Origin of the sequence: Streptomyces sp. P3, assembly GCF_003032475.1 — a bacterium.
Classification (GTDB): Bacteria; Actinomycetota; Actinomycetes; order Streptomycetales; family Streptomycetaceae; genus Streptomyces.
The window spans coordinates 748,423-976,243 of record NZ_CP028369.1 but is presented as its reverse complement, the minus strand read 5'-3'; the positions used below and the strand labels follow the sequence as shown (position 1 = coordinate 976,243).

Here is a 227,821-nt window from a genome sequence, read left to right as displayed (position 1 = left end):
CCCGGTCCGCGTGCTCGGCGGCGACGACCAGGGTCTGCCGATCGGTCAAATGAGCGTCGAACAAGAAGATTTGAGTCCATCCGCGGAACAACTTCCGTCAGCTGGGGGCAGGTCGCAAATCCCCCGCTGGACCGGGCGTCCCGACTGATACACCTTCCCTCCTCAGCGTTACGCGTCAGGCGTATGTGCGAGAGGTCGCAGGGGAGTGATGTCGGGCTGATGTCGGGATACGAGCTGCTGGCACGCGACCTCGCCGCGTGCGGCCGGGAGGGCTTCACCGGGGAACTGTGCGTGACCGGCTCGCCCGGCGGCGTCTTCCATCTGGACGGCGGCCTGGTCGTCGCCGTCGAGTCGCCGGGCGCGCCCGCCCCCGAGGCGCTGCTGCTGCGCTCCGGCCGGATCGGCGGCGAGGAGTGGACCGCGCTGGTGCGCGAGTCGGGCGGCGCGCGCTGGCCGGCCGCCGGCCTGATCGCCCACGGCTACTCGGGCGCCGCCCAACTGCGGGTGGTGTGCGCGATGGCCCTCCAGGACGCCGCGTTCGCGGTCGTCGCGGGCAGCGTCGACGACTGCGAACGCGGTCCGGCGACGGGCCCGTTACCGGCCTCGGTCGCCGTCGGCGAACCGCCCACCCGGCTGCTCCAGGTCGCCTCCCGCAAGCTGGCCGCGCTGCTGGCGATGCCGTGCCCCGTGCGCCCGGACCGGGAGCGTCCCGTGCCCGCGCCGCTCTCCCTGGCCGCCGCTCGCCTCGGCGCCCTGCAGCGAGAGCTGCTCGCCCACGCGGACGGCCGGCGCACCGCCCGCGACCTCGCCTTCCGCACCGGCCGCGGGGTGTACACCGTCACCGTCGAGGTGGCCCGGATGCTGGGCGAGGGGCTCTTGGAGTGCGTGGAGTCGCCCCACCCGATCCCCGTCCGGCTGCCGCCCGACGGACACGGGGTGCGCCCCCGCGAGCCGGCGCCGCCCCTGCCACAGCCGCCGCCGGCCCCGGAGGCGGCCGCCCTGCCCCGCCGCAGGCCCGGAGCGAGCGGCATCCACGAGGCCCTCACACCGGAACGGAACGGCCCCGGCTGGAAGGAGTTCTTCCGCCTGCGCAACCCGACGGCGAAATGACGACCCGCCAGAACCCCCACGGACACGCGGGAACCCACGGCACGCGGAAACCCCCCACAGAGAACAGACGGTCACATGCCATCAGAATCAGGGGAGTTGCACTCATGGACCACAAAGCCCTCGCGCGGGAGATGCGCGGCCTGCGCGAGCAGGTGACCGGGATCACCGACACGGCGGTGGCGGCGGCCGACGGACTGCTCATCGCCGCCGACACGGCCGACTCGATCGACCCCGAGGGTCTGGCAGCCCTCGCCGCGGCCGGCCTCGGCCTCGCCCGACGCACCGCCGAGGCGACCGCCCGTGGCGCCCTGCACCGCACGGTGGCCTACGGCAGCCACGGCTGCGCCGCGTTCTACGCGGTCGGCGACACCGCGCTGATGGTCGTCCTCGGCGACGAGGGCATGGACGTGGAGCGCCTGCACCGGGCGACCCAGCCGGCCCTGCGCCGGATCGACCTGATCCTCACCGACCGGACCACCGCGCTGACCGCGGCGGACGGGACGACCGTGAAGACCGCCGAAGGAGTCTGAAGGGATGGCGACGAAGCGTATGACCCCAGGTTTCTCCGACCAGGTGATGGGTCTGGTCAAGTCACTGCGTACGGATGCCCCCGACTGCGTCGCCTCCGGCGTCGTCGACATGTCCACCGGCATGCTGCTGTCCTACGAGACCGTCGACAACCACCCGCCCGAGGTCCTGGACCTGCTGGCGGGAGCGACGCTCGACCTGTTCCAGGGCCGCACGGTCGTGATGATCGAGGACGTCTTCAAGGAGCGTCGCGGGGCCCAGAGCGAGAACCACTTCTTCCAGGAGATCCTCGTCAACAGTGAGAACCTCACGCACCTGTTCGTCAGGATGACCGAGCAGCAGGACGTCGTCGCGGTGGTCGTCTGCCGTAAGTCCGTGAACGTCGGCATGCTGTTCGCGCAGGTGCGAAGGGTGGTGCGGGAGTACCAGCTGTGAACGCGGCGTACCCGCCGTGAACGCGGACGGTCCCTCCCCGGGCGGGGAGGGACCGTCCGCGTTCACGGGTCATACCGTGCGCGGGTGGCACGTCATTCCGTGCGCAGGCCGTCCGGCCGCATCAGCCGCAGCAGCGGCGGCAGGCTCAGCAGCGTCACCATCAGGACGATCGCCGCGCCGAAGCCGGCCATCGCCAGCACGCTGCTCCAGTCGACGCGGACCGTGGTGCCCGTCATCTTCAGCAGGATCGTGCCGAGCGTGAGACCCACGGTCAGGGCCAGCAGCAGTCCCAGCGCGATCGGGACGGCCGTCTGCCACAGCACCGACAGACTCAGCGTGCGCCGCCGGGTGCCGAAGGCGACCAGGGCCGACAGCAGCTTCTTGCGCTCGCGCAACTGCTCCAGCTGCGAGACCAGCAGACTCGCCCCGATCAGCAGCAGCACACACGCGGACCCGAGGGACAGGCCGGTGCGGATGGAGGAGAACTTCGTGTCCTGCCGGGTGGCCGACCAGTTCATCGGCTGGGACAGCGAGTCCAGCCGCGCCGCCGTGTTGCGTGCGTGGTCGTAGGCGTCCGGCACCGACTCGTCGAGCGACAGGTACAGCTGACCGCGGAGCACCGTCGCGGCCTCTTCGGGCACCGCGCCGGGCGTCATCAGGAAGCCGCCGCGCCGCTGACCGGTCATGTCCTTGATCGACTGCGCCTCCCGCACGCCCGCGGGCACCGTCCAGACGGTCTCCGTCGTCCTCCCGGGGAAGGAGCCGCCCGTCTCCATGTACAGCTTCTTGCCGGGCACGTTCAGCTTCGGTCCGTCGGTGGAGTAGTCGCTGCCGTTGAGGACGAACAGGTCGCCGTCCTTGCACGACGGCAGCTTCGCCACCTCGCGCAGGGCCGTGCAGTCGCCGACGGTCAGCTCGGTGGAGAGGTCCGGGCCGTCCTTCGACTGCCAGGACCTGTCGCCCAGGTACTCCTCCCCCAGGGCGATGACCTTGCGCACGCCCGTGGTGTCGGCGAACGCCTGCCTGCTCTTCGCCAGCGACGGCCCGCGCGGCACGGTCACCTGCATCTGGGCGAGATGCACGTCCTTGCCCGTGGACTCCGTGTAGTTGCTCTCGACCCCGGCGAACAGCATCTGCAGGGCGATGGCCCCGGCCACCGCCACCGCGATGCCGTTGACCATGCGGGCCGCCGTACCGCTGCTCAACTGCAGTCGCCTTACGGCCAGTTGCCAGGCGACACCGCCAGCGCCGAGCCGGGCGACGACCTTCTCGACGAGCCACGGCAGCAGGGCGGTGACCCCGATCAGGAGCAGCAGGACGCCGCCGGTGACCTGGTACTGGTTGAACTCGCCGTTGCCGCTGCCCTGCCCGATCATGGGGTAGAGCATCGCGAGGCCGGCCACCGGCAGCAGCAGCCGCCACCACAGCCGGCGCCGCGACGGCTTCGCCGACCGGACCACGCCTAGCGGTTCGATGACCACGCCGCGCAGCGCGAGCAGGGTGACCAGCACCGCGGCCGAGGGCACGGCCAGTGCCACCAGCGCGGCCAGCGCGGGGGAGGGATCGAGGTAGCTGGGCCACACGCTGACGTGCATCACCTCGACGGTGCCGGCCAGCTGGCGGCCGATCAGGAAGAAGACCGTGCCGAGGACCAGGCCGAGCAGCGAACCCGCCATGGCCTCGCCCGCCGCGATGCGCCGGGTCATCCCGCCGTCCGAGCCGATCAGCCTGAGCGCGGCGAGCCGGCGGTCGCGCCGCTCGCCGCCGAACCGCACGGCGGCGGCGATGAACACGGCGACGGGCATCAGCAGCACCACGATGACCACGAGGATCAGCAGGAGCAGCACCGGGTCGGTCTTCTCGCTGGTCGGCTGCGGGTTCCCGAACTTCTTCAGCCGGGTCGCCCCGTAGCCGTCGACGCGCGTGGCGAGTCCGGAGGCCCCCGAGTAGTAGGCGAGTTCCTGTGAACCGATCAGCCCGCTCTCGCCGATGGTCCCGACGACGCGGTACGGCAGCCGTTCCCGCAGCAGCGCCGAGCCGTCGGCGGCGAGCAGCTTCTTCAGGGCGGGCGAGACCACCATGTCGCCCTTGGCCGGGAACCGGCTCACGCCGGGAGGCAGCGGCGCGCGCGGCCCCTCCGGCTCCACCATCCGGCCGCGGACGTCCTTGTCGCGGAACGTCGTGTCGACCTGCGCGATGAGCAGGGTGTCGTCGGCCTTGGGCGGCGGCGGGTCGACGAACGACCAGTCCAGTCGGGCCTCTTCGCGGTCGTGCCGCACCGAGAGCACGTTCGGCACCGCCGTCGTCAGCAGCAGCACGGCGACGCCGAGTCCGACGCCCACGGCCGTCAGAACGGCCCGGATCCATCCCTCCCGTCCGCCCGAGAAGGCGAACCGGACCCCCAGGCCCAGATCCCTGGCCCACTGACGCAGACTCATACGACCCGCTCCATGTCCCGCGACCTACCGTCCCGGACGACGATCTCGCGGTCCGAGTAGGCTGCGACCCGGGCCTCGTGCGTGACCAGGACGACGGCCGCGTTGGCCGTCCGGGCGGCCTCGGTGAGCAGCTCCATCACGCGCTCGCCGTTGAGCGAGTCCAGCGCGCCGGTCGGCTCGTCGGCGAACACCATGCGGGGGCTGGTGACGAGCGAGCGCGCCACGGCGACCCGCTGCCCCTGTCCGCCGGAGACCTCCCCGGGCCGCTTCCTGCCGAGGTCGTCGACCTCCAGCCGTTCCATCCAGCTCAACGCGGTGCGCTCGGCCTGCTTGCGCGGGGTGCCGTTCAGCCGCAGCGGCAGCGCCACGTTCTCCACGCAGGTCAGCTCGGGCACGAGCTGGCCGAACTGGAACACGAACCCGAACTCCGAGCGCCGCAGCCGGCTGCGCTGCGCGTCGTTCATCGTGGCGAGGTCATGGCCGTCGTACATGATCGACCCGGAGTCGGGCGTCACGATGCCGGCGAGGCAGTGCAGCAGGGTCGACTTCCCGGAGCCGGACGGGCCCATCACCGCGACGACCTCGCCGGGGTGGATGGAGAACTCGGCGCCGTCCAGCGCCATCGTCGGGCCGTAGGCCTTGCGCAGGCTCTCGGCGACGAGCAGGGATCCCCCGGGGGCGTTCATGCGGTCACCGTGGCCTTCAGTCTGTCGAGGCGCGCGGCGGTCAGTTCCAGCCAGCGCAGATCGGCCTCGAGGTGGAACAGGGCGTGGTCGCAGATCAGCTGGTCGGCCAGATCGCCCCTGCGCTTGCGGTCGGTCAGGATGCGCATGCTGCGCAGGTGCTCCGCACGCTGCTCGTCGAGGATGTCGGCGGCGTCGCGGCCGGTGAGCAGCGCGAGGACGATCTTCGTGTAGAGCGTGGACTGCAGGTACGGTTCGGGCTTCTCGGGCGTGGCGAGCCACCGCTCGACGTCGGTGATCCCGGCGTCGGTGATCGCGTACCGCTTGCGCTCGGGGCCGCCGCCGGCCTCGATGCCGTCGACCTCGACCAGGCCGTTCTTCAGCAGCCGCGACATCGTCGAATAGACCTGGCCGTAGTGCAGCGGCCGGTCATGACCGAACTTCTCGTCGAAGGCCCGCTTCAGGTCGTAACCGTGGCGGGGGCCGGACTCCAGGAGTCCCAGAAGGGTGTGACCGATGGACATGCCAACGACTGTACATGCGGTGTATACCCGGCGTGTATACGCAGAGTGCGCAGGTGGCAGCGTGGGGTGGGGGTACGCAGGCGGGAGACGGTTGTCACCGTTCTGCAACAGCCGTACGGACTCTCGGGTGTCCGGGGCGATGGACTCAGGCCGTCGGCGGCCCGGGCGGGGCCCCGCCCGCCGGACCTCCTCCGGACGGGCTTCCTCCGGGTGGGCGTCCGCCGGGGGGCCGGCCGCGGCGGGGCATGGGGCCGGTGTCGCCGGGCAGGCGCCCCGCCTCCCGCAGCGCCCGCCGCAGCAGGAACTCGATCTGGGCGTTGGCGGACCGCAGGTCCTCCCCGGCCCACCGGGCCAGCGCCTCGTACACCGCGGGGTCCAGCCGCAGCAGCACCTGCTTGCGCTGCGGCCGGCCCTGAGGGGCAGGCCCCCCGGAGGGGGTGGTCACTGGTAGAGGGTTCCGGTGTTCAGCACCGGCTGGGGCGCGCGGTCCCCGCACAGCACCACCATCAGGTTGGACACCATCGCCGCCTTCCGCTCCTCGTCCAGTTCCACGATGCCCTGCTCGGCGATCCGGCCGAGCGCGGCCTCGACCATCCCCACCGCCCCGTCGACGATCTCCCGCCGGGCCGCGACCACCGCGCCCGCCTGCTGGCGCTGGAGCATGGCCGAGGCGATCTCGGGAGCGTAGGCGAGGTGGGTGAAGCGGGACTCTATGATCCGCACACCGGCCGCCTCCACGCGCGCGTGGAGCTCCACGGCCAGCTTCTCGGTGATCTCCTCGGCGTTGCCGCGCAGCGAGAGCCCGTCCTCGTCGTGCGAGTCGTAGGGGTACTCGATGGCGATGTGCCGCACGGCCGCCTCGGTCTGGGTGGAGACGAACTCCAGGAAGTCGTCCACCTCGAAGGAGGCCTGCGCGGTGTCCTTCACGTTCCACACCACGACCGCGGCGAGTTCGATCGGGTTGCCGTAGGCGTCGTTGACCTTGAGCACGGCCGTCTCGTGATTGCGGACCCGGGTGGAGATCTTCTCGCGCGAGGTGAACGGGTTCACCCAGCGCAGTCCGTCCTCGCGGATGGTGCCGCGGTAGCGGCCGAAGAGCTGCACCACGCGGGCCTCGCCCGGCGCCACCGTGTTCAGCCCGCACATGGCGAGGAACGCGGCCACCGCGACGATGATGCCGAGGGCGATCAGCGCGCCCTTGAGGGCGGCCGCGGTCGCCACGGCGCCCGCGGCGATCGTCCCGCCGCCGGCCAGCAGGCCGAGCAGGCCGAGCAGCAGCGCGGCCCCGCCGCCCACGCTGTGCGCGGGGAACTCGTGCACGCGCGGGGCGGGCATCTCGGGCGCGTCGGCGGTGTCGGCGGCGTGGGTGTGCTCGGCGGTGGCCGAAGGGTCGTGTGCGGACATGGTGGTCCCCCGTCTCTCGTCAGCAGCTGATTCAGTGATCGACTGTCTAGCTAAGTGATATCACTTTACCTCGGGATGGCAACCCTGAGCCCCTCTCGAACGTCGAATCGGTGGGGAGGCTCTACCGGTTCCGCCGTGCGGGGTGCGCATTCTCACGCCCTGCGAAGGTCGGATCGGGAGCGCGTCGTCATGGAGAGCGGTGTTAGCTTTCTGAGCTGACCTGGCCCTGCCCCGGGCACTGGTGTGACTGCCGAGTAGGAAGCGGAGCGAGCGGACTCATGGGACGAGCGGAAGAGAGACGAGCGCGACAGCGCGGTGGCCGCCGCGCGGCGCCCAGGAACCGCTCGACGGAGACGGAGTCGGTGGCGCCCCCCGCACCCGGGACCACCGGCGGGACCGGCGCCGCGACCGGCGGTCGCGCGGCCGCCCGCAGAGGCGCGAAGAAGAGCGCCAAGGGCGGCAGGGGGAAGGCGGGGAAGGCCGGCAAGAAGGACAAGAGCCTCATACGCCGGATCTTCACCTGGAAGAAGATACTGGGCACGTTCCTCGGCCTCGCCGTCGCCGTGATCGGCGCCTTCGTCTGGCTGTACATGAGCACGCCGATCCCCAAGGGCAATCCCGACGCCGACCTGCAGAGCAACGTCTACAAGTACGGCGGCGGCGCCATCCTCGCCCGCGACGGCACGGTCAACCGGGAGAACGTCGACCTCGCCTCGGTGCCCAAGGCCGTCCAGCACACCTTCGTCGCCGCCGAGAACAAGACCTTCTACACCGACGCCGGCGTCGACTTCAAGGGCACCACCCGAGGCATCCTCAACACCCTCATGGGCAAGGGCGCGCAGGGCGGTTCGACGATCACCCAGCAGTACGTCAAGAACTACTACCTGAGCCAGGAACAGACCGTCACGCGCAAGCTGAAGGAACTGGTCATCTCCCTCAAGCTGGACCGGGAGGAGTCCAAGGACTACATCCTGGCCGGCTACATCAACACCAGTTACTACGGCCGCGGCGCGTACGGCATCCAGGCCGCCGCCCAGGCCTACTACCGCGTCGACGCCGACAAGCTGTCCGTCGCGCAGGGCGCCTACCTCGCCGCGCTGCTGCAGGCGCCCAGCCAGTACGACTGGGCCGCCGCCTCCCCCACGGGCAAACGCCTGGTCACGGCCCGCTGGAACTACGTCCTGGACAACATGGTCGAGCAGGACTGGCTGAAGAAGTCGGAACGCGACGCCATGAAGTTCCCGGTCCCCCTGGACCCGAAGCCCGCCCCCGGCAAGGAGGGTCAGGTCGGCTACCTGGTCGACGCGGCCAACGCCGAACTGGCCCGCCAGCTCGTCGCCCAGGGCGCCGCCGACGATCTCGAGTCGGCCAACGCCCTGGTGCGCAAGGGCGGCTGGAACATCGAGCTGAACATCGACAAGGGCAAGCAGAAGAAGCTCGAAGAGACGGTCAAGGAACAGCTCACCAGCAAGCTCGACAAGAAGAAGCGCAAGGTCGACGGCAACGTCCAGGCCGGCGCGGTGTCCGTGAACCCGAAGACGGGCGCGGTCGAGGCGATGTACGGCGGCGTGGGCTACACCGACCACTTCGTCAACAACGCCACCCGCACCGACTACCAGCCCGCCTCCACCTTCAAGCCCGTGATCCTCGCCGCGGCCTTCGACGAGAACGCCAAGACCCAGAAGGGCGAGCAGATCACGGCCGACACCATCTACGACGGCACCAGCAAGCGCCCCGTCGTCGGCAGCGACATCGGCTTCGCGCCGGAGAACGAGGACGACCAGGACTACGGCGACGTCACCGTCCAGACGGCGCTGAACCAGTCGATCAACTCCGTCTTCGCGCAGATGGGCGTCGACGTCGGCATGCCCGAGGTGCTGAAGGTCGCCGGCAACCTCGGCATGGACACCAAGGGCCTGAAGGCCGTGCCGGCCCAGACCCTGGGCACCATGAGCGCGAGCCCCCTGCAGATGGCCGGCGTCTACGCCACCCTCGACAACCACGGCAAGAAGGTCACCCCGACGATCATCAAGTCGGCGCAGAACAGCGCCCACCCGTCGTTCAAGCTCGCCAAGGCCATCGGCGGCCAGGTGATCGACAGGGAGGCCGCCGACTCCGTCACCTCGGTCCTCACCGGCGTGGTCGACGACGGCACCGCCAGGAAGTCCGTGCGTGACAACCCGTTGCGCAAGGGCCAGAAGGTGGCCGGCAAGACGGGAACCTCCGACAACAACAAGTCCGCCTGGTTCACCGGCTACACCCCCGACCTGGTGACCTCCGTCGGCCTGTTCGGCGAGGATGCCAAGACCCACGCGCAGGTGCCGCTGACCGGTGCGACGACGGGCCTGACCGGCACCGCGGGCCGGATCAACGGCGGTACCTTCCCGGCGCAGATCTGGGCGACGTACACCTTCGGCGTCTCGACCGAGGTCAGCAAGTTCGACCTGGACACCGACCAGGGCGCGGCGGTCCGCACGGCGCCACCGTCGCCGTCCTCGTCGCCGAAGCCGAGTTCGTCGCCGTCCTCGTCGCCCAAGCCGTCCTCGTCGCCGTCCTCGTCGCCGAAGCCGAGCACGTCGCCGTCCTCGTCGCCGTCCTCGTCGCCGAAGCCGAGCACGTCGCCGACGGGCGGCAACTCCACGGAACCGAGCCCGGACCAACCGCCCACCGGACCGGGTGATCCCGCGAACCCGCTCGTGGGCCAGTAGCGCAGGCGCACGGGAACAGCGCGGAGGGGCGCCCGGAGATCTCCGGGCGCCCCTCTCTGCGTCACACTTCGGCGGACCTTCCGTGGGCGGGAGGCCCTGTGCCGCCTACCCCCGGTTCAGCTCGAACCAGACCACCTTGCCGGTGCTCAGCCGCGTCGCACCCCAGCGCCGGGCAAGCCGGTTGACCAGGTAGAGACCACGACCACCCTCGTCTGTCGCCCGGGCCTGCCGCAGCCTGGGCAACTGCGGCACGTCGTCCCCGACCTCGCAGCGCAGCACGTCGGTGCGCAGCAGCCGCAGCGTCACCGGCCGCGAGGCATACCGCACCGCATTGGTGACGACCTCGCTGACCAGCAGCTCCACCGAGTCGGACATGTCCTCCAGACCCCACCGGCACAGCGCCCGCCGGGCCAGCCGACGGGCCCGGCCCGGCGCCGCGTCCTCCGGTTCCAGCAGCCAGTACCCCACGTCGCTCGGCGCGATCCCGTCGAAGCGGGCGGCGAGCAGCGCGATGTCGTCGTCCCGGTCGCCCGGGCCGAGCATGTCGAGCACCTCGTCGCACAGCGCCTCCAGCGGCGGCGGATGGTCGGGGCCGGTGAGCTGCGCGGTGGCCGCGAGTTTCTCCCGCAGCTGCTCTATGCCCGTCGCCACGTCCCGCAGCCGGGACTCCACCAGGCCGTCGGTGTACAGCAGCAGCGTCGCCCCGGCCGGCGCGTCCAGCTCCACCGCCTCGAAGTCGACCCCGCCGACGCCGATCGGCGCGCCCGGCGGAACCCGCAGCACCTCCGCCCGGCCGCCCAGATGCAGCAGGATGGGCGGCGGATGGCCGGCGTTGGCGATGGTGATGCGGTGCGCGACCGGGTCGTAGACGGCGTACAGGCAGGTCGCCATACGGTCGGTGCCCAGCCGCTGGGCCTGCTCGTCGAGGTGGTGCAGAACCTCCTGCGGCGGCAGGTCGAGACCGGCGAGCGTCTGCGCCGTGGTGCGCAGCTGACCCATGATGGCCGCCGACGTCATGGAGTGCCCCATGACGTCGCCCACCACCAGCGCCACCCGGCTGCCGGGCAGCGGGATGGCGTCGTACCAGTCGCCGCCGACCCGCGCGGTCTCCGCCGCCGGAAGGTACCGGGAGGCCAGCCGCACGCCCGTGGGACGCGGCAGGGTCTCCGGCAGCATCGTGCGCTGCAGTTCGTCGGCGATGTACGCCTCACGGTCGTACAGCACCGCCTTGTCGATGCCCAGGGCGCTGTGGGTGGCGAGCTGGGCGGCCACCAGCAGGTCGTCGTTCTCGAACGGGATGCGCTCCGGACGGCGCAGGAACACCGCGGCGCCGATCACCCGGCGACGGCCCCGCAGCGGGGCCAGGATGGCCCGCTGACCGCCCGGCACCGCCAAGGTGCTGTCCGTGCCCAGGAGTTCGGGCAGCGCGGCGCGTGCGGCCGGATGGTCGGCGAACACCGGACGCACCCCGCGCAGCACCTCCGCGAGCGCCCCGCCGGGCCGCACCTCGCACATGTCGCCGACCGAGGCCGACAGCTCCGCGGTCAGCTCCGCCGGCTCCGGGAGCGGCAGGGCCAGCGCCGCGAAACCGGTCTCGGTGTCCCGCTCCTCCGGGATCCGGTCGGTGCGGCGCAGCCGCAGCATGATGCGGTCCGCCACGGGCCGCTCGTCGCCGACCGGCAGCGGATCGCGCAGATAGACGAGGATCGCGTCGGAGAAGGTCGGCACGGTGGCCCGGCACAGCCCCATCACGATCTCGTCCAGGTCCAGACCGCGGGCGATCCGCCGGGTGGCGGCGCCCACGAACCGCAGCCGGTCGCCCTCCCGCCGCATGGGCGTGGGCCGGCCGGGCGTCACCCCGACGCCGGCGCGCCGCTCCTGCCCGCCGGGACCGCGCTCCTGGTGCCCGTCACCGCCCGGCTGGGCCGGAATCGACTCGGGCGCCGGGCGCGGCCGGTGCGTGTCGGACTCCGCGGTCGCCGAGGGCTGGGAGTGCTCGGCGCCCGCACCCGCCTCCGCGTCGGCCGCGTCCTTACCCGTGGCTCCCTGGCCGCCCATGTCGCCCTTTCCGCCCTTGCCGCACGTCGTCGTACCCGAGGCGTCGGGCGGTAAGGCGGACGGGCCCGGCGCGGGGGCCGGAGTATGCAGGAGTGCCCCACGGGGGTCCGTGGGGTCGACGCCCTGGGGGCGTTCGTAGGAGGTGGGCTGCTCCGTCACGCGTGTCGAATCCGTCCGTCCGGGGCTGCGCGCCGCGCGCGCAGTTGGTCCCGCAGGAAACCCGATACCCGGAATACGTGCCCCCGGAACGGAATTCCCGCGTGGTCAGAGGTTGTTCCTGTGTCATCGGTGGACCGCTCGCGGCCCGGGTGGCCGACGCGGAGCGTGCGGCCGGTGTTGCCCTCGTACCCCTCGCTCACGTCCTGCCGCCCCTCGGTGACGTTCGGTCAGACCCGGCGACTGCTCCGGGAGTTACTGCCAGCGTGCCTTGCGGAGGACGATCCTACGTTTGTTGCCCGGGGGCGCATCAAGGGTCTCATGTGGACATGTGCGCGGGCGTACGGTCCCAGTCCTCCGGCAGCAACGGTACGGCCCAGGACGGATCCGGGCGCCAGTGCTGCCAGCCCTCGTCGAACGGCGGCCCCCAGGCGCGGATCGTTTCCAGCGCCCCGCGGCCCGCCAGCAGCACCTGTTCGGCGACCGTCCGGTCCATCAGTCCGTCCTGCTGGGCCTGCGCGAACTCGTCCTCGTCGCGCCAGCCCCAACTGTGATCGGGGTAGACGCAGATGTCCAGAAAGTGGTCCTCGGAGTCCACTCCGCCGTCCCAACGGACAAGCGGCTCCTCCAGGTTGACGTACCAGTTCTTGAACTGCCAGCCCGGCTCCCAGAAGAGCCACACCGACCAGGGCTCGCCCGGCCGGGCCAGCTTCAGCACACCGGTGCCGAACCAGCGGTCGCGCTGCACCGTGCGCGGTTTGGTGTAGCGGGTGCGCAGCGGCTCCCGGTGCGGCGGTGTGCCGTCCGCGAGCACCGGCTTGACGCACTCGGTGCCCGGCGCGAGCCAGACCGCCAGCACCTGCGCGTCGTCGCGCACCACGGTGACCGGGCGGGCGATGTGGAAGCCCGCGCCGCCGTTCTCCCGGTAGCGCCACAGGATCCGGTCCCCGGGCGCCCAGAAGGCCGTCGCATCGCCCGATCCCACGCGTCTCACCGCTTCACCTTCTGCCATGCAGAGATATTAGGTGCCATGGCCATATGACGCTGCGGCGCGTGACACGGTTCTCACGCCGGGGCGTGAAAGGTCACGGGCGCGTCATCCGCAGGACATCCAGGGCCTCGTCGAGCTGCTGGACCGTCAGGTCCCCGCGTTCCACGTATCCGCCCGCGAGGACCGTCTCGCGGATCGTCCTGCGCTCCGCGAGCGCCTTCTTGGCCACCTTCGCGGCCTCCTCGTACCCGATGTACTTGTTCAGCGGGGTGACGACGGAGGGCGAGGACTCGGCGTACTCGCGGGCGCGTTCGCGGTGGGCGACGATCCCGTCGACGGTGCGGTCGGCGAGCAGCCGCGACACGTTGGCGAGCAGCCGGACCGACTCCAGCACGTTCTTCGCGATCACCGGCAGCATGACGTTCAGCTCGAAGTTGCCCGCCGCGCCCGCCGTGGCCACCGTCGCGTCGTTGCCGACGACCTGCGCGGCGACCATCAGGACGGCCTCCGGGATCACCGGGTTGACCTTGCCGGGCATGATCGAGGATCCGGGCTGGAGGTCGGGGAGGCTGATCTCGGCCAGTCCGGTACGCGGCCCGGAGGCCATCCACCGCAGATCGTTGGCGATCTTCGTGAGGCCCACCGCGACGGTCCGCAGCTGCCCGCTGGTCTCGACGATCCCGTCCCGCGCGCCCTGGGCCTCGAAGTGGTCGCGCGCCTCGGTCAGCGGCAGCCCGGTGCTCCGGGCGACCTCCTCGATGACGGCGGCGGAGAAACCGGGCGGCGTGTTGATGCCGGTGCCGACGGCCGTGCCGCCCAGCGGGAGCTCGGCGAGCCGGGGCAGGGAGGCGGTGAGCCGCTCGACGCCGTATCGCACCTGGGCGGCGTAACCGCCGAACTCCTGGCCGAGGGTGACGGGCGTGGCGTCCATGAGGTGGGTCCGTCCCGACTTCACGACGTCGGCGAACTCCTCCGCCTTGCGGCCCAGGGCGTCGGCCAGGTGCTCCAGGGCGGGGATCAGATCACGTGTGACGGCGGCGGTGGCGGCGATGTGGATCGAGGACGGGAAGACGTCGTTGGAGGACTGCGAGGCATTGACGTGGTCGTTGGGGTGCACCTCGCGGCCCAGCCGTTCGCCGGCCAGGGTGGCGAGCACCTCGTTGGCGTTCATGTTGGACGATGTGCCGGACCCCGTCTGGAACACGTCCACGGGGAAGTGCTCGTCCCACTTCCCCTCGGCCACCTCGCGGGCCGCCTCCTGGATCGCCTCGGCGATTTCCCCGTCGAGCACCCCGAGCCCGGCGTTGACCTTCGCCGCCGCCCCCTTGATCCGGGCGAGCGCCTCGATGTGCGCCCGCTCGAGGCGCTGCCCGGAGACGGGGAAGTTCTCGACGGCACGCTGGGTCTGCGCCCGCCACTTGGCCTCGGCGGGCACCCGGACCTCGCCCATGGAGTCGTGCTCGATGCGGTAGTCGCTCATGACCCGTACAGCGTGCGGGGCGCCCCGCTTGTTCCTGGCGCGCGGCCGTTCGGGCCACCGCGCAGGGGGACGAGCGGGGGCGTACCGGTGCGCCCGTGCGCCGGTACGCCCGCGACGTCAGCCCAGCCCCGGCCCCCGGACCGGGATCGACGTGAACGTCGGCGCGGGGGCGGGGTTCTTGAAGAAGTCGTTGCCCTTGTCGTCGACGACGACGAACGCCGGGAAGTCCTCGACCTCGATCTTCCAGACGGCCTCCATGCCGAGCTCCTCGTACTCGACGACCTCGACCTTCTTGATGCAGTCCTGCGCGAGGCGCGCGGCCGGCCCGCCGATCGAGCCCAGGTAGAAGCCGCCGTGGCTGCCGCAGGCGTCGGTGACCTGCTGCGAGCGGTTGCCCTTGGCCAGCATCACCTTGGAGCCGCCCGCCGCCTGGAACTGCTCGACGTAGGAGTCCATGCGGCCCGCCGTGGTCGGGCCGAACGAGCCGGACGCGTACCCCTCGGGGGTCTTCGCGGGACCGGCGTAGTACACCGGGTGGTCCTTGAGGTACTGGGGCATCTCCTCGCCCGCGTCCAGCCGCTCCTTGATCTTGGCGTGCGCGATGTCGCGGGCCACCACCAGCGGACCGGACAGCGACAGGCGGGTCTTGACCGGATACTTCGTCAGCTCGGCCAGGATGGCGTCCATCGGCTGGTTCAGGTCGATCCGCACGACGTCACCGGACTCGTCCAGGTGCTCGTCCGTGGTGTCGGGCAGGAACCGCGCCGGGTCGGTCTCGAGCTGCTCGAGGAAGACACCCTCGGCGGTGATCTTCGCGACGGCCTGGCGGTCGGCCGAGCAGGACACGGCGATCGCGACCGGGCAGGAGGCGCCGTGCCGCGGCAGACGGACCACCCGCACGTCGTGGCAGAAGTACTTGCCGCCGAACTGCGCGCCGATGCCGATGCGCTGCGTCAGCTCGAAGACCTTCTCCTCCAGGTCCTTGTCCCGGAAGCCGTGGCCGAGCGGGGAGCCCTCGGCCGGGATCTCGTCCAGGTAGTGCGCGGAGGCGTACTTGGCGGTCTTCAGCGCGTACTCGGCGGAGGTGCCACCGACGACGATCGCCAGGTGGTACGGCGGGCAGGCGGCCGTGCCCAGTGAACGGATCTTCTCCTCCAGGAACTTCATCATGGAGGCCTCGTTCAGGACGGCCTTGGTCTCCTGGTAGAGGAAGCTCTTGTTGGCGGAGCCGCCGCCCTTGGCCATGAACAGGAACTTGTAGGCGCCGCCGTCGGTCGCGTACAGCTCGATCTGTGCCGGGAGGTTGGAGCCGGTGTTCTTCTCCTCCCACATCGTGAGCGGAGCCATCTGCGAGTAGCGCAGGTTGAGGTTCAGGTAGGCGTCGTAGATGCCGCGGCTCAGCGCAGCCTCGTCGCCGCCCTCGGTGAGGACGTTCTGCCCGCGCTTGCCCATGACGATCGCGGTGCCGGTGTCCTGGCACATCGGCAGCACGCCGGCGGCCGCGATGTTCGCGTTCTTCAGCAGGTCCAGCGCGACGAACTTGTCGTTGCCGGACGCCTCGGGGTCGTCGATGATCCGGCGCAGCTGCGCGAGGTGCGCGGGGCGCAGGTAGTGCTGGATGTCGTGGATCGCCTCGGCGGCGAGCTTGCGCAGCGCCTCCGGCTCCACCTTGAGGAACGTCCGCCCGTCGGCCTCGAAGGTGGAGACACCTTCGGAGGTCACCAGCCGGTACGGGGTGGTGTCCTCTCCCTGGGGGAGCAGATCGGTGTACGCGAACTCAGGCATCGGTGCCCATTCCTCACTCGACGGACGGCGCCCGCCTCCATCGGCGGGCGCCCACCAGCGTAGGACCTGCCCCCGGCGGCGAGCCTGTGAGGTAGGGCTCAGTGGTCGCCGCGGCCCGGCGGCGGCCGGGGCTATCGCGATCTATCGTGTGTCGGTACGCTGCTGTCGTGGACCTTCAGAAGCAGACCGCCGCACCCACGCCGGCCGCCGAGCTGCGCGCCTCGGACGCCGACCGGGACCGTATCGCCGACATGCTCCGCGAGGCCCTCGCGGAGGGCCGGCTGACCGCCGACGAGCACGCCGAACGGGTCGAGGGCGTGCTGGCCGCCAAGACGGTCGGCGAGCTGCAGGCGTTCGTCCGGGACCTGCCCGCGGCGCACGAGCGGCGCGCCGCACCCGCCTCCGTTCCCGGCCGGCCCGCGGCGGGCGCGATCCCCGCCGACCCCGACGACAACGTGGTCGCGGTCTTCAGCAGCGCCGTCCGCCGGGGCCGCTGGCGCGCCGGCCGCCGCATCCACGCGTACGCGGTCTTCGGCACCGTCGAGATCGACCTCACCGAGGCGCTCTTCGAGTACCAGCAGGTGGTGATCAAGGCGTTCTCGGTCTTCGGCAACGTGGAGGTCCGCGTCCCGGAGAACGTCTCGCTGCGCGGCACCGGCGGCGCGGTCCTCGGCAACTTCGAGGTGGACGCGCTCGACTCCCCGCAGTCCGACGCCCCGGTGGTGTACGTCGACGGTTGGGCGGTGCTGGGCAACATCGAGGGACGGCCGAAGCGGGGCAAGCTCGTGGCGGACATTCTCGATCGGGTCCAGGACAAGGTGGACCGGAGTCTGCGCAGGCATCTGGACCGGTGACGGTCGTCCGACGGCGCGCGTGTCCCCCGGCGGCGACGGTTGGGAACTCAGTGCATAGGCACGCGCACAGCGGGTAGGCCTGCTGCATCGTCTCTCGCTCGCGAAGCCGTCGTCAGGAGAAGACCCGTGCTGCAACCGCCGCATTCGCCCCTGCAGGTCGCCGCCGTCCCGGCCCGGCGGGTGCCAGGGCGCGACAGGGACCAGGACGACCCCTGGCACACCGACGCGGTGTGCCGGCGCGACGAGGCGGGTCTGTTCTTCGCCCCCTCCAAGGAGCCCACGGCCGCCCGGCTCTCCCGGGAGGAAGCGGCGAAGCGGGTGTGCGCACGCTGTCCCGTCATGGTCGAGTGCCGCGAGCACGCGCTGCTGCAGCCCGAGCCCTACGGTGTCTGGGGCGGTCTGACCGCCGCCGAGCGCCGGGTGGTCCTCGCCCGGCGGCGCCGCCGCGACGTGGAACTGCAGAAGACGGTGCGCGCCGCGGACCGCATAGCCCAGGCGGGATGAACGAAGGGCGCCCCCTCCGCACCGGGGGCGCCCTCCTCGGCTGCTTTCCGGCCCTGTCGGGCCGGCGGCCTACTTGGCCCGGTCGAAGTCGACCGCGCTGTAGGCCCGCAGCTTGCTCAGCCGGTGCTCGGAGTCGATCCGCCGGACCGTCCCGGACTTCGACCGCATCACGATCGAGTCGGTGGTCGCGGTCTCCGACCGGTACCGGACGCCCCGCAGCAGTTCACCGTCGGTGATGCCGGTGGCGACGAAGAACACGTTCTCGCCGGTCACCAGATCCTCGGTGGTCAGCACCCGGTCGAGGTCGTGCCCGGCGTCGATCGCCCGCTGCCGCTCCTCGTCGTCCTTGGGCCAGAGCTTGCCCTGGATGACGCCCCCCAGGCACTTCACGGCGCATGCCGAGATGATGCCCTCGGGGGTGCCGCCGATGCCGAGCAGCAGGTCGACGCCGGTGCCCTCGCGCAGCGCCAGGATCGAGCCGGCCACGTCGCCGTCGGAGATCAGCTTGATGCGCGCCCCGGTCGCCCGGATCTCCTCGATGATGCCCGCGTGCCGCGGCCGGTCCAGGATGACGACGGTGACGTCCTCCGGCGTGGCCCGCTTGGCCTTCGCCACCCGGCGGATGTTGACGTCGACGGGCGCGTTGATGTCGACGAACTCGGCGGCCTCGGGGCCGGTGACCAGCTTGTCCATGTAGAACACGGCGGACGGGTCGAACATCGCGCCGCGCTCGGTGGCCGCGAGGACGGCGATCGCGTTCGGCATCCCCTTCGCGGTCAGCGTGGTGCCGTCGATGGGGTCGACGGCGATGTCGACCTCGGGGCCGGTCTGGTCGCCGACGCGCTCGCCGTTGAAGAGCATCGGGGCTTCGTCCTTCTCGCCCTCGCCGATGACGACCACGCCGTTCATCGACACGGTGGAGACGAGGGTCCGCATCGCGCGTACCGCGGCGCCGTCGGCGCCGTTCTTGTCCCCGCGTCCCACCCAGCGGCCGGCGGCCATCGCGGCCGCTTCGGTCACCCGGACGAGCTCCAGGGCGAGGTTGCGGTCCGGGGCCTCGGAGGGGACATCGAGTTCGGACGGCAAGTGATGATGCTCGGTCATCGGAGCGCACCTTTCTGACTGATACGACGACGGCCGGATGAGGGTTCGATCTCCGACTCTATCGTCAGTCCGACAAAATGAGCAGGGGACCCCACGGATGAGCGCATCGGGCACCTGCGACGATAGGGGCGTGGCAGGTTCGAACGGCAGGCAGAAGACGGCCCGGGACATGATCCTCTCCCTGGGGCTCATCATGATCGCGGCGTGGGTGATCTATCTCTTCATCCCTCACGACGACCGCGCTCCCGACGTCAAGCGGGTCGACTACCGCGTCGAACTCCTCACGGCGCGCCGCGCGGCGTCGTACCCGGTGGCCGCGCCCGAGGGCCTGCCGAGCAGCTGGAAGGCCACCTCGGTGCGTTTCCGGGGCGACGAATTCGACGCGTGGCACCTCGGTTTCCACACCCCCGAGGGGGAGTACGTGACCATCGAGCAGTCCACCCAGCGGCGCTCGCAGTTCATCGAGGAAGCCAGCCAGGGGGCGACCGAGACCAAGGTCACCGAGCAGATCGGCGGGCGCACCTGGATCCGCTACACCGGTGGCCGCTACGACGCGCTCGTGCTGAAGGACGCCGGCGGCTCCACCACGGTGGTCGCGGGCACGGCCGGCTTCGGCCCGCTCTCGACGATGGCCGGCGCGCTGAAGCTGGCGTGAGCGCCCCGGACGTACGAGGAGGCCCCCGGCGCACTGCCGGGGGCCTCCTCGTGGGTCAGCGGTCTCAGACGGTGGTGACGACCTCGTCGTAGGCCAGGCGCGGAGAGCGCGGGTACCAGGCGCCCTCGCCCGGCTTGCCGATGTTGACGACCATCAGCGGGGTGTGGTCGTCGTCGAGGAACTCCTTGCGGACGCCCTCGAGGTCCACGCCGGTCATCGGGCCGGCGGCGAGGCCGGCGGCGCGGACGCCGATGATGAAGTACGCGGCCTGGAGGGCGGCGTTCAGGGCGGCGGCGCCCTCGCGGGCCGGGCGCTCGCTGAAGAAGAGCTCCTTGGCCTGCGGGAAGGCCGGGAACAGGGTGGGCAGCTCCTCGTGGAACTCGTTGTCCGCGGAGAGGATCGCGACCAGCGGGGCGGTGGAGGTCTTGGCCTGGTTGCCCTCGGCCATGTGCCGCACCAGGCGCTCGCGGGCCTCGGGGGAGCGGACCAGGGTGACGCGCAGCGGGGTCTGGTTGAACGCCGTCGGGCCGTACTTGACGAGGTCGTAGATCGCCTGGACCTGCTCGTCGGTCACCGGCTCGTCGGTGAAGGTGTTCGCGGTGCGAGCCTCGCGGAACAGCAGGTCCTGGGCGGCGGCGTCAAGAACGAGAGACATGCGGGGGCTTCCTTCTGATGGCGTCCTGATCCGGTACCGGACCGTGGTCCGGATCGGCTGACGGCACCGACAGTACGGGAGGTAAGTTCAACTTTCAACAAAGATGGGGGCGGGGTGATCCGCTTCACATCACCCGTACAGCCACCCCCGCGACCCGGGGGTCGCCCGCACCCTGGCGTGCGGCGGCCCGCACCTGGCGCCGGGGTCGCCCTCCCCTCCGTCGCAGGGGTCGCCGGCACCCCGTCCCAGGAGTCGGCCGTCCCCGGCCGGGACCGAGCTGCGGTCGGGACCGATCTGCGGCCGGTACCGGGCTGCGGCCCGGCTCACTGCTCCTCCGAGGTCCCCTCCTCCTCGGCGAGCGCCGCGTCCAGCCGCTCCCGGGCGCCTTCCAGCCAGCGCCGGCACACCTTGGCCAGCTCCTCCCCACGCTCCCAGAGGGCGAGGGACTCCTCCAGCGTCGTGCCCCCCGCCTCCAGACGCCGTACGACCTCGATCAGCTCGTCGCGGGCCTGCTCGTACCCGAGCGCCTCGTCCGTCGTGCTCTTCATGTCCCTGTGTTCCTACTCGTCGACTCGAACGGTGAACTCGCCCCCGGCCACCCTCGCGCGCAACGACTCGCCCGCCGCCGCCTCGCCCGGGGCCCGCACCACGTGCCCATCGGCCTTCTGCAGCACCGCGTACCCCCGCTTCAGCGTCGCGGCCGGCGAGAGAGCCACCACGCGTGCGTGCGTGTGACCCAACTCGGAGTCCGCGCGGTCGAGGAGGTGGCCGAGCGTGCGCCGGGCGCGGTCGGCGAGCGAGGCCACGAGATCGGCCCGCTCGTCGATCATCCGGTGCGGATCCTGTATCGCGGGCCGTGCCAGCGCGTGGGCCAGCCCGCGCTCCTCCCGCTCCAGATACGCCTGCGCGCAGCGCCGCGCCCGCCCGCGCAGCATCCGCACCCGCTCCAGCTCCTCGCCGACGTCCGGCACCACCTTCTTCGCGGCGTCGGTCGGCGTCGAGGCACGCAGGTCGGCCACATGGTCCAGCAGCGGGTTGTCCGGCTCGTGCCCGATCGCCGAGACGAGGGGCGTGCGGCAGGCGGCGACGGCCCGGACCAACTGCTCGTCGGAGAACGGCAGCAGGTCCTCGACGCTGCCGCCGCCCCGCGCGACGACGATCACGTCCACCTCATCCAGCGCGTCCAGCTCCTTCACGGCCTGGACGACCTGCGTCACCGCGTGCACGCCCTGGACGGCGACGTTGCGGACCTCGAAACGGACCGCGGGCCAGCGGTGCCGGGCGTTCTCCAGGACATCCCGCTCGGCGGCGGAGGCCCGGCCGCACACGAGGCCGACCAGCTGCGGCAGGAACGGCAGCGGTTTCTTCCGAGCCGGGTCGAACAGCCCCTCCGCCGCCAGGGACTTCTTCAACTGCTCCAGCCGCGCCAGCAGCTCCCCGACGCCGACCGGCTTGATCTCCACGGCCCGCAGCGACAGCTGCCCGCGCGGCGCGTACCACTCCGGCTTCGCGTGGACGACGACCCGCGCGCCCTCGCCCACGACGTCCGCGACCGCGTCGAAGACCTGGCGGTAGCAGGTCACGCCCACGGAGATGTCGTGCGAGGGGTCCCGCAGGGTGAGGAAGACGACCCCGGCGCCCGGACGCCGGGACAACTGGGTGATCTGCCCCTCGACCCACACCGCGCCGAGCCGGTCGATCCAGCCTCCGATGAGCCGCGACACCTGACCGACGGGCAGCGGGGCGTCCGCGGACGTGTTCACAGCCATGCCGACGACAGTATCGGCCGGCACCGACAACGCGGGAGCGGCCGATCGGCCCGGTCTCGGCTCCCCCTCCGGGGGAGCTCGCGGACGAGGGCCGTCCGGGACCGGACCGGGGGGTGCGGGGACGGCAGCCCCGCGTCGCCGACGGCCGCCGGACACGGCCTTACGATGGGACACATGACTGCTTCGCCTGGCCGCCGCCGTGTCCTGCTCGCCGCCCCCCGGGGCTACTGCGCGGGCGTCGACCGTGCCGTGATCGCCGTGGAGAAGGCCCTGGAGCAGTACGGGGCCCCGGTCTACGTCCGGCACGAGATCGTCCACAACAAGTACGTGGTGCAGACCCTGGAGAAGAAGGGCGCGATCTTCGTCGAGCGGACGGAGGAGGTGCCGCCGGGCAACATCGTCATGTTCTCCGCCCACGGTGTCGCCCCGGTCGTCCACGAGGAGGCCGCGCGCGGGCGCCTCGCCACCATCGACGCGACCTGCCCGCTGGTCACCAAGGTCCACAAGGAAGCGGTCCGCTTCGCCCAGGAGGACTACGACATCCTCCTGATCGGGCACGAGGGCCACGAGGAGGTCATCGGCACCTCCGGCGAGGCCCCGGACCACATCCAGCTGGTCGACGGCCCCGCGGACGTCGCCAAGGTCGAGGTCCGCGACCCGTCGAAGATCGTGTGGCTCTCCCAGACCACCCTCTCCGTCGACGAGACGATGGAGACGGTCGACGCTCTGAAGGAGAAGTTCCCGCAGCTCATCTCCCCGCCCAGCGACGACATCTGCTACGCCACGCAGAACCGTCAGCTCGCGGTGAAGCAGATGGGCGCGGAGGCGGAACTGGTCATCGTGGTCGGCTCCCGCAACTCCTCGAACTCCAAGCGCCTGGTCGAGGTCGCCAAGCTCGCCGGTTCCCGCGAGGCCTACCTGGTGGACTTCGCGAGCGAGATCGACGAGGCCTGGCTGGACGGCGTGACGACGGTGGGCGTCACCTCCGGCGCCTCCGTCCCCGAGGTCCTCGTCGAGGAGGTGCTGGCCTGGCTCACCGAGCGCGGCTACGGGGACGTCGAGCTCGTCAAGGCCGCGGAGGAGCACATCACCTTCTCGCTGCCCAAGGAGCTCCGTCGCGACCTGCGCGAGGAGGCGGCGGCGCTGGCCGCCGACCGCGGCGGGAGCGGCACGACGTCCGGCACGACCTCGGGTACGGCGTCCGGTGCGGCGGGTACCTCGACCGAATGACGGTCCGTCGGGCGTCGTAACGTGGAGCCATGCAGATCTTCGGCGTGGACATCGGCGGTTCCGGAATCAAGGGCGCCCCGGTGGACCTGGACAAGGGCGACCTGGCTCAGGAACGGCTCAAAGTGCTCACCCCGTACCCGGCGACGCCCGACGGCGTCGCCGACGGCGTGCAGCAGGTCGTGGAGCACTTCGGGTGGACGGGGCCCGTGGGGCTGACCTTCCCGGGCGTGGTCACCGGCGGCTCCACGATCCGCACCGCGGCCAACGTCGACAAGGGCTGGATCGACACCGACGCGCGTGCCTTGTTCAGTGAGCGGCTGGGCGGCCTGCCGGTCACCGTGGTCAACGACGCGGACGCGGCGGGCGTCGCCGAGATGTCCTTCGGCGCCGGGCGCGGCCGTGGCGGCACGGTGATTTTGCTGACGTTCGGCACGGGCATCGGCAGCGCCCTGTTCGTGGACGGCACGCTGGTCCCCAACACCGAGCTCGGCCATCTGGAGCTGCACGGCCACGACGCCGAGAAGCGTGCCAGCAGCAAGGCCAGGGAGGACCACGAGCTGACGTGGGAGCACTGGGCGCACCGCGTCCAGAAGTACCTCGCCCATGTCGAGATGCTCTTCTCGCCGGAGCTGTTCATCATCGGCGGCGGCGTCAGCCGCAAGGCCGACAAGTTCCTGCCGTTCATCGAAGGCGTCAAGGCGGAGATCGTCCCGGCCCAGCTGCAGAACAACGCGGGGATCGTGGGCGCGGCGATGCACGCGGCGAAGAGCGACTGAGCGGGGTCGCCGGGGCTGTCGGGGCCGTGGCGTCCACGACGGCGGTCATGGCCAGGAACCGCGACACGGCTACGACGGGTTCCGGCGGGCCGGTGGGCGGCGGACCTGGTTCCTGCGGCGGGCCACCGCCAGGCGCAGGCCGCGCGCCAGGACGGTCAGCGCCGCCAGCAGCGTCCCGCCGTACAGCCAGCCGACCTGGGTGGCCAGTGCCGTGGCCAGGCCCATCAGACGCGCCCCGATCCCGTTGCCGCCCACGGCCACGGGCAGCAGCCCGGCGGAGAAGGCGATCGGCGCGACCACCGGTGCGGACAGCAGCTCGGCGTCCCGCACCCAGAGCGCGGTCAGCAGGCACACCGGCAGGAACAGCACGCCGTACACCGTGAGCGAGGCCCCGAACAGCAGCTGGTCCAGCAAGCCGAGCACGCACATCAGTGCCGAGCCGAACAGCCCGGCGCCGAGACCGGTCAGCCGGGGGTTCGGCATTCTCCGCGGTGGCGGCGGCGCGGGCCCGCGTCCGGCCCGGGCGGGGCGGGGCTCGTGGCGGCTCCGCTCCGGGCCGGGCTGGGGCGGCAGGGGAGGGGTGTCCCGTCGGGCGCCCCGGTCCGGAGCCCGTGTCCTGTGTTGCTCCATCGGACCAACATAGGTCTGTTTATGTGCTGAATCGGGTGTCGGACACGCCGTACGGCGCAGCTTGGCCAAGCGTTCGACAGGCCAGCGGGGCGGAGTCGGGGCACGCCGTAAACTGGTGGACCGGTCAGCTCTCTGGCCCCTGGCCCTCTCACTCCGGGACTGGCCCCTTGGCCCTCTCACCACGGGAAGTCGCAACGTGTCGCTCACGATCGGAATCGTCGGTCTGCCGAATGTCGGCAAGTCGACCCTGTTCAACGCCCTGACCAAGAACGACGTGCTGGCGGCCAACTACCCGTTCGCCACGATCGAGCCCAACGTCGGCGTGGTCGGCGTCCCCGACGCCCGGCTCACGAAGCTGGCGGAGATCTTCTCCTCCCAGCGCCTCCTCCCGGCGACGGTCGACTTCGTCGACATCGCGGGCATCGTGCGCGGCGCGAGCGAAGGCGAGGGCCTCGGCAACAAGTTCCTCGCGAACATCCGCGAGTCCGACGCGATCTGCCAGGTCATCCGTGCCTTCAAGGACGAGAACGTGGTCCACGTCGACGGCAAGGTCTCGCCCAAGGACGACATCGAGACGATCAACACCGAGCTGATCCTCGCCGACCTGCAGACCATCGAGAAGGTCCTGCCGCGGCTGCAGAAGGAGTCGCGGATCAAGAAGGACGTCGCCGCGAAGGTGAAGGCCGTCGAGGAGGCGAAGGAGATCCTGGAGAAGGGCGACACCCTCTTCTCGCAGGGCGTCCTCCAGGGCAGCGAGCGGGCCGAGCTCCTGCACGACCTGCACCTGCTCACCACCAAGCCCTTCCTCTACGTCTTCAACGTCGACGAGGACGAGCTGACCGACGACGCCTTCAAGGACGAGCAGCGCGCCCTCGTGGCCCCCGCCGAGGCGATCTTCCTCAACGCCAAGCTGGAGCAGGACCTCGCCGAGCTGGACGAGGACGACGCGATGGAGCTCCTGGAGTCCGTCGGCGCGGAGGAGCCCGGCCTCGCCACCCTGGCCCGCGTCGGCTTCGACACCCTCGGCCTGCAGACGTACCTCACGGCAGGTCCCAAGGAGTCCCGCGCCTGGACCATCAAGAAGGGCGCCACCGCCCCCGAGGCGGCCGGCGTCATCCACACCGACTTCCAGAAGGGCTTCATCAAGGCGGAGGTCATCTCCTTCGCCGACCTGGTGGAGACCGGCTCGGTCGCCGAGGCCCGCGCGAAGGGCAAGGCCCGCATGGAGGGCAAGGAGTACGTGATGCAGGACGGCGACGTGGTGGAGTTCCGCTTCAACGTGTGACGGGTGACATAACGCCACGTCGCTGATCTGGCAAACATGCAGGTCAGATAGGGTCCGGCTCTTCGGAGTCGGGCCCTTGGTTTTTTCCCGTGCTGGGATGGTGCTGGGATGGGATGGGAGTGCCCGTGCTGGGATTCGGGTGCTGCGCCTGCCCGATGCTGGGAGCGGACGGGGAGAGGAGCCGTCCACACACCTTCTTCACGATTGGGACTCCGTGCAGATTCGGGCCGTGGCGCTCTTCATGCGGGCGTGGACGCGTTCGGCGACGGTGTCGCGGAACGCGGTGAGCCGGTCGACGGTGGGCAGGGCGCCGCGGAACTTCTCCGGGTTGGCCGAGTCCATGAGGCCGTCCAGCTCCGGGTCGGGGCTGGGTTCGGCGGCGGTGAGGTTGCGGACCATGAAGTGGGCGACGTGGGCCTGGTGTCCGAGGTGCCAGCCGATGGCGCTGGAGTTCTCGTGCGGGCGCCAGGTGATCTCGTCCGGGCTGAGGTCCTCCACAGTTCGTCGGTGTAGGCGCGGGCACGGTCGTACTCGCGCAGCAGGGCTGTCACCTCGTACATCAAGTCACCTCTGAGCTGCTGGAGGCCGTGGACAGAATGAGCTGGGCGCCGCCCATGGCGCGCAGCGCCTTGCCGGCGTCCTCGGCGGATCCGTCGAGGTAGTGGTGCGCGCCGAGGTCGAGCGCGGTCTGCCGCTTGTCCTCGCCGCGTCCGATGGCGACCGTCTCGAAGCCCATGGCCGCGGCGAACTGCAGCGCGAAGTGGCCCAGGCCGCCGATGCCGAGGACGGCGACCCGGTCGCCGGGCTCGGCCCCGCTGTGCCGCAGCGCGTTGAAGGTGGTCACGCCCGCGCAGCCGAGCGGCGCGGCCTCCTCGTACGAGAGCCCGTCGGGGATACGGATGAGCGCGTCAGCCGGGACGGTGATGGTGGTGGCCCAGCCGCCCGCATAGGACAGGCCGGGAATCCGCCGCTCGGCGCAGTGGACCAGGTCGCCCGAACGGCAGGCCGTGCAGTGTCCGCAGGAGCCGCCGAACCAGCCGACCCCGGCCCGCTGCCCGGCCTCCCAGCCCGCGACGCCCTCGCCGACCTCGGCGACGACTCCGGCGACCTCGTGGCCGGGGGTGATCGGGAAGCCATAGGCGGGCTTCGGGTTCGCGGCCATGCCGGCGTCGGCCGCGCAGATGCCGGACGCCTTCACATCCAGGCGCACCTCGCCCGGTCCCGGCTCGCGCGGCTGCACGACGGAGATACGGACCGGTCCGCCGGATTCGGTCACCTGGGCGGCCCGGTGTGCGGGGTTGTTGTTCTGGGACACGGTCATCACTCCTGACGGGAAATCCGGGGCGGGAAAGGTGGGTTAGGAAATCCGGGGCGGATTCTATTCAGGGAATTCCCCGGTACTGTGAAACGACCGGACGAGAAAAGAGACCGGATTTCCACCCCGCCTGCCCGGCGGAGCGTGCTCTGTCAACCGTAGGGCGTACACCCGGCATCCGGTAGACGACGATCATGAATGCGGCTATAGCCTGAGCTTGTAGCCGAGAGGGGTTCCCGATGAACATCGAAGGGCTGCGGTACGCGCAGGCCGTGTCCCGTACCAAGTCGTTCAGTGCCGCGGCACGCGACTACGGCGTCACCCAACCCGCGCTGTCGAACGGGGTGGCGCGCCTGGAGGAGGAGCTCGGCGTCAAGCTGTTCGACCGCTCACCGCGCGGCGTCAAGCCCACCGCGCACGGCGCCCGCATTCTGCCGATGATCGACCGGGCCCTGGACGCGCTGGACTCGGTCACGACCGAGGCGCGGCGGCTCACCAGTCCGGCCGAGGGTGCGATCCGTACGGGCGTCTCGCCGCTGATCGGCGCGGATCTGGTGGCCTGCGCCTTCAGCGCCGCCCGCACCCTGACCCACCCGCGTGACCTGGTGCTGCGCGAGGCCGACCTGGGCCTGCTGCGCACCGCCCTGAAGGACGGCCGTCTTGATGTGCTCCTGGTGCCCGAGGTGGAGGCGATGCCCGCCTACCGGCACCGCACCATCTTCACCGAGCCGGTCGTCGTGATCGACCCGGCCGTTGCCCCCGGCACCGAGGATCCGGTCGAGCTGAACGACGCCGCCGGCGCCGACTTCATCCTGGTTCCCGACACCTGTGGCCTGACCACCTTCACCACCCAGCTGTTCCGCGACAACGACCTGCCGCTGCGCACCTATCCCGGCGAGGCCGCCAGCTACCGGGTCCTGGACGAATGGGCCCGCCTCGGGGTCGGGGCCGCGCTGCTGCCGCAGTCCAAGGTGACGCCGGACCACGCCAGCTGCCGTCCGCTCGTGCGTGGGGGTGCTCCGGTGGAGATGTCCTACGAGGCGGTCTGGGACCGCGCCAATCCGCTCGGCGCCGACCTGGAGGAGTTCGTCGGCTTCCTCGCCGACTCCGCCGGATGCCGGCTGCCCGTCCCGCAGCAGGACAGCGAGGAGCCCGACGGCCAGGCCGCGGGCCCGTCGTCGGCCGTTGCTCCCCAGTAATGCGAGTTGGTTATATCCGCATCACAAAAGATCCTCTACCGGAGCTCTTCACTGCGACTTACCTTTATCTCGTTCGAATCGCCCGCGGAAATCCCCGCGAGTGCATTTCGACGGGAAAGGATGCGTCATGGCCCACCTGGAAATCACCCTGAAGGTGGCCGCGGAAAACCGCGTTGCCGCGGCCGGCGTGTACGAGAAGTACAAGCAGCCGTTCCTCGACACCATCCCGGGAGCCCGGTCCAAGGAACTCCTCGTACGCGACGAGGACGTGCAGGTGCTCCACGGCTTCACGAGCGTCGGCGAGGCCCGCGCCTATCTCGACACCGACCTGTTCCGGCAGGACGTCGTCGGCGGCCTGGCACCGCTGCTGGCCGCCGACCCCGAGGTCCGGATCTACGACACCGTCTGACGCCCCCGGGCGGGCCGCCGCACCCCCACGCGGCGGCCCCCGGCCCAGACCGTCACCTCTCTCCCTTCTCTCTGCCACACCGCTTTTCATCAGGAGTACGGCATGTCCCGCACCACCATCGACCTCACCGGCAAGAAGGCCGTCATCATCGGCGGCACCAGCGGCATGGGCCTGTCCATCGCCCGCCAGATCCTGGACGCCGACGGCAGCGTCGTCGTCACCGGCCGCTCCGACTCCAGCGCCGCGAAGGCCGTGGCCGAGCTGGCCAGCCCCCACGCGACCGGTCTCGCCGCCGACCTGAACGACCCCGCGGCCGTCGAGCGCCTGCGCGCCGAGCTCGCCCGTGACCACGCCGATGCCGGCCTGCTGGTCAACGCGGCCGGCGTGTTCGCTCCGAAGCCGTTCCTCGAGCACACGCCCGAGGACTACGACCGCTACCAGGCCATCAACCGCGCCTTCTTCCTCATCACCCAGACCGTCGCCGCAGGCATGGTCGAGCGCGGTACCAAGGGCTCCATCGTCAACGTCGGCTCCATGTGGGCCCACCAGGCCGTCGCCGCGACACTGTCCTCGGCCTACTCGATGGCCAAGGCCGGTCTGCACTCCCTCACTCAGCACCTGGCCATGGAACTGGCCCCGCACGGCATCCGCGCCAACGCCGTCGCCCCCGCGGTCGTACGCACCCCCATCTACGAGGAGTTCATCCCCAAGGCCGAGATGGACAGCGCGCTCGACGGCTTCAACGCCTTCCACCCCCTCGGCCGCACCGGCACCCCCGACGACATCGCCGCCACCGTGCTGTTCCTGCTCTCTGACCAGACGGACTGGGTCACCGGCGCCATCTGGGACGTCGACGGCGGCGTCATGGCCGGACGCAACTGACCACCCGCACGCGCCGTGCGAGTCCGGTCGCTGCAGTGTGGCCGGAGGGTGTCACCACGGCCCGCTCGGACCGGGCGGACCGACAGCGGAAAGGACCGTGTCGTGCGGCAGCTCATCGTCATCGGCTCCGGCCCCGCCGGATACACCGCGGCCCTCTACGCCGCGCGCGCAAACCTGCACCCGCTCCTGATCGCCTTGTTGACGGCCGCAGCTCCCGTACGAACCTGCCCGGCGTGTTCGCCGGCGACGTCATCGACCCCACCTACCGCCAGGCCGTCACGCCGCTGCCTCCGGCACGGTCGCCGCCCTCGACGCCGAGCAGCTGACCAACCTCCCCCGCGAGCTCCTGGAGCGCGCCACCGCGGACACGGCCGTCAGCCTCACCGCCGCCTGACCGCACCAGCAAAGAGCCGTAGCAAGAAAGGGACAGAACCATGTCCACAGCACGCACCGTCACCGACGCCTCCTTCGCCGATGATGTCCTCCTCAGCGACAAGCCCGTCCTGGTCGACTTCTGGGCGACCTGGTGCCCGCCCTGCCGCGCCGTCTCTCCGATCCTCGACAAGCTCGCGGCCGACCACGCGGACACCCTGAAGGTCGTCAAGCTCGACGTCGACCAGAACCCGGTCACCGCCCGCCAGTACGGGATCACCTCGATCCCCACGATGAAGGTCTTCCAGGGCGGCAAGCCCGTGAAGACCCTGGTCGGCGCCCTGCCCCAGCCCGCCCTGGAAGCCGAACTGGCGCCCTACCTGGGCTGACCCAAGCCCGGGACCGCCTGGTCCGGGACTGCCCCGGGCCAGACACCGATCCGAAGCATGGTCTATCGGTTCCTGGTCGCGCTGCGATCTGACCCTCGCCCAGCACACGGCGACGGTCGAACGCGCCCCGATCCACGAGGAGTCGCTCCTCGGCCAGACTCGGCCGGCAGCAACTGACACTGCCCGGCCCCCACAGCCGCTCCCGCACCCTGGTGCCTCCTCATGAGTCCGGAGGTCGCGCCGCCGGCCACACGTCCGCTGGGCGCATCGTCCCAGCGCACCGCTCCGCTCCTGCACCGGCGGAGACGGCGCCATCGGACCGGCCCCGACACCGCCGCCCTCCTGAGAGTCTCCACCAGGGTGCGGGAGCACCCGCCCGCCAGGGATCCGGCCGGACGCCAGCGGGTACCATCCCGCGGTGCCGGGCGGGGCCGCGCGCCCTGCCCGGTACCGCGAACTCAGACGTCCTTGATCTGTACGCGGTCGCCGCACAGCTTCGACCAGTCGTCGCGGTCCGAGGTCAGTACCAGGACGGGTGCCGGTGAGCGGAGCGCCATCGCGGCGACGAGAGCGTCGATGGCGTACTTGTGACCGTGCAAGCCGCCGGCGTCGCTCAGCAGCCGCACCGCGGTGAGGCTGTCCGCCTGGGTGACGTCCTGGACTTGGAGACGCGAGAGTACCCAGTGCAGCCGGGCGGAATCCGTCTTGCCGTAGACGGCCTCCACCACCGTCAGCGCCGACACGAGGACGGGCACACCCACGCGTCGGGATGCCTCGATCCGGGTGACCATCTGGCGGTCATTGCGCAGGAGCAGTGACAGCGCCTGGGAGTCCAGCACCAGAGACCGGGCTGCGGGTTCCTTCATGCGGCGCTGTCGCCGGACGCGTAGGGCGCCGGTGCGTCACCGAACAGTTCGCGCTGCGCGGCCTGGACCTCGGCCTCGCTCAGCGGTTCGTGCTCGGCTTCGTAGGCGGCGACGATCTCGGCGAGGCCGTCCATCGCCAGCTGGTGCCGGACCGCCGCCGTCACGTAGGCGGATACGCCGCGCTTGCCGGTGCGCGTGCGCAGAGCGCCGAGGAGTTCCGAGGGCATCGAGACGGAGATGTTCTCCGTGCCTCCGGGGCGGGGTGACTTCATGGGGGCCAGTCTAGTACAGGGACTATTACATCGGGTGGAGCGCTGCGCGGCTCGCATCCGGCGGCGTAGTCTCGGTGCCATTTGATCTTCTTGTGCTTTGTCGCGGCGCCCGTGCTGGGATGGTGCTGGGATGTGCCCGCATTTCTGCAGGTCAGAGCCTTGTCGTGGAATCCCGCTCAATGTGTGATCGGATAGTCGCTTTCCGTTAGGTGCTTCGTCGAGTGCCGAGGTGGCGAGGGTTGGCCCGCCGGGGGTCGGCCCTTGCTGTCTCGCGTGCTGGGGCGGTGCCGGGATCCGATCCTTCGCCAGGCGTCTGCTCTGCCCGTGAGCGGTGAAAGTGGTACGTTATTCCGTACCACCGTCGGAAAGGGGCAGGTCATGTCCATAACTGCGAGCGAAGCCCGCAAGGCTCTCTTTCCGCTGATCAAGAAGGTCAACGACAACCACGAGGCCATCGAGATCGTCTCCAAGCACGGAAATGCCGTGCTCGTCTCGGCCGAGGACTATGCAGCGCTGCGCGAAGGCTCGTACCTCCTGCGCTCTCCGGCGAACGCTCGCCGACTGCTCAAGGCGTACGAGAACGCCCTGGCCCACATCGACGTGTCCGAGCGAGAGCTGATCGACCCCGACTCGCCGGATGCGGCACGTGAGGGTGCTGCGTGAGGCTTGTCTTCGAGGACCAGGGCTGGGAGGACTACACGTCCTGGCTCAAGAACGACCGCAAGATGCTTGCTCGGATCAACAAGCTCATCGAGGACGTCAAGCGGGACCCCTTCACGGGGATCGGCAAGCCCGAGCCGCTGAAGTATCACTTGCCCGGGGCCTGGTCGCGGCGGACCGACGATGAGCACCGCCTCGTCTACCTGGTGACGGACAAGGAGATCGTCATCCTCGCGGCTCGTTACCACTACTGACAGTGAGGATGTGACTGGTGGTTCTGCTAATGAGCCTGACTCGCCTACTGACTGACGTCATCGACTGTCCTGTTTAGGGTTTGTCGGCTCGTCGGCAGGGCCGCGACGCACGCGGCCGGACGGGCGTCTGTGACCTTGTAGGAGCTTGGTCCACAAGCTCCGTCACCGTCTTGTCCACCCGCCCGACCGGCGCGTGCCGCCCTCGGAACGGACACGCCACAAGGACGGACATGCCCAGCATGACGCACGACGGCCCGCAGATCACCGGCGGTGTCGACACACACGGCCTGACCCATCACGCGGCCGTGATCGACACGGTCGGCCGGCACCTGGCCGACCGGGAGTTCCCCGCCACCGTCCGGGGTTACCGGGACCTGCTGGACTGGATGCGCTCACACGGCCGCCTCGTCGCGGCCGGGGTAGAGGGCACCGGCGCCTACGGCGCCGAACTCGCCCGGGTGCTGACCGCCGCCGGCGTCACAGTCATCGATGTCGACCGCCCCGACCGCAAGACGCGGCGGATGAAGGGCAAGTCCGACCCGATCGACGCCTACGCCGCTGCGACGGCCGTGCTGTCCGGACGCGCCACCGGCGTCCCCAAGAGCCGGGACGGCGTGGTCGAGGCGGTGCGGGTTCTACGGATCGCCCGCCGCAGCGCCGTCAAGGCCCGCACGCAGGCGATGAACCAGATCCGTGGCCTGCTGGTCTCTTTGTGGGATGCTGCCCTGCGATCAGAAGGGCAGTCTCGGGGCGGCGTTTCGGCCTCCGCGGCGGCTGCGATTCCGAGGCTGACGCGCGGAGGCTGTTCGACGCAGTCTGCCGAGTTCAGGATCCCGTTGGCCCGCGTCGGTTCGGCGGTCTCCTTCTTCAGAGTCTTGATCTGCTCGCAGACGGATCTGCACTGGGTCGGACTTTCCCGAGCGGTGCCTTTCGTCAGCGACACAGGTCGAGGGTGATCTCATTCCCCGTCGTCGACGGCTCAGCGCGCCTGGGATCCACGCACGTGATCTTCCAGCGCCCGCACCACCCGGGGGGCTGCTTTGCCGTCGCCGTACGGCATGCCGCGTGAGCTCTTGGGCGCAGCGCGCAGGACGGTGTCGGGCCATGCCGGGGAGCCCAGCTCACCAGGATCCGGCGCGAGTGTGTTCCAGCCGTCCCGGAGCGTTTCAGGCCATTCCGTCTCCGTACGGAGTGTCGTGCAGACGCGCTCCAGCAGGAACGCCTCTTTCTGGAGTCCTCCCGAGTCAGTGATCACGCCGCGCGAGCCGAGCACCGTGGGGATCAGCTCGGCATAGGGAAGGGGGCGGCTGATATGGAGGGAGCCCTGGTCGAGCTTGATGCCGAACTCCTCGGCACGTGCGAGCAGTCGGGGATGGGCGGCCAAGGCGACGGGAACCGGCAGACTGGCCAGGGCGTCCACGAGAGCGGCCAGGCGATCGGGACGATCCGTGTTCTCGGCCCGGTGCAATGTGGCGAAGAGGTAGGGCTCCCTGGCCTCGAGGAAGGCCGGAAGCGCGGCGGTGGCTTTGTCTCTCAGCACCTTGTCCCTGATGCGCAGGCAAACATCGACCATGACGTCCCCGGTCAGGACCGCACGGTCGGCCAGGCCCTCGGCCGTCAAGTGGTGCACCGCCTTCTCGGTGGGCGCGAGGAGCAGGTCGGCGGCGTGGTCGGTGAGGACGCGGTTGTGCTCCTCGGGCATCCGCCGGTTGAAAGAGCGCAGGCCCGCTTCCAGGTGGGCAACGGGGATGTGCTGTTTGGCCGCGGAAAGTGCGCCGGCAAGAGTCGAGTTGGTGTCTCCGTAAACCAGCACCCATTCGGGGTGTGCGGCGGCGATGACCGGATCGAGGGCCGCCAGGATGGCACCGGTCTGCACTCCGTGGGTGCCTGAGCCCACACCCAAGTGCACTTGGGGCTTCGGGATGGAGAGGCCGGTGAAGAAGACGTCGGAGAGATCGGCGTCGTAGTGCTGGCCGGTGTGGACGATCGTATGATCGTGCTCCGTGCTGCCGAACGCCGCGGCGACTGCGGCAAGTTTGACGAATTGGGGGCGCGCCCCCACTACGCTCATGACCTTCACGGGCTCGACTTTTCTCGGTATTGAGCTGAAAACTCCGTCAGGATGTCGTCTCTCTCTGCGCGGAGAATCCCGTTACGCGGGCGCTCCCAGAATCCGACCTGATCCGGCAGCGCGCCCGGACGCTCGCCGAGTGGCGCTCCCTTTGCGGCCCGGACGACGTCGGACAACTCGGTGGTACCAGGGCTCAGCACGGCCGACGCGTCGACCTTCGCATTGGGTGCGGTCCGCACCTGCGGAAACGCCACCTTCCCGCTTTGGTTCATGCGCTGAGCAACGAGCACGGACCGCTCCGGGCACGGCTGCCCGAGCAACAGAGGACCGTGCAACAGAGGCCCGAGTATCAAAGGCCCGAGCATCAAAGGCTTCGCGTGCGGGTCTTTGATGCTCCGGCGTCGACGTGGACGCCGCCTACCGCGTGTGGGCGGAGCACTCCGCAGCGAACGCCAGGGCTTGAAGGGGATGTCCGTCCCCCTGCCCTCATCACAGCTGCAATATTGGCTGCAATATTAGGCCGTTCGGACCGAGTTTCCCGCCACCTGGCGCGGTGAAGTTTGCAGCGCGTCTCAGTGGTGGTCATTACTGATCCAATCGAAATGCTTGGTTCCGGTGGACCCTTCGATTCATGGGTAGGCAATGAAGGCAGGGAAGGACCCGGCGCGCAGCCGGAACGCCGCTGTGGAGAGTGCGCGGGCATTCGCGGCTCTGATGTCACGGCGCCGCCATCGAGCCTTCCTCTGGGTCGTTGGAGCCGTCGGTCTGTTCTCCGCCGCGTCGGCCGGTTTCCTGGTGTGGGAGGTTCGAACGGTCCAGAGCAGTCTCGCGGCGGCTCAGGTGGCCACTGACCGACTGCAGGCGGAGATGGACCGTCATCGCCGGCCCTCAGCCGAGGAGCTGGACGACATCCGGAAGCACACGGCGGCCGCCCGGGTCGCGGCCGGCACGCCGGTGTGGAGCGTGGCCGAGCACCTCCCGCTGATGGGCCCACCGCTCCGTTCTGCCCGGGGGCTGAGTGTCGCCGCCGACGAGATGGCCACCGGGGTGCTGCCGGAGGCTGTGCGACTGCATCAGATGTTCGCGTCCGGCCAGATGGTGCACCATGGCCGTGTCGACCTCCGTCGGTTTGCGGCTGCCACGAACCTGCTGGGGAAGGTGCACCGTCAGCTGACCGGAATCGAGACGGGTTTGCACGGCCTGCCCGGCTCGACGGCGGTCGGTCGCCTCGACTTGGCACGGCAGCGGCTGTCCGGCCGAGTGGCGCGCCTTTCCGACTCGGTCTTGGAGGCGGAGGCGACGACGCGGCTGCTGATGCCTCTTCTGGGCGCCTCGGGGCCACGCCACTACTTTCTCGCCTTCCAGAACAACGCCGAGGCCCGAGGCACCGGTGGCCTCGTAGGCACTTTCGGTATCCTGACCGCCGACCGTGGTCGAATCACTTTGCACGACTTCGCGTCGGACGACATGCTGCCGCGCACCACCACCCCCGTGGCGAATTTCGGACCGACGTTCGACCGCCGGTACGGAGCTGCTGAGAGTGCTCAGGGGCTGGCCAATTCCAATCTGTCCGCTCATTTCCCCTATGCGGCGCAGATCTGGGTGGGTCTGTGGCAGCGGCATACGGGGCAACGTCTCGATGGAGCCATCGCGACCGATCCCGTGGGCCTCGCCCGTGTCCTCAAAGCCACGGGGCCGGTCCGACTTCCGGACGGAAAGCGCCTGACGGCGGAGAACACCGTAGAGCTCACCGAGAGTACCCTTTACGCGTCGTACAGCAACATCGAGCGAAAGCGTTTCCTGGTACAGGTCGCCCAGGCGGTCGCTACTGCCTTGCTGCACCGTCACCACGATTCGGTGGCCCTCCTCCACGCACTGCGGCAGAACGCCACCGACGGCCGACTGCGTGTGTGGAGCAGAGATGCCCCCACCGAGTCGGCACTCGAAGAAGCCGGACTGGCCGGCGACGTCCCCGAGAGAACAGGGCCGTTCGCCTATCTCGTGGTCAACAATTCCGCGGGCAACAAGATGGACTACCATCTGCGACGGTCGCTGACCTACGAGCTTGGTCCTTGCGCGGGCGGTACCCGTTCCAGCGTGGTGCGAATCAGGCTGACAAACGCCGCTCCCGCTGCGGGCCTGCCTGCCCTTGTCGCTCTCCGTTCCGACGATCCCCGGCGCTCACACGTCCCGGGGTCCACAAGTATCTGGCTTTCGCTGTACGCCAGTTCCGGCGCGCGGTTTACCGGTGGGACCCTGGACGGGCGGCGACTTCTGTTGTCGTCGACCGAGGAGCGCGGTCACCCGGTATTCGGTACGCAGCTGGAACTCCTGCCCGGTCAGACCCGGGAAGTGGACATTCGCCTGCTGGAACAGGCTTCGGACCGTCCCCCCGTGGTGCCCTTGCAGCCGTTGGCGCGGCCGCAGACCACCAAGGTGCGCATCCAGCCGTGCGTGAAATAGTCGGGCCATTTGAGTGAACCTCAAGAGACCCGCGCCCGCTCAGGAAGAGTGTAGCGGGATTCATTCGGCCGGGCGGCGAAAATACTGCCCCACAGAAAGTCGAGCCCTCGAGAGCGCGAGAAATATTCTGATCTACCCAGAAGGATGCGGCGGCGTTCGTGGACATACCGTCGGCAGAGTGCCGAAATAGGTCTTCGGTAAACGGCGACCGGATGATCGGGGTTCACCTTGCGTCGGGAATGCGCGGGCAACGACAAGCTGACAGCGGTTCATCCCGCGGTGTTCCACACCGCGCAGGAAGGCCACGCTCGGCGGGGTGGTCGGTCTGGCGTCGCCGCCCGGCTTCGCCGGCCGGTCGTGCAAGCCGCTATAGACGCGGTCGCCTGGACTTGCGGTCTGTCGATCGCCGGCCTGGCCAGCGGCAGCGCTGCCGGTCTGCTCGTCGGGCCTGGCGATCTGGTGATCGTCTGTGCTGTCACATGGGCGGCAGCGTTAACGGCCGGGGCCGTGTGCGGGCTCTACTCCCAGCGCTATCAGGCGGAGACCGGCGCAGAGTTGAGCGCGGTGCTGGTCTCCGCCGGGCTGACCGGTCTCCTCCTGGAGGGCATCTGCCGGGCGGGGCTCCCTCTGGTGGGCGACAAGTCGGGTCCGGCCGGCCTCACCGCCCTGGCCGGTGTCCTTGCGATGATCACAGCGAGGGCCGCAGTCGCCACCGTCCGGCGCAGGCCGAGACGGCCCGCGCCGACCGCCGTCAAGGTGATCGTGTTCGGTGCGGGCAATGCCGGAACGCAACTGGTGCAGCGGCTGATCGGGCAGCCTGGCGCGCAGTACCGACCGGTTGCCCTGCTGGATGACGACCCGGGCAAGCTCCGGCTGCGGATCTGCGGTATCCGAGTGCGCGGCGGGCGGGACCGACTCGCGGAGGTCGCTGCGGAGACCGGGGCGACGGTCATGGTGATCGCGATCGCCGGCGGGTGCCGGGACGGCCAGGTGATCAGCGAGCTGATCACACTGGCCGAGTCGACCGGCCTGATCACCAAGGTGATTCCGAGCGTTGAGGAACTGGTCGCCGGACCGGCGCGGATCGACGACGTCCGTGACCCGCGGATCACTCAGCTGCTGGGCCGCGATCCGATCCGGCTGGACATCGAGTCGGTTGCCGGTCAATTCGCCGGACGCCGCATCCTGGTCACCGGCGCCGGTGGCTCGATCGGTTCCGAGCTGTGCCGCCAGCTGCACCGGTTGGGTCCCGCGTCGCTGGTGTTGCTCGACCGGGACGAATCAGCCCTGCACGCGATCCAGCTCGCGCTGCACGGCCGTGCGCTGCTCGATTCCGACGAGGTTGTGCTCGCCGACATCACAGATGCCTCCCGCGTCCGCGAGGTCTTTGCGCAGACCCGTCCCGAGATCGTGTTCCACACGGCGGCGGTGAAGCATCTGCCGCTGCTCGAGCGGTATCCGGCCGAGGCGCTGAAGACGAACGTGACCGGCACGCTGAACGTGCTCCAGGCGGCTGCGGCCTGTGGCGTGCGGTCGTTCGTGAACGTCTCCACCGACAAGGCGGCCGACCCGGTGAGCGTCCTCGGCACCTCCAAGCGGATCACCGAGCGGCTCACCGCGCACATGGCCGGTGAAATGCCCGGGACCTGGGTGTCCGTCAGGTTCGGCAATGTCCTGGGCAGCCGGGGTTCGCTGCTCGGCTCACTGTCCGCGCAGATCGCCGCGGGCGGCCCGGTCACCGTTACTCACCCGCAGGTCGCCCGCTACTTCATGACAGCCACCGAAGCCGTCCAACTGGTGCTGCAGGCTGTGGCCGTCGGGGAGAGCGGTGAAGTCCTCGTCCTTGACATGGGAGAGCAGGTCCGCATCGTCGACCTCGCCCGTCGTATGGCCGCCGCGGCATCGCGGCGCGTCGAGATCGTCTTCACCGGGCTGCGTCCCGGCGAAAAGCTGACCGAGGACCTGCTGGGCGAGGGAGAGCCGGACCACCGACCGAGGCATCCGCTGGTCAGCCAGGTGCCGGTGCCGGTACTCGATGCCGCTGAGGTTACCGGCATCGGTCACCCCACCGATCCCGATGAGGTACGCGCCGCCCTGGTGCACCTCGCGGCCATGCCCGGCCCCGAGCAGCCGGCCGACCAGCCCGTGCTGCCCGGCCAGCCCGGAAAAGCGGAGGCCAGCAGATGACCGCCCCGCCTCTGCCGGACCGTCACCCGGCAGACTCGGTGATCCGGGAGGCGCACACCGCAAGGCCCGGAGGCACCAGGGCCGACAACCGGGAGCCTCACCGCAGGTCGTACCGCGGCAAGCGGCTGCTGGACCTGGTCGTGGTCAGCCTGATCATCGTGCCGGCCGCGCTGCTCTGCGCGATCGCAGCGCTGGCGCACCTGCTCGCGCATGGCAGACCCGTCCTGTTCCGCCAGCAGCGGGTCGGCCGCGACGGCCGCCTGTTCGTCCTGCTGAAGCTGCGCACGATGCGGAATGCTCCGGCCGGCCCGGAGAGTCCGGGTGACGCCGACACCGCGCGGGTGACCGCGGTCGGCCGGGTGCTCCGCCGCACGTCCCTTGACGAGTTGCCGCAGCTGGTCAACGTGCTGCGCGGACAGATGAGCCTGGTCGGACCTCGGCCGACACTGCCCTACCAGGTACGCCGGTACACCGATCGTCAGCAGGCGCGGCTGCTGGCCGCCCCGGGCCTGACCGGCCTGGCGCAGGTGCACGGGCGACAGCGGCTGAGCTGGCCGGAGCGCATCGAGTGGGACCTGTGTTACGTCCTTCGCCAGAGCTTCCGGCTCGACCTGGTCATCCTGTTCCTCACCGTCTGGACGGTCCTGGCCGGGCGCGGAGCCACCGCCGGCCACGACAACGATCCGATCGCTCGCAAACCAGAAAGGCAGCTCTCAGGTGCCTGACAGCAACGTCCGGATCCGGCTTGCCAGTCCCGGTCTCGGTGAGGAGGAGGAGGAGGCGGTTCGCAGGGTCCTGCGCAGCGGTGTTCTCACCAACGGCGCGGAGAACGAGGCCTTCGCGCAGGAGTTCGCCGATCGGCATCAGGCGCGGTTCGGCGTGACGTTCTGCACCGGCACGGCCGCGCTGCACGCGATGTTGCTCGCCGAGGGCATCGGCCCCGGCGACGAGGTGATCGTCCCGTCGATGACCTTCGTCGCCACCGCGACATCGGTGTGCCACGTCGGGGCCACCCCGGTGTTCGCCGACGTCGACCCACGGACGTTCAACCTCGACCCGGTATCGGTCGCGGCTCGGATCACCCGGGCCACGCGTGCCGTCCTGACCGTGCACTACGCCGGCCAGCCCGGTGACCTCGACGGGCTGGCGCGGGTATGCGGTGCGGCCGGCGTGCCGTTGCTGGAGGACGCCGCGCAGGCGGCCGGCGCCGAGTACCGCGGCAGACCGGTCGGCACCTTCGGTAGGTCGGCCATGTTCAGCTTCACCCCTACCAAGAACATCACCACCGGTGAGGGCGGCATGGTACTGACCAACGACCCGGGTGTCGCGGAGCGGTTGAAGCTGCTCCGCAATCATGGTCAGACCGGGCTGTACCGGCATGAGAGCCTCGGGTACAACTGGCGGCTGACCGAGATGCAGGCCGCGATCGGCCGGGTGCAGCTGCGCAAGCTGGACGGCATCCTGGGGCGCAAACAGCTGATCGCGCAATCACTGACCCGACGGCTGGCCGGGCTGCCCGGCCTGACGACGCCGTATCAGGTACCCGATGCCCGGGGAAGTTGGATGCTCTACACCTGCCTGCTTCCCGGCATCCGTGAGCAAGTACTCGCCGGCCTGTTGGACCAGGGCATCGAGGCACGGATCTACTTCCCGCCGGTACACCGGCAGCCGATCTTCGCCGGGCGGGACCGCGGCCCCGGGGACGTGGCGGCACTGCCGGTGACCGAGGCCGTCGCCCAGGCGATGCTCTCGCTGCCGGTGCACCACCGGCTGACCGAGGCCGAGGTGGCCGAGATCGCCGACACGGTGACCACCGTCGCCGGCCGGGCAACCGCGTGGCGGAACGCCACGGATCAGCCGATGCCGGTTGGCGCCGGGTGACCGCGAATCACGAGCGTGCGTAACGACTTGGGGGCAGCGGGAACCGCGCCCAGGTCCTGGCCGCGCTGTCCGGTGTACGCCGGTCGCGTCCGGCGATCCGGATCCGACCGGCGGCACGGCGGTGCCCAGCCTGCCCGTGCTGCCGGACCCGCACCAGTTGCTCGCGCTGGACGCGGACTTCCGCGTGAGAGCTGCGCCGACGCCGGGTGCTCGGGATCCCGTGATCGAACCGGACGGTCAGGGCTTCCGGGCCCTGGCGGGGACGCCGACGACCAATTGACCGGCGGCGACATCACGCGTCACCAGAGCCGCGGCGCCGACCATGACGGACGGCCCGATCCGACGGCCCTGCAGCACGGCGGCGTTACTGCCGACCGTGGCCCCGGCGCCGATGGTCACGCTGCCGGCGATGTTGGCCCCCGGCAGGATCGTCACGAAATCCTCGAGCACCGTGTCGTGACCGATGCTCGCCTGATAGTTGACCTGGACATGTGCGCCGAGGACGGTGCCGGTGGAGATGAACGCCTGACCGAGCACGACACAGCCGCGCCCGATCCTGGCGCCGGGGGAGACAATGGCACGCGGGTCGATCACTGTCGCCGCCCGCCAACCGCGATCTTCCAACTCCCGGGTGAGCCTGCGGCGCGCGTCGGTGTCGGCGATCGCGACCACGAACTCGTCCCGCTGCCCGTCAGACGCGGCCAACTGTCCCGGCAGCAGCACCGGACAGCCGTCCAGCGCGGTGGATGCCGGGTGCTCGTCCACGAAAACCACCTCGGGCGTCGCGACTGCCGCCCGCACCGCGTCCAGCGTCTCCCTGCCGAAGCCTCCCGCGCCCACGATGTGCAGCGTCACAGCCGCGCCTCCGTCACAGGCCCTTCGCCCCTGGCCGGTTCCGAGACCGCGGTGAGGAACGCGTCCGCCAGCGCGGTCATGCCGTGATGCCGGTAGACCCAGCGGCGTCCGCGCTCGCCCATCCGCTCCCGTTCCGTCTCGCTCATCGCGGCCAACTCGGCCAGCGCGCCCGCCATGTCCGCCGGTGACTCGGCGGGCACGCACACGCCGCCGCCGGACTCGCGCACCGGGCCGCCCGGTGCGTTGCTCGCGAACAGCACCGGCTTGCCGGACGCCAGGTAGTCGAACAGCTTGTTGCTGCTCAGGCCGTACTTGAAGACCGCGACGTCACGCAGGCAGAACAACGTCACATCCAGCTCGGCCAGCACGGCCGGCACGGCCTGCTTCGGCACCGGCGGCCAGAACAGCACGTCGTGCAGGCCGTGCCGGTGCGCGAGCCGTTCACACGCGGCCTTCTCCTGGCCGTCGCCGACCATCACCACGGCGACCCGCGGATGGCCGGCCGCTCGCAGCTCCGCCGCGGCCGCGACAATGGTCGCCACTCCGTTGGCCGGCCCGTGCGATCCGATGTAGCCGGCGGTGAGGCAACCGTCCTTGCGGAACCGTCTGATCCGCTCGATCAGGTCGGCGACCCGGTCCCGGGGGCCCGCACCGTGCGGGTCGGCCGGCTCACCCGGTGCCATCGGCCGGGGGAAGTCGGCGATCCCGTTCGGCACATAATGGATTTTGCCGGCCGGGAGCCCGCGGGCCTCCAGATAGTCTGCGGCACCGGGCAGGAGGCAGATCACGGCGGACGCCCGTCGGCAGCAGAAGGACTCGGCCAGCCGGAGCAGCCGGGCAGCCAGCCCGTTCGCGCGCAGCGCGCCCATGTCGATCAGTGTCTGCGGCCACAGATCGCGCACCTCGAAGACGAAGCGGGCGCGGCGGCTGCGGGCCGCCAGCCAGGCGGCGAGCACCGCGGGCAGGTGTACTGATGAGCCGACGATCACATCCGGCCGGTTCAGGCCACGCTGCGCCGAGAGCACTCGGGCCGCGTAGTGGGCCATGTTCAGCACACGGCGGTATCCGCTTCCGGTGTAGGGCGGCGTGCGGACCCAGACGAAGCGGACGCCGTCGATCACGCGGGTGGCCGCCTTCTCGCCGGGCGCGAGCCGTTCCTCGCGTCTGCTGAAATGGCTGAAGCTGCTGGCGAAGACGGTGACGTCGTGCCCCTTCGCGGCGAGCACTCGGCCCAGTTCGTAGTGCCGGGTGCCGGCGGCGCAGTCCGGGGGCGCCGCGTAGTGGTTGAAGATCCAGATCCTCATGTCCTCACCTCCGCCGAAGCCGCCCTGCCGCACCCGACGGCGTGCTCGGCAACGGGCTCGTCGTGGGGCCGTGACGCCAGTGCGCCGGTGATCGGGGCGGCGGTTTCACCGTCATCGATGGGTGTTGGCGGCTCGTCCGGTCGGCCGCGGCCCGGCCCCTGCCGTCGGCGGCTCTCGGGGATCGGGCAGCAGGACGTTCCGGGCCCGCGGAGTCCTGGCCGCCACGCCTCGGCGCGCAGCGTGCTGCACGGGACATCGTGGCGGTCATGCTCGGGTCGGCCAGCAGACCGGCCGCCCGCAGTGAGACGCCTGACAGGTCGACGCCGACCGCCCGGCTGTGCCGACAAGTGATGGGTGTACCGGAAACCGGGCGGCCTTGGGGCAGACGGCGAGCTCCGCAACCGTCGCGGTCGGCGGGTCCGGAGCGTGGGTGGTGGCCTGCCGGTGCCCGGTGGCGATCAGATCGCCGGCCGGCAGCGTATCCGGCGTCGGACCGCTGAAAGGCAGCGCGCGAGCAGCCGGGCCCTCGGCGACCGGAGTTGCCATCGCCACCGTGGTCGGAGCGGGCAGCAGGCCCGAGCATCGTCACAGCCGCGTTCTCCTGTCCTACCCGGTCGTCCGCGCCGGAAGAGCCTTCCCCCGGCGTCCGGCCGTGGCGGCGGCCGACCCGGCTACCAGAAATCTACTACTCAACGTGTACGAATCACTACTTTCAGCTATTGATGCCGCTACATTGTGCCTGCCTGCCTGCCTGCCTGCCTGCCTGCCTGCCTGCCGAGTCGGCGAGAACATCCGCCGCTCCCAGCAGCACCGATCCGACTCGTGACCCCGGAGGCCGTTCCCCAGTGCTGTCGATCACGAGAAGTCTCCGGGCCCGGCTGCCGGGGGTGAGTCCGGCGGCGATCGGGGGAACGCTGGCCACGCGATTGCTGGCCACGGTGATGAGCTTCGCGGCGGGCGTCATCACCGCGAGGGCTCTCGGGGTGGGGGGCAGGGCCACGTTCGCGGTCATGATCTCGGTCCCCTCCATGCTGAGCATCGTCACGGTCCTTGGTGTGGACAACGCCAACGCACGGTTCGCCGGGACCTCGCACACCGCGTTCCGGCAGATCGTCCGGTGGAGCCTGGTGTTCTCCATGTCTTCGGGTTCCGCGCTGGCGGGGCTGTGGCTGCTGCTCGGTCATTTCTGGCCGGCAGTGCTGCTCGGCGTGCCGTACCGGCTTGCGATGCTCGTGGCGGCCATATGCCCGGTGAGCTTGCTGACCACGCTGCTGGGTATGGCTGAACTCGGTCGCGGCCGGGTCGCGACGTACAACCTGATCAGCACCGTCCCCGCGGCCGGTTACCTCGTCGGTGTCTGCGGCCTGCTCGCCGCGGGATCGCTGACCCCCATCAGCTGCTTCCTGTCGGTGCTGGCCGGCCAACTGCTCTGCGCCGCGATGCTGCTGATCGCGTCCACCACCCGCGTCCACGCCGATGGCGAACCCCTCTCCGGCCGTGCCTTCGGCAGCTTCGCCGTCAGGTCCTATCTCCCGAACCTCATCCATTACGGAATGCTGCGCCTGGACGTGCCGGTGATCCAGACGCTCGCCGGGGCGACGGCCGTGGCCGTGTACGCGGTGGCCCTGCCCCTGGCAGAGGGACTGCTCCTGCTGTCGACGACGGTCGCGCTGGTGATGTTTCCCGCCGTCACTTCCGGTTCCGTCGATGCGCGGGCTGCTGCCAGGATCGCCCGCACCGTGTTCATCGCCGCCGCCACTGCTGCCGCCGCGGCGGCGGTAACTGCACCCATCCTGATCCCAGTGGTCTACGGGCGGCCGTACGCCGGTGCCGTGCCGGTGCTCTGGGCGATGCTGCCCGGCCTCGTCCTGTTCAGCGCGGCCCGTTCGGTCCAGCCCTACCTGGCCGCCGTCGGCCTGCTCCGGCCGGTGGTCACGGCCACGGTGATCGGTGCGATGGTCAACATCGCGCTGCTCGTGGCCTTGACCCCCCACCATGCCGCGATCGGTGCCGGAGTGGCCGACTCGGCGGGAAACCTGGTGCTCGCGGTGCTGCTCGCCTACGGCGTGCGCCTGGCTGTCCGCGCCCGTCGGCGCCGTTCGGCCGAGCACGGCGGCGACGAGACGGCGGCCGCACCGGCCCGCCCCCTCGCCGGCCTGTGGGTCAGGACGATCGGCGATCGCCGGCGGGGTGCGTACTCGAGACCGGTGAGGCCCGTCCTGGCCAGTGGTCGGTTCATGGTCGCGGCGGTACTCCTGACCGTGGCGGGTGCCGGCTGTCTCGCGACGGCGTACAGCCCTGCCCTCAGCGCCGTCGCCGCCGCCCCGCTCGTGGTCATCGTGCTGGCCCTGATCCCGGAGGTGGGTCTGTGTGTACTCGCGGCGGCCATCCCGCTCTCACAGTCCGACATCGGCGACTCGCTGATCACCCCGAGTGTGCTGATCGCTCTCATGCTCGTCTGCCTGCTGGGTCGCGTCATCGCCGGTCGGGGGATCGCGCGGCCGAAGCCCATCGGCGTCCTGATCACCGTGGGCACGGTCGGCTACCTGGTGGCCGCCAGCGTCATGATCGGCGACACCGATCTGCTGGGCGCCGACAAATGGCACTACCTGCTGCTGATGTGCGCGCCACTGCTGCTGCTGCCGCTGGTCGCCGAACCTGGACGGCCTCTCGACCGGGCGCTCGTGGTGTTCTGTTGCGGCAGCGTGATTGTCGCCTTGATCGACATCGTTCAGATCGGCTCCGTCTTCGCGAAGTCGGGACTCGCCCCTGCTGACACCGCCGTTCTGGCCATCACGCAGGAGGACACGGCCAACCACAACGCCGTGGGCGCCCTGTTCGTCATGGCGGCCGCGGTCCTGCTCAGGCGCTATCCGGCCGTCCGGGCACCCCTGTCGCGGCTGGCGATCGGCGCGGGGGTCGTCGTGCTCGTCCTGGGAGTTGCGTACTCGCTGAGCCGTGCGGCCTATCTGGCGGGAATCGTGGTGATCGCGCTTTACGCCGCCCGTAGATCGCTGCGCGGCCTCCTGGCCCTGAGTGTCGGCGCGGCCTGCCTGGTACCGCTGCTGCCCGCCGCGATCGCGGCCCGCTTCGACTCGATCGTCGGTGGCGCGTCGGACGTCAACTCCGCGGTACGTCTTGATTTGTGGAGCAGTGCACTACGGATGTTCGAGGCGCACCCGGCTTTCGGTGTCGGATATCTGAACTTCGCCGACCAGTTGCCCGCCTACTACCAGGCCACAGGTGATTACGAGGTCATGCTCCTCCAGTTCCCACTCCTGCATTTCGCTCACAACACCTACCTGACAGTCCTCTCGCAGGCCGGCCTGGTGGGCGCGGCCGGGATCGGCACGCTTGTCGTGCTCGGCGTCCGCCGGGCGTGGTGCGCGGCTCGATCCGGCGATCCCGCGGGCGAGCCGGCGCTGCTGGCCATGGCCGGTGCCGGGGTCTGCTCGGTGTTCGGCGAGGTCCTGCTGGTCCCGCCCCTGCTGACCGGTCTGATGCTGATCATCCTGGCCGCGAAGCCGGCTCCGGACAACGGACCGGTACCGGTACCGGTGGCGCCATGAGCAGGTCCGCGATCGGGAAGTGGCAGCCGCTACGCGTCCTGCAGATCACCTCGGCCGCCGTCGGCGGAAGCTGGTTCTACGATCAGGTGCGGGGCCTTGCCGAGCTGGGCAACGAGGTGTGCGCGGTGCTGCCCCGAGAGGGCCCGCTCGCCGACCGGCTGCGCGGGGTCCGCGGCGTCCGGGTGGAAATCATCCCGTTCGGAGTGCCTCATCGGGTCAGAGAACTGCCAGAGCTGATGGCCGGGCATTGGCGGCTGCTGAGGTTCGTCAGGGCATACCAGCCGGATGTCATCCATTCGCATCTGATCATCGCGAGGCTTGTGGCCCGGGTGGTGTCGGCCGCCTGTCCTCGGGCGCTGGTCGTGTCTCAGGTTCCCGGACTGGTGCATCTACGGATCGCGCCCTTCCGGATCCTGGAGCGGCTCTCGCTGCGCCGGGACGACCTGGTGCTCGGATCGTGCCGGGCGATCGCGCGCCGCTACCGGGCCATGGGAGCGCGGTCGGTCGCGGTCAGCTACTACGGCTGCGACGTACACCGCCTCGATCCGGCAACCTCGCCGGATGCGTTCCGCCGTGAGTTCGGCCTCACGGACGACACGCCGACCGTCGGCATGGTCGCCTACATGTACGCGAGCAAGCTGCGGGACTTCCGCCAGGTCGGTGTCAAGGGGCATGAAGTCTTCATCGATGCCATTCCGCTGATCATGCGTCAGAACGCCGAGGCCAGGTTCTTCGTGGTCGGTGACGAGCTTGTCGGTGACGGGGAGTACCGGCGCGAGCTGGAACGCCGCGCCGCCCGGCTCGGCATCGCCGACCGGATCCGGTTCACCGGCTTCCGGTCCGACATCGGCTCGGTCATGGCAGGGCTGGACGTGCTGGTGAACCCGTCCATGGACGAGTCCGCCTGCTACGCCGTGGTGGAGGCGTTGCTCATGCGAAAGGGGGTGGTGGCGACCGACGTCGGTGGCCTGCCGGACACCGTCCAGCACGGCCGCACCGGCCTGCTGATCCCGCCGGCCGACCCGGCGGCACTGGCACAGGCCGTGAATGCACTACTGGCCGATCCGGCAGCGCGTCTGCAAATGGCCGACCGCGGCCGTGAACTCGTGCTCCGGCAGTTCGATATCGAGGGGACAGTCGGCCAGGTGAACGAGCTGTACAACCAGGCGCTGGCCGCGCGCGGGTGCCGCAGGCCGCCGCGCAGGGGGAGGCCGGTGTGAAGCACGACAGGACATGGGGCCAGGCGACGCTGGTCGGCATGGCGGGGAAAGCGGTACGCGATCTGCGGCGGCCGAGCTTCCCGGTCGACGTGAGCACGCCGCCGGGTGACATGACCGCCGACCAGCCGGGCAGGTACCCGCTCGACCTGAGGCCGATGACGGCCGGAAGCACGCTCGACCACGAGCGCGTGGTGGTGACCCGTGCCGTGACCGGCGCGACCTACCGGAACCCGGTCTCGGTCAGCCTTTATGCGCTCGCACAGCACACCGGCGCGCTCGCCGCCGACGGGCACCCGTCCACTCCGGACCAACCGTCACGGGGTGTGCAGGCTCTGCTGACCCAGGCCGGATGGCTGCGTGCCAGCCAGGACGGCAATGGCGGCTGGCGCTATCCGGTACCGGTGCCCCGGTACGGGGTGCGCCCCGGCTGGTACTCCGCCATGGCCCAGGGCCTGGCGGTGTCGGTGATGCTGCGCGGATACGCCACGACCGGCCAGCGGTCCTTTCTCGATGCGAGCGAGGGTGCGGTGGAACTGATGCTCCGGCCGCTGGACGCGGGCGGCTGCTCGCACTACGACCAACTGGGGCGCCCTTTTCCCGAGGAGTGCCCGTCGGACCCGGCCAGTCACATTCTCAACGGCGCGGTCTTCGCCCTCTTCGGCCTCTGCGAGCTGAGTCGGCATCGGAACGGGACGGTCCACGAGCGCGTGGCGGACCGGCTTCGCGACTCGCTGGCCGCCTTCGACCTCGGGTACTGGACCAGGTACGACCTCCGACACGCCGCGCCCGCCAGTTTTGCGTACCACTGTCTGCACGTCGCGTTGCTGACCGCGGCCGGCAGAGTGCTCGCCGACCCGCGATGGCCGACAGTGGCCCTGGCGTGGGACCGCTACACGCGCAGTCCGGCCAGCCGGCTACGCGCTGCGGCGGGCAAGGGCCGGTTCGTACTCGAGGAGCGCCGTGCCCGGTCATGACCGGGCCCCGGGACGGCCGGGCACGTGCGATGAGCCGGCCGGGCCACTGCGCGTCGTCCTGCTCGCGTCGGCCACGTCGGTGCACACCCGGCGCTGGGCGGACGATCTGGCCATGCTGGGGCATGAGGTGACGGTCTGCAGTTGGCATGAGCCCGAGGTGGGTTCCGATGGCCGGCGAGTCGCGTCCGCCCCCGGCGGAGCGTGCCCGCCGTTGCGGGTGCTGAGAGCGGGGCACTGGTTGCGCCGCGAGGTGCGCCGGGTACGTCCGGATGTCATCCACGTCCATTCGCTCGGCGTGCACGGGGCGCTCTCCCTCTTGCTGCCGGCTCACCCGGCAGTGCCGGTCGTGATCACTCCGTGGGGATCCGAACTGCGTGCGGCGGAGCGGCATTCCGGCCGGGCACTGGCCGCTCGGCTGGCGCTTCGGCGCGCCGCACGCGTTGTGCCGACCTCCCGGGAGGTGGCCGAGCTGGTCGCGAGCCGATACCGGGTCCCCTCTTCACGGATCACGGTCCTTTCCTGGGGGGTGCCGGACGCGCTGCTGGATTCCGGAAACGACACCGATCCAAGGTGGACGCGCGCGAAGTACGGCATTCCGGCCGATGCCACGGTGGCGCTGTCGGTCCGCAGCACGTCGGAGGTCTACCGGACGCACGAGATTCTCGCGGCATACACCCGTGCCGCGCGCGCTCGGCCGGACCTGTTCCTCGTGCTGGTGGCGGGTCATCGGTCGGCTCATGCCGCCGGCAGACGCGCGCAGCAGGAATATCTCGCGCGTTTGCGCGCCCGAGCACAGGATCTGGCCGGCCGGGTCGCCGTCATCGATCAGCCACTCGACCAGGCCGAGATGTTCAGCCTGATGCGCGCAAGCGATGCGGCGATCTCGGTTCCCCCAGCCGACCAGCGGAGCTCATCGGTGCTTGAAGCCGCGGCCGCCGGGTGCCGACTGCTGCTCTCCGACATCGCGCCCTACCGGGAAATGGTGACGGAGGGCCTGCTGGCGGACCTGCTTCCCGAACCGCTGGTCGGCTCGCTGGCTGACGCTCTCTCAGACGCAGGGCCGCTGGATGCCGACGATCGCCTGTCCAATCGGAAGCTGGTCAGGCAGGCCGAGCGCGGTTCCCTGAAGGTTGCGGAACTCGAACGGCTGTACAGGGACGCGGTCCGCGCCGGGGCCGTGTGATCAAGGCCCGTCTGTGCGGCGGGGCAACGAGGAGCGAGTGCCTCGTGCCGGAAGGCGCCGACGTTCACGGGCCGGTTCGGCGGCGGTGCGGCTCGGCGGCTGTGCCGGAACGAGGACCACACGGAACGTCTTGGGCCAGAACCTGTCTGTCAGGAGGAACTGGTCCCTTCCGGGGACGGCCGCGATGCCGGGCGTGTCTCAACGTGCGGTGACGGCCTGCCGTCCGGTTGCCGGAACAACTGGCTCCAGGCAAGCGGACGGCGGGCCGGCCCGCGCCGGGACGCCGTGGTCCCGCCGTGTGCAGGTACTGATCTTTTCAGGAACTGCGACGACGGCGTACGGCCAGCATCGTGCCACCGCCCGCCATGAGCAGGGCGGTCGCCGTGCCGCCGACCACCAGGGCCTGCTCACTGCCCGTCGCCGCGAGCCCCTTGCCGTTCCGGTCCGGGTGCGGGGAGTTCGACGGCTCCACGGATGAGGGGAGTTCGTGGGAAGCGCTGAGGCCGCCGCCGTTTCCGTGGTGCTCGGCGTCCTGCGGCCCGTGGTGGTGTCCGGGCTTGCCCGGGTGGTGGGGCGGCTTCGGGGTGGGGGTGGGCGTCATCCTGCCCAGCACGTAGATGCTGACGCCGACATTCTGGTGGGGACGCTTCGAGGTCAGCCGGAAGACGTGCCAGCCGGTAACGGTGTTCCCCGGGATGGTCACGGTCCCCGCGACCGAGCCGTCGGCCCGGGCCCGGAAGTGGCCGAGCACGACCGGCTTCGATTGCAGGACCGCTGTGACGTGCGACCCGGGCTCGAACACGCCGGGGATGGTGCTGAAACTCAACTGCTCCCCGGCTGTCACCGTGGTGGTGCTGACGGACAGGGGCGGGGACGAGGGCGGGTACGGCTGCGCCGAGGCGGCCTGCGCCCCGATCAGAGGCGCCATGATGAGAACGGCAGCCGATGCCGCCGATGCCATGGCGGCTCGCCATCTGCGCGATGCTGTCATCTTCTTCGATCTCCTCGACTCGGGTCCGGGCGGGCGGCGGCCGTGATGCGGTGTGTTGGACACCAAGACCTGAATACGTGGAATAAAGAGAACATAACGACATTTATTGGTGCAGTGGTGCAAGAAGTCACCGGATCGGCCGAGTCCCGGCTCGCGCGGTGTGTGTGGCAAGGGCCGTTCGAAGGGCCGACACAAGGGGGTGGCTCCCTCGCTCGAAGAGTCCGAGTCCCTATGGTCGACTGCGTCGACAGGGAACGGAATGCCTCGATTCGGGTGGTTCCCTCGGTTTCGTGAGGGGTGAAGTTTGGATCTCCAAGGATTTCTGAAGGCTCTTGTCAGACGCTGGCCGACGGTCGTGGTCTGTCTGGTGCTCGCGATCGGGTCGGCGCTCACAGTGACAACCGTGAGCGACCCCGTCTACGAGGCGAGGACGCAGCTCTTCGTCGCCACCCGCACCGGCGAGAACACTCTCGATCTGAACGAGGGGCAGACGTTCTCGCAGGCGCGTGTGCAGTCGTACGCCGAGATCGTGAGGACCCGTCAGGTAACCGCGTTCGTGGTGAAACAGCTGCGGCTGCGCACCACCCCGGAGGAGCTGGCGTCCCAGATCACCGCCGTCGTTCCGCTGAAGACCGTGCTCATCGACGTCACCGTCCGGGATGTCGCGCCCCGGCGCGCGGCGCACATCGCCAACGCCGTGGCAAAGCGGTTCAGTGCGGTCGTCGAGCAGTTGGAGACCCCCAAGCGGCCGGTCTCCTCGATGTCGCCCGCGAGGGACGACAGGGCCAAGGGCGCCGCGCCTGTACCACCGGTCTCCCCGGTCTCCCTGGGCGTCACCGAGGAAGCCGTCGCCCCGACCTCTCCCACATCGCCCCGCCCGTTGCTGAACCTGGCCGCGGGCGTGGTCGGCGGCCTGCTGCTCGCTGCCGGGCTGGTCGCCCTCCGCGAGACGCTCGACACCACGTTCAAGACGAGCGAGGCACTGGGAGCGTTCGTCGCTCTGCCCGGCCTCGGTACCATCCCGTTCGACAGGAACGCCCCGAAACAGGCGCTGGTCGATGCCGACGAGCACTCCACGCGCGCCGAGGCGTTCCGCAAGTTGCGTACGAACCTGCAGTTCTCGCAGGTCGACGATCCGCCGCGGATCATCGTGGTGACGAGTTCGGTGCCTGGTGAGGGCAAGACGAGCACCGCGATGAACCTCGCCCGCTCCCTCGCCGAGGCCGGCGTCTCCACCTGCCTCGTGGACGGCGACCTGCGCCGCCCGTGCGTGGCGCCGGCCTTCGGCCTCGTCCAGGACGGGGGCCTGACCACGGTGCTCATCGGACAAGCCCGTGTCGAGGAGGTGATGCAGCAGGTCGCCGGCGGGCTCTCGGTGCTTGCCAGCGGTCCTGTGCCGCCGAATCCCGCGGAACTGCTCGCCTCGGCGCGTATGGAAGAGGTGCTGCGCGAGCTCGCGGACCTGTACGACGTCGTGATCGTCGACACCGCCCCGCTGCTGCCGGTCGCCGATACCGTGGGGCTCGCCTCCCTCTCCCAGGGGGCGCTGCTCGTCGTACGGGCCGGGAGGACCAACCGGGACCAGGTGCGCACCGCCGCGGAATCGCTGGAGCGCGTCGGCGCGCGCGTGCTCGGCACCGTGTTCAGCATGGCTCCGGTTCCCAGCGGCGGCCGTTACGGCGCCTATGGAGAGTACGGAGAGCTGCCCGCTCCGCGCATGTCGGCCAAGCGGGAGGGGAGGGCCGCCTCCGCGGTGACGCGTCCCGCGGACGGGAGATGACTCGGATCCTGTTCGTCTGTACCGGCAACGTGCACCGCTCGGTGCTCGCCGAGCGTCTGCTGGCGACGAAGCTGCCGCCAGGTTCGGCCCTGCGGCCGGAGAGCGCCGGCACGGACGCGTGGCACCGTTTCCCCATGGAGGACACCACCCGGGCGGTCCTGGAGGAACTGGGCGGTGACGGCTCCGGATTCGCCTCCCGCCCGCTCACCGCACAGCTCATGGCGGGCGCCCCGCTGGTCCTCGGGCTCGCCCGCGAGCACCGCGAGGCGGCGGTGCGCCTGGCGCCGGTGGCGATGCGGCGCTGCTTCACCCTGAAGGAGTTCGTGCGGCTCGCGGAGGGAGCCGCGGAGGGTGGTGGCGGCTTCGAGGCCGTGGTGGCGGCTGCTGCCACCCGCCGGGGTGCCGCGGCCCCCGTCCCTCCGGCCGAGGACGACATCCCGGACCCCTGGAGGAGGCCTCGTGAAGAGCTGTACGAGTGTGCCCTGGAGATCGACAGGGCTGTGAGCGGGCTGGTCCGGCTGTGGACGATGCGTCACCAGGGTCCGCCTTCTGACATGAGGCACCATTCACCGGCGCCCCACGGCGAGGCGCCGCTCGGCCGGGCATCGGCCGAATGACCGAGGCGGTGACGGCCTGGGTCCTGTCGGTACGAGGCGCGTGGCGCCGACGGGAGGATCGCGGCCCCACGGCGAGTCCGTTCCTCGCAGGTCGGCGCGGGTTCTCTCCAGAGCGTCATCCTCGGAGCTGACGCAACGGCGTCCCTGAGGCTGACGAGGCCGGGTCGGGCATCAGCCTCAGGTGGTCGGTACTTCGACCGATCCGCGGGGGGCGGGCCGAACCGGACGATGAAGGAGTTCCCAGCCAGGTGCGGGTCCGGACCCGTGCACCGTGCTCTCCGCGCCTTCGATCGGAGCAAGACCCGTGACCACCTCGCCCCCCGCTCCCCGCACTCCCACCCTGGCCGCCCGTGCCACCGACCTCTCCAAGGTCTACGGGCAGGGCGACACCCAGGTGGTCGCCCTCGACCGGGTCAGTGTCGGCTTCGGACAGTCCCAGTTCACCGCGATCATGGGACCCTCCGGATCCGGCAAGTCCACGCTGATGCACTGCGTGGCCGGGCTGGACAGCTTCTCCTCCGGTTCGGTCCGCGTCGGCGACGTCGAGCTCGGGTCCCTGACGGACAGGCAGCTCACCAGACTCCGCAGGGACAAGGTCGGCTTCATCTTCCAGGCGTTCAACCTGCTGCCGACGCTCACCGCGCTCGAGAACATCACGCTTCCGATGGACATAGCGGGCCGGGCGCCGGACAAGGAGTGGCTGGACAGCGTCATCCGGATGGTCGGCCTGTCCGGCCGGCTCACCCACCGCCCCGCCCAGCTCTCCGGAGGCCAGCAGCAGCGGGTGGCCGTCGCCCGGGCGCTCGCCTCCAAGCCGGACATCGTCTTCGGCGACGAGCCGACGGGAAACCTGGACTCCCGCGCGGGTGCCGAGGTCCTCGGGTTCCTGCGCGACTCCGTACGGGCGTTGGGTCAGACCGTCGTCATGGTCACCCATGATCCGGTCGCGGCCTCCTACGCGGACCGGGTCGTCTTCCTCGCCGACGGGAGGATCGTCGACGAGATGTACGAGCCCACCGCGGACGGGGTCCTCGAGCTCATGAAGTCCTTCGACACCAAATTCCGTACGAGCTGAGCCGCGCCAGCCGCGCCAGCCGAGCCGAGCCGCGCCGAGCCAGGCCGCGCCGAACCGAGCCGCGCCGACCCGGGCCGAGCCCAGCCGCGCCGGGCCGCGCCCAGCCGGGCCGAACCGCGCCGAGCCGTACGGACCGACGCGCCCCCTGATCGCCCCCGTCCTCCCCTCACCCACCAGGACGCCACCACCATGTTCCGCACAGCCCTGCGCAACGTCCTCGCGCACAAGGCCAGGCTGCTGATGACCGTGCTCGCCGTCATGCTCGGCGTCGCGTTCGTCTCCGGCACCCTGATCTTCACCGACACCTATCAGAACGCCTCCAGCAGCCAGACGGCCAGAAGTTACGCCCACGTGGACGTCCAGGTCGTGGCAGACCCCGACTACCCCGGCGAGTCCCCCGGCATCAACGGCAAGACGGTCGACGACATCGCCCGGGTCGACGGGGTCGCCGATGCCGCCGGGAGGGTCACCGGGCAGGCCTACGTCGCCGACAGGCACGGCGGGCTCCTCGGCAGCGGCGCGGGCAACTCGGCCGCCAACTTCGCTCCGGGGAAGGACGGCAAGGACCCGCTCTACGTGTTCGCCGGCGGCGGCGGGCCCACCGGGCCCGGGCAGGTCGCTCTCGACAAGGACAGCGCCGAGAAGGGCGGCTACCAGGTCGGCGACACCGTGCCCGTCGCCCTCGAGGGTCCGGCGAAGACGTACAAGCTCTCCGGCGTCTTCACCACCGACGACGACTCGGTGGCCGGGGGCGGCAGCATGGTGCTGTTCGACACGCCGGTCGCGCAGGGGCTCTTCGGTCGGCCGGGCATCTCCGAGTACGTCACCGTCACCGCTGACCCCGGTGTTTCGAGCACCGAGCTCGCCGCGGCCGTCGACAGGGTGCTTCCCGACTCCGAGAAGGCCGAAACGGGTCGGCAACTCGCCGACGAGCGAGCTCGATCGGTGAAGGGAGACGCGTCGCTGCTCAATACGATCCTGTTCGCCTTCGCCGGCGTCGCGCTCTTCGTCAGCGTCTTCCTGATCGCCAACACCTTCACCATGCTGGCCGCCCAGCGCACCCGGGAACTCGCCTTGCTGCGCGCGGTCGGCGCCTCCCGCAGGCAGGTCACCCGGTCCGTGCTGATCGAGGCGATGGCGGTCGGCGCGGTCGCCTCGGTCGCCGGGCTCGGGTTCGGCGCCGCCATGGCCGCCGTAGCGCGTGAGACGGTCGACTTCGGCGGCGGGAGGATCCCGGACGGGCCGCTGATCGTCGCGTCGACGACGGTCCTGGTCGCGGTGGTCGTCGGTGTCCTGCTCACCATGGTGGCCGCCTGGCTGCCGGCCCGTCGCGCGGCGAAGATCCCGCCGGTCGCCGCGATCGGCAGTGCCCACCTGCCCGCCACCACCAGGTCCCTGGTCCTGCGGAACCTGCTCGGCGGCGTCATCACGCTGCTCGGCGCGCCGGTCGCCGTTGCGGGGGCGGTGACCGGCGGCTCCGACGGCGGGGCGCTCGTCGGGCTCGGCGCCTTCCTCACGATGATCGGTGTCATCGTGCTGATCCCGTTGCTGTCCCGGCCGGTGATCGCGGTGGTGAGGCCGCTGCTGCGGCGCGGCTTCGGGGTCTGCGGCAAGCTGGCGGGCCAGAACGCGGTACGCAGTCCACGCCGTACCGCCGCCACCGCCTCCGCGCTGGCGATCGGGCTCACACTGGTGAGCACTCTGACCGTGCTCGGTGTCACCCTCGCGGACTCCGCGGACAGGATGAGCACGGACATCATCAGGGCCGACTACATGGTCACGGCCGGTGGACTGCGGCTGGACGCCTCGGCGGTGGATGCCCTGCGCAAGGTCCGGGGCGTCACGGCGGTGTCGCAGGACCGGTGGGTGGGGATGGAGATCGACGGCATCCAGGAGGATGTCTCCGCCGTGACCCCGGCGGACTTCTCCAAGGCCTTCCACCTCCCGCTGGTCTCCGGCTCGCAGGACACGCTCGCCAAGGGGCGGATAGCCGTCGCCGAGGCCCTCGCGCGGTCCAAGGGCTGGAAGGTGGGAGACACCCTGCCGGCGGAGTACGGGGACTCGGGAAAGAAGGGCAGGCTGACCGTCGGGGCCGTCTTCGAGACCAACGACGTCCTCATGCCGATCGTCGGCTCCGCGGACGTGATCGCACCGCACGCCGACAGGACGCCCGTCGCGACGATCTACGTCAAGACGGACGGCAGCACGGACGAGAAGGCACTCGCCGGCGCCCTTACCGGGCGCCCGGGAATCAAGATCGGCGACCGGCAGGACATCCGCGACGCGTTCAGCGGAGAAGTCGACACCGTGCTGAACGTCCTGTACGCGCTGCTGGCGATCTCCCTGGTCATCGCGGTGCTGGGGGTGGTGAACACCCTTGCGATGTCGGTCTTCGAGCGGCAGCGGGAGGTCGGCATGCTGCGAGCCGTCGGGTTCGACCGGCAGGGTGTGACGCGGATGATCCAGCTGGAGGCCGTGATCATCTCCCTCTTCGGGGCGGTGATCGGGATCGGCCTCGGGACCTTCCTGGGCTGGGCGGTCTGCGAGGCCACGAAGGCGGACATCCCCGGGTACGCGCTGGTGCTGCCGTGGGGCAGGTTCGCACTCTTCCTGCTGCTGGCGGCGCTGGTCGGCCTGCTGGCCGCCATGTGGCCCGCCCGTAGCGCGGCCCGGCTGAACATGCTCACCGCCATCAAGTCCGAGTAGGTCGAGCCGGCCGGGTCACCGTACGGCCGCAGGCGATCGTGCCCGCGGCCGTACGGTCGCGCGGCGAGTAGGGACCCGGACGGCCCATGTGCCGTCCGGGTCCCCGTACGTCGGTCTGTGCTGGGCCGCACGTCGTGGCGGCTCGAAGACCGCGCGGGTCGGTCCGCGGGCGGGCGGGCGCGTGGGCCGGTTCGGGCTGCCGCTCGGCGCGAGGCCGGGAGTCTCACCTCCGGCCGGCCGGTCTCCCCCCGTCCGGGACGTGACCCGTGACCCGCGACCTTCCGGGCCGGGGCGTCGCCCGTACTGGGGAGAGCCGCGATCTGCGCGGGCAGCCTCGTCGTGTCCCTGCCGATGGTGGCCGCCCGATCGACGCACCGGAGCAATGGCCCGACCGCCTCCGGTTCAGTCCCCTCGTCTCATGGCGGGGAGGAGCGCCATGACCTCCCAGCCGCGCTCGGTGCGTGGGCCGGTGCGCAGTTGGCCGCCGAGGGCGGTGACGCGCTCGGTGAGGCCGACGATGCCGAAGCCTCCGCCGCGGGCCGCGTGCGGTATCGGGGTGCCTCCGTGCCCGTTGTCGCGCACGGTCACGCGCAGGGTGTCGTCGGCGTGGGTGAGGAGGACGGTGACTTCGGTGGCGTCGGCGGCGTGGCGCCGTACGTTCGTGAGGGCTTCCTGGACGACACGGTAGGCGGCAGCCTGCACTTCGTGAGGCAGGTCGCGGGGCACTGAGGTGTCACGGTGCAGTTCGGCCTTCGGGCCGGTCGGACCGCCGAATCGGTCGACCATCGTCGTGAGGGAGGTCAGGTCGTCCACCGGGCGGTTCTCGTCCGCCTCGAGGCGGGCCGCACCCCGCGGGCCTTCGCGCAGGATGCCGACGGTCAGTCGCATGGAGCCGAGCGCCTCGGCCGCGGCGTGCTCGATGCCCGCCAGGACCGGGTCCAGGCGGTCGGGTTCGGTGGTGGCCATCATGCGGGCCATCTGTGTCTGGACCAGGATGCCGGTGACGTGGTGGGCGACGAAGTCGTGCAGGTCGGCTGCCATGGCGAGGCGTTCGGAGCGGCGGGTCTCGGCGACCGCGACGCCGCGCCTGTGGTCCAGGGTGCGCAGGTAGACGCCGATGCCGGCGGTGATGACGGTCGGCAGCGCCACCACCAGTGTCAGCCCCAGGATCAGGATGTCGTCCCGGACGTCGTCGGCGTAGAAGCGCAACGGCGCCGCGATGGCTGCCCCGCCGGTGAGTACGGCGCACACGCCTGCCCACCGCGGTGGGCAGGCGCGGACGGTGATCATCAGCAGGCAGAGCAGGATTGCCACTTCACCGGGCCCGAACATGCGTATCCGCTCGGTCGTCGTGGCGACGGCGGTCAGTGCCAGGGACGCGCCCGCGAGTACGGCGGCACGCAGTTGCGGGGTGAGCCACGCGGGCCGGCGGGCGGGGGGCCACAGGACGGCCGCGAGGCCGAGCGAAAGGAACAGGCACAGCGGCCAGAGGGCCTTGCCGTTGGCGCCGGCGATGAACACGTCCGCGACGGCCAGCAGTACCAGCGAGGTGATCCCCGCCGCACGCAGGCAGCCCTGTCGCCAAGTCCGCGTCGTGGTGGGGTTGTCTGTCGCAGGCAGGAGGTTCACATAGGTCACCGTAGCGAGGAAGAACAGCTGCGTCGGCCGCTCGGTCCGACCTCTCTTCGACGGTCTCTGGGATTTCTTCTTACTTACCTGTAAGTTAGAAACATGACCACGATCCTGGCCGAAGCGGCCGCTACAGACGTCAATGCCGTTGAAGCGCTCTGCGCTCGATGGGAGAAGGCCTGGAACGACCACGACGGCGACGCCGTGGCGGCGCTGTGCGCCGAAGACCTGGTGTACGACGAGCCGGCGCTGGGCGAGACGGCGCACGGCCCCGACAGCATCCGCGCCTTCGTGACGCAGATGGCGCAGGCCTTCCCCGACTACTCGTTCACCCGCATGGGGCTGTACGGGGAGGTGACCCGGCGGGCCGTGCTGGTGGCGTGGCGCTTCTCGGGGACCCTCGCCGGCACCGATCAGCGCGTGGAATTCCACGGTGACGACCGTCTGGAGCTGGGCGAGGACGGGCTGATCCACGCCTACCGGTGCCTGTACGACCACCGCTTCGTGCTCAGCCAGATCGGCCGCGCGAAAGCCGGGAAGTGACCGAGCCCCGCCGCACTCGTAAGCCCGCGGCGGTACGGCGGGCCGAGATCATGGAGGCGGCCGACGCGGAGTTCGCCCTGAAGGGACTGTCGGGCGCGGGCATCGAGGGGATCGCCGCACGAGTCGGGATCTCGCACCCCCGCATCGTGCAGATGTTCGGCTCGAAGCGCGATCTGTTCCTTCACGTCGTGCACGCGGCCTACGACAGGATCGAGGCCGAGTTCGAGCGCGCCGAACCGACGCTCGGCGCGCTCGGCGACGCCTATCGGCAGCTTCTGCAGAGCCGGCACACCGTCGGCCTCGTCCTGCTGCAGGCCTACGCCGCGGCAGGCGACCCGGCAGTCCAGGAGTCGGTGCGACGGCGCCAACTCGACCTGCAGGAGGCCGTCACCCGTCTGACGGGGGCTGACCCGATGCAGGTGCGTTCCTTCTTGGCCACGGGTCTCGTCCTGACGGTTTCCACGGTGCTGGACCTGCCCGGGCGGCGCGCCGACACGGAGTGGTGCGCGTGGATCATCGGCCTCGCGGACCCACCCGCAGGCGGGCTGTGAGATCCCGTCCTGACCGGCATTACTGCCCCTGGCCCCCGCTCCTCCCAAAGGATGCATCATGACAGAACACCTCCGAATCCCCTCGCCCGCAGGCGTCTTCGACGCGATCGCAGCAGGTCCCGTCGACGGCCGTCCCCTTCTGTTCCTGCATGGTTTTCCCCAGACGGCCATCGTGTGGGAGGAGCAGGTGGCCGCGCTGGGCGACCGGGGTTTCCGTGCGGTCGCGCCCGACACCCGTGGTTATTCGCCCGGTGTACGCCCGGCGCATGCCGACGCGTACGGAGTCGGCGAACTGGTCGGGGACGTCCTGGCGGTGGCGGACGCGCTCGGCTGGGATCGCTTCGACCTCGTCGGTCACGACTGGGGCGGTGCCATCGCCTGGTGGACCGCGGCCCGGCACGCCGAGCGACTGCGCACGCTCACCTCTGTGTCCACACCGCATCCCGGCGCGTTGGGCGAGGCGTATCGCATCGACGCCGACCAGCGCCGGCGCTCCCAGTACCAGCAGGACTGGCGAAGCCCCGACACGGAGGCCCGCTTCCTCGCGGACGACGCCGCGCTACTGCGTTCCCTCTATCAGGGCAAGGTTCCCGACCGTCATGTCGACGCCTTCGTACGGCGTCTGTCCGAACCGGGTGCGCTCAGCGCGGCCCTCAACTACTACCGCGCCGACCGTCCCGACGCCGCGGTCGGGAAGATCCAGGTACCCGCGCTCTACGTCTGGGGGACGGAGGACATCGCGCTCGGGTCCACCGCTGCCCACGGCACGGAGGAATGGGTGAGCGGCCCCTACTCGTTCCACGCACTCCAGGGCATCGGCCACTGGGTCCCCGAAGAGGCTTCCGAGACTCTCACCAGCCTGATCGCCGACCACCTGAATCAGCACGGGCCGACGCCCTGAGGCGCAACGTCCGCTCCTCGGAGTCGGGCCGCGCGAGGGATCTCGAGCGACCGCCTCGCCAGGCGGGGCCGCTCGGATCGCTGGGCGTGTATCGAGAACGCCGTTCGCGGTGCTCATCGGCAGCTGCGGGCGGCGCTGGATGCACGAGCCGCGGGTGGTGCGCGAGATCCCCTCAGTCGAAGATTTGAACACGTTCAACAAATCTGACAAGGTATCTCTCCATGGCTCGCTCCTGTCAGTTGACCGGGACGGGCTGAGGGCGGGAGGTCCTGGTGGCGGGCGGAAGCAGGCTGCGTGCGCGGGGGGCGGCCCTCGGTGGCTTGATCATGGTTCTGGCTGGTCTGGCTGCGTGTGCCGGCCCCTATCAGTACTACGAGGGAACAGGGATCCACGACGCCACGACGACCGAGGTCGCCGGCGGCTGGGAAAACGTCGAGGGGACCCACGTGGTGCTTCGCAGAGACGGAACGGCTCTCTTCGAAAAGCTCGACGGGCAGGACTTCGACTTCGACGACGGCTGGCGCCTCTCCGGTCCGGGGACCTGGCAACTGACCGACGGCGGCGGCGGACAGGTTGTCCGACTCGCGCTGACGGCCCGGACCGGGGTGGAGAGCCGTTCCTCCGCGACGGCCACCGGCACCTCGGCTCCTGAACCCCCGTCGACATACGCGTGGTCCTTCTATGTGGACCGCGATCAGCACGATGAGTTGAAGCTGTTCTTCTTCTACGGCGATCCCGACATCGGGAACACGTACGTGATGACGCGTGAGGCAAGGCCATAGCCATTCGTTGATCGCTGCGACCGGCACAGTCGCCTCGTAACGGACCGTGAGCTTGTCATAGCGCGTGGCGGCAGCGCGGTTCCTCTTGAGACGGTTGATTCCGCACTCGAACGCACAGTGTTCGCGGTGGTCGACCGGGTCGAAGCGCGCGCCCGGCCGCCGCGGGAGCCGGTCTCCTGGCGGTTGCGGGCCAGGTCGGCCTTGTCCGGCATGGTGCAGCGGATACCGCGGCGGCGCAGGTGGGCGCGGTTCTGGCGGGAGGCGTACGCATCGTCAGCCCGCACGCGCGAGCGCGGCGGCGAGGGAGGGCTCCTGTTCGACCCGGCGGAGCAGATCGTCTGACGCGGTCATGGGACGGAACGTAACAGCGCCCTCTGACATCTGGTGCGGCCTGCCTGCGGACGACGCCGGGCGGCGCTGTCGGTAGGGCGTGGCACGACTCGGTCGTGAGTCGTGAGCCGTGTGCCGTGTGCCCTGAGCATGCGCCCTGACCTGGCGGTGCGGGAGGCGGCAGGCCCGCTGTGACGCCGGTCGGACGTGCAGCGCGGAAGGGGTCGGACTCTTTCGGTCCGACCCCTTCGTCGACCGCGGCGGGGAACGGTGTGGAGGTTCCCCGTCGCGGTGCGGTGCGGCGATCAGTACTGCTCGGTCTCCACGAAACCGGCGTCCGTGTCGTTGCCCGCGCCGAAGGCGTCGGCGGCGGCGGTCGGGTCGAATCCGGGCGGGCTGTCCTTGAGGCCCAGGCCCAGTCCGGCCAGCTTCGCCTTGACCTCGTCGATGGACTTGGCGCCGAAGTTGCGGATGTCCATGAGGTCGGCCTCGGAGCGTGCCAGGAGCTCGCCCACGGAGTGGACTCCCTCGCGCTTGAGGCAGTTGTACGACCGGACGGTGAGCTCGAGCTCCTCGATCGGCAGGGCGAGATCGGCGGCGAGCGCGGCGTCCGTCGGGGACGGACCCATGTCGATGCCCTCGGCGTCGATGTTCAGCTCGCGCGCGAGACCGAACAGCTCGACCAGCGTCTTGCCCGCGGAGGCCATGGCGTCACGGGGACGCATCGCCTGCTTGGTCTCGACGTCGACGATCAGCTTGTCGAAGTCGGTGCGCTGCTCGACACGCGTGGCCTCGACCTTGTACGTGACCTTGAGAACCGGCGAGTAGATGGAGTCGACCGGGATACGGCCGATCTCCTGGCCCACCTGCTTGTTCTGCACGGCGGAGACGTAGCCGCGACCGCGCTCGACGGTCAGCTCCATCTCCAGCTTGCCCTTGCCGTTGAGCGTGGCGAGGACCAGATCGGGGTTGTGCACCTCGACACCGGCCGGGGGCGCGATGTCGGCGGCGGTGACCAGACCCGGGCCCTGCTTGCGCAGGTACATCACGACGGGCTCGTCCTGCTCACTGCTCACGACCAACTGCTTGATGTTGAGGATCAGGTCGGTGACGTCCTCCTTGACGCCCGGCACGGTGGTGAACTCGTGCAGGACACCGTCGATGCGGATGCCGGTGACCGCCGCACCCGGGATCGACGACAGGAGGGTCCGACGGAGGGAGTTGCCGAGGGTGTAGCCGAAGCCCGGCTCCAGGGGCTCGATCACGAACCGGGAGCGGAACTCGTCGACGACCTCTTCGGTCAGGGACGGACGCTGAGCAATCAGCACGGGGTGTTGCCTCCAGTGGTATTGCGCCCGCTGTGTGACGCCGTTAGACCCTACGAAGGGTACGGGCCGTGCGGGCGATGAGACGGCCGTCGACACCGCCTTCCCCGCCACCGGGCCGGGCTACGGTGTCGCGGGCGCCGTCGAGAAGCTGCGCTCCGGCGGGTCCGTCGTGGGCGGGAGAGTCTACTCCGTCGCCCGGCGTGGCCGTCCGTCGACGTGCGTCGGTGTGCCCGGGACGGCCGGACATGCCGGGGCGCCGGACCCGGTGCGTCAGGCGGCCCCGAGGGCGCCGCAGCGGAAGATGTGGCGGTCCACGGGATCGTCCCGCAGGATCGCCCCGCGCAGATCCTGCAGCTCGCGGCTCAGGTCCAGCCCCAGCCGCGCGGTCATTCGTGCCCGCGCCGAGGACAGCACGCGCAGCGCGTCCGCGCGGCGGCCGCATTCGTAGAGCGTGGCGGCGCGGAAGGCCAGGAGCATCTCGTGCTCGGGATGCTCCGCGGTGAGGCGTGCGAGCTCCGCGGCGAGCGACGAGTAGTTGCGCAGCTTGAACTCCGCCGCGACACGCAGCAGTTGCGCCGAGATCAGCAGTTCGTCGAAGGCTGCGGCGACCCCTCGACGGGTCCGCTCGGAGGCGACGTCCTCCAGTACCGCACCCCGCCACTCGGCCAGGGCGGCCGAGGCCAGCCGTGACACCTCCTGGGGCTCGGTGCCCCGCTGGGCACGGTCGACCAGCAGGGTGAAGCGGTGCACATCCACCAGTTGCGGATCGCCGGTCAGGGTGTACGTCGAACCGCTCCGCACCAGCCGCACCGACCCGTCGGCGCCGCCCCTGCGAAGGCTCGCCCGCAGCCGGCAGACGTTCACATACAGGTCGGCCCGGGACCGAGGTCGTTCGTCCTCGTCCGACAGCAGATCGATCAGCCGGTCCATCGGCAGCGGCCGGCCCATCTCCAGCAGAAGTAAGCCCAGCAGCAGACGCTCGCGGCGGCGCCCGATGGTCCTCGGGTGTCCGTCGACGGTCCAATCAACTCTGCCGAGCACTCGAAAATATGACCCCGTGGCAAGCATGCGGTCATGGTGCTCAGCCCGTCATGTTCCTGGCAAGGTGTTGGCATCCTCCTGGCAGGCCCCTCCTTGCACACTGCTCCCAAGTGCAACCGCGCCCAGGGGGTCGAAACGTGCCATACGTCATAGCCGGTCTGGTGCTCGTCGGAGCCGTCTCTCTGCTCAACCTCGTCCTGCTCCTCGTCATCCTGCGCCGCTGGCAGGAACTCGAAGCCGTCCGCCGACGCGGCGACTTCGCGGCCCAGGGGCCCCAACCCGGGGACGCGCTCCCGGACTTCACCGCCACCGCGCTCAGCGGGCGGACGCTGACCCAGGACGACTTCCGCTCCGGGGAACTGCTGCTGGGCGTCTTCTCCCACGACTGCCCGTCCTGCACCGACAGCCTCCCCGACTTCGCCGAACGGGCCGACCGGACCCGGGCAGCAGGCGGCCGGGTCCTGGCCCTGGTGATCGGCGCCGAGGCCGGCGAGAGCAGTCTGACCGCCCGACTCGTCGGGCCGGCGGACGAGGTGGTGCCCGAGCCCGAGGCGTCACCGCTGTTCAGCGCCCTGCGGGTGCCCGCCTTCCCCACGATCCTCGGCTACCGGGACGGCGTCGTCGCCGCTCCCTCCGCCGCCGACCGCGAACCGGTACCGGCGGCCTCCTGAGCCCCGGTGCGACCGCGGATCGCGGTCGCACCGCGGAGTACGCACATCCCATCCCACAGGAAGAGGAGAACCATGCGCACACTCAAGGCCGGTGCGGGCCGTCTGATCGAGCGGATTCTGCCCAAGGCCGTGGCGGACGCGGGCTGCCCGCCGGACTGCTGGACCGAGTGGAGCACCAGCGCCCAGCGCTGCCGTCGCTGCTGCTACACCGGCGCGTGCAAGGTCAGCTGCGGAAGCTGGGACTACTGCTGAACCACGACGGGGCGGGCCGCGTGCGGCCCGCCCCGTGCCCGCCGGCCCAGCACCCCCTCATCCGGAGTCACTCTTGTCCGACCTGCTGCTCGTCTGCCGCCTGACCCTGATCTGCGTGCTGGCCGTGGCCGGTCTCGCCAAGCTGCGCGACCGTCGCCGATTCGCCACGGCACTCGGCGACCTCACCCGGCTGCCCGCCGCCGCCCGGCCGGCGCTCGCCGTCCTGGTGCCCGCGGCCGAACTCCTCGCCGCCGTGCTCCTCGCCGTGCCCCGGACGCTCACCGTGGGGCTGGCCGTCGCCGCCGCCCTGTGCGCGGCGTTCAGCGCCGTCGCCGTCACCACCATGCGGCGCGGCAGCTCCGCCGGCTGCCCCTGCTTCGGCAGCAGGACCACCGTGCCCATGGGTCCCTGGCACGTCGCACGCAACGCCGTCCTCACGCTGCTCGCGGTCCTCGGCGGAGTCATCGCCCTCGCCCACGGCACCACCGCCCCCCTCGACGCCCCGGCGCTCCTCCTCGCCGTCGCGGTCGCCGGCTATCTCACCACGCTCGCCGTCTTCACCGACGACCTCGCCTTCTTCTTCTCCGCCCGCACCGGCCAACGCTGAAAGGACGATCACAGAGTGAGCTACGCCATCGCCGGCCTCGCCCTTCTCGCCGCGGTCACCCTCGTCAACGCGCTCCTCACCGTCGCGGTCAGCAAGCGCTGGCGGACCATGATGGCCCCCGCCCCGGCCGCCGCCGCCCCGGGACCGCCGGCCCTCGCCGTCCAAGAAGGCGACCGCGCCCCCGCGTTCACGCTGCACACCCCCGGGGGCGAGGTCAGCGCGTCCACCCTGGCCGGCCGCCCCGCCCTCATCTGCTTCCTCCGGCCGGACTGCGGGCCCACCAGGGAAAGCCTCCCCGGGATCCAGCGGTGGGCCGAGGCGAACGCTCCGTCGGGCGGGCGGCTCGTCGCCGTCGTCAGCGGACAGCCGGACGAGGCAGGCCCCCTGCTCGAAGCCGTCGGCCCGCTCACCGGACTCACCGCCACCGACCCGCCGAACGGACCCGTCGCCCGCGCCTTCGGCGTCCGCCACCACCCCTCGTTCGTCCTTCTCGACGCCGACGGGACGGTTGCCGGGACGGGCATCGGCCAAGGCTCCCTGCCCGCGCTCGACCTCCTCACCGCATGAGCGGGTCCGCCACCGCCGGCCCGGCCGTAGTCCTGCGGGGACTCAGCGCCGTACTCGCCCTCACGGGGCGGTCCTGCCCCGGGGCCCTCGCCGCCCGCGTCGCCACCGTCGTCATCGCGGGTACCGCCCCCGTGGCGGCCTCCTGGTTGCTCAAGTACGTGGTCGACAGCCTCACCGCGGAGGGGTTCGGTGCCTCGGACCTCAACCGGGCCGCGGCCGGCATCGGTCTGCTCACCATCCTGCTCGCCGCCGCCTCGGCCGTCTCGTCCTACGCCGACGGCCGCATCCGCCGCGCCACCTCGACCCGGGCCCAGAGCGAACTGCTCACCGCCGTCAACCGGCTCAGCGGTCTGTCCAAGCTCGAGCAGCCCGCCTTCCACGACCGCGTCCAGCTCGCCGTCCAGAGCGCGCAGGGTGCCGAGCGACTGGTCGGCGCGGTCCTCCAGGGCGCCCAGAGCGTCCTCACGCTGGCGGGTTTCCTGACGAGTCTTCTGCTCGTCAGCCCCACGCTGGCGGCCGTCCTGGTCGTCGCGGCCGTTCCGGCCCTCTTCGCGCACCTGGCCAACAGCCGGCACCGCGCGGACATGTTCTGGCGCACCAGCAATCTCGCCCGCCGCCAGATCTTCTACCGGGGGCTCCTCACGGACAGCCAGGCGGCGAAGGAGATCCGCCTCTACGGCCTCGGCGGATACTTCGCGCAGCGACTGCGCACCGACCTCGACAGCATCAACCGGCAGGAGGAACGCCTCGACCGCCGCCTCGTCGCCTACGAGACGGCGCTCGCCGTCCTCGGCGCCGGCGTCTCCACCGGCGCACTCGTCTGGGGCGTGCACCAGGCGGCCGCCCACGTCCTCACCGCCGGTGACGTGTCCCTCCTCGTGGCGGCCCTCGCCGGCATGCAGACGGCCCTCCTCGGCCTGGTGGGATGCATCGCCCAGAGCCACCAGACGGCCCTGATGTTCAGCCACTACCTGCACGTCGTCCAGGTCGGGGACGACCTCCCCGCCCCGGCCGCGCCGATCGCCCCGCCGCCGCTGAGCCGGGGCCTCGAACTGCGGGACGTCTGGTTCCGTTACAGCGACGACGGACCCTGGATCCTCCGCGGGATCAGCCTGTTCGTCCCGCACGGCACCAGCCTGGCCGTCGTCGGTCTCAACGGGGCCGGCAAGAGCACCCTCGTCAAGCTGCTGTGCCGTCTCTACGACCCGCAGCGCGGCAGCATCCACTGGGACGGCGTCGACATCCGGGACTTCCCCGCGGACCGGCTGCGCGAGCGGATCAGCGTCGTCTTCCAGGACCCGATGGAGTACGACCTCACCGCCGGGGAGAACATCGGCCTCGGCGACCTCGGCTCCCTGCACGACCAGGGGCGCATCCGTGCCGCCGCCGACGACGCGGACATCCACACCGCCCTCACCCGCCTGCCGCAGGGGTACGACACCATGCTCAGCCGGATGTTCTTCCCCGACGACACGGAGGACAACAGCCCCGGCGTCCAGTTGTCGGGCGGCCAGTGGCAGCGCCTCGCGCTCGCCCGGGCCCTGATGCGTTCCGAACGCGATCTCATGATCCTCGACGAACCCGGCACCGGCCTCGACGCCGTCGCCGAACGTCATGTCCACGACCGGCTCACCTCGCTCCGCCGGGGCGCGACGAGCATCCTCGTCTCCCACCGCCTCAACACCGTCCGCGCCGCCGACGCCATCGTCGTCATCGCCGACGGAACCGTGCGGGAGACGGGCACCCACGAACAGCTCATGACCGCCGACGGCGCCTATGCCGAGCTCTTCACCACGCAGGCCCAGGGCTACGAGGAGACCGTCCGGTGACCGTGGCGGCCCCGCTGCTCCTGACCCTGGCGGCACTCCTCATCGCCGCCGCCCTGATCCTGGCGCGTGGACGGCTGGTGGCCGTGACCGTCCGCGGGTACAGCATGTCGCCCACCCTCATGCCCGGCGACCGACTCCTGCTGCTCCGCGGCCGACGCCGGGTCGCCACGGGCCGGGTGGCCGTCGTCGTCGCACCCCACCCCGAGCACGGCTGGCACACCGTCACGGGCCCGGCGCCCGACCTACGTGACGCGTGGTACGTCAAACGCATCGTGGCCGTGGCCGGAGAGCCCGTGCCGCGCTGGGCCGCCCGCTGTCCCGGCACGCACGTGCCGCCGGGGATGCTCGTCCTCCTGGGCGAGCAGCCGGGCTCGAGGGACTCCAAGCAGTTGGGCTACTGCCCCGAGGACAAGCTCATCGGAACCGTCCTGTTCCGCCTGCGGGCCGCCGCGGCCCCCGGTGCGCCCTCCTCGCTTCCCTCCTGAGGTCTCAGGCGCGCCGGGGCGGGGTCGGCTTGCCGAGGTCCAGGCTGATCTCGAAGGGCACCGGGCGCCGCAGCTCCCCTCGGAAGATGCCCGCGGGCGCGTAGGAGCGGGTGGGGTCGTCGAGTTCGTAGACGTGGACGACAGAGCGGTGACGAGGCGGCCGTGCCAGGCTCGCTGCGGCGACATCACGAAGACGAGGGCTCCGTCGATGAGCTCGGTGTGGCGTGGCGCCTCGGGGAGGCGGTCCAGGTCCTCCGCGAACCAACCTTCCGCACGCGGTGGGCGCATCCAGTCGGGCAGTGCGGCCATGGCTCAACGGTAGCGACTCGGTGCGGCGCGGGCCACGAGATCGTCACCGGTGCGGACCGGCCTCTTCCGGCGCTGCCGCGCCCGGCGCCGGTCCGGCGGACCACCGTGCGGGACGGCCGGGACGGCGGCGGCTGCCGACCGGGTGCGCAGGTGCGTGCCGTGCGCCGTCCGCCGTACCCCGCCGGGTCCGGGACGTCCCGTTCGATGCGAGCATGGGAGGTGTTCGGGTGCGCGGGTGAGGGGGCGGCGTGACGCGGGTGGGGGAGCTGTATGCGGACGGTATGCGGTTGCACGACGCCGCTTTCGCGCTGCGGACCGACCATGCCCGCGCGGTGGACGCCGTCCGTGCCGCTCACACGCCGCTCAGGGACGCGCTCGTCACCGCGGAGCTCGGGTCCATCGCGCTCACCCGGCTGAAGGACGTCACCGAGGGGCGGTTGCGGCTCGCGGCGGTCGAGGGGGCCGGCTTCGGCTCGGTCCGGGAGGTGGTCGAGGCCGGCCGCCACCAGCTCCGGCTGATCCCCGGCGTCGGCGCGCAGACCGCGGACCAGGTCCTCGCCGCGGCGCGGCAGATCGCCCGGGCGGTCGAGGAGACCGTCTCCGTGCGGATCGACGTCGACCACCCCGAGCCCGCTACCGCGGCCCTGGTCGGCGCGCTGTACCGGCTGGTCGAGGCCGGCCCCGAACTGCCCCGCGCGGTGGCCGCCGCCGAGCGGTACGAGAAGCGGCTCGGCGAACTGCTGCCCGCGGTCCGCCCGGCCACCGGTCGGCTGCGGCTGGCCCTCGCCGGGCGGCCCCGCCGGGAGGCCGCGCGCACCGCGGTCACCGAACTGACCGCCCTGGCGGCCGAGGCCGCCGAAGCCGGCGTGGCGCTGCACCTCGCGCAGGCCACCGCCGACCTGCTGCGCGAACCGGCCTCCGAGATCGAGCCGTGGGTCGACTTCGAGGTGCGCTCGGCCGAGTACTACAGCCTGCTGGCGGAGATCTGCGCCCACCCGTCGGACACCGCGGCCGCCGAGGGGTTCGTGCCGTCGGACGTGGCCGAACAGGTGCACGCGCAGCCGCTCGACGACACCCACCGCCGGGTCTCCCTGCGCGGCTACCAGGCGTTCGGCGCGCGGTTCGCGCTGGCCCGGCGCCGGGTCGTCCTCGGCGACGAGATGGGGCTCGGCAAAACGGTCCAGGCGATCGCCGTGCTCGCCCACCTGGCGGCCGAGGGCCACGCCCACTTCCTGGTGGTGTGCCCGGCGGGCGTGCTCATCAACTGGACCCGGGAGATCCGTGCCCGCAGCACGCTCAGGGCGGTGCCGGTGCACGGACCGGACCGGCGGGACGCCTACGCCGAGTGGCGCGAGCGCGGCGGCGTCGCCGTGACCACCTTCGACGTGCTGCACACCCTGCCCGAACCGGACGGCGGATCGCCGCCCGGACTCCTCGTCGTCGACGAGGCGCACTACGTCAAGAACCCCGAGACCCGGCGCGCCCGCTCGGTCGCGGTGTGGACCGGGCTGTGCGACCGCGTCCTGTTCCTCACCGGCACGCCGATGGAGAACCGCGTCGAGGAGTTCCGCGTCCTTGTGCGCTGCCTCCAGCCCGACCTCGTCCCCGCGATCCACGACAGCTACGCGGTCGCCGGCCCGCAGGTCTTCCGCAAGGCGGTCGCCCCCGCCTATCTGCGCCGCAACCAGAAGGACGTGCTCACCGAACTGCCCGCGCTGATCCACGTCGACGAGTGGGAGGAGCTCAGCGCCGCCGACGAGGACGCGTACCGGGCGGCGGTCGCGGCGGGGAACTTCATGGCGATGCGCCGGGCGGCCTACGCCGACCCCGAGAAGTCCGCCAAACTCCAGCGGCTGCGCGAACTGGTCGGGGAGGCCGCGGAGAACGGCCTGAAGACCGTCGTGTTCTCCTACTTCCGCGACGTCCTCACCGCGGTCCGGGGCGCGCTGGGCGACACCGTGTTCGGACCGATCGCCGGTGACGTCTCGGTCGTCCAACGGCAGCGGCTCGTGGACGACTTCACGGCCGCCGAGGGGCCCGCGGTGCTGCTCTGCCAGATCGAGTCGGGCGGCGTGGGGCTCAACCTCCAGGCCGCGTCGGTGGTCGTCCTGTGCGAGCCGCAGACCAAGCCGACCCTGGAGCACCAGGCCGTGGCCCGGGCGCACCGCATGGGCCAGGTCCGGGCGGTCCAGGTGCACCGCCTGCTGGCCGCGGACAGCGTGGACGGCCGGCTTCTGCGCATCCTCGAGAACAAGACCCGGCTGTTCGACGCCTACGCCCGCCGCAGCGACACGGCGGAGGCGACGCCGGACGCCGTCGACGTCTCCGACGACGGCCTCGCCCGCCGGATCGTGGAGGAGGAGCAGCGCAGGTTCGCCGGTCAGCCGCAGGACGCCGGGTAGCGCGGCCCCGCCCCGGGCTTACGATGCGCCCAGCCGTATGCCGGGCCGCAGCCGGTCGCACGTCGGTTCCGCCCGGTGGCCGTCCTGCGGCGATCGTGACACCACCTGCGTGCCCGCCCCACCGCCCCACCACCTCATTGCCCGACCGTCCGACCCGTCGCCGCCCGACCCGTCCGAACCAGGAGCACGGTACCCGTGTCCATACCTCCGCCCCCGGGGCCCCACCAGCCCCAGGACCCGTACCAGCCTCCGTCCCCGCAGGGCCCGTCCCCGCAGGGTCCCCACGCGCCCGGCCCCTACCCGCAGGGCCCGTCTCCCCAGGATCCGTTCGCCGCGCCCCGGCAGCCGCACCCGCACGACCCGTACGCCCAGGGGTCGTACCCGCAGGCCCCCTACGGGGCGGCGCCCTACCCGGTGTGGGGGCAGGGGTACAGCCCCTACGGGCGGTCCTCGGTCATCAACGGCGTGGCCATCGCCGCCCTGGTGCTCGGCATCCTCTGCTTCCTGCCGGGCGTGGGCCTGGTGCTCGGGATCGTCGCGCTGGTGCAGATCAAGAGGCGCGGGGAGCGGGGGAGGGGAATGGCGATCGCCGGCGCCGTCCTGTCCTCCGTCGGTCTTGCGCTCTGGGTCCTGATGCTGGCCACCGGCGGAGCCTCCGACTTCTGGGAGGGGTTCAAGGACGGCGCGCGCGGGGGCGCCGGCTCCAGTTTCTCGCTCGCCGAGGGCGACTGCTTCGACGTGCCCGGTGACGGCTTCGGCACGGACGTCTACGACGTCGACGAGGTGCCCTGCTCGGGCGAGCACGACGCCGAGGTGTTCGCCACGATCCCGTTGCCCCGCGGCGACTACCCGGGCGAGGACGAGGTGGTGGACGTGGCCGACGACAAGTGCTTCACGCTCCAGCACGCCTACGCGATGGATCCCTGGGCGCTGACCGAGAAGGTCGACGTCTACTACCTCACGCCCACCTCCGAGAGCTGGAGCTGGGGCGACCGCGAGATCACCTGCGTCTTCGGCAACGTGGACGAGGAGAGCACCCTCACCGGCTCGCTGCGCGCCGACGAGACCACCCTCGACGCCGACCAGCTGGCCTTCCTGAAGGCCATGGCCGCCGTCGACGAGACCCTCTTCGACGAGCCGGAGGATCTCCCCGAGGAGGATCTGGCGGGCAACCGGACCTGGGCCGGCGACACCGGGGACGTCACCGCCGCACAGGCTGCCGTGCTGGGCGGTCACACCTGGTCCGCGACGGTCCGGGCGCCGATGGCCGCTCTGGTGAAGGACATGCAGCGATCGAGCAAGGAGTGGGCGGCCGCGGAGAAGGCCTCCGACGTGGACGCCTTCTACCGGCACTACGAGATCGCCTACGAGGTCGTGGACGGCGACACGACCGTCACCGCCCGCAAGGCTCTGGGTCTGGCCACCACCCCGCCCGACTACGACGACGACTCCGGCGAGCCGAGCGACGGCACGCGCGGGGGCGGCGGCGACAGCGACCTCGATGTGTGATCACGTCCGCAGCGGGGAGAAAGTGCCTGGGTGAAGCGTTTCGCCGACAGATGTCATCACATCGAGTGATTCCCTGGCCTTTACTTGCAAGGCTCAACCCACGGTTGCCAGGCTGTAGCTGTCTGTACAACCTGATGGGAGTGGCCAGTGACATTCGGTGAGCAGCCGGCGTATCTGCGCGTCGCGGGTGACCTTCGCAAGAAGATCACCGACGGGTCGCTGCCACCGCACACCCGGCTTCCCTCCCAGGCGAGAATCCGCGAGGAGTACGGCGTCTCCGACACCGTCGCCCTCGAGGCCCGGAAGGTGCTGATGGCCGAGGGGCTGGTCGAGGGCCGTTCAGGTTCCGGCACGTACGTGCGTGAGCGGCCGGTGCCCCGCCGGATCGCCCGCTCCGGCTACCGGCCGGTCAGCGGCGCGACGCCCTTCCGGCAGGAGCAGGCCGAGGCGCACACGCGCGGCACGTGGGAATCCAGCAGCGAGCAGGCCGAGGCGGGCGCAGCCGTCGCGGAGCGGCTCGGCATCCAGTCCGGCGACCGCGTGATGCGCACCCGGTACGTCTTCCGCGAGGCCGGCGAGGCGATGATGCTCTCCACCTCGTGGGAGCCCCTCGCGCTCACCGGCCGCACGCCCGTCATGCTGCCCGAGGAGGGGCCGCTCGGCGGCATGGGCGTCGTGGAGCGGATGCGCGCGATCGACGTCATCGTCGACAACGTCACGGAGGAGGTGGGCGCGCGACCCGGTCTCGCCGAGGAACTGCTCGCCCTCGGCGGCGTTCCCGGACATGTCGTCCTGGTCGTGCAGCGCACGTACTACGCCTCGGGCCGCCCGGTCGAGACGGCCGACGTGGTGATCCCCGCCGACCGGTACCGGGTCGCCTATCACCTGCCGGTGAAGTAGCGGCCGTACAGGGCGGCGCGGTGGCGCATGCGCACCGACGGCGCACACCCCTGTGGCAGTTGCCTCCGGAAACCCCACGGGCCGGGCCCGCTCGCGCGCCGTCGGAATCCGGTCGTTTCCGGACGTTCCCGCAGGTCGCCCCCTACGCGCCCAGACCCCCGCCGACCGGACACATCGCGGCGCGCGCACGGCGCGTCCGGCCTCGCGCGCCCCCTGCGCCCTGGCTGGTTGCGTGCCTCTTTGTGTAAAGCCGTGTTCGCTGCGTGAAGGTAAGGCGTACGCTCGGGCATATGCGGATTGCGGTTTCCTTGAAAGGCGGCGCGCGCGGCGTGCCGCGGACGGGATCCGGGCGGTCGAGGGCGGGAAGGGGGCGTGCGGCGCGATGAACGACAGCACCATCTCTCTGCCTTGGCACGTGATACGGCAGGACGACAACGGCAACCGCTACCGCGTGGGCCGGTACGCGACCCGGGCCGAGGCCCAGAAGATCGCGGACAGCCTCGACGGTCGCGGCCACAAGCAGCTGTACTGGGTCGAGCGCGTCGGCCAGGGGCAGAGCCACGGGCAAGGTCACGGGCAGAGCCAGGGGCAGGTCCCGGCGCAGTCCCCGGGGCCGGGCCAGGTGCAGGCGCAGGTGCAGGCGCGCAACGGAGACGGCACCCGGAACTGACCCCTGGAGCTGACTCCGGAACTGAACCGCCTGCACTGAACTGACCCCCGGCACCCAGGAGGCGCCGGCGCTGAGGCGACCTGCGGAACCGAACGGCCCTCCGGCCGAGTTGACCGGACTCCCGTAGGCTCCGGCGCATGACGGAACGGATCGTGGTGGTGGGAGCCGCCCTGTTCGACGGCGGTCGCCTGCTCGCCGCCCGCCGCAGCGCACCGCCGGAACTCGCCGGGCGCTGGGAGCTGCCCGGCGGCAAGGTCGAGGAGGGTGAGACGCCCGAGGTGGCCCTCGCGCGCGAACTGCGCGAGGAACTCGGCGTCGCCGCGGAGGTCGTCGAGCGTGTCCCGGGGGAGTGGCCCCTGAAGCCGCCCTATGTGCTTCAGGTGTGGAGCGCCCGGCTGCACCCGGGATCCGCCGCTCCCCGGCCGCTCCAGGACCACGACGAGCTGCGCTGGCTCACCCCGGGCGAGATCTGGCACGTCGACTGGCTCGACCAGGACGTTCCCGCCGTCCGTGAGACGCTCACCAGGGTTCCGGGAGCCCGCTGACCGGCGGCCGGGTCGCCCTCCGTACGCCGTTCGTGCCACAGCACGCAGCGCGCGGCGGTACTGGCTCCCGGATATCGGGTATGTGCCCATTAACCCCGCGAAATCGGACAGGGGTGTACTCGCTGGCCCGGGATGTGATCGGCGTGATCGACACCGAAGGCGACCGAGCCGAGTGGACGTTTCCCGCGGACCCCGGCGCGGTGCGCACCGCGCGCCGTGCCGTGCGCGAGCAACTGCGCGACTGGGACCTCGACAGTGTGGGCGACCTCGCCGCGCTGTTGGTCAGCGAACTGGTCACCAACGCCCTGCGGCACGCCACCGGTCCCATCGGCGTCCGCCTGGTCCGCCCCGCCCGGCTGGAGGGCGTCCTCCTGGTCGAGGTCTCCGACCCGCTGCCGGACCCGCCCCGCGAGCGGATCGCCCGTCCCGAGGACGAGAGCGGCCGCGGCCTGCAGCTGGTCGCCTCGTCCTCACGCCGGTGGGGTACCCGCCCGGGGGGCGCCGGCAAGACGGTGTGGTTCGAGCTCGCCGTGCCGGATTGACGGGCACCTGCGCGGGGAGGAGCCAGTGTACAGCGGGGGCGGCACTGTCGCCGTCGGGTTCCGGTCGCCGACCGGTGCCGGAAGGTGGGGTTCGACGACGTGTCCGCTGGTTAGAAGACGGGAAGTGTCGTCGCAGGACGGGCCGGAAAAAGCCTGGACCGTGCTGTGATCGTGAACACCGTGTCGCGCGGCCCCGTAGTGCTGGATACTGCGGGCAGCCGCCGCCGGTGACCGGTGCCGGGCGCGGTGAGCTGGAGGGGACGGTTCGCGTGAGCGAGATACCAGCGAAGGCCACGGAGTCCGAGGACCCGTCGGGCGGCGCGAGGGCCGAGGCCGCCGTGCCCGGCGGTCTCCCGGACGGCGAGGCGCTCGCCGACGCCATATGGCAGAGCAGCCCGCCCGGCTCGATCTACGACTACATCAAGGTCGCCTCGTTCTCCATCGGCCCCGACGGTCTCGTCGACCAGTGGAGCCTGCGCGCCGAGCAGATCTTCGGCATCCCCGCCGACCGGGCCGTGGGCATGGACCCCATCGACGCGTTCATCGACCCGGACCTGCGCGAGCGCGGCCAGCGCAAGATGGCCGAGATCCTGGACGGGCGCGAGTGGACCGGCGTGGTCCCGTTCCGGATGCCGGACCCGGCGCCCGGCGGCGGACGCGGCGAACAGGGCCTCGCCGAGGTGTACGTCATGCCGACCCGCAGCCTGGACGGCGAGAAGGCCGCCGTGTGCATCGTGGTCGACGTCCGCACGCTCCGCAGCATCGAGACGGACCTCGCCGCCTCGCAGTCCATTTTCGGCCAATCCCCGTTCGGGTTCCTGCTGATCGACCTCGACCTGCGGGTCCGCCGCGCCAACCAGCGGTTCGCCTCCGTCTTCGGCGGCACCCCCGACGACCACCGCGGCAGGGGCGTCCACGACTACCTGCCCCGGTCCGAGGCCGACCGCGTCAGCGCGACCCTGCGCCGGGTGCTGCAGACCGGCGACTCCATCACGGACATGCACGTCACCGGCTTCGTGCCGGGCACCGACGAGCGCCGCCACTGGTCGATCAACCTCTACCGCGTGCACAGCGGCAGCGGCCGCCCGATCGGCGTCGCCTGGCTCGGCACCGACGTCACGGCCCGCCGCGCCGCGGCCCGCGAGGCCGCCGCCGCGCGGCGCAATCTCGCCCTGCTGAACGACGCGGGAGCCCGCATCGGGAACTCCCTCGACCTGGAGACGACCGCGCGCGAACTCCTCGACGTCGTCGTGCCCGGCTTCTGCGACCTCGCCACCGTCGACCTCTACCAGGGGCTCCTGGCCGGCGACGAGACCCCGCCCGGCCTCGCCGACGGCAGCGCGGAACTGCGCAGGGTCGCCTTCTCCTCCGCCGTCTCCGACGCGCCCTTCCCCGGCGCGGGCCCGCCCGTCGCCGTCGGCGCGGTCCACCACTTCCCGTTCAACTCGCCCTGCGCCGACGCCCTGCGCACCGCCCGCCCGCAGACCATCCCCGGTGACGAGGGCGGCCTCGTGCAGGGCACGCTCGCCGTCCCGATGGTCGCCCACGACACCGTCGTCGGCCTCGCGCAGTTCTCGCGGACGAAGGGCAGCGAGCCGTTCGGGGAACGGGACCGCGGTCTGGCCGTGGAGCTCGCGGCGCGGGCGGCGGTCTGCATCGACAACGCCCGCCTGTACCGGCGCGAGCACGAACGGGCGCTGATACTGCAGCGGTCGCTGCTGCCGCCCGGCGACCCGGTGGCGTCCGGCCTGGACATCGCCTGCCGCTATCTGCCCGGCAACGTCTCCTCCGGCCGTCCCAGCGAGGTCGGCGGCGACTGGTTCGACGTCATCGAACTGCCCGGCCACCGCACCGCTTTGGTGGTGGGGGACGTGATGGGCCGCGGGCTGCGGGCGGCGGTCGCGATGGGCGAACTGCGCACGGCCGTCCGCACGCTGGCCCTGCTGGACCTCGAACCGGCCGAGGTGCTCTCCGCGCTGGACGAGATCGCGCGCGGCCTCGGCACCCCGGGAGGCGTCCAGCAGGCGACCAGGGCGGCCCGCCGCCCCCGCGAGGCCGACCTGTCCGAGGTCTACCTCGCGACCTGTGTTTACGCGGTCTACGACTCGGTCACCCGCCGCTGCACCTTCGCCAACGCGGGCCATCTGCCTCCGGTCCTCGTCGAACCCGGCGAGCCGGCGCTGATGCTCGACGTGCCGCCCGGCATGCCGCTCGGCGTGGGCGGCGAGCCCTTCGAGGAGGTCGAGGTCGAACTCCCCGAGGGCGCGCTGCTGGCGCTCTACACGGACGGCCTGGTCGAATCCCGCGACCATCCGCTGGACGAGGGTCTCAACGCGTTCGTGGGAGCCCTCACCGACCCCTCCGCGCCCCTCGAGGACGTCTGCGACCACGTCCTGAGCACCCTCGACTCGCACCACGGCGAGGACGACATCGCGCTGCTGATGGCCCGGGTGCAGGGGCTGCCCGCCGACTCGGTCGGCGACTGGACCCTGCCGCGCGAGCCGCGCAGCGTGGGCCGGGCGCGGGAGCACGCGCGCGGCCGGTTGCTCGCCTGGGGCCTCGAACCCCTCGTTGACACGACGGAACTGCTGGTCAGCGAACTCGTCACCAACGCGCTGCGGTACGGCGAGGGCGAGATCAGACTGCGGCTGCTGCTGGACCGCACCCTGGTGTGCGAGGTCTGGGACGCCGGTCTCGTCCAGCCGCGCCGACGCCGCGCCCGGGACACCGACGAGGGAGGCCGCGGCCTCCAGCTCGTAGGCCTCCTGGCAGCGGCCTGGGGCTCCCGCCGGACACCGCGCGGGAAGACGGTCTGGTTCGAACTGCCGCTGCCGGACGGCGAGACGGGTCTGACGGACCCGGCGGAGGCGTTGCTGAGCCTGTTCTGACCCACGCTCGGCAACCGGCGACCGAACGGCGGCCGGAACCCCGATCGCCGGGTGTCGGTCGCGGTGCGCCGATCGCCGATCGCCGATCGCCGGGTGCCGGGCCCCGGGTGCCGGGCCCCGGGCCCAGGTAGCCGGTTGCCGGGGGCGTCGGCCGGATCCGGCTCCGCGCGGCCCGCGAGGCCTGCGCCTCACTGGCCTCCGTTGCCGCCCGGGTGCTCACGTGCGGGCGGCGGACCCTCGGGTCGCGCTTCGGCCCTGCGCGGCCCGCGCGCCGTGAGGTCGTGCCGTCGGCCCGGCGCGGCCCAGCGCGCCCGGCTTCCTCGGCGTCCGTCCGCCTGCTCACGCCCGACGAAGACGGGGCGGGGCTGCGCGGCGCGCGGGCGTGCCGTCGGCCGTCGGCTCTGCGCGAGTTGCCCGGCGTACGCCCCCGCCGCCCGCCGCCCGCCGCCCGCCCCCCGGCCGGGCTTCCTTGCTGCCGGCCTGCTCACGCGCCGCCGGAGGACGGGGCGGCGGGGCCCGAGGGCGTGCCGTCGACGGTGGTTCCGGGCGCGACGATGCCGCCGAGCACGGCGCCGGCCGCGCCGATCTCGCCGGCCGCCCCCTCCGGCGCGGGGCCCGGGTTGCCGTGCGTCCGCACGTCCTGCTCGGCCAGCTCAAGGGATTCAAGGGCGAGGTCGTCCGCGCTCCGGCGGTCGGCCGGATCGTTCGTGGCGAGGAGACGTTCCGCCTCGGCCAGCCGGGTGCGCGCCGCGGCGCCGACCGCTCCGCGGTGCGTCTCCACGAAGTCCGCCGCCGCGCCCGTGGCGGTGCGGGCGACGATCAGGGCGGCGGCCGGCAGCACCCCGGCCCGTCCCGCCGCGAACGGCTCCGTGACCCGTACGATCCGGCGCAGCATGCCGACCGGGTCGACGGGCCGGCCGGCCGTCAGCTCCTGCCGCACGGAGGCCAGGACGACGTCCGCGTGCCGCAACAGGGCGTGTGGCGCGCCGGGTCCCATGGCCGCCTCGTCCGCCCGTGTCGCGGACAGCTCCGCCTCCGCACCGGTCAGGGCGGCCGGCACCGTCCGCTCGGCCGCCTTCAGCAGCGCGGCGAGCCGTTCGACCCCGCCGAGGAGGACCGCCGCCTGGGCGACGGCGGCCTCGGCGGCTCGCAGATGCGTCGCCGCCGTGGCGTCCCTTCCCGAATCGGCCGCCTGACGGGCCTCGTTCAGCCGGACGGTGGCGAACAGCAGCCGGTCCTTGGCCTGTTCGACGTTCCCGACGGCGAAAGCGGTGGCGGTGGGCGCGTACCGCGTGCGCAGGCCCGCGAGGACGGTCTCCACGCCCGCCACGAGCCCGGTCAGCTCCCGGAACCGGCCCTCGGCGACGCCCAGTGCCTCACCCGGCCCGCGGTCGGGGTCGGGGTCCCGCAGCCGCTCCAGCGCGTCGGTCACCGAGGCCAGCCGTCGTGTCGTCTCCTCGCACCGTCCGACGATCCCCGCGAGCGCGTGCGTCCGGGCCGCGGCCTCGGCCGGCGTCCCCTCGTCGTAGCGCCGGCGCATCCGGAACGCGGCGGCGAGTTCGGTCCCGGCCTCCTGGACCGTCCGGCGCAGGGGGGTCACGGCGTCCCTCCCGAACAGGGTCTCGGCGTAGTCGAGTTCGGTGCGGACCGCGCGGATCCGGTCGTCGGCCTCGAGCAGTGCGGTGCGGGCCCGCCCGTCGAGGGCGGCGAGGGGCGGCGCGGATCCCGGCGGCGGGGGGCCGCCCGACCCGCCGGGAGTGGTCCGGCTGCGGGCCCGCCGGACCCGGCGCACATACCCGTAACCGGCCACCGCGCCGACCGCGGCCGCCGCCACGAGCGGCAGCACCAGGTCGGTGGTGGACGTCTCGTCCTCTTCCTCCGCGGCGGCCGCGACGGAGCCCGGTGCGGACGCCGGCTCCTTGATCGCAACCGGAGCGTCGTCGCCCGACGTCATCCCTGGCAACACCAGCCACACGACCCCGAGCGCACAGCCCAGCACGGCATGCGCCACCCGCACGGATATGTGCGGCCCGGCACGCCGCGGTCGGCCTCGAGGCAGGGGAGAGGTCACATTTGGGAGCGTATGACCGTGAAACCGGTCACGCGAGTGGGATACACCCGAGGCGGGGGGCGGTGGGGCGCAACGACACGGGAGGGATGACCGGGATGGACCGATCGCCGGAACGCACGGAGTCGAAACCGCAACCGCAAACACAAGCGCAACCAAAACCGCAACCGAGGCCCGCGACAGCGCCCCAGCGGAAACCGGAGTCGACGCAGGCCGGGTTACTGCGGGCTGAACCGACGCCCAGGCAACGGCCCGGCCCCGCCCCCGCCGCACCGGACTCCGCCGACTCTGCCGCAGCCGCCCCGGACTCCGCCCCCGGCGCGGGCGTCGCAGCCCCCGGCGCCGCCCCCGCCGGCCCCGAGGCCTCCTCCGCAGAGGTCGCCGCCCCAGCCTCCGTCCTGGCTCCCGTCCCCGCCGCCGAGACCGGTGACGTTCCGCCCGAGCCGCCCGCGTCCGACGCCGAGGGCGGGGCAGGAGAAGGCGCCGAGGGCGGGGCCGACGGTGACGGCGGTTCGGGCGGCCCCGGCGGCGGAGCCGGTGCCGCCCCGGGCCGTGGGCCGGCCCGACGTCGACTGCGCCGGGTACGCCGCGCCGCCCTCGTCCTCGTCCTGCTGATCCTGGTGCCGATCCTCGTCGCGGAGGCCGCACTGCGGGTGAACTACCTGGGCGATCCGGGCGACGGCACGTACACCCGAGGCAAGGACGCCATCTGGCTGGGCCACGCCTGGGTGGACGGCCGCAAGACCGAGGCCGACGTCGAGACCCTGACCCGCCGCCTCGCCGACACCGGCATGCGGGACCTCTATCTGCACGCGGGGCCCCTGGAGCACGACGGCACGCTGCCGAAGTCCACCTACGCGAACGCGCGGTGGTTCATAGCCGCGGTGCACCGGGAGGCGCCGAAGCTGCGCGTCCAGGCCTGGCTCGGCGACGTGCTCGCCACGGAGACCCCGGACGGCATGCGGCTGGAGCGGCCGCAGACCCGTGCCGCCGTCGTGCGGTCGACCCGTGAGATCCTCGCGGCCGGTTTCGAGGGCGCCCACTTCGACCTCGAACCCCTCCACTCCGACGACGCCGACTACCTCACCCTGCTCGACTCCCTGCGCGCCGTCACCCGGGCCCACCACGCCCAGCTCTCCGTCGCCGCCCACCAGATCGACCCGGTGCCCGGATTCCACTCCTTCTGGGGCACGACCACCGGGCACCCCAAGTGGTGGTCGCAGAGGTTCTTCGGCCAGGTCGCCCGCCGCGTCGACCAGATCGCCGTGATGTCGTACGACACCATGCAGCCGCTGCAGAGCACCTACGGCGGTTACGTCGCCCAGCAGACGTCCCTCGCCCTGGAGGTCACTCCGCCCTCCACCGACCTGCTGATGGGCCTGCCCTTCTACCGGGAGAACCGCTTCGGCCACTGGGCGCACGCGGAGACGGTCGCCGCCGCCGTCCGGGGCGTCCGGCTCGGCCTGTCCCGCACCGACGCCGACCGCGAGAACTTCGGCGTGGCGGCGTACGTGGACTTCGCGGCGACGGAGACCGACTGGACGTCGTACCAGGAGGGCTGGGTCCGGTAGGCGCGGACCGGGGGCGACGTGTCCCAAGACCCGGCCACGGGTCGGCAGGGGTCGGGTCAAGACTCTTGCCGGCGCCGGAGATCCTGCGAGCATGAGCGCCATGCACGCGATTCTGGTGGGGGCGACCGCACTCGCCGTCATGGTTCTGGCCGTGGGCGGTGCGGCCGGAGTCGCGACCGGCTGGGTCCCGCCGTGGGGCAGGTCCAGGATTCTCAGGCCGCGGCTGTGGGGATACGGATCGCTGGTCACCGCAGCCGGAGCGACGGTGTGGGCCCTCGTCGGCCCGCTGAAGGGTCCGCCGCACGGCGCGTCGGTCTACGTCGCGTGGGCCGGGTGGGTCGTGTTCATGGCGGGGCTGCTGGTCCGGCTCCGTGCCCGGCGCCCCGGCCGCGTCCCCCGGCTGCCCCCGGCGTCTACGACGACCGCCTCCTGATCTTCGAGCCCAGCCACACCAGCGGGTCGTACTTGCGGTCGACGGCGCGTTCCTTCAGCGGGATCAGCGCGTTGTCGGTGATCTTGATGCCCTCGGGGCAGACCTCCGTGCAGCACTTGGTGATGTTGCAGTAGCCGAGGCCGTGTTCGTCCTGGGCCGTGCGTTTGCGGTCCAGGCCGCTCGCCTCGGCCCCGTCCAGCGGGTGCATGTCCAGCTCGGCGATCCGCATGAGGAAGCGGGGGCCGGCGAACGCCGCCTTGTTCTCCTCGTGGTCGCGCACGACATGGCAGGTGTCCTGGCACAGGAAGCACTCGATGCACTTGCGGAACTCCTGCGAACGGTCCACGTCCTCCTGGAACATCCGGTACTCGCCGGGCCCGACCCCCTCGGGCGGCACGAACGCCGGGACCTCCCTCGCCTTGCGGTAGTTGAACCCGACGTCCGTGACCAGGTCGCGGATCACCGGGAAGGCCCGCAGCGGGGTCACCGTGATCGTCTCGTCGGGGGTGAACACCGACATGCGCGTCATGCACATCAGCCGGGGCCGCCCGTTGATCTCCGCCGAGCACGAACCGCACTTGCCCGCCTTGCAGTTCCAGCGGACGGCGAGGTCGGGCGCCTGTGTGGACTGCAGCCGGTGGATGATGTCCAGCACCACCTCGCCGTCGTTGACCTCGACCGCGAAGTCCTCCAGACCGCCGCCCTCCGTGTCACCGCGCCAGACCCGGAACCGGGCCTCGTAGCCGCTCATTCGCACAGCTCCTCTTCGGTGAGGTACTTGACCAGCTCCTCCTTCTCGAAGAGGGCGAGCAGGTCGGGGCGGACGGGTTCGGTGGTCTCGCGGACGAGCTGGATCCGGCCGCGCTGCGGGTCGTCGGCCGCCGGGCCCTCGGTGGGGCCGGCGAGCCGGCAGATCAGGTTGACGTTGCGCCACGTGCGCTCCATCGCCGGGCAGTCCTCGCGGGTGTGGCCGCCGCGCGACTCGGTGCGCTCCAGCGCCGCCCGCGCCACGCACTCGCTGACCAGCAGCATGTTCCGCAGGTCGAGCGCCAGGTGCCAGCCGGGGTTGAACTGGCGGTGGCCCTCGACGCCGGCCCGCCGGGCCCGTGCCCGCAGCCGCGCCAGCCGGTTCAGGGCCTCCTCCATCTCGCCCTCCCGGCGGATGATGCCGACCAGGTCGTTCATGGTCTGCTGGAGTTCCTGATGGAGGGTGTACGGGTTCTCCGCGGGGCCGGCCGCGGCACCGCTCACGGGCCCCTCGCCGACCGCCTCGGCGGAGAAGGGGCGCAGCGCCTCGGCGGCCGCCGCGTCCACCTGCGCCTCGTCCACCGTCGGGCGCTCGTACGTCGTCGCCGCCGCGTACTCGGCCGCGTGCAGGCCCGCTCGCCGGCCGAACACCAGCAGGTCGGAGAGGGAGTTGCCGCCGAGCCGGTTGGAGCCGTGCATGCCGCCGGCCACCTCGCCGGACGCGTACAGTCCCGGCACCCCCCGTGCGGCGGCCGTGTCGGAGTCGACCGCGATGCCGCCCATCACGTAGTGGCAGGTCGGCCCGACCTCCATGGCCTCGGCGGTGATGTCGACGTCCGCGAGCTCCTTGAACTGGTGGTACATGGAGGGCAGCCGGCGCTTGATGACGTCGGCGGGCATCCGTGTCGACACGTCCAGGAAGACCCCGCCGTGCGGGGAGCCGCGGCCCGCCTTCACCTCGGAGTTGATGGCGCGGGCCACCTCGTCACGGGGGAGCAGCTCAGGCGGACGCCGGTTGTGGTCCGGGTCCTCGTACCAGCGGTCGCCCTCCTCCTCCGACTCGGCGTACTTCTCCTTGAAGACGTCGGGGACGTAGTCGAACATGAACCGCCTGCCCTCGGAGTTGCGCAGCACCCCGCCGTCCCCGCGGACGGACTCCGTGACGAGGATGCCCTTCACCGACGGCGGCCAGACCATGCCCGTCGGGTGGAACTGCACGAACTCCATGTTGAGCAGGGGCGCCCCGGCGAGCAGGGCCAGCGCGTGGCCGTCGCCGGTGTACTCCCACGAGTTCGACGTGACCTTGAAGGACTTGCCGATGCCGCCGGTCGCGATCACCACGGCGGGCGCCTGCAGGACGAAGAAGCGGCCGGTCTCGCGTTCGTAGGCGAAGACACCGCTCACTCTCGACCCGTCCTTGAGGATCCGGGTGACCGTGCACTCCTGGAAGACCTTCAGCCGTGACTCGTAGTCGCCGGTCTCCTTGTGGTCCTCCTGCTGGAGCGAGACGATCTTCTGCTGGAGGGTGCGGATCAGTTCCAGGCCCGTCCGGTCGCCGACGTGGGCGAGGCGCGGGTACTCGTGGCCGCCGAAGTTGCGCTGGGAGATCCGGCCGTCGGCGGTGCGGTCGAAGAGCGCGCCCCAGGTCTCCAGCTCCCAGACCCGGTCCGGGGCCTCCCGGGCATGCAGCTCGGCCATCCGCCACTGGTTGAGGAACTTCCCGCCGCGCAGCGTGTCGCGGAAGTGGACCTGCCAGCTGTCGTGCTCGTTGGCGTTGGCCATCGCCGCCGCGATGCCGCCCTCGGCCATCACCGTGTGCGCCTTGCCGAACAGCGACTTGCAGATGACGGCGGTGCGGGCGCCCCGCTCGCGCGCCTCGATGGCGGCCCGCAGCCCGGCGCCTCCCGCGCCGACCACGACGACGTCCCACTCCTGGCGGTCGACCACGGACATCAGCAGGCCCCACTCATCAGGTTCGGCAGCATCTAGAAAAACCTCGGATCGTCGAAGACACCGGACGCGACGAGATAGACGTAGAAGTCGGCGAGCGCCACGCTCACCAGCGACGCCCAGGCCAGCTGCATGTGGCGGGCGTTGAGCCTGCCGACGAACTGCCACGCCCGGTAGCGCACGGGGTGCCTGGAGAAGTGCTTCAGTTTGCCGCCGACGATGTGCCGGCAGGAGTGGCAGGAGATCGTGTACGCCCAGATCAGCCCGATGTTCACCAGGAAGACGACGGTGCCGAGTCCCATGTGCCCCCACGCGTAGTGCTCGTCGCGGAAGGCGAGCACGGTGTCGTAGGTGAGGATCCCGGCGACGACGATCGCGGCGTAGAAGAAGTACCGGTGGAGGTTCTGCAGGATGAGCGGGAAACGGGTCTCGCCGGTGTACTTCGCGTGCGGCTCGGCCACCGCGCAGGCCGGGGGCGAGGCCCAGAAGCCCCGGTAGTAGGCCTTGCGGTAGTAGTAGCAGGTCAGCCGGAAGCCGAGCGGGAAGATCAGGATGATGATCGCGGGGGAGATCCCCCACCAGGCGCCGAAGAGCTCCGCGTTGGGGCCGTGCCGCATCGTGTCGCAGTTCTCCGCCAGGCACGGGGAGTAGAACGGCGAGACGTAGGGGGCCGCGTAGTAGTCGGCGTTCGCGAAGGCCCGCCAGGTCGAGTAGACGATGAAGGCCAGCAGACCGGCGGCGGTGGCGGCGGGGGCCAGCCACCAGCGGTCGGTCCGCAGATGGGGCGCGGCGATCGCGGCGCGGCCGGCGCCGCGTACGCCGCTCGGGGGACGGTGGTCGGTGGGTGAGGGTTCCGTACCAGTGGCCAACGCAGGACTCCGGTTCGGGTCGGGAGGCTCGGGTCGGGGGGCTCGGGTCAGGGGGCGTGGCGGTCCCGGGCGCCGAGTCCCTCGTCGTCCGTGTCGATCCACAGGGAGTCGTCGTAGGGGGTGTCGGGGATGGTGACCAGTTCGGGCTTGCGCGGCGCGCCGGGATGGGCGGCCGCCTCGCGCAGCAGTGCGACGCTCTCCCGCAGGTGGTCCGCGTCGGTGCGGACGCGGCGCATCTCCAGGCCGCCGCTGCCGATCTGCTGTTCCAGGCGGCCGACGGACCGGGAGAGGTCGTCGAGGCAACGCTGGACGGTTGTCAGGTCGTCGTGCACGGACATGACATGACCTCGCTTCCGTGGGCAGGGCCAGGGACGGCAACGCTCATGCGCCTGCGAGTGTTGCGCGTCACACCGGTGGATGTGAAGGCGTGTGCAGTGATTGGCGGATACGCAGGGGTGCGGAGGGAGTGCGGAGGGGGTGCGTTGCTCCGCACGAGTGGGGTTGCGGGTCCCTGCCGCCGTGTCGCTCCCGGCAGGCGAACCCTTTCCTCTTCAGTAAGTCGTAGATCTGATCAACTCCAAAATACCGCCAAATGTGATCAGAACGCACTGCCAGCGGCTCCCCGGAGGTACCAGATGTCGAAGTCCTGCGACAGCGTCGGACTGCGTTCGGTCATGCGCTCGGTCGCCTTCCTGTCCGCGGGCGTGCTCGCGGCGCCCCTGCTGACCGGCTGCGGGTCCACGGACGAGGCGGGCCGCCCGTTGGCCCGCCAGGACATCGCCCGGACCGCCCGCGCCCAGGTCGCCGACGGCGGGACGCTGCGCTGGGCCGTGGACGCGGTGCCCGAGACCCTCAACACCTTCCAGGCGGACGCCGACGCCGCCACGACCCGGGTCGCCCAGGCCGTGCTGCCGTCGATGTTCCGGATCGACGCGCAGGGCCGGCCGCAGCGCGACGCGGACTATCTGGAGTCCGCGAAGGTCGTCGACACCGAGCCCAAGCAGGTCGTCCTGTACAAGCTCAGCCAGCAGGCCGTCTGGAGCGACGGCCGGGAGATCGGCGCCGCCGACTTCGCCGCGCAGTGGCGCGCCCTGTCCGGCAAGGACAGCGCCTACTGGACCGCCCGCAACGCCGGCTACGAGCGCATCGAGAAGATCGAGCGCGGCGACGACGACCTGGAGGTCAGGGTCACCTTCAGCCGCCCGTACGCCGACTGGCGCTCGCTCTTCTCCCCGCTGTACCCGAAGGACGTCATGGGCACGCCGGACGCCTTCAACGACGGGGCGCGGCGCAAACTGAAGGTGAGCGCCGGTCCGTTCCGCGTACAGAAGGTCGACACCAAGAACCACCAGGTGCACCTCGCCCGCAACCCACGCTGGTGGGGCAGGCCGGCCAAGCTCTCCGAGATCACGCTGACGGCCGTCAAGCGCGACGAACGGGCCTCCGCGCTGGCCGCCGGGAAGATCGACCTGGCCGAGGTGGATCCGGCCACGGCGCAGCGCGTCGACGGCGCGGCGGGCGGGGCGGCGGGGCCGCCGGCCGACGCCGTCGCCGGCTCCGGGCGGGCCGCCGAGCAGACCCTGCGGGCGTGGGCCCGGGCCCACGGCCTGTCCGTGGCCGAGGACACGGACCAGGACGAGGACAGGGGCACGGAGAAGTCCGGGGCCGGGAACAAGGGCAAGGACGAGGCCAAGGACAAGCGCAAGGACCAGGGCGGGACCGGGGAGTCGGCCGAGGACGACCGGAAGGCGCTCACCGATCTGCGCAGGGCGGTCGCGCGGTTCGAGCAGCAGCAGAAGGCGCTGCGCGCCGTCGAGGTGCGCAGATCGCTGGAGCCCGCCTACACCCAGCTCGCCCTGAACGGTGAGACCGGCCCGCTCGCGGACGAGCGGGTGCGGCGGGCCGTGGCCCGGGCCCTGGACCGCGGGGAACTGGCCGAGCTCGTGCTGAAGCCGCTGAGGCTGCCCGCGGAGCCCGTCGGCAGCCACCTCGCTCTCGCCGGGCAGGACGTCTACGCCGACAACAGCGGAGCGATCGGCGACCAGGACGCCGCCGAGGCGCGGGCCCTGCTCGCGGACGCCGGCTGGGTGCTCGGCGGTCCGGTCAGGGAGAAGGGCGAGAAGGCGGCCGGCTCCGCGGGGAAGAAGGCGGCCGGCTCCACGCGGGAGAAGACCGGCGACTCCGAGGACGGCGACGGCACCTACGTCGTCGGCGAGGACGACAAGGCGCCCGGCGTGACCGGCCGCGGGGAGACGACCCGCGCGGCGGGCGGCGAGACGGCAAGGAACAGCGCCAGTGGCGCGGACGGCGGCCACCGGCTCGCCCAGGACGGCGCGCAGTACCGGCAGGCCGGCCGGGGCGGCTTCCCCGGCGCCTACGCCCCGATGGGCACCGCCGCCCCCAAGGGCTCCGGCGAGCCGACGGGCACCGCCGTCCCGAAGGCCTCCGCCGCCCCGGCCGGTACCGCGGGCAAGGCGCTGGCCAAGGACGGCAAGGCGCTCAGCCTGCGGTTCGTGCTGCCGTCCGGGCCCGGATCGGAGTCCCTCGAGGCGGTCGCCGAGCGGATCACGAAGATGCTGGCGAAGGTCGGCATCCGCACGGAGATCACCAAGGTCCCGGACGAGAGCTACTTCAAGGACCACATCGCGTCCGGCCAGTACGACCTCGCCCTTTACTCCTGGCCGGCCTCAGCCTTCCCCGCCACCGACGCCCGGCCGATCTACGCCAAGCCGCAGCCGGCCGCCGACGGCTCGCTCAGCGTCGAGCAGAACTACACACGGGTCGGCACCGACCAGGTCGACCAGCTGTTCGACCAGGCGCTCGCGACGCTGGACGAGGGCCGCAGCCGCTCCCTGCTCCGCAAGGCGGACTCGCGGATCTGGGCGGCTGCCGGATCGATTCCTCTCTACCAGCGCCCCCAGCTCACGGCGGTCCGCAAGAACGTGGTGAACGCGGGCGCATTCGGATTCCAGACCCCCGTCTACGAGGACATGGGCTTCCTGAAGAACAGCGTGAAGACCCCCTCCGGCCAGGCCGGGAGCCCCTCCGCGAGCGCCTCCCGCGAGTGATCGGGAGGTGAGCGGCCGGTGACCCCGGTGGCCCTGCGGAGGCCGTCCCCCGCAGGGCCACGTACCATGGGGTGAGGCCGTGGCGTGTCAAGCCCGGCAGGGCCCGCGTAACACAGACGTACGCAGCAGGGTCGCCCTCACACTCCGGGAGAACGCCGCTTTATGGCCACGCGCCACGACATTCGCAACGTAGCCATCGTCGCCCACGTCGACCACGGCAAGACGACTCTGGTCGATGCCATGCTCAAGCAGGCGGGCGCCTTCGCCGCGCACGCCGCCGAGTCGCTCGACGACCGCATGATGGACTCGAACGACCTGGAGCGTGAGAAGGGCATCACGATCCTCGCCAAGAACACGGCGGTGAAGTACCACCCCAAGGACGGGGGGGACGTCGTCACCATCAACATCATCGACACCCCCGGCCACGCCGACTTCGGCGGTGAGGTCGAGCGCGGCCTGTCGATGGTGGACGCCGTCGTGCTGCTGGTGGACGCCTCCGAGGGTCCGCTGCCCCAGACCCGCTTCGTGCTGCGCAAGGCGCTGCAGGCCCGCCTGCCCGTCATCCTGTGCATCAACAAGACGGACCGCCCGGACTCGCGCATCGACGAGGTCGTCAACGAGGCCTACGACCTCTTCCTCGACCTCGACGCCGACGAGGACCAGATCGAGTTCCCGATCGTCTACGCCTGCGCGCGGGACGGCGTCGCCTCGCTGACCAAGCCGGAGGACGGCACGGTCCCGAAGGACAGCGACAACCTGGAGCCCTTCTTCTCCACGATCCTGTCGCACGTCCCGGCCCCCGAGTACGACGAGGAGGCCCCGCTCCAGGCGCACGTCACCAACCTGGACGCCGACAACTTCCTCGGCCGTATCGCGCTGCTGCGCGTCGAGGAGGGCGAGCTCCGCAAGGGCCAGACCGTCACGTGGATCAAGCGTGACGGCTCGATGTCCAACGTGCGCATCACCGAGCTGCTGATGACCGAGGCGCTCACCCGCAAGCCCGCCGAGGTGGCGGGCCCCGGTGACATCTGCGCCGTGGCCGGCATCCCGGAGATCATGATCGGCGAGACCCTGGCCGACCCCGAGAACCCGGTCGCGCTGCCGCTCATCACGGTCGACGAGCCGGCGATCTCCATGACCATCGGCACCAACACCTCGCCGCTGGTCGGCCGTGGCGGCACCGGCAAGGGCGCCGACAACAAGGCCGCGGTCAAGGACCGCAAGGTCACGGCCCGTCAGGTCAAGGACCGCCTCGACCGCGAGCTGGTCGGTAACGTCTCGCTGCGCGTGCTCGACACCGAGCGTCCCGACGCCTGGGAGGTCCAGGGCCGTGGTGAGCTCGCGCTGGCCATCCTGGTCGAGCAGATGCGCCGCGAGGGCTTCGAGCTGACCATCGGCAAGCCGCAGGTGGTCACCAAGGACGTCGACGGCAAGGTCTACGAGCCCGTCGAGCGCATGACGATCGACGTGCCCGAGGAGCACATGGGCGCGGTCACGCAGCTCATGGGCGTCCGCAAGGGCCGGATGGACAACATGTCCAACCACGGCTCGGGCTGGGTCCGCATGGAGTTCGTCGTGCCGTCGCGCGGTCTCATCGGCTTCCGTACCGAGTTCCTGACCGGTACGCGCGGCACGGGCATCGCGCACTCCATCCACGAGGGCCACGAGCCGTGGTTCGGCACGCTGACGACCCGTAACAACGGCTCGCTGGTCGCCGACCGCGCCGGCGCCGTCACCGCGTTCGCGATGACGAACCTCCAGGAGCGCGGCGTGCTGTTCACCGACCCCGGCACCGAGGTGTACGAGGGCATGATCGTCGGCGAGAACTCGCGCTCCGACGACATGGACGTGAACATCACCAAGGAGAAGAAGCTCACGAACATGCGGTCCTCGTCGGCCGACTCGTTCGAGGCGATCGTGCCGCCGCGCAAGCTCTCGCTCGAGCAGTCGCTGGAGTTCTGCCGCGACGACGAGTGCGTCGAGGTGACCCCGGAGGCCGTGCGCATCCGCAAGGTCGTGCTCGACCAGCGCGACCGCGCCCGCACCGCCAGCCGCGCCAAGCACGGCTGATCAGCGCCGATCACGGCGGATCAGCGCCAAGCTCGGCTGATCCGCGGGCAGTTCACCGCTCCGGCATGTTCCGCAGCCCGGGTTCCCCCGTCACGGGGGCGCCCGGGTTCCGTGCGAACGGCCGCGGGCGGGGCTGCCGGACGGGGGTTGCGGGCGCGGCGACCGGGGCGACCGGCCCCGGGGAGGGCGCGGCCGTAAGGCCGTCGTCAGGGTTCGCGGACGGCTGGCGCCGCGATCCGCCGTACCGCCTCGGCGGCCGTGACCATCGCCCGGGCACCGCGGGCGGCGTCCCGGTAGTGGTCCGCGCGCACCGGCTCGGCGTCGTCCAGCCGCACGTGGACGGCGACGAGGCAGCCCCGGCTGCCGAACCGGGCCCGCTCACGCGGTCATTGACGGATGAGAGTGTGCGACGGCAGCACCGGGAAGCAGTTGCACACCGCGCGCCCTGCGGTCCGCGGCCGGCCGCGTGGACGCCGGATGCGCGGCGCGTTCGCCGCCGAGGTCAGATGCACGAACATCGCCATGGGCCCGCACGGTAGGCGTGCCCGGGATGCGGCGTCCGCGCCGATCGGGCCGGGGAGATGGCAAGGTGACGGCGGCCGGAAGGCCGCCGGGACCAGCAGGAGGCTGTGCGGCCGGTGTTAAGGAACACGTAGGGAAAACCCTTCGTTCTGCGCCGGGGGGTCCGCTTCGAGCCACTTTCCCTACTAGCCTGCTGTGTGAACGGAGAGTCTGCGCCGCGTCGGCGCGTCTCCGTGAGCCGCCGGGCGCCCCGTGTGGGGCGTGCCGAGCCGGCCCGTACGCCCGGGTGTGCGGGCGCAAGTGATTTTCCCCTTGTGGCGTCCGGAATGCGGACAGTGATCCCCGATAGATGTGTAACAAGTCCGTTTCGCAGGGATCTTTCTGCTAACTGTTTGTCCGGATTTTGGAAGAAGTACACGCCAGGTGTGATCGAACCGAGACCTCGTGGGTGTGGTTCGGTCAGATTCCATGCCAGATAGTTAGGCGCGTAGAGCTCGGGGTTGACGGGTCATGCGCTGCAGGGGGCGGCGACTCACGAGCCTGCGGGGGTACTCCACCTTCTCCGTCCTTGTCGACCGGGTGAGTGCTGTGTGCTCCCTTTTGCGGTGAAAACCAGGACTCACGAGGAGGAACCCCATGCGTGGTGCCAACAGCGCCAAGTGGGTGGCGGGGGCGATCGTCATTGCTCTCGCCGCGACTGCCTGTGGTGGCAGTGACGACGACAGCAGCAGCAGCAGCGGCAAGGGCTCGGGCAAGGCCGGCGGCACCTTCCGGCTGGGCATCACGGAGCCGGTCGCCATCGACCCGTACAACTCCCAGGAGTCCGAGGGCATCCTCGTCACGGACAACCTCTTCACGGGGCTGTACGAGCCGACCGCCGACGGCAAGGTCATTCCGGCCCTCGCCACCTCCAAGGAGGTCAGCGCGGACGGCAAGACCTGGACCTTCAAGATCAAGCCGGGCACCAAGTTCTCCAACGGCGAAGCGGTGGACGCCGAGGCGTTCATCCGCGGCTGGAACCGCGTGGTGCAGAAGACGGCGGCTTCCGACGTCGCGTACCACCTGGCCGGCATCGCGGGCTTCGAGGACGTCCAGGCGGGCAAGGCGCCCACCATGTCCGGCCTCAGTGCCCCGGACGCCAACACCCTCCAGGTGAAGCTCTCCGCCCCGGACTTCGAGTTCTACGTCAAGACCACGCACACGGTCTTCAGCCCGGTGCCCAAGGTCGCGGGCGACGCGAAGAACAAGACGTACAACGACGCGCCGATCGGCAACGGCCCCTTCAAGATGCAGGGCACCTGGCAGCACAACACGTCGATCACGCTCGTCCGCAACGACGGCTACGGTCTGACCAAGGCCAAGCTCGACGAGGTCAAGATCTCCATCCTCAACTCCAACAACGGCGTCACGCTGGAGTACCAGGGCTTCGAGGCGGGCACCTTCGACTGGGCCCGTATGCCCACCCCGCAGCTGCCGGCCGCCAAGGCCAAGTACGACGCGCAGGGTGAGTGGATCGACGAGAACACGAACGGGATGAACTACCTTCTCCCGATCACCGACAACGGTCCGCTGAAGGACAAGAAGGCCCGCGAGGCCATCTCGTACGCCATCGACCGGGACGCCATCATCAAGGGCGTCTTCCAGGGCATGCAGACCAAGTCGACGACGATCCTGCCGCCCGCCTTCGCCAGCGTGTACCAGAAGGACCTGTGCCAGTCCTGCATCAAGTCGGACCCGGCGAAGGCCAAGCAGCTCGCGAAGGAGGCCGGTCTCACCCCCGGCACCACCCTCGAGCTCGGCTACAACACGGGCGCGGGCCACGAGGAGTGGATCCAGGCCGTCAAGCAGCAGGTCGAGAAGGTCCTCGGCGTGAAGGTGAAGGCGACCGGCAAGCCGTTCGCCGAGCTGCTCGCCGACCAGCAGAAGGCGGGCGCCACGGGCATGTACCGCTTCGCGTGGGGCGCTGACTACCCGACGCCGGACAACTTCCTGTACCCGCTGCTCGACACCGCGTCCATCAACAAGGACGCGTCGGGCAAGGTCACCGGTGACAACCGCGGCCGTTACAGCAACCCGGCGTTCGACGCCCTGCTGGCCAAGGCCCGCGCCACCGAGGCCGAGGCCGGCCGCAACGACCTGTACAAGCAGGCGGAGAAGCTCGCCATGGACGACATGGCCCTGATCCCGCTGTGGAACCGCACCCAGCTGCGTCTCGCCAACACCAAGAAGTTCGCCGACATCAAGATGGACTTCCACGAGGACCCGAACCTCGCCGAGATCAGCATGAAGTAACCGGGCGCCGCGCAACGCGGCGTCTGGAGACGGGGGCCGTGGGAACCGGGACGCAGTCTCGGATGCCACGGCCCTCGACGACCGTCGGGAGCGGTGTGATCCACTCTCCCGCCCCTTACCCCTACCGCCCCACCAACCTGGGGAGAGGGAGCTGCCACGAAGCGGCAGCGAGGCAGAGAGGCAAGACATGGGAAGGTATGTGGTCCGCAGGCTGGGCCAGTTGGTCGTCGTCGTGCTCGGAGCGACGATGATCCTGTTCGCCTGCCTGTTCGTGCTCCCGGGTGACCCGGTCGGGCAGATCGCGGGCAGCGACAAGGCACGCGACCCCGCGGTGATCGCCCAGCTGCACAAGCAGTACGGACTCGACGACCCGCTGATCGTGCAGTACGGCAACTACGTGGGCAAACTCGTCCAGGGAGACCTCGGCCAGGACTACACGCAGAGCCGGCCGGTCTCCGAGATCCTCGGTCCGAAGCTGGCCAACACGGCCAAGCTGGCCGTCGCCGCGATCGTGCTCGACATCATCATCGGCATCTCGGTCGGTGTGCTGGCGGCGATGCGCAGGTACTCGATCTGGGACGTGTCGGCGACGTTCATCACCACTCTGGCGATCGGCGTCCCCTCCATCGTGCTCGGCATGATCATGCAGCGTGTCTTCGTCATCGAGCTGGGCTGGTTCCCGCTGATCGCCGACGACAGCTTCAACTCGCTGGTCCTGCCGGCCGTGACGCTGGCGATCATCGACGCGGCACTCGTCGCCCAGCTGGCCCGCAGCACGATGCTCGAAGTCCTGGGCGCCGACTACGTCAAGACGGCCGTGGCCAAGGGACTTCCCCGGCGCACGGTGCTCTCGCGGCACATCCTGCGCAACTCGGTCATCCCCGTGATCACCTATCTGGGCATCTCCTTCGGTGGTCTCCTCGGCGGAGCGATCATCACCGAGACGATCTTCAACTGGAACGGCATCGGTCTCGCGCTGATCCAGGCGATCCAGCAGAACAACAACCCCGTCATCGTGGGCGTGGTGACCATCAGCGTGGCGGTCTTCGTCGTGCTGAACCTGGTCGTCGACCTGCTGTACGCCGCTCTGGACCCGCGTATCCGACTGGCCTGACCCGTAGGGCCGCCCCCATCTAGGAGTCACACCATGACCGAACTCGCCACAGGCGCGGGCGAGCCGAAGACGGCCGACCCCGTCTCGGCCCCCCAGGGCGCCGAACCCAGCGTCGTCAGGGTCAGCCAGTGGTCCGACATCCGGCACCGCTTCGTGCAGAACAAGCTCGCCGTGCTCGGCCTGGCCATCATCGTCGTCCTCATCCTCGCCGCGATATTCGCGCCCCTGCTCGCGCCGCACGACCCCCTCGAGCAGGACCTGAACGCGACCCTGCAGTCCCCGGGCGCGGACCACTGGCTCGGCACCGACTCGCTCGGCCGCGACCAGCTCTCCCGCCTCATCTACGGCAGCCGCATCGCCATGATCGTCGGTCTCGCCTCGATCCTCGTCGCGATGACCCTCGGCATCCTCTTCGGCGCGCTGGCCGGTTACTACGGCCGCTGGCTGGACACCGTGATCATGCGCGTGGCGGACATCTTCTTCGCCTTCCCGCTGCTGATCGGCGCCATCGTCATCATCCTGCTCATGGGCCGTGGCGTGATGCCGGTGGTCCTGTCGCTGGGCATCTTCTCCTGGGCGACGTTCGCCCGGCTGCTGCGCAGTCAGATCCTGTCGGTGCGTGAGATGGACTACGTGCACGCGGCGAAGGCGCTCGGCGCGAGCCAGGGCCGGATCATCCGCAAGCACATCCTGCCCAACTCGCTGACGTCGGTCCTGGTGTACGGCACCAGCAACGTCGGCATCGCGATCGTGGCCGAGGCGTCGCTGTCCTACCTGGGCGTCGGCGTCGACCCCGAGGTCGCGGAGTGGGGCAACATGATCGCCGCGGGCCGCGGGTTCATGGGAGTCAAGGACTTCATGTGGACCTACCCCAGCATCGCGATCGTCATCACCGCGCTGGGCTTCATCCTGCTGGGCAACGGCCTTCGCGACGCGCTCGACCCGAAGCTCCGGTGATCCGCAGCCATGAGTCGAACCCCCTTGAGCAAGCAAGACGAAGGTGATGGCATGACCAGCCTGGAGCAGGCTCCCTCGAACGCCGGGCCGGACGGTTCCGCGCCCCTTCTCGAAGTCCGCGACCTGCACGTGGAGTTCAAGATCCGTGACTCCGTGACCAAGGCGGTCAACGGTGTCAACTACAGCGTCAACGCGGGCGAGACGCTCGCCGTGCTGGGCGAGTCGGGCTCCGGCAAGTCCGTCACGGCGCAGGCCGTCATGGGCATCCTGGACAGCCCTCCCGGGCGGATCAGCAAGGGCGAGATCTTCTTCCAGGGCCAGGACATCCTGAGCCTGCCGGAGAGCGAGCGGCGCAAGCTGCGCGGCGCCAAGATGGCGATGATCTTCCAGGACGCGCTGTCGTCCCTCAACCCCGTGCTCTCCGTCGGCTTCCAGCTGGGCGAGATGTTCCGCGCCCACCAGGGGCTGTCCCGCAAGGACGCCAAGGGCAAGGCCATCGAGCTGATGGACCGGGTGCGCATACCCGCCGCGCGTCAGCGCGTCGGCGACTACCCGCACCAGTTCTCCGGCGGTATGCGCCAGCGCATCATGATCGCCATGGCACTGGCGATGGAACCGGACCTGATCATCGCCGACGAGCCGACCACCGCGCTCGACGTGACGGTCCAGGCCCAGGTCATGGACCTGCTCGCGGAGTTGCAGCGCGAGTACCAGATGGGTCTGATCCTCATCACCCACGACCTCGGCGTGGTCGCGGACGTGGCCGACAAGATCGCGGTCATGTACGCCGGCCGCATCGTGGAGACCGCGCCGGTGCACGAGCTGTACAAGCGCCCCGCGCACCCGTACACCCGCGGCCTGCTGGACTCGATCCCGCGCCTGGACCAGAAGGGCCAGGAGCTGTACGCGATCAAGGGTCTGCCGCCCAACCTGCTGAACATCCCCGCCGGTTGCGCCTTCAACCCGCGCTGCCCCAAGGCACAGGACATCTGCCGTACGGAGGTCCCGGCGCTGCTTCCGGTGACCGAGCAGGACGGCACCGAGCTGGTCGGCCGAGGTTCGGCATGCCACTTCTGGAAGGAGACGATCCATGGCTGAGCTCAGCAAGAACGACGAGCGCCAGGACGCCACACCGAACGTCTCCGAGGTGGAGGCCGTCGACGTGCAGTCGGAGACGGAGGCCGTCGCCGCGATCGAGGCTCCCGTCGAGCGCGGTGAGCCCATCCTCCAGGTCCGCAACCTGGTCAAGCACTTCCCGCTGACCCAGGGCATCCTGTTCAAGCGTCAGGTCGGCGCGGTCAAGGCCGTCGACGGGGTCTCGTTCGACCTCCACCAGGGCGAGACCCTGGGCATCGTCGGCGAGTCGGGCTGCGGCAAGTCGACGGTCGCCAAGCTCCTGCTGAACCTGGAGCAGGCCACCGCCGGAGAGATCTTCTACAAGGGCCAGGACATCACCAAGCTGTCCGGGCGTGCCCTCAAGGCGGTCCGGCGCAACATCCAGATGGTGTTCCAGGACCCGTACACCTCGCTCAACCCGCGGATGACGGTGGGCGACATCATCGGGGAGCCGTACGAGATCCACCCCGAGGTGGCCCCGAAGGGCGACCGGCGCCGTAAGGTCCAGGACCTGCTGGACGTCGTCGGACTCAACCCGGAGTACATCAACCGGTACCCGCACCAGTTCTCCGGCGGCCAGCGCCAGCGCATCGGCATCGCGCGCGGCCTCGCGCTCAACCCGGAGATCATCGTCTGCGACGAGCCGGTCTCGGCCCTGGACGTGTCGGTCCAGGCGCAGGTCATCAACCTGATGGAGCGACTGCAGGAGGAGTTCAACCTCTCCTACCTCTTCATCGCGCACGACCTGTCGATCGTCCGGCACATCTCGGACCGGGTCGGCGTGATGTACCTCGGCAAGATGGCCGAGATCGGCACGGACGAGCAGATCTACGAGCACCCGACGCACCCCTACACCCAGGCGCTGCTGTCGGCCGTGCCGGTGCCGGACCCGACGGCCCGCGAGCACCGCGAGCGGATCATCCTGTCCGGTGACGTCCCCTCCCCGGCCAACCCGCCCTCGGGCTGCCGCTTCCGCACCCGCTGCTGGAAGGCCGAGGACAAGTGCGCGCAGGAGGCGCCGCTGCTCGCGATCCCGGAGCGGTTCAAGGGCTCCGACTCGCAGGCCGCCCATGAGTCGGCCTGTCACTTCGCCGAGGAGAAGGACGTCGTCCACGCGGCCTGACGCCGAGCCGAGAGCTCACCCCCGTCCGCGGCCTCCGGCAGCCAGTGCTGCCGGAGGCCGCGGACGTCGGCGCACGTTCCCCACCTGTTTCCCCACCGGTTTCCCTGCCCCGACGTCCGCCCGCGCCGACCGGGCAGGCACGCGCAAGGCCAAGGACGACACGATGCTGCACCACGTCGAGCTGTGGGTCCCGGATCTGTCCCGGGCGTCGAGGGAGTGGGGCTGGCTGCTGGGCGGCCTCGGGTACGAGCTGTACCAGGACTGGGACCGGGGCCGCAGCTGGCGGCACGGTCCGACCTATCTCGTCGTCGAGCAGTCCCCGGCGATGCGGGACGACGGCGGCGGCCACGACCGGCTGCGCCCCGGCCTCAACCATCTCGCGTTCCACGCCGCGAGCCGGTCGGAACTCGACGCGCTGGTGGCACAGGCGCCCGCGCACGGCTGGACGCCCCTGTTCGCCGAGCGGTATCCGCATGCGGGGGGCCCGGAGCACTACGCGGGCTATCTGGAGAACTCCGACGGCTTCGAGGTCGAGCTGGTGGCCCACCCGCCCGCCGCCCACGACGAGCCCCGCCCGGACCCCGCGTAGCGCCCACCGCGCGCCCTGCCCTGCCCTCGCGCCCTGCCCTGCCCTCGCGCCCTGCCCCGCCCGGACCCCGCGTAACGCGCCGTCCTGCCCTCGCGCCCCGCCCGCGCCGCCGGCGGCCCATCAGGCTGCGTCGTGCCTCCGCGCGTCCCGCCACCGCGAGCCCTCGCGCCCCGCCTCTGCGCACCCCCGCCATCCGCGTGCCCCCGCGTCCCCACGCCCGCCCGCGCGTCCGTGTCCGCGTGCCCGCCGCAAGTGCCTCGCTTCCGCGTCCGCGCACCCGTTCGGTCGTCATGCGTCCGCGGCGTCCCATGCGTCCCGTGCGTCCGATGCACCCGTACGGACGGGTGAAAGTGCGTCGAATCGCTTATGTGTCGATATCACCTGGTAAAGGATCAGGTGACAGGGTGACAGGCGCGCAGTCAACGAGGAGGCATCCCATGCGTGGAGCCACGCACGCCAAGTGGGTCGCATGCGCGGCCGCGGCAGCGCTCACGGCGACGGCCTGCGGCGGCGGGGGGAGCGACAGCGGGAGCGGCAGCGGCGACGCCGGCGCGGTCCTCAGCTCCTCCTGGGGTGACCCGCAGAACCCGCTGGAGCCCGCCAACACCAACGAGGTGCAGGGTGGCAAGGTCCTCGACATGATCTTCCGGAGCCTGAAGCGGTACAACCCTGAGACCGGCGCGGCCGAGGACATGCTGGCAGAGAAGATCGCCACCACGGACTCGCAGAACTTCACCATCACGGTCAAGGACGGCTGGACGTTCAGCAACGGCGAGAAGGTGACGGCCAGTTCGTTCGTCGACGCCTGGAACTACGGCGCGAGCCTGAAGAACAACCAGAAGAACGCGTACTTCTTCGAGTACATCGACGGTTACGCCGCCACCCACCCCGCCGAGGGGGGCAAGCAGACCGCCGACACCCTCTCCGGGCTCAAGGTCGTCAACGACAAGACCTTCACCGTCAAGCTCACGCAGAAGTTCTCCACCTTCCCCGACACGCTGGGCTACCCCGCCTTCGCCCCGCTGCCGCAGTCCTTCTTCAGCGACCACGCCGGCTGGCTGAAGAAGCCGGTCGGCAACGGGCCCTACACGATCGCTTCCTACACCAAGGGCTCCCAGATGGAGCTGAAGAAGTGGGCGGGCTACCCCGGCCAGGACAAGGCGCAGAACGGCGGCGTGACCCTCAAGGTCTACACCGACAACAACACCGCCTACACCGACCTGATGGCCGGCAACCTCGACCTGGTCGACGACGTGCCCGCGGCCCAGCTCAAGAACGTCAAGGCCGACCTGGGGGACCGTTACCTCAACACCCCGGCCGGCATCATCCAGACCCTGGCGTTCCCGTTCTACGACAAGGAGTGGAACACCCCCGACTCGGACAAGGTCCGCACCGGCCTGTCCCGCGCGATCGACCGTGAACAGATCACCGACACGATCTTCCAGAAGACCCGTACCCCGGCCACCGACTGGACCTCGCCGGTGCTCGGCGAGGAGGGCGGCTTCAAGGAAGGCCTGTGCGGGGACGCCTGCGACTACGACCCCGCGGCCGCCAAGCAGCTCATCAAGGAGGGCGGCGGCCTCCCCGGCGGCCAGGTGAAGATCAGCTACAACGCGGACACCGGGTCCCACAAGCAGTGGGTCGACGCGGTCTGCAACTCGATCAACAACGCCCTCGACAACGACAAGGCCTGCGTCGGCAACCCGGTCGGCACCTTCGCCGACTTCCGCAACCAGATCACCGACCGGAAGATGAGCGGCCCGTTCCGGGCGGGGTGGCAGATGGACTACCCCCTCATCCAGAACTTCCTCCAGCCGCTCTACTACACGAACGCCTCCTCCAACGACGGCAAGTGGTCGAACAAGGACTTCGACACGCTGGTCAACCAGGCGAACGCCGAGACCGACACCGCCAAGGCCGTGCAGACCTTCCAGAAGGCCGAGGAGGTCGTCCGCGACAACATGGCCGCCATCCCGCTCTGGTACCAGAACGGCAGCGCCGGCTACTCGGAGCGGCTCTCGAACGTCAAGCTCAACCCGTTCTCCGTCCCGGTCTACAACGAGATCAAGGTCAGCTGATCCGCCGTGGGCCGGTATGTGATCCGGCGTCTGCTCCAGATGATCCCCGTGTTCATCGGGGCGACGCTGCTGATCTTCCTGATGGTGAACGTGATGGGCGACCCCATCGCCGGCCTGTGCGGTGACCGGCAGTGCGACCCGGCCACCGCCGCCCAGCTGAAGAAGGAGTTCGGCCTCGACAAGCCGGTGTGGCAGCAGTACCTGACCTACATGGGGAACGTCTTCACCGGAGACTTCGGTACGGCGTTCAACGGCCAGCCGGTCACCGAGCTGATGGCGACGGCGTTCCCGGTCACCATCCGGCTGACCATCGTCGCGATCGTCTTCGAGATCGTCATCGGCATCACCCTGGGCGTCGTGACGGGCCTGCGCCGGGGGCGGCCCGTCGACACCGGCGTCCTGCTGCTGACCCTCGTGGTCATCTCCGTCCCCACCTTCGTCACCGGTCTGCTGCTGCAACTGCTGCTCGGCGTGGAGTGGGGCTGGATCAAACCGTCGGTCTCCTCGGACGCCGAGTTCGGCGAACTGATCGTGCCGGGGCTGGTGCTGGCGTCGGTGTCACTGGCGTACGTCACCCGGCTGACCCGCACCTCGATCGCGGAGAACAAGCGGTCCGACTACGTCCGCACGGCCGTCGCCAAGGGGCTGCCGCGCCGCCGGGTCGTCACCCGGCATCTGCTGCGCAACTCCCTCATCCCGGTGGTCACCTTCATCGGCACCGACATCGGGGCCCTGATGGGCGGCGCGATCGTCACCGAGCGCATCTTCAACATCCACGGCGTGGGCTTCCAGCTCTACCAGGGGATCCTCCGCCAGAACACCCAGACCGTCGTCGGCTTCGTGACCGTCCTCGTCCTGGTGTTCCTGGTGGCCAACCTGCTGGTCGACCTCCTGTACGCCGTACTCGACCCGAGGATCCGCTATGCCTGAGCCGACGCCGGAGCATCATCTGCCGGGCGCGGGCCGCACGCCGGAGGACGGCGCCATCGCCGACACCGGCATGGGCGGTGCGATGGACCTCGCCACCGCGGAGGGGGAGACGCTGGAGAAGACCCCGGGCGGCCCGCAGGGCTCCGGCCCGTCCGAGAAGGCCCGCTCCCTGTGGTCCGACGCCTGGCGGGACCTGCGCCGCAACCCCGTCTTCATCATCTCGGGGCTGGTCATCCTGTTCCTGGTGTTCATCTCCCTGTGGCCCGGGTCCATCACCTGGCTGAGCCCCCTCAAGTGCGACCTGTCCAAGGCACAGGAGGGCTCCCAGCCCGGCCACCCCTTCGGCTTCGACGGTCAGGGCTGCGACGTCTACACACGCGTCGTCTACGGCGCCCGTACGTCCGTCACGGTCGGCGTCCTCGCCACGCTCGGCGTCGCGCTCTTCGGCAGCGTGCTCGGCGGCCTCGCCGGCTTCTTCGGCGGGTCGTGGGACGCGATCCTGTCCCGCGTCACCGACGTCTTCTTCGCCATTCCGGTCGTCCTCGGCGGCCTCGTCCTGCTCTCCGTGGTGACCAGCAACACCGTCTGGCCGGTCATCGGGTTCATGGTGCTGCTCGGCTGGCCGCAGATCTCCCGCATCGCCCGCGGTTCGGTGATCACGGCCAAGCAGAACGACTACGTCCAGGCGGCCCGTGCCCTCGGAGCCTCCCACTCCCGGCTGCTGCTGCGGCACATCACGCCCAACGCGGTCGCCCCGGTCATCGTCGTGGCGACCATCGCGCTCGGCACGTACATCGCGCTGGAGGCGACCCTGTCCTACCTCGGCGTCGGACTGAAACCGCCGACGGTCTCCTGGGGCATCGACATCTCCGCCGCCTCCCCGTACATCCGCAACGCCCCGCACGCCCTGCTGTGGCCCTCGGGCGCCCTGGCCCTCACGGTCCTGGCCTTCATCATGCTCGGCGACGCGGTCCGCGACGCCCTCGACCCGAAGCTGAGGTGACGGGCGGATGCTGCTCGAAGTGCGTGACCTGCACGTGGAGTTCCGCACCCGGGACGGGATCGCCCGGGCCGTCAACGGCGTCAGCTACGGCGTGGACGTGGGGGAGACGCTCGCGGTGCTCGGCGAGTCCGGGTCCGGCAAGTCCGTCACCGCCCAGGCGATCATGGGCATCCTCGACATGCCGCCCGGCCGGATCACCTCCGGCGAGGTCCTCTTCCAGGGCAGGGACCTGCTGAAGCTCAAGGAGGACGAGCGCCGCAAGGTGCGGGGGGCCGAGATGGCCATGATCTTCCAGGACGCCCTGTCGTCCCTGAACCCCGTGCTGTCGGTCGGCGACCAGCTGGGCGAGATGTTCGTCGTGCACCGCGGGATGTCGCGGAAGGACGCGCGCGCCAGGGCCGTGGAGCTGATGGACCGCGTCCGCATCCCGGCCGCCCGGGAACGGGTCAAGGACTACCCGCACCAGTTCTCCGGCGGCATGCGCCAGCGCATCATGATCGCGATGGCGATGGCCCTGGAACCGGCGCTGATCATCGCCGACGAGCCGACCACCGCGCTCGACGTGACGGTCCAGGCCCAGGTCATGGACCTGCTCGCGGAGTTGCAGCGCGAGTACCACATGGGCCTCATCCTCATCACCCATGACCTCGGCGTGGTCGCGGACGTCGCCGACCGCATCGCCGTCATGTACGCGGGCCGGATCGTCGAGTCGGCCCCCGTGCACGACATCTACAAGGCGCCGGCCCACCCCTACACCCGCGGCCTGCTCGACTCCATCCCGCGTCTCGACCAGAAGGGCCAGGAGCTCTACGCCATCAAGGGCCTGCCGCCGAACCTCATGCACATCCCGCCCGGCTGCGCCTTCAACCCGCGCTGCCCGATGGCCCGGCAGGTGTGCCGTACGGACGTCCCGCCGCTGTACGACGTCGAGGACTCCGACGCGGACCGCGCCAGCGCCTGCCACTTCTGGAGGGAGTGCCTGCATGGCTGAGCCGATTCTGGAGGTCAGCGGGCTGTTCAAGCACTATCCGCTGACCCGGGGCATCCTCTTCAAGAAGCAGGTCGGCGCGGTGAAGGCCGTCGACGGGGTCGACCTGGCCCTGCACCGCGGCGAGACCCTGGGCATCGTCGGGGAGTCGGGCTGCGGCAAGTCGACCGTCGCCAAGATGCTGGTCAACCTGGAGAAGCCGACGGCCGGCGAGATCCGCTACAAGGGCGAGGACATCACCAAGCTGTCCGGGCGTGCCCTCAAGGCGGTCCGGCGCAACATCCAGATGGTGTTCCAGGACCCGTACACCTCGCTCAACCCGCGGATGACGGTGGGCGACATCATCGGGGAGCCGTACGAGATCCATCCCGAGGTGGCGCCCAAGGGCGACCGGCGCCGCAAGGTCCAGGACCTGCTGGACGTCGTCGGACTCAACCCGGAGTACATCAACCGGTACCCGCACCAGTTCTCCGGCGGCCAGCGCCAGCGCATCGGCATCGCGCGGGGGCTGGCCCTGCGCCCCGAGGTGATCGTCGCCGACGAGCCGGTGTCCGCGCTGGACGTGTCGGTGCAGGCGCAGGTGATCAACCTGCTGGACCGGCTGCAGAGCGAGTTCGACCTGTCCTACCTGTTCATCGCGCACGACCTGTCGATCGTCCGGCACATCTCGGACCGGGTCGGGGTCATGTACCTCGGGCGGATCGTGGAGATCGGCCGCGACGCCGAGATCTACGACCATCCCACGCACCCGTACACCCAGGCCCTGCTGTCCGCGGTGCCCCTGCCGGACCCGGAGGCGCGCGAGCACCGGGAGCGGATCATCCTGGTCGGCGACGTGCCGTCGCCGACGAACATCCCCTCGGGCTGCCGCTTCCGCACCCGCTGCTGGAAGGCGCGGGAACGCTGCGCGCTGGAGGTGCCGGTGCTGGCCGTGCCGGCGGAGTTCCGCCATGCGACGGGGCCCGAGGCGCACGACTCGGCGTGTCACTTCGCCGAGCAGAAGCGGGTGGTCCCGCCGGAGGAACCGCAGGCCTGACGGAGACCGGGCGATCCGCCGCAACCGCACATTTGTACAGCAACCGCGTTAACACGCAGGCAACTTGGCCGACCCGATTCCGATATACGGACGCGTCAGGCTGAACAGCGTACGGCCGTGCGGGTGCCGTAAGCGGGCCGGGGCGCATGTCGTCCCGGCCCGTTGCCCCCTCTTTTGCGCCTGAACCGGCGCCGCTCTCGCGGACCTGGCTGAGGCTTCGTCGTGGTTCCTCAATCAATGGTTGCGCTGCTCCGTGGAGTGTTGCTGCTCAGGTGAGTCCGAGGGTACGGCGGAGGAAGTCCACCTGGAGCAGGAGCAGGTTCTCGGCGACCTGTTCCTGCGGGGTCATGTGGGTGACGCCCGACAGGGGGAGCACCTCGTGCGGGCGGCCGGCGGCGAGCAGGGCCGAGGACAGGCGCAGGGCGTGTGCGACGACCACGTTGTCGTCGGCCAGTCCGTGGACGATCATCAGCGGCCGGCGGGGTTCGGCGGGCTCGGCGAGCCCCTCGTCGGTGACCAGCGAGCTCTTCGCGTACGCCGTCGGCGATGTGGCCGGGTCGCCGAGGTAGCGCTCGGTGTAGTGGGTGTCGTAGAGCCGCCAGTCGGTCACCGGGGCGCCGGCGATTCCCGCGTGGAAGACGTCGGGGCGGCGCAGCACCGCGAGGGCGGCGAGCCAGCCGCCGAACGACCAGCCGCGGATCGCGACCCGGGAGAGGTCGAGAGGATGACTCTTCGCCAGATCCTCCAGCGCCTCGATCTGGTCGTCGAGGGCGACCGTGAAGTCGTGGTGGACGGCCTTCTCCCAGCCGGGCGAGCGGCCGGGTGTGCCCCGGCCGTCGGCGACGATCACCGCGAAGCCCTGGTCGGCGAACCACTGCGAAGTGAGGTGCGCGTTGTGCGCGGCCACCACCCGCTGGCCGTGCGGACCGCCGTAGGGGTCCATGAGCACGGGCAGAGGGGCGTCGCCGCGGTGGTTCGCAGGCATCAGCACGGCGCACGGAATGCGCCGTGCGCCCCCTTCGACGAGCTTCACGCGGGTCGACAGTCCCGGATCCGCCGCACAGGACCCGACGGACGTGACGGGCTTCCCGTCCCGCAGTACCCGTGCCACGGTGCCCGGCCGGTCCAGGACCGCCGACGTCAGCACGGTCACGTTCCCGGCGCGGACCGCCCCGTGCACTCCGGGCTCCTGGGAGAGGCGCTCGACGCCGAGCTCGTTCACCCGGTAGACGTGCACCTCGCCGACCTCGGGCGCCGCCGCGCCCGCTCCGGCGGACGCGGCGACCAGCACGTCGTCGGCCGTGACGTCCAGTACCGCCCGCACATGCAACTGGTCTCCGGTCAGCGGACGTTCGCCGACCGTGAGGACCCGCGCGCCGCCCTCGTCGGCGATCCTGACCAGCTGCCCCGAAGGGCTCCAACAGGGCACCCCAGGGAACAGTTCCAGCCAAATCCGATCTTCGTCGGCATGCACCATCCGGGTCGCTCCGGAGTCGGTGTCCACCGCCAGGAACAGCTGACTTCGCTGGTCGCGCGCCTGTACGAGCAGCAGCGGCGCCCCCGCCCCTGACCAGTGCACTCGCGCCAGATACGGATAGCGCGCACGATCCCAGACGACTTCCGTGCGCACCCCGTCGAGACCGAACACGAACAGCCGTACGTCAGCGTTGGCCGTCCCAGCAGCCGGATAGTGTACGTGGCGTGGGTCACGTTTCGGCTGAGCCGGATCGGAGATCCACCACCGCTCCACGGGCGTGTCGTCCACCCGGGCGACCAGCAGTCGGTCCGACTCCGGAGCCCACCAGAACCCGCGCGAGCGGGCCATCTCCTCGGCCGCGATGAACTCGGCCAATCCGTAGGAAACCGGGTCCGATTCCGGTTCCGCCACCGCCCGGTCGTCCTCGCCCTCCGCGCCGACCACCCGCAGAGCGCCCCCGGCGACATAGGCGACGAGTCGCCCGTCGGGGGACGGACGGGGGTCGATCACCGGTCCGGCGACCGGCAGCTCGGTGGCCGTACCGGCCCTCAGCTCGGCCGTGAAAAGCCGCCCTGACAAGGTGAAAGACGCCAGCTCCACGGCAGCGTCCGTGGCGTAGCCGACGATGCCCGCACCGGCCTCGCGGCTGCGTTCACGGCGAGCCCGCTCCTCGGTCGAGAGGTCCTCCGAAGCCCCGCCGAGGAGGGCGCGCGGGTCCGCGGCCAGGCGCTCCGTGCCGTCCGCCGGGTCGAGGACCCAGAGCGCGCCCGCCCGGTCCGTGCCGGAGCCGGAGCGCAGGAACACCACGCGGGAGCCGTCGGGAGCCACCGTGAACGAACGCGGCGCGCCGAGGGTGAAACGCTGGGTGCGGGCGTGCCGGCGGGGGAAGGAGTCGGACTCGGTCGTCATCCCCCGACCATATTGGCCATGCGACCCCCTTGTGCGGCTGTGCGCCGAGAGATGCGCGCCCACACGTAGTTATGATCACTAGCGCTGAGTGGGTATGAACCTGCTGGCAGTCGTATGGATTTACGTGTTACCTCGCTCTGTTTCCCCACGTTTCCCGGGTCCTTGGAGGTGAGCCGCCGTGGCACTCTCGATTTCGGCGGTGGTGCTGCTGGCGATCGTCGTCTTCTTGTTGATCAAGAAGTCGGGACTGAAGGGCGGTCACGCTGTCGTCTGCATCCTGCTCGGCTTCTATCTGGCCTCCTCGACGATCGCTCCCACCATCAGCGATCTGACGACGAGCGTGGCGAGCATGATCGGCAGCATCAAGTTCTGACGGAGGCCGAGGGTGAGCGCGGGTGGTCCGTCAGCCTTCGGACGCGTACGGCACGAAGTCGGCCCAGGCCTGCGGCGAGAGCAGCAGGCGCGGGCCGGCGGTGTGCTTGGAGTCGCGGACGTGGACGGTGCCGGGGCTCGTGGCGATCTCGACGCAGGAGTCGCCCTCGGTGCCGTCGCTGTAACTGCTCTTGAACCACGTCAGCTCGCAGTGGTCTCCGGTGGGGCGCTTGCGGATCATGTCTCTCCCAGCAGCTGCTCGATGAAGGCGAGTGACTCCCCGGGCGTCAGGGCCTCGGCCCGGATGGTGCTGTAGCGCAGTTCCAGGATCCGGAGTTCCTTCGGCTCCGTCGTCGGGCGGCCGTTGAACGCCCCGTCGGAGCGCCCGACGGCCGTGCCGTCTGCGAACTTCAGCAACTCGATCTTGCCATCCACTCCGGGGTGAGCGCCGCTCTCCGTCGGCATGACCTGGAACGTCACATTGCGCAACCGCGCGACCCCCAGCAAATGTTCGAGCTGTCGGCGTCGCACCATTGTGCCTCCGATGCGACGACGCAGGGCCGCCTCTTCCTGGACGAAGCTCAGCGCGGGAACGGGTGACTTGTCGAAGACCGCCTTCCGTGCCATGCGGGCGGCAACCAGGCGTTCCACTTCTTCCTCCGAGTAGGGCGGTTGCCTGGCCTCGAACAGGGCCCGCGCATGCTCCGGCGTCTGCAACAGCCCATGGAGGCTGAGGCCGACGTACACCCCGAGTTCGACGGCCTGCGCTTCCAGCTTGGCGATCTCGCGGACGTTCTTCGGGTAGCGGACCTTCTTCACGTCCTCCTTCATGGCCGAGAGCAGCCCGCCCGCGTCCAGCACCTTGTCGGCCTTGTCCAGGTACTCGGGGCGGGGGATCCGCTTGCCGCTCTCGATCTTGTAGACGAGGTCCTCGCCGTACCCGACCGCCAGCCCGAAGTCGGCCGCGCGCATCCCCACGGCCTCTCGCCGCAGCTTCAGCTGCCGCCCCACGGTCTCCACGACGGCGATGCCCCAGTCGTCGTCCGGGTCCACCTCCCAGCCGGGTTCGTCCGCCTCCTCCTTGAGCTGGACCGGCTTGCCGTTCAACTGCGTCATTCGCACCCCTCCGTCACCAGAACCGACAGTCCCGACACGACCGGACAAAGCCCGGACAGTCACCGTACGCAACGGCTCCATCACTGTTCACGGTATGCGTGACTGGCCACTCTGAGTCACGTGATTCAGGAATCCGTCTCCTTCGGGACCCGACCTCCCGGTCAGCACTTCCGCAACTTCAGCGTGCGGTTGTCCCCGACGCCCCGCGGAGCGCGCCTCGCCCGCCTGCTCACCGTCGAGCAACTGCGCTGCTGGGGAATGCCGGTGGACCCGGCCGGCCAGATCGTCGCCGAACTCGCGGCGAACGCGGTGACCCACGGTCGCGTACCGGGCCGGGACTTCAGGCTCTCGCTCTACGTCATCGCGCGCACGCTGCGCATCGAGGTGACCGACACGGCGGGGGACCGCCCGCCCCGGCCGCCGCATCCCGGCTCCGGCTCCGGCCCGGGCGTCGGCACCGAATCCGAGTCGGGCCGTGGGCTGCTCCTGGTCGAGGCGCTCGCCGACCGGTGGGGCTGGGCTCCCGAGTTGCGCCCGCGCAAGACGGTCTGGGCCGAACTCGTACTCCCGCCGGACGACGTTCAGGGTCGCCGCATCTCCTGACCGCCGCAAGCCCCGGACGAGGCGACGTGCGTCCGTCACCGGAACCCGGATTCCCGCGTTTCGGGGCACGTGGCGCTCTTTCCAAAGGACCACGACCGCGGAAAAGAACCCGACCAAGCCCCACCCCTCCCGCCCGTCGAGCAAACTCACTCCCGCGAGTGAATATGCCCAACTCGACTGGATTCGGTACGGGTTGCCTGCCTTACGCTCAGCGCAACGCGGCACAGAGCCACAGCCCTGCGCCACCACCGCAGACATGCGACGGCCCCCGCCGGGACGGCAATCCCAGTGCGAGGGCCTGACCACCGAGGAAGTAGGGCTTCCCGATGGATACCGAAAACCCTAGCGCGCCCTCATGCGCCGAGTCCCGTAACGCGGGTAAAAACCACCCCCGCGCGGGCGGACTCACCCACGACAACGCCCAGCACACCACCCGCTTCACCGTGATCGGCAACCACCTCGCCCAGCACCGGGAGCTGTCGCTCCTGGCGATCGGCCTTGGCGTGCACATCCAGTCGCTGCCCAAGGGCGCCCGTGTCGACATCAAGTCCCTCACCGCACGCTTCCCCGAGGGCGCCACGCGCATCGCCGCAGCCCTGCGCGAACTGGAGGCCCACGGCTACCTGCGCCGCGAACGCTCCCGCATCCCCGGCGGCAGGACCTTTCCTTCTGCAAGTCATCCATCTCCGAGGAGATCCGCGACGAGGGCCGTGCTCAGCGAGGTGCCGAGGACATCCTTCTCGTTCTGGAGACCCGTGGCCTCGACGTCACCGACCACGTGCGCGAGCGCATCACCGGTTGCGACGACCCCGATCTCCTGCGGGACTGGCTCACCCGGGCCGTCACCGCGTCGTCCGCGGAAGCGATCTTCGCCGAGCAGGAGTGACGGACCGGCGGGGAGGTGGCGGGGGAGGACGGGGCGCCTCGTAGGGTTGGCCCCATGACGGAACTGCCCTCCCGGCGTCTGTTGCTGGTGCACGCGCACCCGGACGACGAGTCGATCAACAACGGCGCGACCATGGCCAGGTACGCGGCCGAGGGCGCCCACGTGACCCTGGTCACCTGCACGCTCGGTGAACGCGGCGAGGTCATCCCGCCGGAGCTGCGGCATCTGACCGGCGCCGCGCTGGGCGAGCACCGCAGGGGGGAGCTCGCGGCGGCCATGGCCGAGCTCGGCGTGCACGACGTCCGTCTGCTGGGCGGCCCCGGCCGCTACGGCGACTCCGGGATGATGGGCCTCGCCGACAACGACGACCCGGCCTGCTTCTGGCAGGCCGACGTCGACGACGCGGCCGCGCCCCTCGTCGAGGTGATCCTCGAGGTGCGCCCCCAGGTCCTCGTCACGTACGACGCGGACGGCGGCTACGGCCACCCCGACCACATCCAGGCCCACCGGGTCGCCATGCGCGCCGCCGAGCTGGCCGGGGCCGCCGGATGGCGCATCCCGAAGGTGTACTGGAACCGCGTCCCGCGCTCCGTCGCCGAGGCCGCCTTCGCGAAGCTCGGGGAGGAGCTGCCGGCCCTCCCCTTCCCGAGCGGCGCCGCCGTGTCCGACGTGCCGGGTGTCGTGGACGACGACCGTGTCACCGCCGAGATCGGCGCGCACGCCGGACACGCCGCCGCCAAGGCCGCCGCGATGCGGGCGCACGCCACCCAGATCGCCGTCGCCCCGGGTGAGAGGTACTTCGCCCTCTCCAACGACCTCGCCCAGCCCCTCTTCACGACCGAGTACTACGAACTCGTCCGGGGCGAGGCGGCCGGGCGGGACGGGAACAGGGAGAACGACCTGTTCGCCGGAACGACCGACGCGGTGGAGGCGGCCTGATGTCCGACCGGGGTTCGATGCTCGCCCAGCCGCTGCGGATGCCGCCCGCCGGGCGGGCCGCCGCCTATGCCGGGCTGCTGCTGCTCGGCGCGCTCACCGGTCTCGCCGGAGCGCTCGTCCAGGCCGGCTGGTTCCCGGGTGGACTGCTCCTCGCGCTCCTGGGCGCCGCCGGGCTGTTCGTCGGCGGCGCGCGGGCCGTCGGCAGCCGTGCCGGGGCCGTCGCACCCGCCGCCGGCTGGATGATCTCGGTCATCCTCTCCACCGCCGGACGCCCGGAGGGTGACTTCCTGTTCGGCGCGGGCGGCGGCTCGTATCTGTTCCTGCTCGGCGGCATGGCCCTTGCTGTGATCTGCGCCACCCTTGGTGGAGGGCGGCAACCGGTCGGCGACGACGCCCGACTTGGCAAGTGACGTACCACTTCACCCCGGCGTGACCGTGCGAGTCCCGTGTGGGTCTTCCGGCGGTCGTGGGATACGGGCCAGAAGTGGCCAGTATGGTGGTGCGCGCCGCCGAGCAGCCCGTGAGGTCGTGGCGAGCGGCGGAGCCAACCTGGAGAACCTGCCTTGAGTCGTGAAACTGACAGTCCGTCCTCCGGGCCCAACGGGCGCGGCGGAGCCGCATACCCCTCGGGTACGCCGCCGTACGGCACCCCCGCGGTGTCCGACGGCGCTGCGGACGCGGGCCGTTCGGCCGCGCAGCCGGAGGAACGCAAGACCGAGACCACGCTGACCACCCGGATCCGCATCAACATCCCGGGATCGCGGCCCATTCCGCCGGTCGTCGTGCGCACACCCGTCGCCGACGCCGAGAGCGCGGGCGACGACAGCGGGCCGGGCGGCAGGGCCGACACCGGCGCCGACGCGCAGCAGACGGCCCCCACGGGTGCCGTCGGCCCGGCCTCGTCCGACACCGGCTCGTTCGAGCTGCCCGCCGACCCCGCGTCCGGCGCCGAGGACAAGACGAGCAACTGGTTCGCGCCACGCAAGTCCGCGCCGGGCAGGCCCGGTCAGGGCGGCGGCGGCACCAACGGAGCCGGTCTGCCGGGCGGTTCGGCCGCCGGGTCCGGCGCCTCCGCGAACGCCCCCGGCGCGGCGGGCCCGAACACCGGTACCGGTGCCGGCGCGCCCGGCGGCGCGCGGCCGGGCGCGGGACGTCCCGGCGGGGTGGTCGGCTCCATGAGCGTGCCGGGCGGCGCCCGTTCCGGCGGCACCAACGGCGCGGGGCTCTCCGGTGCGACCGGCGGCCCCGTCGCTCCGGGACACGGTGGCGGCACGGGCTCCTTCGACGTGACCGAGGCGCTGGCCGCCGGTCCGCTCGGCAACGGCCCGCGCACGGGCCAGGGCCGGACGCCGCGCCAGGGACAGCCCCAGGGCAAGGCACCGGGCCAGGGCCAGGGACCGCCTCAGGGCAAGGCACCGGGCCAACGCCAGGGCAACGGGCAGGGGCAGACCCAGGGGCCGGGGCAGACGCAGGGCGGCGCCGAGTCGCGCCGTGACGACCTGCCGTACTTCTCCGGCACCGACCAGAACGGTCTCCCGGCCCCGAACGGCGTGAACGGCGCCGGGCCCGGCGGCTCCTACGACTTCAACGGCCCCGACGGACCGGGCGGTCCCGACGGCCGGGGCGGCCCCCAGGGCGGCCCCGCGGGGCCGACGGGCGGCCCGGTCACCGGCGACGGCCCGATCGTGCCCCCGATGCACGCCGGCGCCCCCGGTGCGCCGTCCGGCCCCGGCATCCCCGGTGCGCCGTCCGGCCCCGGCGGACCGCGTTCCGCCGCCCCCGGCGTCGGAGTCGGCGCCGGAACCGGCCGGCTCCCCGGCGGCGGCCTGAGCGACGACACCGCGATCCTCACCCCGCAGAAGCCCGCCCCCGGCGGCTACGGCGGCCGTCCGGCCGACAACGTCTCCGGGCACACCGTCACCAGCGGCATCCCCGTCGTGCCCACCGGCGGCCAGGGCGGGCCGGGAGGCCCCTTCACGGGCGGCGGGCCCTCCGAGGGGCCGCTTCCGCACACCCCGCCCAAGGGTCTGGGGCAGGGCGCGCAGAGCACGTCCGCCGGCGACGCCAAGAAGAAAAAGAAGAAGGGCCGCAGCAAACTCCCTCTGCTGGGCGGCCTGGTGGTCGTGGCGGGCGTCGGCGTCTACGGCGCGGGCCTGCTGATGAACCACTCCGACGTGCCCAAGGGCACCACCGTGCTCGGCGTCGACATCGGCGGCGGCACCCGCGACGACGCCGTCAAGAAGCTCGACGAGGCGTTCGACAAGCGGGCCGCGCAGACGCTGAAGCTGTCCGTCGGCGGCGGCACCGTCACCCTCAAGCCGGACCAGGCGGGCCTGCAGTTCGACATGCAGGCCACCGTCGACGCCGCCGCGAAAAGCGACTACAACCCGGTCTCCGTGATCGGCTCGCTGTTCGGGCAGCACCGTGAGGTCGAGCCCGTGATGCCGGTGGACGAGGAGAAGCTCCAGGCGGCCCTGAAGACCGCCGCGGGCGGCTCCGGCTCGGCCCAGGACGGCACCATCAGGTTCACGTCGGGCAAGGCCGTCCCCGTCTACGGCAAGGCGGGCAAGGGCATCGACGCGGCGAAGGCCGGGTCGGCCGTGGTGGACGCCTACCGCAGCCAGGTGGAGACCGGCACCGCCGGCGCGGTCACGGTGCCGACGACCACCAGGCAGCCGACCGTCTCGAACGCCGAGGTCGACCGCATGATGAAGGCGTTCGCCGAACCGGCCATGTCCGGCAAGGTCACCGTGCGGACCGACGCGGTGCACTCCGTCCTGATGAGCCCGAAGAACTCCCTGTGGAAGTTCCTCGGCGTCAAGGCCATCGACGGCAAGCTGGTGGAGAGCTACGACAAGGCCGCGCTGAAGGAGCTCTACGGCGGCGCGTTCAACGGCGTGCTGATCACCCGCGGCACCGGCCAGAAGACGCCGGTCACCGTGGAGGACGTGATCAGCGCCCTGCGCCCGGCCCTGATCAGCAAGACGGACCGCGTCGGGATCATCGACACCGACCCCAGCTGACGCGAACGGGTGCCGCATGACATCTGTCATGCGGCACCCCGGACGTCCGACACTGCCGCCCGGTGGGCCGTCCCGGCGACGATTGCCGTCATGACGACGCAGACCGCACCGGTGGTCGGATTCGACCGGGTGACCAAGAGCTTCGGGGACGTGCGGGCCGTGGACGGCCTGACGCTCGACCTGCGGCCGGGGGAGACCGTGGCGCTCCTCGGCCCCAACGGCGCAGGCAAGTCCACCTCCCTCGACCTGCTGCTCGGCCTCAAACACCCCGACAGCGGCGCAGTCCGGCTCTTCGGCGCCACCCCGCGCGAGGCGATCGTCGCCGGGCGGGTCGGCGCGATGCTGCAGAGCGGCGGCCTGATGGACGAGGTGACGGTCGCCGAACTGGTCGGCCTCGCCTGCCGGCTGCACCCGAAGCCCTACCGGCCCGCCGACGTGCTGGCCCGCGCCGGCGTCGCCCAGATCGCCGACCGCAAGGTCGACAAGCTCTCCGGCGGCCAGGCCCAGCGCGTGCGGTTCGCCCTCGCCACCGCCGGCGACAGCGACCTCATCGTCCTGGACGAGCCCACCACCGGAATGGACGTCACCACCCGGCAGGCGTTCTGGGCCACCATGCGCGAACAGGCGGACCAGGGCCGCACGGTCCTGTTCGCCACCCACTACCTCGAAGAGGCCGACGCCATCGCCGACCGGGTGCTGGTCCTGCACCGGGGCCGGCTGCTCGCCGACGGCACGGCGGCCGAGATCAAGGCGAAGGCCGGCGCCCGCCGCATCGCCTTCGACCTGGAGGGCGAGATCGACGAGGCCGCACTGCGCGCCCTGCCGTTCCTCACCTCCCTGACCGTGTCCCACCGCGGCTCCGCCGCCGGGTCCGGCCGCACCGTCCGCATCCAGTCCGCCGACGCCGACGCCACCGTCCACGCGGTGTACGGCCTCGGCCTCTACCCGCACAACCTCGAAGTCGCAGGGCTCGGCCTGGAACAGGCCTTCGTCGCCCTCACCACCGCCGAGGAGGCGAAGACCCGGTGAACGGCCTGATCAAGCTGGAACTCACCCGCGCCCTGCGCAACCGCAAGTTCCTGTTCTTCTCGGTGATCTACCCCTCCGTGCTGTTCCTGCTGATCGCGGGCAGCTCCGACAGCAAGGAGAAGATCGACGGCACCGGCCTCACGCTGCCGACGTACATGATGGTCTCGATGGCCTCCTTCGGGGCCCTCACGGCCGTCCTGATGGGCAACAGCGAGCGCATCGCCAAGGAACGGCAGAGCGGCTGGGTGCGGCAGCTGCGGCTGACCACCCTCCCGGGCCGCGGCTACGTCCTCGCCAAGACCGCGAGCGCCGCCGTGGTCAGCCTGCCCTCCATCGTCGTCGTCTTCGCCGTCGCCGCGGTCGTCAAGGACGTACGGCTGGACGCCTGGCAGTGGGCCGCGCTCACCGGCGCGATCTGGGCCGGCAGCCTCGTCTTCGCCGCCCTGGGCGTGGCCATCGGCTACCTCGCGACCGGGGACGCCGTCCGCCCCATCACGATGATCACCTACTTCGGCCTGTCCATCCTCGGCGGTCTGTGGATGCCCACGACGACCTTCCCGGGCTGGCTTCAGGACATCGCCAGGTGGGTGCCCACGCACGCGTACGCTGCCCTGGGACAGGCGATCGAACAGAGCCGCGCCCCGCATGCCGAGGACATCGTGATCCTGGCCGTCTTCTTCGCCCTGTTCACGGGCGGCGCGGCCTGGCTGTACCGGAAGGACACCCTGAAGGCGTGAGCGCCATGACGGACGACCCGCGGCGCCGGGACGACCTGGAGGACAGCCGGATCCTGCCGGGCCGGCCCGCCCGCAACCGGCGGGAACTGTGGCGGCGCAAGCTGCTCTGGATCGGGGTCTGGCTGGTCTTCCTCAGCTCGCCCGTGCACGACCTGGTCTCGGAGAAGCACACCACCGCCGGCACTGCGGCCGGCTGGCTCGGACTCGCGGTGTTCGTCGCGCTGTACCTGTCGCTGCTGTTCCGGAACATGGGGGACACGCCGTACCCCACGAAGGCCGTCGGCGCCCTCATCGGCTCCATGGCCGTGCTGGCCACCGTCCTCTCCCTGACCCTCGGCTCCGCCTGGCTCGGCCTGTACTGCTACGTCTCCGTCGCCTGCGGAAGCGTCCTGCCGATGCGGCAGGCGCTCTGGACGATCCCGGGCACGGGAGCCGTGCTCCTCCTGGTCGGGCTGCGCACCGACGAGGAGGAGGCCCTGAACCTGCTCCTGCTCGTCCTGCTCATCGGGTTCGCGATGACGGGCGTGAGCCAACTCGTCCGCACCACGATCGAGTTGCGCAAGGCGCGGGCGACGGTCGCCCAACTGGCCGCGAACGAGGAGCGGCTGCGCCTGGCGAGGGACCTGCACGACCTGCTGGGACACTCGCTGTCCCTCATCACGCTCAAGAGCGAGCTGGCCGGCCGGATGCTCCCCGACCACCCCGACAAGGCGGCCCGGCAGGTCGCCGACATCGAACAGGTCAGCCGGCAGGCCCTGGTCGACGTCCGCGAGGCGGTCACCGGATACCGCCGCCCCCGGCTGGCCGCCGAACTCGCCGGCGCCCAGGTCGCGTTGACGGCGGCCGGCATCATCGCCGGACTGCCCGCAGAACCGGAGCTGGACGGCGTCCCCGAGGACAGCGAGGCCGCCCTCGCCTGGGCGCTGCGCGAGGCGATCACCAACGTCGTCCGGCACAGCGGCGCGGCCCGCTGCACGGTGGACGTCGTGCGCCGCCAGACCCTCGACGGCCCCGTCCTCGAACTCTCCGTCGAGGACGACGGTTCCGGCGGCTCCGGCAAGGGCCCCGGCAACGGCCTGACCGGCCTGACGGAGCGTCTGGAGAAGGCGGGCGGCGTGCTGGAGGCGGAGCGCCTCAAGCGCGGCTTCCGCCTGGTCGCCCGGGTCCCGGCCGGCGACGTGCCGGACGTAGGATCCCGCTCATGAGTGGCACGATCAAGGTTCTGCTGGCGGAGGACCAGTCGATGGTCCGCGAGGCCCTGGCGGCCCTGCTCGGCCTCGAGGACGACATCGAGGTGGTCGCCCAGGTGGCGCGCGGCGACGAGGTCCTCGCCGCCGCCCGCGCCCACGACGTCGACGTCGCCCTCCTCGACATCGAGATGCCGGGTGCGACGGGCATCGAAGCGGCCGCACAACTCCACGCGGAGCTGCCGGGGTTGAAGCTGGTCGTGCTGACGACCTTCGGCCGCCCCGGCTATCTGCGCAGTGCCATGGAGGCCGGCGCCGACGCCTTCCTCGTCAAGGACGCGCCCGCGGCGCAACTCGCGGAGGCGGTGCGCAGGGTGCTGGCGGGCGAGCGGGTCATCGACCCCACGCTGGCCGCAGCGGCCCTGGCGGGCGGCGCCAACCCGCTCACCGACCGGGAACGGGAGGTCCTGCGGGCGGCGGCCGACGGCTCGACGAACGCAGAACTGGCGGTGGCCCTGCACCTGTCCCAGGGAACGGTCCGCAACTACCTGTCGACGGCGATACAGAAACTGGCGGTGCGCAACCGTGCGGAGGCGGTGCGGATCGCGCGGGAGAAGGGCTGGCTGTGACCAGCGGCCCGCACGGCCGAGGCAGCGCCGTCCCACCCGGCCCCTGACACCGCCCCGACGCACACCCCGGACACGACCGGTCCCGCGCGCTCCCCGCAGTCGACAGCCGCCCGCGCTCGCCCGGACGGGACCGCGTTCCGCGCTCGCCCGGAGGGGATCGCGTTCCGCGCTCGCCCGGAGGGGACGGCGGCCGGGGCGTGCCATGAACGCGACCGGGTCCACGCCTCCCCGTACTCGGCTGTGGGCCGCGCGCTCCCCGGACCGGGCTGTGGGCCGCGCGCTCCCCGGACGCGACTGCGGCCCGTACCTCGCGGAAAGCGACCGCAACCGCGACCGCAACGGCAAACCTGGACCCGCACCCGCAACCCGCACCCGCCCGGAAGGCGACCGCGGAGCGTGCGCTCAGTTCAGCAGGGCCCGGGCGGCGAACGCCTCGCCGCGCACCCGCTCCGCCGTGCCCTCGTCCACGACCTCCACCAGCCCGGCGTACTCCTCCAGCTCGGCGGCCCCGCCGAGGAAGTCGCCCCGGCGCACCAGCAACTGCCCGCGCTCGTACCGCAGCCGGGCCGGATGCGAGGGCACCGCCAGCGCCAACTCCACGGCCCACAGGGCGACGTCCGACCGCTCGGGCCGGGCCGCGGCCCACGACCGGATGTTGTTCAGAATGCGCATCACCACGTCCAGCGGCTCCGCCGGCGTCAGCATCGACGGCTCCAGCGGCACGCCCGTCGCACCGGTGACGAGCAGGTCGGCGTCCTCGCCGGTCAGCAGCCGTCCCCCGTCGAAGGGGTCGACCAGCACCTGGCGACCGATGTCCTCGGGCGGTCCGAAGCCGGCCACGAAATGCCCCGGCAGCGCCACCCCGTACACCGGCGCCCCGGCCCGCCGCGCCACCTCCACCCACACCACGGACAGCAGGATCGGCAGCCCACGCCGCCGCACCAGCACCCGGTCCAGCAACGACGAGTCCAGCCGGTCGTAGTCCGCCGCGGAACCGCGGAACCCGTACCGCTCGCCGAGCAGCTCCCGCAACGCCTCCGCCCATGCCGCGGGCCCGCCGGGCCGGTACGGGACCTGCCCCGCCAGCCGGTCCAGCTCGATCTGCCCGGCGTCCAGACCGTCCTCGCCCGCGGCCGGGTCCGCCGCCGCTCCGACCAGCAGGCACAGCAACGCCAGATCGGGCCGCTCGGACCGGGCCTCGGCCGCGAACCGCTCCCGCACCTGCGCCCACTCGAATCCGCTCACGACGCCTCCGACGACGGGCCGTGCGAGGGCTCCCCGGCAGGCTCCCGGTAGTGGTGGTACGCGTGGTGGGCCGCGAAGCCCAGCCCGGCGTAGAGCGCCCGCGCTCCCGCGTTCTCCTCCTCCACCTGCAGCCAGGCCGCCGACGCGCCCTCGTCGAGCGCCCTGCGGGCCAGCGCGGCCATCACCGTCGTGGCGAGTCCCCGGCGGCGGTGCGCCGGAGCCACCTCGACGGCGGCGAAGCCGGCCCAGCGGCCGTCCACGACACATCGTCCGATCGCGGCCGGGGCCCCGCCCTCGGGAGCGGGCACCGACGCGAACCACACGGACGGCCCTGCCCCGCTCCCCGCTTCGTCCGAGCGGGCGGACCCTCCTGCCAGCACCCGTAGGGCCACCTCGCTCACCCCCTTGCGTCCGTACCGTGCCAGCCATGCCGCGTCGGCCTCCCGGGTCAGCACCACGCCCTCGGCCTCCGCCCGGTCGGCGACCGGCGCCAGTGCCCCGACCCACAGCTCCGCCGTCACCTCACGCACCCACCCGCGCCGCTCCAGCTCCGCACAGAGCAGTTCCTCGGTCCCCTCGGCGCCCGTCGCCGTCTGTACGTAGGCGGGCAGCCCCCGGGCGCCGTACCAGGCCCGTACGGCGTCCAGGGCCGCGTCGAGGGGCATGCCGGGGTCGCCGAGCGGCAGCACCGAGTTGGCCCGGCGGGTGAACCCGGCGGCCGCCCGCAGCTCCCACGCGCCGAGCCGTGCGCTCTCCACCGGCCGCCACGCCCGCGCGGCGACGCCGGCCAGCTCCCGGTAGCCGGCGGCCGGCCCCCGGCGGCGGGCCGGGGCGGCGGGCACGACCTTCCCCGCGACCAGCGAGGACGCGTCAACACGGACGCTCTCCCCGCCCTTCCGTGTGATCGCGAGCACACCGTCGTCCCATGATGTGAGAACCCCGACCGTGTCGGTGAATTTCCCGTCGGCGGCTCCAGCGTCGGTCAAGCACCGCACGGAGACGCGTTTCCCCACGTCAGCAGCGGTGATGCGGACCTCGAGACGTCCGGCGGCCGAGATTTCCACAGGTCGGTTCACCCCTCCTGTTCGGATCATGCCCAAGAACGGAGATACTAGGTGGCGGGCATCGACGACGCCGCGCTCCCGCGCGCCAGGCGGCGGAGCCTGAGGAGGCCCGCCAGCGCCCAATCGAGGAGGAACGACAGCGTGACCTACGTCATCGCGCAGCCTTGTGTCGACGTCAAGGACAAGGCGTGCATCGAAGAGTGCCCGGTCGACTGCATCTACGAGGGCCAGCGGTCCTTGTACATCCACCCGGACGAATGCGTCGACTGCGGCGCCTGTGAGCCGGTCTGCCCGGTCGAGGCGATCTTCTACGAGGACGACACTCCGGAGGAGTGGAAGGACTACTACAAGGCGAACGTCGAGTTCTTCGACGAGCTCGGCTCGCCCGGCGGGGCCAGCAAGCTGGGGCTGATCGAGCGCGATCACCCCTTCGTCGCCGCGCTGCCGCCGCAGGCCGAGTAGTCCGCGGCGGCCCGCACCCTTGCCGCCTCGGTCCCGTACGGCCTGATCAGGTCTGATCGCCGTACGGGGCCGAGGCGTTTGCCGTACGTACGAAAGTGAGCCAGTCACCGTGTCCTCCGCAGTCTCCGACCGACTTCCCACCTTCCCCTGGGACAAGCTGGAGCCGTACAAGAAGACGGCCGCAGCCCACCCGGACGGCATCGTCGACCTCTCGGTCGGCACCCCGGTCGACCCGGTCCCCGACCTGGTCCAGAAGGCCCTGGTCGACGCGGCGGACTCCCCGGGCTACCCGACGGTGTGGGGCACCCCGGCCCTGCGCGACGCGATCACCGGCTGGCTGGAGCGCCGCCTGGGCGCCCGCGACGTCACCCACCGGCATGTGCTCCCGATCGTCGGCTCCAAGGAGCTCGTGGCCTGGCTGCCGACCCAGCTGGGCCTCGGCCCCGGCGACAAGGTGGCGTACCCGAGGCTTGCCTACCCGACGTACGAGGTGGGCGCGCGCCTGGCCCGCGCGCGGTACGAGGTCTACGACGACCCGACGGAGCTCGACCCGGCGAACCTCAGGCTGCTCTGGCTGAACTCCCCGTCCAACCCCACCGGCCGGGTGCTGTCCAAGGCCGAGCTCACCCGTGTGGTGGCCTGGGCGAGGCGGCACGGGGTGCTGGTCTTCTCCGACGAGTGCTACCTGGAGCTGGGCTGGGAGGCCGACCCGGTCTCGGTCCTCCACCCGGACGTCAACGGCGGCTCGTACGAGGGCATCGTCTCGGTCCACTCGCTCTCCAAGCGGTCGAACCTGGCCGGGTACCGGGCGGCCTTCCTGGCGGGCGACCCGGCCGTCCTCGGCCCCCTCCTGGAGATCCGCAAGCACGGCGGCATGATGACCTCGGCGCCCACCCAGGCGGCTGTCGTGGCCGCCCTCGGCGACGACGCCCACGTCCGTGAGCAGCGCGAACGCTACGCCGCCCGGCGCGCCCTGCTGCGCGAGGCGCTGCTGTCGCACGGTTTCCGCATCGAGCACAGCGAGGCCAGCCTCTACCTCTGGGCCACCCGCGACGAGTCCTGCTGGAGCACGGTCGCCCATCTGGCCGACCGGGGCATCCTGGTGGCCCCCGGCGACTTCTACGGGGAGGCCGGCGAGAAGTTCGTCCGCGTGGCGCTGACGGCGACGGACGAACGCGTGCGCGCGGCGGTGGAGCGCCTGTAGCGGCGGGCGTCCTCGTGGCGCCGCCCCCGGCGCCCGCACAGCGCGACGGGGCACAGCGCGACGGGGCCCGGGGAGCAGGAGGCTCCCAGGACCCCGTCGTCGGCCCGATCGGCCGGCCCGATCGGCCGGCCCGAGTGGCCGGACCGAGTGGCCGGACCGGGCGGCGGCCGGTGTCAGCCGATCGGCAGACTCTTCACCGGCAGGGTCTTGGCGCCGGGCAGTCCGCCCTTGGCCAGGGAGTCCGTCGGCAGTCCGCCCTTGGCCAGGGAGTCCGTCGGCAGCCCGCCCTTGGTGGCGGTCGACGTGGTGTCCCCGAGGAGACCGCCGGCGGAGCCCGCCGCCTCACCGGCCGTCTTCTGCGCCACCGGCGCCGCCTTCTGCACGGTCTTGCCGCCGGCCTTGGTCGCGAGCCCCGTGACGCTGTGCGTCGCGCCGTCGACGGTGCTGCCGACGTTCGCCGTGTCCAGGGCGGTCAGTCCGCCGAGGTTCGGGGTGGCGGGAAGGGCGGGGGCCGCACTGGCGGAGCCGGCCGCACCGACTCCGGCGGCCGCCCCCGCAGCGACGAGCAGCGCGGCACGGGCGATCCGGCGGGTCAGGGGGAGAGACATGTTGCTCCTTCGACGGGAGTGAACAAGGACTGTCCGGGCCCGGACGCAGTGACTACCGCTCGAGATCCACGAAGGTTGCGCACCGCCGGCGTAAAGAGTTGGCAATGCGTCGCATTATCGGCTGCGTATAAAAACGGGCAAATCCCGCCCCGTGCGAAAGTGCGTCGAACCCCGGACCCCTTTGCCCGCAAGGGATTCCGCGGGCGCGGGGGTGACGGCGCGAAAACCTGAGCACCCTGCCGAACGGGGGGTGGCCGCATGACCCGGCCGGGTGACGTCCCGTACTACTGAGCGGTGACGATCCGCACGTCGCCGGCGCCGCCGGACGCCGCAGCGGCCCCGACACCCTCCGCGCTGGTCGAACCGGTCTTCCGCCACCGCAGGTCGGAGGTCCCCGAGACCCACTCCCGGCCCGCGTACGAGACGCGTTCGATACGCAGGGCCGAGGCGTTGGCCACCGCCCAGTGAGCCAGCTGCCAGCCGCGCTCCCCGACGCTGCGCCCGTCGGCCGCGGTGTCCTCGGTCACCGGCAGCATCACGGTCCGCTCCCCGCTCTCGACGGCCGGCACCTCGGCCGGCGGCGACGAAGAGGAGGCGGGCGACGCGGTGTCCTTCCCGTCCGTCCCCCGGTGTGCGGCCCGCCCGAAGTCGCGTCGCAGCGCGGCCCGGACCGCCGCCGGCCCGGTGCCCGTCGCGGTCGCCGCCGTCACCGTCGTCGACGTCGTGGCGGCCGAGCGGCCGTCGCAGGCCAGCGTCGCCTGCGAGGTGCCGGTGAGCGCGGCGGCCAGCAGCACGGCGTCCCCCTCGTGCTTGGCGTACGCCTCCGGGTAGCCGCTGCGCTGCACCCGCTGGGCGGCGACGGTGAGCGGCAACTCGGTGTAGCCGCGCACCTTCTCCAGGTGCTTGTAGAAGATGTCCGCCGCATAGGCGGGGTCGGTGACCTGCTTCTCGGTGCCCCAGCCCTGCGAGGGCCGCTGCTGGAACAGGCCGAGCGAATCCCGGTCGCCGTGGGCGAGGTTGCGCAGCCCGGACTCCTGGATGGCGGTCGCGAGCGCGATGGCCACCGCCCGCTCAGGCAGGGACCGGTCGGTGCCGACCGCGGCGATCGTGGCCGCGTTCACCGCCTGCTCCGGCGTGAACTCGTACGACGCCGTCCCGTCGGCGGAAACGACTCTGCAGCCCGGATCGCCGGTGCCGCCGGCGACGTACTGCACCACGACATAGCCCGCGACGGCGGACAGGACCACGCAGGCCGCCCCGAAACGGAGCAGGCGGCCGCGACGCTGGGAGGAGGGTGACTGCTTCGGCACGCGTACAAGGTACTGGAGGGTAGTGAAAAGAAGGAGGCGGATGTGCAGAGGTGGCGAAGAGCAGGGCGGCCGGTGCAGAGGTGGCGAAGAGCAGGGCGGCCGACCGGCGCGTTAGGGTCGACGGCATGGCCGACACCCCGCTTGACCTGACTCTGGACGCCGCCGCACTGACCGCGAGGCTCGTCGACTTCCGTTCGGAGAGCGGCGCCGAGAAGCCGCTCGCGGACGCCGTCGAGCTCGCGCTCCGCGCGCTGCCCCACCTGACGGTGGACCGGCTCGGCAACAACATCGTCGCCCGCACGCACCTCGGCCGCGCACAGCGCGTGGTCCTCGCCGGCCACATCGACACGGTGCCGATCGCCGGGAACGTACCCTCGCGGCTGGATGAGGACGGGGTGCTCTGGGGCTGCGGCACCTGCGACATGAAGTCGGGGGTGGCGGTCCAGCTGCGCATCGCGGCGACGGTGCCGGCCCCCAACCGCGACCTGACGTTCGTCTTCTACGACAACGAGGAGGTCGCCGCCGAGCTCAACGGCCTCAAGCACGTCGCCGAGGCCCGCCCGGAGTGGCTGGCCGGCGACTTCGCGGTGCTGCTGGAACCCTCCGACGGCCAGGTCGAGGGGGGCTGTCAGGGCACCCTGCGGGTCCTGCTGAGGACGCAGGGCGAGCGGGCCCACTCGGCCCGCGGCTGGATGGGCTCCAACGCGATCCACGCGGCCGCCCCGATCCTGGCCCGGCTGGCCTCCTACGAGGCGCGCCGGCCCGTCATCGACGGACTGGAGTACCGCGAGGGCCTCAACGCGGTCGGCATCACGGGCGGTGTGGCCGGCAACGTCATCCCCGACGAGTGCGTCGTCACCGTCAACTTCCGCTATGCGCCGGACCGCAGCGAGGAGGAGGCGCTCGCCCACGTCCGCGAGGTCTTCGCCGACTGCGGGGTCGCGGAGTTCACGGTCGACGACCACAGCCCCGCCGCGCTGCCCGGCCTCTCCCATCCGGCCGCCGCGGCCTTCATCGAGGCGGTGGGCGGCACCCCGCTGCCCAAGTACGGCTGGACGGACGTGAGTCGCTTCTCCTCCCTCGGCGTGCCCGCCGTCAACTACGGCCCCGGCAACCCGCACTTGGCGCACAAGCGGGACGAACGCGTGGAGACGGCCAAGATCCTGGCGGGCGAGGAGCGGCTGCGGGCCTGGCTGACGGCCTGAGGGAGGCCGGGCGCGTCGGCGCTGCCCGGCGGACACGCCGACGTCCCCCGCACGTAACCCGCGTGGATCTACGCTGAGGTGGAACCGACGCAAGCAGAGGGAGCTCACTATGGCCACAGGGAACCCCGAGGGCAAGAAGCAGCCACCGGAAGAACAGCGCCTGGGACCGGTCCTTCGCAGGCGGGACCAGGTGCAGGCGAGCACGACCGACCAACGGCTGCTGGACGAACGGGCCCCCTCGGACTGGGTGCACACCGACCCGTGGCGGGTCCTGCGCATCCAGTCGGAGTTCATCGAGGGCTTCGGCACCCTCGCCGAACTCCCCGCGGCGATCAGCGTCTTCGGGTCCGCACGGACGCCGGTGGGCTCACCGGAGTACGAGGTCGGAGTACGGCTGGGCGGCGCTCTCGTCGACGCCGGGTGGGCCGTGATCACGGGCGGCGGCCCGGGCGCGATGGAGGCGGCCAACAAGGGCGCGAGCGAGGCGGGCGGCATCTCCGTCGGCCTCGGCATCGAGCTTCCCTTCGAGCAGGGACTCAACCCGTACGTCGACATCGGCCTGAACTTCCGCTACTTCTTCGTGCGGAAGATGATGTTCGTGAAGTACGCGCAGGGCTTCGTGGTCCTGCCCGGCGGCCTCGGCACGCTGGACGAGCTCTTCGAGGCGCTCACCCTCGTCCAGACCCAGAAGGTCACCCGTTTCCCGATCGTCCTCTTCGGCACGGAGTACTGGGGCGGTCTGATCGACTGGCTGACGAACACCCTCATCGCCCAGGGCAAGGCCGCCGAGAAGGACCTCCTCCTCTTCCACGTCACGGACGACGTCGAGGAGGCGGTGGCACTGGTGTCGAAGGAAGCGGGCCGCTGACGTCCAGCCCGTCCGGGGCGCGGCCCCCGGACGGGGGCGGGCGGCGAGGGCGACCCGGTGACTACGCGAGCCCCCGCCGCGCCACCGCCGGCGCCCGACGCCCCGCGATGGCGGCGACCATGTCAAGCACCTGCCGCGTCTCCGCCACCTCGTGCACCCGGTACACCTGCGCCCCCAGCCACGCCGACACCGCCGTCGTCGCCAGGGTGCCCACCACCCGCTCCTTCACCGGCCGGTCCAGCGTCTCCCCGACGAAGTCCTTGTTGGACAGGGAGACCAGCACCGGCCACCCCGTCGCCACCATCTCGTCGAGCCGCCGGGTCGCCTCCAGGCTGTGCCGGGTGTTCTTCCCGAAGTCGTGCCCGGGATCAATCATGATCGACTCCCGCGGCACCCCCAGCTCCGCGGCCCGCTCCGCCAGCCCCAGCGTCACCCGCAGGATGTCGGCCATCACGTCGTCGTAGGTCACCCGGTGCGGACGCGTCCGCGGCTGCGCGCCGCCCGCGTGCGTGCACACCAGCCCCGCCCGGTACCGCGCCGCGACCTCCGCCAGGCCCGGATCCACGCCGCCCCACGCGTCGTTCAGGACGTCCGCGCCCGCCTCGCAGACCGCCTCACCGACCTCGGCCCGCCAGGTGTCCACGCTGATCACCACGTCCGGGAAGCGCCGCCGCACCTCGGCCACGAAACCGACGGTCCGCCGGACCTCCTCCCGCGCCGTCACCTCTTCGCCCGGGCCCGCCTTCACCCCGCCGACGTCGATGATGGCCGCCCCCTCCGCCACCGCCTGCTCCACGCGCGCGAGGGCCGGCTCGTCGAGGAAGGTCGCGCCCTGGTCGTAGAAGGAGTCCGGGGTCCGGTTCACGATCGCCATGACCACCGGCTCGTGCGCGCCGAATTCCCGCTTGCCCAGTCTGAGCATCCCCTGTGACCTCTCCTCGAACGTCCTGCACAACCACCGCCTGCGACCCTAGCCGCCGCACCCGCATGGCACGATCGGACCCGCACACATCCACTCCGAGCACACCGAGCGTGGGGGCCCACCGATGGTTATGTTCTTGTTCCTGGTCATCGCGCTCGCCGTGGTGGTCGCCGCGGTGACCCTCGCCGTGCTGGGCGGCGGCGAGGGCACCGGCCCGCTGCCGGAGGTGGCCCCGGAGCGGCTGCACGACCCGCTGCCCCCGGACCGTCCGCTCGACCGGTCCGACGTCGACCGCCTGCGCTTCCCCCTAGCCGCCCGCGGCTACCGGATGTCGGACGTGGACGACGCGCTCAACCGCCTCGCCGCCGAACTCGCCGAGCGGGACGCCCGCATCGCCGACCTCGAGTCCGCGCTGGCCGGCGCGCAGGCCCCGGCCGCGTCCCACGTCTCGATGGAGAAGCAGGCCCCGGAGGACCAGCGGTGAGCGACGGCGTCGCCCTCGCGGGGCCGGACGGCGCGCTGCGCTGCCCCTGGGCCCTGTCCACGCCGGACTACGTGACGTACCACGACGAGGAGTGGGGCCGCCCGGTCCACGGCGACGACGCGCTGTTCGAGCGCCTCAGCCTCGAGGCCTTCCAGTCCGGTCTGTCCTGGATCACGATCCTGCGCCGCCGCCCGGGCTTCCGTACCGCCTTCGCCGATTTCAAGATCGCCTCGGTCGCCGTCTTCACCGACGAGGACCGCGCTCGTCTCCTCGCCGACCCCGGCATCATCCGCAACCGCGCGAAGATCGACGCCACGGTCGCGAACGCGCGCGTGCTCGCCGGCTGGGCGCCGGGCGACCTGGACGAGCTGATCTGGTCCCACGCCCCGGATCGGGCCGGCCGCCCGGTCCCGAGGACCCTCGCGGACGTCCCCGCGGTCACCGACGAGTCGACGGCGCTGTCCAAGGCCCTCAAGAAGCGCGGCCTGCGGTTCGTCGGACCCACGACGGCGTACGCCCTGATGCAGGCGTGCGGCCTGGTGGACGACCACCTGGAGACCTGCGTCAGCAGGGTCGGCTGAGGCCCGCCGGCCGGCCCGGGCCGCCCCCTGGGCGCACCGGCCGGCCCGGGGCTCATCGGCTGGGTTCACCGGCCCTGCTCACCGGCCCTGCTCACCGGCCCTGCTCACCGGCCCGGGCTCACCGGCCCAGGTACTTCGGCGTTCCCTTCTCGACGAACGCCCGCACCGCGATCGTGTGGTCCTCGGACGCCCCCGCCCGGGTCTGCAGTTCGTCCTCCTTGTCCAGCGTCTCCGCCAGCGAGTGCGAGAACCCGTACGCCATCGCCTCCTTGATCGCCGCGTACGCCACCGTCGGACCCTCCGCCAGCATCCGCGCCAGCTGCTCGGCCGCGGCGGGCAGCGAGGCCGCCGGGACGACCCGGTTGGCGATGCCCAGCTCGTGCGCCTCCTTCGCCGTGATGCTGCGCGGGAAGAGCAGCAGGTCGGCGGCCCGGCCCGGACCGATGACCCGGGGCAGGGTCCACGACACGCCGGAGTCGGCGGTCAGCGCCACCCCGGCGAACGAGGTGTTGAAGGACGCCGTGTCGGCCACGATGCGGTAGTCCGCGGCCAGCGCGAAGCCGAGGCCCGCACCGGCGGCGACTCCGTTCACGGCGGCGACCACCGGCTTCGGGGCCTCCGTCAGGGCCCGCACGATCGGGTTGTAGTGCTCCCTGACCGTGCTCATGACCTCGCCCGAGCCCGCGGCCAGCAGCCCGATGTGTTCCTTCAGGTCCTGACCCACGCAGAACGCCCGCTCGCCGGCGGCGGTCAGCAGGACGGCCCGCACGGCGTCGTCGGCCGCCGCGGAGCGGACCGCCTCCCGGAGGGCGACCTTCGCCGCGATGTTCAGGGCGTTCATCGCCTCGGGGCGGTTCAGCGTGATCGTCGCGAGCCCGTCGTTCACCTCGTAGAGCACGGTGTCGGCCATGGTGTTTCCCCTCCGCGTCGCGGCTCCGACGCATTACTCGTCAGTACATCCGGTGTACGAGGACAGCATGGCGGAGATCATCGTCCGCGGACCGGACGCGACGTGTGACCTGCGTCAAAGAATTCGGGACGATTTCCGGCGCGCGGAAGTCCGTGCGGCGGCGCAGTATCGCAGTCACATCGCCGAATTGAGTGGTTTTGCTCGCGCGCGTTGCCCAAGCGATGCCGACTGATGTTGGTCATCGGGTCCTGAGATGCGGGATAATGGCTGGGAAGCAATGTGTTCGATGCCGGTGTCGCGTGTCCCACGCTGGATCGCGGCTGCCCTCCACGGGCCGTCGGCTTTGGCGATGAGCTGGTTTCAGGAAGGGGAACGAGCATGGCGGCCATGAAGCCGCGAACGGGTGATGGCCCGCTCGAGGTGACCAAGGAGGGGCGGGGCATCGTCATGCGCGTTCCGCTCGAAGGCGGCGGGCGGCTCGTCGTCGAGCTGACCCCTGACGAGGCCGACGCGCTCGGCGACGCCCTGAAGAAGGTCGTCGGCTGACGCGCAAGCGACCCTGTTCTCTTCGACTGCTCCGGCGTCCTCCTGGGCGCCGGAGCAGTTGTCTTCGCACGCCTCCCGCGCTCCCCGGCAGACGTCCGGGAGAGGGCCTCGGCCCCTGACGGCCCGACGGCCGGCCGAGGCCCGACGGCCGCGGCCGCTGCCGGACCGCCGTCAGCGGGGCGGACGCGGTGCGCGGGTCGTATACGTCGTCAGCGTTTGACCGCGCACAGCAGCCCGTCGCCGACCGGCAGCAGCGAGGGCACGAGCTCCTGGCTCTCGCGCACCGCCCGCAGCAGCTCCCGGATGCGTATGACCTCCGTGGGCTGTGGCCCCGAATCGACCGTGCGCCCGTTGGCGAAGACGCCCTCGAAGGCCACCAGGCCGCCGGGGCGCAGCAGGCGCAACGATTCAGCGAGATACTCCTGCAGCTCCAGACGGTCGCCGTCGCAGAAGACGAGGTCGTAGCCGGCGTCCGCGAGGCGGGGCAGCACGTCGAGCGCGCGGCCCGGGATGAAGCGGGCCCGGTTGCTGGCGAAGCCGCAGGCGCGGAAGGCCTGCCGGGCGAACTGCTGGTGCTCCGGCTCGGGGTCGACGGTCGTCAGGACGCCGTCCGGGCGCATCCCGTACAGCAGGTGGATCCCGGAGACGCCGGTGCCGGTGCCGATCTCGGCGACCGCCTTCGCGTCCACGGCGGCGGCGAGCATCCGCAGCGCGGCGCCCGTGCTGGGCGACACCGAGCGCAGCCCTGCCTCACGGGCGCGGTCGCGGGCCCAGCGCAGCGCTTCGTCCTCGGCGGCATAGGCGTCGGCGAACGCCCAGCTTGCCTGCCGGTTGCCGGTAATGACCCTCTCCTGTCCCCGTGGTTGCCTCGGCGTGACTGTATCCGTTGCCGCCGGGAACCCGCAGATGGGACCGGACGTTTGATGGGGTGGGAACGACGAGCGGGGGACACAGTTGGATCACGATGGGGGACCGGGCGCCGACCAGGCGTTGATGCGGCCGTGCGAGCCCGGTCGGCGTACAACAATCTCTCGTAAAACCGCTTATCCGGAGCTAACGGGCGAGGTGGCTATGGTAGGGGCTCCACTGGACACCACCAGAGCCGACAGGGGAGGTGCGGCCGCACGCGTGGATCGGGGAGGAGTGCTGCGGCGCTTTCTCGGGTCGGCGGGCAGGCCGAAATCCGTGAACGACACCGCTGCTGACCACAGCCACGCCGGCGCCGCCGCCGGACAAGCCCAGACCGCGACCTTCACCACCGACGCGGACGGGCAGGCGTGGACTCCGCCCACGTGGGAGGAGATCGTCAGCATGCACAGCGGCCGGGTCTACCGGCTCGCCTACCGGCTGACCGGCAACCAGCACGACGCCGAGGACCTCACGCAGGAGGTCTTCGTCCGCGTCTTCCGCTCCCTGTCGACATACACGCCGGGCACCTTCGAGGGCTGGCTGCACCGCATCACGACCAACCTCTTCCTCGACATGGTCCGCCGCAAGCAGCGCATCCGATTCGACGCGCTGGGCGACGACGCGGCCGAGCGGCTGCCCAGCAAGGAGCCCACCCCCCAGCAGCTCTTCAACGACGCCCACTTCGACGCGGACGTCCAGCAGGCTCTCGACACCCTCGCGCCCGAGTTCCGCGCCGCGGTCGTCCTCTGCGACATCGAAGGCCTCTCCTACGAGGAGATCGCCGCGACCCTGGGCGTCAAGCTGGGCACCGTCCGCTCGCGCATCCACCGTGGCCGTTCACAGCTGCGCAAGGCCCTCGCGCACCGTTCGCCCGAGGCGCGCGCCGGACGCCGTCCCCTCGTGGCGCGCGTGCCCGCTCTGGGAGGAGGGGGCGCGACCGCGTGAGTGGATCCCGACACAACGCCGCCGAGAGGCTCCTCGCGGAGCAGCATCTCGGAGACCGGCTCTCGGCCCTGGTGGACGGCGAGCTCGGTCACGACACCCGGGAGCGCGTGCTGGCGCACGTGGCGACCTGTCCCAAGTGCAAGTCCGAGGTCGACGCGCAGCGCCGGCTGAAGAACGTCTTCGCGGAAGTCGCGCCGCCGACCCCCTCCGAAAGCTTTCTGGCCCGTCTCCAGGGTCTCCCCGGGGGAGGCGATCCGGACCCCGGCGGCACGCGGCCGGGCGGGGGCGGCTTCGCCGACGGCGTCTTCGGAGCGAGGGGGACGCGACGGGACGAGCCGTTCGAGTTCGGCTATGTGCCGGCCCGCGACCACGGCTCCGTGTTCTCCCCCGCGTCGGACCGGGGCTTTCGCATCCACCCTCCGGGCCGGGGCGGCGAACGCCATGACTCCGAGCGCTCCCGCAGCATGCGGTTCGCGTTCGTCGCGGCCGGCGCGGTGTCGCTGGCCGCGATCGCCCTCGGCGGCATGACCACCGTCGCTCCGATCGACACGACCGCGGACGGCCGGGCCGGGTCGGGCTCCGGAAGCAATGTGACGCCGGCCCGTACTCCGGGGGCGGGCCCCTCGGCGGCATCGGAGAACCAGCGTCGTCGCGCCGCGGGCCCCCTGCTCTCCCAGGGCGGTCAGCCCGGCGACACCCCGGTGGCCCCGACCGAGGCCTCCGCTCCGCTGCTGCCCGGCGTGCCCGCTCCGGCCGGCGGCCGCAACGACCAGGTCCTGCACCGGCTCACCACGCCCATGGTGGCCGGGGCCGCGGCCATGTCCCCGCTGATACGTCCGCTCGGCACCACCCCGCCGATCTCGCTGACCGACTGGAGCGCCGCACCTCAGGTCACCGGTATCGGTCTGTTCGCCGCGCCCGCCCCCGACACCGCCTCCGCCCCCTCCCCGTTCCTGCGCAACGCTCGCTGAGCCGAGCCCGCGCCACTCCGCCGCGAACCTGGTTGAATCCAGGGACGGCCGCGTCCGGCCAGGCTGCCGGACGCGAAAGCGGAGTGCGCGGGTGGGGAGAGCATGGACGAGGGGAAGCCCACGAAGGCGAAGTGGTGGAGCCGGCCTCGACCACAGGAACCCAAGGGAGACCGGCACACCGCGGACGACGCCGACATGACGCCGGTGCCCCCGCCGCCCACCCCGGACGGCGACTTCGAACTGGCCCGGCCCGCCGCCGGCCCCGAGCACCCGGTCGCGGCCCCCGCTCCCGGCGAAGCCGCGTCGACGCAGATGACCGGCCCTGCGGGTCCGGCGTCCGGCGGGACACCCGCCGATGATGCCGGGCCGGGGGGCGGGGACGGCCGCGCCGACGAGGCCTGCGAGGCGGCCGTTACGGCCGACGCCTCCCACGGTGATGTCGTTCCCACCGACGGGACCTTCGACGGGACGGGCTCGCAGGAGGCGGCTGCCGGCCCCGTCGGCGACCGCCCCGGCGTCGTTCCCGTCGTCGTGTCCACCGCCGTGCCGGAGCCGGTCGCCGTCGAGCGCCCCAAGCCGTTGCACGACCCCGACCCGTACAGCACCCCGCCGTACGGCGAACCGGGCCCCTGGGCGCCCGCACCCCCCGTCCAGCACCCGGCGGTCGCCCCCGCCCCCGGCGGCGCGACGACACCCGCCGTGGGCGTCCCGCCGTCGATGGGGTCGGTTCCGTCGGCTCCGCGGCAGACGGCCCCGCTCCCGGCCGTCCCCGGACCGCGTCCGTCGCCCGCCGATCCGGCACCGGCCACCGCTGCCACACCCGGCACCCCCTCGACCGCCGGCCCGGGCACGGCCGCCACCTCCGGCGACGTGCCGGTCGGCGCTCCCGGTGCCGGATCCGTCGCCGCTCACGGCGCCGTGCCCGACCCGGATCAGGCTGCGGCACCCGCCCCGGACGCCGCTCACGGCACGGTGCCCGCGGCCCTCGCCGACTCCGGGTACCTCCTCGCCTCCTCGGCCGCATCCGGATCGGTCCGGTCGGACCCGTCGGCGCCCTCCGACCCGTCCGCACCGTCCGGACGTGACGGGGGCTTCGACGCCTGGCAGCGCTACGACCCGTGGGCTGCCGCGATGCGGCGGGAGCCGCATGCGCACGGCGGGACGTGGCAGCACACCGGGGCCGACCCGACGACCGCCGGGGAGCGGCGACGGTGGGTGCGCAGACAGTTGGTGGGCGGTGCCCTCGCCGTCGCGCTGGTGTCCGGCGTGCTCGGCGGAGCCGTGGGCGTGTATCTCGAGCGCAACGGCGGGCTCGACCCGGTCCGGCTGCCGCAGGCGTCCGCCGAGCCCGCCGGACGGGCCGCGGACAGCGTGGCCGGGATCGCCGCCCGTGCCCTGCCCAGCGTTGTCACCCTGCACGTCAGCGGCAGCGACGAGGGCGGCACCGGCACCGGGTTCGTGCTCGACTCGCTCGGCTACATCCTCACCAACAACCACGTCGTCGAGCCGGCCGGGAGCGACGGCGGGATAACCGTGGTCTTCAACGGCGGCCAGACGGCCGAGGCCGAGGTCGTCGGCCGGGACAGCGGATACGACCTCGCCGTGGTGCGGGTGACCGGTGTGAAGGGTCTGAAGCCCCTGTACCTCGGCAACTCCGACAACGTCCGGGTCGGCGACCCGGTCGTCGCCATCGGCGCCCCCTTCGACCTCGAGGGCACCGTCACCTCCGGCATCATCAGCGCCAAGGAACGGCCCATCACGGCCGGCGGTGACGGCGGGGACGCCGATGACGTGTCGTACGTCGACGCCCTGCAGACCGACGCGCCGATCAACCCCGGCAACTCGGGCGGGCCGCTCCTCGACGCGCAGGGCCACGTCATCGGCATCAACTCCGCGATCCGCTCCGCCGACGCCGGTGTGGGCGCCGGCAAGGCGCAGTCCGGTTCGATCGGCCTCGGTTTCGCCATCCCGATCAACCAGGGCAAGCGGGTCGCCGAGGAGCTGATCAACACCGGCAGGGCGACCCACCCGGTCATCGGCATCTCCCTCGACCTGCAGTACGCGGGCGACGGTGCCCGGATCAGCGCGAAGGGCGGTGACGGCGGCCCCCCGGTCACCGCGGGCGGCCCCGGCGCCCGGGCCGGCCTGCGGGCCGGGGACGTCGTCACGCAGGTCGACGGGCAGCGCGTCCACTCCGGCAAGGAGCTGATCGTCAGAACCCGCGCCCACCGCCCCGGCGACCGCCTGCGGCTGACGATCCTGCGCGACGGCGCCGAGCGCACCCTCACGCTGGTCCTCGGCTCGTCCGGCGGCGGCTGACGCGCCGCGTCCAGGGCGGGGACGCGGCTGACGCGCCCACCCGGGCCCGCGCGGCCCGCTCACGGCCGTTCGCCCGACGTTTGACGGAAACATCACAGGCCGGAGCGCGAAAAAGCCGGTCCGGCATGGCAAACATCGCGGAAAACCGGCCGCGTACACGCACTCCGAGGCCCGGGACAGTACCGGTTCGCCAGGCGCGACAGGTACCGTGGACCCGGCCCGGACCACGGAAGACCCGAACTGACCACTGAGGGCCCGAGGACCGAGGACCGCGGACATCGCAAGGAGCTTCAGGTGTTCAATGACATAGGACCGCTCGAGCTGGTGACGATCATCGTCCTGGCCGTGCTCGTCTTCGGTCCGGACAAGCTCCCGAAGGTCATCCAGGACGTGATGCGCACCGTCCGGAAGATCCGCGAGTTCTCCGAGAGCGCCAAGGCGGACATCCGCAGCGAGCTGGGGCCGGAGTTCAAGGACTTCGAGTTCGAGGACCTCAACCCCAAGACGTTCATCCGCAAGCAGCTGGACAACGACGAGCTGGGGCTGAAGGAGCTCCGCAACGGCTTCGACCTGAAGAAGGAGATGGCCGAGGTCACGGACGCGGTCCACAGCCGCGACACGGACGCCGTCGGCTCGGGGTCGTCCGCTTCCTCCTCGCCGGACTCGTCCTCTCCGGGCGGTGGCCGCGTCGACATGACCAAGAAGCCCGAGGCGCCGGGCGGGGACGACCGCCCGCCCTTCGACGCGGACGCCACCTGACAAGCCCCGACCAGCCCGCCAACGCCCCGGTGTGAGGGGGCGCACGCAGCACGCGCCGGGTGGATTCCCGGCAGCCGGGAGCGGTGTGGCTATGCTGCCTGGTTGTTGTGCGGAGCGGACGAGTACGCCCGAAGGGGGGCGGGCCGGTCGTTCCGTCGAGAACGAGGAGGCGTCCGGGCACATGGAGACGACGAGTCGGGCAGTCGCGCAGACGCCGGCCGCGGAGGGCGGACCACAGGTCCCCTCCGTCCGGCGTACGGTCGACGGCTACCTGGAGGCACCCTTTCCCTGGTACGGCCTCGACGAGGCCTTCACGGGGCCGCGCTGGCTGATGCAGGTGGGCACGGCGGCCGACGGAGCCGTGGAGCACGGTTGCGTCGGACACGGCGACGAGCCCTCGGTCCGGCACGAGACGGCAGGCGAGGACCGCGGGAAGTTCGCGGTCGTCGTGACCGTCGCCGCGAACCCCGTCCGGCGCAGCCCGGACGGCACCGGTCTGCTCGAGGCCACCTCCGTGTCCTCGGCGGCCTGGCTGGCGGGCGTGGGTCTGCTGCCCTTCACCTGGCCGGGCCAGATGGACCACAGCCTGCGCGACGACTGGCTGGACCAGCAGACCGAGACGGCGTGGGTCCTCGCCGACGACCTCTCGGGACCGGACTGGTCGACGCTGTCGCTGCCGGTCGACGGTGTGCCGACCCCGTTCCACTACCGCGAGTCCGAGTTCGGCTGGGTGCTGGCCGGTTCCACCGAGGGCGGGGTGCACCTGGGGGCGTACGGACGCGGCATGAGCGCGTACGGCCTCGGCTTCTCCGTGATCAAGGACATCGCCGAGTACGCCTAGCCACGACGAAAAGGGTGCCCCCCCGAGCGGAGGGCACCCTCATACGGCCGTGACGCCTGCCGGCCGTGGCGCCTGCCGGCCGTGGCGCCTGCCGGCCATGACGCTGCGTAAGTGGCCGTGGCGCTTCGTCGTCGTGGCGCGTCTTCGTGGCCGGAGCCGCCCATGAGCGCACAACCGCACGGCTCACGGGCGGGCGACTCCTCTGCGCGGAACCGCCCCGGCTAGAACTTGTTCCTCGGGGTGATTCCCAGCGACAGTCCCGACAGGCCGCGCTGCCTGCCGCCGAGCTTGCCCGCGATGGCCCGCAGCGCGGAACCCGCCGGGGACTCGGGGTCGGTCAGGACGACCGGCTTGCCCTCGTCGCCGCCCTCGCGCAGCCGGACGTCGATCGGGATGGAGCCGAGCACCGGGACGTTGGCGCCGGTCGTGCGGGTGAGTCCCTCGGCCACCGACTGCCCGCCGCCCGTGCCGAAGACGTCGACCATCTCCCCGCAGTGCGGACAGGGCAGGCCGGACATGTTCTCGACCACGCCGACGATCTTCTGGTGGGTCTGGACCGCGATGGAGCCCGCCCGCTCGGCGACCTCGGCCGCCGCCTGCTGCGGGGTCGTCACGACCAGGATCTCGGCGTTCGGGACCAGCTGGGCCACCGAGATCGCGATGTCGCCGGTGCCCGGCGGGAGGTCGAGCAGCAGCACGTCCAGGTCGCCCCAGTAGACGTCCGCCAGGAACTGCTGGAGCGCGCGGTGCAGCATGGGGCCGCGCCAGACGACCGGGGCGTTGCCCGGGGTGAACATGCCGATGGAGATGACCTTCACGCCGTTCGCGGACGGCGGCATGATCATGTTCTCGACCTGGGTGGGACGCCCGTCCGCGCCCAGCATGCGCGGCACGCTGTGGCCGTAGATGTCGGCGTCGACCACGCCCACCTTCAGGCCGTCGGCCGCCATCGCCGCCGCCAGGTTCACCGTCACCGACGACTTGCCGACGCCGCCCTTGCCCGACGCCACCGCGTACACGCGGGTCAGCGAGCCCGGCTTGGCGAACGGGACCTCGCGCTCGGTCTGGCCGCCGCGCAGGGCGTTCGCCAGCTCCTTGCGCTGCTCGTCGCTCATCACGTCCAGGACGACGTCGACGCGGGTGACGCCCTCCACGGCGGAGACCGCGTCCGTGACGCGTTGCGTGATGGTCTCGCGCATCGGGCACCCGGAGACCGTCAGGTACACGGCGACCGCGACCGCCCCGTCCGCACCGATCTCCACCGACTTCACCATCCCGAGCTCGGTGATGGGCCGGTTGATCTCGGGGTCGTTCACCGTCGCCAGTGCCTCGCGCACCGCGTCTTCGCTAGCCATAAGCACGATGGTACGGCGCGCCGCGGTGGCCCCGGTAAGCCCGTCACCGGTCGTCTACGTCACGTCCCCGCGACCGTTCTGCCGGGAATACGGCATGTTCGTGGCGCCCGTCCCGCCGTTCCTCCAGCTCCTTGACCATGTCCTGGAGCTCGGAGCGGATCCAGTCGCGGGTGGCGACCTCGCCGAGACCGATCCGCAGGGCGGCGATCTCCCGGGTCAGATACTCGGTGTCGGCGATGGACCGCTCGTTCTGCTTGCGGTCCTGTTCCAGGTTCACCCGGTCGCGGTCGTCCTGCCGGTTCTGCGCGAGCAGGATCAGCGGGGCCGCGTAGGAGGCCTGGAGCGAGAGCATCAGGGTCAGGAAGATGAACGGGTAGTTGTCGAAGCGCAGGTCGCGCGGGGCGAAGATGTTCCACAGGACCCAGACGATGATGACGATCGTCATCCAGACGATGAACCGTCCGGTGCCCAGGAAGCGCGCGATGCGCTCCGACAGCCGTCCGAAGGCCTCCGGGTCCCACTCGGGCAGGATCCGGTGCCGGGGCGGTCGCGGCTGGTCCAGCCGGGCCCGGTGGCGGCTGGACGCCGTGGCGCCGACCGGGGCCCGCTCGGCGCGCCCGCCGCTCTCGCGCTCAGGAGTCATGCGGGCCCACCGCCTCGGTCGCGCCCTCGTCGAGGTGGAACTCCGTCTCCCGCCAGTCCTCGGGCAGCATGTGGTCCAGGACGTCGTCCACGGTCACCGCGCCCAGCAGCGAGCCCGCCTCGTCGACGACGGGGGCCGCGACCATGTCGTACGTCGCGAAGAACCCGGCGACGACCGGCAGCGCCGCGTCCGGCGCCAGGGCCTGCAGGTCGTCGTCGATGATGGAGCTGACCAGGGTGTACGGCGGGTCGCGCAGCAGCCGCTGGAAGTGGACCGTGCCGAGGTACTTGCCGGTCGGCGTCTCGTCGGGCGGGCGGCAGACGTAGACCTGCGCGGCGAGCGCAGGGGAGAGGTCGCGGTTGCGTACGCGCGCGAGGGCGTCGGCGACGGTGGCGTCCGGCCGCAGGACGATCGGCTCGGTGGTCATCAGACCGCCCGCGGTGTGCTCCTCGTAGGCCATCAGACGCCGCATGTCGGCCGCGTCCGCGGGCTCCATCAGACTCAGCAGCCGTTCCTGGTCCTGTTCCGGGAGCTCGGACAGCAGGTCGGCGGCGTCGTCGGGGTCCATGGCCTCCAGGACGTCCGCGGCGCGCTCCTCCTTCAGCTTGCCGAGAATCTCGATCTGGTCGTCCTCCGGGAGCTCCTCGAGGACGTCGGCGAGGCGGTCGTCGTCGAGGGCCGCGGCCACCTCGGCGCGCCGCTTGGGCGACAGGTGGTGCAGGACGTTGGCGAGGTCGGCGGGGCGCAACTGCTCGAAGGTGGCCAGCAGGCTCTCCGCGCCCTGCCCGTGCTCCTCCAGCGAGAACCCGGTGACCGCCGACCACTCCACGGTCAGCGTCTCGCCCTTGGCCCGCCGGAAGGCGGTCGCCTTCTTGCCCTTGCGGACGAAGACCCGGTCGATCTCCCAGTCCCGGCGGGCCGGCAGCTGCTGCACCGACACGTCGAGGACGCTGACCTCCTCACCGGTCTCGACGAGTGTGACCCGCCGGTCGAGCAACTCCCCGAAGGCCAGCCGCTCGGTCGGCCGCTGCTCGAAGCGCCGGACGTTGAGCACGCCGGTGGTGATGACCTGCCCGGACTCGATGCCGGTGACCCGGGTCATCGGCAGGAAGATGCGCCGCCGCGTGGACAGTTCGACGACCAGCCCGAGCACCCGGGGCGGCCGCCGGCCCACGCGCAGCACGACGACGAGGTCGCGCACCCGGCCCACCTGGTCGCCGTTCGGATCGAACACGGGGATGCCGGAGAGATGCGAGACGAAGATCCGCGGGGCGCCCGCTGCCATCACCGCACCTCCTTCTCTGCAGACTTCTCCACGGACATCTCCAGGGCCCTCTCCACGGACCTCTCCAGCAACCTCTCCCCGGACTTCTCCCGGGAGCGACCGTCCTCGGCGTCAGGGGTGACGTACTTCTCCCGAATGCCCGCTGGTGCGGGCTTAAGGCTAGCCCGTCCCGATCGGATACGCCCTGGTGGGCGGTCCGGACGGACTGGCTCCGCCGGTGCTCCGCGACCCCGGTACGCTGCCGTACGCCGCTCGGCACACCCCCGGAGAAAGGCGACTCTCCCTGTGACTGCGATTCCCCAGAACCGTGCGCGCCGGGTCCCGCTGGTGAGCGTGCTGTGCGCGCTGGCCGTGGGTCTGGGACTGACGGGATGCAGTGAGGATCCGGACGCGGGCACCAACGGGGTGGGCAGACTCCCCGCCCAGGAGATCCAGGCGAGGACGAAGACGGCGGCGGGCTCGGTCGACGCGGTGCGCCTGTCGGGGAACGTGGTCACCAGCGGACGCACGTACAAGCTCGACATGCGTCTGAAGGCGGACGGCGCCACCGGCTCGGTCACCGCCGAGGGGGCCACCTTCCATCTGCTGCGGGTCGGCGAGCAGCTGTTCCTGAAGGCCGACGCGGCGTTCTGGAAGCACGAGGACGCCGAGTCCGACGACGGCAAGGACGCGGCGGCCGGGGACAAGCTCGACGGCAAGTATGTGAAGGTGCCGACGGGCGACCCGTCGTACAAGAAGTTCAGCGGCTTCACGGACAAGGATCTCCTGCTCGACGGTCTGCTGACGCTGCACGGCTCGCTGGACACCGACGGCCACCACGAGCAGTCCGGCGTCCGCACGGTCCGCATCACCGGCGACGGCGGCTCCGGCGGCACGCTGGACGTGTCGCTGGAGGGCAAGCCGTACCCACTGCGCCTGGAACGCGCCGGCGGGGCGGGCACGCTGAGCTTCTCGGCCTGGGGCAAGGACTTCGCCCTCCAGGAACCGGCGAAGGGCGAGACGGTGGACTACGGCAAGCAGCTCCCTACGTCCTAGCGGTGCCGCCAGGGACGTCCCCGGCCGCCGGGCGCCTACTTCCGTCTGCGCTTCCTCAGCAGCAGCTTCGGGAGCGCGGCCGGCGCCGCCTCACGTGTCGTGGCCGGGGTGGGAACGGGCGCCGCGGCCAGGTCCCCGTCGGGCAGCGGCGAGGTGCCGCCGGTCGGCTCCAGCCGGAGCACCCGGCACTCCCGGGCCCAACGCTCCGTCATGGCCTCGCCGTCGGGCGCGTTCAGCCGCTTCCCCCTGAGCTCGGCGACGGCCGCCTCCCACGCCTCGGAGCCGGGCGCGAGCTCGACGGTCCGCGCCGTCCAGGAGACCAGCCGGCCGCCCTTGTCCTTGCTGCGGACGGTGACCTCGGCCGAGCCGCCCTCGACGAGCCCCGGCAGCGGCTGCTCGCCCGGCCCGTCGCCGACCAGACAGGCCGCGCCCTCGTGCCAGACGTGCCACAGCGCACGCGCGGCCGTCTCGCCGGCGCCCCGGACCCAGACGAGGCCGGACTTCTTGGTGGCCTCCTCGACGAGTGCCCGCTCGACGAGAGCCCGGTCCCCTTGGGCCCGGCCGATCAGCTCGCTAGTCATGGCGCCAGCCTAGTGTCCTGCGCCAGAGATCCGTCGGCAGAAGCGGGCAAGGGAGTCGAGGATCTCTTGGGCTGTCTTGGTCCAGATGAACGGCTTGGGTTCTTTGTTCCAGTCCTTGACCCATGCCCGAATGTCGGCTTCGAGGGCCTGGATGTTCTTGTGTGCGCCGCGGCGGATCATCTGGTGGGCCAGGTAGCCGAACCACCGCTCGACCTGGTTGATCCAGGAGGAGCCGGTCGGGGTGAAGTGCAGCTCGAACCTGGGGTGTTTGGCCAGCCAGGCCTTGATCGCGGGAGTCTTGTGAGTGCCGTAATTGTCCACGATCAAGTGGACCTGCAGGTGCGCGGGCACCTCCTTGTCGATCCGGATCAGGAACTTCTTGAACTCCACGGCCCGATGCCGACGGTGCAGGGCACTGATCACCTCGCCGGTGGCGACATCGAACGCGGCGAACAAGGTGGTCAGGCCGTTGCGGACGTAGTCGTGAGTACGCCGCTCGGGCATGCCCGGCATTATCGGCAGCACCGGCTGCGACCGGTCCAGGGCCTGGATCTGCGACTTCTCGTCCACCGAGAGGACCACCGCACCCTCGGGCGGGTTGAAGTACAGACCCACGACGTCGTAGACCTTCTCCACGAACAACGGATCCGTCGACAGCTTGAACGTGTCCGCCAGATGCGGCTTGAGCTGGAACTTCCGCCAGATCCGGCCGACCGTGGACTTCGACAGGCCGCTGTGCTCCGCCATCGACTTCCGCGACCAGTGGGTGGCGTTCTTCGGGATCTCCTCCAGCGTCGTGACCACGACCGCCTCCACCTGGTCGACGCTGATGGTGGGCGGCCGGCCCGGCCGGGGCTCGTCGACCAGGCCGTCCAGCCGCTCCGCCAAAAACCGCCGCCGCCACTTACGGACGGTGTCGGCGGCCACCCGCAACTCGCGGGCGACCACGACGATTGGCGGTACCTCCGGACCAGCGCACGCCAGCACAATCCGCGCCCGCAAGGCCACGGCCTGGGCCGATGTCGCCCTACGCGTCCACCGCTCCAACTCCGCCCGCTCGTCATCAGACAGCAGCAACGGTTCCAGCTTCGGGCCCCGACGAGGAACTGACGCACCAGCAGCAGAAGTCACACAACTACTAACGATCAACTACTGGCGCAGGACACTAGCCCGGCGTCCTCAGAGCCAGCCGTTGCGCTTCAGGGTGCGGTGGATGCCCACACACAGGGCCACCATGGCCGACATGACGACGGGGTAGCCGTACTTCCAGTGCAGCTCGGGCATGTAGTCGAAGTTCATGCCGTACACCCCGCAGACCATCGTCGGCACGGCGATGATGGCGGCCCAGGAGGTGATCTTGCGCATGTCCTCGTTCTGCGCGACGGAGGCCTGCGCGAGGTTGGCCTGGAGGATCGAGTTGAGCAGTTCGTCGAAGCCGATCACCTGCTCCTGGACCCGGGCCAGGTGGTCGGCGACGTCGCGGAAGTACTTCTGGATGTCGGGGTCGACCAGCCGCATCGGCCGCTCGCTCAGCAGCTGCATGGGCCGCAGCAGCGGCGACACCGCACGCTTGAACTCCAGTACCTCACGCTTGAGTTGGTAGATCCGGCCGGCGTCCGTGCCACGCGGGGCGCCTTTGCGGCCGGGCGAGAACACCTCTGTCTCGACCTCGTCGATGTCGTCCTGCACGGCGTCCGCGACCGCGATGTAGCCGTCGACCACGTGGTCGGCGATGGCGTGCAGCACCGCCGAGGGGCCCTTGGCGAGCAGTTCGGGGTCGTCCTGGAGGCGGTGACGCAGTGCGCGCAGCGAGCCCTGGCCGCCGTGCCGCACGGTGATGAAGAAGTCCTTGCCGGTGAAGCACATGACCTCACCGGTCTCGACGACCTCGCTGTTGGCCGTCAGCCGGTCGTGCTCGATGTAGTGGATCGTCTTGAAGACGGTGAAGAGGGAGTCGTCGTAACGCTCCAGCTTGGGCCGCTGGTGGGCCTGCACCGCGTCCTCCACGGCCAGCGGGTGCAGCCCGAACTCGGCGGCGATACCGGCGAATTCGGCCTCGGTCGGCTCGTGCAGCCCGATCCACACGAAGCCTCCGTCACGCCGCACCTGACGCATGGCCTCCTGCGGGGTCGGCGCCTGCGCGAACCCGACACGGGCGCCGTCGCGGTAGACCGCGCAGTCGACGACGGCCGACGGCGTGGCGGGGTCGCGGGTGGTGTCGTAGGCGCCGTTGTCCGTACGCCCGCCCCCCTTGCGCAGGGAGGGGCGGGCGGGGCGGACGACGGCACGGAGGTCGCGGATCATCGACATGGCAGGCTCCTTCGCGACGAGCAAAGAAAGACCGCCACGACGGGTGGAACTGCCCGGAATGAGGACGTCCTGACTCGGCGTCTCCCCGGCCATCGAGGCGGGGAAAGAGGTTTGGCACGTCCACAAAGCGGGGAGCACCGCTCCGTCGCGGTGGCGAGCTTCGCTACTGATTCAGATGAGACAGATCAGGCAATACGAAACGAAGTGCTCTTCCGCATGAAGATGAGCGCGAGAGTCGGCGACCAGCCGGAGGCGAAGAGGCCAGAGCAGTTGCGTCAGTGGTTGGAAGAGCGAGTGGTACTGCACGGGTGACTTCGATCCATGACAGCCCCACCTCCTCCAGCCGGTCCCTCGTGAGGGAGTCTCGTCTGCGTCGGGGCAAGATCGCGACGCTTCAGCGTGCTGCCCCGAACCACCGGGCCAGAGTAGCAGTCGACCGAAGTGTCAAGGTGCTGCTTTGCCGTGCACTGACGAGTTCTATGCTCGCCGCATGGCTGATGTTCTTCCTCTGGTCGAGGCCCGTCTGCACACGGCGCTGGGCGAGCCGGACGCCCGCGCGGCGGTCACCTTCCTCGGCGCGGACCGCGTCGAGGTGCTGCGTTTTCGTGAGGGCGACATCGTCCGCTACGCCACGCTCGGCATGTCCGCGCAGCCGATGAGCGACCCCACGGCGGTGCTCGCGGACCCGGTGAAGGGCCCGCGCGCCGAACTGCTCCTGTCCGTCCGGCCGGGCGACGCCGACACGGACAAGGCGCTCCGCCCGCTCGCCGTGCTCGCCGCGTCCCCGCAGGTCGAGGGAGTGGTCGTGGCTCCGGGCGCCTCCCTCGACGTGGGCGGGCCCCTGTGGCCCGGCGCTCCGTTCACCTCGGTCCTGGTCGCCGAGCCGGGCGGTCTGGTCGAGGACCTCGACCTCGACGAGCCCCTCGACCCGGTCCGCTTCCTGCCGCTGCTTCCCATGACCCCGAACGAGGCCGCCTGGAAGCGCGTGCACGGCGCCCAGGCCCTCCAGGAGCGCTGGCTGGCGAACGGGACGGACCTGCGGGATCCGTCCCGCAGGTCCGTCCCGCTCGACTGACGCCTCGTGAGGAACGTCACCAACGCGGCGTGGCCGGTGCCCGGTTGGCGATGCCGGCACGGAGGGCTCAGCCGGCGAAGACCGTGACGGCGTCCTCCGTCGCGTGGCGCGGCTCGAGTTCACGTGCCTCCGCGGTCAGCGCCCTGCGCCGGACGACGACCACGACCGCGCCGAGCGCCGCCGTCACCGCCGCCACCACGAACGGCACGTGGACGTCGGTCCACTCCTCGATCTTCGGCGCGAAGTAGGGCGCCGCCGCGGCCGCGAACCACCGCACGAAGTTGTACCCGGCGCTCGCCACCGGGCGCGGGGCGTCCGACACGCCGAGCGCCAACTCGGTGTAGACGGTGTTGTTCACGCCGATGAACGCACCCGACAGGATCGTGCAGACGACCGCCGTGGTGTGGTCGCCGTAGCCGAGGACGAGCACGTCGGCGGCGAGCAGCAGCAGCGAGCCGCCGAGCACCTTCAGCGAGCCGAACCGCTCCTGCAGTCGCGGGGCGACGAGCACCGAGAAGACCGCGAGCAGCACGCCCCAGGCGAAGAACACCGCCCCCGACCTGTAGGGGGTCATGTCCAGCACGAAGGGCGTGAAGGCCAGCACGGTGAAGAACGTGTAGTTGTAGAAGAAGGCCGAGGCCGCGGCGGAGGCGAGACCGCCGTGGCCGAGCGCCTTGAGCGGGTCGAGCAGCGAGGTCTTGCGGGCCGGCGTCGGCTGTTCCTTCAGGAACACCGTGATGCACAGGAAGCCGATCGCCATGAGGAACGCGGTGCCGAAGAACGGGTAGCGCCAGCTGGCGTCGCCGAGCAGCGCGCCGAGCAGCGGTCCGCAGGCCATGCCGAGGCCGAGGGCGGACTCGTACAGCAGGATGGCCGCCGCGCTGCCGCCGGCCGCCGCGCCGACGATCACGGCGAGCGCGGTGGAGACGAAGAGGGCGTTGCCCAGCCCCCAGCCGGCGCGGTAGCCGACCAGTTGCGCGACCGAGTCCGAGGTGCCCGCGAGGCCCGCGAAGACGACGACCAGGGCGAGGCCGGCGAGCAGCGTCCGGCGGCCGCCGATGCGGCTGGAGACGAAGCCCGTGACCAGCATCGCGATCGCGGTGATCAGGAAGTAGGAGGTGAAGAGCAGGGAGACCTGCCCGGCCGTGGCGTCCAGCCCCTGGGCGATGGACGGCAGGATCGGGTCGACCAGGCCGATGCCCATGAAGGCGACGACGGACGCGCCGGCGGTCGCCCACACCGCCTTCGGCTGCCGCAGGATGCTTCCGGCTCCGGCGTCGAACGGGTCCATGGTGTGTCTCACCCCTCCATAGATGGTTGGTATATGCACACAGTAAGTTAGCGGAGCTAATTAATGCAAGTTACATGTATGTCGTCGGGATGGACGGGTTCCACAACCTGTTCGGTCCGGACGGGTGATCGTCCTTGACGTGGACGTGCTCGGGTAGGACCGTGGGGCTCTATGAGGGGCGAACCCAGTTGCCCGAAGTGTGGTGGCCGGGTCAGGGCTCCCGGACTCTTCGCCGATTCCTGGCAGTGCGATGTGCATGGGACGGTCCATCCGCTGCAGCCTGTGATCCCGCCCAGCGTCGAGGCGCTCAGTGTTGTCGTGCACCGCACCCAGGTGCCGGTGTGGATGCCCTGGCCGCTGCCGGTCGGCTGGCTCTTCACCGGCGTGACCTACGCGGGCGACGACCGCAGCGGCGGCCGCGCCACCGCGGTGGCGTGCTCGGGGCCCGGCCCGCTCGGCGGTATGGGTGAGCTGATCCTGGTCGCCGAGGAGCTGGGCGTCGGCCTGGGCGCGCGCTATGCCGGCGTCGACGGGCCGGACCCGGGGCCGTACATGAGCGTCGAGAAACCCCCGCAGGCCAAGCTGCTCGCCGCCGGCCGGCCCACCCCCCTGTGGCACGTCTCGGCCACCCCCGACGACCGCGCGGTCTTCGCGGGCGAGGCGCGGGGGCTGTGGCTGTGGGCGGTGGTGTGGCCCGAGCAGTCCGGACTGCTGATGTACGACGAGCTGGTACTGACGGATCTGCGAGACGCGGGGGCGGAGGTCGAGCTGGTGCCCTGCGGGGCGCTGTCCCCGCGCCTCCTCGAGCCGTAGCGCTCCTCGCGTCGTAGCGCTCTTTTCGAGCCATGGTGCACCGCATGTCATGGCGCTCCTCGAGCCGTCGCGTCCGCGCGCCATGGCGCTCCGTGTGTCGTGGCGCTCCCGGGGGCGCGGTCGCCGCACGTCGTGGCACTCCTCCATCCGCGGTCGCCGCACGTCGCGGCGGTTCGCCGGGGCCGGAGCGTGTAGGGGGCGCCAGGGGGTTTCGGGTGTGACAGGGGCGGTCGGATTTTCCGGCTATGCTGGAGCGTCCCCGTCCGCCCGTCCCCGACTGGAGTCCGCGTCGTGCGCATCGATCTGCACTGCCACTCCACGGCCTCGGACGGTACGGACACCCCGGCCGAGCTGGTGCGCAACGCCGCCGCCGCCGGACTGGACGTCGTCGCGCTGACCGACCACGACACCACCCGCGGACACGCCGAGGCCGTCGCCGCGCTGCCCGCCGGGCTCACCCTCGTCACCGGTGCGGAGCTGTCCTGTCGTGTCGACGGGGTCGGCATGCACATGCTGGCGTACCTCTTCGACCCCGGGGAGCCCGCTCTGCTCGCCGAACGCGAGCTGGTGCGGGACGACCGGGTGCCCCGGGCGCGCGCGATGATCGCCCGGCTGAACGACCTGGACGTGCCCGTGACCTGGGAGCAGGTGGCCCGGATCGCGGGGGAGGGGTCCGTCGGGCGGCCGCATGTCGCCACCGCCCTGGTCGAGCTCGGCGTCGTGCCGACCGTGAGCGACGCCTTCACCGGCAACTGGCTGGCCGACGGCGGCCGGGCCCACGTCGGGAAGCACGAGACCGACCCCTTCGAGGCGATCCGGCTGGTCAAGGGGGCGGGCGGAGTCACCGTCTTCGCGCATCCCGGCGCGAGCAAGCGGGGGCACACGGTGCCGGAGACCGTGATCGCCGAGCTGGCCGCCGCCGGTCTCGACGGCATCGAGGTCGACCACATGGACCACGACGCGGACACCCGCGCGCGGCTGCGCGGCCTGGCCCGTGACCTGGGACTGCTGGTCACCGGCTCCTCGGACTACCACGGCAGCCGCAAGACGTGCGTACTCGGCGAGTACACCACCGACCCCGAGGTGTACGGGGAGATCACCCGGCGGGCGACGGGCGCGTTCCCGGTGCCGGGCACCGGCGGAGCCTGACCCGGGCCAAGGCGCGCCCGGCCCCGCTCCCCACCTCGCCCTCGTCCACCCTTCCTCTCGCAAGGCTTGCACTGATGTTCGACGCTGCCGTCTTCGGTTCCCTCTTCCTCACCCTTTTCGTCATCATGGATCCCCCCGGGATCACCCCGATCTTCCTCGCGCTCACCGCCGGACGGCCCGGCAAGGTGCAGAAGCGGATGGCCTTCCAGGCCGTCTGCGTGGCGGGCGGCGTGATCGCCGTCTTCGGCCTCCTCGGGCATCAGATCCTCGACTACCTGCACGTCTCCGTGCCCGCGCTGATGATCGCGGGCGGGCTGCTGCTTCTGCTGATCGCGCTCGACCTGCTCACCGGCAAGACCGACGAACCCAAGCAGACCAAGGACGTCAACGTCGCGCTCGTCCCGCTGGGTATGCCGTTGCTGGCCGGCCCCGGCGCGATCGTGTCGGTCATCCTCGCCGTGCAGAAGGCGGACGGGGCGGCGGCGCAGGCGTCGGTCTGGGCGGCCATCCTCGCCATCCACGTCGTGCTGTGGGTGGTCATGCGGTACTCGCTGCTGATCATCCGGGTCATCAAGGACGGCGGCGTGGTCCTGGTGACCCGGCTGGCGGGCATGATGCTCTCCGCGATCGCCGTGCAGCAGATCATCAACGGGATCACCCAGGTCGTCCGGTCGAGCTGACCCGCCCCTCCCGGCCGGCGGGCCCGCGAAGGTGCGGGCAAGCGGGCAAGCGGGCACGCGTACCTGGTGGCGCACGGACGCCCGGGCGACCGGGCACGCAGAGCCCCCTACGGCGGTGCCGTAGGGGGCTCGCAAACCTGTAAGGGGGCCCGCGCTGTTACGAGGCCGTGGGGTCGGCCGGACGGATCCACAGCCGCTGCCCGATGGCGGCGGCCTGCTGAACGATCCGGTTGACGGAGGCGGCGTCCACGACGGTGCTGTCCACGGGGGTCCCGTCGACGTCGTCGAGTCGCATGATTTCGAAGCGCATGGCTTCTCCCTTCGTCTGGTCATCCTCCTGAGGAGAACTACTTGGTCACGTAGGGAGTCAACGGCATGCGTGTTACAAACATTCCCTACGCTAAAGAAATTTTTCGAACGACTAATTACTAGCGAGTAAGGGAGCTGGGGTGGACTGAACGGGACCGGTTGTGTTCGCAGCGTGACCACCGGGACAATGGAGGCGATGAACGACGACCTCCCGGCGCTCGCCGCCCGCATCGACCGCACGAACGAGCTGCTGACCCGCATGCTCGCCGAGGTGGCCAAGACGCCCTCGACCCACGCGATCTTCGTCGACGCGGGGTACCTCTACGCGGCGGCGGGACGTCTGGTGGCCGGGACGGAGGACCGCCGGGCCTTCGACCTCGACGCCGAGGGCCTGATCGAGGCGCTCATCGACCGCGCCCGCTCGATCTTCGCGGACAGCCGGCTCCTGCGGGTCTACTGGTACGACGGCGCCCGGCGGCGCATCCACACATCCGAGCAGCAGTCCATCGCCGAACTGCCGGACGTGAAGGTGAGGTTGGGGAACCTCAACGCCAACAACCAGCAGAAGGGCGTCGATTCGCTGATCCGCACGGACCTCGAGTCGCTGGCCCGGCACCGGGCCATCAGTGACGCGGCCCTGCTCGGCGGCGACGAGGACCTGGTCTCGGCGGTGGAGGCCGCGCAGGGGTACGGCGCCCGCGTGCACCTGTGGGGCATCGAGGCGCCGGAAGGCCGCAACCAGGCCGAGCCGCTGCTCTGGGAGGTCGACAGCCAGCGCACCCTCGACCTCGACTTCTTCAAGCCCTACGTCGCCCGGCGCACCGCCGCGGCCTACGACGCGGCCGGGGCGAGCCGGCCCACCCGCGAGGCCGTCCGCTTCGCGGGCGCGCAGATCGCGGCGAAGTGGCTGGCGGCGCGAGGCAGGGAGAGCCTGGCCGAACTGCTGCCGGGCCACCCCTACCTCCCCGGCTCCGTCGACCAGGACCTCCTCGTGGAGGCCGAGGGCATCCTGCAGTACTCGCTGCGAGGCCAGGCGGACCTGCGACGCGCGCTGCGGGACGGCTTCTGGGAGCACGTGCAGACGCAGTACTAGCCGCGGACCGGCCGCGGGCTCAGGAGCGACTCCGCAAGGGACCTGCTTCGGACCGTTTCCGGACCTGCTTCGGGACGGCTCCGGAACCGCGCCGGGGCGGACCGGCTCCGGAGGTGCTTCGGACCGGCTCCCGGCTAGCTCCGGTGGGCCTTCGCCGCGCCGTCCCAGAAGTCGGCGAGACCGCGGGCCGTCAGCAGCGGCTGGTCCTGGTTGGGGGAGTGGTCGGCGTCCGGCACGACCGTCCGGTGCGCTCGGAGTTCCCCGGCCATCGCGTCGAGGAGGGGCACCGGCCAGGTGTCGTCCGACGCGCCCGACAGGACGTGGAACGGCAGCGGGACGGCGGCGAGCTCGGCGACCCGGTCCGGTTCGACGCACAACCGCCGTCCGGTGACCAGGAGTTGGGCCGGCTTGTGGTTCAGCCAGCGCTGCCGCATCCGGGCCGGGCCGCCGGCGCCGCGGGCCGGGCCGCCGACCTCCTCCGGCGCCCCCATAGCCAGGATGGCCTGCCAGACCTCGGCCATCGTCATCACCGCGAGCGCGTCGTGCAACAGCTTCACGCGCTGCTTCTGGGACTCCGAGATCTCCGCCGGGCCGGAGGAGACGAGCGTGAGCGAGACGAAGGGCGAGTGGTCCAGCAGGACGGCGGCACGCGCGATCTGGCCTCCCAGGGAGTGGCCGACAAGATGCACAGGCGTGCCGAGAGCGGACGCCTGCGCGAGCACGTCGCGGGCCAACTCTCCCTGTTCGTAAGGCGATTCGTCGTCGGCGGGGCCGTCGGACTCGTTCTGCCCCCGGCCGTCCACGGCGACGGTCCGGTAGCCGCGGGCGGCCAGTGGCTCGTGCAGCCGGTGGAAGTCCTCCTTGCTCCCGGTGAACCCCGGCAGCAGCAGCACGACACCTCGCTGCTCCACACCGGCGGCCACGGGCGTGTCGACCACGGCGAACGCCCCGCGCGCGGTCCGCAGCGGGTACGCGCGGGCGCCGGGGGGCGGTGGGAACACAGGGTGCCCGGCGGACCCGGCGGAGCGGGTGGGCGCGACGGCGCCGGGCCCGGCGGGGGGCTCGGCGGAGAGGGCGGGCTCGTTGGGGTCGGTCACGGGGGGAGAGTACCGGGGGCCGGGAAACGCCGAGGGCCCGGTCCACAGGGTGTGGACCGGGCCCTCATGCGTGAGCTTCGTCGGCTCAGCCGTCCGTCGGCTCCGCGACGGTCTTGGCGGCCGCCGTCTTGCGGGTGCGGCGCGGCTTGACGGCTTCCGCCTCCTGCGTGGCCTGGGCCGGGATGTCGGCCGTGGCCTTGCGGGTCGTACGGCGGCGGGGCTTGGGCTCCGCGCCTTCGGCCGTCTCGACGGCTGCCTCGGCCGGGGCCGGGGCGGTGGCGGCCACCTTGCGGGTGCGCCGCGGCCTGGCGACGACGGCCTCCGCGACCGGCAGCTCAGCCTCGGTGACCTCGGCGGTCTTCGCGGTCGCCGTCTTGCGCGTGCGCCGCGGCTTGGCCTCGGCGCCCTCGGCACTGTCGACCGCGACTTCGGCCGGGGCGGCTGCCTTGCGGGTGCGGCGCGGCTTGACCTCGGCCTCGGGAGCCTCCGGGGCCTCGACGGCGGCAACGGCAACGGCGGTCTTGGCGGCCGCCGTCTTGCGCGTCCGGCGGGGCTTGGCCTCGGTGGCCTCGACCGTGTCCACGACGGCCTCCGCCGCGGCCGGGGCCGTCGCCGTGGCCTTGGCGGCCGTCTTGCGGGTGCGTCGCGGCTTGGCCTCCGTCGCCTCGGCCGTGTCGACCGCGGCGCTCGCCTCGGCCTCGACCGGGGCGGACGCGGCGGTCTTGCGGGTGCGGCGCGGCTTGACGGCTTCCGTCTCCTGCGTGGCCTGGGCCGGGATGTCGGCCGTGGCCTTGCGGGCGGTGCGGGTGCGCGGCTTGGCCTCGGCCGCCTCGGCGGTGTCGACCGCTGCCTCGGCGGCGGCGGCCGTCTTGCGGGTGCGGCGCGGCTTGACCGCGGGCTCCACGGTCGCGGCGGCCTCCGGGGCCACCTCGATGCTCGTGACGGTGTCGACCACTGCTTCTGCCGGGGCCGTCGCCTTGCGGGTGCGGCGGCGCGGTGCTGCCTCCACCACCGGCGCGGCCTCCACCACCGGCGCGGCCGGCTCGGCCGCTTCGGTCGTGACGGTCGGCTGCGCCGTGTCGACGGCGGCCTCCGCCGTCCTGCGGGTGCGGCGGCGGCGCGGCTTCGACGCCTCGGTCGCGGTCTCCGGTGTGTCGAGCGCGGGGCCCTCCGCCGTCGTCACGGCCGCCTCCGCTGCGTCGGCGGCGGGCTCGACGGCCGTCACCGGGGCGACGGCCTCCGGTGCGGACCCGTTGCGGGTACGGCGGCGACGGCGCGGGGTGCGCGGGCCGGCGGCCTCCTCGGCGAGGGGCGTCCGCTCGGCGGCGGGACCCTGCTCCGGTGCGGTCCCGACGGGTGCCGAGGCCGCGTCGATGGGCGAGCCGTTGCGGGTACGACGACGGCGACGCGGCGTACGGGCTGCCTGCTCGCGCTCGTCGGAACGGTCCGCGGAGCGCTCGGAGGAGCGTCCGCCGGAACGGGAGTCGCCCCGACCGCCCCGGCCGCCGCGGTCACCGCGACCGCGCGCATTGCGGCCGCCCGGCTCGCCGAGGTCCTCGAGCTCCTCCGCGTCGAGCCCGGCGCGGGTGCGCTCCGAGCGCGGCAGGACGCCCTTGGTGCCCGCGGGAATCCCGAGCTCCTCGAAGAAGTGCGGAGAGGTGGAGTACGTCTCCGGCGGGTCGCTGAACTCGAGCTCCAGCGCCTTGTTGATGAGCTGCCAGCGCGGGATGTCGTCCCAGTCGACGAGCGTGATCGCGATGCCCTTGGCGCCCGCGCGGCCGGTACGGCCGATGCGGTGCAGGTACGTCTTCTCGTCTTCGGGGGACTGGTAGTTGATGACGTGGGTGACGCCTTCGACGTCGATGCCGCGCGCGGCGACGTCGGTGCAGACGAGCACGTCGACCTTGCCGTTGCGGAAGGCGCGCAGCGCCTGCTCGCGGGCGCCCTGGCCGAGGTCGCCGTGGACCGCGCCGGAGGCGAAACCGCGCTGCTGGAGCTGGTCGGCCAAGTCGGCCGCGGTGCGCTTGGTACGGCAGAACACCATGACCAGGCCGCGGCCGTCGGCCTGCAGGATGCGGGCGACCATCTCGGGCTTGTCCATGTTGTGCGCGCGGTACACGTGCTGCTTGGTGTTCGCGACGGTGCGGCCCGCGTCGTCCGGCGAGGTGGCGTTGATGTGCGTGGGCTGCGACATGTAGCGGCGTGCGAGACCGATGACCGCGCCCGGCATGGTCGCCGAGAACAGCATGGTCTGGCGCTTCGCCGGAAGCATGTTGATGATCTTCTCGACGTCGGGCAGGAAGCCCAGGTCGAGCATCTCGTCGGCCTCGTCGAGGACGAGCGAGCGGATGTGCTTGAGGTCGAGCTTCTTCTGGCCCGCGAGGTCCAGCAGACGGCCCGGGGTGCCGACGACGACGTCGACGCCCTTCTTGAGGGCCTCGACCTGGGGCTCGTAGGCGCGGCCGCCGTAGATGGCGAGAACGCGTACGTTGCGCACCTTGCCCGCGGTCAGCAGGTCGTTGGTGACCTGTGTGCACAGCTCACGCGTGGGCACGACGATGAGCGCCTGCGGGGCGTCGGTGAGGTCCTCCGGGCGGGCGCGGCCGGCCTCGACGTCGGCGGGGACGGTTACGCGCTCGAGGAGCGGGAGGCCGAAGCCGAGCGTCTTGCCGGTGCCCGTCTTGGCCTGTCCGATGACGTCCGTGCCCGTGAGGGCGACCGGGAGCGTCATCTCCTGGATGGGGAAGGGGGTGGTGATGCCGACGGCCTCGAGGGCTTCGGCGGTCTCGGAAAGGATTCCGAGCTCTCGGAACGTAGTCAGGGTGCTGCCTCTTCTGTGTACGCGGTGCGAGGCGAGCGCGGGGGTCGTGACGGACCGTGCCGGGGACGTCGGATGCCTTACGGGCGAACCGCTCACGGCAAGCCGTATGGCACGGGACCTCTGCCGACGCTCTAGCGCTCGTACCGCTGAGGGTGTCCCTCTGGCAGCCGTACGCGATGTGCCGTACGAGCCATGAGGGCTGTCGGGTCGGAGCCGATCGGGCCACCGACCGGGCATCCTCATACGTGCGGCCCGTCGAATATTCGGCAGGCGCATTACCACCATACCCCGGAATCGTGCACATGCGATGGCCGATTCGGTCACGTTGTGGTTGTCACAGGGCCTGGACCGGTCCGTTGCGTCTTCGTCGTCACACTGACTGACCAGGGACTTCCACCCCGCGACGAGCGGGCTATTGTGCGCTGCATGACGACCTCTGACAAGCCCGAGATCACCGCTACCGGAATCGCGGCCCAGGACTGGGCGACGGCCTCCGCCGACCCGCAGTACCGTGCCGCGGTCGTGGACCTGTTGGGCGCGTTGGCGTACGGCGAGCTCGCGGCGTTCGAGCGACTCGCGGAGGACGCCAAGCTGGCGCCCACCCTCGCCGACAAGGCGGAGCTGGCGAAGATGGCGTCGGCGGAGTTCCACCACTTCGAGCGGCTGCGGGACCGGCTCACGGAGATCGGCGAGGAGCCGACGATGGCGATGGAGCCGTTCGTGGCCGCGCTCGACGGCTTCCACCGGCAGACGGCCCCCTCGGACTGGCTGGAGGGTCTGGTCAAGGCGTACGTCGGCGACTCGATCGCGAGCGACTTCTACCGCGAGGTCGCGGTGCGGCTGGACACCGACAGCCGGGCGCTGGTGCTGGCGGTGCTCGACGACACCGGCCACGCGGGCTTCGCCGTGGACCGGGTGCGCTCGGCGATCGACGCGGAGCCGCGGGTGGGCGGCCGGCTCGCGCTGTGGGCGCGGCGGCTGATGGGTGAGGCGCTGTCGCAGTCCCAGCGGGTGGTCGCCGACCGCGACGCGCTGTCGACGATGCTGGTGGGCGGGGTCGCGGACGGCTTCGACCTCGCCGAGGTGGGCCGGATGTTCTCCCGGATCACGGAGGCGCACACCAAGCGGATGGCGGCGCTGGGCCTCGCGGCCTAGACGCCGCCGGCGGGTCGGTGCGCCGGGGGTCGGATGACCGGAGGGCCGGGGCACCGGCCGGTGGGGTCCGGTGGGGTCCGGTGGGGCGGCTGCCCCGGCTCCTCGGCCTCGCCGACCGCGAGTCCCGCCGACCGCGGGTCCCGCCCTCCGAACGTCACGTCGGCCCCCGGCGTCACGCCGGCTCCGGCGCTACGCCGGCGCCGATCGGCGGCGCAGTCTTCCGGTGGGGCGCAGCAGCAGGGAGAGCGACGCGGCGGAGATGATCGCCGCGCCGAGGAGGCTCGGCAGGAAGCTGCCGGGGCCGAGCGCGCTGTGGGTGACGAAGTCACCGAACAGGGCTCCGGCGACTCCCGTCGCGAAGACGAGCGTGTGGACCGGCAGGCGGTGGGAGAGGCGGGTGACCGCCGCCCACGCGAGCACGAGACCGAGCACAGCGGAGCCGAGCGCTTCCAAGATCATTTGGGTCCCTCCCAGGCGGCGGGGCTGTGCACCAACGTCGTAGCGCGTCATACCCGTGACCTGCGGAATGCAATCCTCCCCCGTGGATGCGTCGTGCCCCGGCCGTGAAGAGAGCAGGGCGGCGCCAGGAGGGCGAAAATCCAGCGGTGGGGGACAGCCGCGGCGGAGACGGGCGGGGGCGGGGACTGCGTACGGCCGGGGCGCGCAAAGAGGGAGGGGCCCGGCGACCGTGTCGGTCGCCGGGCCCCTCCCGCGGATCGCTTCGCCTACAGCGCGCCGAAGCCCACCTTGCGCGGGGCGGGCTCGCCCAGCTCGACGTAGGCCAGACGGTCGGCCGGGACCAGGACCTTGCGGCCGTGCTGGTCCACGAGGCTGAGCAGCTGCGACTTCCCGGCCAGGGCCTCGGCCACCACGCGCTCGACCTCCTCGGGAGTCTGACCGCTCTCCAGAACGATCTCGCGAGGCGCGTGCAGCACGCCGATCTTGACCTCCACGGCTATGTCCCTCCGACGGTCATGAGATGCGCGGGCGTCCGCGCCGTACGCTGCACACATTAGCCCGGCGAGGGGACGTACACGGCGCGTCCGTCCACGCCAGGAGCGAACAGCGGGCGGGAACAAACGCCCGCCCCGCCCGCTCAGTGCTGATCGATGCCGTGCAGCGGGAACCCCGCGATGCCCCGCCAGGCCAGCGAGGCCAGCAGCTGCACCGCCTGGTCGCGCGGCACGCTGCGGTCGCTGTGCAGCCAGGAACGGGCCACCACCTGCGCCAGGCCGCCGAGGCCGGAGGCGAGCAGCATCGACTCCGCGCGGGAGAGGCCGGTGTCCTCGGCGATGACCTCGCAGATCGCCTCGGCGCACTCGCCCGTGACCTTGTCGACGCGCTCGCGCACCGCGGGCTCGTTGGTCAGGTCCGACTCGAAGACCAGGCGGAAGGCGCCTCCGTCGTCCTCGACGTACGCGAAGTAGGCGTCCATGGTGGCCCGGACGCGCTGCTTGTTGTCGGTCGTGGACGCGAGCGCGCCGCGCACGGCCTGGATCAGCGACTCGCAGTGCTGGTCCAGCAGGGCGAGATAGAGGTCGAGCTTGCCCGGGAAGTGCTGGTAGAGCACCGGCTTGCTGACGCCGGCCCGCTCGGCGATGTCGTCCATCGCGGCCGCGTGGTAGCCCTGTGCGACGAAGACTTCCTGGGCGGCGCCCAGCAGCTGGTTCCGCCGGGCACGGCGCGGCAGGCGTGTGCCCCGCGGGCGCGCCGCCTCTGTCTGCTCGATGGCTGTCACGCCGCCTCCCAAAGTCGTCCTCTTGCGGTGAGCGCCGCGTCGCCATCGTACTTTTCGGTAACCCCGGTGTGCGCGGTGCGAGCGCAGAATTTCACGGACTGGACGAGGACAGAAGTGGTCGAGATGGTTTTGAAACGGTAGGTTCCGGGCATACTCGGCCCCCGTTCCGGCTCGGCGTCCTTCAGCGGTAGTCGTCCTCGTCCATCGAGACGACGCGCGCCTGTTCGGCGAGATCGGCCTCGTTGGCCCGGGCCGGATCGGCGTCCTCCAAAGGGTCGTCGCGCTCCTGCGTGACATCCGTGTACTGCTCGGCCGCGTCCGCCTCGGGCGCCTCCACGTCGATCTCCCCGAAGTCGTCGTCCTCGTCGAACGCCTCCGGGTCGGTGGGGTCAACGGTCATGGCGGGCTCCCTTCCTACGAACGCCCCTGCTAACTGCGGGGGCCACCAGCGGGTGCCCTCGATACGAGCCTAGGAGACACCCGTTTCGGACGCTATGCGATCGCTGTGCGGAGTGCCCCCGATTCCCGCGGGTATGACCCCTGGGAGGGGGTCCGCCCGCCTCGGCCCGGCGGTCGCGTGCCGAGGGCTCGCGGACGGCGTCCGGACCGCCCCGTCGGCCGCACCGCCCATGTGTGTGACGGCGAACACACGAGGTCGCGCGTGATCGTCTCGTAACATTGCCCGCATGTCTTCGACCGAGCTCCCCTCCGTGCCGCCCACCAGCGTGCTGCCGAAGGCGGCCGCCGTACGGGTCGCGGAGGGCGAGCGGCTGCGGTCCGTGGGGCTGCCCGGCGTCACTTTGACGGTCCGGTCCCGGCCCCCCGCGCGCGCGGGACTCCGGCCGGCGCTGTACGTGCACGGCCTCGGCGGCTCCTCGCAGAACTGGTCCGCGCTGATGGCCGCGCTCGACGGGGTGGTGGCCAGCGAGGCCGTCGATCTCCCCGGCTTCGGCGACTCCCCGCCACCGGACGACGGCGACTACTCCATCACCGCACACGCGCGTGCCGTGATCCGCTATCTCGACGCCGCCGAGCGCGGACCCGTGCACCTCCTCGGCAACTCCCTCGGCGGCGCGGTGTCCACGCGGGTCGCCGCGGTCCGCCCGGACCTCGTGCACACCCTGACGCTGGTCTCGCCCGCCCTCCCGGAGTTGCGGGTGCAGCGCACGGCCGTCCCCACGGGCCTGGTCGGCCTGCCCGGCGTGGCCGCGCTCTTCAGCCGGCTCACCCGTGAGTGGACGGCCGAGCAGCGCGTCCGCGGCGTCATGGGCCTGTGTTACGGCGATCCCGGGCGGGTCAGCCCGGACGCGTTCCGTGACGCGGTGCAGGAGCTGGAGCGGCGGCTGCAACTTCCCTACTTCTGGGACGCGTTGACGCGCTCGACACGCGGACTGCTGAGCGCCTACACCCTGGGCGGGCAGCACGGGCTGTGGCGCCAGGCCGAGCGGGTACTCGCCCCCACACTCCTCGTCTACGGCGGCCGCGACCAGCTCGTCGGCTACCGCATGGCGCAGCGCTCCGCCCGCGCCTTCCGCGGTTCCCGTCTGCTGACGCTGCCGGACGCCGGGCACGTGGCGATGATGGAGTACCCCGAGACGGTGGCGAGAGCCTTCCGGGAACTGCTGGCCGACACCACGGCCGCGACCGAGACCCCGGGAGGCTGAGGCCGACGTGGGACGCCACAGCCGGCGTGGACCCGCGCCCAAGCGCGCGGGGGACGGCGCCCCCCGGGGCGCGTCACAGGGGGCCCCTCAGGGGAGCCCCGCAGGGCCCGCGCAGGGAGAGGTGCGCGGCGGCCGCACCCAGGCCCCGGCCCCGCCCCTGAGCCCCGACGGCACGCCCGCGCACGGCGTGCCCCGCTTCGCCGACGGCACGCCCGCCCGCGGGTTCCCGCAGGCCCGCGGCGGTCACCCGGAGCAGCGTGAGACCGGGGGCGGCTGGGGTGACTTGAGAGCGCGTCAGCCGGGTACCGGGCAGCCCGTGATACCGCGTCAGCGACCCGTGCCCCCGAACGGCCCCGGCCAGAGCCCCCGACCTTCCGGCCGAGGGGCACGGCAGGGGCCACGCCAGGACTACCTCGACGCCTTCGGCGCCGACGAGGAGGACGACGTCTTCACGCGCGCGAGACCGACGTACGCGCCGCCGCGCCGCCGGGAGCACGTCCCGCCCGCGCCCGACGCGGTCTCCCGCGAGAGCGCCCCGGTCGCCGCCGACCGGGGCGACGGTGTGCCGCCCGCCGGCGATTCCGTGCCCGCCGCCAGGGGCGGCAAGGGCCGGGCGTTCACCGGCATCGCGGCCGCCGCCGTCACCACCGTGCTGGCCGTCGTGGTGGCCGGACAGGTCACCGAGGGCCGGGGCGACGAGGCCGTCCGGTCGCAGTCCGCGACCGAGCGGGCCGAGCGGGGTTCCGCCGACGACGCCACACGCGGGGACGACCGGCCGAGCCCCTCGGTGCCTCCCGGCGTCGTCACCCTGACGTACGCGCAGAAGATGTCCGCCAGGTACCCCCTGGCCGCCGCCCTCAAGGGGTCGGGGAAGTTCGACGCGATCGCGGGCGTCGCCAAGGCGCCCGGCAAGGGCCGGAAGTACACCTACCGCGTCGACGTCGAGCAGGGGCTCGGGCTCGACGGCGAGCTCTTCGCCCAGGCCGTGCAGAAGACGCTCAACGACGACCGCAGCTGGGCCCACGGCGGCGCCCGCACCTTCGAGCGGATCCACTCGGGCAAGCCCGACTTCGTCATCACGCTCGCCAGCCCGGGCACCACCGCCGAGTGGTGCGCCAAGTCGGGGCTGGACACCACGGAGGACAACGTCTCCTGCGACTCGGCCGCCACCGAGCGCGTGATGATCAACGCCTACCGGTGGGCGCAGGGTTCGCCGACCTTCGGCGACCAGATGTACGCCTACCGGCAAATGCTGATCAACCACGAGGTCGGCCACCGGCTCGGCTTCGGCCATGTCACCTGCGACAAGGACGGCGAGCTCGCGCCGGTCATGCAGCAGCAGACGAAGTTCCTCGACCACGACGGGATCCACTGCCTGCCCAACGCCTGGGCCTTCCCCGGGAGCTGACGCGGGGAAACCGAGGTCGCCTCGACCGGCCCGGAAAGTGCGCCCGCCGTCTCGTCCCTCGATCCGGCGGTCGCCGCCCGCGGACGCGCGGAGCCACGCATCGACCGAACGGGGCCGTTCCCGAACCCGTGACGTGACGTTGCGCAGTCGGATGATCTCTTAGCGCGACCGAACGCGGCCCGCACGGGAAAGTTACGACCGTTCACCCCTTCCGGTGGTGCGACGGACAACCGTCCGTCGCACCACCGCCTTGTCCGCATACGTTCTTCCCGCTGCGAGCCGCCGGGTCAACGACGGCTCACCCAACGGGAGATCGGGGGTGCGCGTGCGCATCGGACTGCTGACGGAGGGTGGCTATCCGTATGTGAGCGGTGACGCCGGACTCTGGTGCGACCGGCTCGTGCGCGGGCTCGAGCACCACCAGTTCGAGGTGTACGCGCTCAGTCGGAGCGCAGCCCAGGAGGACGCCGGCTGGGTCGCGCTGCCGCCGCAGGTCAGCCGGGTGCGCACCGCGCCGCTGTGGACGGCACAGGACGACGGGGTGGTCCACGGCCGCCGGGCGCGCCGGCGCTTCGCCGAGTTCTACGGGGAGTTGGCGGCAGCCCTGTGCGAGGGAGACCCTCCGGAGGCGACCGCCCGCTCGCAGGCCGGTCCCACCCCGAAGGCGGACCGTTTCGCCACCGCGCTCTACGGCCTCGCCGAACTCGCCCGCGACGAGGGCGGTCTGGTGGGAGCACTCCGTTCGGAGGGCGCCGTGCGCGCCCTGGAGCGGGCCTGCCGCGCGCCCGGCGCGCTGCGCCCCGCGCGCGAGGCGCGCGTAACCGATCTGCTCGCCGTGGCCGCACACCTCGAAAGCGCCCTGCGCCCCCTGTCGCTCGACTGGTACGACGACCAGGGCGACGAGGGGGGCCGGGGCCTCGGCGCGGTCGACGTCTGCCACGCCGCGTCCGGCGGCGCGGCCGCCCTGCCCGGACTCCTCGCACGCCACTTCTTCGACGTGCCGCTCCTGGTCACCGAGTACGGGGTGAGACTGCGCACGCACTACCTGAGCTCGGGAAACGGCACCTCACCCGTGGGTCCCGGGAGCGCGCCGTCCGTCGTGCCCGCTCCCCTCGTGCCCGCTCCCGCCGTGCGCGGCCTGCTCGCCGCATTCCACGGCCGGCTCGCGGCCGAGGTCTACCGGCAGGCCGCGTGCGTCACGCCCGGCAACGCGCACGCCCGCCGCTGGCAGGAGCGGTGCGGCGCCGACCGCGCCAAACTGCGCACCGTCTACCCGGGCATGGAGACGTCCCGCTTCGCCGTGGGCGACTCCCCGGACACCGCCGACCCGCACACGCTGGTCTGGGTCGGCCGGGTGGAACCGGCGAAGGACCTGGTGTCCCTGCTGCACGCCTTCGCGGAGGTCCGCAAGGAGGAGCCCCGCACCCGACTGCGGATCATCGGCGCGGCGTCCGGCGAGGAGGGCCGGGCCTACCTCGGCCACTGCCGGATGCTGGCCGCCCAGCTCTTCCCCGACGAGGCGGACGGACCGCACGCCGTCGGCGACAACCCGGTCTCCTTCGAGGAGATCGGTGGCCCGGAGTCGGCCACCCTCGCCGAGGCGTACGCGGCCGGGGCGGTCGTCGTCCTGTCCAGCGTCGTCGAGGGCTTCCCGGTCGGCCTGGTCGAGGCGATGCTCTGCGGACGGGCGACCGTGTCGACCGACGTCGGCGCGGTGGTCGAGGTCATCGGAGGCACCGGGCTGGTCGTCCCGCCGCGCAATCCGCGGGCGCTCGCGGAGGCCTGCGTCGCGCTGCTGCGCGACCCCGAACGCCGTGCGCGCCTGGGTGCGGCGGCCCGCGCCCGCGCCCTTGAACTGTTCACGGTCGAGCAGAACGTCACGGCGTTCCACGGCATCTACCTCGAACTCGTCTCCCAGGCGCCGATGCGCCGGTTCCTCTTCGACGACGACGGCGAACCCCGACCGTTCGCCGTCCCGCCCGAGGAGTGTCTGCCCGGCCTGTGGACCGGCCCGGGCACGCCGGTCACCGCCCGGCCGGGGCCGGCCTGGGCGACGGATCCGCAGGCCCGGGACGCCTCGCCGGTCGCCGCGACGGAGGGAGCACGATGAGCGGGCTGGACGGACCGGACCGCCTGGACCGACCGCGAGCACCCCATGACGCCGGCTCTACTGCCGGTGAGGGTGAGGGTGCCGGTGAGGGGGCCCCGGTGGGCGTCCCCGGTCGCGCCGACGCGCGCGCCGCTCACGGTGCCGGTGATGCCGGTGGGGCCCGCTCCCGTGCCTTGGTCCACGAGGTCGCGGCGGCCGGCGGTCCGGGGCCGGCCGTGCCCCGCCGTGGCGGCGTGGACCCGGTGAAGACCCTGATGCACCGTCACCGCGAACTGTGCGAACGGGCCGTCGACCCCCTGGAGATCGCGGCCGGCCTGGAGGCCCACGGCGTCACCGACCGCACCGCCGCACGCTTTCGGCACCGGGACGTCTTCTCCCTCGCCGAGGAGATGTACGCCAGGGTCCCGCGCGACGGGGACACACCGCTGCTCACCGCGCCCACCGCCGCTCCGCGACCCCGCCTGGACTGGGCGCTGCTCACCCTGCTGCCCGGCGTCCTGTGCGCCGCGACCGTGACCGGCGTGCGTCTCACCCATGGGCGCACCTCTCTCCTCGTCGCCGCCGCAGGCCTCCTCGCCGTCGTCCTCGCCGTGCACGGGGCGCTGCGCCGGGGGCCGTTGCGCCCGCACCGCGGCGCCCACCCCGGACCGCACCGGACGGAGGCCTGGACCTGCTGGCTCCTCGCCTACGCGGCCCTCGGCGACAGCCTCCTGCGCGCCGCCGTCGGCGGCGGTCCGGACGGCCTGCCCGACGGGACGGCGGACGGCCCCTGGCCGGTGGCCGCCGCGCCGCTGCTCGCCCTCACTCTTGCCTGCGCGCCCGCCGCATGGTGCGCCCACCTTCTCGCCGCACGTGCCCGCCGCCGCCTGGACACCAGCCGCGGCCTCGACGAGTTCGCCGCCGCCGTGCAGCCGTTGCTGCTCGGTGTCCTCGCTCTCTTCCTGGGCGCGCTCACCGCACTGACCGCTGTCAGCGCGGCCGTCCTGGGCGAGCCCGCCGGATACGGCCACGTCCTCACGCTCGGCGGCCTCCTCTTCCTGGCCCGCCTCCTCATCGTGCACGGCGTCACCCACGCCCCCGCGGTCGTCCTCGGCGCTGCCGGTGCGGCCGAGGCGCTGGCACCGGCATCGGTCTTCGCCGGCCGTCTGCCCGGCTGCGGCTTCCTGGCCGTGCCCGTGAACGACCTGGCCACCGCCTGGGGACCGGACGGCGTTCCGGTCCTCGTCTGCGGCAGCGCGGCCCTGGCCCTGCTGGTCCACGCCGCCCGCACACTGACCCGGGCCTCGGCCCACGCGAGAACGGACCAGCCGTGCTGACGCGAGCCCACGCCCGCCGGCCGCCGCGCCCACCCCGCGGAGCGCACCCCCCACCGTGCCCCGACCGCACGACGTCCGCGCTCCCGCCCACTCCGTCGCAGCCCATCGCCACACCCCTGAAGGAGAGACCAGATGACCACCTCCCGATCCGGAACGACCGCAGCCACCGGGGCACCCGCGGTCGCCGGCGCCCCGGCCCCGGCAACTCCGGCCCCGGCGCACATTCCGGGAGCCGCACGATGAGGGTGCTGCTGATCGGAGCCAACGGCTACCTCGGCCGTTTCGTCGCCGACCGTCTGCTGGCCGACCCCGCCGTCCAGCTCACCGCGCTCGGCCGGGGCGACGACGCGGACGTCCGTTTCGACCTCGCGTCCGGCAGCCCAGGCGCGCTCACCCGCTTCCTCGACGCGGTCCACCCCCAGGTCGTCGTCAACTGTGCGGGCGCCACCCGCGGCGGCGCCCGCGAGCTGACCCGGCACAACACCGTCGCCGTCGCCACCGTCTGCGAGGCCCTGCGCCGCAGCGGCTGCGGTGCCCGACTGGTCCAGGTCGGCTGCGGCGCCGAGTACGGCCCGAGCCAGCCCGGATCCTCCACGGCCGAGGACGCCGTGCCCCGGCCGGGCGGTCCGTACGGCGTCAGCAAACTGGCCGCCACCGAACTCGTCCTCGGCTCCGGACTCGACGCCGTCGTGCTCCGGGTGTTCTCGCCCGCGGGCCCGGGCACGCCCGCCGGCTCCCCGCTGGGCCGCCTCGCCGAGGCCATGCGCCGCGCCATGCAGTCCGGCGACGGCGAGCTCAAGCTCGGCGGTCTCGGCACGCAGCGGGACTTCGTCGACGTCCGTGACGTGGCCCGAGCCGTGCACGCCGCCTCTCTCTCCGCCGCGCAGGGCGTCATCAACATCGGCTCCGGTCGCGCCGTCCGGCTGCGCGACGCCGCGGCGATCCTCGCGCGCGTGGCCGGATACGGCGGCGCCCTCCACGAACTCGACGGCCCGCCCGGCGGCCTCCTGAGGCCCGCCATCGGCCACCCCCGCCTGGAGACCGACCACGGCGGCCCGGTCGCGTACCCGTACCCGGACGGCTGCGGCAGCTGGCAGCAGGCCGACGTGCGCACCGCCCGCGACCGGCTCGGCTGGCGCCCCCGGATCAACCTCGAGGAATCCCTCGCCGACATCTGGATGGAGGCGGCATGTCGTATCTGACCGGAACCCCGGCGGGCAGTGCGCACCCCGGCATCACCGACGTCCGCACCGGGCTCGGCGTCCCGGGCCTCGCGCATCCCCTGGTCGCCCCCGGCGAGTGGGGCGAACTCGCCCGGCCCGGCAGACCTCTGCACTGGGTCGCCCTGGACGTCTCCGACGGCCCCGGCTCGCGCCCCGACCCGAGCTGCCTGGAATCCGCGGGCCGGCTGCGCAACGCGGGCGTCCGGGTCCTCGGACGCATCGACGCGCTGTACGGGGCCCGCGCCTTCGCCGAGGTGATCTCCGAAGCGCAGCGCTACCTCGACTGGTACCAGGTCGACGGCTTCCTCCTGGAGCGCTCCCCGGCGGACCGCGGCACGCTGCCCGCACTGCGCCGCACGGCAGGCGCCCTGCGCACGCTCCACGACGCACCCCATGTCGTCCTCGACCACGGCGTCCACCCGCACCCCGGCTACGTCGAGCTCGCCGACCAACTGGTCACCTTCTCCGGTCCCTGGAGCGACTACCGCTGGTCGCAGGTGGCCGAGTGGACGGCGGAGCATCCGCCGGAGCGCTTCTGCCACTTCGTGCACGGCGTGCCGCGTGGGCATCTCGACGAGGCGCTGCGCATCGCCCGCTGGCAGGGCGCCGCGACGATCTGGTTCACGGACGGCACCGAACGCGGCGGCGCGCGCGACCCCTGGGAGACCATGCCCGGCTACTGGGACGACATCGTCTCGCGGATCGGAACAGGTGTCTCGGAATGAAAATGGCCATGGCACTGTTACGGGGAGAACAACCGTCATGACTGACCGACCAACGGAGTCCCCGTGTCGCTGCCACCCCTGGTCGAGCCGGCCCCCGAGCTCACCGTAGACGAGGTCCGCAGGTACTCCCGCCACCTGATCATCCCCGACGTGGGGATGGACGGGCAGAAGCGGCTGAAGAACGCCAAGGTGCTCTGTGTGGGCGCCGGCGGCCTGGGCTCGCCGGCGTTGATGTACCTGGCCGCCGCAGGCGTGGGCACGCTCGGCATCGTGGAGTTCGACGAGGTCGACGAGTCGAACCTGCAGCGGCAGATCATCCACAGCCAGGCCGACATCGGCCGCTCCAAGGCCGAGTCCGCCCGTGACTCCGTCCTCGGCATCAACCCGTACGTCAACGTGGTCCTTCACGAAGAGCGGCTCGAGGCCGAGAACGTGATGGACATCTTCAGCCAGTACGACCTGATCGTCGACGGCACCGACAACTTCGCGACCCGTTACCTGGTCAACGACGCGTGCGTGCTGCTGAACAAGCCGTACGTGTGGGGCTCCATCTACCGCTTCGACGGCCAGGCGTCCGTCTTCTGGTCCGAGCACGGTCCCTGCTACCGCTGCCTGTACCCGGAGCCCCCGCCGCCGGGTATGGTCCCCTCCTGCGCCGAGGGCGGCGTGCTGGGCGTGCTGTGCGCGTCCATCGGGTCGATCCAGGTCAACGAGGCGATCAAGCTGCTCGCGGGCATCGGCGAGCCGCTGGTCGGACGCCTGATGATCTACGACGCCCTGGAGATGCAGTACCGCCAGGTCAAGGTCCGCAAGGACCCCGACTGCGCGGTCTGCGGCGAGAACCCGACGGTCACCGAGCTCATCGACTACGAGGCCTTCTGCGGCGTCGTCTCCGAGGAGGCCCAGCAGGCGGCGGCCGGCTCGACGATCACTCCCAAGCAGCTCAAGGAGTGGATCGACGACGGTGAGAGCATCGAGATCATCGACGTCCGCGAGCCGAACGAGTACGAGATCGTCTCCATCCCGGGCGCCAAGCTGATCCCGAAGAACGAGTTCCTGATGGGCACCGCCCTGGAGGGTCTGCCGCAGGACAGGAAGATCGTCTTGCACTGCAAGACGGGTGTCCGCAGTGCGGAAGTCCTCGCTGTGCTGAAGTCCGCGGGCTTCTCCGATGCCGTACACGTCGGCGGCGGCGTGATCGGCTGGGTCCACCAGATCGAACCGAGCAAGCCGGTCTACTGACCCGGGCGTTCGCCAGGCCCGGCAGACCCGGCGGGTCTCCCGGCGTGACCGGCGGGGGTTTCGCGCACCAGGAGTGCGCGAAGCCCCCGCCGCCGTCATGAGCAGACCGTGCCGTCCCGCGGGACCACTCCCTTCAGCAGGTAGTCGTCCACCGTCGAGTCGACGCACGAGCTCCCGCTCCCGTACGCGATGTGCCCCTCGCCCTTCCAGGTGAGCAGCACACCGACGCCCTTGCCGAGCTCGTCGGCCATCTTCCGCGCACCCTCGTAGGGCGTCGCCGGGTCCCCGGTGGTGCCGACCAGCAGGATCGGCGCCGCGCCCGCCGCGCTCACCTCCGGCGTGTCGTACTGCCCCGCCACCGGCCAGTCGTGGCACCAGCCGGCCGTGTCCCAGGCGAGGAAGTCCCCGAACACGGGCGAGATCTTCTCGAACCGCGGCACCAGCAGCTTCGTCTCCTGCGCGGTCGGCCGCTGCCGGTCGTCCAAGCACGATATGACCCGTTGGGAGTGGACCGTGGTGCCGTAGCGCCCCGAGGAGTCCCGCTCGTTGTAGCGGTCGGCGAGCCCCAGCAACGCGGAGCCGTCCCCGGCCTGCGCGGCTTCCAGAGCGCTGGTCAGCCTCGGCCAGCCCGCCTCGCTGTACAACGGCAGGACGATGCCGATGACCGCGAGCGCCTGCGTCAGCTCCCGCCCGTCCGACCCGGGCAGCGGGTGGGTGTCCAGCCGGTCCAGCAGGGCCGCGATCCTCATGCTGCCCTTCTCGGGGTCCTGGCCGGTCGACGCGAGGTAGTCCGCCAGCGCCCGCTGGAAGCCGCGTGCCTGGTTCTGGGCGTGGCCGACCGCGTCGGCGCTCGGGTCGACGACCGCGTCGAGGGTGAGCCTGCCGACGTTCTGCGGGAACAAGTGGGCGTACACGCCGCCCAGTTCGGTGCCGTACGACATGCCGAAGTAGTGCATTTTGCGGTCGCCGAGCACCTGGCGCATCAGGTCCATGTCGCGGGCGGTGTCGGTGGTCGACACATGGGCCAGCAGTGTGCCCGCGGCCTTCCGGCATCCCTCGCCGAAGGCGGTGGCGTCCTGAAAGAACGCCTGCTCCTCGGCCGGGGTGTCAGGGGTGGCGTCGAGGGACTCGGCGGCCTGGATGTCCTTGTCGCTGCGGCAGCGGACGCCCTCGCTCGCGCCCACCCCGCGTGGGTCCCAGCTCACCAGGTCGTAGCGGTCGCGGAGCGAGGAGACCGTCGAGCCGTAGGAGGGGAGCATGGACACCCCAGAGGCGCCGGGGCCGCCGAAGTCGAACAGGAGCGAACCGATGCGGTCGCCGCTCCCGGCGCGGGACCTGGCGCGCACGAGGGCGAGATCGATCGTACGGCCGCCGGGCTTCGACCAGTCCAGTGGCGCTTTCAGCGTGGCGCACCGCCAGTCGTCGCCCGGCGCCGATGAGTCCGCGGTCGCCCCGCACCGGCCCCAGGCGAGTGTCTGCCCGGTCAGTGCGGCGGGCAGGACTGCCGACGGGGTGGCCGACGCGGAGCCGGCCGGGGGGCGGGCGTCGGTCGTACCGCCCCTGTCGCCCGCCCCGTCGCCCGACGCGCCGCCGCCGCAGCCCGCAGCCAGCAGTGCGACGGCGGCTCCCCACGCCGTCCACCGTGCGAATCGCGCCATGCGCGCCTCCCCCTCGCAGGCCGTCCACGCTCGGTGGCGGACGGCTTTCAGGCCATGTTAGGCGTCCTGGGCCCCGACCGTCCGACCCTGTGGATAACCCTTTGACCTGCACATATCGTGCGATCGAGGGCGGTGGTGTCGCGGCGGGTGCGGTGGGGCCGACGGACCTTGCGCGTTCGGCGGGTGCGTGGCATCCGATGCCCTTCGCGTGGCCGCCGTCAGGAACAGACCGTCCCGGCGGCCGGGGTCCTGCCGTTCAGCAGGTAGCCGTCCACCGCCCGCTGCACACACGGGCTCTTGGCGCCGTAGGCACCGTGTCCCTGTCCCTTGTACGTCAGCTCGACCCCGACACCCCGGCCCAGCGCCTCCGCCATTTTCCGCGCCCCTTCGTACGGGGTCGCCGGGTCGCCGGTGTTGCCCACCACGAGGATCGGCGCGGCCCCGGGTGCGCTCACGTCCGGGTGGTCGGCGGCCCCGTGCACGGCCCAGTCGGTGCAGCCGACCATCGACCAGGCCATGAAGTCGCCGAACAGCGCGGAGACCGCCCGGAACCGCGGCAGCTTCTTCTCCACGTAGGCGGTCGAGTAACGCGGCTTGTCGTCGGCGCAGTTGATGGAGACGTTGGCGGCCGCGATGTTGCTGTACTCGCCGTTCTCGCTACGGCCGTTCATCAGGTCGGACAGCAGCATCAGAATCTGGCCGTCGCCGTCGTAGGCCTGCTCCAGGCCCTCGGTGAGGTACTCCCAGAAGTCCTTCGAGTACAGCGCCTGCGCGATGCCGTTGGTCGCGGCGCTCTGCGTCAGGACGCGCGGGAAGATCCCCGGGATGGGCTTGGCGTCGAGGTGATCGAGGAGATCGGCGATGCGGGCCTCGACGTCCTGCGCGGTGTCTCCGACGGGACAGTCCCGCGTCTTCGACGTGCAGTCCTTCGCGAAGTTGTCGAGCGCGCGCTGAAAACCCCTGGCCTGCCCGAGCGAGCCCTGCTCGGACGTCTGGGTCGGGTCGACGACCGCGTCGAAGACCGCCCGTCCCACCTTCTTCGGGAACAGATGGGCGTACACGCCCCCCAGTTCGGTGCCGTAGGAGATGCCGAAGTAGTGCAGCCGGTCGTCGCCGAGCACCTGGCGCATCAGGTCCATGTCGCGGGCCGCGTCGGTGGTCCGCACCCGCGGCAGCATCTTCTTCGAGTTCTTCTCGCAGGCCGCGTTGAACTTCCTGGTGTTGTCCAGCAGCGCGGTGCGCTCCGCGGCGTCGTCGGGGGTGGCGTCCTGCTGGAAGTACGCGTCGAGCTGCTGGTCGTTCTCGCACCGCACACCGGCACTGCGGCCCACCCCCCGCGGGTCGAAGCTGACCAGGTCGTATCGGGTGCGCAGGGTCGCGTACTCGTCGCCGAAGGCGGGCAGGGCCGAGACGCCCGAGCCGCCGGGCCCGCCGAAGTTGAAGATCAGCGAGCCGATGCGCCGGCTCCGGTCGCCGCTCGTTCGGGCCCGGATCAGCGCGATGTCGATCGTGTCGCCCTCGGGGTCGTCCCAGTCGAGGGGGGCCTTCATCGTGGCGCACTCCCACGGGTCGCCGTCCGGCAGCGCAGACGGCGCGCTGCCGCCGCCCTCCGACCGGGACGGGGCGGGACAGCCCTTCCAGCTCAGCTTCTGCTCCGTCAGATCCCCGGCCCGCGCGTCCTGCGCACAGCCCGCCACCAGCGAGGCGAACAGCACGGCGGTGGCGGTCACGGCGGCGGCACGCGGGCAGGAGGGGAGCGGCATGATCCCATCCTGAGGTCGCGTACGGGCACGCGCGCGGGACGCGGGCCGTCCGGGGGTACGGCTGTCGGAGCCCGTCTAGACCCGGATTTCGCACATGGGGTTTGAGGTGTCCAGCCAGCGTGGGCGGGTTTCGTCGATGCCGAGTAGTTCGAGCAGGTGGGCTTGAACGGCGCGTGTGATCAGGATGGTTGGCGGGTCGGTGGCGGTTCCGGCCCGGATCCGGAGGTCGGCGAGGTGGTAGAGGATCAGGCGTCCGGTCGGGCGCAGGGCCCGGTTGTCGGGGTAGAGCCCGCGCATGGTCTGGTCGCCGCCCAGGGCTTGGCGGACCTGGCGTTCGATGAGGCAGAACACCAGCAGGGCCAGGCAGATCACGGTGATCAGGGCGGCGATGCGCCGGTTGTGGTGCAGGAAGACCGGGGCCACGGCGAGCGGGCCCTTGAAGTCGCTGTAGCGGCGCTCGATCACCGGCTGGCCTTTGTAGCGGATGAGGACCTCGGCGGCGTCGGCCTCTGCGGGACCGAGGGTGCTCAGCAGCGCGTACCAGCCGTCCGCGGCGGCTTCGACGGCCAGGACTTCTTGGTCGTAGTACCAGGTCAGGGCAGGTCGTCCGCTCTCATCGACGGTGATGGAGGTGACCAGGCAGGAGCCGATGCGGCGTTTGCTGGTGATCACGCCGAGCCGGGCGGTGACCTTCTGGGCGGTGGCGTAGTGCCGGCCGCCGCAGGCACGCTGGAGTTTGTCCAGTTCCTCACGGGCCTTGTCCAGGCGTCGGATGCGGGCGGCCTGCTGGGCCTGGGCATTGGCGCTGGAGTGGACCAGAATCCGGCGCACGGTGATGGCCGGGTCGCGCTTGCGCGGACCAGCCAGGGTCTGGGTGTCCTCCAGCACGCGGTACTGGCCACGCTGAGCGGGTGGCTTTGCCGCGTCTCGTCCGGCGGTGTAGTCGACCGGGCGGGCCCGGGCCGTGTCGAGACCGGCGAACAGGCCATCGGGAATCCTGGCCGCAGGCGCCGGGGCGATGAACCTCACTCGGGCTTCCTGCATGGCCAGGAGGTTGGAGTAGGAGACCAGCTTCGAGTCGCCGATCATCAAGAACTCGCGGGGTGCGGCCACCTCGCGCAGGGCCGTCATCGCCCCGACGACCTGGGAGACCTCGCCGGCCCCACCGTCGTAGGCACGGTGGAAGACGGGAATGCCGCCGTCCGCAGAGATCGCGATCCCGGCCTGGATCTGCTTGAGATCAGCCCGGCGGTCTTTGGGATGACCGTACTTGACCTGCGGGAACTCCTCCTGCGGGGTCTCGTAGGCGCCGTGCAGGGAGATGCTGGTCATGTCCCAGTGCAGGCGCGAGACATCAATGCCGAACTCGGCGATCGCGCTCGCACCGACCGTGCCGACGATGTGTTCCAGCTCGGGCGCGATGGCGTCCAGGGCGCGGCCGATACGGTCGTCGTTGAGCAGGTCCGCCTCGATTCCGAAGACCTCCTCCACCGCCCACTCACGTGCCCAGTCGCCGACCCGCACCAGTGGCGCGGGCGCAGACAGCCGGTTGGCGACCAGGACCTCGACGACCTGCCCGTGGGTCAGATGCGCGACATCGCGCACCGGGCACAGCTCGTCGACGATCCGGGCCACGTCCAGCCGGCGCAGAAACTCGGCAGAGGCAGGCAGAGCGCCCAGACGTCTCTCCACCACAGGTGCGATCTCCACGTTCATCCGTGGGCGACGTACCCGCGACCGCTCGGCACGCGAAATCATCGACACATCACATCAACGACCAGACCGACAACCAGACACCGCACGGGCCTCGTTCCAACCGAACGAGGCATGTGCGAAATCCGGGTCTAGAGGGCGCCCTTGCGGGTCAGATGGTTGAAGGCCAGCCAGCCCGGCAGTACGGGCAGCCACAGGGTCAGCAGTCGGAAGAGCAGCACCGCGGGCGCGGCTACCTCCTTGGGCAGCCCCACCGCGATCAGGCCGACCGTCAGGGTCGCCTCGACCGCGCCGACTCCGCCCGGCGTCGGCGCCGCGGAGCCCAGCGCGTTGCCGGCGAGGAAGACGACGGCGACGCTCGCGATGCTGAGCGAGGTCGACTCGTCGCCGAACGCGCGGATCGAGGCGTCCAGGCACATCACGAAGCAGGCGGTGAGCAGCAGCATCCCGCCGATGCCGGTGACCAGCTTCTGCGGCCGCTGCAGCACGTCCAGCATGCGCGGCACGACGCCCGCGAACAGCGACCGCACGCGCGTGGAGACGAACTTGCGCAGGAAGGGCACCGACGTCACCACGAGCACGAGCACCGCCACCGTGAGCAGACCCGCGATGACCGTGCGGGACGGCGACAGCGACGGCGTCTTCTCGGTGCCGGTCAGATAGCCGAAGGACAGCAGCATCAGGATGTGGCAGCCGAGCCCGAAGAGCTGTGAGGCACCGACGCTGGCCACCGCGAGTCCCGGCCGCACCCCGGCACGCTGCAGGAAGCGCGTGTTGAGGGCGACGCCGCCGACCGCGGCCGGCGCGACGATCTTCACGAAGGACCCGGCGACCTGCGCGGCCACGGTCCGCGGGAAGGGCACCCGCTCCGGCACGAACCCCAGCAGGCTCATCGCGGCTGCGACGTAGCTCATGGCCGAGAACAGCACGGCCGCGGCGACCCAGCCCCACTCGGCGTTGGCGATCAGCGGGCCGAACTCGATGTGGGTGAGCTGGGTCAGCAGGAAGTACGCGCCGATGGCACCGGCGATGAAGCTCATCAGGGTGCGCGGCCGCACCCGTTCCAGCCGGGCGGGCTCGACCGGTGCCTGGGGACGGATCAGCAGCACCTCATGGCGGATCTGCGTCAGCAGGTCCTCCTCGCGCGCCCCCTCCAGCGCCTCGTCGATGGCCCGTTTCTCGGCCCGGGCCTCCGCGCGCACGGCCTTCTTGCCGGGCTTCTCCGCGACGGCGGCCTCGATGTCGGCCTCGGCCGCCTCCGCGCGGGCCTGCTTGGCCTGCTGGGAGGCCTCGAGAACCGCTTCCCGCTGGCGTTGCGCGCGCTCGCGCGCGAGGCGGCGCAGCGTCGCGCGCGTGGAGCGGGACAGTGCGATGGGCTGGAGCATCGGCAGACAGTCCGCGACCGCGTCCGGCCCGAGCACGCCCACCGCGGAGGCCACCGCGCGCTCGGCCCCCACCCGCAGGCCCAGGGTCGTCACCAACTGGGCGACGTCCATGCGCAGCAGCAGGTCGCCGGCCGCGATCTCGCCGCCGCGCAGATCGGTGAGGATCACCGTGCCGGAACGATCCACCAGGATCGCGTCACCGGCGAGCCGGCGGTGCGCGATGCGGCGTGACTGCAGGGCCCGCACCTGGTGCCAGGTGTGGCGCAGCAGGTCGTCGGTGATCTCCTCGTCCGCCAGCGAGTCGAGGGTGCGGCCGCCGGTGTGCTCGTAGACGAGGATCACCGCGTCGGGCCCCAGCTCGGAGGTCGCGATCAGCTTCGGCGCGTTGGCGCCGGCCGCGATGGCCGCGTAGGCGAGCAGCGCCTCCTGCTCCAGTGCCTGGCGCAGCGACTGCAGACTGCTGCGGGTGGCGAAGCCGCGCAGGGCCAGGTTGCGCCACGCGCGGTAGAAGAAGCCCTGCGCCTGTTGCTCCCGGTCGACGACGGTCACGTCCAGCGGCGGTCCGTCCTCCAGGGTGACGAAGTAGCGTCTGCCCCGGTCGCCCTCCGCCGCGTCCGGCGTCTCCTCGCGGGAGGCGCTCACCGGGCGGAACCCGACGTGCCGCAGACCCGCCATGAGCGTCCGCCCGGTGGGCCGCACGTTCGGCGAGCCGACCGCGTACAGGGTGCCGTACGCGACCGTCCAGCCGATCAGCACGGTGAGGATGATCGAGAACGGCGTCGTGTAGCCGGTGACGAGCATCGAGAAGGCGTCCAGGAGCAGCACGATCCACAGCACCGAGCGCCAGCGCGGGCGACGCGACATGCCCACGGCGGTCATGTATGCGATGACGGGTGCGAGGTAACCGTGCACCGGGTCGGTCAGGGCGTGGATGTCACCCGGGGAGGGCTGGGTCAGCGCCTCCTGGATGGAGCCCGGAGCAGCCTTCGCGACCCACAGGTCGGTGGCGAGTGTCACACCGTGCGCGAGGACCGCGGCGAGCACGCCGTCGGCGATGCGCAGCCCGTCCCGCTTGATCAGACGCTCGATCGCGAACGCGACCGGGACCAGCAGGATCGCGATGCTGGACGCCAGGCCGGCGATCTTGATGAGCAGGTCGGGCGCCTGTCCGGTGCCCTTGTTGATGTCCTGTTCGAGGCCGGAAGTGGTTCCGTGGGCGAAGGCGGCGATGCCCAGGAGCACGATGACGGCGAACACGCCGATCATCAGCCGCATCAGGTCGGAGGGCCGGTGCACGCGCGCGGGGAGCAGGGGTTCGTCACCCTCGACCTCGTCTATGTGCACCTCCTCCCGTTGCTCGTCGGGGATGTCCGGGCGCGCCGCGGCGTCAGAGGCGCCCTGCGCGTCCTCTGCGTGCACGCCCTGCTGCTTCATCGTCTCTTCTTGGTCTCGTATCACCGGTCACCGCCCGCACGATGGTGGCATGTCCCGCCGACACACGGGGGCATCAGGGTGCAAATGCGGGGGCGCACAGTCTGCCCGAAGCCTCGCCCGGGAGCGAGGGTCACACTGCGTCGCGAGCCCGTCGCATTGTCGGTGCGGTGGGGCAGGATGGGGCGGATGAGCGAGCAGAGCCTTCCGGACGACGCCCGCCCGGAGTACACGCAAGCGCTGCCGGAGTACGCCGAGCGGGTCCTCGAGGTCGCGGAACTGATCCCGCCCGGCCGGGTCATGACGTACGGGGACGTCGCCGAGTGGCTGGAGGAGGGCGGCCCGAGGCAGGTCGGCCGGGTGATGGCGCTCTACGGCGGGGCCGTCCCGTGGTGGCGTGTCGTACGCGCGGACGGGGTGCTGCTCCCGGGGCACGAGCTGCGGGCGCTCGAGCGCTACCGCACCGAGGGCACTCCGCTGAAGGCGGCGAGCAGGGCCGCGGAAGGGCACGTCCCGCGTCTCGACATGAGACGGGCGAGATGGGACGGCGGCGAACGCGCGGCGGGTCACACCTGACAGCTTCCGCCATCGGACGGGACCGGGGAGCGCCTGTGGCCCGTACGGGCGAATCGGTGCGTACAGGGCACGTCCGTGGCATGGCGTACGTTCGTGGGGCGAGGGACGCCCGGGACGCGCGGGGCCCGAGGGAAGAAGCGGAAGACGTCCTTCCGGGTCGGCCGTCGGCGTAGCGTCTGCGGCACGCGTCCCTCTCATCCCGCGATCACCGACCTTCCCGGGCGACGATCCGTCGACCAGCACACCCACCAGGACCGGCGAACCACGTGAGCACCTCTTCCTCCACCAGGCGGCTGTCGCCCCACCAGGGGCGACAGGGGAACCGTGGCGCTTACCGACTGGTGCGTACCCCGCCCGCCCGGGTGGATCCCCCTCGTCTGGACGCCGCGCAGCGCTCGGTGGTTGACCACGGCCCCGGCCCGCTGCTCGTCCTCGCGGGCCCGGGCACGGGGAAGACCACCACGCTCGTCGAGTCCGTCGCGGCCCGTATCGCCGGCGGCGGCGACCCCGCGCGCATCCTCGTCCTCACGTTCAGCCGTAAGGCGGCCGTCGAACTGCGCGACCGGATGGCACGGCGCATGGGCGCCGCCCGCGCGCCCCAGGCGACCACCTTCCACTCGTACTGCTACGCCCTGGTCCGCGCCCACCAGGACGCCGACCTGTTCGTGGAGCCGCTGCGGCTGCTGTCCGGTCCCGAGCAGGACGTGGCCGTGCGCGAGCTGCTCGCCGGCCAGCTCGACCTGCAACGGCTCGGCCTCGCCCACGTGCGCTGGCCGGACGAACTGCGCGCCTGCCTCACCACCCGCGGCTTCGCCGACGAGGTCCGCGCGGTGCTGGCCCGCAGCCGCGAACTGGGCCTGGACCCCGCGTCCCTGGACGCGTTCGCCCACCGCATCGGCCGCCCCGACTGGCGTGCCGCGGCCGCCTTCCTCGCCGAGTACCTCGACGTGCTCGACCTGCACGGGGTGATCGACTACGCCGAACTCGTCCACCGCGCCGTGCTCCTCGCCCACCGCACCGAGGTCGCCGAGCGGCTGGCCGCGCAGTACGACGCCGTCTTCGTCGACGAGTACCAGGACACCGACCCGGCTCAGGTCCGGCTGCTGCAGGCGCTGGCCGGCGGCGGCCGCACCCTGGTCGCCTTCGGTGACCCCGACCAGTCGATCTACACCTTCCGGGGCGCCGACGTGAACGGCATCCTGGAGTTCCCGCACGCCTTCCCCCGCCTCGACGGCCGCCCCGCCCCCGTCGAGGTGCTGCGCACCTCCCGGCGCTCCGGCGCGGCTCTGCTGGCCGCCACCCGGCTGCTGACGCAGCGGATGCCGCTGACCCGGCTGCCGTCGGAGAAGGTCCGCGCGCACCGTGACCTGACCGCCGCACGGGACGGCGGCCGGGTCGAGGTCTACACGTATCCGACGCCCGGCGCCGAACTGGACAACGTCGCCGACATCCTGCGCCGCGCCCACCTGGAGGACGGCGTGCCCTGGGGCGAGATGGCCGTCCTGGTGCGCGCCGGATCGCGCACGATCCCGACGGTCCGCCGCGCCCTCACCTCCGCCGGCGTCCCCCTCGACATCGACGGCGACGACCTCCCCCTGCGCCACGAACCCGCGGTGGCACCCCTGTTGGCGGCCCTGCGAGCGGTGGCCACGGCGGAGGCCTCCACGGCGGCGGCCTCCACGGCGGCGGCCCCCGAGGACGCGCACGGTGCGACGGCCGAGGACGGGGCGGTCGGCGATGCCGCACAGGCGCCCGGCTGGCTCGACACCGAAACCGCTCTCACCCTGCTGGCCTCACCCCTCGCCGGCATGGACGCAGCCGATCTGCGCCGCCTCGGCCGGGCCCTGCGCGAGGAGGAACGGACCGCGGGCAACCCGCTGCCGCCCCCCTCCGCCGAACTGCTCGCGCGCGCCCTGGCCGAGCCCGAGCGCTTCGTCGCCCACGACCCGACGTACGCGCGCGGCGCCCAGCGCCTCGGCGCGCTGCTGGCGACGGCCCGCGCACGCCTCGCGGGCGGCGGCACGACCGAGGAGGCGCTGTGGGACCTCTGGGACGGCACACCCTGGCCCACCCGCCTGGAACGGGCCGCCCGGCGCGGCGGCGCGGCGGGCCGCAACGCCGACCGCGACCTGGACGCGGTGTGCGCGCTGTTCGCCACCGCCGCGCGCGCGGAGGAACGCACCGGCGGTCGGGGCGCACTGAACTTCCTGGCCGAGATCGAGGCCGAGGACATCGCCGCCGACACCCTCGCCCGCCGGGCCGTGCGCCCCGACGCCGTACGCCTGATGACGGCCCACCGCGCCAAGGGCCTGGAATGGGCCCTGGTCGTCGTGGCCGGCGTCCAGGAAGGCCTGTGGCCCGACCTGCGTCGCCGCGGCTCCCTCCTGGAGGCCGACCGCATCGGGCGCGACGGACTCGCCGAGCCGCTCACCCCGGGCGCGCTGCTCGCCGAGGAACGCCGCCTCTTCTACGTCGCCGCCACGCGCGCGCGGGAGCGTCTCGTCGTCACCGCCGTCAAAGCGCCCGCCGACGACGGCGACCAGCCCTCCCGGTTCCTCACCGAACTCGGCGCCGAACCGAAGGACGTCACCGGCCGCCCCCGCCGGCCCCTGTCGGTCGCCGCGCTCGTCGCCGAACTGCGCGCCACCACGGTCGACCCGCGCGTCTCCGCACCCCTCAGGGAAGCGGCCGCCCGCCGCCTCGCCCGGCTGGCCGCGCTCGCCGACGAGGAGGGCAGGCCCCTGGCGCCCGCCGCCCACCCGTACCGCTGGTGGGGCATGTTCGAGCCGACCGAGAGCAAGGTGCCGCTGCGCGACCGCGAGCAGCCCGTCGTGCTCTCCGGCAGCGCGCTCGACCAGCTCGCCAACACCTGCGCCCTGCAGTGGTTCCTGGGCCGCGAGGTGAAGGCCGACGCGCCCGCCACGGCCGCCCAGGGCTTCGGTAACGTGGTGCACGTCCTCGCCGACGAGGTCGCCTCCGGCCACACCCCGGCCGACCTCGACGTCCTCATGGAGCGCCTCGACTCCGTGTGGAACGCCCTCGCCTTCGACGCCCCGTGGAAGTCCACGCAGGAGAAGGCGCACGCGCGCGTGGCGCTCGAACGTTTCCTCCAGTGGCATGTCACCGACCGCGCGGGCCGCACACCGGTCGCCAGCGAGCACGACTTCGAGGTCACGCTGGAAGCGGGCGACTACGAGGTGCGCATCCGCGGCCAGATGGACCGCGTGGAGGCGGACGGCGACGGCCGCGCCTATGTCGTCGACTTCAAGACGGGCAAGCAGACGCCCACCGCGCGCGAGGTCGAGCGCCACCCCCAGCTCGCCGTCTACCAGCTCGCGGTCCGTGAGGGAGCCGTCGACGACGCCTTCGACGGGGTGCGCCCCGAACCGGGCGGCGCCGAACTCGTCCAACTGCGCCAGGGCGCCGCCCAGCGGGACGGCGGCGACACCCTGCCCAAGGTGCAGGCCCAGGGGCCGCTGGAAGGCGAATGGGTCGGCGAACTCCTCGCCACGGCGGCCGGCAAGGTCCTCGACGAGCGGTTCACCCCCACCGCCGGCCAGCAGTGCACGCACTGCGCGTTCCGCGCCTCGTGCAGCGCCCGGCCCGAAGGGCGCCACGTCGTCGAGTGAGGGGCGGACGGGGAGACGCGTACGGGGCGGACGGGGGAGACGTACGTGGAGGCGGATGGTGTGACGGACCGCACCACTCGCGCTGACCTGCACGCATCTCCCCGCGGAGGGTGATTTGTCATCGACTGTCGGTGCCCGCCGCTAGCCTCTCTGCATGCCCGCCCGCATCAACGATCCCGAGCAGCTCAAGGAGCTCCTCGGGATCCCCTTCACCCCGGAGCAGACGGCCTGCGTCATCGCGCCGCCCGCCCCGCAGGTGATCGTGGCCGGAGCCGGGTCGGGCAAGACCACGGTGATGGCCGCACGCGTGGTGTGGCTGGTCGGCACCGGCCAGGTCGCCCCCGAGCAGGTCCTCGGCCTGACCTTCACCAACAAGGCGGCCGGGGAACTCGCCGAACGCGTCCGCAAGGCCCTCGTCAGGGCGGGCGTCACCGACCCCGACGTCATCGACCCCGACAACCCGCCGGGCGAGCCGGTCATCTCCACCTACCACGCTTTCGCGGGCCGCCTCCTCGCCGACCACGGCCTGCGCATCGGCCTGGAGCCCACCTCCCGCCTGCTCGCCGACGCCACCCGCTACCAGCTCGCCGCGCGCGTGCTGCGCGAGGCCCCGGGCCCCTACCCGTCACTCACCCGCTCCTTCGCCGACCTGATCAGCGATCTCCTCACGCTCGACGGCGAACTCGCCGAACACCTCGTGCGCCCCGAGGACCTGCGCGCGTGGGACGCGGAACTGCTGCACACCCTCGACGGCGTCAGACTCAGCAACGCCGACCTGCGCAAGGCCCCCGAGGCTGCCGCCGCCCGACGCGAACTGGCCGACCTGGTGCTGCGCTACCGGGCCGCCAAGCGCGAACGCGACCTGCTCGACTTCGGCGACCAGATCGCCCTGGCGGCCCGGCTCGCCCAGGTGCCCGAGGTGGGCCCGCTCCTGCGCGACGAGTTCCGCGTCGTCCTCCTCGACGAGTACCAGGACACCTCCGTCGCCCAGCGCGTGCTCCTCGCCGGACTCTTCGGCGGCGGCGCCGGCCACCCCGTGACCGCCGTCGGCGACCCCTGCCAGGCCATCTACGGCTGGCGCGGCGCCTCCGTGGCCAACCTCGACGACTTCCCCGAGCATTTCGCGCACGCCGACGGCAGCCGGGCGCGCCGCCAGTCGCTCAGCGAGAACCGCCGCAGCGGCGGCCGTCTCCTGGACCTCGCCAACGGCCTCGCCGAACCGCTGCGCGCCATGCACGCGGGCGTGGAGGCCCTGCGCCCGGCTCCCGGTGCGGAACGCGACGGCGTGGTCCGCTGCGCCCTGCTGGCCACCCACGCCGAGGAGATGGACTGGATCGCCGACTCCATCGCCCATCTGGTGCGCACCGGCAAGGCGCCCGGTGAGATCGCCGTCCTGTGCCGGACGGCCACCGACTTCGCACAGATCCAGGGCGCACTCGTCGCGCGGGACGTCCCCGTCGAGGTCGTCGGCCTGTCCGGTCTGCTGCACCTGCCCGAGGTGGCCGACCTGGTCGCCGTCTGCGAGGTCCTGCAGGACCCCGGCGCCAACGCCTCCCTGGTCCGCCTGCTCACCGGCCCGCGCTGGCGCATCGGACCCCGCGACCTCGCCCTCCTCGGCCGACGGGCCCGACGGCTCGTCAGCCACGCGCGCGGGGGCGACGACGACCCGGACCGTCGCCTCGCCGAGGCCGTCGAAGGGGTGGACCCGTCCGAGGTGATATCACTCGCGGACGCCCTCGACACCTTCCTGGAGACGCCGTTGTACGGCGGCGACGGCGGGGACGACGACGCGCTGCCCTTCTCGCCGGACGCGCGCGTGCGGTTCGCGCGCCTGGCCGCCGAACTGCGCGACCTGCGGCGCTCCCTCGCCGACCCCCTGATGGACGTCCTGCACCGCGTCCTCGCCGTCACCGGCCTCGAGGTCGAGCTCTCGGCGTCCCCGCACGCCCTGGCCGCCCGCCGCCGGGAGACCCTGTCCAACTTCCTGGACATCGCCGCGTCCTTCTCGGCCGGCGAGAGCGAGGCGAGCCTGCTGGCGTTCCTCGGCTTCCTGCGCACCGCCGCCCAGTACGAGAAGGGCCTCGACAACGCCCTTCCGGGCGGCGAGAACACCGTCAAGGTGCTCACCGCGCACAAGTCCAAGGGCCTCGAGTGGGACGTGGTGGCCGTCCCGGGGCTGGTCAGCGGAACCTTCCCCAGCGGACAGGGCCGCGAGAAGTGGACCGCGCAGGCCAAGGTGCTGCCGCACGCACTGCGCGGCGACGCCGACACGCTCCCCGACCTGGCTTCCTGGGACGCACGGGGCATGAAGGCCTTCCACGAAGCCATGAAGGACCACCAGCACACCGAGGAACTCCGCCTCGGCTACGTCACCTTCACCCGCCCGCGGTCCCTGCTCCTGGGCTCCGGCCACTGGTGGGGACCCGCCCAGAAGAAGCCCCGCGGCCCGTCCGACTTCCTGCTGGCCCTGCACGACCACTGCGCGGCCGGACACGGCGAGATCGAGGTCTGGGCCGACCCGCCGGAGGAGGGCGAGGAGAACCCCGCCCTGCACCGGGCGAGCATCGAGCAGGTCTGGCCGCTCCCGCTGGACGACGCCGCCCTGGCCCGCCGTCGCGCCGCCGCCGAGACCGTCCTCGCCCACCTGGAGGACCTCGAGGACCTCGCCCCGCACGAGGACGACCGCCCCCCTGCCGCCCACGACCCGGACGCCCACGACGACCCCGACTGGCCGCCACCACCCGACGACGACGAGCCGCCCCACGACGGCCACGACGAGCCGCCCCACGACGAGGACGACCCCTTCGACGAGGACCTCTTCGGGGCGGACCCCGTCGACGCGGACCCTTTCGCCGCGGACTCTTTCGCCGCGGACTCCGTCGGCCACGGCCCCCTGGAGGCCGGATCCTGCGGCGCCGCCTCCCGCGGAGCCCCGCCGGCCGGGGGCGACCCCGCGGACGGGAACGAGCGGAGCTCCGCCGGTTCCCCCGTCCGCCCCCGCGTCCTCCCGCCCGTCCGACCCTCGGTCCCTCAGCAGGGGACGGCCCGACAGGCGCCCGGACCCCGCCCGCGCCGGACCTCACTCACTCCGGAGGAGGCCCGCACCGTCGCCTCCTGGGACCGCGACCTCGACGCGCTCGCCGGGGAACTCCTGCGTGCCCGCCGGAGCGTCACGGACGTGCCCCTGCCGACGAGCCTGACTGCCTCGCAGGTCCTGCGCCTGGCCGCCGACCCGGACGGTCTCGCGCAGGAACTCGCGCGCCCCATGCCACGCCCCCCGCAACCGGCCGCACGCCGGGGCACCCGGTTCCACGCCTGGGTGGAGGCCCGTTTCGAGGAGTTGACGCTCCCCCTGCTGGAACCGGACGAACTCCCGGGCCACGACGCCGAGATCGACGACGAACACGACCTCGAGGCCCTCAAGGAGGCCTTCGAGCGCACCGAGTACGCCCACCGCACTCCCTACCGGGTCGAGGCCCCCTTCCAGCTCGCCCTCGCCGGCCGTGTCGTGCGGGGCCGCATCGACGCCGTCTACAAGGAGGGCGACGGCGACTCGGTCACGTACGACATCGTCGACTGGAAGACCCACCGCGCCCACACCGCGGACCCCCTCCAGCTCGCCCTGTACCGGCTCGCCTGGGCCGAGCAGCAGGGAGTGCCCGTGGAATCCGTCACAGCGGCGTTCCTGTATGTGCGCACCGGCGACGTCGTACGACCGCAGGGACTGCCCGATCGTCCCGCCCTGGAGCGCCTGTTGACCGGGAAGGAGGCCGCCGGGGACGGACGCGACCAACCGGCCGGGCGCGTCGGTCCCGCACCAGGACCCGGCGAGGACGCCGACGCGGGCCGATAGGCTCGTGACCATGAGCCATCCCGTTGACAGTGCCGTCAGCGCCGTCCGCACGTACGTCGCGCAGCATCGCGCCGCCTTCCTCGACGACCTCGCCGAATGGCTGCGCATCCCGTCGGTGTCGGCACAGCCCGCCCACGCCCCCGACGTACGGCGCAGCGCGGACTGGCTCGCCGCCAAGCTCCTGGAGACCGGGTTCCCGACCGCCGAGGTCTGGCGGACGCCGGGCGCGCCGGCCGTCTACGCGGAGTGGCCCTCCGGCGATCCGCAGGCGCCCACCGTCCTGGTCTACGGCCACCACGACGTTCAGCCCGCCGCCCGCGAGGACGGCTGGGACACCGACCCCTTCGAGCCCGTCGTCCGCGGAAACCGCCTCCACGCGCGCGGCGCGGCCGACGACAAGGGGCAGGTCCTCTTCCACACCCTCGGCGTCCGCGCCCACCTCGCCGCAACCGGCCGCACCGCGCCGGCCGTCAACCTCAAGCTGCTGATCGAGGGCGAGGAGGAGTCCAGCTCCCCGAACTTCCGGGCTCTCGTGGAAGAGCGGGCCGGGCGGCTCGCCGCGGACGCAGTGATCGTCTCCGACACCGGCATGTGGTCCGAGGACACCCCCACGGTGTGCACCGGAATGCGCGGCCTCGCCGAGTGCGAGATCCGGTTCCACGGTCCTGACCAGGACATCCACTCCGGCTCGTTCGGAGGGGCGGTGCCCAACCCGGCGACCGCGATCGCCCGCCTCGTCGCCGCCCTGCACGACGAGCACGCGCGCGTGGCCGTCCCCGGTTTCTACGACGGCGTCGTCGAGCTCACCGACCGCGAGCGAGAGCTCTTCGCCGAGCTGCCCTTCGACGAGGACCAGTGGCTGAGCACCGCCCGGTCGCACGCCGCCCACGGGGAGGCCGGGCACACCACCCTGGAGCGGATCTGGGCCCGCCCCACGGCCGAGGTCAACGGCATCGGCGGCGGCTACCAGGGACCCGGCAGCAAGACGATCGTCCCGTCCTCGGCCTTCGTGAAACTGTCCTTCCGGCTCGTCGCCGGCCAGGACCCCGACCATGTCGAGAAGGCCGTCCGCGCCTGGGTCGCCGAGCAGGCGCCCGCCGGCGTGCGGTACGAGATCGCGTTCAGTCCGGCCACGCGACCCTGCCTGACCCCGCTGGACCACCCCGCCCTGCAGTCCGTGGTCCGCGCCATGGGCCGGGCCTTCGGCAAGCCCGTCCGCTTCACCCGCGAGGGAGGCTCGGGGCCGGCCGCCGACCTTCAGGAGGTGCTCGGCGCCCCCGTGCTCTTCCTGGGCATCTCCGTCCCTTCGGACGGCTGGCACGCGCCCAACGAGAAGGTCGAGCTGGACCTCCTCCTCAAGGGCGTCGAGACCGCCGCACACCTCTGGAGCGACCTCGCCGCGCACTGGCGTCATGCGCCCTGACGACCCCGACCGGCCCCGGAGCAACCACGCGCGCGGTGCACACTGAAGAAGCCGCACCGCGCCTCTCCACGACCGGTCGCCGCCTCCCGTACATCCCGCTGAACCGCCCGCAGAAACAACCGTTCCACCGGGGGAGTTGGAAGTACCCGTGACCACCTGGACCGACCAGAACGCCGATCGACCCATCTCGCTCACCGCGCCGAGCGGCGTGGACCGGGCCGCCCACCACCGGCTCGACGAGGCCTGGCTCGCCGCGGCGTGGAGCCACCCCACGACCCGTTGCTTCGTCGTCTCCGGAGGCCAGGTCCTCATCGACGAGACGTCCGACGGCCGCACCGAACTCGTCATGACCCCGTCCTTCGAGGCGCCCCTCACCGAGGCGCACCGCTACTTCCTCGGGACGGACGAGGACGGCGTCACCTACTTCGCCCTCCAGAAGGACACGCTGCCCGGCCGTATCGACCAGTCCGCGCGCCCGGCCGGGCTGCGCGAGGCGGGTCTGCTGCTGTCGCCGCGCGACGTGGGCCTGATGGTGCACGCCGTGGGCCTGGAGAACTGGCAGCGCACCCACCGCTTCTGCTCCCGCTGCGGCGAGCGCACGGTGATCGCCGCGGCCGGGCACATCCGCCGCTGCCCCGCCTGCGGCGCCGAGCACTACCCGCGCACCGACCCGGCGGTGATCATGGCCGTCACGGACGAGGAGGACCGCATCCTCCTGGGCCGTCAGGTCCACTGGCCCGAGGGCCGCTTCTCGACCCTCGCCGGTTTCGTCGAGCCCGGCGAGTCCATCGAGCAGTCCGTGCGCCGCGAGGTCTTCGAGGAGGCCGGCGTCACCGTCGGCCAGGTCGAGTACGTCGCCAGCCAGCCCTGGCCCTTCCCGTCGAGTCTCATGCTCGGCTTCATGGCCCGTGCCACGTCCACCGACATCGACGTCGACGGCGACGAGATCCACGAGGCCCGCTGGTTCTCCCGTGACGAGCTCGCCGCCGCCTTCGAGTCCGGCGACGTGCTGCCCCCCTACGGCATCTCCATCGCGGCCCGGCTGATCGAGCTCTGGTACGGCAAGCCGCTCCCGACGCGCAGCCCCGTCTGACCTCGCCCGCCCGAACCCGCCCGACACATCGAGGGGGCGGCCGCCCCACCCCGGGGCGGCCGCCCCCTCGCCCCCTTGACCGCCGAAGCGTCCGGGATTCCTTCGAGTCCTGCGCGACCACAGCCCGGCTCCGGAGTGCGGTGGTCGCGAGCCGTGTCAGACCTCCGTGCGACACTGCGATCCATGTCTCTCGCCGATCTCACTTTCGACCAGTGGCGATCCTTCGAACTGCCCACCGCGCGCCGCGTCGCCGAGGAGGCCGCCGGCTTGGTGGACGGCCGGGTGACCCGCGTCGAGACCACAGAGCACCTCGGTGCCGCGCTTCACCGTGTCCGGATCGAGCGGAACGGGCAGGAGTTCGCTCTGATACCCGCAGGGCCGGTGTCCCTCGGCTTCCACCTGGACAGCTGGCAACCGACCCCGCAGCAGACTGCCGACTATGCCGAGAGCCTGGAACAGGGCTTCGGCCACGGAGCCGACCTGCGGGCTCACCTCGCGCAGGTGCTCAGCCCCCGCCGGAGCGTCGTCCTGGCCACTGTGCTCATGGCTGTGGAGGACGAAGACCTGACCGAGTCGCCTGCCGACATGCCGGCTGTTCTCGCGGCGCGTGGGCTACGGATGCCGAGCGCCGACGAGTGGGAGCACGCTTGTGGAGCCGGCGCAGACACCCTGTTCCGGTGGGGAAACGACTGCCCCCTCGACCGTATCCCCTACGGGGACCGTACCGGCCCGCAGAACCAGCTGAACGCCTTCGGCCTGCGCATCGCCTATGACACCTACCGCACGGAGCTGACGGGCGACGTCACCGCGGTCCACGGCGGAGACGGCGGCGAGTCGGTGTGCGGCGGTTACGGCCACATGCTGGCATGGCTGCCCCTGGCCACCGCCAATCGCAACCCGTCCATGGCCGAGTTCGTGTACGGCCCGGATGGTGAGGACCTCTGCGAGGAGTTCTCCACTCGGCCTGTGCTCGCGCTCTGAACCTGCGGCACCGCCAGGGGCACCCCAAACCCCCGATCGGCGTCAGGCCGGTCGGGGGCTGCGGCCCGCACGGGTCAGGCAGTGAGCGCCTGCTTCACCTGGGCCAGGCTCGGGTTCGTCATGACGACCTCAGCGCCACCGTTGGAGGGAACCACCTGGACGGTCGGTACCGTCTGGTTTCCGCCATTCGCCCTCTCCACGAACGCCGCGGACTCCGGGTCCTGCTCGATGTTGATCTCGGTGTACGCGATGCCCTCGCGCTCCAGCTGCTTCTTCAGCCGCTGGCAGTAGCCGCACCACGTGGTGCTGTACATCGTCACGGTGCCCAGCATGTCTGTCATGCTCCTTCGGCGGTCGGGGAAGGGCGGTCCCAGGAACAACGCGGCCGGCGAGGCCGCCATTCCCGGTGGTGACGTCCGCCGCATCAGTACGACTGCAAGGGCCCTCCTGTGGACAACCGTCCCGCCCGTCTCCGCCGACCTGGCAGCATGGCCGTGTGACAGCAGCAACGCACTCCACCCTGTTCCCGCAGGCACCGGACTCGGCCGACGCGGTGCTCGACGGGCTCGACCCCGAGCAGCGCGAGGTCGCCACCGCCCTGCACGGTCCGGTGTGCGTGCTGGCCGGAGCCGGTACGGGCAAGACCCGGGCCATCACCCACCGCATCGCCTACGGGGTGCGCGCCGGCATCCTGCAACCTTCCAGCGTGCTCGCCGTCACCTTCACCAACCGGGCCGCCGGGGAGATGCGCGGCCGGCTCCGCCAGCTCGGGGCGCAGGGCGTCCAGGCCCGCACCTTCCACTCCGCGGCCCTTCGACAACTGCAGTACTTCTGGCCGAAAGCGATCGGTGGCTCCCTGCCCCGGCTCGTCGACCGCAAGATACAGCTCGTCGCAGACGCGGCCGCCGTCTGCCGTGTCCGGCTCGACCGCGGTGAGCTGCGGGACGTCACCGCGGAGATCGAGTGGTCCAAGGTCACCCAGACCGTCCCCGCCGACTACGCCCTCGCCGCCCTCCAAGCGGGTCGCGAGTCCCCCCGCGACCCCGCCGAGATCGCCCAGCTCTACGCCGCGTACGAGAACCTCAAGCGCGAGCGCGCCGTCATCGACTTCGAGGACGTCCTGCTGCTGACCGTCGCCGTCCTGCAGGACCGGCACGACATCGCCGAGCAGGTCCGCGCCCAGTACCAGCACTTCGTGGTCGACGAGTACCAGGACGTCAGCCCGCTCCAGCAGCGTCTGCTCGAGCTGTGGCTCGGCGACCGGGACGACCTCTGCGTGGTCGGGGACGCCAGCCAGACGATCTACTCCTTCACCGGCGCCACCCCCGACCACCTGCTCGACTTCCGCAAGCGTCACCCCGGCGCGACCGTCGTCAAGCTGGTCCGCGACTACCGCTCCACCCCGCAGGTCGTGCACCTGGCCAACGGGTTGCTCGCCCAGGCCCGCGGCCGCGCCGCCGACCACCGTCTGGAACTGGTCTCCCAGCGCGCCCCCGGCCCCGAGCCGGGCTACGCCGAGTACGCCGACGAGCCCGCCGAGGCCGAAGGCGCGGCCCGTCGTATCCGCGAGCTCCTCGACGCCGGGGTCCCGGCCGCGGAGATCGCCGTCCTGTTCCGCACCAACGCCCAGTCGGAGACCTACGAGCAGGCCCTCGCCGACCTCGGCATCCCGTATCAACTGCGCGGCGCCGAGCGCTTCTTCGACCGGCCCGAGGTGCGCAAAGCCCGTGTCGCCCTGCGCGGTGCGGCCCGTTTCGGCGGCAACGACACGCTTCTCGAAGACGCCGTCGACCTGCCCTCACAGGTGCGTGCCGTCCTCTCCGGCGAAGGCTGGACCCCACAGCCGCCGGCGGGCTCCGGGGCCGTCAGAGAGCGCTGGGAGTCGCTGGCGGCCCTGGTCGGCCTGGCGCAGGACTTCGTCACGGCCCGGCCCGGGGCGACCCTCGCCGACCTGGTCGCCGAACTCGACGAGCGGGTGAGCGTCCAGCACGCCCCGACCGTCCAGGGCGTCACCCTGGCCTCCCTGCACTCCGCGAAGGGCCTGGAGTGGGACGTCGTCTTCCTGGTCGGTGTGGCGGAGGGCATGATGCCGATCACCTATGCCCGGACCGACGAGCAGATCGAGGAGGAGCGACGCCTCCTGTACGTCGGGGTGACCCGGGCCCGCGCGCGGCTGCACCTCTCGTGGGCACTGTCCCGCTCACCGGGCGGCCGCCCGAACCGCCGCCCCAGCCGCTTCCTCGACGGCCTGCGTTCCGGGTCGGGCGCCGCCGTGGGCCGTGGGGGCGGCGGAGGAGCCGGAGGCATCGAGCGGGGGTTCCCCGGCGTCTCCGCGGCCGCGGGCCAGGCGCCGCGCCGGACACAGCGCACCCCGGCCCGCTGCCGGGTCTGCGGGCGCACCCTGACCGACGCCGGCGAGATGAAACTGATGCGCTGCGAGGACTGCCCCTCCGACATGGACGAGGGTCTGTACGAGCGGCTGCGGGACTGGCGGGCGGTCCAGGCGAAGCGCGCAGGCCAGCCGGCGTTCTGCGTCTTCACCGACAAGACGCTGATGGCGATTGCCGAGGCGGTCCCCGACGAAGAGGGGGAACTGGCCCGGATCCCCGGGGTCGGTGTGCGCAAATTGCACCGCTACGGGACCGACGTCCTGGCCATCTGCGCAGGCCAGGACGTGGTGGAGGGGGACGAAGGGGACTGAGGGAGGGGCGGCCGAAGATTGATCCGAACTCGTCGGAAAAATAGTTTGCGCATGCCCCGGCAGTCCCCATAGGTTCTTAGACACCGGAACGGCGGCCTTCTCGAAGGCCCTGATTCCGTGCTGTACTTGCATATCCGTCGGACCGGCTCACCCTGGTCCCCCGAGACGCCGAGAGGAGGCGATTCCAGTGATCATCATCAACCGCAGCTCCACTGCCAAACTGACCGATCGCTCGGTCGTCTCCGCGTGCATGCTCGGCGCCTCGGTCCCGGGCACCGGTCTGTCCGGCATTCGTGCCGACCGGCCGGCGTCCTCCTCTGTTTCGCCCGTGAGTCTTCTCGGCCGCGAGCGCAATGAGCGACCGACCAAGGCACTGGAAGCAGTAGAGGCGCAGGCACATGCCTATGCCTTCGCGGCGACCGGTGCCGGATTCCGCAAGCAGACGACGCAGCACCACCTGATGTGGGCCTTCCGTGGGCCAGAACCCTGGAGTGATCCAGCCTGATCTTCGATCAGGCCGGCGCCTTCAGGGCCGCGGAACCCCACCCGGGATCCGCGGCCCTTCTGTTTTCCCCGAACGGGGACGACGGAGCGAAGGGGCCTCGGGACAAGAAAAGAACCCGGTACCCAGCCGATACCCGGTCCCACAGGACCGGACCGACCAGACGAGGAAGACGAACCGTGCAACTCGAAGCGCACGCCCCGTCCGTACCGCCTTCCGAAACGATCCCCCCGCCCGGCCTCACGGAGGACTCCACCTTGACCCCGCTCACGGCGCTCACCGCGCTCGACGACGCCATCGAGAACCTCGGCGTGCCCGTCCCCTGCCGTTCCTACGACCCGGAGGTCTTCTTCGCCGAGACCCCGGCCGACGTCGAGTACGCCAAGTCCCTCTGCCGCACCTGCCCTCTGGTGGAGGCGTGCCTCGCCGGCGCGAAGGAGCGGCGCGAGCCCTGGGGTGTCTGGGGTGGCGAGCTGTTCGTCCAGGGTGTCGTCGTCGCCCGCAAGCGGCCGCGTGGTCGCCCGCGCAAGAACCCGGTCACGGCATGAACACCGCAGGAACAATCGACCGTCCCCTCACGCAAGACCCCAAGAAGCAGGCCCCGATGAAGCCGTTCACCAGCGAGCCCGCAGGCTCCGCGACCGAAGACCTCACCATCACCACCGGCGCGTACGACTCGCGTCAGAACAGGACACGCGAGATGCAACTCATCCCAGAAGCCCTGGCTCGTGCGCATATGCACGACCGCCTGCACGAGGTCGAGCGGGAACGCCAGGCCGTGCGCCTGGTGGCCGCTCGCCGGATGCAGCGTCGGGCCGAGCGCGCGTCGCTGCGCGCCCGGCGGGCGCTCGCCATGGCCGTGATGCACTAACCGCACACACCTGAAGCGGTGGCCTCCCGAGAGGGAGGCGAAGCTCTCCCCGCGGGGGCCGGTCCGTCCGAACGGGCCGGCCCCCGCGGTGTGCTGTGTGCCCGGTCCGGCACCGCGGCGCTATCGTCCTGGCATGGCGAGTCCTCCCGGAGACGGCGACCGAGACGGTTCACCGGCGGATCCCACGCCGCTGCCCGTGGTGTGCGGACACTGCGGGGCCCGGGCCGCAGATCCACCGCCGGTCACCTGGACGTGTTCTGTGGAGCACGGCGTCCACCGGCACTTCTGCGGGGCCTGCGCGCGAGAGAACCTCCGGGCGATCGAAGGCCGGCTCGACTCGAACTGGTGGTGAGCTACCTCACACCTGGGCCGGAGCCCCGCACCCGTGTCTCACGCCTCCGCCACCGATTCCTCCGCCAACGGGTCCTCCGGTTCCGGGGACTGCGGGCATTCCGATGACTCCAGCGTGTCCTCCAGGAGGAACCCGGGCAGCCAGTCCTCCAGTTCGTCCCGCAGCCGTACCGTCGCACCGAGCTGGCACAGCACACCGATCGTGCTGAGGGTCACCCGGTGTATCAGCAGGTACGCCGGCGGCAGGTTGAGCTGTTTGCCCAGCTGGTGGGCGGGAGAGCGAGGGTCGGCTATCCGGGCCGCCTGGCTGCGCATCCAGCCGCGGGTGAAGGTGAACTCCTCCGCGCGGGCCGGCTCGATGATCGGCAGGAGGTAGTCGAGGACCGCGTCGGGATCGAGCTCGATGGAGTCCTTGACGAAGCCCTCCGCGCGGAGGAGTTCGTAGACCGCCTCCGCGTCGCCGTCCAGGGTCATACGCAGGGACTCGCCGATCGGGTCCGGCAGGCCGCCCGCGAGACGGTCGACCGTGCCGAAGTCCAGAACGCCCAGCCGCCAGTCGTCCTCGCCCTCCGGGCCGCCGGGCAGGAGGCGGAAGTTGCCGGGGTGCGGGTCGGCGTGCAGCAGGCCGGTGCGCGCCGGGCCGGAGAAGAGGAAGCGGGACAGCAACTGGCCGGCGCGGTCACGCTGCTCCTGGGTCCCCTCGGAGATCACCTCGGAGAGGGGAACGCCGTCGATCCACTCGGTGACCAGGATCTGGTCGCACTGGTGGACCACCGCCGGCACCACGACGTCGAGATCCCCGGCGAACTCCTCCGCGTGGGCCTGCTGGGCCTGCGCCTCCAGGCCGTAGTCCAGTTCCTCCGAGACCCGGTCGCGCAACTCGGCGATCAGCGGCTTCACGTCCATGCCCGGGATGAGCGGTCCCAACAGGCGGGCGAAGCGGCTGAGTTGGTTCAGGTCGGACAGCAAGGCCTCGCCCGCCCCGGGGTACTGGACCTTGACCGCGACCTCCCGGCCGTCGTGCCACACCCCGCGGTGCACCTGACCGATCGAGGCCGCCGCGGCGGGACGGTCGTCGAACTCCAGGAACAGCTCCGCCCAGTCCTCGCCGAGGTGCTTCGTGAGCACGGCGTGCACGGTCCGGGTCGGCATCGGCGGCGCCGCGTCCTGGAGCTTGGTGAGTGCCGCGCGGTAGGGGCCGGCCACCTCCTCGGGCAGGGCCGACTCGAAGACGGACAGGGCCTGTCCGAACTTCATCGCGCCGCCCTTCAGCTCGCCCAGCACCTTGAAGAGCTGCTCCGCGGTGCGCTGCTGCAGCTCGCGGCCGACGATCTCCGCGGACTCGCCGACGATCCGCTTGCCCAGACCCCAGGTGGCCCGCCCGGCGAAGCCGAGCGGGAGCGCGGCGAGCTTGGCGGTCCTCGTGACCGCCTTCCGGGGAAGATCAGACATGCGCCCTCCAAGTCCCAGCCAGCCGCGCGGTGTCCGTCGTACCGCGTAACCCCGTCGAATGCCGTTGTTGTTCTCCCATTGTCTCGTGCGAACCCCCCTCCTCGGAGGTGTGTTCCCGCTTACCTTTCTCCGCGGCCCCGCACGGACAGGCACAGTGTGGCCGCACCGGCCGTGCGTGCCAGTGGAGCGCGGGTACGGAGACCTCCCACCGGGCGCCCACGCTCGAAGGGTCGTGGCCGTCGAGGAACATGAGCGCGTGGGCGGCGGCCAGCCCGGCCACCGTCGTCGCCAGCGTCAGGTCACAGGCGCGCGCCGTGCGCCGGTGACCGGAGTGCCACTGGGCGACCAGCCGCGGCCAGGCCGGGTCCCGGTCGGTGCGCTCCTGGTGCAGGCAACCCGCGCACCCCGTCTCGCCCGGCAGGACGAGCGGACCCACGACGCCCGTGCCCTCGACGACCCCGGCGTAGAGATGCGGGGTGCCCGAGGCGATCAGAGGTTCCGCCGCGGAGGGAGCGGGCGCGTGTACGGACACGTCGTCCCGCGGGGCGAGGATCACCAGTGAGAAGCCCGGGGTGTCCCCGGCGGGCGACCTCCTGCTCCTTCGGGGCGGGCGGCCGGGGGCGGCCCGGCGCACGACACGGCCGGCCGCCTCGTCCCGGCGTTCGCCGACCGCCTCGACGGGCAGGCCACCGGGCGTGACGTCCGCCGGCTCCACCTTTCCGCCGTCACGCACGTCCACCTCGCCCACTCCCGCGCCCGACAGCAGTGCCGCCAGCACCGTGCCCACCCTGCCCGCGCCCCGTACCTGCACCCGAAATCCGCGCCGGGCGGCCAGGTGGTCGACAGCGTCTCCCGGCTGCGAGGCGAGGAGGGACAGCGCGGCGAGATCGGGACGCAGCCGGTCCATGACCTCTCTCCTCTCCCGCAGGGCGCAGGCCTCCGGCCCGCCGCCGCGTGCGTCGTCGAGCAGTCCCGCCCGGGCCAGCCGCTCCACCAAAAGATCGACATGGCCGTCGGGCAGATCCATACGGAGGCCCTCCTCGCGCAGCAGCGGGAGCCCGCGAGTGCCGTCCAGCAGGTCGAGGAAGCTGCCCGTGGCCGTGTCGACCGGGCCGAGCGTCAGTGCGTGCGCCGGCGTCATGCCGAACTGCACCGTGTTGAGGTCTCGCCAGCCGCGCCGCAGCGCGGGTTTCACCGTCGGATGCATCGAAGGCCCCCGTATGCCTGGAAAACTCCCCGTCATGTCGACGGAGCGGGGGCGTGGGGCGTCCTCGCTCCGCCGACGACTGCCAGCATGCCCGGCCCCGACCGACGCCGCCGAAAGTTGTCCACAGCCCCGGGAATTCGTCGTACTAATGCGTCGTACGAGGCAAAAGCGGCAGGTCGGATCGGAACCCACCCGACCCGGAGTCGGGACTTCCGCCATGTGCAACGGGTAACGTCGGGGCGTGCCCGCCGACCCACTGCACCGCGCCGGACCACCACAGCGCAGTACGACGAGCCAGCCGCCGAGCGGCTCGGCGGCGAGCGCGATCGAGGTCCGCAGAAGCGCCCGGCGACGTCGGACGGTCTCCGCGTACCGCGAGGGCGATCGCACCATCGTGCTCATCCCCGCCCGGATGTCCGAGGCCGAGGAGCAACGCTGGGTGACCGTCATGCTCGACAAGCTCGCCGCGCAGGAGAGCCGGCGCGTGCCCGGCGACGCCGAGCTCGCCGAACGCGCCGAGCGCCTGTCGGCCCAGTGCTTCGACGGCCGGGCCCGGCCCGCCTCGGTGCGCTGGGTGACCAACCAGAACACCCGCTGGGGCTCGTGCACACCGGCCGAGGGCAGCATCCGGCTGTCGCACCGCCTGAAGGGCATGCCCGAGTACGTCATCGACTACGTGCTCGCCCACGAACTCGCGCATCTGCTGGTGCCGGGCCACGGCCCCGACTTCTGGCGACTGCTGGAGGCCTACCCGCGCACCGAGCGCGCCCGCGGCTACCTCGAGGGCGTCGTCGCGGCCGAACGCCTCCCCCACCCGCCGGACACGAACGGGGAGTGACCTGCGGCGCGCGTGGGGTGAACCTCGCGGGCGTCCGATGCCGTCGCTTGTGTACCGGGTCTGTACCGACATCGTGCGTTGTCGGACTTTGCCGTTAGCCTGACGCGACGCACTCGCAATCGGGATGGGGGACGGTCGTTACGCATGCCCAGGGAATTCCAACGCGGCCACAAGGCCAGGATCAGTGACCTCACAGCGGGTACCGATCTGTACGTAGGCGTGCAGATCACCGCCCCCGGCCTGACCTTCGACATCAGCTGCTTCGGTCTCGACGCCGACGAGCGTCTCTCGGACGACCGGTACTTCGTCTTCTTCAACCAGCCCAAGTCCCCCGAGGAATCCATCCAGCTCCTGGGCGCCCAGGCGGGCGACACGGAGTCCTTCCGCATCACCCTCGACCGGATCCCGCCGCAGATCCGCAAGCTGTCCTTCACGGCGACGCTGGACGGCGCCGGGCAGATGTCGCAGATCAACCCCGGCTACCTGCGTATCGTCGCGGGCGGCGAGGAGGTGGCCCGCTACGCGTTCAACGGCTCCGAGTTCACCAGCGAGCGGGCCGTGATGCTGGGTGACTTCTACCTCAAGGACGTGTGGCGGTTCGCGGCCGTCGGCCAGGGCTTCGACGGCGGCCTCGACGCGCTGCTGAAGAACTTCGGCGGCGAGGTCGCCGAGGAGGAGGCGCCCGCCGCGCCGCAGCCGCCGCAGGCCGGCTCCGCCGCACCGAGCTTCGCCCCGCCCGCCTTCGGCGCGCCCCCCGCTCCTCAGCAGCCGCAGCCCGCCGCGCAGGGCTTCGCGCCCCCGCCCGGCGCGACCCCGCCGCCGGCCCCGGCTCCCGCACCCCCGGTCCACGCCGCGCCGACCATCGTCGCGCCGTTGGTCCCGCCCGGCGGCCAGGTCCCGCCGCCCGCCCCCGCCCCGGCTCCCTATGGTCAGCCGCCCCAGCAGCAGCCGTACGGCCAGGGCCCCGCGCCGACCGCGCCCATGCCCCCCGGCTACGGGCAGCAGCCCCCGCAGGCCCCCCAGGCCCCGCCCGGCTACGGACAGCCGACCCCGCCGCCCGGCTACGGTCAGCAGCCCCCCTTCGGGCAGGTCCCTGGCCAGCAGGCCTACGGCGTGCCGCAGGGCGCGCCCCAGGGCGGCGCCGGTGTGGCGTCCGCGCTCCAGCAGTTCAAGGAGACGCCCACGGGGCAGCGCTGGACCCAGCAGAACAGGAAGATGATCCGGGTCGACCTCGGCATCGGCGGCCAGCCCGTCCTCGCCCGCCAGGGCAGCATGGTCCTCTACCAGGGCAAGGTCGACTTCAGCTACAAGGGCGCCGGGTTCGCAGGCCGGATCGTCGGCAACGCCACCGGTCAGGAGATGCAGCTGATGCGCTGCACGGGCCAGGGGCAGGTGTTCCTCGCCGAGAACTCCACCCATGTGCATCCCATCGAGCTCCAGGGCGACGCGATCTGCGTCTCCGCCGAGAACGTCCTCGCCTTCGACGAGAGCCTCCAGTACGAGGTCCGTCGCATCGAGGGGCACGGCATTCCCGGCGGCGCGCTGTTCACCATGCAGTTCCAGGGCACCGGGACGATCGTCGTGAAGACGCACGGCACCCCCGTGGTCCTGCCGGTCACGCCCACCACGTTCGCCGACTGCAACGCCGTCGTCGCCTGGTCGGCGGCCTCCCAGGTGGTCGTCTCCAGCCAGGTACGGATGCGTCGCAACGCCTACCCCGGCGACACCGGAGAGAGCGTCAACCTCCAGTTCCGGGGCGCTCCCGGCAACTTCATCGTCGTCCAGCCGTACGAGGTCTGAGGGAGCCCGTCATGAACCAGCCGCTCGCGGGCTACGCGCCCGCACCCGTCATCGCCCGCATGGAGAACCACGGCAACCACATGCTGAAGGTCGTCATGCAGACCGGGAACGACCTCTTCGCGCGCGTGGGCTCGATGGTCGCCTACGAGGGCTTCGTCCAGTACGAGCCCAACCCGCCGGCCGTGCGCCAGATCGCCCGCGACTGGATGACCGGCGAGGGCGCGCCCCTGATGAAGTGCACCGGAGACGGTCTGCTCTATCTCGCCGACTACGGCGCGAACGTCGTCGTCATCAATCTCAACGGCGACGGCATCTCCGTCAACGCCACCAACCTGCTCGCCTTCGACGCGCACCTCACCTGGGGCGTCGAGCGCGTCAAGGGGCTCGCGAAGTTCGCCGGTCAGGGGCTGTGGAACACCAAGATCTCCGGGCAGGGCTGGGTCGCGCTGACCTCCCGGGGCAAGCCGATCGTCGTCGACTGCGGCGGCGGCGAGGACGAGACCTACGTCGACCCCGACGCGCTCGTCGCCTGGTCCCCGAACCTCAAGGTGAAGGGCAAGCGCAGCTTCAAGGCGCAGTCGCTCATCGGCCGGGGCAGCGGCGAGGCCTACCAGATGGCCTTCTCCGGCCAGGGCATCGTCGTCGTCCAGCCCAGCGAGGACAGCACCGACCGCCTCCGGGTACGGGGCTGAGGGGGAGCCGGAAACACCATGCAGAGCTCACTTTTCGCGCACAACGACTCGCAGACCCAGGACCGCTGGAGTCTGCAGAACAAGCAGATGCTCCGGGTCACCCTGGAGGGCCACGACGACATCCTCGCCCGCAAGGGGACGATGGTCGCCTACCAGGGCCTGATGGAGTTCGACGCCGAGTACCAGAGCAACCAGCAGGGGCGCGCGCGTGCGCACACGGGCGAGGGCCTGAACCTGATGCGCTGTCACGGCCAGGGCACGGTGTACCTCGCCAACCTGGCCCAGCACATCCACCTGATGGACGTGGAGCAGGACGGGCTGACCGTGGACAGCAGCTACGTGCTGGCCATGGACTCCTCGCTGCACCACGACGTCATCGCCGTCGACAGCCTCTACGGCATCTCCGGCTCGGGGAAGTACCAGCTCAACATCACCGGCCGTGGCAAGGTCGCCCTGATGACCTCGGGCGCGCCGCTGATGATGCAGGTCACCCCCGACAAGTACGTCAACTGCGACGCCGACGCCATCGTGGCCTGGTCCACCGGACTGCGGGTGCAGATGCAGGCGCAGACGCACTCCTCCGGGGTCTGGCGCCGGCGCGGCAACACCGGTGAGGGCTGGGAGCTCAGCTTCATGGGCTCCGGCTACGCGCTGGTTCAGCCCAGCGAGCTGCTGCCGCCGCAGAACGCCCAGGTCGGGTCCGGTCTCGCCGCGCAGTACGGCATGGGGCAGCAAGGAGCGCGGGGACAGAACCAGGGCAACGTCTGGAGCTGACCGCCCGGACGACGGCCGTGGACGACAGACGTAAGGGGCGACCACCTGGTGGTTCGCCCCTTACCCGTTCCGGCTCACAGCCGCGCGCGGGCCGCCTCCAGCAGGCGCACGACCGACGTGTCCGCCACGCTCTCCACCTCGTCGTAGGCGAACCAGCGCAGGTCGAGGGACTCGTCGCTGATGGTTTCCACGGCCCCGGCCGGGGCGAGCGCCGCGTACTGGACGTCGAAATGCCACGCGCACGGCGTGGGATGCCGGTCCAGGCGCACGGGGCCGCCGGGGAGCAGGGCCAGCCCCTCGATGCCGGACTCCTCGGTCGCCTCGCGCAGCGCGGCGGCCCGCAGGCTCTCGTCGGCCGGCTCGCAGTGGCCTCCCATCTGGAGCCACATCCGCATCTTCTTGTGCAGGGTCAGCAGCACCCGGCCGCGCTCCGGGTCGATCACCAGCGCGCTCGCGGTGACGTGGCCGTCCCCGCAGGCCTTCCACATGCCGTCCGGGTGCGCCGCGAGATGGTCCAGATAGGACTGGCGCAGCTCTTCCTGGCCCTCGTACTCCTTCAGGACGAGGACCGCGTCGTCGTACAGGCTCACTTGGTGTCGTCGCCCCCGGAGTCGTTCCCGTCGGCCGTGCCGTCCGTGTCGGCGTCCTTCTTCAGGTTCGGCCCGTCGCCGAGGCCGCCGCCGCTCGCCGCCTCGCCGAGCATCTTGTCCAGCTCCGAGAAGTCCATCTGCTCGCGGTGCACGAAGCCGTCCGGGTCGTCCAGGTCGGAGGCCGTGGGCAGCATGTCCGGGTGGGCCCACAGGGCGTCCCGGCCGTCGACCCCGCGCGCGTCCGTCAGCGAGGCCCACAGGCGGGAGGCGTCACGCAGACGGCGAGGGCGCAGCTCCAGACCGATCAGCGTCGCGAACGTCTGCTCGGCCGGACCGCCCGTGGCGCGACGGCGGCGCAGCGTCTCACGCAGCGCGTCGGCGGACGACAGGCGCGGCTTCGCGGCCGCGTGCACCACCGCGTCCACCCAGCCCTCGACGAGCGCCAGCGCCGTCTCCAGGCGGGCCAGGGCGGCCTTCTGCGCAGGGGTGTCCTCGGGCTGGAACATGCCCTGCTGCAGCGCGTCCTGCAACTGCTCGGGATTCTGCGGGTCGAACTGCCCGACCACGTCCTCCAGCTTGGCGGTGTCGACCTTGATCCCGCGCGCGTACCCCTCGACCGCGCCGAACAGATGCGAGCGCAGCCACGGCACATGGGCGAAGAGCCGCTGGTGGGCGGCCTCGCGCAGCGCGAGGTAGAGCCGCACCTCGTCCTTCCCGACGCCCAGGTCCTTGCCGAAGGCGTCGATGTTCACCGGCAGCAGCGCGGCGCGCCCGGCCGGACCGAGCGGCAGACCGATGTCGGTCGAGCCGACGACCTCGCCCGCGAGCACGCCCACGGCCTGGCCGATCTGCGAGCCGAACATCGCGCCGCCCATGGAGCGCATCATGCCGATCAGCGGGCCGGCCATGGCCTGCATCTCCTCCGGCAGGACATCGCCCATGGCCGCGCCGACCCGCTCGGCGACCGGGTCGACGAGTTCCTTCCACGCGGGCAGCGTCGCCTCGACCCACTCCGCGCGGGACCATGCCACGGCGGACGCCGCGCCGGACGGCAGCGACGTGGCGTCGTCGAGCCAGAGGTCGGCGAGGCGGACGGCCTCCTGGACGGCGGTGCGATCGGACGGACCGACACTGGAGTCCTTGACGCCGTCGGAGGTGCCCTGGGCGACCGTCTGGCGGGCGATCTGCTGGGCCATGTCCCAGTTCACCGGGCCGCCCTCGTAGGAGAGCATCTGACCGAGCTGCTGGAACGCTGCCCCCAGGTCGTTGGGGTTCAGTGAACCGAACATCGCGGCGAGCGGGTTGTCCGCGCCGGGCGCGCCGAAGCCGCCGGCGCCGGGCAGGCCGCCGAATCCGAACGGGTTGGCCGGTCCCTGACCACCGCCGCTCTGCGGGTCCTTCTTGCCCTCGTCGCCGTCCTCCGGCTCCTCCGGCGGAAGGCCGAATCCGAATGGGGTGTCACTCACGGGGTTCCTCGGCTGGTAAGGCCACCGGTTTTCGGCCGGCGGCGACTGCCCTGCAACACCACCCAGCGTAGACACCCCGGCTCGATCGGGCCTCGGTGCTTCGCCGACTCCTGCCCTGCGGCAGGATGGATGCCACCTGGTACGTACGCGTCCCTCGCGCCCGTATGCCAAGACAACCGCTGGAGACACCTGGTGAGTTCCCCAGATCCGCAGGTTCGCGCAGCGCGAAACCCTTCGGCCCGGGCCGGTGCCCGAGGGCCCGTCGTCGCCGTGACCGGCGCGGCCACCGGGGTGGGCGCGCTGCTCACGGAGCGGCTCGCCGCGTCGGAGGAGGTCAAGCAGGTCGTCGCCATCGACGAGCGACGAGGCGGGTGCGACGCGGCGCAGTGGCACATCCTCGACGTCCGTGACCCCGCGATCGCCGACAAGCTGCGCGGCGCCGACGTCGTGGTCCACCTCGCACTCGACCTCGACCTGGGGAGTGACGCCGCCGCCCGGACGGCCTACAACGTACGCGGTACGCAGACGGTGCTGACGGCCGCAGCGGCGGCCGGGGTGCGCCGCGTCGTGCTGTGCACCTCCGCGATGGTCTACGGAGCGCTGGAGGACAACGAGCTGCCGCTCTCGGAGGACGCGGAGCTGCGGGCGACGGCGGAGGCGACCGGCGTCGGGGACCTCCTGGAGATCGAACGGCTCGCGCGCCGCGCGCCCCGGGCGCATCCCGGTCTGAACGTCACCGTGGTGCGGCCCGCGATCCTGGTCGGCGGCACGGACACGGCGCTGACCCGGTACTTCGAGTCGCCGCGTCTGCTGGTCGTCGCCGGGTCGCGGCCGGCCTGGCAGTTCTGCCACGTCGAGGACCTGGTGAGCGCCCTGGAGTACGCCGTCCTGGAGAAGGTCGACGGAGAACTCGCCGTCGGGTGCGACGGGTGGCTGGAGCAGGAGGAGGTCGAGGAGCTCAGCGGGATCCGGCGCATGGAGCTGCCGTCGGCGGTCGCCCTGGGCGCCGCCGCGAGGCTGCACCGGATCGGCCTGACGCCGTCCCCGGCGGGCGACCTGGCGTACACGATGTACCCCTGGGTGGTGAGCGGAAGCCGACTGCACGACGCGGGGTGGCGGCCGGGCTGGACCAACGAGGAGGTCCTGGCGGAGCTGCTGGAGGAGGTGGCCGGCCGGCACACCGTCGTCGGACGGCGGCTCGGGCGCAAGGACGCGACGGCTGCCGGGGCGGCCGGCGCGACGGTCGCCCTGCTGGGCGCCGCGGCCGTGGTGCGGCGGGCCCGGAAGGCCCGGCGGCGCTGAGCGGCGGCTCCGCGCCCGCGCCACCCCCGTTGGCTTCGGCCACCGCGGATCGCACCCGCCACGCCGGTTGGCACCGGTCACGCCGGTTGGCTCCGGTCACCGGATCGCACCGGCCGCCCCGGTTGCCCCCATCCCGGACGGCACCCGCCACCCCGTCGGCACCTGCTGTCCCGGTTGCACTCGCCGCCGGGGTGGCAGTCGTCACCTCGGACTCCGGTCGGGCCGGTGCTTTTGGAGCGGTCTCCAAAAGCACCACGCGCGCGTACGCGGGTGATCATGCTGTTTCGCCTGTCCCCCGCGGTGCGGCACGATAGGGGTATGGCAGCCATCGACGAGCATCCCGGCGAGCGGGCGGCGCAGGATCCCATCAAGCTGATCGCCGTGCGCGACACTCCGCTCTCCCTGGAAGAGGTCTTCAAGGCGGTCGGGGACGACGCGGCCGGCGGGACGGCGCTCTTCGTGGGCACCGTGCGCAACCACGACGAGGGCGCCGACGTCGACGCGCTCGGATACTCCTGCCACCCGAGCGCCGAGGCAGAGATGCGGCGGATCGCCGAGAAGGTGGCGGCCGAGTACCCGGTGCGGGCGCTGGCGGCCGTCCACCGGGTGGGGGAGCTGGCCGTGGGCGACCTGGCGGTCGTCGTCGCCGTGTCCTGCCCGCACCGCGGGGAGGCCTTCGAGGCGTGCCGGAAGCTGATCGACGACCTCAAGCACGAGGTGCCCATCTGGAAGCACCAGAAGTTCTCCGACGGCACCGAGGAGTGGGTGGGGGCCTGCTGATCCACCGGCCACCCGTCCGGTTGCGTAACCGGACCCCTGCCGTGAGCGTTGTCACTGCGGATGGTTAATCTGCTGATCAGTCAGTTGTGGTGGCTCACTGGGGTTGGGAGGTCGGCATGGCGGCGCTCGCCTGGTTGCTGATTCCGCTTGTCGCCGCGATCGGCGCGGGGCTGTGGGGGAGTTGGGCCAACAGGACCCGCAGGGCCCGCCGTGACGGCCCTGAGCTGGACGGATACACCCGCTTTCGCGCCGCCATGGAGAAGCCGCACTCCCGCGCGTGACCCGGGTGGCAGCCCTGACCGTGCGCTGACAGGGGCGTCCCGTACTGTCATGTCATGCCACGCCGCACCGCGACGATGCTCGCCTCCACCTTGATCCTCATCGCGCTTCTGTGCGCGGGAGTGCTCATCCCCGTGCCGTACTCGGAGATGTCCCCGGGGCCCACGGTGAACACGCTCGGCGACCACGACGGCGAGCCGGTGCTGCAGATCTCCGGGCGCAAGACCTACGCGACCAGCGGCCACCTCAACATGACCACCGTGCGGGTGACCAGCGCCGACTACCGGATGAACCTCGCCGAGGCCGTCTACGGATGGCTCGCGCACGACAACAAGGTCGTCCCGCACGACACGCTGTACCCGGACGGCAAGACCGAGGAGCAGTCCACCCAGGAGAACGCCGAGGAGTTCAGCCAGTCCCAGGAGAGCGCCAAGGTCGCCGCCCTGAAGGAGCTCAAGGTCCCCGTGACGTCCTGGGTGATCGTCTCGACCGTGGTGAAGGGGTCCCCGGCGGAGGGCAGGCTGCACGCCGGCGACGTGATCAAGGCCGTGGACGGCAGCGCGGTCAAGGAGCCTGGTGACGTCGCGAAGCTGGTGACCAAGCACAAGGCCGGCGAGAACGTCGTCTTCACGATCGTTCCGGCGAAGGAGCAGGCGGCCGCCGAGAAGGCGCACAGGACGGCGACGACCACCCAGAAGGTCTCGATCACCACCGCGGCCTCCGACGACAGCGGCGAGAAGCGCGCCATCGTCGGGATCTCGGCCGGGACCGACCACACCTTCCCGTTCACCGTCGACATCAAGCTCGCCGACGTCGGCGGCCCCAGCGCCGGCCTGATGTTCGCGCTCGGCATCTACGACAAGCTCACCCCGGGCAGTCTCACCGGCGGCAAATTCGTCGCCGGCACCGGGACCATCGACGACGACGGCAAGGTCGGCCCGATCGGCGGCATCGAGATGAAGACCGTCGGCGCGCGCGGCCAGGGCGCCCGGTTCTTCCTGACGCCCGCCGACAACTGCAAGGCCGCCGCCAAGGACACCCCCTCGGGGCTCAGGCTCGTCAAGGTCGACACCATCGACGACGCCCTCGCCGCCCTCGAGGACATCCGCAGCGGCGACACCGCCGCCCTGCCGAAGTGCACGAAGTAGCGGCGACCGACCGAACGGCAGGCCCGGGGCCCCGGAGGGCGACAGAGGGCTGCCGCCGGCCACCCCGCCGGGGCCCGCGAGCCGCCGCTACTCCGCGAACGTCGCCGACAGCGCCTCCGCGAGGCCCGGGACGAGGCCAGCGCCCGTGAGGACCTCCGTCGGGGCGTCCTTCTCGCGCAGCCGGAGGGCCGAGTCGCGGGTGCCGTCGCGCAGTACGCCTACCGTCATCCGGACCTCGTGGCGGTCGGGGTGCTCGGCCACCCACTTGGCGAGCTTCGCGTCGCTGAGGCCCTGCGGAACCTGGGACTCCGCGGACGGCGGAAGCATCAGACGCTCGACGGTGAGGGCGCAGCCCACCACCGCGTCAGGCCAGGCGATCGTGGCGAGGAACTCGTCGAGCGGCTTGTCCGTTGGCACTTCGTCCTGCTCGATCGGGGTGAGACCGGTGGTCTCGGGCTCGTCCTGAAGGCCGAGCTGGGTCGCGAGCGACGGTTCCTGGGCTCGCAGCCGAGCGGTGTCTACGAGGGCGAAAAGGCGGGCGGGCTGGTCCCAGCCGAGGCCGGAGGCGTACTCGTCGATCTCGAGTACGGCCCGGGTGAGCGGGCTCGCCGCCATGGGAGTGTTGGACATGGTCACAATCCTCTCTCGTTCCTGGGCGGAATCGGGAACCGAGTAAACGGTGAGTAAGTTGCATAGGTGTGGGCCCGCGATCACGGGGGGCCACGAACGGTCCACGAACACGCGGGCCTGACGGATCAACTGCGACATTCGAGGGGCGCACCTTGGCTTTCCAGATGCCGGACCGCGGCGGAGGCCCCACGGGGCCGCGGATCAGAGTGGGCCGCCCGTCCCGGCGCGTCCGGACATTGCTGACGACGCTGGGCATCCTGGCCGTACTCGGCATGGTGTTCACGATGTTCGCCGGGTTCTGGACGGACTGGCTCTGGTACCGCTCGGTGAACTACTCGTCCGTGTTCACGACCATGCTCTGGACCAAGATCGGGCTGTTCTTCGTCTTCGGCATGCTGATGGCCCTCGCGGTCGGCTTCAACATCTGGCTGGCCCACCGGCTGCGGCCGCCGCTGAGCGCGATGTCGGTGGAGCAACAGAGCCTCGACCGCTACCGCATGGGCATCGCGCCGTACAAGACATGGCTGCTGCTCGGCATCACCGCCCTCGTCGGCCTGATCGCCGGCGCCTCGGCGGCGGGGCAGTGGCGCACGTGGCTGATGTGGGTCAACGGCGTGTCCTTCGGACAGAAGGACCCGCAGTTCCACCTCGACGTGTCGTTCTTCGCCTTCGACCTGCCCTGGTACCGGTTCCTGCTCGGCTTCGGCTTCGCCGCCACGATCCTCTCCCTGATCGCCGCCGTGCTCACCCACTACCTGTACGGCGGGCTGCGCGTCACCAGCCCCGGCGCGCGGGCCACCGCCGCGGCCACCGGGCACCTGTCGGTGCTGCTGGGCGTCTTCGTCGCGCTGAAGGCGGTCGCCTACTGGCTCGACCGCTACGGCCTGGCCGTGAAGTCCAGCGACTTCAAGGCCACGGACAACTGGACGGGCCTGCGGTACGTCGACGCCAACGCCTACCTGCCGGCCAAGACGATCCTGTTCTGCATCGCCGTCATCTGCGCCCTGCTGTTCTTCGCCACGCTGTGGCGGCGCACCTGGCAGCTGCCCGTGATCGGCTTCGGCCTGATGGTGCTCTCGGCGATCCTCATCGGCGGGCTGTACCCGGCGATCGTCCAGAAGTTCCAGGTCCAGCCCAACGAGCAGGCCAAGGAAGCCCCGTACGTCGCGAAGAACCTCAAGGCGACCCGTGAGGCGTACGGCATCGACGGCACACAGGTCACCGAGTACTCGGGCACGAGCACCACCAAGGACAAGACGACGCTGCGCGACGACGTCGACGCGACGGCCAGCATCCGCGTCCTGGACCCGAACATCGTCTCGCCGACGTTCCAGCAGCTCCAGCAGATGCGTAAGTACTACGCGTTCCCGACCAACCTGGACGTGGACCGCTACAACGTGAAGGGCGCCGACCAGGACACGGTGATCGGTCTGCGCGAGCTGAACCTCGCGGGCGTGGACAAGCAGAACTGGATCAACAACCACTTCCGCTACACCCACGGTTACGGGGTGGTCGCGGCGAACGGGACCACGTCCGACTCCGAGGGCCGTCCCCTGTTCACCGAGTCCAACCTGCCGTCCGAGGGCGAGCTCGGTACGTACGAGCAGCGCGTCTACTACGGCGAGAAGACGACCACCTACTCGATCGTCGGCGGTCCCCAGAAGGAGATCGACTACTCCGACGACGCGGGGGAGAAGACCACCAGCTATCGGGGCAAGAGCGGGGTCAACCTCTCCAACCCGGTCAACCGCGCCGCCTACGCGGTGGCGTTCGGTGAGCCGCAGATCCTCTACTCCGGCGCGATCGGCGAGGGTTCGCGGATCCTGTACAACCGCACGCCCAAGGAGCGCGTGGAGGCGGTCGCCCCCTGGCTGACCATCGACGGCGACGCCTATCCGGCCGTGGTCGACGGCCGCATCCAGTGGATCGTCGACGCCTACACGACGACGAACGGCTACCCGTACGCCTCCCGTACGACCCTCGGCGACACGACGGCCGACTCGCTGACCGCGACCAACGACAACCGCGCGGTGGTGGCCCAGCAGAACCAGGTCAACTACATCCGCAACTCGGTGAAGGCCACGGTCGACGCGTACACCGGCGAGGTGAAGCTCTTCCAGTGGGACACCGAGGACCCGGTCCTGAAGACCTGGATGAAGGCTTTCCCCGGCACCGTGAAGGCCAAGTCGGCGATCTCCAAGTCGCTGATGGCCCATCTGCGGTACCCGCAGGACCTGTTCAAGGTCCAGCGCGAGCTGCTCACCCGCTACCACGTGAAGGACGCCACGACGTTCCTCAGCGGCAGCGAGGTGTGGCAGGTGCCGGACGACCCGTCCAACAAGTCGGGCGACGCGGTGCCGCCGTACTACCTGAGCATGAAGATGCCCGACCAGAAGGCACAGGCGTTCTCGCTGACGACGACGCTCACACCCAACGGCCGTGACAACCTCAGCGCGTTCATGGCCGTCGACTCCGAAGCGGGCACTCCCGACTACGGCAAGATCAGAATCCTGAAACTGCCGACGAGTACGACCGTCGACGGGCCGAAACAGGTGCAGAGCCAGTTCAACTCCGAACAGGACATCGCCGAGTCCATCAGACTTCTGAAGGGCGGCGACTCCGACATCGAGTACGGCAACCTGCTGACCGTGCCGCTCGACGGTGGACTGCTCTATGTGGAACCCGTGTACGTGCGCGGTGGCGGGCTCAAGTACCCGTTGCTGAAGAAGGTGTTGGTGACCTACGGCGGCAACACCGCCTTCGAGGACACCCTGGACGAGGCCCTCAACAAGGTCTTCGGCGCGGAGGGCACGACCCCGCCGCCCGCGGACGAGGGAGGCGGCACCACCACCCCGCCGCCGACGTCGGCCAACCCGACCGTCCGGGAGGCGCTGGCCGACGCCCAGAAGGCCTTCGACGCCGGCCAGGAGGCTCTGAAGAAGCCTGACTGGGCCGCGTACGCCAAGGCGCAGAAGGACCTCGAGGACGCGCTCAAGCGGGCCGAGGCGGCGCAGGCGGCGGTCGACAAGGGCGCCAAGCCGAGCAGCAGCCCGAGTCCCACCGGTTCGCCGAGTCCGAGCGGTGGCGCGAGCGGCGGTTCCGCCGGCAAACCCGTTCCCACACCGAGCCCGAGTAGCGGCTGATCATGCTCGCCCCGCGTCGTGGTACGGTTGTGGAACACGACGCGGGGTGGAGCAGCTCGGTAGCTCGCTGGGCTCATAACCCAGAGGTCGCAGGTTCAAATCCTGTCCCCGCTACTGAAGACGAAGGCCCGGATCCGGAAAACGGATCCGGGCCTTCGTGATGTGCGAACGCATGTGCCGGGCAAGCGATGGACGCGCCGCTGTGGGGAGTTGGGCTATCTGTGTTTGACTTGTCTCTCTGTGGGCATGTCGACAAAACGCTGAAGTGACCTTACGGGCCGCGGTATACCAGGTGTACCCGGGTTGCGGGTGGTGCGACGATGGACGTTATGGGGGACAAGGCAACTCTGTTCGAGACAGGGCGGTTTGTGCAGCCTTCCGAAGAGGAAGCGACCCCGGTCGAGAGCCGGGACGAGACGGCCGACGCCGTCGAGACGGGGGAGGCCGTCGAGGAGATGCGCCTTCGGCTCGCGGCGGAAGCCGGCGACGCCGAGGCCACGAGCGTCCTCGGGGCCATGCTGCTGCGCCGCGGCGACCTGGACGGCGCCGAGCCCCACCTGCGTGCCGCCACCGCGGAGGGCGACCGCGCCGCCGCGAACAACCTGGGCGTCCTGCTCCACCAGCGCGGCTACCCCGACGAGGCCGCGGGCTGGTGGCGGGTCGCCGCGGTGGCCGGCTCCGCCGCGGCCGCCCACGCGCTGGGCCGCCACCGCCGCGAGTGCGGGGACGAGCCGGCCGCCGAGTACTGGCTGCGCCAGGCCGCCGAGCAGGGGCACACGCTGGGCGCGTACGCCCTCGCCGACCTGCTGGAGCACCGCGGGGACGCCGGGGCGCAGCAGTGGATGCGGGTCGCCGCGGAGCGAGGCCACCGGGAAGCCGCGTACCGGCTGGCCCGCGCCCTCGACCAGCACCGCAACCCGCTCCAGGACGGCACTTCGACGGAGCGCGCCCACGACAGCGGTGTCGCCGGGCGGACCGAGGCCGAGCAGTGGTACCGGCAGGCCGCCGCGCGCGGACACCGCCGCGCCGCGCTGCACCTCGGGACGATCCTGGAGGGCCGGGGCGATCTGAAGGAGGCCGGGCGCTGGTACCTCACGTCGGCCAAGGACGGCGAGGCGCGGGCCGCCTGCGCGCTCGGGTTCCTGCTGCGCGACGCCGGCGACCCGGAGAACGCCGCCGTGTGGTGGCTGCGGGCCGCCCAGGACGGCGACGGCAACGCGGCGAACGCGCTGGGCGCGCTGCACGCGGAGCGCGGGCAGACCCAGACCGCCGAACGCTGGTACCGGGCGGCGATGGACGCCGGGGACGACAACGGCGCGTACAACCTCGCCCTGCTCTGCGCCGAGCAGGGCCGCACCACGCAGGCCGAGCAGTGGTACCGGCGCGCCGCCTATGCCGGGCACCGGGAGGCGGCCAACGCGCTAGCCGTCCTGCTGCTCCAGGTCGGCGACACGGCCGGGGCCGAGCCGTGGTTCTCCAAGGCGGCGGAGGCGGGCAGCGTCGACGCCGCGTTCAACCTGGGGATCCTGTTCGCCGGGCGCGGCGAGGAGGCGGTCGCTTTGCGCTGGTACGAGCGGGCGGCGGCCGCCGGGCACACCGAGGCTGCGCTGCAGGTCGGCATCGCGCGCCTGCGCGACGGGGACGAGCAGGAGGCCGAACGTCATCTGCGGTGCGCGGCCGGCGGCGGGAACGCGGAGGCCGCGTACCGGCTGGCGGCCGTGCTCGACGCCCGCCGGCCGCCGCAGCCCGCGCACGAGCTCGGGGAGATCGTGCACGAGAAGACCGAGTGCGAGGAGTGGTACGAGCGGGCCGCGACCCAGGGGCACCGGCGTGCGCAGGTGCGGGTCGGGATGCTGGCCGCCGCGCGCGGCGACGTCGTCGAGGCCGCGCGCTGGTACCGGACGGCCGCGGAGGCCGGTTCGCGCAACGGTGCCTTCAACCTGGGGCTGCTGCTCGCGCGGGAGGGCAGCGAGCCCGAGGCGGCCGTGTGGTGGACGCGTGCGGCCGACGCCGGGCACGGGCGGGCGGCGTTGCGGCTCGCCCTGGTCTACGCGCGTCGCGGCGAACTGGCGGAGGGCAAGCGGTGGGCCGACCGGGCGGTGTCCCTCGGCCCGGCGGAGGTGGCCGAGCGGGCGGCCCGGCTGCGCGACGCCCTGCGGGAAGAGCTGTCGGCGTGACGCGCCGCCGCTCCTGCCGGCCTGTCGAGGATCCCCGCCCAGGGCCTCGCCGGCGTTCCGTGGATCCAGCGGGGGCGGCCCGCCGACCCCGCTGACCTGGGCGGACAGGTGGCCGGCGTATTGATTTGCCTTCGTCGTCGCCCTTCACGTAACGTGGGGTTCACCGACGCGGGGTGGAGCAGCTCGGTAGCTCGCTGGGCTCATAACCCAGAGGTCGCAGGTTCAAATCCTGTCCCCGCTACTGAAGGCCGAGGGCCGGAATCCGAAAGGGTTCCGGCCCTCGGGCGTTTCGTCGTCACGGTGTGCGGTCGCGGTGGTGGCCCCGGCCTCCCGTCAGGGGGCCGGGGCTCCGGTGGGGTGCGGGTCAGGCGGCGGCAGCGCAGTTCGGGCAGATGCCGCGGTAGGTCACCTCGACGTCCGACACGGTGAAGCCGAAGCGCTCAGAGTCGGGGAGGTCGGCCAGCGGGTTGCCGCCCGGATGGACGTCCTTGATGGCGCCGCAGCGGGCGCACACCAGGTGATGGTGCGGACGGTGGGCGTTCGGGTCGTACCGCTTGGCGCGCTTGTCGGTGGCCACCTCGAGCACCTCGCCGAGCAAGACCAGTTCGCCGAGGGTGTTGTAGACGGTCGCCCGGGAGATCTCGGGCAGCCTGAGCACCGCTCTCGCGTGCACCTCGTCGGCCGTCAGATGGACGTGATCGCCCTCGAGTACCTCGGCCACGACGCGTCGCTGTGCGGTCATCCGCCAGCCGCGTCCGCGCAGCCGTTCCAGAAGGTCACTCATGGATTCAGCCTAACAGTCGACCGGACCAGGTCCCGAACGAGTGTGACTTTGGATCCTAGACGGACTTGGACGGATTCCAGTGAGTGTTTCCCGAGTGGGTCGAGCGCGCTCCGTGCTCAGACGGGTACCTCCTGTCGGGCCGGCGCCCAGCAGCGGATGATGTCGCGGACCGAGACGATGCCGGCCGGTCCGCCGTGGTCGAGGACGATCAGGTGGCGGAAGCCGCCGTGGGCCATCGCCCGGGCCGCCTCCTCCAGGGTCCAGGTCGGGGCGGCGAAGACGACGTCGTCGGTGGTGTGGGCGTGGGTGCGTTCGATGTCCGGGTCCTGGCCGAGGCCCACGGAGTTGAGGATGTCCCGCTCGGTGAGGATCCCGATGCCGCCGGCGTCGGGATCCAGGACCACCGCCGCGCCGACGCGGCGGGCGGCCATCAGGGCGGCGGCCTGACGGAGGGTGTGTGCGGGGCCGATGGTCAGGACCACCGTGCTCATGGCGTCGCGGACGAGCATGGGCTGATGCCACCTCCTAAGAATCCACGGATCGTTCATGGATTCACAAGTTCACAAGTGGGGGTGCTGTCAGCGTGGCAGGTAAAGCGGGGGTCAACAAGAGGGCGCGCGCTGCCGATTGAGGGCGCGCGCGCTCACCCGTGCGGCGCGGGCGCGCTTCAGTAGCGATGCTCGAGGTAGCCCAGCAGCTCGTCGTGGAGGAGACCGTTCGAGGCGGCAGCGTTGCCGCTGTGCGGGCCCGGGCGGCCGTCGAGGCCGGTGAAGGCGCCGCCCGCCTCCGTCACGATGATCGCGTTGGCCGCCATGTCCCAGAGGGAGAGCTCGGGTTCGGCGCACAGATCGACCGAGCCCTCGGCGACCATCATGTACGGCCAGAAGTCGCCGTACGCGCGCGTGCGCCACACGTCGCGGGTCAGGTCGAGGAAGCCGTTCAGCAGCCCGCGATCCTCCCAGCCGCTCAGCGAGGAGTACGCGAAGGAGGCGTCGGAGATCCGCGAGACGCGCGAGACGTGCAGCCGGCTCGCGGAGGAGAGGCTGCGGCCGCTGAACGCGCCGTGCCCCTTCGCGGCCCACCAGCGGCGGCCCAGCGCCGGCGCGGAGACGAGGCCGACGACGGGCTGGTAGCCGCCCTCGCCCGCCTCCGTCAGGGAGATCAGGGTGGCCCAGACGGGCACGCCCCGGACGTAGTTCTTCGTGCCGTCGATCGGGTCGATCACCCAGCGGCGGGGACCGGTGCCCTCGACGCCGTACTCCTCGCCCAGGACCGCGTCCCGGGGACGGGCGCGCTGGAGATGGCCCCGGATGAGCTCCTCGGCGGCCTTGTCGGCCTCGCTCACCGGGGTCATGTCCGGTTTGGTCTCGACCTTGAGGTCGAGGGCCTTGAAACGGGCCATGGTCGCGGCGTCGGCGGCGTCCGCGAGGACGTGCGCGAGGCGGAGGTCGTCCAGGTAGTCCGGCATGGGACGAACCGTATCCGGCCAAGCCGAGCAGGGGCCACAGGGGGCGGCGGCGGGCGGCCCTGGGGCGGCAGGCGGAGGCCCGATCGCCGTCCGGTGCCTCCGCCACCCTTGACAGTGCAGCCGTGCGCGTCAAACCTGGGCGCAGAGCCACTCGCTTCCGGGAGGCGACGATGCCTGCAGCGCGGGAATCCCTACTGGACGCCGCCTTCGAGGCGCTGGCGCTACGGCCGTGGGCCGCGGTGCGGATGGTGGACGTCGCGGCGTCCGCCGGGGTGTCCAGGCAGACGCTGTACAACGAGTTCGGCAGCAAGGAGGGTCTGGCCCGGGCCCTGGTCAGGCGCGAGGCCGACGGATACCTCGCCGGGGTCGAGCGCGCGCTCGCCGCGCACGGCGACATCCGCGAGCGGCTCGCCGCCACCGCCGAGTGGACCGCCTCGGCCGCCCGCGAGAACGTCCTGGTACGGGCCGTCCTCACCGGGTTCTGGAGCGAACGGCTGCCCTCACCGACGCTCTCGGCGGTGCCGTCCTCCTCCGCCGTGCCGGCCCAGCGGCGGGCGGACGGGCCGCTGCCCTCACCCGCCGACCTCGTGGGCGCCGTCCGCGACCGGGCCGTCGCCGTGCTCTCCGGTCCCGGCGCCGTCCGCGCCGACGCGGCCGACCTGGCCCGCTGCTCCGAACTCGCCGTCCGTCTCGCGCTGTCCTGCGTCGCCGCGCCTCCGCCGGGGGAGGACGGGGTCGCCGACCTGGTGCGGGGCGCCCTGCAGCGACCGTCCAGGAACTAGACCGGCCAGGAACCGGACCGGCCAGGAACCGGACCGTGCAGGAACCGGACCGTGCAGGAACCGGACCGTGCAGGAACCGGACCGTGCAGGAACCGGACCGTGCAGGAACCGGACCGTGCAGGAACCGGACCGTGCAGGACGAGGGCGTCGGAGGCCTGTCCCGGCCCCGATGTGCCCGCCGCCGGGGGCGGCCCGGCCATGGCTGGAACAGCTAGTGCGCCGACCCCGACAGCTGCAGCCCGATCACTCCTATGATCACCAGGCTGATGGAGACCAGCTTCAGCGTCGACACCAGGTCGCCCAGGAAGACCATGCCGTAGATGGCGGTACCGGCCGCGCCGATGCCCGTCCACACCGCGTAGGCGGGGCCCACGTCGAGCTTCTTCAGCGACAGGGTCAGCAGACCGAAGCTTCCCAGGGCGAAGGCGCAGAAGGCGATGGTCGGCCAGAGCCTCGTGAAGCCGTGGGACAGCTTGAGGCAGACGGCGAAACCGGTCTCGAGCAGTCCGGCCACGACGACCAGCAGCCACGCCATGTGCTGTCCCTCCGTTTGACCGGCCCGGTCCGGCTCGGTGCGATTATGCACTTACCGGCCCCGGGCCGACGCAAACAACGCGGTGGTCAGCCGTGAGCGTGACGGGGCGTCAGTGTCGCGGCCCGCCGACGGTCCGGCCGACGGATCAGTCGCCCTCCGTGCGCTCGCGCGTGGCGAGCAGCCGGCGCAGTGAGTACAGCCGCGCCGGGTCGGCGTGGCCGTCGGCCACCCAGGCGTCCAGCGCGCAGTCCGGTTCGTCGTGACTGCACGCGCGCGGGCAGCCCTCGGTGCCCGGCACCAGGTCGGGGAAGGCGAGGATCACCCGGGACGGGTCGACGTGGTGCAGACCGAAGGACCGCACGCCCGGAGTGTCGATCACCCAGTCGTCCGTGCCCGCCAGCGGCAGGGCCAGCGCCGAGGTCGTGGTGTGGCGGCCGCGTCCGGTCACCGCGTTCACACGGCCTGTCACCCGCCGCCGCTCCTCGGGGACCAGCGCGTTGACCAGCGTCGTCTTGCCGACGCCGGAGTGACCGACGAACGCCGTGATCCGCCCGGCCAGATGCTCGCGCACCACGTCCGCCGCGGCGCCGTTCTCCAGCTCGTCACGGCTGGTGACGACGTAGGGGATGTCGAGGTGGCCGTACAGCTCCAGCAGCTTGTCCGGTGAGGCGAGGTCCGACTTCGTCATGACCAGCAGGGGGGTCAGGCCGCCGTCGAAGGCCGCGACGAGACAGCGGTCGATCAGACGGGGGCGGGGCTCCGGGTCGGCCAGCGCGGTGACGACGGCCAGCTGGTCGGCGTTGGCGACGACGACACGCTCGTACGGGTCGTCGTCGTCCGCGGTGCGGCGGAGCACCGATGTGCGCTCGCCGATGCGGACGATCCGGGCCAGGGTGTCCTTCGTGCCCGACAGGTCGCCGACCAGGGCGACCCGGTCGCCCACCACCGCCGCCTTGCGGCCCAGCTCGCGGGCCTTCATCGCCAGGACGATCCGGTCCTCGACCAGGCAGGTCAGCCGGCCCCGGTCGACGGTGAGGACCATCCCCTCGACGGAGTCCTCGTGCTTGGGGCGGATATGGGTCCGAGGCCGGTTGCCCTTGCGGTTGGGGCGGCTGCGGATGTCGTCCTCGTCGGTGTGCTTGCCGTAGCGGCGCATGGCAGAAGTCCCTACGCCCCGAGCATCCCGGTCCACAGTTCCGGGAAGTCCGGCATGGTCTTCGCGGTCGTCGCCACGTTCTCGATCCGCACGCCCTCCACGGCCAGGCCGATGATCGCGCCGGCCGTCGCCATGCGGTGGTCGTCGTAGGTGTGGAAGATCCCGCCGTGCAGCGGGCGCGGACGGATGTGCAGACCGTCGGCGGTCTCCGTGACGTCCCCGCCCAGCTCGTTGATCTCCTTGGTGAGCGCGGCCAGCCGGTCGGTCTCGTGCAGCCGCAGGTGGGAGACGCCGCGCAGGGTGGACGGGGAGTCCGCGAGGGCGGCGACCGCCGCGACGCCCGGCGTCAGCTCGCCGACGTCGCCCAGATCCACGTCGATGCCGTGGATCGAGCCCGAGCCGGTGAAGACCAGGCCGTAGTCGGCCAGTTCGCAGGAACCGCCCATCTCGGTGAAGATCTCGCGCAGCCGGTCACCCGGTTGGGTGGTGCGGGACGGCCAGTCCGGGATCAGCACCCGGCCGCCGGTGACCAGCGCCGCGGCCAGGAACGGCTGGGCGTTGGACAGATCCGGCTCGATCGTGAGGTCCCGGCCCAGCAGGGCGCCGGGCGTGACCCGCCAGACGTTCGGCTCGCCGCCCGACTCCGGGGTGTCCACCTGGGCGCCGACCGCGCGCAGCATGTCGACCGTCATGCGGATGTGCGGCAGCGAGGGCAGCGAGGAGCCGATGTGCCGGACCTCCACCCCCTGGTTGAAGCGCGGCCCCGACAGCAGCAGGGCCGACACGAACTGGGACGAGGACGAGGCGTCGATCTCCACCGGACCGCCGTCCAGCGCGCCGCCGCCGTGCACGGTCAGCGGCAGCGATCCGCGGCCGTCGTCGTCGATGCGGGCGCCGAGGACGCGCAGCGCGTCGATGACGCCGTGCAGGGGACGCTCGTAGGACCGCGGGTCGCCGTCGAACCGGACCGGTCCGTCGGCGAGGGCGGCGACCGGCGGCAGGAAGCGCATCACGGTGCCCGCGTTGCCGACGTCCACCGTGGCCGGGCCGCGCAGGCCGTCGGGCAGCACCCGCCACGCCTCGCCCGCGCGGTCGGGGTTCCCCGCGCCGCCGGTGGAGCTGGACGACACCGTCTCCTCGATCTCGACGCCCATGGCCCGCAGGGCGTCGGCCATCAGCAGGGTGTCGCGGGAGCGCAGCGGGCGGCGCAGCCAGCCGGGCTCGGAGGCCAGGGCGGCCAGCACCAGCGCGCGGTTGGTGACGGACTTCGACCCCGGCACGTGGACCGTCGCGTCGACGGCCTCGCTCGCGTGCGGGGCGGGCCAGAGGGCGGTGTGGGCGGGGTTCGGGGCCATGGACTCCACTCTAATGAACTCGGGAGGCCGTCGTTCGGGCGCCGGCGCGCCACTACCGGCGCGCGCCGTGCCGCGCGGGTCCACCGTGCCGCGCCGCGCGCCGGGGCCGCAGCCGGGCGGCCCTGCCTCGGTCAGTGGTCCGCGGGCGGCGCGGGCCGCCGCCTACAGGCCCAGCAGCCACCTGCCCCCGCCCAGCAGCGCGCACAGGCTCACCGCGTGGAAGAGGAACAGCCACAGGCCGGCCGGTACGTGGGTCAGCCGCGAGAGCTGGTCCGCGTCGGAGTCCCCGGCCCCGCCGCCGGACCGCTTCGCCTGCAGCTCGAACGCCGGACGGACCCCGCCCAGCAGCAGGAACCACACCACCGCGTACGCGAACGCCGCCTGCACCTGCGGGCCCGCCAGCCAGGACACGAGCAGGAAGGCGCCGCCCGTGAGGACGACCGTCAGGGCGCCGTAGGCGTTGCGGATCATCACCAGCATCGCCAGCAGCAGGGCCGTCGCCACCCAGAGCAGCAGAGTGATGCGGCCGGCGCCCAGCAGGGCGGCGCCGCCCAGGCCGAGCAGTGGGGGAGCGGGGTAGCCGGCGGCAGCGGTGAGGATCATGCCGAGGCCGTGCGGCTTGCCCCGGCTGAGGGTGAGACCGCTGGTGTCGGAGTGCAGCCGTATCCCGGTGAGTTGACGGCCGGTCAGCAGCGCGACCAGGCCGTGGCCGCCCTCGTGGGCGATGGTGATCGCGTTGCGGGAGACCCGCCAGAGGCGGTGCGGCACGACGACCGCGAGCGCCGCCACCGCGGTGGCGATCACCACCCACAGGTCGGGGTCGGTCTGGGTGCCGACGAGACGGTCCCACAGGTCGGGCAGCGCGAGGGCGGCGAGGCTGTCCATGGTCGGGGGTGGCTCCCTCTCGTGAAGCGCGGATCGGCGCGTGGCGCCGGGCCGGGTGGTGGTGGCCGGGTGACGGGTCGGCCTGGCAGTGTGGCACGTATGTGCGGACGGTATGCAGCCAGTCGTGGGCCCGAGGAACTCGCAGGAATCTTCGAGGTCGAGAAGTGGGAGCCCGAGGAGGGCCTGGAGCCCGACTACAACGTGGCGCCGACCAAGGAGGTCTACGCCGTTCTCGACCGTCCTGTGAGGGACGCCGACGACAAGCGCCCGGTTCGTCAGCTGCGCAGGCTGAAATGGGGGCTGGTGCCGTCCTGGGCGAAGACGCCCGAGGGCGGCGCCCGGATGATCAACGCGCGCGCGGAGACGGTGCACGAGAAGCCGTCGTACCGTCGTGCCTTCGCCGCCCGGCGCTGCATCCTGCCCGCCGACGGCTACTACGAGTGGGTGACCGGCGTCCAGGAGCGGGATCTCGAGGTCGAGGGGAAGAAGAAGCGGCCGCGCAAGCAGCCCTATTTCGTGCTCCCGGCCGACGGCTCGGTCTTCGCGATGGCCGGGCTCTACGAGTTCTGGCGGGACCGGACCCTGCCCGACGACCACCCGCAGGCCTGGTGGGCGACGTGCTCGGTGATCACCACCGAGGCGGAGGCCTCCCCGCTCGCCGTGGCCCCCGCCGACGGCCCGTACGCCCTCGCCGACATCCACCCCCGGATGCCCCTGATGCTCACCCCCGACCGCTGGGACGCCTGGCTCGATCCGGCGCGGACCGACGTCGACGCCCTGCGCACACTCCTGGAGCCGCCGGCGGAGGGGCTGATGCGCGCCTACCCGGTCTCCACGGCCGTCAGCAACGTCCGCAACAACGGCGCGGAGCTGCTGAAGGAGCTGGAGGGGCCCGAGGAGGGCACACTCTTCTGACGTGATCACCGAAATTGTGGAGACCGACGCGGGGACCGCCCGCATCACCTGGCACCGGGCCCGCAAGCCGGCCTTCGTCCTCGCTGTCGGCCATGGGGCGGGCGGCGGCGTCGAAGCCCGCGACCTGCAGGCGCTCGCCGCCGTGCTGCCCGGCCACGGGGTGAGCGTGGCCCTGGTCGAACAGCCCTGGCGGGTGGCCGGCAAGAAGGTCGCGACCGCTCCGAAGACCCTCGACGTCGGCTGGCGCGGGATCTGGCCGGCCGTCGGAGCGTCCGGGGTGCCGGTGATCTCCGGCGGCCGGTCGGCGGGGGCCCGGGTGGCCTGCCGCACCGCCGCCGAACTCGGCGCCCACGCGGTGCTCGCGCTCGGGTTTCCGCTGCACCCGCCCGGGAAGCCGGAGAAGTCCCGCGCCGGGGAACTGCTCGGCGCGGGGGCGCCCACCCTCGTCGTCCAGGGCGGCAACGATCCGTTCGGCAGGCCGGAGGAGTTCCCCGCGGGCCCGTACGAGCTCGTCGAGGTGCCGTACGGCGATCACGGTTTCGCCGTGCCGAAACGGGCCCCCGCGACCGGGGAGCAGGCGCTGGAGACCGTCACCGAATCGGTCGTGCGGTGGATCGGCTCGCTCGGCTGAGTGCCGAGTGCCGCATGCCGAGCGCTGCGTGCCGGTCGCCGCGTGCTGCGGGCGGCGTGCGGGGAATGCGGAGGGCGGCCTCGCTGTTGAGGCGGACAGAAGTGCTGAACATCCGGCACCGACGTCAGTGGGAGAGGAAGTCCTCCGCATGGGTTCGACCATCTGCCCGAGCCGTACCGACCTCGACTGGACGGTGCTGCACGCGGCCAAGATCGCTCCTGTTCGAGCGGCGGCAGGCACGGGTAGTCGTCTATCCTCCGATTCGAGTGGGATCGGTTTCGATTCTGCCCGCGATCTTGAGGAGGTGGGTCCGGTCACCGGTACCGACGCAGGGACCGACAACGGCCAGGCGGAGCTGCCCGAGGGCCAGGGTGTGAGCGGGGAGACGGGTGTGGAGTCCACCGCGGAGCGCAGTGCGCGCTTCGAGCGGGACGCGCTCGAGTTCCTCGACCAGATGTACTCGGCGGCCCTGCGCATGACGCGCAACCCGGCGGACGCCGAGGACCTGGTGCAGGAGACCTACGCCAAGGCGTACGCGTCCTTCCACCAGTTCCGGGAGGGCACCAACCTCAAGGCCTGGCTCTACCGGATCCTCACCAACACCTTCATCAACTCGTACCGCAAGAAGCAGCGCGAACCCCAGCGCAGCGCGGCCGAGGAGATCGAGGACTGGCAGCTGGCGCGCGCCGAGTCGCACATGTCCACGGGTCTGCGCTCAGCCGAGTCGCAGGCGCTGGACCACCTGCCCGACTCGGACGTGAAGGCAGCGCTTCAGGCCATTCCGGAGGAGTTCCGGATCGCCGTGTATCTCGCGGACGTAGAAGGCTTTGCGTACAAGGAGATCGCGGACATCATGGGGACACCCATCGGCACGGTGATGTCCCGGCTGCACCGGGGCCGCCGTCAACTGCGCGGCATGCTCGAGGACTACGCCCGCGAGCGCGGACTGGTCCCGGCCGGCGCCGGAGAGTCGAACGAAGTGAAAGGTTCGGGCTCATGAGCTGCGGAGATCCGCACGAGACGGACTGCAGTGAGGTCCTCGACCACCTGTACGAGTATCTCGACAGCGAGATGCCTCCTCTCGACCGGGACAAGTTCCAGCACCACTTCGAGGAGTGCTCGCCCTGCCTCGAGAAGTACGGGCTGGAAGAGGCCGTGAAGAAGCTGGTCAAGCGGTGCTGCGGACACGACGACGTGCCGACCGACCTGCGCGCCAAGGTCATGGGCCGGATCGACCTGATCCGCTCCGGCCAGGCCGTCCCCGAGCATGACGTGGCCACCACGTCGGCGACTCCCCAGGAGTCCTGACGCGCCAGGCCCGAGTGCTCGCCCACCGTCGTTGGACATCGGGCCCGGAGAGCGCCGCCGTCACCCGAATGTGCTAATCCGCGGGTGATACGCCCGTGGAACCACCCCCGGCCGTCCTAGGCTCCTGAGCCCGGACAGGCACGGCTGGGGGAGTGGCCATGGAGGGAATTCCGGCGCGGGCACGCGGTTACGTCGCCTGTGTCGCCCTCGGCGCGCTCCTGTGCACGCTCCTCTCCCTCCCCGGCCCGCGGACGCCCTGGTGGGCCGTCGCCCTGCTGGCCGCGGTGTACGCGGCGGGCGAGCAGGTCGCCCGGCGCAGATTCGCCGCCACGCTCCATCCCGTACTGCTCGCCGGGGCCTTCCTGCTGGCGCCGTCCGCGGCCGCCCTCGTCGCGCTGCCCGGCGCGCTGTTCTCACACGTCGAGCAGCGCCCCTTCCTGCTGCGCCGCGTCTGGCGGGCCGCCGAGTCGTCGCTCGCCGTGTGGCTGGCGGCGCGGACGCACGGGACGCTCGGCGGGCGCGAGGCCGTGGCCGGCTCCGACCTGCCGCCCGCGCTCCTGCCGGCGGGCGCGGCGGTGCTGGTGTTCTGCGCCGCGCTCGCTCTCCTGGACGGCGGGATGCTGGCGCTCGCCGAGGGGCTCCCGCTGCGGGCGGTCTGCCAGGGGCTGTTCCTGCGCTCCCTCGCCCCGGTCGCCGTGCACGGCCTCGCCGGACTGATGACGGCCGTGCTGTGGAGCAGCAGGTACGGCCCGGTCGCGGCGCTGCTGGTGCTCTTCCCGGTGGCGGTGTCCTGGTGGGTGTTCGCCCAGTACCACCGTGAACGCGCCGCCCACCAGGCGACCATCCGCGCCCTGGTGCAGGCCGTCGACCTCAAGGACGGCTACACGCGCGGCCACAGCGAACGCGTCGGCCAGGCCTCCATGATGATCGGGCGCGAACTCGGCATGGACGAGCACCGCATCGAGGTGCTCCGGTTCGCCGGCATCCTGCACGACGTCGGCAAACTGGGCGTGCCCACCCGGCTGTTGCGCAAGGACGGGCCGCTGACGCCCGAAGAGCGCCGGGTGATCGAGCTGCACCCCGAGTACGGGCATGAGATCACCCGGGGCATCTCCTTCCTCGGCGAGGCGCGTTCGGCGATCCTCCACCACCACGAGCGCATCGACGGCAGCGGCTATCCCTACGGACTGGCGGGCGGTCAGATCCCGGAGCCCGCGCGGGTGGTCGCCGTGGCGGACGCCTTCGACGCGATGACCTCCACCCGCTCCTACAGCCGGGCCAGGCCCGTGGAGGCGGCCCTCGAGGAGCTGCGGCGGTGTGCGGGCTCGCACTTCGACCCCCGGATGGTCAACGCGCTGACCCGGGTCGTCGGCCGGGACGGCTGGCACCCGGTGGTGACCGCCGAGGAGACCCGGCCCGGTGTGCCCGCCCCCGCCCCGACTCCCGACGACCGCTCGAGGGCGCGTCGGTGACCTCCCGCCGCGCCCTGGCCGCCCTCTACGCGGCCGCCGCACTGCTGGCCACCGGCGCCCTCCTCGTCACGTTCCTGGCGGGCCTGCGGGAGCGCCCCGTCGCGCTCGCCTTCGGGATCCTCGTGGCCCTCGGCGAGCCTGCTCTTGCGCGCTCCCGGCTCCGCCCCGGCCCGGTGAGCGGGCCCGGTCTGCGCGAGACCGCGCCGCTCGGCGCCGCCGGGTCCCTTTCGTACGCGCTGCTCGGGGAGCACGCCGGGCATCCCACGCACCACGGGGTGGCGCAGGTCGTGGCGGTGGTCGCGGCCGCCTCCCTGCTGGGCAGCGTGCCCCAGCTGGCCCGCGGGCAGGGGTCCGTCCTCGACCACCTGGTCCGGCGCGTGCTGGCCGTCGGGTTCGCCGCCGTCTGTTTCCAGCCCCTGTACAACCGCGGGGCCTTCGACGGCTGGAGCGGCCCCGCGTACGCGCTGATGCTGCTCGCGCTGCTGGTCCTGACCGTCCTGTGCGACGCGGTGGTCGCGGCCGCCATCGCCTGCTCCCGCACCGGATGGCCGTTCGCCCCGCTGCTGCATGACGAGCTGCGGGCGGTGCCCGGGATCTGGTCGGCGGTCTGCGCGACCGGTGCGGTGATGGCGCTCGCGGTGGCCGTCGTCGGGTTGTGGGCGCTCCCGGTGTTCTCGGTGCCGCTGCTGCTCACCCAGCTGTCCCTGCGCCGCTACGCGGCCGTCCGCGGCACCTATCGGCAGACCATCGCCTGTCTCGCCCGGGCCACCGAGATCGCCGGGTACACCCCGCCCGGGCACGCCCGCCGGGTCGCCGATCTCAGCCAGGCGGTGGGCCGGGACCTGCGGCTGCCGGAGCCCGAGCTGACCGTCCTGGAGTACGCGGCGCTGATGCACGACATCGGGCAGCTCAGCCTCGTCGACCCGGTTCCGGCGGGGGCCACGGCCGGACTGCCGGCGGCCGAGCAGCGGCGGATCGCGCTGCTCGGCGGAGCCGTCGTCCGCCAGACCGGTGTGAGCGCCCAGGTGGCGACGGTCGTCGAGCGGCAGGCCGACCCCTACCCGGAGCAACCGGTGGCCGCCCGCATCGTCCGGGCGGTGAACGCATACGAGGAGAGGGTGCGGGGCAGCGGTCCCGACGGACCTCTCACCGCCCTGGAGGAGCTGCGCCTCGGCACCGGCCGGGAGTACGCGCCCGAGGTGGTGGAGGCGCTGGCCAGGGTGCTTTCGAGGACGGGTCTGACCCTGCCCGTGGGTGGGTAACCCATGGGTAATGAGCGGCCTTCCGGCCACACGTGGTTGGATGCGAGGGAGAGAGTGTCCGGGGGCACTGGCCAGCCCACAGAACGGAACCGGCAGGCGGGAATCGTGAGGATCTTCGGCAAGGGACGGCACCGGCCCTCCGCCTCCTGGCGGCAGGCCACCGACCGCGCGTTCACGCTGATCGGCGACGGGCGGTACGAGGACGCGGGCGCGCTCCTGACGCGCGCCGCCGACCTGGAACCCTGGCTTTCCGAGTCCTGGTTCAACCTCGCCCTGCTGCACAAGTTCCGGCACGACTGGGAGCAGGCCCGCACGGCCGGGCTGCGCGCGGTGGCGCTGCTCGACCGGGAGGCCGGGGCCCCCGACTGGTGGAACGTCGGCATCGCCGCCACCGCCCTGCAGGACTGGCCGCTGGCCCGCCGCGCCTGGCAGGCGTACGGGCTGCACGTGCCGGGCGAGGCCACGGGCGCGGGCGAGCCCGTCGGCATGGAGCTGGGCAGCGCGGCGGTACGGCTGTCGCCCGAGGGCGAGGCCGAGGTGGTGTGGGGCCGGCGGCTGGATCCCGCCCGTATGGAGGTGCTGTCGATCCCGCTGCCGTCCTCCGGGCGCCGCTGGGGCGAGGTCGTGCTGCACGACGGGGTGCCGCACGGTGAGCGGACCACCTCCGCGGGCCACTCCTATCCCGTCTTCGACGAGATCGAGCTGTGGGCCCCGTCCCCGGTGCCGACCTGGGTGGTCCTGCTGGAGGCGGCCTCCGAGGCGGACCGGGACGCCCTGGAGCAGCTGGCCGCCGACGCGGGCTTCGCGGCGGAGGACTGGTCGTCCTCGGTACGGCTGCTGTGCCGGATGTGCTCGGAGTCCCGGATGCCCTCCGACGAGGGGGACGGCGAGCACCTCGACCCGCACGACCACAGTGAGCCGGGGCACCCGGGCCCGCTGGGGCACGTGACCGACGGGCAGCTGTGGGCGCCGGAACGGGAGTGCGGGGTGGCCGCGCCCGCCTCGCTGGTGCGCGGGCTGCTGGACGGGTGGGTCGCCGACAGCCCGGACACCCGTGACTGGCGGGACCTGGAAGAGGTCTGTTAGCCGTCCCCGTACCCTGTATCAGCGACAAACCCCCGGGCGGGGGTCCGAGGGCAGCCCTCGGAGGACACAGTCAGGAAGGCATACGTCGGTCATGGCGCAGCAGGACACCGATCAGCAGCACGGGGGCGTGCTCCCCGTGGACGACGAGGGCTTCGTCATCGACACCGAGGACACGGAGGAGCGCGAGCGGGCCCACCGTGAGCGCGGCGCCTCGCGGCCGATCACGGTCGTCGGCAACCCGGTGCTCCACAAGGAGTGCAAGGACGTCACCGAGTTCGACGACGGGCTGCTGAAGCTGGTGGCCGACATGTTCGCCTCGCAGCGCACGGCGGAGGGCGTGGGCCTGGCCGCCAACCAGATCGGCGTGGACCTGAAGGTCTTCGTCTACGACTGCCCCGACGACGAGGGCGCGCGGCACGTCGGCGTCGTCTGCAACCCGAAGCTCGTCGAGCTGCCCGCGGACCGGCGCCGGCTGGACGACAGCAACGAGGGCTGTCTGTCGGTGCCGACCGCCTACGCGCCGCTGGCCCGTCCGGACTACGCCGAGGTGACGGGGCAGGACGAGCGGGGCAACCCGATCAGGGTGCGTGGCACCGGGTACTTCGCACGGTGTTTGCAGCACGAGACCGATCACCTCTACGGGTACCTCTACATCGACCGTCTCTCCAAGCGTGAACGCAAGGACGCGCTGCGGCAGATGGCCGAGAACGAGCCCCGTTACCCCGTGGTCGCCAACGGTTGAGCCCCATCCGCGCACACGACGCCTGTCCGGACTTCTTCCGGACAGGCGTCGTTCGTGTGTCCGACGGATGTTCGGTCGCTTACGCACATCTACTGCACATCTGCGAGCCCGTAACCAGTCGCGTGGGGGCGGATTCTCAGCACGTGGGGGTAGTGAATGAAGCAAATCCGTTCCCAGAACGGTCAGTTGTAGTGCTGAATGGGATGAGCGGGGATATGCAACGGCGCACGCCCGGCACGGCGGGAGGGGTGTGTGCCCACTGGCGGCTGAGAGGGGTTGTTCGTGCCAGCTTTCCCATACAGCACCACATACAGCACCACATACAGCACCACATACAGCACCACATACAGCACCATGGCGACGGTGACCGTGCCCGCGGTCCCTCCCTCGCTCTCTCTTCCGGTCATCGAGGCGGCGTTTCCCCGGCAACTGCACCCATATTGGCCCTGGTTGCAGGAGAACACCCGCTCCTGGCTGCTGGAAAAGCGGTTGATGCCGGCGGAGAAGGTAGCAGAATATGCCGACGGTCTTTGCTACACGGACTTGATGGCGGGCTACTACCTCGGCGCACCCGACGAGGTCATGCAAGCCATAGCCGACTACAGCGCCTGGTTCTTCGTCTGGGACGACCGGCACGACCGTGACGTCGTGCACGGCCGGGTGTCCTTCTGGCGGCAGCTCCGGTTCCGCTTGCATGCGGCCCTGGACTCCCCGGCGGAGCATCTGACCCACCGGGATCCGCTGGTCGCCGGGCTCGCGGACAGCGTCGGCAGGCTGTACTCCTTCCTTCCCGGCACCTGGAACGCCCGGTTCGCCCGGCACTTCCACACCGTGATCGAAGCTTACGACCGGGAATTCCACAACCGCGTCGACGGACGCATTCCAGGTGTCGAGGAATACCTCGCCCTGCGTCGGCTCACCTTCGCGCACTGGATCTGGACCGACCTGTTGGAGCCGAGCGCGGGATGCGAACTCCCGGACTCGGTGCGGAAACATCCGTCCTATCGGCGCGCGGCTCTGCTGAGTCAGGATTTCGCCGCCCTGTACAACGACCTCTGCTCACTGCCGAAGGAATTGGCGGGCGACGAGGTGCACAATCTCGGAATCAGTCTCGTCACGCACAAGGGGATGACTCTCGAAGAGGCCGTCGAGGAAATAAGGCAACGAGTCGAAGAATGCGTATCCGAGTTCCTCGCCGTTGAGAAAGACGTCCTGAGGCTCGCCGAACGACTCACCGACGGGACGGTGCGCGGAATGCGACTCGGTGCCGCCGTGCGGGCCTGCCTCGGCAATATGCGGCACTGGTTCAGTTCCGTCTACTGGTTCCACCACGAGTCCGGCCGTTACATGGTCGACAGCTGGGACGACCGGTCCACGCCCCCGTACGTCAACAACGAAACGGCAGGTGAGAAATGACCGTCGAGTCGGTGAAACCCGCGACCGCCGAGGCACCCGAACTGCGAGAGCCGCCGTTGGCCGGTGGCAGGGTGCCGCTCCTCGGGCACGGCTGGAAGCTGGCCCGTGACCCGCTGGCCTTCCTGGCCAGGCTCCGCGACCACGGCGACGTCGTCCGCCTCAGGCTCGGCCCCAAGACGGTGTACGCCGTCACCGCGCCGGACCTCACCGGGGCCCTGGCGCTCAGCCCCGACTACATCATCTCCGGCCCCCTGTGGGAGTCCCTGGAGAGTCTGCTCGGCAAAGAGGGCGTGGCCACGGCCAACGGGCCGCTGCACCGCCGCCAGCGGCGCACGATCCAGCCCGCGTTCCGGCTCGACGCCATCCCCGGCTACGGCCCGATCATGGAGGAGGAGGCGCACGCGCTCGTCGAGCGCTGGACGAGGGGCGAGGTACTCGACGTCACCGCGGAGGCCTTCCGGGTGTCCGTGCGCATCTCGGCCCGCTGCCTGATGCGCGGCAGCTATATGGACGCCCGCTCCGAGCGCATCACCTCCGCGCTCGCCACGCTGTTCGCCGGTATGTACCAGCGCATGGTCGTACCTCTCGGCCCGCTTTATCGGGTACCGATTCCGGCCAACCGCGAATTCAACCGGGCGCTGGCCGATCTGCACCGGCTGGTGGACGAGATCGTCGCCGACCGCAGGGCATCCGGTCAAAAACCGGACGATTTGCTGACGGCTTTGCTGGGGGCGAAGGACGAGAATGGCGACCCGATCGGGGAACAGGAGATCCACGACCAGGTCGTCGCGATACTCACCCCGGGCAGCGAAACCGCCGGCTCGGTGGTCATGTCGTTGCTCCACGTGCTCACCGAGCACCCGGATCAAGTGGACAAGATCCGCGAAGAGGTGAAAAACGTTGTCGGCGACCGGCCGGTCGCATTCGACGACGTCCGAAAGCTCCGGCACACCGCCAATGTCGTCGTCGAGACCATGCGGCTCTATCCCGCCGTATGGATATTGACCCGGCGCGCGGTGACCGACACGGAGCTCGGCGGTTACCGCATTCCCGCCGGGGCCGACATCGTCTACAGCCCGTACGCGGTTCAGCGCGACCCGCGGTCGTACGAGCGGCACACGGAGTTCGACCCCGACCGCTGGCTGCCCGGCCGCTCCCCGGAGTTGCCGAAGTACGCCATGACGCCGTTCGGCGTCGGCAACCGCAAGTGCCCGAGCGACCACTTCTCGATGGCCGAGCTGACGTTGATCACGGCGGTGGTGGCGAACGCGTTCCGCTTCGAGCCGGCCCCCGGCTCCGACAACCGGACGCACATCGGTATCACGCTGCGGCCGCGCCGGCTGCTGCTGCGGGCCGTACCCGGGTGAGAGCCGCGGCTCAGGCGACGGCCTGCGGGCCGCGGAACGTGCGCCGGTAGGCGTTGGGGGTCGTCCCCAGCGCCTGCACGAACTGGTGGCGCAGGGCGCCCGCCGTGCCGAAACCGGCACGCCAGGCGATCGCGTCCACCGTCTCGTCCGTGGCCTCCAGCAACTGCTGTGCCAGCAGCACCCGTTGACGCAGCAACCACCGGTAGGGAGTGGTGCCCGTCTCCTGCTGGAAACGGCGGGCGAAGGTGCGCGGGGACATGTGGGCGCGCTCCGCGAGCCGTTCGACCGTGATCTCCTGCTCGAGGTGCTGCTCCATCCACGCGAGCACCCCGCCGACGGTGTCGCACCGCGACCGGGGCAGCGGCCGCTCGATGTACTGGGCCTGGCCGCCGTCCCGGTGCGGCGGCACCACCATCCGCCGGGCGATCCGGTTGGCGACCTCCGGACCCTGCTCCTTGCGGACGATGTGCAGACAGGCGTCGATGCCCGCGGCCGTCCCGGCCGAGGTGATCACCGGGTCCTCGTCGACGTAGAGCACGTCCGGTTCCACGGTGGTGCGCGGATACCGCCGGGCCAGCTGCTCGGCGTGCCGCCAGTGCACCGCGCAGCGCCGCCCGTCCAGCAGTCCCGCCGCGCCCAGCACGAACGCTCCAGAGCACACGCTGAGCACCCGCGTGCCGCGGTCCACGGCCCGGCACAGCGCGTCGAGCAGCTTCGGCGGGAAGTCCCGCTCGCCGTAGGTGTGGCCGGCCGGCACGGCGATCAGGTCGGCGCTCTCCAGCCGCTCCAGACCGTGCCGGACGCTCATGGCGAACCCGGCGTGGGTGGTCAGCGTCGGCCCCTCCGCCGAGGCGACGGCGAAGTCGTAGACCGGCAGCCCCTCGTCGCTGCGGTCGATCCCGAAGACCTCGCAGACGACGCCGAGTTCGAAGGGGTGCACACCGTCCAGGAGGATCGCGGCCACGTTGTTCAGCATGCCGCCAGTGTGCACGGGAGTGGCAGGAATTTGTAGGGGTGCGGCAGTCCTGCCACTGTCAGGGGCATCCGGCGTGGACGACGCTTACCTCATGAACGCACTCGGCGAGTACCTCACCGTCCTGGTCCTCTTCCTCGTCCTCGCGGCTCCGGCGCTCGTGGGACATCTCCACGAACGCCGGATCGACCGCCAGCTGAAGGCCGCCGCGCAGGCCGCGCGGCCCGTGACCCGGACCCGGACCCGGACCCGGACCCGGACCCGGGCTCAGAAGTCCTCGTCCAGGTCCACGGTGCCCTCCACCGCGACCTGGTACGCCGACGGACGGCGCTCGAAGAAGTTGGTCAGCTCCTGAACGCCCTGCAGCTCCATGAAGGAGAAGGGGTTCTCCGAGCCGTACACCGGGGCGAAGCCGAGCCGCGACAGACGCTGGTCGGCGACGCACTCGAGGTACTGCCGCATCGACTCGGTGTTCATGCCCGGCAGGCCGTCGCCGCACAGGTCGCGCCCGAACTGGAGCTCGGCCTCGACGGCCTCCCGGAGCATGGCGACGACCTGCTCCCGGAGCCGGTCGTCGAAGAGCTCCGGTTCCTCCTTGCGGACCGTGTCGACGACCTCGAAGGCGAAGCTCATGTGCATGGTCTCGTCGCGGAACACCCAGTTGGTCCCGGTGGCCAGACCGTGCAGCAGACCCCGGCTGCGGAACCAGTAGACGTACGCGAACGCGCCGTAGAAGAACAGGCCCTCGATGCACGCGGCGAAGCAGATCAGGTTGAGCAGGAAGCGGCGCCGGTCGGCCTGCGACTCCAGCCGCTCCAGCTTCTCCACCTCGTTGATCCACTTGAAGCAGAACTCGGCCTTCTCCCTGATGGACGGGATGTTCTCCACCGCCGCGAAGGCCGCCGCCCGGTCGTCCGGGTCGGGCAGATACGTGTCCAGCAGCGTCAGATAGAACTGGACGTGCACGGCCTCCTCGAAGAGCTGCCGTGACAGGTACAGGCGAGCCTCGGGCGAGTTGATGTGCTTGTACAGCGTCAGCACGAGGTTGTTCGCCACGATCGAGTCGCCCGTCGCGAAGAACGCGACCAGCCGGCCGATCATGTGCTGCTCGCCCTCGGACAGCTTCGCCAGGTCGGTGACGTCCGAGTGGAGGTCGACCTCCTCGACGGTCCAGGTGTTCTTGATGGCGTCCCGGTAGCGCTCGTAGAAGTCGGGGTAGCGCATCGGGCGCAGGGTC

Annotated in this window: 209 protein-coding genes, 2 tRNA genes and 4 pseudogenes (2 of these 215 running past the window's edge); 136 read left to right on the top strand and 79 right to left on the bottom strand. The window is 71.6% G+C overall.

Features of this window, described 5'->3' with window-relative positions; genetic code table 11:
* The 4 genes from C6376_RS04185 to C6376_RS04170 form a co-directional block, all read left to right on the top strand.
* Positions 1–148, top strand: partial view of a hydrogen peroxide-inducible genes activator gene (locus C6376_RS04185; RefSeq protein ID WP_216825570.1) — the final stretch only. The gene continues 914 nt to the left of window position 1, outside the view; only the last 148 of its 1,062 coding nucleotides appear in the window; its start codon lies beyond the left edge, outside the window; its stop codon occupies positions 146–148.
* 71 nt (positions 149–219) lie between these two features.
* Positions 220–1,110, top strand: a complete 891-nt coding sequence (locus tag C6376_RS04180) for a MarR family transcriptional regulator (RefSeq protein WP_107442156.1) — start codon at positions 220–222, stop codon at positions 1,108–1,110.
* A 104-nt stretch (positions 1,111–1,214) separates the two neighbouring features.
* On the top strand, positions 1,215–1,640 hold the full coding sequence (locus C6376_RS04175; RefSeq protein WP_173985578.1) for a roadblock/LC7 domain-containing protein: 426 nt from the start codon (positions 1,215–1,217) through the stop codon (positions 1,638–1,640).
* A gap of 4 nt (positions 1,641–1,644) precedes the next feature.
* Positions 1,645–2,073: a hypothetical protein gene (locus tag C6376_RS04170; protein ID WP_107442155.1), complete on the top strand. Its 429-nt coding sequence runs from the start codon at positions 1,645–1,647 to the stop codon at positions 2,071–2,073.
* Between the two features lie 92 nt (positions 2,074–2,165).
* Here C6376_RS04170 and C6376_RS04165 read toward each other — a convergent pair whose 3' ends face one another.
* The 5 genes from C6376_RS04165 to C6376_RS04145 form a co-directional block, all read right to left on the bottom strand.
* A complete protein-coding gene (locus C6376_RS04165) occupies positions 2,166–4,511 on the bottom strand; it encodes an ABC transporter permease (RefSeq protein WP_107442154.1) in 2,346 nt (781 codons plus the stop codon).
* Complete coding sequence (locus tag C6376_RS04160; RefSeq protein WP_107442153.1) at positions 4,508–5,197, bottom strand: ABC transporter ATP-binding protein; 690 nt, start codon at positions 5,195–5,197, stop codon at positions 4,508–4,510. The genes C6376_RS04165 and C6376_RS04160 overlap by 4 nt, the downstream gene beginning before the upstream one ends.
* Complete coding sequence (locus C6376_RS04155) at positions 5,194–5,718, bottom strand: PadR family transcriptional regulator (RefSeq protein WP_107442152.1); 525 nt, start codon at positions 5,716–5,718, stop codon at positions 5,194–5,196. Before C6376_RS04155 ends, C6376_RS04160 begins: the two co-directional genes overlap by 4 nt.
* Positions 5,719–5,863: 145 nt before the next feature.
* A complete protein-coding gene (locus C6376_RS04150; RefSeq protein WP_107442151.1) occupies positions 5,864–6,163 on the bottom strand; it encodes a hypothetical protein in 300 nt (99 codons plus the stop codon).
* Positions 6,160–7,122, bottom strand: a complete 963-nt coding sequence (locus C6376_RS04145) for an SPFH domain-containing protein (protein ID WP_107442150.1) — start codon at positions 7,120–7,122, stop codon at positions 6,160–6,162. The genes C6376_RS04150 and C6376_RS04145 overlap by 4 nt, the downstream gene beginning before the upstream one ends.
* A 278-nt stretch (positions 7,123–7,400) precedes the next feature.
* On the opposite strand from C6376_RS04145, the gene C6376_RS04140 reads away from it, so the two are divergent.
* A complete protein-coding gene (locus C6376_RS04140; protein ID WP_107442149.1) occupies positions 7,401–9,830 on the top strand; it encodes a transglycosylase domain-containing protein in 2,430 nt (809 codons plus the stop codon).
* 105 nt (positions 9,831–9,935) lie between these two features.
* Here C6376_RS04140 and C6376_RS04135 read toward each other — a convergent pair whose 3' ends face one another.
* The 4 genes from C6376_RS04135 to C6376_RS04120 form a co-directional block, all read right to left on the bottom strand.
* Positions 9,936–12,047, bottom strand: coding sequence for an ATP-binding SpoIIE family protein phosphatase (locus C6376_RS04135; RefSeq protein WP_107442148.1), 2,112 nt, complete (start codon positions 12,045–12,047; stop codon positions 9,936–9,938).
* Between the two features lie 316 nt (positions 12,048–12,363).
* Positions 12,364–13,056, bottom strand: coding sequence for a DUF402 domain-containing protein (locus tag C6376_RS04130; protein ID WP_173985577.1), 693 nt, complete (start codon positions 13,054–13,056; stop codon positions 12,364–12,366).
* Positions 13,057–13,129: 73 nt separating this feature from the next.
* Positions 13,130–14,515: an aspartate ammonia-lyase gene (locus C6376_RS04125; RefSeq protein WP_107442146.1), complete on the bottom strand. Its 1,386-nt coding sequence runs from the start codon at positions 14,513–14,515 to the stop codon at positions 13,130–13,132.
* A gap of 117 nt (positions 14,516–14,632) precedes the next feature.
* A complete protein-coding gene (locus tag C6376_RS04120; RefSeq protein ID WP_107442145.1) occupies positions 14,633–16,300 on the bottom strand; it encodes a fumarate hydratase in 1,668 nt (555 codons plus the stop codon).
* A 167-nt stretch (positions 16,301–16,467) separates the two neighbouring features.
* Here C6376_RS04120 and C6376_RS04115 point away from each other — a divergent pair, with 167 nt between their 5' ends.
* The gene (locus C6376_RS04115) at positions 16,468–17,154 is read left to right on the top strand and encodes a DUF1707 domain-containing protein (RefSeq protein ID WP_107442144.1); all 687 of its coding nucleotides are present in this window, start codon (positions 16,468–16,470) and stop codon (positions 17,152–17,154) included.
* 126 nt (positions 17,155–17,280) lie between these two features.
* Positions 17,281–17,658, top strand: coding sequence for a WhiB family transcriptional regulator (locus C6376_RS04110; RefSeq protein ID WP_107442143.1), 378 nt, complete (start codon positions 17,281–17,283; stop codon positions 17,656–17,658).
* A 69-nt stretch (positions 17,659–17,727) separates the two neighbouring features.
* Here C6376_RS04110 and glpX read toward each other — a convergent pair whose 3' ends face one another.
* Entirely contained in the window at positions 17,728–18,762 is a 1,035-nt protein-coding gene (gene glpX / locus C6376_RS04105; protein WP_107442142.1) for a class II fructose-bisphosphatase, read from the bottom strand.
* A gap of 130 nt (positions 18,763–18,892) precedes the next feature.
* On the opposite strand from glpX, the gene C6376_RS04100 reads away from it, so the two are divergent.
* Positions 18,893–19,417 carry a DUF4245 domain-containing protein gene (locus tag C6376_RS04100; RefSeq protein ID WP_107442141.1) on the top strand — a complete coding sequence of 175 codons (525 nt, stop codon included), beginning with the start codon at positions 18,893–18,895 and terminating at the stop codon, positions 19,415–19,417.
* A 64-nt stretch (positions 19,418–19,481) separates the two neighbouring features.
* Here C6376_RS04100 and C6376_RS04095 read toward each other — a convergent pair whose 3' ends face one another.
* The 3 genes from C6376_RS04095 to xseA form a co-directional block, all read right to left on the bottom strand.
* Positions 19,482–20,072: a malonic semialdehyde reductase gene (locus tag C6376_RS04095; RefSeq protein ID WP_107442140.1), complete on the bottom strand. Its 591-nt coding sequence runs from the start codon at positions 20,070–20,072 to the stop codon at positions 19,482–19,484.
* A gap of 323 nt (positions 20,073–20,395) precedes the next feature.
* Positions 20,396–20,620 (bottom strand): exodeoxyribonuclease VII small subunit, encoded by a 225-nt coding sequence (locus C6376_RS04090; RefSeq protein WP_107442139.1) that lies wholly within the window; start codon positions 20,618–20,620, stop codon positions 20,396–20,398.
* A 12-nt stretch (positions 20,621–20,632) separates the two neighbouring features.
* Positions 20,633–21,841: an exodeoxyribonuclease VII large subunit gene (xseA, locus tag C6376_RS04085; protein ID WP_107448761.1), complete on the bottom strand. Its 1,209-nt coding sequence runs from the start codon at positions 21,839–21,841 to the stop codon at positions 20,633–20,635.
* A gap of 165 nt (positions 21,842–22,006) precedes the next feature.
* Here xseA and C6376_RS04080 point away from each other — a divergent pair, with 165 nt between their 5' ends.
* Positions 22,007–23,071: a 4-hydroxy-3-methylbut-2-enyl diphosphate reductase gene (locus C6376_RS04080; RefSeq protein WP_107442138.1), complete on the top strand. Its 1,065-nt coding sequence runs from the start codon at positions 22,007–22,009 to the stop codon at positions 23,069–23,071.
* A 29-nt stretch (positions 23,072–23,100) separates the two neighbouring features.
* On the top strand, positions 23,101–23,847 hold the full coding sequence (ppgK, locus tag C6376_RS04075) for a polyphosphate--glucose phosphotransferase (protein WP_107442137.1): 747 nt from the start codon (positions 23,101–23,103) through the stop codon (positions 23,845–23,847).
* 69 nt (positions 23,848–23,916) lie between these two features.
* Here ppgK and C6376_RS04070 read toward each other — a convergent pair whose 3' ends face one another.
* Positions 23,917–24,330 carry a DUF6542 domain-containing protein gene (locus tag C6376_RS04070; RefSeq protein ID WP_107442136.1) on the bottom strand — a complete coding sequence of 138 codons (414 nt, stop codon included), beginning with the start codon at positions 24,328–24,330 and terminating at the stop codon, positions 23,917–23,919.
* Between the two features lie 343 nt (positions 24,331–24,673).
* Here C6376_RS04070 and ychF point away from each other — a divergent pair, with 343 nt between their 5' ends.
* On the top strand, positions 24,674–25,762 hold the full coding sequence (gene ychF / locus C6376_RS04065; RefSeq protein ID WP_107442135.1) for a redox-regulated ATPase YchF: 1,089 nt from the start codon (positions 24,674–24,676) through the stop codon (positions 25,760–25,762).
* A 198-nt stretch (positions 25,763–25,960) separates the two neighbouring features.
* Here ychF and C6376_RS04060 read toward each other — a convergent pair whose 3' ends face one another.
* Together C6376_RS04060 and C6376_RS04055 are read right to left on the bottom strand one after the other, a co-directional pair.
* Positions 25,961–26,260 carry a DinB family protein gene (locus C6376_RS04060; protein ID WP_254075831.1) on the bottom strand — a complete coding sequence of 100 codons (300 nt, stop codon included), beginning with the start codon at positions 26,258–26,260 and terminating at the stop codon, positions 25,961–25,963.
* Between the two features lie 61 nt (positions 26,261–26,321).
* Positions 26,322–27,083, bottom strand: a complete 762-nt coding sequence (locus C6376_RS04055) for an alcohol dehydrogenase catalytic domain-containing protein (protein ID WP_107442134.1) — start codon at positions 27,081–27,083, stop codon at positions 26,322–26,324.
* 233 nt (positions 27,084–27,316) lie between these two features.
* Between C6376_RS04055 and C6376_RS04050 the strand changes: the two genes are divergently transcribed.
* The 5 genes and pseudogenes from C6376_RS04050 (at position 27,317) to trxA (ending at position 30,328) form a co-directional block, all read left to right on the top strand.
* Positions 27,317–28,276, top strand: a complete 960-nt coding sequence (locus C6376_RS04050; protein WP_107442133.1) for a LysR family transcriptional regulator — start codon at positions 27,317–27,319, stop codon at positions 28,274–28,276.
* A gap of 127 nt (positions 28,277–28,403) precedes the next feature.
* Positions 28,404–28,685 carry a hypothetical protein gene (locus tag C6376_RS04045; protein ID WP_107442132.1) on the top strand — a complete coding sequence of 94 codons (282 nt, stop codon included), beginning with the start codon at positions 28,404–28,406 and terminating at the stop codon, positions 28,683–28,685.
* Positions 28,686–28,787: 102 nt separating this feature from the next.
* Positions 28,788–29,567, top strand: coding sequence for an SDR family NAD(P)-dependent oxidoreductase (locus tag C6376_RS04040; RefSeq protein WP_107442131.1), 780 nt, complete (start codon positions 28,788–28,790; stop codon positions 29,565–29,567).
* Between the two features lie 102 nt (positions 29,568–29,669).
* Positions 29,670–29,759: pseudogene (locus C6376_RS45005) on the top strand (FAD-dependent oxidoreductase); the annotation flags it as partial.
* A 242-nt stretch (positions 29,760–30,001) separates the two neighbouring features.
* Positions 30,002–30,328, top strand: a complete 327-nt coding sequence (gene trxA / locus C6376_RS04025) for a thioredoxin (RefSeq protein WP_107442130.1) — start codon at positions 30,002–30,004, stop codon at positions 30,326–30,328.
* A gap of 458 nt (positions 30,329–30,786) precedes the next feature.
* Here trxA and C6376_RS04020 read toward each other — a convergent pair whose 3' ends face one another.
* Positions 30,787–31,194, bottom strand: coding sequence for a PIN domain-containing protein (locus C6376_RS04020; RefSeq protein ID WP_107442129.1), 408 nt, complete (start codon positions 31,192–31,194; stop codon positions 30,787–30,789).
* Entirely contained in the window at positions 31,191–31,466 is a 276-nt protein-coding gene (locus C6376_RS04015) for a hypothetical protein (protein WP_093723595.1), read from the bottom strand. The genes C6376_RS04020 and C6376_RS04015 overlap by 4 nt, the downstream gene beginning before the upstream one ends.
* Positions 31,467–31,844: 378 nt before the next feature.
* On the opposite strand from C6376_RS04015, the gene C6376_RS04010 reads away from it, so the two are divergent.
* From C6376_RS04010 to C6376_RS45000, 3 genes are all read left to right on the top strand, one after another.
* Positions 31,845–32,129 (top strand): type II toxin-antitoxin system Phd/YefM family antitoxin, encoded by a 285-nt coding sequence (locus C6376_RS04010; protein ID WP_107442128.1) that lies wholly within the window; start codon positions 31,845–31,847, stop codon positions 32,127–32,129.
* The gene (locus C6376_RS04005) at positions 32,126–32,380 is read left to right on the top strand and encodes a Txe/YoeB family addiction module toxin (protein WP_107442127.1); all 255 of its coding nucleotides are present in this window, start codon (positions 32,126–32,128) and stop codon (positions 32,378–32,380) included. The genes C6376_RS04010 and C6376_RS04005 overlap by 4 nt, the downstream gene beginning before the upstream one ends.
* Positions 32,381–32,610: 230 nt before the next feature.
* Entirely contained in the window at positions 32,611–33,336 is a 726-nt protein-coding gene (locus C6376_RS45000; protein WP_367881031.1) for a transposase, read from the top strand.
* A gap of 23 nt (positions 33,337–33,359) precedes the next feature.
* Here C6376_RS45000 and wecB read toward each other — a convergent pair whose 3' ends face one another.
* Together wecB and C6376_RS43695 are read right to left on the bottom strand one after the other, a co-directional pair.
* Entirely contained in the window at positions 33,360–34,460 is a 1,101-nt protein-coding gene (gene wecB / locus C6376_RS03995) for a non-hydrolyzing UDP-N-acetylglucosamine 2-epimerase (protein WP_107442126.1), read from the bottom strand.
* Positions 34,457–34,741, bottom strand: a complete 285-nt coding sequence (locus C6376_RS43695) for a hypothetical protein (RefSeq protein ID WP_159083155.1) — start codon at positions 34,739–34,741, stop codon at positions 34,457–34,459. The genes wecB and C6376_RS43695 overlap by 4 nt, the downstream gene beginning before the upstream one ends.
* Before the next feature lie 352 nt (positions 34,742–35,093).
* Between C6376_RS43695 and C6376_RS03990 the strand changes: the two genes are divergently transcribed.
* From C6376_RS03990 to C6376_RS03975, 4 genes are all read left to right on the top strand, one after another.
* Entirely contained in the window at positions 35,094–36,914 is a 1,821-nt protein-coding gene (locus tag C6376_RS03990) for a DUF4012 domain-containing protein (protein WP_107442125.1), read from the top strand.
* Positions 36,915–37,271: 357 nt separating this feature from the next.
* On the top strand, positions 37,272–39,101 hold the full coding sequence (locus tag C6376_RS03985) for an SDR family NAD(P)-dependent oxidoreductase (RefSeq protein ID WP_159083154.1): 1,830 nt from the start codon (positions 37,272–37,274) through the stop codon (positions 39,099–39,101).
* Complete coding sequence (locus C6376_RS03980; RefSeq protein ID WP_107442123.1) at positions 39,098–39,826, top strand: sugar transferase; 729 nt, start codon at positions 39,098–39,100, stop codon at positions 39,824–39,826. Before C6376_RS03985 ends, C6376_RS03980 begins: the two co-directional genes overlap by 4 nt.
* Positions 39,819–40,982, top strand: coding sequence for a DegT/DnrJ/EryC1/StrS aminotransferase family protein (locus C6376_RS03975; RefSeq protein ID WP_159083153.1), 1,164 nt, complete (start codon positions 39,819–39,821; stop codon positions 40,980–40,982). The genes C6376_RS03980 and C6376_RS03975 overlap by 8 nt, the downstream gene beginning before the upstream one ends.
* 237 nt (positions 40,983–41,219) lie before the next feature.
* On the opposite strand, the gene C6376_RS03970 is transcribed toward C6376_RS03975, so the two are convergent.
* The 3 genes from C6376_RS03970 to C6376_RS43690 form a co-directional block, all read right to left on the bottom strand.
* Entirely contained in the window at positions 41,220–41,837 is a 618-nt protein-coding gene (locus tag C6376_RS03970) for an acetyltransferase (protein WP_107442121.1), read from the bottom strand.
* The gene (locus C6376_RS03965) at positions 41,834–43,141 is read right to left on the bottom strand and encodes a glycosyltransferase family 4 protein (protein WP_159083152.1); all 1,308 of its coding nucleotides are present in this window, start codon (positions 43,139–43,141) and stop codon (positions 41,834–41,836) included. The genes C6376_RS03970 and C6376_RS03965 overlap by 4 nt, the downstream gene beginning before the upstream one ends.
* Before the next feature lie 712 nt (positions 43,142–43,853).
* A complete protein-coding gene (locus C6376_RS43690; protein WP_159083151.1) occupies positions 43,854–44,153 on the bottom strand; it encodes a hypothetical protein in 300 nt (99 codons plus the stop codon).
* Here C6376_RS43690 and C6376_RS03960 point away from each other — a divergent pair.
* From C6376_RS03960 to C6376_RS03945, 4 genes are read left to right on the top strand one after another with little or no spacing between them, the layout of a single operon-like run.
* Complete coding sequence (locus C6376_RS03960) at positions 44,152–46,710, top strand: O-antigen ligase family protein (protein WP_159083150.1); 2,559 nt, start codon at positions 44,152–44,154, stop codon at positions 46,708–46,710. The two genes, C6376_RS43690 and C6376_RS03960, sit on opposite strands and share 2 nt — an antisense overlap.
* Positions 46,707–47,930, top strand: a complete 1,224-nt coding sequence (locus tag C6376_RS03955) for a glycosyltransferase family 4 protein (protein ID WP_107442118.1) — start codon at positions 46,707–46,709, stop codon at positions 47,928–47,930. The genes C6376_RS03960 and C6376_RS03955 overlap by 4 nt, the downstream gene beginning before the upstream one ends.
* The gene (locus tag C6376_RS03950; protein WP_159083149.1) at positions 47,927–48,904 is read left to right on the top strand and encodes a D-glucuronyl C5-epimerase family protein; all 978 of its coding nucleotides are present in this window, start codon (positions 47,927–47,929) and stop codon (positions 48,902–48,904) included. Before C6376_RS03955 ends, C6376_RS03950 begins: the two co-directional genes overlap by 4 nt.
* Positions 48,891–50,087, top strand: coding sequence for a glycosyltransferase family 4 protein (locus C6376_RS03945; protein ID WP_107442116.1), 1,197 nt, complete (start codon positions 48,891–48,893; stop codon positions 50,085–50,087). The genes C6376_RS03950 and C6376_RS03945 overlap by 14 nt, the downstream gene beginning before the upstream one ends.
* A 316-nt stretch (positions 50,088–50,403) precedes the next feature.
* Here C6376_RS03945 and C6376_RS03935 read toward each other — a convergent pair whose 3' ends face one another.
* Positions 50,404–51,015, bottom strand: coding sequence for a hypothetical protein (locus tag C6376_RS03935; protein ID WP_159083148.1), 612 nt, complete (start codon positions 51,013–51,015; stop codon positions 50,404–50,406).
* A 367-nt stretch (positions 51,016–51,382) separates the two neighbouring features.
* Between C6376_RS03935 and C6376_RS03925 the strand changes: the two genes are divergently transcribed.
* The 4 genes from C6376_RS03925 to C6376_RS03910 all read left to right on the top strand — a co-directional run bounded on the left by C6376_RS03925 (position 51,383) and on the right by C6376_RS03910 (position 57,256).
* The gene (locus C6376_RS03925; RefSeq protein ID WP_107442113.1) at positions 51,383–52,858 is read left to right on the top strand and encodes a polysaccharide biosynthesis tyrosine autokinase; all 1,476 of its coding nucleotides are present in this window, start codon (positions 51,383–51,385) and stop codon (positions 52,856–52,858) included.
* Positions 52,855–53,475, top strand: a complete 621-nt coding sequence (locus C6376_RS03920; protein WP_107442112.1) for a low molecular weight phosphatase family protein — start codon at positions 52,855–52,857, stop codon at positions 53,473–53,475. Before C6376_RS03925 ends, C6376_RS03920 begins: the two co-directional genes overlap by 4 nt.
* Positions 53,476–53,779: 304 nt before the next feature.
* A complete protein-coding gene (locus tag C6376_RS03915) occupies positions 53,780–54,550 on the top strand; it encodes an ABC transporter ATP-binding protein (RefSeq protein ID WP_107442111.1) in 771 nt (256 codons plus the stop codon).
* A gap of 189 nt (positions 54,551–54,739) precedes the next feature.
* The gene (locus C6376_RS03910; RefSeq protein ID WP_107442110.1) at positions 54,740–57,256 is read left to right on the top strand and encodes an ABC transporter permease; all 2,517 of its coding nucleotides are present in this window, start codon (positions 54,740–54,742) and stop codon (positions 57,254–57,256) included.
* A 402-nt stretch (positions 57,257–57,658) separates the two neighbouring features.
* On the opposite strand, the gene C6376_RS03905 is transcribed toward C6376_RS03910, so the two are convergent.
* Positions 57,659–58,885 (bottom strand): sensor histidine kinase, encoded by a 1,227-nt coding sequence (locus C6376_RS03905; RefSeq protein ID WP_367881030.1) that lies wholly within the window; start codon positions 58,883–58,885, stop codon positions 57,659–57,661.
* Positions 58,886–58,987: 102 nt separating this feature from the next.
* Between C6376_RS03905 and C6376_RS03900 the strand changes: the two genes are divergently transcribed.
* The 5 genes from C6376_RS03900 to C6376_RS43685 all read left to right on the top strand — a co-directional run bounded on the left by C6376_RS03900 (position 58,988) and on the right by C6376_RS43685 (position 62,004).
* A complete protein-coding gene (locus C6376_RS03900) occupies positions 58,988–59,428 on the top strand; it encodes an ester cyclase (protein WP_107442108.1) in 441 nt (146 codons plus the stop codon).
* The gene (locus tag C6376_RS03895) at positions 59,425–59,979 is read left to right on the top strand and encodes a TetR/AcrR family transcriptional regulator (RefSeq protein WP_254075828.1); all 555 of its coding nucleotides are present in this window, start codon (positions 59,425–59,427) and stop codon (positions 59,977–59,979) included. Before C6376_RS03900 ends, C6376_RS03895 begins: the two co-directional genes overlap by 4 nt.
* Before the next feature lie 58 nt (positions 59,980–60,037).
* Complete coding sequence (locus C6376_RS03890; RefSeq protein ID WP_107442107.1) at positions 60,038–60,880, top strand: alpha/beta fold hydrolase; 843 nt, start codon at positions 60,038–60,040, stop codon at positions 60,878–60,880.
* Positions 60,881–61,206: 326 nt separating this feature from the next.
* Complete coding sequence (locus C6376_RS03885) at positions 61,207–61,662, top strand: hypothetical protein (RefSeq protein WP_254076330.1); 456 nt, start codon at positions 61,207–61,209, stop codon at positions 61,660–61,662.
* Positions 61,663–61,788: 126 nt separating this feature from the next.
* The gene (locus C6376_RS43685; RefSeq protein WP_159083147.1) at positions 61,789–62,004 is read left to right on the top strand and encodes a hypothetical protein; all 216 of its coding nucleotides are present in this window, start codon (positions 61,789–61,791) and stop codon (positions 62,002–62,004) included.
* Positions 62,005–62,297: 293 nt separating this feature from the next.
* On the opposite strand, the gene C6376_RS03875 is transcribed toward C6376_RS43685, so the two are convergent.
* Positions 62,298–63,320, bottom strand: a complete 1,023-nt coding sequence (locus C6376_RS03875; protein WP_107442105.1) for a DNA-directed RNA polymerase subunit alpha — start codon at positions 63,318–63,320, stop codon at positions 62,298–62,300.
* A gap of 270 nt (positions 63,321–63,590) precedes the next feature.
* Positions 63,591–64,388 (bottom strand): AfsR/SARP family transcriptional regulator, encoded by a 798-nt coding sequence (locus C6376_RS03870; RefSeq protein ID WP_107442104.1) that lies wholly within the window; start codon positions 64,386–64,388, stop codon positions 63,591–63,593.
* 110 nt (positions 64,389–64,498) lie between these two features.
* Here C6376_RS03870 and C6376_RS03865 point away from each other — a divergent pair, with 110 nt between their 5' ends.
* The 6 genes from C6376_RS03865 to C6376_RS03840 all read left to right on the top strand — a co-directional run bounded on the left by C6376_RS03865 (position 64,499) and on the right by C6376_RS03840 (position 68,772).
* The gene (locus C6376_RS03865; RefSeq protein WP_159083146.1) at positions 64,499–65,032 is read left to right on the top strand and encodes a peroxiredoxin; all 534 of its coding nucleotides are present in this window, start codon (positions 64,499–64,501) and stop codon (positions 65,030–65,032) included.
* A gap of 72 nt (positions 65,033–65,104) precedes the next feature.
* The gene (locus C6376_RS03860) at positions 65,105–65,284 is read left to right on the top strand and encodes a hypothetical protein (RefSeq protein ID WP_107442103.1); all 180 of its coding nucleotides are present in this window, start codon (positions 65,105–65,107) and stop codon (positions 65,282–65,284) included.
* Between the two features lie 73 nt (positions 65,285–65,357).
* Entirely contained in the window at positions 65,358–65,891 is a 534-nt protein-coding gene (locus C6376_RS03855; RefSeq protein WP_159083145.1) for a MauE/DoxX family redox-associated membrane protein, read from the top strand.
* A 15-nt stretch (positions 65,892–65,906) separates the two neighbouring features.
* On the top strand, positions 65,907–66,458 hold the full coding sequence (locus C6376_RS03850) for a TlpA disulfide reductase family protein (protein ID WP_107442101.1): 552 nt from the start codon (positions 65,907–65,909) through the stop codon (positions 66,456–66,458).
* The gene (locus tag C6376_RS03845) at positions 66,455–68,287 is read left to right on the top strand and encodes an ABC transporter ATP-binding protein (RefSeq protein ID WP_107442100.1); all 1,833 of its coding nucleotides are present in this window, start codon (positions 66,455–66,457) and stop codon (positions 68,285–68,287) included. The genes C6376_RS03850 and C6376_RS03845 overlap by 4 nt, the downstream gene beginning before the upstream one ends.
* Complete coding sequence (locus C6376_RS03840) at positions 68,284–68,772, top strand: S26 family signal peptidase (RefSeq protein WP_107442099.1); 489 nt, start codon at positions 68,284–68,286, stop codon at positions 68,770–68,772. The genes C6376_RS03845 and C6376_RS03840 overlap by 4 nt, the downstream gene beginning before the upstream one ends.
* 4 nt (positions 68,773–68,776) lie before the next feature.
* Here the strand turns inward: C6376_RS03840 and C6376_RS44995 are convergent.
* A pseudogene (locus C6376_RS44995) lies at positions 68,777–69,081 on the bottom strand (hypothetical protein).
* Between the two features lie 281 nt (positions 69,082–69,362).
* Here C6376_RS44995 and C6376_RS03830 point away from each other — a divergent pair.
* From C6376_RS03830 to C6376_RS03800, 7 genes and pseudogenes are all read left to right on the top strand, one after another.
* Entirely contained in the window at positions 69,363–71,483 is a 2,121-nt protein-coding gene (locus tag C6376_RS03830) for a DEAD/DEAH box helicase (protein ID WP_107442098.1), read from the top strand.
* A gap of 195 nt (positions 71,484–71,678) precedes the next feature.
* Entirely contained in the window at positions 71,679–72,992 is a 1,314-nt protein-coding gene (locus C6376_RS03825; protein WP_107442097.1) for a DUF4190 domain-containing protein, read from the top strand.
* A 147-nt stretch (positions 72,993–73,139) separates the two neighbouring features.
* The gene (locus tag C6376_RS03820; protein ID WP_107442096.1) at positions 73,140–73,892 is read left to right on the top strand and encodes a GntR family transcriptional regulator; all 753 of its coding nucleotides are present in this window, start codon (positions 73,140–73,142) and stop codon (positions 73,890–73,892) included.
* 382 nt (positions 73,893–74,274) lie between these two features.
* Positions 74,275–74,442 (top strand): annotated as a pseudogene (locus tag C6376_RS44990) (SPOR domain-containing protein); the annotation flags it as partial.
* A 257-nt stretch (positions 74,443–74,699) separates the two neighbouring features.
* On the top strand, positions 74,700–75,107 hold the full coding sequence (locus tag C6376_RS03810) for a (deoxy)nucleoside triphosphate pyrophosphohydrolase (RefSeq protein ID WP_107442094.1): 408 nt from the start codon (positions 74,700–74,702) through the stop codon (positions 75,105–75,107).
* Positions 75,108–75,220: 113 nt separating this feature from the next.
* On the top strand, positions 75,221–75,649 hold the full coding sequence (locus C6376_RS03805; RefSeq protein WP_107442093.1) for an ATP-binding protein: 429 nt from the start codon (positions 75,221–75,223) through the stop codon (positions 75,647–75,649).
* A 269-nt stretch (positions 75,650–75,918) separates the two neighbouring features.
* Positions 75,919–78,537: a SpoIIE family protein phosphatase gene (locus tag C6376_RS03800; protein ID WP_107442092.1), complete on the top strand. Its 2,619-nt coding sequence runs from the start codon at positions 75,919–75,921 to the stop codon at positions 78,535–78,537.
* A gap of 484 nt (positions 78,538–79,021) precedes the next feature.
* On the opposite strand, the gene C6376_RS03795 is transcribed toward C6376_RS03800, so the two are convergent.
* Positions 79,022–80,608, bottom strand: coding sequence for a hypothetical protein (locus C6376_RS03795; protein ID WP_254075827.1), 1,587 nt, complete (start codon positions 80,606–80,608; stop codon positions 79,022–79,024).
* Positions 80,609–81,003: 395 nt separating this feature from the next.
* Between C6376_RS03795 and C6376_RS03790 the strand changes: the two genes are divergently transcribed.
* Together C6376_RS03790 and C6376_RS03785 are read left to right on the top strand one after the other, a co-directional pair.
* Complete coding sequence (locus C6376_RS03790; protein ID WP_107448758.1) at positions 81,004–82,176, top strand: glycoside hydrolase family 18 protein; 1,173 nt, start codon at positions 81,004–81,006, stop codon at positions 82,174–82,176.
* Between the two features lie 91 nt (positions 82,177–82,267).
* Complete coding sequence (locus C6376_RS03785) at positions 82,268–82,609, top strand: hypothetical protein (protein WP_107442090.1); 342 nt, start codon at positions 82,268–82,270, stop codon at positions 82,607–82,609.
* On the opposite strand, the gene C6376_RS03780 is transcribed toward C6376_RS03785, so the two are convergent.
* The 4 genes from C6376_RS03780 to C6376_RS03765 are packed head-to-tail and all read right to left on the bottom strand — an operon-like array spanning position 82,590 to position 86,513.
* The gene (locus C6376_RS03780) at positions 82,590–83,360 is read right to left on the bottom strand and encodes a succinate dehydrogenase/fumarate reductase iron-sulfur subunit (protein ID WP_107442089.1); all 771 of its coding nucleotides are present in this window, start codon (positions 83,358–83,360) and stop codon (positions 82,590–82,592) included. The two genes, C6376_RS03785 and C6376_RS03780, sit on opposite strands and share 20 nt — an antisense overlap.
* Positions 83,357–85,309 (bottom strand): fumarate reductase/succinate dehydrogenase flavoprotein subunit, encoded by a 1,953-nt coding sequence (locus C6376_RS03775; RefSeq protein ID WP_107442088.1) that lies wholly within the window; start codon positions 85,307–85,309, stop codon positions 83,357–83,359. The genes C6376_RS03780 and C6376_RS03775 overlap by 4 nt, the downstream gene beginning before the upstream one ends.
* Positions 85,310–85,341: 32 nt before the next feature.
* Complete coding sequence (locus tag C6376_RS03770; protein WP_107442087.1) at positions 85,342–86,175, bottom strand: hypothetical protein; 834 nt, start codon at positions 86,173–86,175, stop codon at positions 85,342–85,344.
* Between the two features lie 47 nt (positions 86,176–86,222).
* Positions 86,223–86,513, bottom strand: coding sequence for a hypothetical protein (locus C6376_RS03765; RefSeq protein ID WP_057584388.1), 291 nt, complete (start codon positions 86,511–86,513; stop codon positions 86,223–86,225).
* Positions 86,514–86,810: 297 nt separating this feature from the next.
* Here C6376_RS03765 and C6376_RS03760 point away from each other — a divergent pair, with 297 nt between their 5' ends.
* Positions 86,811–89,243 carry an ABC transporter family substrate-binding protein gene (locus C6376_RS03760; protein ID WP_107442086.1) on the top strand — a complete coding sequence of 811 codons (2,433 nt, stop codon included), beginning with the start codon at positions 86,811–86,813 and terminating at the stop codon, positions 89,241–89,243.
* A 162-nt stretch (positions 89,244–89,405) separates the two neighbouring features.
* Positions 89,406–91,313, top strand: a complete 1,908-nt coding sequence (gene typA / locus C6376_RS03755; RefSeq protein ID WP_107442085.1) for a translational GTPase TypA — start codon at positions 89,406–89,408, stop codon at positions 91,311–91,313.
* 206 nt (positions 91,314–91,519) lie between these two features.
* Here the strand turns inward: typA and C6376_RS46325 are convergent, their stop codons facing one another.
* A complete protein-coding gene (locus C6376_RS46325; protein WP_319595600.1) occupies positions 91,520–91,648 on the bottom strand; it encodes a hypothetical protein in 129 nt (42 codons plus the stop codon).
* 51 nt (positions 91,649–91,699) lie between these two features.
* Positions 91,700–91,837, bottom strand: a complete 138-nt coding sequence (locus C6376_RS46320; protein ID WP_159083144.1) for a hypothetical protein — start codon at positions 91,835–91,837, stop codon at positions 91,700–91,702.
* Between the two features lie 634 nt (positions 91,838–92,471).
* Between C6376_RS46320 and C6376_RS03750 the strand changes: the two genes are divergently transcribed.
* The 11 genes from C6376_RS03750 (at position 92,472) to C6376_RS03700 (ending at position 105,061) form a co-directional block, all read left to right on the top strand.
* Entirely contained in the window at positions 92,472–94,127 is a 1,656-nt protein-coding gene (locus C6376_RS03750) for an ABC transporter substrate-binding protein (protein ID WP_107442084.1), read from the top strand.
* Positions 94,128–94,314: 187 nt separating this feature from the next.
* Positions 94,315–95,241, top strand: a complete 927-nt coding sequence (locus tag C6376_RS03745; protein ID WP_107442083.1) for an ABC transporter permease — start codon at positions 94,315–94,317, stop codon at positions 95,239–95,241.
* 33 nt (positions 95,242–95,274) lie between these two features.
* Positions 95,275–96,198, top strand: a complete 924-nt coding sequence (locus C6376_RS03740) for an ABC transporter permease (protein WP_107442082.1) — start codon at positions 95,275–95,277, stop codon at positions 96,196–96,198.
* Positions 96,199–96,249: 51 nt separating this feature from the next.
* Complete coding sequence (locus C6376_RS03735; protein WP_107442081.1) at positions 96,250–97,296, top strand: ABC transporter ATP-binding protein; 1,047 nt, start codon at positions 96,250–96,252, stop codon at positions 97,294–97,296.
* On the top strand, positions 97,289–98,437 hold the full coding sequence (locus C6376_RS03730; protein ID WP_107442080.1) for an ABC transporter ATP-binding protein: 1,149 nt from the start codon (positions 97,289–97,291) through the stop codon (positions 98,435–98,437). The genes C6376_RS03735 and C6376_RS03730 overlap by 8 nt, the downstream gene beginning before the upstream one ends.
* Before the next feature lie 163 nt (positions 98,438–98,600).
* Complete coding sequence (locus C6376_RS03725) at positions 98,601–99,026, top strand: VOC family protein (protein WP_107442079.1); 426 nt, start codon at positions 98,601–98,603, stop codon at positions 99,024–99,026.
* A 437-nt stretch (positions 99,027–99,463) separates the two neighbouring features.
* Positions 99,464–101,104: an ABC transporter substrate-binding protein gene (locus C6376_RS03720; protein ID WP_107442078.1), complete on the top strand. Its 1,641-nt coding sequence runs from the start codon at positions 99,464–99,466 to the stop codon at positions 101,102–101,104.
* A 6-nt stretch (positions 101,105–101,110) separates the two neighbouring features.
* Positions 101,111–102,034 carry an ABC transporter permease gene (locus tag C6376_RS03715; protein WP_107442077.1) on the top strand — a complete coding sequence of 308 codons (924 nt, stop codon included), beginning with the start codon at positions 101,111–101,113 and terminating at the stop codon, positions 102,032–102,034.
* Entirely contained in the window at positions 102,027–103,037 is a 1,011-nt protein-coding gene (locus C6376_RS03710; RefSeq protein ID WP_107442076.1) for an ABC transporter permease, read from the top strand. The genes C6376_RS03715 and C6376_RS03710 overlap by 8 nt, the downstream gene beginning before the upstream one ends.
* 7 nt (positions 103,038–103,044) lie before the next feature.
* Complete coding sequence (locus C6376_RS03705) at positions 103,045–104,028, top strand: ABC transporter ATP-binding protein (protein ID WP_107442075.1); 984 nt, start codon at positions 103,045–103,047, stop codon at positions 104,026–104,028.
* Entirely contained in the window at positions 104,021–105,061 is a 1,041-nt protein-coding gene (locus tag C6376_RS03700) for an ABC transporter ATP-binding protein (protein ID WP_107442074.1), read from the top strand. Before C6376_RS03705 ends, C6376_RS03700 begins: the two co-directional genes overlap by 8 nt.
* A gap of 268 nt (positions 105,062–105,329) precedes the next feature.
* Here C6376_RS03700 and C6376_RS03695 read toward each other — a convergent pair whose 3' ends face one another.
* Positions 105,330–107,447: a prolyl oligopeptidase family serine peptidase gene (locus C6376_RS03695; protein ID WP_107442073.1), complete on the bottom strand. Its 2,118-nt coding sequence runs from the start codon at positions 107,445–107,447 to the stop codon at positions 105,330–105,332.
* 178 nt (positions 107,448–107,625) lie between these two features.
* Between C6376_RS03695 and C6376_RS03690 the strand changes: the two genes are divergently transcribed.
* Positions 107,626–107,820, top strand: coding sequence for a hypothetical protein (locus tag C6376_RS03690; protein ID WP_057584374.1), 195 nt, complete (start codon positions 107,626–107,628; stop codon positions 107,818–107,820).
* A 30-nt stretch (positions 107,821–107,850) separates the two neighbouring features.
* Here the strand turns inward: C6376_RS03690 and C6376_RS03685 are convergent, their stop codons facing one another.
* The gene (locus C6376_RS03685; RefSeq protein WP_107442072.1) at positions 107,851–108,060 is read right to left on the bottom strand and encodes a DUF397 domain-containing protein; all 210 of its coding nucleotides are present in this window, start codon (positions 108,058–108,060) and stop codon (positions 107,851–107,853) included.
* On the bottom strand, positions 108,057–108,935 hold the full coding sequence (locus tag C6376_RS03680; RefSeq protein WP_254075826.1) for a helix-turn-helix transcriptional regulator: 879 nt from the start codon (positions 108,933–108,935) through the stop codon (positions 108,057–108,059). The genes C6376_RS03685 and C6376_RS03680 overlap by 4 nt, the downstream gene beginning before the upstream one ends.
* A gap of 123 nt (positions 108,936–109,058) precedes the next feature.
* Between C6376_RS03680 and C6376_RS03675 the strand changes: the two genes are divergently transcribed.
* The 9 genes and pseudogenes from C6376_RS03675 to C6376_RS03630 all read left to right on the top strand — a co-directional run bounded on the left by C6376_RS03675 (position 109,059) and on the right by C6376_RS03630 (position 117,968).
* Positions 109,059–109,538 (top strand): ATP-binding protein, encoded by a 480-nt coding sequence (locus C6376_RS03675; RefSeq protein WP_254076329.1) that lies wholly within the window; start codon positions 109,059–109,061, stop codon positions 109,536–109,538.
* Between the two features lie 326 nt (positions 109,539–109,864).
* A pseudogene (locus C6376_RS44980) lies at positions 109,865–110,197 on the top strand (helix-turn-helix domain-containing protein); the annotation flags it as partial.
* A gap of 281 nt (positions 110,198–110,478) precedes the next feature.
* Positions 110,479–111,363: an N-acetyl-1-D-myo-inositol-2-amino-2-deoxy-alpha-D-glucopyranoside deacetylase gene (gene mshB, locus C6376_RS03660; protein ID WP_107442068.1), complete on the top strand. Its 885-nt coding sequence runs from the start codon at positions 110,479–110,481 to the stop codon at positions 111,361–111,363.
* Positions 111,363–111,773, top strand: coding sequence for a DUF6113 family protein (locus C6376_RS03655; RefSeq protein WP_107442067.1), 411 nt, complete (start codon positions 111,363–111,365; stop codon positions 111,771–111,773). Before mshB ends, C6376_RS03655 begins: the two co-directional genes overlap by 1 nt.
* Positions 111,774–111,926: 153 nt before the next feature.
* Positions 111,927–114,386, top strand: a complete 2,460-nt coding sequence (locus C6376_RS03650) for a hypothetical protein (protein WP_159083143.1) — start codon at positions 111,927–111,929, stop codon at positions 114,384–114,386.
* 90 nt (positions 114,387–114,476) lie between these two features.
* A complete protein-coding gene (locus tag C6376_RS03645; protein WP_107442065.1) occupies positions 114,477–115,415 on the top strand; it encodes an ABC transporter ATP-binding protein in 939 nt (312 codons plus the stop codon).
* On the top strand, positions 115,412–116,152 hold the full coding sequence (locus C6376_RS03640; RefSeq protein WP_107442064.1) for an ABC transporter permease: 741 nt from the start codon (positions 115,412–115,414) through the stop codon (positions 116,150–116,152). The genes C6376_RS03645 and C6376_RS03640 overlap by 4 nt, the downstream gene beginning before the upstream one ends.
* A 5-nt stretch (positions 116,153–116,157) precedes the next feature.
* Positions 116,158–117,357, top strand: a complete 1,200-nt coding sequence (locus tag C6376_RS03635; protein WP_107448757.1) for a sensor histidine kinase — start codon at positions 116,158–116,160, stop codon at positions 117,355–117,357.
* Positions 117,354–117,968, top strand: a complete 615-nt coding sequence (locus C6376_RS03630) for a response regulator transcription factor (RefSeq protein WP_107442063.1) — start codon at positions 117,354–117,356, stop codon at positions 117,966–117,968. The genes C6376_RS03635 and C6376_RS03630 overlap by 4 nt, the downstream gene beginning before the upstream one ends.
* A gap of 402 nt (positions 117,969–118,370) precedes the next feature.
* Here the strand turns inward: C6376_RS03630 and C6376_RS03625 are convergent, their stop codons facing one another.
* Together C6376_RS03625 and C6376_RS03620 are read right to left on the bottom strand one after the other, a co-directional pair.
* Positions 118,371–119,213 (bottom strand): transglutaminase-like domain-containing protein, encoded by an 843-nt coding sequence (locus C6376_RS03625; protein ID WP_107442062.1) that lies wholly within the window; start codon positions 119,211–119,213, stop codon positions 118,371–118,373.
* Positions 119,210–120,307 (bottom strand): GNAT family N-acetyltransferase, encoded by a 1,098-nt coding sequence (locus C6376_RS03620; RefSeq protein ID WP_173985575.1) that lies wholly within the window; start codon positions 120,305–120,307, stop codon positions 119,210–119,212. The genes C6376_RS03625 and C6376_RS03620 overlap by 4 nt, the downstream gene beginning before the upstream one ends.
* Positions 120,308–120,418: 111 nt before the next feature.
* Between C6376_RS03620 and fdxA the strand changes: the two genes are divergently transcribed.
* Together fdxA and C6376_RS03610 are read left to right on the top strand one after the other, a co-directional pair.
* Positions 120,419–120,739, top strand: coding sequence for a ferredoxin (gene fdxA / locus C6376_RS03615; RefSeq protein WP_007495984.1), 321 nt, complete (start codon positions 120,419–120,421; stop codon positions 120,737–120,739).
* Positions 120,740–120,848: 109 nt separating this feature from the next.
* Entirely contained in the window at positions 120,849–121,943 is a 1,095-nt protein-coding gene (locus C6376_RS03610; RefSeq protein WP_107442060.1) for a bifunctional succinyldiaminopimelate transaminase/glutamate-prephenate aminotransferase, read from the top strand.
* Positions 121,944–122,116: 173 nt separating this feature from the next.
* Here the strand turns inward: C6376_RS03610 and C6376_RS03605 are convergent, their stop codons facing one another.
* Complete coding sequence (locus C6376_RS03605) at positions 122,117–122,551, bottom strand: ATP-binding protein (RefSeq protein WP_107442059.1); 435 nt, start codon at positions 122,549–122,551, stop codon at positions 122,117–122,119.
* 284 nt (positions 122,552–122,835) lie between these two features.
* On the bottom strand, positions 122,836–123,861 hold the full coding sequence (locus tag C6376_RS03600) for a heavy metal transporter (protein ID WP_107442058.1): 1,026 nt from the start codon (positions 123,859–123,861) through the stop codon (positions 122,836–122,838).
* Between the two features lie 125 nt (positions 123,862–123,986).
* Between C6376_RS03600 and dapE the strand changes: the two genes are divergently transcribed.
* Positions 123,987–125,066 (top strand): succinyl-diaminopimelate desuccinylase, encoded by a 1,080-nt coding sequence (gene dapE, locus C6376_RS03595; protein ID WP_107442057.1) that lies wholly within the window; start codon positions 123,987–123,989, stop codon positions 125,064–125,066.
* Positions 125,067–125,175: 109 nt separating this feature from the next.
* The gene (locus C6376_RS03590) at positions 125,176–125,934 is read left to right on the top strand and encodes a TIGR00730 family Rossman fold protein (protein ID WP_107442056.1); all 759 of its coding nucleotides are present in this window, start codon (positions 125,176–125,178) and stop codon (positions 125,932–125,934) included.
* Positions 125,935–125,995: 61 nt separating this feature from the next.
* On the opposite strand, the gene folP is transcribed toward C6376_RS03590, so the two are convergent.
* Positions 125,996–126,856 (bottom strand): dihydropteroate synthase, encoded by an 861-nt coding sequence (gene folP / locus C6376_RS03585; protein ID WP_107442055.1) that lies wholly within the window; start codon positions 126,854–126,856, stop codon positions 125,996–125,998.
* A 130-nt stretch (positions 126,857–126,986) separates the two neighbouring features.
* Here folP and C6376_RS03580 point away from each other — a divergent pair, with 130 nt between their 5' ends.
* Positions 126,987–127,340, top strand: coding sequence for a DivIVA domain-containing protein (locus C6376_RS03580; RefSeq protein WP_107442054.1), 354 nt, complete (start codon positions 126,987–126,989; stop codon positions 127,338–127,340).
* Entirely contained in the window at positions 127,337–127,921 is a 585-nt protein-coding gene (locus tag C6376_RS03575; RefSeq protein ID WP_107442053.1) for a DNA-3-methyladenine glycosylase I, read from the top strand. Before C6376_RS03580 ends, C6376_RS03575 begins: the two co-directional genes overlap by 4 nt.
* A 118-nt stretch (positions 127,922–128,039) precedes the next feature.
* Here the strand turns inward: C6376_RS03575 and C6376_RS03570 are convergent, their stop codons facing one another.
* Positions 128,040–128,831: an enoyl-CoA hydratase/isomerase family protein gene (locus tag C6376_RS03570; protein ID WP_107442052.1), complete on the bottom strand. Its 792-nt coding sequence runs from the start codon at positions 128,829–128,831 to the stop codon at positions 128,040–128,042.
* Positions 128,832–128,898: 67 nt separating this feature from the next.
* On the opposite strand from C6376_RS03570, the gene C6376_RS43675 reads away from it, so the two are divergent.
* Positions 128,899–129,063: a hypothetical protein gene (locus C6376_RS43675; protein ID WP_159083142.1), complete on the top strand. Its 165-nt coding sequence runs from the start codon at positions 128,899–128,901 to the stop codon at positions 129,061–129,063.
* Positions 129,064–129,209: 146 nt separating this feature from the next.
* Positions 129,210–129,377, top strand: a complete 168-nt coding sequence (locus tag C6376_RS03565) for a DUF3117 domain-containing protein (RefSeq protein ID WP_003966491.1) — start codon at positions 129,210–129,212, stop codon at positions 129,375–129,377.
* Positions 129,378–129,586: 209 nt separating this feature from the next.
* Here C6376_RS03565 and C6376_RS03560 read toward each other — a convergent pair whose 3' ends face one another.
* The gene (locus C6376_RS03560; RefSeq protein WP_107442051.1) at positions 129,587–130,285 is read right to left on the bottom strand and encodes an O-methyltransferase; all 699 of its coding nucleotides are present in this window, start codon (positions 130,283–130,285) and stop codon (positions 129,587–129,589) included.
* A gap of 235 nt (positions 130,286–130,520) precedes the next feature.
* Here C6376_RS03560 and sigE point away from each other — a divergent pair, with 235 nt between their 5' ends.
* The 5 genes from sigE to C6376_RS03535 all read left to right on the top strand — a co-directional run bounded on the left by sigE (position 130,521) and on the right by C6376_RS03535 (position 136,121).
* Complete coding sequence (gene sigE, locus C6376_RS03555) at positions 130,521–131,231, top strand: RNA polymerase sigma factor SigE (RefSeq protein WP_107442050.1); 711 nt, start codon at positions 130,521–130,523, stop codon at positions 131,229–131,231.
* Positions 131,228–132,202: an anti-sigma factor gene (locus C6376_RS03550; protein ID WP_107442049.1), complete on the top strand. Its 975-nt coding sequence runs from the start codon at positions 131,228–131,230 to the stop codon at positions 132,200–132,202. Before sigE ends, C6376_RS03550 begins: the two co-directional genes overlap by 4 nt.
* 102 nt (positions 132,203–132,304) lie before the next feature.
* A complete protein-coding gene (locus tag C6376_RS03545; protein ID WP_107442048.1) occupies positions 132,305–134,521 on the top strand; it encodes a trypsin-like peptidase domain-containing protein in 2,217 nt (738 codons plus the stop codon).
* 294 nt (positions 134,522–134,815) lie between these two features.
* Entirely contained in the window at positions 134,816–135,280 is a 465-nt protein-coding gene (locus C6376_RS03540; RefSeq protein ID WP_107442047.1) for a sec-independent translocase, read from the top strand.
* Positions 135,281–135,461: 181 nt separating this feature from the next.
* Positions 135,462–136,121 (top strand): hypothetical protein, encoded by a 660-nt coding sequence (locus C6376_RS03535; protein ID WP_107442046.1) that lies wholly within the window; start codon positions 135,462–135,464, stop codon positions 136,119–136,121.
* Positions 136,122–136,342: 221 nt separating this feature from the next.
* On the opposite strand, the gene C6376_RS03530 is transcribed toward C6376_RS03535, so the two are convergent.
* From C6376_RS03530 to C6376_RS03520, 3 genes are read right to left on the bottom strand one after another with little or no spacing between them, the layout of a single operon-like run.
* Complete coding sequence (locus C6376_RS03530) at positions 136,343–137,476, bottom strand: Mrp/NBP35 family ATP-binding protein (protein ID WP_107442045.1); 1,134 nt, start codon at positions 137,474–137,476, stop codon at positions 136,343–136,345.
* Positions 137,477–137,519: 43 nt separating this feature from the next.
* A complete protein-coding gene (locus tag C6376_RS03525; protein WP_107442044.1) occupies positions 137,520–138,119 on the bottom strand; it encodes a DUF1003 domain-containing protein in 600 nt (199 codons plus the stop codon).
* The gene (locus tag C6376_RS03520) at positions 138,109–139,404 is read right to left on the bottom strand and encodes a CBS domain-containing protein (RefSeq protein ID WP_107442043.1); all 1,296 of its coding nucleotides are present in this window, start codon (positions 139,402–139,404) and stop codon (positions 138,109–138,111) included. Before C6376_RS03520 ends, C6376_RS03525 begins: the two co-directional genes overlap by 11 nt.
* 285 nt (positions 139,405–139,689) lie before the next feature.
* Between C6376_RS03520 and C6376_RS03515 the strand changes: the two genes are divergently transcribed.
* Positions 139,690–140,439, top strand: a complete 750-nt coding sequence (locus tag C6376_RS03515; RefSeq protein ID WP_107442042.1) for a hypothetical protein — start codon at positions 139,690–139,692, stop codon at positions 140,437–140,439.
* 35 nt (positions 140,440–140,474) lie between these two features.
* Here C6376_RS03515 and C6376_RS03510 read toward each other — a convergent pair whose 3' ends face one another.
* The 3 genes from C6376_RS03510 to C6376_RS03500 are packed head-to-tail and all read right to left on the bottom strand — an operon-like array spanning position 140,475 to position 143,330.
* A complete protein-coding gene (locus tag C6376_RS03510; protein ID WP_107442041.1) occupies positions 140,475–141,020 on the bottom strand; it encodes a hypothetical protein in 546 nt (181 codons plus the stop codon).
* 9 nt (positions 141,021–141,029) lie between these two features.
* Positions 141,030–142,151: an IS630 family transposase gene (locus tag C6376_RS03505; protein WP_107441906.1), complete on the bottom strand. Its 1,122-nt coding sequence runs from the start codon at positions 142,149–142,151 to the stop codon at positions 141,030–141,032.
* 48 nt (positions 142,152–142,199) lie between these two features.
* A complete protein-coding gene (locus C6376_RS03500; protein WP_107442040.1) occupies positions 142,200–143,330 on the bottom strand; it encodes a magnesium and cobalt transport protein CorA in 1,131 nt (376 codons plus the stop codon).
* A gap of 490 nt (positions 143,331–143,820) precedes the next feature.
* Here C6376_RS03500 and C6376_RS03495 point away from each other — a divergent pair, with 490 nt between their 5' ends.
* Positions 143,821–144,405: a suppressor of fused domain protein gene (locus C6376_RS03495; RefSeq protein ID WP_107442039.1), complete on the top strand. Its 585-nt coding sequence runs from the start codon at positions 143,821–143,823 to the stop codon at positions 144,403–144,405.
* Positions 144,406–144,472: 67 nt separating this feature from the next.
* On the opposite strand, the gene C6376_RS03490 is transcribed toward C6376_RS03495, so the two are convergent.
* Positions 144,473–145,696 carry an MFS transporter gene (locus C6376_RS03490; RefSeq protein WP_107442038.1) on the bottom strand — a complete coding sequence of 408 codons (1,224 nt, stop codon included), beginning with the start codon at positions 145,694–145,696 and terminating at the stop codon, positions 144,473–144,475.
* A 171-nt stretch (positions 145,697–145,867) separates the two neighbouring features.
* Here C6376_RS03490 and C6376_RS03485 point away from each other — a divergent pair, with 171 nt between their 5' ends.
* From C6376_RS03485 to C6376_RS03475, 3 genes are all read left to right on the top strand, one after another.
* Positions 145,868–146,509, top strand: coding sequence for a DUF6758 family protein (locus C6376_RS03485; protein WP_107442037.1), 642 nt, complete (start codon positions 145,868–145,870; stop codon positions 146,507–146,509).
* A gap of 291 nt (positions 146,510–146,800) precedes the next feature.
* Positions 146,801–147,658, top strand: a complete 858-nt coding sequence (locus C6376_RS03480; RefSeq protein WP_107442036.1) for a PHP domain-containing protein — start codon at positions 146,801–146,803, stop codon at positions 147,656–147,658.
* A 74-nt stretch (positions 147,659–147,732) separates the two neighbouring features.
* Entirely contained in the window at positions 147,733–148,338 is a 606-nt protein-coding gene (locus C6376_RS03475; RefSeq protein WP_107442035.1) for a MarC family protein, read from the top strand.
* A 157-nt stretch (positions 148,339–148,495) separates the two neighbouring features.
* Here C6376_RS03475 and C6376_RS03470 read toward each other — a convergent pair whose 3' ends face one another.
* Positions 148,496–148,648 (bottom strand): hypothetical protein, encoded by a 153-nt coding sequence (locus tag C6376_RS03470; RefSeq protein ID WP_107105381.1) that lies wholly within the window; start codon positions 148,646–148,648, stop codon positions 148,496–148,498.
* 195 nt (positions 148,649–148,843) lie between these two features.
* On the opposite strand from C6376_RS03470, the gene C6376_RS03465 reads away from it, so the two are divergent.
* The gene (locus C6376_RS03465; RefSeq protein ID WP_173985574.1) at positions 148,844–149,740 is read left to right on the top strand and encodes an NYN domain-containing protein; all 897 of its coding nucleotides are present in this window, start codon (positions 148,844–148,846) and stop codon (positions 149,738–149,740) included.
* 134 nt (positions 149,741–149,874) lie between these two features.
* On the opposite strand, the gene C6376_RS03460 is transcribed toward C6376_RS03465, so the two are convergent.
* Complete coding sequence (locus C6376_RS03460; protein ID WP_107448755.1) at positions 149,875–150,741, bottom strand: alpha/beta fold hydrolase; 867 nt, start codon at positions 150,739–150,741, stop codon at positions 149,875–149,877.
* A 181-nt stretch (positions 150,742–150,922) separates the two neighbouring features.
* Positions 150,923–153,568: a DEAD/DEAH box helicase gene (locus C6376_RS03455; protein WP_254075825.1), complete on the bottom strand. Its 2,646-nt coding sequence runs from the start codon at positions 153,566–153,568 to the stop codon at positions 150,923–150,925.
* Between the two features lie 516 nt (positions 153,569–154,084).
* On the opposite strand from C6376_RS03455, the gene C6376_RS03450 reads away from it, so the two are divergent.
* Positions 154,085–154,813, top strand: a complete 729-nt coding sequence (locus C6376_RS03450; protein ID WP_254075824.1) for a ferritin-like fold-containing protein — start codon at positions 154,085–154,087, stop codon at positions 154,811–154,813.
* A 189-nt stretch (positions 154,814–155,002) separates the two neighbouring features.
* On the opposite strand, the gene C6376_RS03445 is transcribed toward C6376_RS03450, so the two are convergent.
* The 4 genes from C6376_RS03445 to C6376_RS03430 all read right to left on the bottom strand — a co-directional run bounded on the left by C6376_RS03445 (position 155,003) and on the right by C6376_RS03430 (position 156,951).
* The gene (locus C6376_RS03445) at positions 155,003–155,272 is read right to left on the bottom strand and encodes a hypothetical protein (protein WP_107442031.1); all 270 of its coding nucleotides are present in this window, start codon (positions 155,270–155,272) and stop codon (positions 155,003–155,005) included.
* 266 nt (positions 155,273–155,538) lie between these two features.
* The gene (locus tag C6376_RS03440) at positions 155,539–155,766 is read right to left on the bottom strand and encodes a DUF3107 domain-containing protein (protein WP_020130831.1); all 228 of its coding nucleotides are present in this window, start codon (positions 155,764–155,766) and stop codon (positions 155,539–155,541) included.
* A 143-nt stretch (positions 155,767–155,909) separates the two neighbouring features.
* A complete protein-coding gene (locus C6376_RS03435; RefSeq protein ID WP_107442030.1) occupies positions 155,910–156,551 on the bottom strand; it encodes a TetR/AcrR family transcriptional regulator in 642 nt (213 codons plus the stop codon).
* Between the two features lie 181 nt (positions 156,552–156,732).
* Positions 156,733–156,951, bottom strand: coding sequence for a hypothetical protein (locus C6376_RS03430; RefSeq protein ID WP_107442029.1), 219 nt, complete (start codon positions 156,949–156,951; stop codon positions 156,733–156,735).
* Between the two features lie 286 nt (positions 156,952–157,237).
* Here C6376_RS03430 and C6376_RS03425 point away from each other — a divergent pair, with 286 nt between their 5' ends.
* From C6376_RS03425 to moeZ, 7 genes are all read left to right on the top strand, one after another.
* A complete protein-coding gene (locus C6376_RS03425) occupies positions 157,238–158,215 on the top strand; it encodes an alpha/beta fold hydrolase (RefSeq protein WP_107442028.1) in 978 nt (325 codons plus the stop codon).
* 7 nt (positions 158,216–158,222) lie between these two features.
* Positions 158,223–159,623 carry a DUF3152 domain-containing protein gene (locus tag C6376_RS03420; protein WP_107442027.1) on the top strand — a complete coding sequence of 467 codons (1,401 nt, stop codon included), beginning with the start codon at positions 158,223–158,225 and terminating at the stop codon, positions 159,621–159,623.
* Between the two features lie 325 nt (positions 159,624–159,948).
* Positions 159,949–161,733 carry a DUF3492 domain-containing protein gene (locus C6376_RS03415; protein ID WP_107448753.1) on the top strand — a complete coding sequence of 595 codons (1,785 nt, stop codon included), beginning with the start codon at positions 159,949–159,951 and terminating at the stop codon, positions 161,731–161,733.
* The gene (locus C6376_RS03410) at positions 161,730–163,049 is read left to right on the top strand and encodes a hypothetical protein (protein ID WP_173985573.1); all 1,320 of its coding nucleotides are present in this window, start codon (positions 161,730–161,732) and stop codon (positions 163,047–163,049) included. Before C6376_RS03415 ends, C6376_RS03410 begins: the two co-directional genes overlap by 4 nt.
* Positions 163,050–163,288: 239 nt before the next feature.
* Positions 163,289–164,251 (top strand): NAD(P)-dependent oxidoreductase, encoded by a 963-nt coding sequence (locus C6376_RS03405; protein WP_107442026.1) that lies wholly within the window; start codon positions 163,289–163,291, stop codon positions 164,249–164,251.
* Positions 164,239–164,997: a spherulation-specific family 4 protein gene (locus C6376_RS03400; protein ID WP_107442025.1), complete on the top strand. Its 759-nt coding sequence runs from the start codon at positions 164,239–164,241 to the stop codon at positions 164,995–164,997. The genes C6376_RS03405 and C6376_RS03400 overlap by 13 nt, the downstream gene beginning before the upstream one ends.
* 63 nt (positions 164,998–165,060) lie before the next feature.
* Positions 165,061–166,239 carry an adenylyltransferase/sulfurtransferase MoeZ gene (gene moeZ / locus C6376_RS03395; protein WP_107442024.1) on the top strand — a complete coding sequence of 393 codons (1,179 nt, stop codon included), beginning with the start codon at positions 165,061–165,063 and terminating at the stop codon, positions 166,237–166,239.
* A 95-nt stretch (positions 166,240–166,334) separates the two neighbouring features.
* On the opposite strand, the gene C6376_RS03390 is transcribed toward moeZ, so the two are convergent.
* From C6376_RS03390 to C6376_RS03375, 4 genes are all read right to left on the bottom strand, one after another.
* A complete protein-coding gene (locus C6376_RS03390; RefSeq protein ID WP_107442023.1) occupies positions 166,335–167,897 on the bottom strand; it encodes an alpha/beta hydrolase in 1,563 nt (520 codons plus the stop codon).
* A gap of 218 nt (positions 167,898–168,115) precedes the next feature.
* Complete coding sequence (locus C6376_RS03385; RefSeq protein WP_107442022.1) at positions 168,116–169,660, bottom strand: alpha/beta hydrolase; 1,545 nt, start codon at positions 169,658–169,660, stop codon at positions 168,116–168,118.
* A gap of 75 nt (positions 169,661–169,735) precedes the next feature.
* On the bottom strand, positions 169,736–171,355 hold the full coding sequence (locus C6376_RS44975) for an IS1634 family transposase (protein ID WP_254075823.1): 1,620 nt from the start codon (positions 171,353–171,355) through the stop codon (positions 169,736–169,738).
* A gap of 149 nt (positions 171,356–171,504) precedes the next feature.
* Positions 171,505–174,192 (bottom strand): lysylphosphatidylglycerol synthase transmembrane domain-containing protein, encoded by a 2,688-nt coding sequence (locus C6376_RS03375; protein WP_107442020.1) that lies wholly within the window; start codon positions 174,190–174,192, stop codon positions 171,505–171,507.
* A 186-nt stretch (positions 174,193–174,378) separates the two neighbouring features.
* On the opposite strand from C6376_RS03375, the gene C6376_RS03370 reads away from it, so the two are divergent.
* The 6 genes from C6376_RS03370 (at position 174,379) to C6376_RS03345 (ending at position 185,744) form a co-directional block, all read left to right on the top strand.
* Entirely contained in the window at positions 174,379–174,765 is a 387-nt protein-coding gene (locus C6376_RS03370; protein WP_173985572.1) for an MGMT family protein, read from the top strand.
* 266 nt (positions 174,766–175,031) lie between these two features.
* Positions 175,032–178,394 carry an ATP-dependent DNA helicase gene (locus C6376_RS03365; protein ID WP_107442018.1) on the top strand — a complete coding sequence of 1,121 codons (3,363 nt, stop codon included), beginning with the start codon at positions 175,032–175,034 and terminating at the stop codon, positions 178,392–178,394.
* Positions 178,395–178,548: 154 nt separating this feature from the next.
* On the top strand, positions 178,549–182,247 hold the full coding sequence (locus C6376_RS03360; protein WP_107442017.1) for a UvrD-helicase domain-containing protein: 3,699 nt from the start codon (positions 178,549–178,551) through the stop codon (positions 182,245–182,247).
* A gap of 10 nt (positions 182,248–182,257) precedes the next feature.
* Positions 182,258–183,670, top strand: a complete 1,413-nt coding sequence (locus tag C6376_RS03355; protein WP_107442016.1) for a dipeptidase — start codon at positions 182,258–182,260, stop codon at positions 183,668–183,670.
* A 148-nt stretch (positions 183,671–183,818) separates the two neighbouring features.
* On the top strand, positions 183,819–184,763 hold the full coding sequence (gene nudC / locus C6376_RS03350; protein ID WP_107442015.1) for an NAD(+) diphosphatase: 945 nt from the start codon (positions 183,819–183,821) through the stop codon (positions 184,761–184,763).
* A 183-nt stretch (positions 184,764–184,946) separates the two neighbouring features.
* Positions 184,947–185,744 carry a hypothetical protein gene (locus C6376_RS03345; protein ID WP_107442014.1) on the top strand — a complete coding sequence of 266 codons (798 nt, stop codon included), beginning with the start codon at positions 184,947–184,949 and terminating at the stop codon, positions 185,742–185,744.
* 74 nt (positions 185,745–185,818) lie between these two features.
* Here C6376_RS03345 and C6376_RS03340 read toward each other — a convergent pair whose 3' ends face one another.
* Positions 185,819–186,076, bottom strand: a complete 258-nt coding sequence (locus C6376_RS03340; protein WP_107442013.1) for a mycoredoxin — start codon at positions 186,074–186,076, stop codon at positions 185,819–185,821.
* A 164-nt stretch (positions 186,077–186,240) separates the two neighbouring features.
* Here C6376_RS03340 and C6376_RS03335 point away from each other — a divergent pair, with 164 nt between their 5' ends.
* The 5 genes from C6376_RS03335 (at position 186,241) to C6376_RS44970 (ending at position 190,170) form a co-directional block, all read left to right on the top strand.
* On the top strand, positions 186,241–188,445 hold the full coding sequence (locus C6376_RS03335) for an ATP-dependent DNA helicase UvrD2 (protein WP_173985571.1): 2,205 nt from the start codon (positions 186,241–186,243) through the stop codon (positions 188,443–188,445).
* Between the two features lie 187 nt (positions 188,446–188,632).
* Positions 188,633–188,950: a hypothetical protein gene (locus C6376_RS03330; protein ID WP_173985570.1), complete on the top strand. Its 318-nt coding sequence runs from the start codon at positions 188,633–188,635 to the stop codon at positions 188,948–188,950.
* A gap of 176 nt (positions 188,951–189,126) precedes the next feature.
* Complete coding sequence (locus C6376_RS03325; protein ID WP_057584309.1) at positions 189,127–189,495, top strand: WhiB family transcriptional regulator; 369 nt, start codon at positions 189,127–189,129, stop codon at positions 189,493–189,495.
* On the top strand, positions 189,492–189,818 hold the full coding sequence (locus C6376_RS03320) for a hypothetical protein (protein ID WP_107442011.1): 327 nt from the start codon (positions 189,492–189,494) through the stop codon (positions 189,816–189,818). The genes C6376_RS03325 and C6376_RS03320 overlap by 4 nt, the downstream gene beginning before the upstream one ends.
* A 133-nt stretch (positions 189,819–189,951) precedes the next feature.
* Positions 189,952–190,170 (top strand): hypothetical protein, encoded by a 219-nt coding sequence (locus C6376_RS44970; protein ID WP_107442010.1) that lies wholly within the window; start codon positions 189,952–189,954, stop codon positions 190,168–190,170.
* A 38-nt stretch (positions 190,171–190,208) separates the two neighbouring features.
* On the opposite strand, the gene C6376_RS03310 is transcribed toward C6376_RS44970, so the two are convergent.
* Entirely contained in the window at positions 190,209–191,621 is a 1,413-nt protein-coding gene (locus C6376_RS03310) for an AarF/ABC1/UbiB kinase family protein (protein ID WP_107442009.1), read from the bottom strand.
* A complete protein-coding gene (locus C6376_RS03305) occupies positions 191,614–192,828 on the bottom strand; it encodes a TOMM precursor leader peptide-binding protein (RefSeq protein ID WP_107442008.1) in 1,215 nt (404 codons plus the stop codon). The genes C6376_RS03310 and C6376_RS03305 overlap by 8 nt, the downstream gene beginning before the upstream one ends.
* 241 nt (positions 192,829–193,069) lie before the next feature.
* On the opposite strand from C6376_RS03305, the gene C6376_RS03300 reads away from it, so the two are divergent.
* From C6376_RS03300 to C6376_RS03285, 4 genes are all read left to right on the top strand, one after another.
* Positions 193,070–193,666: a M48 family metallopeptidase gene (locus C6376_RS03300; protein WP_107442007.1), complete on the top strand. Its 597-nt coding sequence runs from the start codon at positions 193,070–193,072 to the stop codon at positions 193,664–193,666.
* A 144-nt stretch (positions 193,667–193,810) separates the two neighbouring features.
* Complete coding sequence (locus tag C6376_RS03295; RefSeq protein ID WP_107442006.1) at positions 193,811–195,466, top strand: TerD family protein; 1,656 nt, start codon at positions 193,811–193,813, stop codon at positions 195,464–195,466.
* An 11-nt stretch (positions 195,467–195,477) separates the two neighbouring features.
* Positions 195,478–196,158 carry an AIM24 family protein gene (locus C6376_RS03290; protein WP_107442005.1) on the top strand — a complete coding sequence of 227 codons (681 nt, stop codon included), beginning with the start codon at positions 195,478–195,480 and terminating at the stop codon, positions 196,156–196,158.
* Positions 196,159–196,176: 18 nt separating this feature from the next.
* On the top strand, positions 196,177–196,932 hold the full coding sequence (locus C6376_RS03285) for an AIM24 family protein (protein WP_107442004.1): 756 nt from the start codon (positions 196,177–196,179) through the stop codon (positions 196,930–196,932).
* A 74-nt stretch (positions 196,933–197,006) separates the two neighbouring features.
* On the opposite strand, the gene C6376_RS03280 is transcribed toward C6376_RS03285, so the two are convergent.
* Positions 197,007–197,522 carry an NUDIX hydrolase gene (locus C6376_RS03280; RefSeq protein ID WP_107442003.1) on the bottom strand — a complete coding sequence of 172 codons (516 nt, stop codon included), beginning with the start codon at positions 197,520–197,522 and terminating at the stop codon, positions 197,007–197,009.
* The gene (locus tag C6376_RS03275) at positions 197,519–198,988 is read right to left on the bottom strand and encodes a zinc-dependent metalloprotease (protein ID WP_107442002.1); all 1,470 of its coding nucleotides are present in this window, start codon (positions 198,986–198,988) and stop codon (positions 197,519–197,521) included. The genes C6376_RS03280 and C6376_RS03275 overlap by 4 nt, the downstream gene beginning before the upstream one ends.
* Before the next feature lie 192 nt (positions 198,989–199,180).
* Here C6376_RS03275 and C6376_RS03270 point away from each other — a divergent pair, with 192 nt between their 5' ends.
* From C6376_RS03270 to C6376_RS03260, 4 genes are all read left to right on the top strand, one after another.
* A complete protein-coding gene (locus tag C6376_RS03270; protein WP_107442001.1) occupies positions 199,181–200,290 on the top strand; it encodes an SDR family oxidoreductase in 1,110 nt (369 codons plus the stop codon).
* A 318-nt stretch (positions 200,291–200,608) separates the two neighbouring features.
* Positions 200,609–201,070 (top strand): molybdenum cofactor biosynthesis protein MoaE, encoded by a 462-nt coding sequence (locus tag C6376_RS03265; RefSeq protein WP_107442000.1) that lies wholly within the window; start codon positions 200,609–200,611, stop codon positions 201,068–201,070.
* Positions 201,071–201,159: 89 nt separating this feature from the next.
* Complete coding sequence (locus C6376_RS43670; protein ID WP_159083141.1) at positions 201,160–201,351, top strand: hypothetical protein; 192 nt, start codon at positions 201,160–201,162, stop codon at positions 201,349–201,351.
* Between the two features lie 54 nt (positions 201,352–201,405).
* On the top strand, positions 201,406–202,497 hold the full coding sequence (locus C6376_RS03260) for a PDZ domain-containing protein (RefSeq protein WP_107441999.1): 1,092 nt from the start codon (positions 201,406–201,408) through the stop codon (positions 202,495–202,497).
* Positions 202,498–202,584: 87 nt separating this feature from the next.
* Here C6376_RS03260 and C6376_RS03255 read toward each other — a convergent pair whose 3' ends face one another.
* Positions 202,585–203,127, bottom strand: a complete 543-nt coding sequence (locus C6376_RS03255; protein ID WP_057584738.1) for a PPA1309 family protein — start codon at positions 203,125–203,127, stop codon at positions 202,585–202,587.
* Positions 203,128–203,291: 164 nt separating this feature from the next.
* Between C6376_RS03255 and C6376_RS03250 the strand changes: the two genes are divergently transcribed.
* From C6376_RS03250 to C6376_RS03235, 4 genes are all read left to right on the top strand, one after another.
* Positions 203,292–206,270: a UPF0182 family protein gene (locus tag C6376_RS03250; RefSeq protein ID WP_107448751.1), complete on the top strand. Its 2,979-nt coding sequence runs from the start codon at positions 203,292–203,294 to the stop codon at positions 206,268–206,270.
* A 40-nt stretch (positions 206,271–206,310) separates the two neighbouring features.
* Positions 206,311–206,384 (top strand) — tRNA-Met (locus C6376_RS03245).
* 206 nt (positions 206,385–206,590) lie between these two features.
* Entirely contained in the window at positions 206,591–208,447 is a 1,857-nt protein-coding gene (locus tag C6376_RS03240; protein ID WP_173985569.1) for a tetratricopeptide repeat protein, read from the top strand.
* Between the two features lie 167 nt (positions 208,448–208,614).
* Positions 208,615–208,688 (top strand) — tRNA-Met (locus C6376_RS03235).
* A 123-nt stretch (positions 208,689–208,811) separates the two neighbouring features.
* On the opposite strand, the gene C6376_RS03230 is transcribed toward C6376_RS03235, so the two are convergent.
* From C6376_RS03230 to hisN, 3 genes are all read right to left on the bottom strand, one after another.
* A complete protein-coding gene (locus C6376_RS03230; protein ID WP_107441997.1) occupies positions 208,812–209,231 on the bottom strand; it encodes a Fur family transcriptional regulator in 420 nt (139 codons plus the stop codon).
* Between the two features lie 116 nt (positions 209,232–209,347).
* Complete coding sequence (locus C6376_RS03225; RefSeq protein WP_107441996.1) at positions 209,348–209,740, bottom strand: cyclic nucleotide-binding/CBS domain-containing protein; 393 nt, start codon at positions 209,738–209,740, stop codon at positions 209,348–209,350.
* A 158-nt stretch (positions 209,741–209,898) separates the two neighbouring features.
* Entirely contained in the window at positions 209,899–210,699 is an 801-nt protein-coding gene (gene hisN / locus C6376_RS03220; RefSeq protein WP_107441995.1) for a histidinol-phosphatase, read from the bottom strand.
* A 170-nt stretch (positions 210,700–210,869) separates the two neighbouring features.
* On the opposite strand from hisN, the gene C6376_RS03215 reads away from it, so the two are divergent.
* Complete coding sequence (locus C6376_RS03215) at positions 210,870–211,481, top strand: TetR/AcrR family transcriptional regulator (protein WP_057584291.1); 612 nt, start codon at positions 210,870–210,872, stop codon at positions 211,479–211,481.
* A 211-nt stretch (positions 211,482–211,692) separates the two neighbouring features.
* Here the strand turns inward: C6376_RS03215 and C6376_RS03210 are convergent, their stop codons facing one another.
* The 4 genes from C6376_RS03210 to C6376_RS03195 all read right to left on the bottom strand — a co-directional run bounded on the left by C6376_RS03210 (position 211,693) and on the right by C6376_RS03195 (position 215,412).
* Entirely contained in the window at positions 211,693–212,016 is a 324-nt protein-coding gene (locus C6376_RS03210; RefSeq protein WP_062642293.1) for a multidrug efflux SMR transporter, read from the bottom strand.
* A 145-nt stretch (positions 212,017–212,161) separates the two neighbouring features.
* On the bottom strand, positions 212,162–213,172 hold the full coding sequence (gene rsgA, locus C6376_RS03205; RefSeq protein WP_107441994.1) for a ribosome small subunit-dependent GTPase A: 1,011 nt from the start codon (positions 213,170–213,172) through the stop codon (positions 212,162–212,164).
* An 11-nt stretch (positions 213,173–213,183) separates the two neighbouring features.
* Positions 213,184–214,527, bottom strand: coding sequence for a 3-phosphoshikimate 1-carboxyvinyltransferase (aroA, locus tag C6376_RS03200; protein ID WP_107441993.1), 1,344 nt, complete (start codon positions 214,525–214,527; stop codon positions 213,184–213,186).
* 162 nt (positions 214,528–214,689) lie between these two features.
* On the bottom strand, positions 214,690–215,412 hold the full coding sequence (locus tag C6376_RS03195; protein ID WP_107441992.1) for a M50 family metallopeptidase: 723 nt from the start codon (positions 215,410–215,412) through the stop codon (positions 214,690–214,692).
* Between the two features lie 99 nt (positions 215,413–215,511).
* On the opposite strand from C6376_RS03195, the gene C6376_RS03190 reads away from it, so the two are divergent.
* The 8 genes from C6376_RS03190 (at position 215,512) to def (ending at position 222,828) form a co-directional block, all read left to right on the top strand.
* Entirely contained in the window at positions 215,512–216,327 is an 816-nt protein-coding gene (locus tag C6376_RS03190; RefSeq protein WP_107441991.1) for an SOS response-associated peptidase, read from the top strand.
* Positions 216,328–216,331: 4 nt separating this feature from the next.
* Positions 216,332–216,958 (top strand): alpha/beta family hydrolase, encoded by a 627-nt coding sequence (locus C6376_RS03185; protein ID WP_107448750.1) that lies wholly within the window; start codon positions 216,332–216,334, stop codon positions 216,956–216,958.
* A 304-nt stretch (positions 216,959–217,262) separates the two neighbouring features.
* On the top strand, positions 217,263–217,958 hold the full coding sequence (sigR, locus tag C6376_RS03180) for an RNA polymerase sigma factor SigR (protein WP_216825682.1): 696 nt from the start codon (positions 217,263–217,265) through the stop codon (positions 217,956–217,958).
* The gene (gene rsrA / locus C6376_RS03175; protein WP_107441989.1) at positions 217,955–218,266 is read left to right on the top strand and encodes a mycothiol system anti-sigma-R factor; all 312 of its coding nucleotides are present in this window, start codon (positions 217,955–217,957) and stop codon (positions 218,264–218,266) included. Before sigR ends, rsrA begins: the two co-directional genes overlap by 4 nt.
* A gap of 158 nt (positions 218,267–218,424) precedes the next feature.
* Positions 218,425–219,738 carry an HD-GYP domain-containing protein gene (locus C6376_RS03170; RefSeq protein ID WP_107441988.1) on the top strand — a complete coding sequence of 438 codons (1,314 nt, stop codon included), beginning with the start codon at positions 218,425–218,427 and terminating at the stop codon, positions 219,736–219,738.
* Entirely contained in the window at positions 219,735–221,000 is a 1,266-nt protein-coding gene (locus C6376_RS03165; RefSeq protein WP_173985568.1) for an HD-GYP domain-containing protein, read from the top strand. Before C6376_RS03170 ends, C6376_RS03165 begins: the two co-directional genes overlap by 4 nt.
* Before the next feature lie 105 nt (positions 221,001–221,105).
* A complete protein-coding gene (locus C6376_RS03160) occupies positions 221,106–222,086 on the top strand; it encodes a hypothetical protein (protein WP_107441987.1) in 981 nt (326 codons plus the stop codon).
* A gap of 91 nt (positions 222,087–222,177) precedes the next feature.
* Positions 222,178–222,828 (top strand): peptide deformylase, encoded by a 651-nt coding sequence (gene def, locus C6376_RS03155; RefSeq protein WP_107441986.1) that lies wholly within the window; start codon positions 222,178–222,180, stop codon positions 222,826–222,828.
* Between the two features lie 182 nt (positions 222,829–223,010).
* Here def and C6376_RS43665 read toward each other — a convergent pair whose 3' ends face one another.
* Entirely contained in the window at positions 223,011–223,184 is a 174-nt protein-coding gene (locus C6376_RS43665) for a hypothetical protein (protein ID WP_159083140.1), read from the bottom strand.
* Here C6376_RS43665 and cyc1 point away from each other — a divergent pair.
* On the top strand, positions 223,183–224,244 hold the full coding sequence (gene cyc1 / locus C6376_RS03150) for an epi-isozizaene synthase (RefSeq protein ID WP_107441985.1): 1,062 nt from the start codon (positions 223,183–223,185) through the stop codon (positions 224,242–224,244). The two genes, C6376_RS43665 and cyc1, sit on opposite strands and share 2 nt — an antisense overlap.
* Positions 224,241–225,611 carry a cytochrome P450 gene (locus tag C6376_RS03145; RefSeq protein ID WP_107441984.1) on the top strand — a complete coding sequence of 457 codons (1,371 nt, stop codon included), beginning with the start codon at positions 224,241–224,243 and terminating at the stop codon, positions 225,609–225,611. Before cyc1 ends, C6376_RS03145 begins: the two co-directional genes overlap by 4 nt.
* A gap of 10 nt (positions 225,612–225,621) precedes the next feature.
* Here the strand turns inward: C6376_RS03145 and C6376_RS03140 are convergent, their stop codons facing one another.
* Positions 225,622–226,587 carry a GlxA family transcriptional regulator gene (locus tag C6376_RS03140; RefSeq protein WP_107448748.1) on the bottom strand — a complete coding sequence of 322 codons (966 nt, stop codon included), beginning with the start codon at positions 226,585–226,587 and terminating at the stop codon, positions 225,622–225,624.
* Between the two features lie 73 nt (positions 226,588–226,660).
* On the opposite strand from C6376_RS03140, the gene C6376_RS03135 reads away from it, so the two are divergent.
* Positions 226,661–226,939 (top strand): hypothetical protein, encoded by a 279-nt coding sequence (locus C6376_RS03135; RefSeq protein WP_254075822.1) that lies wholly within the window; start codon positions 226,661–226,663, stop codon positions 226,937–226,939.
* Here C6376_RS03135 and C6376_RS03130 read toward each other — a convergent pair.
* Positions 226,852–227,821 carry the 3' portion of a ribonucleotide-diphosphate reductase subunit beta gene (locus C6376_RS03130; protein ID WP_107441982.1) on the bottom strand. Its footprint extends 56 nt past the window's final position, so the window shows 970 of its 1,026 coding nt (coding positions 57–1,026); the start codon falls outside the window, past its right edge — the gene reads right to left on this strand; its stop codon occupies positions 226,852–226,854. The two genes, C6376_RS03135 and C6376_RS03130, sit on opposite strands and share 88 nt — an antisense overlap.

Bases quoted from the DNA above. Each gene is read 5' to 3' on its own strand.
- C6376_RS04180 (WP_107442156.1), top strand. From the start codon at position 220: ATGTCGGGATACGAGCTGCTGGCACGCGACCTCGCCGCGTGCGGCCGG.
- C6376_RS04175 (WP_173985578.1), top strand. From the start codon at position 1,215: ATGGACCACAAAGCCCTCGCGCGGGAGATGCGCGGCCTGCGCGAGCAG.
- C6376_RS04170 (WP_107442155.1), top strand. From the start codon at position 1,645: ATGGCGACGAAGCGTATGACCCCAGGTTTCTCCGACCAGGTGATGGGT.
- C6376_RS04165 (WP_107442154.1), bottom strand. From the start codon at position 4,511: ATGAGTCTGCGTCAGTGGGCCAGGGATCTGGGCCTGGGGGTCCGGTTC.
- C6376_RS04160 (WP_107442153.1), bottom strand. From the start codon at position 5,197: ATGAACGCCCCCGGGGGATCCCTGCTCGTCGCCGAGAGCCTGCGCAAG.
- C6376_RS04155 (WP_107442152.1), bottom strand. From the start codon at position 5,718: ATGTCCATCGGTCACACCCTTCTGGGACTCCTGGAGTCCGGCCCCCGC.
- C6376_RS04145 (WP_107442150.1), bottom strand. From the start codon at position 7,122: ATGTCCGCACACGACCCTTCGGCCACCGCCGAGCACACCCACGCCGCC.
- C6376_RS04140 (WP_107442149.1), top strand. From the start codon at position 7,401: ATGGGACGAGCGGAAGAGAGACGAGCGCGACAGCGCGGTGGCCGCCGC.
- C6376_RS04130 (WP_173985577.1), bottom strand. From the start codon at position 13,056: ATGGCAGAAGGTGAAGCGGTGAGACGCGTGGGATCGGGCGATGCGACG.
- C6376_RS04125 (WP_107442146.1), bottom strand. From the start codon at position 14,515: ATGAGCGACTACCGCATCGAGCACGACTCCATGGGCGAGGTCCGGGTG.
- C6376_RS04120 (WP_107442145.1), bottom strand. From the start codon at position 16,300: ATGCCTGAGTTCGCGTACACCGATCTGCTCCCCCAGGGAGAGGACACC.
- glpX (WP_107442142.1), bottom strand. From the start codon at position 18,762: ATGACCGAGCATCATCACTTGCCGTCCGAACTCGATGTCCCCTCCGAG.
- C6376_RS04095 (WP_107442140.1), bottom strand. From the start codon at position 20,072: ATGTCTCTCGTTCTTGACGCCGCCGCCCAGGACCTGCTGTTCCGCGAG.
- C6376_RS04090 (WP_107442139.1), bottom strand. From the start codon at position 20,620: ATGAAGAGCACGACGGACGAGGCGCTCGGGTACGAGCAGGCCCGCGAC.
- xseA (WP_107448761.1), bottom strand. From the start codon at position 21,841: ATGGCTGTGAACACGTCCGCGGACGCCCCGCTGCCCGTCGGTCAGGTG.
- C6376_RS04080 (WP_107442138.1), top strand. From the start codon at position 22,007: ATGGGACACATGACTGCTTCGCCTGGCCGCCGCCGTGTCCTGCTCGCC.
- ppgK (WP_107442137.1), top strand. From the start codon at position 23,101: ATGCAGATCTTCGGCGTGGACATCGGCGGTTCCGGAATCAAGGGCGCC.
- C6376_RS04070 (WP_107442136.1), bottom strand. From the start codon at position 24,330: ATGCCGAACCCCCGGCTGACCGGTCTCGGCGCCGGGCTGTTCGGCTCG.
- C6376_RS04055 (WP_107442134.1), bottom strand. From the start codon at position 27,083: ATGACCGTGTCCCAGAACAACAACCCCGCACACCGGGCCGCCCAGGTG.
- C6376_RS04050 (WP_107442133.1), top strand. From the start codon at position 27,317: ATGAACATCGAAGGGCTGCGGTACGCGCAGGCCGTGTCCCGTACCAAG.
- C6376_RS04045 (WP_107442132.1), top strand. From the start codon at position 28,404: ATGGCCCACCTGGAAATCACCCTGAAGGTGGCCGCGGAAAACCGCGTT.
- C6376_RS04040 (WP_107442131.1), top strand. From the start codon at position 28,788: ATGTCCCGCACCACCATCGACCTCACCGGCAAGAAGGCCGTCATCATC.
- trxA (WP_107442130.1), top strand. From the start codon at position 30,002: ATGTCCACAGCACGCACCGTCACCGACGCCTCCTTCGCCGATGATGTC.
- C6376_RS04020 (WP_107442129.1), bottom strand. From the start codon at position 31,194: ATGAAGGAACCCGCAGCCCGGTCTCTGGTGCTGGACTCCCAGGCGCTG.
- C6376_RS04015 (WP_093723595.1), bottom strand. From the start codon at position 31,466: ATGAAGTCACCCCGCCCCGGAGGCACGGAGAACATCTCCGTCTCGATG.
- C6376_RS04010 (WP_107442128.1), top strand. From the start codon at position 31,845: ATGTCCATAACTGCGAGCGAAGCCCGCAAGGCTCTCTTTCCGCTGATC.
- C6376_RS45000 (WP_367881031.1), top strand. From the start codon at position 32,611: ATGCCCAGCATGACGCACGACGGCCCGCAGATCACCGGCGGTGTCGAC.
- C6376_RS03990 (WP_107442125.1), top strand. From the start codon at position 35,094: ATGAAGGCAGGGAAGGACCCGGCGCGCAGCCGGAACGCCGCTGTGGAG.
- C6376_RS03980 (WP_107442123.1), top strand. From the start codon at position 39,098: ATGACCGCCCCGCCTCTGCCGGACCGTCACCCGGCAGACTCGGTGATC.
- C6376_RS03965 (WP_159083152.1), bottom strand. From the start codon at position 43,141: ATGAGGATCTGGATCTTCAACCACTACGCGGCGCCCCCGGACTGCGCC.
- C6376_RS03960 (WP_159083150.1), top strand. From the start codon at position 44,152: ATGATCTCGGTCCCCTCCATGCTGAGCATCGTCACGGTCCTTGGTGTG.
- C6376_RS43690 (WP_159083151.1), bottom strand. From the start codon at position 44,153: ATGACCGCGAACGTGGCCCTGCCCCCCACCCCGAGAGCCCTCGCGGTG.
- C6376_RS03955 (WP_107442118.1), top strand. From the start codon at position 46,707: ATGAGCAGGTCCGCGATCGGGAAGTGGCAGCCGCTACGCGTCCTGCAG.
- C6376_RS03935 (WP_159083148.1), bottom strand. From the start codon at position 51,015: ATGGCGCCTCTGATCGGGGCGCAGGCCGCCTCGGCGCAGCCGTACCCG.
- C6376_RS03920 (WP_107442112.1), top strand. From the start codon at position 52,855: ATGACTCGGATCCTGTTCGTCTGTACCGGCAACGTGCACCGCTCGGTG.
- C6376_RS03910 (WP_107442110.1), top strand. From the start codon at position 54,740: ATGTTCCGCACAGCCCTGCGCAACGTCCTCGCGCACAAGGCCAGGCTG.
- C6376_RS03900 (WP_107442108.1), top strand. From the start codon at position 58,988: ATGACCACGATCCTGGCCGAAGCGGCCGCTACAGACGTCAATGCCGTT.
- C6376_RS03890 (WP_107442107.1), top strand. From the start codon at position 60,038: ATGACAGAACACCTCCGAATCCCCTCGCCCGCAGGCGTCTTCGACGCG.
- C6376_RS03885 (WP_254076330.1), top strand. From the start codon at position 61,207: ATGGTTCTGGCTGGTCTGGCTGCGTGTGCCGGCCCCTATCAGTACTAC.
- C6376_RS03870 (WP_107442104.1), bottom strand. From the start codon at position 64,388: ATGCTTGCCACGGGGTCATATTTTCGAGTGCTCGGCAGAGTTGATTGG.
- C6376_RS03860 (WP_107442103.1), top strand. From the start codon at position 65,105: ATGCGCACACTCAAGGCCGGTGCGGGCCGTCTGATCGAGCGGATTCTG.
- C6376_RS03845 (WP_107442100.1), top strand. From the start codon at position 66,455: ATGAGCGGGTCCGCCACCGCCGGCCCGGCCGTAGTCCTGCGGGGACTC.
- C6376_RS03830 (WP_107442098.1), top strand. From the start codon at position 69,363: ATGCGGTTGCACGACGCCGCTTTCGCGCTGCGGACCGACCATGCCCGC.
- C6376_RS03810 (WP_107442094.1), top strand. From the start codon at position 74,700: ATGACGGAACGGATCGTGGTGGTGGGAGCCGCCCTGTTCGACGGCGGT.
- C6376_RS03785 (WP_107442090.1), top strand. From the start codon at position 82,268: ATGAGCGCCATGCACGCGATTCTGGTGGGGGCGACCGCACTCGCCGTC.
- C6376_RS03780 (WP_107442089.1), bottom strand. From the start codon at position 83,360: ATGAGCGGCTACGAGGCCCGGTTCCGGGTCTGGCGCGGTGACACGGAG.
- C6376_RS03775 (WP_107442088.1), bottom strand. From the start codon at position 85,309: ATGTCCGTGGTCGACCGCCAGGAGTGGGACGTCGTCGTGGTCGGCGCG.
- C6376_RS03765 (WP_057584388.1), bottom strand. From the start codon at position 86,513: ATGTCCGTGCACGACGACCTGACAACCGTCCAGCGTTGCCTCGACGAC.
- C6376_RS03760 (WP_107442086.1), top strand. From the start codon at position 86,811: ATGTCGAAGTCCTGCGACAGCGTCGGACTGCGTTCGGTCATGCGCTCG.
- typA (WP_107442085.1), top strand. From the start codon at position 89,406: ATGGCCACGCGCCACGACATTCGCAACGTAGCCATCGTCGCCCACGTC.
- C6376_RS46320 (WP_159083144.1), bottom strand. From the start codon at position 91,837: ATGGCGATGTTCGTGCATCTGACCTCGGCGGCGAACGCGCCGCGCATC.
- C6376_RS03750 (WP_107442084.1), top strand. From the start codon at position 92,472: ATGCGTGGTGCCAACAGCGCCAAGTGGGTGGCGGGGGCGATCGTCATT.
- C6376_RS03745 (WP_107442083.1), top strand. From the start codon at position 94,315: ATGGGAAGGTATGTGGTCCGCAGGCTGGGCCAGTTGGTCGTCGTCGTG.
- C6376_RS03740 (WP_107442082.1), top strand. From the start codon at position 95,275: ATGACCGAACTCGCCACAGGCGCGGGCGAGCCGAAGACGGCCGACCCC.
- C6376_RS03735 (WP_107442081.1), top strand. From the start codon at position 96,250: ATGACCAGCCTGGAGCAGGCTCCCTCGAACGCCGGGCCGGACGGTTCC.
- C6376_RS03730 (WP_107442080.1), top strand. From the start codon at position 97,289: ATGGCTGAGCTCAGCAAGAACGACGAGCGCCAGGACGCCACACCGAAC.
- C6376_RS03725 (WP_107442079.1), top strand. From the start codon at position 98,601: ATGCTGCACCACGTCGAGCTGTGGGTCCCGGATCTGTCCCGGGCGTCG.
- C6376_RS03720 (WP_107442078.1), top strand. From the start codon at position 99,464: ATGCGTGGAGCCACGCACGCCAAGTGGGTCGCATGCGCGGCCGCGGCA.
- C6376_RS03710 (WP_107442076.1), top strand. From the start codon at position 102,027: ATGCCTGAGCCGACGCCGGAGCATCATCTGCCGGGCGCGGGCCGCACG.
- C6376_RS03705 (WP_107442075.1), top strand. From the start codon at position 103,045: ATGCTGCTCGAAGTGCGTGACCTGCACGTGGAGTTCCGCACCCGGGAC.
- C6376_RS03700 (WP_107442074.1), top strand. From the start codon at position 104,021: ATGGCTGAGCCGATTCTGGAGGTCAGCGGGCTGTTCAAGCACTATCCG.
- C6376_RS03695 (WP_107442073.1), bottom strand. From the start codon at position 107,447: ATGACGACCGAGTCCGACTCCTTCCCCCGCCGGCACGCCCGCACCCAG.
- C6376_RS03685 (WP_107442072.1), bottom strand. From the start codon at position 108,060: ATGATCCGCAAGCGCCCCACCGGAGACCACTGCGAGCTGACGTGGTTC.
- C6376_RS03680 (WP_254075826.1), bottom strand. From the start codon at position 108,935: ATGACGCAGTTGAACGGCAAGCCGGTCCAGCTCAAGGAGGAGGCGGAC.
- mshB (WP_107442068.1), top strand. From the start codon at position 110,479: ATGACGGAACTGCCCTCCCGGCGTCTGTTGCTGGTGCACGCGCACCCG.
- C6376_RS03655 (WP_107442067.1), top strand. From the start codon at position 111,363: ATGTCCGACCGGGGTTCGATGCTCGCCCAGCCGCTGCGGATGCCGCCC.
- C6376_RS03645 (WP_107442065.1), top strand. From the start codon at position 114,477: ATGACGACGCAGACCGCACCGGTGGTCGGATTCGACCGGGTGACCAAG.
- C6376_RS03635 (WP_107448757.1), top strand. From the start codon at position 116,158: ATGACGGACGACCCGCGGCGCCGGGACGACCTGGAGGACAGCCGGATC.
- C6376_RS03630 (WP_107442063.1), top strand. From the start codon at position 117,354: ATGAGTGGCACGATCAAGGTTCTGCTGGCGGAGGACCAGTCGATGGTC.
- C6376_RS03620 (WP_173985575.1), bottom strand. From the start codon at position 120,307: ATGATCCGAACAGGAGGGGTGAACCGACCTGTGGAAATCTCGGCCGCC.
- C6376_RS03605 (WP_107442059.1), bottom strand. From the start codon at position 122,551: ATGTCTCTCCCCCTGACCCGCCGGATCGCCCGTGCCGCGCTGCTCGTC.
- dapE (WP_107442057.1), top strand. From the start codon at position 123,987: ATGGCCGACACCCCGCTTGACCTGACTCTGGACGCCGCCGCACTGACC.
- C6376_RS03590 (WP_107442056.1), top strand. From the start codon at position 125,176: ATGGCCACAGGGAACCCCGAGGGCAAGAAGCAGCCACCGGAAGAACAG.
- folP (WP_107442055.1), bottom strand. From the start codon at position 126,856: ATGCTCAGACTGGGCAAGCGGGAATTCGGCGCGCACGAGCCGGTGGTC.
- C6376_RS03580 (WP_107442054.1), top strand. From the start codon at position 126,987: ATGTTCTTGTTCCTGGTCATCGCGCTCGCCGTGGTGGTCGCCGCGGTG.
- C6376_RS03570 (WP_107442052.1), bottom strand. From the start codon at position 128,831: ATGGCCGACACCGTGCTCTACGAGGTGAACGACGGGCTCGCGACGATC.
- C6376_RS43675 (WP_159083142.1), top strand. From the start codon at position 128,899: ATGGCGGAGATCATCGTCCGCGGACCGGACGCGACGTGTGACCTGCGT.
- C6376_RS03565 (WP_003966491.1), top strand. From the start codon at position 129,210: ATGGCGGCCATGAAGCCGCGAACGGGTGATGGCCCGCTCGAGGTGACC.
- C6376_RS03545 (WP_107442048.1), top strand. From the start codon at position 132,305: ATGGACGAGGGGAAGCCCACGAAGGCGAAGTGGTGGAGCCGGCCTCGA.
- C6376_RS03535 (WP_107442046.1), top strand. From the start codon at position 135,462: ATGGAGACGACGAGTCGGGCAGTCGCGCAGACGCCGGCCGCGGAGGGC.
- C6376_RS03530 (WP_107442045.1), bottom strand. From the start codon at position 137,476: ATGGCTAGCGAAGACGCGGTGCGCGAGGCACTGGCGACGGTGAACGAC.
- C6376_RS03525 (WP_107442044.1), bottom strand. From the start codon at position 138,119: ATGACTCCTGAGCGCGAGAGCGGCGGGCGCGCCGAGCGGGCCCCGGTC.
- C6376_RS03520 (WP_107442043.1), bottom strand. From the start codon at position 139,404: ATGGCAGCGGGCGCCCCGCGGATCTTCGTCTCGCATCTCTCCGGCATC.
- C6376_RS03510 (WP_107442041.1), bottom strand. From the start codon at position 141,020: ATGACTAGCGAGCTGATCGGCCGGGCCCAAGGGGACCGGGCTCTCGTC.
- C6376_RS03500 (WP_107442040.1), bottom strand. From the start codon at position 143,330: ATGTCGATGATCCGCGACCTCCGTGCCGTCGTCCGCCCCGCCCGCCCC.
- C6376_RS03495 (WP_107442039.1), top strand. From the start codon at position 143,821: ATGGCTGATGTTCTTCCTCTGGTCGAGGCCCGTCTGCACACGGCGCTG.
- C6376_RS03490 (WP_107442038.1), bottom strand. From the start codon at position 145,696: ATGGACCCGTTCGACGCCGGAGCCGGAAGCATCCTGCGGCAGCCGAAG.
- C6376_RS03485 (WP_107442037.1), top strand. From the start codon at position 145,868: ATGAGGGGCGAACCCAGTTGCCCGAAGTGTGGTGGCCGGGTCAGGGCT.
- C6376_RS03475 (WP_107442035.1), top strand. From the start codon at position 147,733: ATGTTCGACGCTGCCGTCTTCGGTTCCCTCTTCCTCACCCTTTTCGTC.
- C6376_RS03470 (WP_107105381.1), bottom strand. From the start codon at position 148,648: ATGCGCTTCGAAATCATGCGACTCGACGACGTCGACGGGACCCCCGTG.
- C6376_RS03465 (WP_173985574.1), top strand. From the start codon at position 148,844: ATGAACGACGACCTCCCGGCGCTCGCCGCCCGCATCGACCGCACGAAC.
- C6376_RS03455 (WP_254075825.1), bottom strand. From the start codon at position 153,568: ATGACGCTCCCGGTCGCCCTCACGGGCACGGACGTCATCGGACAGGCC.
- C6376_RS03450 (WP_254075824.1), top strand. From the start codon at position 154,085: ATGACGACCTCTGACAAGCCCGAGATCACCGCTACCGGAATCGCGGCC.
- C6376_RS03445 (WP_107442031.1), bottom strand. From the start codon at position 155,272: ATGATCTTGGAAGCGCTCGGCTCCGCTGTGCTCGGTCTCGTGCTCGCG.
- C6376_RS03430 (WP_107442029.1), bottom strand. From the start codon at position 156,951: ATGACCGTTGACCCCACCGACCCGGAGGCGTTCGACGAGGACGACGAC.
- C6376_RS03425 (WP_107442028.1), top strand. From the start codon at position 157,238: ATGTCTTCGACCGAGCTCCCCTCCGTGCCGCCCACCAGCGTGCTGCCG.
- C6376_RS03410 (WP_173985573.1), top strand. From the start codon at position 161,730: ATGAGCGGGCTGGACGGACCGGACCGCCTGGACCGACCGCGAGCACCC.
- C6376_RS03405 (WP_107442026.1), top strand. From the start codon at position 163,289: ATGAGGGTGCTGCTGATCGGAGCCAACGGCTACCTCGGCCGTTTCGTC.
- C6376_RS03400 (WP_107442025.1), top strand. From the start codon at position 164,239: ATGTCGTATCTGACCGGAACCCCGGCGGGCAGTGCGCACCCCGGCATC.
- C6376_RS03390 (WP_107442023.1), bottom strand. From the start codon at position 167,897: ATGGCGCGATTCGCACGGTGGACGGCGTGGGGAGCCGCCGTCGCACTG.
- C6376_RS03385 (WP_107442022.1), bottom strand. From the start codon at position 169,660: ATGCCGCTCCCCTCCTGCCCGCGTGCCGCCGCCGTGACCGCCACCGCC.
- C6376_RS03375 (WP_107442020.1), bottom strand. From the start codon at position 174,192: ATGAAGCAGCAGGGCGTGCACGCAGAGGACGCGCAGGGCGCCTCTGAC.
- C6376_RS03370 (WP_173985572.1), top strand. From the start codon at position 174,379: ATGAGCGAGCAGAGCCTTCCGGACGACGCCCGCCCGGAGTACACGCAA.
- C6376_RS03360 (WP_107442017.1), top strand. From the start codon at position 178,549: ATGCCCGCCCGCATCAACGATCCCGAGCAGCTCAAGGAGCTCCTCGGG.
- C6376_RS03355 (WP_107442016.1), top strand. From the start codon at position 182,258: ATGAGCCATCCCGTTGACAGTGCCGTCAGCGCCGTCCGCACGTACGTC.
- C6376_RS03345 (WP_107442014.1), top strand. From the start codon at position 184,947: ATGTCTCTCGCCGATCTCACTTTCGACCAGTGGCGATCCTTCGAACTG.
- C6376_RS03340 (WP_107442013.1), bottom strand. From the start codon at position 186,076: ATGCTGGGCACCGTGACGATGTACAGCACCACGTGGTGCGGCTACTGC.
- C6376_RS03320 (WP_107442011.1), top strand. From the start codon at position 189,492: ATGAACACCGCAGGAACAATCGACCGTCCCCTCACGCAAGACCCCAAG.
- C6376_RS44970 (WP_107442010.1), top strand. From the start codon at position 189,952: ATGGCGAGTCCTCCCGGAGACGGCGACCGAGACGGTTCACCGGCGGAT.
- C6376_RS03310 (WP_107442009.1), bottom strand. From the start codon at position 191,621: ATGTCTGATCTTCCCCGGAAGGCGGTCACGAGGACCGCCAAGCTCGCC.
- C6376_RS03305 (WP_107442008.1), bottom strand. From the start codon at position 192,828: ATGCATCCGACGGTGAAACCCGCGCTGCGGCGCGGCTGGCGAGACCTC.
- C6376_RS03295 (WP_107442006.1), top strand. From the start codon at position 193,811: ATGCCCAGGGAATTCCAACGCGGCCACAAGGCCAGGATCAGTGACCTC.
- C6376_RS03290 (WP_107442005.1), top strand. From the start codon at position 195,478: ATGAACCAGCCGCTCGCGGGCTACGCGCCCGCACCCGTCATCGCCCGC.
- C6376_RS03285 (WP_107442004.1), top strand. From the start codon at position 196,177: ATGCAGAGCTCACTTTTCGCGCACAACGACTCGCAGACCCAGGACCGC.
- C6376_RS03265 (WP_107442000.1), top strand. From the start codon at position 200,609: ATGGCAGCCATCGACGAGCATCCCGGCGAGCGGGCGGCGCAGGATCCC.
- C6376_RS03260 (WP_107441999.1), top strand. From the start codon at position 201,406: ATGCCACGCCGCACCGCGACGATGCTCGCCTCCACCTTGATCCTCATC.
- C6376_RS03255 (WP_057584738.1), bottom strand. From the start codon at position 203,127: ATGTCCAACACTCCCATGGCGGCGAGCCCGCTCACCCGGGCCGTACTC.
- C6376_RS03250 (WP_107448751.1), top strand. From the start codon at position 203,292: ATGCCGGACCGCGGCGGAGGCCCCACGGGGCCGCGGATCAGAGTGGGC.
- C6376_RS03240 (WP_173985569.1), top strand. From the start codon at position 206,591: ATGGACGTTATGGGGGACAAGGCAACTCTGTTCGAGACAGGGCGGTTT.
- C6376_RS03230 (WP_107441997.1), bottom strand. From the start codon at position 209,231: ATGAGTGACCTTCTGGAACGGCTGCGCGGACGCGGCTGGCGGATGACC.
- C6376_RS03225 (WP_107441996.1), bottom strand. From the start codon at position 209,740: ATGCTCGTCCGCGACGCCATGAGCACGGTGGTCCTGACCATCGGCCCC.
- hisN (WP_107441995.1), bottom strand. From the start codon at position 210,699: ATGCCGGACTACCTGGACGACCTCCGCCTCGCGCACGTCCTCGCGGAC.
- C6376_RS03215 (WP_057584291.1), top strand. From the start codon at position 210,870: ATGCCTGCAGCGCGGGAATCCCTACTGGACGCCGCCTTCGAGGCGCTG.
- C6376_RS03210 (WP_062642293.1), bottom strand. From the start codon at position 212,016: ATGGCGTGGCTGCTGGTCGTCGTGGCCGGACTGCTCGAGACCGGTTTC.
- rsgA (WP_107441994.1), bottom strand. From the start codon at position 213,172: ATGCGCCGCTACGGCAAGCACACCGACGAGGACGACATCCGCAGCCGC.
- aroA (WP_107441993.1), bottom strand. From the start codon at position 214,527: ATGGCCCCGAACCCCGCCCACACCGCCCTCTGGCCCGCCCCGCACGCG.
- C6376_RS03195 (WP_107441992.1), bottom strand. From the start codon at position 215,412: ATGGACAGCCTCGCCGCCCTCGCGCTGCCCGACCTGTGGGACCGTCTC.
- C6376_RS03190 (WP_107441991.1), top strand. From the start codon at position 215,512: ATGTGCGGACGGTATGCAGCCAGTCGTGGGCCCGAGGAACTCGCAGGA.
- rsrA (WP_107441989.1), top strand. From the start codon at position 217,955: ATGAGCTGCGGAGATCCGCACGAGACGGACTGCAGTGAGGTCCTCGAC.
- C6376_RS03170 (WP_107441988.1), top strand. From the start codon at position 218,425: ATGGAGGGAATTCCGGCGCGGGCACGCGGTTACGTCGCCTGTGTCGCC.
- def (WP_107441986.1), top strand. From the start codon at position 222,178: ATGGCGCAGCAGGACACCGATCAGCAGCACGGGGGCGTGCTCCCCGTG.
- cyc1 (WP_107441985.1), top strand. From the start codon at position 223,183: ATGGCGACGGTGACCGTGCCCGCGGTCCCTCCCTCGCTCTCTCTTCCG.
- C6376_RS43665 (WP_159083140.1), bottom strand. From the start codon at position 223,184: ATGGTGCTGTATGTGGTGCTGTATGTGGTGCTGTATGTGGTGCTGTAT.
- C6376_RS03145 (WP_107441984.1), top strand. From the start codon at position 224,241: ATGACCGTCGAGTCGGTGAAACCCGCGACCGCCGAGGCACCCGAACTG.
- C6376_RS03140 (WP_107448748.1), bottom strand. From the start codon at position 226,587: ATGCTGAACAACGTGGCCGCGATCCTCCTGGACGGTGTGCACCCCTTC.